Origin of the sequence: Flavobacterium sp. CS20, from assembly GCF_018080005.1 — a bacterium.
Taxonomy (GTDB): domain Bacteria; phylum Bacteroidota; class Bacteroidia; order Flavobacteriales; family Flavobacteriaceae; genus Psychroflexus.
Map to the genome: position 1 here is coordinate 1557131 of NZ_CP073015.1, position 230686 is coordinate 1787816.

Below are 230686 nucleotides of genomic sequence, written 5' to 3' on the forward strand. Positions count from 1 at the left end.
GAACTTGACCATCTTGATGATTCTTCGATGACAGAAATTTTAGAATCTCAAAAACAAGAAGCCAATTCTGCGTTTTTTAAATTCATCACTAAAAATTACGAATCTTGGTTTGACCGTAATACTGACGAAGCACCAACTCTGTCTCATCAATTGTTTAAAACAAAAGTGGTTCCTGAGCTTAAAGACGAACAACCAATATTGATGGTGGTTGTAGATAATTTGAGATACGACCAATTGAAAGCCATTGAACCTATTATCAACAACCACTTTAAAAAAGAAAAAGAAGACGCTTTTTTTAGCATTTTGCCCTCTGCAACTCAATATGCCAGAAATGCTATTTTTTCAGGTTTGATGCCGTTGGATATGCAAAAACTTTACCCGAATTTGTGGTTAAATGATACCGATGAAGGTGGAAAAAATATGCACGAAGCTGAATTTCTTGACAACCAATTGAAACGTCTCGGTTTGCATATCAGCCATTCTTATCACAAAATCACGTCTTTAGAAAAAGGACGAACATTGGCAGATAATTTTGGACAATACAAAAATCAAGACCTCACTGTGGTTGTTTATAATTTTGTAGATATGCTGTCTCACGCTAAGACAGAAATGCAAGTTGTTAAAGAATTGGCTTCAAATGACAAATCTTATCGCTCTCTAACCACGAGTTGGTTTAAAAATTCGCCTTTATTAGATATCATTATCAAAGCACAACGATTAGGTTTTAAACTGATTTTAACCACAGACCACGGCACGATTAATGTAAAAAATCCAACTAAAATAATCGGTGATAAAAATACCAGCACCAACTTGCGTTATAAAACAGGTAAGAGTTTGACTTATAATGAAAAAGATGTTTATGCGGTTAAAAATCCTTCAAACATTCGCTTGCCGAGTATCAATATGAGCAGTTCGTATGTGTTTGCTAAAGGCGATTATTTTTTGGCTTATCCCAACAACTATAATTACTACGTCAAATATTACAAAAACACCTTTCAACACGGTGGCATTTCTCTCGAAGAAATGATAATTCCTTTTGCTGTATTTTCGCCAAAAGGGTAAAAGCCTTCTTTTTTTTAGCTGGATATGAGTTTACATATGAAATCAAATTCAATAGTTTAGAAATTCTTTAATTATGACTTACGGTTTAGACAATCTTGAGGAGGTTGCTCGTTATATTTTAAACAACTCAACGCATAAAACGTTTTTGTTTTTTGGAGAAATGGGCGTTGGCAAAACCACATTGATCAAAGCTTTGGTCAAACATCTCGGCAGTGAGGATAATGTTTCTAGTCCAACCTATGCTTTGGTTAACGAATATCTCACTGATGACAAACCCATTTACCATTTTGATTTTTATCGGATCAATTCTATCGAAGAAGTTTACGATATAGGTTTTGAAGATTATCTCGCTCAAGATGCACATATCATCATCGAGTGGCTAGAACTGATTAAACCTTTATGGCTAGAGAAATTTGTAAAAGTTAAATTGAGCTTGGTTGATGTTGACAAGCGTAAGGTTGAAATGAGTGAGGTTTTTTAAATCATTAATTGTTTTGGATTGTTGAACTTTAAATGGTTATTTGAAAATTTAAGTTTCTTTATAAATTCATTTGCTCAATTGAATTTTATCTATAACTTAGCCAACTGATTATGAAAACAAATACTTTTTTCTTTGACGGTTTCTATTATGCTTTTTTTAAAAGCGTACGGGACTGTTATTGAAATATTAAAAAAATATTTAAAATAATAAAGTCCCGAACCAGTTTCGGGATTTTTTTTTGATTAAAACTAAAATATGACAGAACGCATAGCAATTCAAGGCATTACAGGTTCAAACCATCATAAAGTGGTATGCGATTTTATTTCAAAACAAGCTAAAACCAAAGCTTGTATGAGTTTTAATAGTTTAGTAAAAGCAGTTATTTCAAAAGAGGTTGATTATGGTATTATGGCGATAGAAAACTCTATTGCTGGTAGTATTTTATCAAATTATACTTTAATCAGTGAGCATAATTTGAGTATTTCAGCTGAATATTATTTAGATATCAAACACAATCTCGTCGCGTTAAAAGGTCAAAATTTAGAAGATATTAAATCGGTAAATTCTCATCAAATGGCGTTTTTGCAATGTGGAAAGTTTTTTAATCAACATTCTAATTTAAAATTGGTGGAAGATGTAGATACCGCTTTACCTGCACAAATTATTGCCGAAAAACAAATTCATCATACGGTCGCCATTGTGCCTGACGGGACGGCTGAGTTGTTTGGTTTAGACATTTTGAAATCTCATATCCAAGACAACGACTTCAATTCTACACGTTTTGTAAAAGTTGAAAGAAATCTAAAAATCATCCCAAACCAGTCAGCCGATAAAGCTTCAATCCGTTTTGAATTGGCTCACGAACCGGGAAGTTTGTTTAAAGTTTTGGCTTTGCTACAAGAATACAATATCAATATGACCAAAATCCAATCTATACCGACGCCACTTTCTAAATGGAATTATGCATTTTATGTGGATATGATTTTTTTACCAGAAATTGATATGGAAAATTTAATTGAAAAACTAAAATCAATCACACATCATTTTAAACTCCTCGGAATTTATAAACAAGCACAAAAATGATACAACCTGCCGAACGACTTGCTCAAATTAAAGAATATTACTTCTCTAAAAAACTTAAAGAAGTTAAACGCCTTATCGATGATGGTAATCCCATAATTAATTTAGGAATCGGTTCTCCCGATATCAATCCACCTGAATCTGTTGTTGAAAGTTTGATAAAAGCTACAGCAGATGAAAAAGCCCATCAATATCAAGCTTACGCTGGCATTCCTAGTTTACGTGAAGCGATCAAAACCTTTTACGATAAAACTTATCAAGTTAAACTTTCAAAAGATAATCAAATTTTACCGCTTATAGGCAGTAAAGAAGGGATTATGCATATTTCTATGGCGTTTCTTAATCCAGGTGATGACGTCTTAGTGCCAAACCCTGGCTATCCAACTTATCTTGCTGTGTCAGGCTTAGTTCAAGCCAAAACTTTGTATTATGATTTAAAAGAAAATCAAAATTGGCAACCTGATATTGAGCGACTTTCAAAACTCATAACACCAAAAACCAAACTGATGTGGATCAATTATCCGCATATGCCAACAGGAGCTAAAGCTGATGACGACACAATTAACAATCTTATAGAGTTCACAAAACAAAATCATATTCTATTGGTTAATGACAATCCGTATAGCTTGATTCTCAATGATAAACCTTTTAGTATTTTAAAACATCGTTGGCCCAATAATCACGTTTTAGAACTCAATTCGCTGAGCAAAACCTTTAATCTTTCAGGTTGGCGAGTCGGTATGCTTTGTGGTCATCAAGATTTGATACAACAAGTTGTCAAAGTCAAATCGAATATGGATAGCGGTATGTTTTACCCTATTCAAAAAGGTGGTGAAAAGGCACTTCAATTGTCATCAAAATGGTATCAATACCTCAATGCTATTTACACGAAACGACGAGATTTAGTATGGCAAATTTGTAATCAACTTGATTTGAAATACAACAAAAACAACTCAGGACTTTTTGTTTGGGCAAAAATTCAATCTCAACTTTCTGCTAAAACTTTATCGGATATTTTACTTCACGATTATCATATATTTGTAACACCTGGTGACGTGTTTGGTTCTAATGGTCAAGGTTATTTAAGGTTTTCACTTTGCGTCAATCAAGATGAATTAAAGACGTGCTTAGAGCGAACAAAACACTTCAAGGCATGAAAAAAGTAATTGGCATAGGATTAGGCTTAATAGGTGGCTCGATGTTATTGAGTTTAAAACGCTTTTGGTCAAAAGCTGAGTTTTTAGGACAAGACATAAATAAAGATCACTTAGATAAGGCAATTGATTTAGGTATTATTAATAAGGAAGCTCAAAAACAAGATTTCAAAAATGCAGACTTGGTCATTGTAAGCATTCCTGTTGATATAGCTCCAAATGTGATTCACGAGCTGTTAAATCAAATCGGTTCAAACACGTTAGTCATCGATACAGGTTCTACCAAAACTAAACTTTGTGAGCATCTGAAAAATCATCCCAAACGTGAACAATTTATGGCGACGCATCCCATTGCAGGAACAGAATTTTCTAGACCTCAAGCGACTTTCTCCGAGTTGTTTGATCATAAAACGATGATTGTTTGCGAAGTCGAAAAAACCAATTTAAAACTTCAACAATTGGCCATTCAATGTTTTGAAAAGATGCAGATGAAAATGAGATATATGAATCCTGTATCGCATAACAAGCATATGGCTTACGTCTCCCATTTATCACATATCAGTTCATTTATGTTAGGCAAAACGGTAATCGACAAAGAAGAAAACGAACGCAATATTTTTGACTTGGCAGGCAGTGGATTTGAATCTACCGTAAGGTTAGCCAAAAGTAATCCACAAACTTGGACACCTATTTTTAAACAAAATAAAACATTTGTTTTGGAAGCCTTATCAGAATATATTAATAATTTGAAAAATTTTGAAACCGCTTTAAAACAAGACGATTTTGAACAATTATACAAAGAGATGAACAATACAAATGTTGTAAAAGATATTTTAAAAGGCATACATTTATAAAAATACAGCTATGACAAATCAAAACACATTTAAAAACTGGTTAGAAGCTTTCAATCTTGAACATCCTCTGGTCATTGCTGGACCCTGTAGTGCAGAAACCGAAGATCAAGTACTTAAAATTGCTCATCAACTTAAAAACACAGACACCTCGGTAATGCGTGCTGGCATTTGGAAACCCCGAACCAAACCAGGTAACTTTGAAGGCGTAGGTAAAATAGGCTTAGATTGGCTCAAAAAAGCCAAAGCCGAAACCGGACTCAAAATCGCTACCGAAGTGGCTAACAAAACTCATGTTGATTTAGCACTTGAAGCCGATGTTGATGTGTTGTGGATTGGAGCACGAAGCACCGTTAGCCCATTTATCGTTCAAGATATTGCCGATGCCTTAAAAGGTACAGATAAAATTGTATTGGTCAAAAACCCTGTCAATCCAGATTTATCACTTTGGCTCGGAGCAGTGGAACGCCTACATAAAGCTGATATCCCAAATCTCGGTGTCATTCATCGCGGATTTTCGACTTACGAAAAAACCCGATACCGAAACAACCCTGAATGGCAACTGGCGGTAGATTTACAAAATGAATTTCCAGATTTGCCTTTAATTGTCGATCCATCGCATATCGCTGGACGACGCGATATTATTTTTGATATTTGCCAGACTGCACTTGACCTTAATTACGATGGTATCATGGTAGAAACGCATCATTTGCCAGATGAAGCTTGGAGTGATCTTGCTCAACAAATCACGCCTGAGGCTTTAGACCAAATGACTAAAGTTTTAAAAATAAGAAAAGAACACAGTGAAGCGAATGAATTTAAAAACAAATTGAATACCTTAAGAACCAAAATTGATGTAATTGACCATCAAATTATCAATCAATTGGGCAAACGTATGAAAATTGCTGATGAAATTGGAACACTGAAAAAGAAAAATAACGTTGCTATTTTACAAACCAAACGCTGGAATGAAATTTTAGATAAAATGATAAAGGAAGGTACTGAAAATGGATTAAGTGAAGATTTTGTGACTAAATTTCTCAAAGCTATTCACCAAGAGTCCATTGCACATCAACATAAAGTTTTGACAGGAGATAAAAAATAAAACGATTTAGGTTATAGCTTTTTCCTTAGTAACTAAAACACCTCGTATCCATTAGTGAATTAGTGGCTTTGAGTAAATCCCTTTCGATTTATGTTATATTTTATTTGCAGGTTTATGCTTACGATAAATGTCAGCATTTACAAACCCCGAGATAGAAAATGACCATTGATTTTCATTTTTTAAGATGTTAAAATCAGCCACAAAGATATATTTTAACATTATTTTGCATAATTTATTTTAAATTTACTCTAAAAAGTACCTTGTTATGATGTTAAATTTAAATGCCCTTAACTTACCTTTAGGCCAATTTATCATGGTCTTAGAAGAAGATGGCCAAATTATAGACCAAAAACACCTCATAAAAGACTAAACCTATGAAACTTTTAATTCGCTTTTTATTATATATAGTTTTATTGCCGAGTTTAACCGCCCAGACCTATACCTGGGAATGGGCAGAACGCGGGGGAGGAAAACGGAATATAGCTGGCGGTGGCTCTATTGCTTATTATAGTAGTTATGAACACATTAGAGACATTGTAATAGATAGTAACAACAACTATTATTATCTGGCTACAGTAGGCAATGACCAAAGCACTTATGGCGACTTACCTATTACCACCTATGATGATGGCAATTCTGAACGCGATGTATATGTGTTTTCTACCGATGCGCAGGGCAATTTTAGGTTTAGTAAGACCATTGGTGGTGGGTTTTGGAGTGATTTTCCGGGATCTTTAGCCATAGATGCTCAGGATAATATTTATGTATCTGGTAGTGCACCTGCATCAGTACAGGCTAACGATACACCAGTTCATTTTGATACGGATAGTATTATGCCTATTGGCTCTTTAAACACGCCTTCACCAGCCAACAAAAACCTCTATACGCTAAAGTATGACAGTGGGGGTAATTTTCAATGGTTACGTCAACCCCAATCGCCCAACCTATCTTGGGTTGACATATTTCCAGAAACTCAACATTTCGACATGGATGTGGCACCAGATGGCACAGTGCATTGGTTTTGTAGGATATGGCTAGGAAGTCATTTAAACGGGAATTTGGTTGTATCAGATAGCATGACAGCAGGTCAATCGGTTATTATCCGCTATGATACCCAAGGCAATTACCTCTCGCATATCTTGTTAGATTTTGACCTTGATGGCTTTGATGGTTTTAACGTCTCTATGGATTATGACCCCGTTAATAATCGGTATTATTTGGCTACTCATCGTCTCACAGGAAATTCATCGCTCTCTTTTAATGGAGTGCTTGCTCCTACTACTTTTTTATTGGCTTTAGATACTTCTGGTACTCTTCTATGGCGAGAAGATAACGTAAGTAATGATAATTCTCCTGGAATGTTAATAACAGATGTTAAAGTAGATAACCAAGGTGATATATTTATTACTGGAAAAGTTAACAGCGGTAATGTTTTAAATAATTCTAACGATGGAGAATCCTTTGCTGGTTATGTTTTTGATCAAGCACTAGACAGTGGTCTTGGAACTACAGGTTCTTACTTGCTTAAACTCAATGCCCAAGGTAACCTATTATGGGGAAGTAACACAGATACCTTTTCATTTTATCCCGGAAGAAGTATTTCTTTTTTTGACAATGAAGTTGTTTTGGGTTTAGGACTTGACAATAACACCACTTGGGATGGGTTTAGTGTAGGCGGTAGTGGATATGAAGCCTCGTTGGTGCGCTTTGATAAAGCTACGGGAGCGGTGATAGAAGTTATAAAAACCAATAGCGGTACAGCCAATGCCGAGATTACCGCCGTAGCCGCAGACCAGTTGGGCAATTATGTGGTTGGCGGGTTTACAGAAAGCGACCTGTTTGTTAACGACAACACTATGCCAACCCTGACCAAAACAGGTGGAGTCGCAGATTTCTTTACTGCTAAGTTGGCTTGCCAAAATTGTAATTTAAGCACAGATAACCCCAGTGCAAGTCCAGATATGGTTTTGTATCCCAATCCCGCAAGGGCACAATTTAGTATAAAAAGCCAGCGACCTTTATCGCGTTATCAAATTTTTGATGTGCAAGGTAGAAATATCCAACACGGTCAACTCAACGCCAATCCCATAGACATCTCAAGTTTAGAAAACGGCGTATATCTCATTAAAGTTATAAGCCAAAACCAACATACGCAGGTGCTGAAGTTGGTGGTGGAGTAAAGTCGTGTTTTAAAAAATATATATCTAAAACTAAACAATTCATATTCTATACAAGGCCTACCAACGAATTAATCCATTATATCTATATTTACAGCCTTTAATAATCAAGTCAATTCGTGAAAGGCATCGTTTATAAATCTACTGGCAGTTGGTATCAGGTTAAAACGTCTGACAATAGCTTTTATAATTGCAAACTGAAAGGCAAAATTAGACTTCAGGGGCTAAAAAGCACCAACCCCATTGCAGTAGGCGATAAAGTCGATTTTGAAGTCATAAAAGACGGCGATGAGACCATTGGTATCATCAAAGCTATTGAAGAACGTAAAAATTACATCATTCGCAAATCGGTTAACTTATCTAAGCAAACCCACATTATTGCGACCAATATAGATTTGGCATTTTTAGTCATCACGCTCAACAATCCTGAAACCACAACTACGTTTATCGACCGGTTTCTCGCTTCTGCAGAAGCTTTTGATGTGGAATGTGTTTTACTGTTCAATAAATTAGATACTTTAGACCAAAACGAATTTGGCGAACTTAAATATTTAGCTGAAATTTATCGTGAAATTGGTTATCACCGTATTGGTATTTCGGCGTCAACTGGCAAAAATTTAGATCAAGTCAAAGCCTTGATGATTGATAAAATCAGCGTGTTTGCAGGTCATAGTGGCGTTGGTAAATCGAGTATTATCAATGCTATGGATGCCAATATTAACATCAAAACCAAAGCAATTTCAGAGCAACACGCCCAAGGTCAGCATACCACAACCTTTGCCGAGATGCACGAAACCCATTTTGGAGCAAAAATTATTGACACGCCAGGCATTCGCGGTTTTGGAATGATTGATATGGAAAAAGAAGAACTCAGCGATTATTTCAGAGAATTTTTTGCTTTGAAATCAGAATGTAAATTTCATAATTGTCTGCACATCAACGAGCCTAAATGTGCAATCAAGCAAGCTTTAAATCACGATATTATAGCGTTTTCAAGATATAAAAGCTATTGCCAAATTTTAGAAGAACTCGACGACCAACAACAAACTTTTCGTAAAAACCCTTATGCCGATTAAATTATGAGAGTGATTTTACAACGTGTAAAACAAGCTGAAGTCAAGGTTAAACCCGATTATCATGCTGAGATACAAGAAGGTTTATTGATATTTTTAGGCATAGCAGATGAAGATACGCAAGACGATATTGATTGGTTGGTTCGGAAAATATCGAGAATGCGTTTGTTTAGTGATGAAGCTGGCAAAATGAATCTCAGCCTTTTAGATACAGGTTTTGAAGCCATGGTAATCAGTCAATTTACGCTTCATGCTTCTACAAAAAAAGGCAATCGCCCCAGTTTTATTAAAGCCGCAAAACCCGAATTAGCAGAACCACTTTACGAAGCCTTTGCTAATACCTTAGAACAAAACCTTAATAAAGAGGTGAAAACTGGCATTTTTGGAGGAGATATGCAAGTTACTTTAACCAATGATGGACCAGTGACGATAATTATGGATTCAAGAGATAAAGTCTGAAATTTGATGTTCTCGTTTTAATTTAATTTTCATGTGCTAAGTTTAATTCAGCACAACCCTTTGACAACAAGAGTTCAAACTGAAAGCGTAGATTGTTTCTCAAACCTGTATTAGCTCATCCACTATAAATTAAAAAAATTAATTCTATTCTATTTAGGGTCATAATGCCAAATGCATTCAAATGTGTTATAAAGAAAATTTTAACTTGAATAAAAGTAATTTAAATATTGAGTTCAAAATATTAAATAATTGATAATTAAAGCAATTAGGTTTGCAGACTTATAATAATCTGTAACTTTGTAAAAAAAATACATAATTTATGAGTCAAGTTAAAGACAAAGACACTGTAAAAGTGCATTACACAGGGAAATTAACATCAAATGATCAAGTATTTGACAGTTCTTTAGAACGTGAACCTTTAGAGTTCACTTTGGGTCAAGGTATGCTAATACCTGGATTTGAAAAAGGAATTATCGATATGAAAGTTAACGAAAAAAAGACATTAAAAATAAACAAAGACGAAGCTTATGGCGATGTACGCGACGACTTATTCCATAAAGTTAGCAAAGAACAACTTCCAGAAGAAATCAAACCAGAAGTTGGCATGGGATTAGTTTCAAAAAACCCAGATGGGAGTGAACAACAACTTCGCGTAGCCGCTGTAAATGACGACCATATTGTAGTTGATGCCAATCATCCACTTGCTGGCCATGACTTAACCTTTGAAGTTGAAGTTGTAGAAATCAAATAATTTATAATTTTGTTTTTATAATATTAAGCCGTCTTCACAGACGGTTTTTTTATTAAATGAAATAGGAGTTCTATAAATTTAAATTTAGATTTGCATTCCATTGGCTCTGTAGTTCAACGGATAGAACAAAAGTTTCCTAAACTTTAGATCTAGGTTCGATTCCTAGCAGAGCTACTGTTTTAATTCAATTATAAGATAAACTCTATAAATTACAGACTTAACGTGAGTTTGATTTATTGAAAGCTGTAAATCAGATGATTACATATTTTTGTTAGCAAATTTTGTTATTTCGAACGAAGAAAGAGGAGAAATCTCATGCTTCGCTCTATCGACATGGCAAATGATTAAATATCTGTATTTTATGTGAATATATTTTATTGGAATTTATATCGAACTCACGTTATAGTAAACTCAAATATAACAAAGAACGCCTTAGAAACTCTAAGACGTTTATATCAATTTATGAAGCTTATTTTGCTAATGATTCATTTCTTCTTCTCCTTCTTGTAAAGGCACATTTTGTGGAACAAAATCTTGACCAGCAATCACATAGTCACTTTCGTCTGAATTAAGTTTACTGTAATCGTAAGACCATCGATAAACCGTTGGCAAATCACCATACCAGTTGCCGTGAATGTGTTCTACTGGTGCAGTCCATTCTAAGGTATTTGCTTTCCACGGGTTCTGTGTTGCCCGTTTACCGTAGAAAATAGAACTGATGAAGTTGTAAATAAACACAATTTGAGCCGCAGACGGTGATAAAAGCAAACACAGAAATCAAAACATTGGTATCGGCCAAATCATCAAAGTATGGAAAAGCGGTGTTGGCATAGTAACGTCTTGGTAAACCTGCCATTCCAATAAAATGCATAGGAAAAAACACACCATAAGCACCTACAGCAGTCACCCAAAAATGGATGTATCCTAAGTTTTTGTTCATCATGCGCCCAAACATTTTTGGAAACCAATGATAAACACCAGCAAACAATCCATATAGTGCAGAAATACCCATCACTAAGTGGAAGTGTGCAATAACGAAATAAGTATCGTGAACGTTGATATCTAAGGTGCTATCACCCAAAATTATACCTGTCAATCCACCTGTAATAAAAGTAGAAACCAATCCTATGGAAAACAGCATAGCGGGATTAAATTGTAAATTTCCTTTCCACAATGTGGTAATATAATTAAAAGCTTTAACAGCTGAAGGAATTGCAATTAGTAAAGTTGTAAATGTAAACACAGATCCTAAGAAAGGATTCATCCCAGAAACAAACATATGGAGACCCCAAACTACGGTAGATAAAAAGGCAATTGCTAAGATAGAAACAATCATTGCACGGTAACCAAATATCGGCTTACGAGCATTAGTGGCAATAACTTCAGAAGTAATACCTAAAGCTGGCAAAATAACAATATAAACTTCTGGGTGACCAAGAAACCAAAATAAGTGTTCATACAAAACAGGTGAACCACCTTGGTGTGCCAAGACTTCACCTTGAATATAAATATCACTCAGAAAAAAAGATGTTCCAAAACTTCTATCCATCAACAACAACAAACCTGCTGATAACAAAACAGGGAAAGAAACAACACCTATGATAGCTGTGACAAATAATGCCCAAACGGTTAAAGGCAATCTTGTCATAGACATACCTTTGGTTCTCAAATTTATAACTGTAACAATATAATTAAGCGAACCGAGTAAAGATGATGCAATAAATATAGTCATAGACACCAACCATAAAGTCATTCCTAAACCAGAACCGCCAATAGCTTGCGGTAGAGCACTTAAAGGTGGATAAACCGTCCAACCCGCAGATGCTGGACCTGCTTCAACAAAAAGAGATGAAATCATTATGACAGCCGATAAAAAAAACAGCCAATACGACAACATATTCAGGAAGCCTGATGCCATATCGCGAGCTCCAATTTGAAGCGGAATGAGTAAATTACTAAACGTACCACTTAAACCTGCTGTCAAAACAAAAAATACCATAATAGTACCGTGAATGGTAACCAAGGCTAAGTAAATGCCTGGATCCATCACACCATCTGTTCCAAACTTGCCCAGAAGTGCTTCAAATATCCAAAAGTTTTCACCAGGCCACGCTAATTGGAGTCTCATAAGCAGAGACATTGAAATACCAATAAAACCCATAATCAGACCTGTAATAAGATATTGCTTAGAAATCATCTTATGGTCTATACTAAAAATGTATTTTTCTATAAATGACTGTTCATGATGGTGATGTGCATGATCTTCCGCATGCTCGCCTGAATGTGCTGTTGTTGCTATTGCTGACATCTTTAAATTGTTTCTTTAATTATTGTTTAGCTAATAATTCTCCAAAAGTTTGTTGCTCTTCAATCCATTTGTTGAATTCTTCTTCTTCTTCAACGACTATTTTCATTTGCATATTGTAATGTGTAACACCACATATTTTATTACAAAGCAAGTAGTATTCAAATTCATAATCATCTAACTCAGAACGACCTTCTGCAATTAATTTTTTACTTCTTTCGTCGCGTATTTTGTTTATGCGTTTCACTTTCTCCAACATATAATCGCTATTTCTAATTTCATTAGAAGTTATTGTAGGTGTAAACCCAAACTCTGTAATCATACCTGGGACAACATTCATTTGAGACCTAAAGAAAGGGAAATAGGCAGAGTGCAAAACATCTTGAGAACGGAATTTAAAAATCACAGGTTTGTTGACAGGTAAGTGCAATTCGTTAACAATTACATCGTCTTTGCCATATTCATCCGTCTCATCAACACCGAGTTGATTGACGCCTTCTATAAATCTTACATTTGCTTTGCCGAGAACATTGTCTTGACCAGCATAACGAGCTCTCCAATCAAATTGATAAGCGTATATTTCTACAACCATAGTATCTTCATCTTGCTTTGGATTCATAATTTGAGTCCAAGAAACAAGTCCGTAAATGATTAAACCTGCTAAAACAACAACAGGAATTACGGTCCAAATAAACTCTAAGGTATTATTGTCGGCATAAAACAAAGCACGTTTTCCTTTTTTACCACGATATTTGTAAGCAAAATAATGCAATAAAGCTTGAGTGATTACCTGAACAGTCATAATTATCCCTATTGATATAAACATTAATTGATCATAGGTAGAACCGTGATCTGATGTCGCTTCTGGTAAATAAAACTTACTTAGATTCCAAAATGAATAAATCATCAAACCATAAAGAAACACCATAAATACAAGCATAATTTTGGCTTGTTTTTGGTTGTCTTTATCATTGGCAATAGCACCATCATCATCTGACGGTTTTGATAATTTGTATATTTTAGATATTTGCCAAAATGTAATGGCTAAAAGTGCTAATACGATTATGATTAAAAATGCTGTCATATATTTTTATCTTTCAATATTATAATTTAATAATGATATTGTTGGCTTTCTTTTAAAAATGGTGAATTTTTAGGAACTAAAGGAAGTTTACTAATTCCTTTAAAGGCGAACCAAATAAATAATCCTAAGAAAAAGAGTAAACTACCGATTTCTGGAATACCAATAGCCCAAGCATCTCCTACAGTACCAGGCATTATGAGTAGGAAGAAATTAAAATAGTGACCTACTAAAATCAAAATCCCTGTCAAAACAACTAACCAATTAATTCGTTTAAAATCTGAATTCATTAAAATAAGAACTGGACCTACAAAGTTAATAGCTACAATCCCGAAAAACATCAACTTATAATTTTCAATCCTCGATACAAAATACACTGCTTCCTCTGGCATATTAGCATACCAAATCAGCATAAATTGAGAAAACCATAAATAAGTCCAAAATATGCTAAATGCAAACATAAATTTAGCTAAATCGTGGATATGGCTGTCGTTAACTTGTTCTAACAAACCTTTTGATTTGAGATAAATACTCACTAAAGCAATAGTTGTAATAGCAGAAACAAACATACTTGCAAAGACAAACCATCCAAACAACGTGCTAAACCAGTGTGTATCAATACTCATTATCCAATCCCAAGATACTATGGCTTCAGTAATAATGAATATAGCTAAAAAGGCTATTGATAATTTGACATTTTTTTTGTATAAATTCAAGTTTAATTCATCATCTTGTTTGACAGAATTTTTGACTAATAAATGTCTAAAAAACGACCACGTAAATAAAATAATAGCTGAACGAATAAAGAAGAATGGAATATTCAAATATGCTGATTTTTCCTGTATAACTTCATCATGAGCTACAGTTTCAGGATCCATCCATATATATAAATGGTTGAGTTGCAAACTTGAGAGTATAAGAAATAAGAAAATCAAAATTCCACCAGGCAACATATAATTTGAAATTCCCTGCATAACTCTAAACAATAGTGGAGACCAACCAGCTTGAGACACATTTTGTATAGCGTAAAACACAAGAGCTCCAACTGCAATTAAAAAGAAAAACAACATTGGCACAAAAACGGCTGACCAAGGTCTGTTTTGCATTTGATGATAAGCATGCTCAAGATGTTCATCGCTATGAGCTTCTTCTGCACGATTTGAGCTTTGCCCTTCAACTTGATGTGTATTTGCTGTTTCAGCATGAGAATCGCCATGTTCAGCTTTGTGTTCTAATAATTCTTTAGCTTCAGCTTTTGAGCTTGGGGCTTGCCAAAAGCCATAAGCTATCCCTAAAACACCCACAACCATAAAAATGATTGCTGATAAGCGAAGTTTGTTGGACATTTTATACATGATAATCTATCTTATTTTGTTCTTTATTCAGTTATTGCGACTTCTTCTTCTACAGTATTTTCAACATCTTGTTTTGTTTCTTTCTCAGTTTCAAAAGCTCTTTCTGGTTTGCCCTCAAGCTCAGCTTTGAGTTTCATGACATAATGGTTAACCTGCCAAAGTTCCTTTTCACTCATTTGAGAGGCATAAGATCCCATCGTGTTTATACCATAATACATAACATGATATGTACTACCTTCAGTAATTGCTCTTCCTTGGTCATCATAAGCTGGCACACCGAGTATTTTTTCTTGTTGCACTAACCAACCTTGTCCATCTCCTTTTTGACCGTGACAAGTTGCACAATATATATTAAATAATTCTTGACCTTTTTTTAAGTTTTCCTCAGAATACACTAAAGGATTTTTAAGTTCTGCTTTTGCCAAATTATAGCCTTCTGGGTTATTTTTATAATTATAAGGCAACCAACCTCTAGGAATAGTTCCTTCAACAGGCAACATGGCTTCTTGTTCGTTAGGAAATATTGTCGCTTCTTGATATGTCTCATAGGCTAAAGACTGATACATGTCTGGAAAATACTGATAATTAGGATTGTTTTTATCAGCACATGAACTCAAGCTAAGCACAAGACAGAGTAAGATTAAAATTGAATATTTCATAGGTTAAGATTGTTTTAATGTAACTTCCTTAGCGCCTGTGGCTTGTAAAAACTCAGCTAGGCTCTGAACATTATTTTTTTCTCTACTAACTTCCATCAAAAAATGGTCATCGGTTGTTCTTGGGTCTGGATTTTCTGCTTTTTTAAATGGCCAAATTTTAGAACGCATATAAAATGTAATAACCATCAAGTGAGTCGCAAAAAACACTGTTAACTCAAACATAATAGGAATGAAAGCTGGCATATTTTGAAAGAATGTAAAACTTGGTTTACCACCAATATTTCTAGGCCAATCATCTATCATTATAAAATTCATCATCCAAACAGCAACGCCAAGACCGAGAACACCATACATAAATGAAGTAATAGCTATTCGTGTTGGTTTTAAACCTGCGACTTTATCAAGACCGTGAACTGGAAATGGTGTAAATACTTCCTCAATATGATGATGAGCAGAACGGGTTTCTTTAACGGCTTTCATCAAGTGGTCATCATCTTCGTATAATGCTTGTAATGTGTAATTTGCCATAATTAATTCTTGTTAAGTAAGTTAGCCTCACCTATCCAATATTTAGTTTTTGATTTCGGAAACTTTTGGATAAGTTCGTCTAATATTCTAAATTCTTTTTCAGTCATCTTTGTAACTTGCTTATAAGTATAAACCCCAATTTGATTGAGTTTTTCTTCTAAAGCAGGACCAACACCAGATAAGCGTTTCAGGTCATCTGCCATATCCTTAGATGCTTTTCCTATATTTAAAATTAAAGTCTCAACTAAATTAGCATTTTCTTTATTAACCTTTTCTCTTTTATTTTCCTGTTCTGCTATTAGTTTTTCAAAATCGGGAAGCGGTTGTTGCTTAGGCAATTCATAAAGTTGAACATCATCACCTTGAGCTTCACGCATTGCTTTATATCGATCTCCAGATAGTTTTAAAATACTTTTAACCTCTGCTTGAGCAATTACTGGAAAAGTTCTAGAATATAACAAAAATAACACAAAGAAAAAGCCTATAGTTCCAATAAAGATACCAACATCAACAAAAGTAGGCGAAAACATTGACCAAGTTGATGGTGTACGCCCTTTGCTTAAACAAAGTACAATAATATCAAACCGCTCAAACCACATTCCGATATTGATTACAATAGACACTAAGAATGTCCACATAATATTTCTTCTCATCTTTTTCCACCAAAGTGAAAGTGGCACAATAAGATTACATAGTATCAATGCCCAAAACGCCCACCAATAAGGTCCAGTTCTGCACCAAATGAAAGATAAGTATAATCCTCATAAGCACTTCCAGAATACCAAGCAATAAAAAATTCAGTAATATAAGCTGTACCAACAATTCCACCGGTTACGATGATGACTTTGTTCATCATTTCAATGTGGTCAACGGTAATATAATTCTCTAAATTTGAAACTTTACGCATTATAATCAACAAGGTTTGCACCATAGCAAAACCTGAGAAAATTGCACCGGCAACAAAATATGGTGGGAAAATTGTACTGTGCCAACCTGGAACAACCGAGGTAGCAAAGTCAAATGATACAATGGTGTGAACTGATAACACAAGTGGTGTAGCCAAACCTGCAAGGACTAAAGACACTTCTTCAAACCGTTGCCAATCTTTCATTCGTCCACTCCAGCCAAATGATAATATAGAATATATTTTTTTCTGAAATGGTAATTTTGCACGGTCTCTTATCATGGCAAAATCTGGCAACAAACCAGTGTACCAAAACACAAGTGATACCGATAGATAAGTTGAAATTGCAAATACATCCCATAAAAGCGGTGAGTTAAAATTCACCCACAACGACCCAAATTGATTAGGAATAGGCAACACCCAATAGGCTAACCAAGGACGACCCATATGAATAATCGGAAACAAACCTGCTTGAACAACAGCAAAAATGGTCATCGCCTCAGCAGAACGGTTTACCGCCATACGCCAGCGTTGTCTAAATAAGAGTAATACTGCCGATATCAAGGTAGCGGCGTGACCGATACCAACCCACCAAACAAAGTTGGTGATATCCCAAGCCCACTCAATAGTATTGTTGAGACCCCAAACACCAATTCCAGTGGAAACAGTATAAATGATACAACCTAATCCCCATAAAAATGCAATCAGAGCAATGGAAAAAACAATCCACCATAATTTGTTGGCTCTGCCTTCAATAGGTCTCGCAATATCAACCGTAACATCGTGATAAGACTTATCTCCGGTTACAAGCGGTTTTCTAATGGGTGCTTCGTAATGAGACATAATATATTTTCTAATTAATTAGTTTAAACTTCTTTTCTATTTGTGATTTTTGTTTGATAGAATACATTAGGTTTTACTCCTAAATATCCTAACAGATAGAATTTTCTATCATCTTGTAATTTTTCATAAACTGTATTAGATTTATCATTTACATCTCCAAATACCAAGGCTCCACTATCACACGCATTGCTACAAGCGGTTTGAAATTCTTCATCTTTAACGGGTCTTCCATCACGCTTAGCATCTAATATAGATTTTTGAGTCATTTGAATACACATTGAGCATTTCTCCATCACACCTCTTGAGCGCACAGTTACATCTGGATTAAGCACCATTCTTCCCAAATCATTATTCATATGATAATCAAACTCATCATTTTTGTTATATCTAAACCAGTTGAAACGTCTTACTTTATAAGGACAGTTGTTTCCACAATAACGTGTTCCAATACAACGGTTGTAAGTCATTTGGTTTTGACCTTGACGTCCGTGACCAATAGCTCCAACAGGACAAACCGTTTCACAAGGGGCGTGATTACAATGTTGGCACATTACAGGCTGAAACGCTACCTGAGGATTGTCAAATGACTCGTCTTCTACTCTTCTATGGTGGTCTAAAGCTCCATCTTCTTTATAGCGTTTTTGTTCTTCATCAAATGTATCGCCAGCAGAATAGTAACGATCAATACGCAACCAGTGCATATTTCTGTTGTTTCGCACTTCTGCTTTACCAACTACTGGTACGTTATTTTCAGAATGACAAGCAATCACACAAGCTCCACATCCCGTACAAGCATTTAAATCTATTGACAAATTAAAATGATGACCAATTGAACGGTCAAATTCTTGCCATAGATTAACCTTATTTGAATCAAAAGGATATTCTTTGTGATCTTTAGAAAAAACTGGTGTTGGATTCCATTCTTCTTTGTCTTTATTAACATAGTCGGCAAGACTGGTTTCTACAATAATGTCTTTTCGACCTGCCATCGTGTTTTGCAATTGCAAACTGGCAAATTCGTGATTTCCTGAAGTCTTTTCTATGCTGATGCCTTGAATGTTGCTAAAGTCTTTATATAAAGGATAAGCATTCACGCCGACTTTCATTTCATCTTGTAAGCCTTCAACTTGTCCATAACCAAGGGCTAAACCAACAGAACCAGGAGCTTGACCTGGCTGAACCATAACTGGCACATTATTTAAGGTCGTTTGACCAAGTGTGATATTCACTAAATCGCCATCAATAGCACCTTTAGAGGTTACTCTATTTTCTATACCAAGTTTGTCTGCGTCAGTTTTAGAAATCGTTAAATAATTATCCCAAGTATTTCTTGTGATTGGATCTGGGAATTCTTGAAGCCAAGGATTGTTAGCACCTTTGCCATCACCCATTGCTACTTTGGTATAAAGCGTTAATTCAAAATCACCTTTTGGCGAATTAGAATTAAAAGCACTTATCATTTGACTTAAAGATTCAGTTGTAGTTGAATTGTTTTCTGATTTTTCAGTTGAAACTTCGTTTTTAGCTTCAAAAACACCATCGTGTAAAGCTGTATTCCATTTAACACCATTGGCGTATTCACTAAAGCTATTTTTAAGATAATCGTAATATTTTTCGTCGCTATCAGTCCATTTCAAAAGGCATTCTTGAAATTGTCTGGTATTGAATATTTTTTGAATTGTAGGTTGTGTTAAGGCAAAATGGTTTTTGGTCATTTGCACATCTCCCCATGATTCTAAATAATGTGGTGTAGTCGCAACATATTTTGATAACATTGCTGTTTTGTGTTTTGTGGTTGCAAAACTCACACTACATTTCACTTTCTTAAGCCCTGAAATAAATTGGTCGGCTTCAGGCAAAGCATAAGCTGGATCGACACCGCAAGAAATCAATGCACCAACTTTTCCAGCATTCATATCCTTGACTAGCGTTTTAACATCATCATCATTACCTTGTCTTATCAATCGGTAATTTTGAGTATCAATAACTTGAGATCCAAGTGCTTCGTTGATAGCCAAAGCCATTGCTTGAGCGGCTTTATCTTGAATACCTGTTACAAAAATGGCTTTGTTTCCAGCTTTTTTAAGATGTTTTACTGCTTTAGTCGTTGCTTTTTTATGTTTGTCATCAAGTTTTGGCGAGACAGAAACTTCACCAGAAATCTGTCTGTATATTTCTAAGAGTATATTTTTCTGAACACTTGGCTTAGCAGGTACGCGTTCATCGGCATTAGCACCAGTTGTTGTTAAATTGGCTTCAAATTGGATATGTTTAGACATTTTTCCGTTTTGTGGCACACGACTTTTTGAATAGTCAGCGTCAAAACCGCCACCTTGCCAATCTCCTAAAATATCAGCACCGACAGAAACGATAGTTTCAGCTTTAGAAAAATCATAATTAGGTAATGCTCTTACGCCGTATTTAGCTTTAAACGCTTCTAACATTGAATGTTCAGAAACTGCATCGTAAGTAATATGTTTTGCCGTTGGATATTTTGCTTTAAAATCTTCAATCAATTTTTGAGTGCTTGGACTCGCAAAAGTTTGAGTTAAAAACACAATAGGCTTGCCTCCAACAGTGTCTAATTCTTTTTTTACCGCATCATCAAAAGTTTTCCAAGTCACATCTGCACCATCAATGCTTGGATTTTGCAAACGTTTAGTATCATATAAAGATAAAACTGAAGCGTGAACTCTGGCACCACCAGCGACTTTAGCTTTAGACTTATCATTCCACTCAATTTTTATAGGTCTTCCTTCGCGGGTTTTAACCAAAACGCTTGAAAAGTCAAACCCATCAGCCATAGTCGTGGCATAATAGTTTGCTACGCCAGGCACGATACGTTCTGGCTGAAACACATAAGGAATCGACTTAATCACAGGACCTTCACAAGTCGCTAAAGTAGCAGCCGCTGTGCTAAAACCGACATACTTTAAAAAATCTCTTCGGCTTGTAGAAGATTCATCTTGAGATTCTTCTTCTCTGATCTGCGATTTGCTCGGTAAATCCTCAGTAAATTCTTTGGTTTGAAGAGCCTCAACTACAGAGCTATCAGCGTTGAGCTCTTCAGGGTTTTTCCAGTATTTTTTATTTGAAGACATATAAGAGTAAGTATTTCTATGGTTGATTAATAATGACATTTACCACATTCTATTCCACCCATATCGGCTACGGTAAATTCTTCTACATTATATTTTTTTGATAATTCTTCGTGAATTTTAGTATAGTATCCATTGTCTTTTACCTTAACATTGGTAGTTCGATGACAATTTATACACCATCCCATTGTTAAAGGTGCGTTTTGATACATCACCTCCATTTCTTGAACAGGACCGTGACATTGTTGACACGCAATTTGCCCTACCGTAACGTGCTGTGAATGGTTAAAATAAACCAAGTCAGGTAAATTATGAATTCTAACCCACTTAACAGGTTTAGATTCACCCGTAAAAGATTGCGTGGTTTTATCCCAACCTACAGCTTCATAAAGTTTGGCGATTTCAGCATTATAATCTACATTAAATTCTTCTTTACCTTTAGCTTGTGTTTCAGGTGCCACTTCTGCGATTTGTTTGTGACAATTCATACAAACATTGAGAGAAGGAATGCCCGAATGTTTTGAAACTCGAGCTGATGAGTGACAGTATTTACAATTTATTTTATTATCACCAGCGTGAATTCTATGTGAATAATGAATAGGCTGAATCGGTTCGTAACCTTGGTCAACACCAACTTGCATCAAATAGCCATAACCAAACCAAGCCGTGGCAAGCAAAAATATAACTGCTGTAACCAAAACTAAAAATCCATTTTCAGCATAAGCTTTCCACAATGGTTTTTTTGGTCGCTCATCTTCAGATTTAATTTTAACGCCGTTTACCTCAGCAAAGCGGTTAAGCGTTTTATTGACTAAATATAAAATAACGACAAGCAGTAATAAAACAAAGGATAAAATTGCTAAAATTAAATCTGTAGAAATTTGATTACCTTGAGCTTGCCCACCGGCAGATGCATTGTCTGCAACAGCGACTTTAGGTTCAGGTTTTGGCTGTTCCACATAAGCTAAAATATCATCGATATCTTGATTGCTCAACTGCGGAAAGGTGTTCATAGCCGTCTGGTTGTATTCTTCATAAATAGCCACTGCCCTTGAATCACCAGACTTAATAAGTTGTTGATTGTTTCTAATCCAAGCATAAAGCCATTCAAAATCACCATTATATTTATTGACGACACCGTTCAAAGCTGGTCCAACAAATCTTTCATAAGGTTTGTGGCAAGTCGCACATAAAGATTTGAATAGCTTTTCTCCCTTTGCAGGATCTCCTCCAGGAACAACTGAACTTGCGGTGTCAGTATTTTCTGCAGAAGCTGTTGCCGTGCTATCTACTTTTGCATCTTGAGAATAAGCACTAATGCTAAAAAGAATAAAGAATAAAGCAAAAAGAGAAGGGCGTAGAATCACCTTTTTCATAATAGTTTTCAATTAATATTAAATCAGACTATTCGCATGTCTATAAAAAAATTGAATACAAAAATAAGATAATAGGTTGATTTTGGTAATGCTGATATTTGTTAAAAGTTAATTTAAAGTGTTTCTAAATAATAAAATCAATCTTTGTATCAAAATAATTTATTTTTGTAAAACGTTTGAACTAATAACTTATGAAAAATCTGTATTGTATCTTATTCATTTGTTTGAGCTTAGCTATAAAAGCTCAAAATACAACTGTCAACACTCAAACTTTAGATAGCTTACTTTGGCTGAAGAAAAAGATGGTTAAAGATCACGAACTCAAGTCATTTTATACCATTCAGATTTTTTCAGGCACGAGAGAAAATGCTGAACAAACTAAAAGAGAATATGATTCTAAAGGCTATGGATATCAAGCTACAATAGAATACGAAACGCCAAATTATAAAGTATGGGTTGGTGAGTTTCGAACAAAATTGTATGCCGATAAAGCTTTTGCTGAGCTCAAAAAAGATTATCCCAATGCTTTAATTTTTAGACCAGGGCGATAAATCATTTTGTAAGGTTTTAAATTTTCAAACGATAAAACAATTCGTAACTAATCAGTGTCAAAAATAAGACTATAAATTTTGGATAATACAAACTGAGCATATATTTTCTTTGTGCTTATTTCAATTTTTTAAAAAAAATTTCAAATAAGCCACTCATTAGAGCTTGATTTTAAAAATCAGACCTTTATCAACATTTTTAACTTTTTGGATTGATAACTAATTGGTTAATAATTTGTTTGTTACAAACATACCACCCTACATTTGTAAGAAAAAAAGTTGGAAAAGGATAAGCTTATAGAATCACTCTTGCAGAAGGTAGAAGAACTTTCTAAAAAGCTAATTGCTTTAGAATTAGAAAATAGTCAACTTAAAGCACGACTTACCAAATATGAAACTCCAAAAAACAGTAATAATAGCTCCATACCACCCTCAAAGGATGAAAATAGACCAAAGAGGAAAAGCCTAAGAATAAAGACAGGGCGTAAGCCGGTGGGCAAACAGAAGAAAAGGCAATACTTTGAAGATGGTTGAGATACCTGATGTTACAGAAGAACACATACCAGATTATTGTAACTGTTGTGGAAACGACCTTTCATCACTTCCACATCAATATGCAGGAAGTCGACAGGTATTTGACATCCCTGAAATAAAAATAAAAGTCACAGAACACAAGGTTTATAAAAAAGTTTGTCCTTGCGGTTGTGAAACAAAAAGCGACTATCCATCACAAGCAAATGCACCCGTAAGCTATGGGAATAATATTGAAAGTTTAATAGGATATTTTCATACCAGACAATACTTGCCTTTTAAGAGAATGCAAGAAATGTTCAATACGGTTTTTAATATTCCTATAAGTGAAGGAGGAATACACTATTTATTAAACAAACTTGTCACTAAAGCTGAACCTGCATATAATCTGATAAAACAAGAAATAGCAAACTCAAAATCACCTATCGGTAGCGATGAAACAGAGTAAAAGTATCAGGAGACAAAAACTGGGCGTGGACATGGCAAAATGAAAAAGCAACCTTTATTACCATAACTGATAATAGAGGACAAAAAAGTATAGAACAAACCTTTGAAAATGGTTTTGAAAATGCTGTGTTAGTGCACGATTGTTGGAAGAGTCATTTCAATACCAACGCTCAATCACACCAAATTTGCATGGCACATTTACTTCGGGATTTAAACTATCTAACTGAAAAAGCACGATCATAAATGGAGTAGAGCTTGCAAAAACTTATTTTTAAAAGCCATCAACTTTAAGAAAAATATAAAAGATATAGCCTTTAACAAGGATTGTCCAATAAAGAAAAGTATAGAAAAAAGAATGGATATCATCTTAAATCATGATCCGCCAAAAGAACATAAAGAATTAATAACTTTTAAAAAAAGACTTATAAAATACAGGAACTATATCTTTACATTCCTCTATCATCTGGATGTACCTCCAGATAACAACGCCTCTGAAAGAGCAATAAGAAATATAAAAGTAAAACAGAAAATCTCTGGACAATTTAGATCAGAACAGGGCTGTGATAACTTTGCCATACTTAGATCTGTAACAGATTCTTGTTTAAAAAATCAGCAATCAGTTTTATCTACACTAAATATTATTGCTAATTTGCGGACTGATTAGTTACAACAATTCAAATGCTATAAAAATTGAATTCTAAAACCGCTATTCTCGTTTTTGCCAATTCGCCTGAAGTTGATGCTCAGCGTAAAGGAATTCAACACGGCGAAAAGTTGTTTGAACAACTGAACCAAAACTTGATTCAAAAGGTAAAACGAAGTCGGTTACCCTATTTTATAACTACCGAGAAAACTCAAAAAGGGAAAAACTTTGGCGAACGCTTTTATAATGCTATTAGTGATGTTTTTGAGTCTGGTTATCAACAAGTCATCACAATTGGAAATGATACACCTCAGCTTCTAACTCAACATATCCTCAAAGCTCACCAGGCTCTAAATCAAAACAATACAATCTTAGGACCTTCAGTTGATGGTGGGTTTTACATTCTTGGAATTCACAAAAACACCTTTGATGATTTAGATTTTAAAAATTTGGCTTGGCAAACTTCTAAGTTGTTCAATCAAATTAAATCAGCTTTAATTGGTCTTCAAAACAATGTGCTTTGCTTAGAAACTTTTAATGACATCGACAATATTGAAAGTTTAAAACACATTCAAAATTTTATCCATAAAATTTCAGCTCAAATACAACATTTGATTTCAATTTTAATCAAACGATTTGAGTTTATATTTTTCAACCTACAATTTTCAACTTTAGGTGTTAATACTCAAATACCATTTAATAAAGGTTCGCCACGATTAGTCTCAATCACGCGTTAAAAATTTTATTTTCAAATCCTTTATTAAATCTAAAAAATGACCAGATTTTTAAGCCTGTGTTGTATTCTACTGACTTGGTTAGGATTAGCACAACAAGACATCAACGTTACCGTTATTGACCTTGAAAACAACCAAAGTATTTCAAATATTGAAATTCGATTACAAAACGAAAATCAAGGAATCAATATCACAAAAACTACAAACGAAAAGGGACAAGTGGTGTTTAAAAATATTTTGCCTTTGAACGGTTACAAAATCATTTTTGAAGGCAATACAACATACGTCCAACAACAATCAGAGCCAATCGATATCCGTTCTAACGAAAATATCAATTTACCATTTTATCTTATCTCCAAAGATTTTGCTGAACAATCTTTAGACGAAGTTTTGATTACTCAACAAAAGACGAGTCGAATTAATCGTCAAGACGCTGAAGTTTCTTTTGAGTTAGAAGCCCAAGAAATAGAAGAAATACCTGTTGAAGGCCGAGATATCACTCGAGTTCTGTATAGGATTCCCAATGTTACTCAAGCCACAGGATTTTTTCCTGAAGCACCAAATGTGAGTATCAATGGAGCAAACCCGCTTTTTACATCCTATTTAATCGACGGGATGGATAATAATGAGCGTTTTCTCGGTGGACAGCGTTTTGCTATTCCAGCTGGTTTTGTGAAAGACATTACCGTTTTGACCAGTAATTTTTCAGCAGAATATGGATTGACCAGCAATGGTGTCATTGATATTACAACCAAATCTGGTGGTAACGAACATCACGGCGAAGTTTTTTTTGTGACGCGACCTGGCCTAGAAATTGACGGTCAAACCGATTTTGCCCAACGCGATTTGTCTGGCAACTTGGTTAAAGATGGCTTTGCGAGATACCAATCTGGTTTTGCTGTTGGTGGTCCAATTGTAAAAGACAAAACTTTTTATTTTATCAATTTTGAACACACAACTGACCAAAAAGACAACCTATTAAATTCTCCAGATTTAGGAGTTATAGAAACGGTTGAAGGCACTAATACATTCAATTATTTTTCAGCTAAAATCGACCACATTTGGAAAGAAAATTTTAGAAGTTCTTTGAGAGCCAATATCGGCGTCATCGATATAGAACAACAAGGTGGCGGACTTGAAGGTGGCGTAACCTTTCCATCGGTCGCAAGTGCACAAGAGCGTAATAGCATTAATTTGGCTTTAAAAAATGCATACAATATTGGCAATATGAGTTTTGAAACCAATGTTCTTTATGGGCGTTTTCGTTGGAATTACGCTGACCCCGATAATGGCGCTTCGCCTCAAGTTACCGTGAGAAACCCTGCCGACCAACCTGTTGCCATTGTTGGTCATCCTGGATTTGTGTTTGACGAAATTGAAAACACGGTTCAGATTCAACAAAAATTTAAGTGGTATTTAGAAAACCATACCATCAAAGCAGGTTTTAATTATATCAGTGGCGACCACGAATTGTTTGGCGGTGGTAATCCTAATGGAAACTACATAGTAAGATTAACCGACCAACAACTCAACACGCTAAATAGTCAAAATATTGGTGGCGCGTTAAATGTCGATGATATTCCTTTGGATGCTGAAGTGGTGAATTATGGTGTTGAATTAAGACCTTCATCTTTTGGCACGACTCAAAACATCACGTCGTTTTATGTTGAAGATTTATGGAAAATCAATGATAAACTCAATGCCACTATAGGTTTAAGATACGATTATGACAACTTATCTAAAGGCGGAAGCACCGATGGCGACACCGACAACATCGCCCCACGACTCAACTTTAACTTTAAACTTACTGAAAATTCTGTGATACGCGGTGGATATGCCATTGCCTACGATAAAATTAACTATGCGATTTATAGTGATGCTTTACAATTGAACAACAATTCTGAAGACTATAAACTGCAAATTCAAGAACTCGTAAATCAAAGTATTTTACCTGCTGATACTGATATTGACCGCGTAACTTTCAATGGAAATTTGACGGCTAATTTTAGTAACATCAACTTTTTAGAAGGACCATCGCCCGCAGATTTGGCTGGAAGTGAACAAAATGTGTTTTCTAATGAAAGAAGAATATTAAATCCAAATGGTTATGACAATCCTTATTCACATCAATTTACTTTAGGCTATCAAGTTCAGTTGGAGAATGACAAATTGTTTTTTGTAGATGTAATGCACAATCGGGGCAAAAATTTATTTCGTTTAAGAAATCTCAATCTGCCGAACCCTTTCCAATAGGAAGTGATTTTTCTCCTGATGATGTGAGAACCATAGAAGAAGCCGATGCAACTCGACCCATACCTATCGTGAATGGCGTTGGAATTATTGACGGACAAGAAGTTGAAGGTGTGGCGAGAAACGTGGTAGTTACTGAAACCAAAGGCGAATCTGAATATTGGGCGACGAGTTTTAATTTGCAAAAAGCCCGAGGTCAAAACAACTATTCATATCGTGTCAATTACACTTTATCATCTTTAAAAAATGATACAGAAGATATCAACTTTAGAGCTATGGATGCCAATAATTTTGATGCAGAATGGGGACCGTCTATCAATGACAGGCGACATAATATTAATGGTATTTTTAATTATTATCCTTTTGAAGGCACGACCATAACTTTGGTCGCACTTTTACAAAGCGGACAACCCATCAACAGAATTCCTGACGGTGAAGTTTTTGGCACAACCGACTTGAATGGCGATGGTTCAGGCTTTGGCGATGCTTATGTGGGCAACAGCGACCGCTCACCTGGCAGATCCAGAAACAACGACCGCTTGCCGTGGAATAACACTTTTGATGTTGGTGTTCAGCATCGGTTTAAATTGAGTAACAACCACCGCTTAGAGTTTCGAGCTGATATATTTAATGTCTTGAATGCAGAAAACTTGAGTGGATTTTTTAACAATGCCACGCAGAGTAACCAAATTCAGGCTGGACCAGCATCTTCTGGGCGTTTTGTGCGACGAAATGCTGGACCGCCAAGACAGTTTCAGTTTGGGGTGAGGTATTTGTTTTGAGTTTAATAAAAGTCTCTCGCAAAGTCGCGAAGGCGCGAAAGAATATTTTAATTAACAATAAATCTAAATAATTTTATGGCATTGATTATGGTATCTTTATTTTTTAACTAAGGAAATAAAACTTTGCGTTCATTGCGTCTCAGCGGTGAAAATAAATAACCGCAAAGTCGCTAAGAACGCTGAGATTCTCAATTAGTCATTTTATTAAGCACATCGCAAAAACATAATTAAAGTAAAAACTATGCATAAATCCATTATAACAATTATTCTAATCTGTTTTTTAGGCTGTAAAACTGATAAAACTTCAGATGAAAGCGTAGATTTATCTGATTGGGCGCTGATTGAAACGCAAGGTCAAAGACAAAATATCAATTTGATGATGTGGAAAGGCGACCCGAAAATCAACGCTTATATGAGCGATTATGTTTTGCCCAAGGTAAAGGCTCAATACGGGATTGATGTCAACATTGTCAGTGGTCAAGGCAATATGATTGTGCAAAGTTTGATGACCGAATTGCAAGCTAATAAAAGTGAAAGCGAGATTGATTTGGTTTGGATCAATGGCGAGACGTTTTATCAACTACGTCAGATTGATGCCCTTTATGGTCGTTGGACGTCTGTATTGCCTAATGCTGAATTTATAGATTTTGACAATCCGTTTATCAGGAAAGATTTTCAGCAACCTATTGACGGCTACGAATTGCCTTGGGGCAATGTGCAAATGACCTTGATTTATGATCAAGCTAAGGTTAAGAATCCACCACGAAACAAAACTGAACTGCTGAATTTTGTCAAAACCCATCCAGGTCAATTTACCTTTGACAATCATTTTACAGGTTTGACTTTTTTAAAAAGTTTGCTGATCAGTTTTGCAGAAAATCCCAAAGAACTTTATAGTGAATTTGATGAAGCTACTTATCAAAAATATAGCCAACAACTATGGGAATACATCAACAAACTAAAACCTTATCTTTGGCAAAAAGGTGAAGTATTTCCAGAAAATGTAGCTCAAATGCATCAATTGTTTGCCTCGGGTGAAATTTGGTTCAGTATGAGTAACAACGACAGCGAAGTGGATAACAAAATTAGCGAAGGACTTTTTCCTAAAACCGCACGTGCTTATGTGCCTGATTTTGGCAGTATTCAAAACAGCCATTATTTGGGGATTCCAAAACTGTCTAAGCACAAAGCGTGAGCAATGTTGGTCGCCAATTTTATGATTTCAGCAGAAGCCCAAGCTCACAAATCTAAGCCTGAAGTTTGGGGCGATGGCAGTGTTTTAGATCTTAAAAAATTACCTGAAAATGAGAAACAACATTTTGAAAATATTGTTAGACGTCAATATGCACCACCGAGAAGTGAGCTTAATCAAAAAGCATTAATGGAGCTTAACCCCAAATATATGATTCGATTGGCTGAAGATTTTAGAACAAAAATTATTAATCCGTGAAATTGAAGGTTTATTTTATACTTGATGAAGTATTAATTTTACTAACTTTACCATATTCTTTTAAACATTAGGTTGATGATTTAAGGATTATTAAAAAACAAATCACAATGGCTTCAAAAAATATTTCTACAATTCCCTTTTCGGTACTCGATTTGGCAATGGTAATTGAAAATAAATCTATTACACATACATTTAACAATAGTTCGGATCTTGCACAGCATGTTGAAAAATGGGGCTATAACAGATATTGGCTAGCCGAGCATCATAATATGGAAGGCATAGCGAGTTCGGCAACTGTTATACTTATCGGATATATAGCCTCTAAAACATCAACTTTACGCGTTGGTTCAGGTGGCATTATGTTACCAAATCATGCACCATTAATAGTAGCCGAACAATTTGGCACACTCGAAACACTTTATCCTCAACGTATTGATTTGGGTTTAGGTCGTGCACCTGGAACCGACCAACTAACAGCTTACGCATTGCGTCGTGATCAAAAAGCGGCTATGAAATTTTCTGAAAACATTAAAGAACTTCAACTCTATTTATCAGCAAGCAACAAAACAGGACAAGTAAGAGCTATTCCTGGCGAAGGATTAGATATTCCAATTTGGATTCTTGGCTCAAGTACCGATAGTGCTTATTTAGTCGCTTCACTGGGTTTGCCTTATGCCTTTGCCAGCCACTTTGCTCCCGCACAACTACATCAGGCATTAGCAATATACCATCAAAATTTTCGTCCTTCCATGCAACAAAAAAAACCTTATGCTATGGCATGTGTAAACGCTATTCTGCTAATACAGATGAAGAAGCAGAAGAACTTGCCACTTCTTTCAAGAAACTGTTTCTGGGTATTATTACAGGTAAGCGCGAAAAACTACAAGCTCCAACTGAATTATCAAAATTTTATATAGACCCTCTCAAAGAACAAGCTTTACAACAAATGATAAAATATTCATTTGTGGGAAATTCTGAAACAGTAAAAAATAAAATGCAACAATTTTTAAATGAAACACTTGTTGACGAACTCATGATTACGAGTGCTATTTACGACCATCTGCACGACTACATTCTTATGAAATAATCAGCAAATTTAAAAGCTGAATTCAAGTGAGTTTTCGCATTTGACCGATTTAGTAACCAAAACTGCAAATAAAAATCCATTAAACTTCGACATTAAAAACGAACATAAGTTTTACGAATACAAAATAAAACGCTTCCTGACTGATGTTGCACTTGGAATGATGCCATCACAAGTTTGGACAGGACAATATGATGCAACAGGTGGATATTTAATTGTCAAAGAAAATGGAGATGTTTTGTGTTATCATATTTATAACAGAAACGAATTTGAGAATTACTTGCTAAATAATACAAAACTCGACACTGCAAGTTCTTCTCGACACGGATTTGGAAAAATTTATAAAGAAAACAGAGAGCTATTTTTTAAACTGAATTTACTAATTAGGTTGTATCCCACCGACTAACTACATATTTGACACATAATAATTTGAGCATAGATTTGATGTCTTAAAAAACATCAACTATGTTAACATTACATGACACACTCAAATTTGAGTTATACTTAGAACCAACCGACATGCGAAAGAGTTTTGACAGCCTATCAGGTATTGTAAAAACAGAACTTAAAGCAAACCCAACTAGTGGAACAGCTTATTTGTTTGTCAACAAGCTACGCAATAAGATAAAGATTTTGCACTGGCGTACTGGTGGCTTTATATTGTATTACAAACGACTTGAAAAAGGAACTTTTACACTTCCTGATTATGAAAAATCTGTGCGAAGTATCATTTTAGATTATGCTCAATTAGTCTTACTTTTTGATGGCATAACCATAGGAAATTTAACACAAAAAGAACAACAAAAAGCTGTATAAAGCTTTGTCATTACTGATATTTTACGTATTTTTATATCGTGATGACGTATCAAGAATTACTCAAAAAAAACGAAGAAAACAGCATTTTTATAAAAAATCTAAAAGCAAAAAATGCATCACTACAAGCTCAATTAGATCAGCTTGTAAAACTCATTAACGGCTTCAAGTCTGAACGCTTTGTTTCTAATGAAGTATCTAATGAGCAATTCAATCTGTTTTCAGATACCAACCAAGAGATAGAAGCGTCAGAAGAAGAACCATCGCAGACTATAACTTACAATCGTAAGAAGAAAAAACACCATGGGCGTAATAAACTACCTGAACATCTACCAGTAAAAGAAGTTATCATTGAGCCAAAAGAAGATACAGAAGATTTGGTGAAATTGGAGAAGAAGTTTCAGAAACCTTAGAATATACCCCAGCAAGCTTAATAAAAAGACGCACGATACGACCAAAATGCGCCAATAAAAGTAAGGACAAAATAATCATAGGTGAGTTACCTACTCGTCCTATCCCAAAATCAATAGTTGAAGCTTCCTGTTAGCCTATATATTAACGGCTAAATTTGTTGACCATTTACCTTTATACAGACAAATTCGACGTTTCAAAAGAGAATTTGGTTGGGAAGTAGCTCAAAGCACAATGTGCGATTGGGTTGATAGCTGTTGTCAACTATTAGATCCGCTATACAATACCTTAAAACAAAAAATATTAGAATCCGATTACATACAAGCAGATGAATCCCCGATTAAAGTATTAGACAAAGACAAAAAAGGAAGCACCCACCAAGGTTACCAATGGGTATATCGCAACCCCTTGCAAGGTCTTGTATTATTCAATTATCACAAAGGACGTGGGCAACACGGTTATAAAGAGATATTACTCAATTACCAAGGCTATTTGCAATGCGATGGCTACCAAGTATATGATAAAATTGGGCAACAACAAGGTATTACATTAGTAGGATGTTTGGCACATGCTCGAAGAAAATTCTTTGATGCAAAAGACAATGACTCAACTATAGTAAATAAAATTCTTGAACAAATTCAAAAAATATATCTCGAAGAAAGAGAAATAAAAAAAATAGCAAAAGAAGACTTAGCACTCAAGCAAAAGTTACGAGAAGAAAAAATAGCTCCAAAACTTGAGCAAATAAAAACTTGGATAGAAGCACAAAGCATAAAGGTATTACCTAAAAGTGCAGTAGGTAAAGCTATGAGTTATTACCTCAATCAATATCCAAAAATAAAAGCCATTACATTAGATCCGAGATTAGAGTTAGACAATAATCTAATTGAAAACGCCATACGTCCGCTTGCACTAGGAAGAAAAAATTATCTTTTTGCTGGATCACATAAGGGAGCTCAGAACATTGCTATAATGTACTCTTTATTTGCCAGTTGTAAAATCAATAATGTAAACCCACAAGAATGGTTGAAAGACGTACTTGAAAAAATACCAGATTATAATATTCAAAAACTTGAAGAATTACTCCCTAATAATTGGATACAAAATCATAAATAACATGTAGTTGCTCGTGGGGATACATTAGGTTTATAAAATAGGTAAAAGTAAAAACTAATTAGAGTTGAGCTCAACCCCAAATATATGATTCGATTGGCTAAAGATTTTAGAACAAAAATTATTAATCCGTGAAGTTGAAGGTTTATCCTATTTTTATTAAGCTATTGTTTTGGCTACTGATTGTACTATTTGTGCTTGCAGGGTTGGGCTATGCGTTAAGTTATAGTTTGGGTTTAATAGGTTTATTGTCCAAAGGTTTCACATTTGAATATTGGCAAAAGGCTTTGACATCGCAAAGTTTATGGGCGAGTTTTTTATACAGTTTAAGCATTGGTTTTGTCAGTGTTTTTATCAGTTTGTGTTTTGCGGTGAGTATGGCCTTAAGTTGGAATAAAAGTATTCAAAAGGGTCGGTTAAGCTATTTTATCTTTTTGCCTTTGTGTTTTCCAGCAACGGTGATGGCGTTTGTGGTTTTACAATGGCTTTCGCCATCGGGTTGGTTTTCTCGAATGGCTTTTGAATTGGGATTTATCAATAGTCTAAATGCTTTTCCAAATCTGGTCAGAGATTTTTATGGCATCGGAATTATTGTATGTAGCGTGCTGTTGATTACGCCGTTTTTTACCATTTTGATGTCTAATATTTATAGAAATGAAAACCTTTTACATTTAGAAAATTTATCTAAAACATTCGGGGCATCAACGGCTAAAACCCTGAAACGAGTAACGCTTCCGATTTTATTTCAAAAATCAAAAATGACCTTATTATTGTTTGTCATATTTGTGATGGGCTCATATGAAGTGCCACTGATTTTGGGTCGGCAATATCCGCAAATGGTTTCGGTTGCGATTGTGCAAAAAATCCAAAAATTTAATTTGAATGATATTCCTTTAGGGTTTGCTATGAGCGTGTTGTATGTCATCTTGGTCGTTTTGATTTTAATGTTGCTTGGAAAACCATCGCGTAAATATTTAAAACCCAATTTTTAAATGATGAACAAAGTCTTGAAATACATTTATGTTTTGACCGTGGTATTTCCATTGGCATTTTTGTTGGGCTTATCTTTAGCACAGCACTGGCAATTTCCAGAGATTTTACCACAAAAATGGACACTTCAACATTGGGAAAATGGTCTCTTTCAACAAGGTGATATTTTGAAAAGTTTATTGTTGTCACTTGGTTTATCTTTGACATTGGCGAGTTTGGTCAGCATATTAGCTTTTTTTATATCTAAATACATCGCCTACAGTAAATATCGACAAATTTATATGCGATTAACGCTTGTGCCTTACATTTTATCGCCCGTAGTGTTGGCGGTGATATTTCAATATTATTTTACGGTAGCCAATTTGTCTGGCAATTTTATCGGGGTATTGATTGCTCAACTCTTTTTTGCTTTGCCTTTTGGGATTGTCATTTTCAATAATTTTTGGAACGACAAATTAAAATCTATTGAACAACTCTCATTAGCCCTTGGTGCAAGCTCACGACAAAGTTTAATGAAAGTTATTTTGCCTTTATCTAAACCCGTTATTGTGTTATGTTTTTTTCAATCCTTTTTAGTCTCTTGGTTTGAATACGGGCTTACGCAATTTATAGGTTTAGGCAAAGTCAAAACCCTAACGGTGATGGTGTTTAATTTTATCAATGAAGCCAATCTATTTTATGCCGCTTTGGCTTGTGTTTTGCTCGTCTTACCTCCTATTGTGCTGTTGTATATGAATAAAAAAGTTCTAATTTTAGCCCGATGAGTCAATCTTTTCTCCGCATACAACAACTCGATAAACGTTTTGGTCAAGACCAGATTTTGCAAAATATCAATCTTGAGTTAAACGAAGGACAAACCTTAAGCCTTATTGGAGCTTCAGGCAGTGGTAAAACCACTTTGTTGAAAATTATAGCTGGACTTGAAAAATTGAATCAAGGGGAAATTTACCTACGGCAAAAACGTATTGATGCACTTTCGCCACAACGACGAAAAATTATTTATTTATATCAAGATGCTTTGTTGTTTCCGCACTTATCGGCTTTTGAAAATATTGCTTTTGGATTAAAATTACAAAAAGCAAAAAACATTACAGCACAAGTCAATGCTATGCTTGAAAAACTCGGTATGCAAGACCAAAGTACAAAATGCCCAACCAACTCTCAGGCGGACAAAAACAACGCATAGCTTTTGGTAGAGCTTTGGTGATTCAACCGCAATTGCTTTTACTTGACGAACCATTTGGTGCTTTAGACCCTGAAATTCGGACACATATGCAAAAACTTTTCAAAAGCTTGGTGTCGTCTCAAAATCTATCTGCTATTTTTGTGACTCACGATTTAAAAGAAGCCATTATCATTGGTGACGAAATTGCTAAAATTGAGCAAGGAAACTTGATACAATACGACTCCAAAAAAGCTTTTTATCAAGATGAAAAAAGCGGCGTAAACGACGAAATTTTATTTTGGAAACACTTGAAAAACGAAACGAATGAAGACTGATTTTGACCATATTGAATCCCTGTATTGGGTGTTTACTCAACTCTGCAACGACGATTGTGACCATTGCTACAACGACTCGAGTCCGTTTGGTGCACGTATATCTCAAGACGATTGCTTTAAAATCATAGACCATATGCCGAGCAAGATTAATCGGTTAATTTTAAGCGGTGGTGAGCCAATGGCAGATATCAAATTGTTACACGCCATTCTAAACAAAATACAGGACAAATACCAGGGTAAAACCCAAATTATGTTGCAGACCAACGGCGATTTGCTGAACACCAAAAAACTTCAAGTGCTTATTGACAAAGGTGTTACACGCTTTGACATTGCCAGTATAGACCGCTATCATAAACATGCTGGCAATCGCTTGATGGAGTTGGCAGAGATTTTTGAAAGTTGTGGCGTGAATGGCGAAGACAAAGATCCATTAGTTGACAGCGAAAATTATTTAACTGAAAAAGATTTGAGTTGGGGCTATTGGGGTGCCAACGAAGAGATGTGGATTGGTGGCAATTGGGCACGTGGAAAAGCTTTAAAAAATGATATCCATTATAAAAATCCCGATCATAATTTCTGCACGATTTTATCAGGTGCAAGAAATTTTCTGGGCGGTTACGATGATATTCCCAATGAAATCAGCATCCAATTGTGGCAGATCAATCCGTGTTGTCCTGGCACACATTTCCCTATGGGCGACGCCCGAAAAGAAAAGGTTTCAGACGTGCTTAAGCGTGCATCACAAAATATTGTATTTAAAGCTTTAAATGATGGCGAACCTTTAAAAATGGGAAAATCACTTGGCGTAAGCGAAGACGAAGCCAAAGCCAAAAACGACGAATTAGGCAATATCTGTTTGTATTGCGACCATTTTATGAAATGCCATAAAGACGAAATTTTTGATAAAAATGGTGTAAAACCAAATATTGATACCGATGTGTTATCCTCTTAAATATCTAAGTTTATTTATAATTGGTCTAAGTGGGTTTGCTCAAAACAGCATTGATGACGCTATTCAAAAATACAATTCGGGTAGTGTAAGCTATATTGAAGTTGAAACCTTAAAAACAAAACTCGACGCTGGAGAAAATATAATCTTATTAGACACGAGAACCAAAGCCGAATACGAAGTGAGTCATTTAAAAAATGCCATTTGGGTAGGTTATGATAATTTTGAAAAAAAGAACGTAAAACACCTTGACAAAAACACAAAAATAATCGTCTATTGCTCAATTGGCGTGCGTTCAGAGCAAATCGGCGAACGTTTGAAAGCAATGGATTTCAATAACATTCGGAATTTACACGGTGGAATTTTCGAATGGGTAAATCGCGGTTATCCGATTTATAAAAACAACCAGCAAACTCAAAACGTGCATCCTTTTGATGAATTTTGGAGTAAATTTTTGGAACGCGGTAATAAAGTTTTAGAATAAAATCAAGCTCAATCATATCGTCTTTGCGCCTTAGCGACTTTGCGTGATATTTTTAAATATAGATATTGTTTAATGAAAAACTACTTAATCATCTTTATTTTAAACCATTAAACCATTAAGGCATTAAGAACATTAAGAACAAATAATCCTTAATGCAACTTAACTTCTTAATGGTTAAATTTAAAACGTCAAAAAAAATGAAAAACTGCTTAATCATCTTTACGAGAAAACCCGAAAAAGGAAAAGTCAAAACCCGATTAGCACAAGGTGTTGGCGATGATAAAGCTTTAAAGATCTATAAGTTTTTATTGCAACACACGGCAAAAGTAACGGCAAAAGTCAAAGCACATAAACAAGTTTATTACACCGAAGCTATTGCTAAAAATGACGTTTGGGATGATAATATTTTTGAAAAAAAAGTTCAAATAGATGGCGATTTGGGCGAGAAAATGCAACACGCCATTGAGCAAGCCTTTCAAGATGGATTTGAAAAAGTAATCATCATAGGTTCAGATTTGTATGATATCGACCACAATCTGATAGACAACGCATTTGCTGAACTCAGCCAGAATGATATTGTGATTGGTCCAGCTACTGACGGCGGATACTATCTTTTGGGAACTAAATCAATTTTTTCTGAAATTTTTAAAAACAAACCTTGGGGAACTGATGAAGTTTTAAACCTTACCCTAAAGAATTTAAAATCAAAACAAGTAGCTTTGTTAGAAGCAAAAAATGATATAGATTATAAAGAAGATTTAGATAACTTCCCAGAATTAAAAACATTATTAAAATGAAATACCTAAAAGAAACCACAAAATACCTCAAAGAAAAAGGCTTTAAAAATCCTGAAATTGGCATTATACTTGGCACGGGATTAGGTCAACTATTGGACCAAGTTAAGATTATTCACGAAGTGAGTTATAACCATATACCGCATTTCCCAACGGCAACAGTTGAATTTCATAAAGGCAAGCTCATATATGGTAAAATTGAGGGTAAAACCGCCGTGATAATGCAAGGACGATTTCACTTGTATGAAGGTTATGATTTGCTTGATGTGACTTTCCCTGTTAGAATAATGAAGCACCTTGGTGTTCAAAAGTTACTTGTGTCTAATGCCGCTGGTGCCATCAATCCCAACTTCCAAAAAGGCGACTTAATGCTGATTGACGACCATATCAATTTACTTGGTGGCTCGCCATTAGCCTACAAAGGCGTTTCTAAACTTGGTAATATTTTTGTAGATATGAGTCGTCCGTATGATAAAAGTATGAGTCAAAATTTGATTAAAATTGCACAAGATCAAAACATCAATTTACATCAAGGCGTTTACGCTTCAGTTTTAGAAGCACAACTTGAAACGCGAGCTGAATATCGTTATCTAAAAACCATTGGTGCCGATGCGGTTGGAATGAGCACCGTGCCAGAAGTGATTGTCGCTAATCATTTACAACTGCCTGTTGTTGCCGTTTCAGTATTAACAGACGAATGCGACCCCGACAACTTAGAACCCGTAAATGTTGAAGATATTTTAGAAACCGCAAAAATCGCCGAACCTAAAATGGTGAAACTGTTTTGTGAGTTGTTGAAGTTTATATAAAAATAATTCCGTATAGAACTAACAATAACAACTCAATTATATTTATAAGATTTTATCAAATCAAAATTTAAAAAAAATTAACCAAACAATTAGAAAAAATAAATTTTGTATTTTTAGAACATGGTTAGCCAATCAAAGCGTTTTACAATAAAGTCATGGTCAGAAAGCGACAGACCCCGAGAAAAACTGCTTCATAAAGGGAAGTCTGCTTTGAGCGATGCCGAACTGCTGGCGATTATTATTGGGTCTGGCAATAGGTCTGAAAGTGCGGTAGAACTGTGTAAACGTCTCTTAAAAGATAAAGACCATCAATTGAGGTTGTTGAGCAAAATGAGTGTAGAAGAGCTACAAGATTATAAAGGTATTGGCGAAGCTAAAGCCATAAGTATTGTTGCGACTTTAGAACTTGGTAAACGGCATGGTAATGCAGATTTGCCTATCTTCCCGAAAATTTCATCAAGTTATGATGGCTATAAGGTTATGAAATCAATTATTGCCGACTTAGAGCACGAAGAGTTTTGGGTCTTGTTGTTAGACAATTCTAATAAAGTCATTAACAAACAGCAAATAAGTAAAGGTGGTATTACTAGCACTACAGTCGATATAAGATTAATCTTTAAAAAAGCACTGTCTTGTGGAGCCGTAGCTTTAATTCTAGCTCATAACCATCCGTCAGGCACTTTAAAACCAAGTCGGTTGGATATCAAATTAACTGAAAAAATTAAAAAAGCGACAATGTTGATGGATTTCAAACTTTTGGATCATATCATTGTGACAGACAAATCTTATTATAGCTTTGCTGATCAACAGTTGCTCTAACTTATGGAAATATTAATATACGTACCAGAAATTACACCTCGCATAAATTACACATTTAGGCAGGTCTGTAAACGTATTTTGGGATTTAAAATCAACTTTACAACAAAAATAGAAACTTTTATAGCTTATAAAGGAGCAAAATTTTCTTATGCCAATCAAAGATTAGGTAACGAGGTTTTTATTCAAGCCTGTGGTCTGCTTCAAGAACAAGGTGTTAATGATTTAGAAATCAACGTATCTATTTGGCAAGGTGAACCTTATTTTTTTAAAACTTCTTTACAAAGTGATATTCCTTATGATATTTTTCTTTGCAGCTTCTTTCTATTAACACGTTATGAAGAGTATTTACCGCATGTCAAAAATCGCATAGGAGACTTTCCCGCACAAGAAAGTCTCGCTTATAAAAATGGCTTTCTACAAAAACCGATCGTTAATATTTGGATAGACGTGTTTTCAAAAATTTTACAAAACAAGTTTAAAGACATTAATTTAAATTCAAACTCATCTCAAGTCAATATAATTGTTGCCGTAGAAAAAGCTTTTAAATACAGAAAATATGGAATTTCAAGAAGCATTGCTGGCTTTGTTGGTGACACTATTCAATTAAAATTTAGTGATGTCTATTCAAGAATAAAAACTTGGTTTTATTCAAATAATGACCCTTTTGATGTTTATGATGAACTCATTAGATTTAAAAATGATTATAATGTTGATATGAAGTTTATGTTTTTACTAGGCGATTATAGCATAAACACAAAAAATATCAACCATAGAAAAAAAATATATCAAAAACTTATAAAGTCTATGGGAGATTATTGTGAAATTGGTTTAATGCCAAGTCATGAAGCAATACATGAGTTTGATATTTTAAATAAAGAAATTGACCGTTTTGAGAAAATATCTAATCGTGAGTTAGAAAGCATTATGATAAAAGATTATGAATTAAATTTCCCTGATTTCTATATAAGTTTAGACAAAACAAATATCAAAAAAGATTTCTCGATGGGATATTCTGACCATATTGGTTATAGAGCAGGCACATCTCATTCTTTTTTGTTTTACGACTTAAACTTAGAACAGGCTTCACCGATTGAAATACACCCATTTTTTGCAAGCAGTCAAGCACTTAAAAATACAGACATCGAAAAGTTTTATTCTATAAAAAATGAACTGAATTGTTCATATAATTTACTGATTAGCAATGAAGATTTTTCAAATACTGAATTTAAACAAAAAATTTACCAAATCACAAAACACCTCAAGACATGCTAGCACAGCAACCAAGTGATATTTTTTTTGATTTGGATCACACTTTATGGGATTTTGAAAAAAATTCAGAAATCACTTTCAATTTAATTTTTGAAAAGCATAATCTCAACATCAATTTAAATTCGTTTTTGCGTTTGTACAAACCTGTGAATATGAAATATTGGGATTTGTATCGCAAAAATCAAATTGACTCTGAAAGTTTGAGATACTACAGACTCAAAGAAGTCTTTGATGCTTTAAATATTGAAAGTGATAAAAAACTCATCGACTTAGTTGCCGAAGAATATATCAACAATTTATCCGATCAAACCAATCTCTTTCCCGATGCAGAACAGATCTTAAATTATTTAGCAACCAAATATAGATTACATATCATTACCAATGGCTTTGAAAAAGTTCAACACAAAAAAATAAAGTCTTCAAAAATTGATCATTTTTTTGAAACGGTAACCACAGCTGAAGGTTCAGGCTACAAAAAACCTGATAAACGCATATTTGAACACGCTTTAAGAAAAGCAAAAACACATCAAAGCAAAAGTCTTATGATTGGAGACAGTTTAGAAGCCGATATCCAAGGTGCTAAAGATTTCGGAATACCAGCGATTTATTTTGGCAAAAAACCTAATTTTGACATCGATTATGTTGAGCGGTTAATAGATTTAAAAAACGTATTATAAATTATTTAATTAGTATGAAAAAGATTTTAGTTTTAATTTTAGTCCTATTTTGTTTTAAAACATTTAGCCAAACCCCTGAAAAAAAATACCAATACATCATTGTGCCGGTTCAATATGGCTTTTTAGATGAAGTAAATGAATATCAACTCAATGTCTTGACTAGGTTAAGGTTGAAAGAAGTTGGTTTTGAAGTGTATATGAATGAAGGCGAAGAAAAACCACAAAAAATTAAACTTAATAGATGCCTTGCTTTAAATGCAAATGTCAAGGAAGACAAAGGTATATTTACAACAACATTAATTTTTGAACTTAAAGATTGCTTTGGAAAGCTGGTTTATCAAAGTGAAGGCACAAGCCGATTAAAACCCTTTAAAGAAGCCTACCAACAAGCCCTTAATAGAGCTTTAGAAAAATTTCAAGTAGATTCATCTTTATTTCTAAAAACTTCAAATGAAAAACAAGTGTCTAATATTTCTGAGATAAATTCTGATAACAAAGAAACTAAAGAAAAAATACCTTTTGAAGAACGTGCCAATGCCTATCAACTGTATGGTCAAACCTATTGGTCGCTCCAAAAAGATGATAACTACACCATTTTTACCGACAAAGGTAAAACTATTTTTGCCAATTTAGAATATGCTGGTCAAGGAAGCTATAGTTTTGACTCTGCTGATATTGATGGTCTCGCTTTTTTTGACGCTAATGGAAATTTAATTGTTGAATATCTTGCAAAGGAAGAAGATACAGTTCAAAAATTAGAGTTTAAAAAGCAATAAATACCCTAATATTTCAAAACTCATATTTATCTTTCCAGCGTCGTTTTAGAAAATCCTTAAAATGTTTTTCTTTCGGATTGTTTGACGTTTGGTATAAACTTTCAGAAGATATTTCATCTGGCATAAAATTATGATATGCAAAGTTTCCATCATAATCGTGTGCGTATGGATAAGCTTTGCCGTAATCTAAATCTTTCATCAATTTTGTCGGTGCATTTCTTAATGACAATGGTACATCTAAATCTCCTGTCTGTTTAACTAAATCTTGAGCTTTATTGATAGCCATATAAGCTGAATTACTTTTGGGTGAAGCGACGAGATAAATCACGCATTGACTTAAAATAATCCTAGCTTCTGGCATACCTATAATATTTATAGCCTGAAAAGTATTATTAGCTATCACCAATGCTGTGGGATTTGCCAGACCAATATCTTCAGATGCCAAAATAATGAGTCGTCGGGCAATGAACTTGATGTCTTCACCACCTTCAAGCATTCTGGCTAACCAATAAACCCCAGCATTAGGGTCGCTACCTCTAATAGATTTAATGAACGCTGAAATAATGTCATAATGTTGTTCGCCTGATTTGTCGTATTTTAAAGGTTTTTCTTGAACAATTTTATAAACACTTTTATCGTCAATAATAATTTTATGCTTTGGATTTTGTTGGCTAATCACCAATTCTAAAATATTGAGCAATTTTCTAGCATCACCACCGCTTAATCTAAACAAAGCTTGATTTTCTTTAATTTGGATATCTAAAGTCTTTAAAACCTCATCTTCAGAAAGTGCTTTATCAAGGAGTGTTTTGAGTTCATTTTTACCAAATGATTTTAAGGTATAAATTTGACATCTCGACAATAGAGCTGAAATCACTTCAAAACTGGGATTTTCTGTGGTTGCTCCTATTAACGTTATCCAAGCTTTTTCAACGGCTTCGAGCAATGAATCTTGTTGAGATTTGCTAAAGCGGTGAATTTCGTCAATAAATAAAATCGGTGAGTTTTGACTGAACATCCCTTGAGATTGTTTTGCTTTTTCAATCACAGCACGAATATCTTTTACACCACTATTAATGGCACTTAATTTATAAAATGGTCTGTTGATTTCATTAGCAATAATTTGTGCTAAAGTCGTTTTACCGATACCAGGTGATTCCCAAAAAATAAGCGATGGCAAGCTTTGTTGTGCTACAATTTTTGAAATTAAACCATTATCGCCTACCAAATGGTCTTGCCCAATGTAGTCTGAAAGTTTTTTAGGTCGAAGTCTTTCTGCCAAAGGTGTGTTCATAACTACAAATTTACAATTTTAGTGACATTATTACAGAAATTGTGGACTTGGAAATGAAATTGATATATTTATGTCATCAATCATTTTATGTCAAAATCTTTTAAATATACTCACGATGTTTTGATTTATCCATTAGGATTAGTCCTTTTGATATGGATAGTTTATTGGATTGAGATTAAGTATAATTTAAATTTTACTACCTACGGCATTTATCCTCAGAAAATTGAAGGCTTAAAAGGAATTATATTTTCTACATTTATCCATAGTAGTCTAAAACATTTGTTTAATAATTCTGTGCCTCTTTTGTTATTAAGTATGACTTTGTTTTACTTTTATAGAAAAATTAGTAAACCAGTTATTTTGTGGGGTATTTTTATCACAGGCTTATTAACTTGGCTCATTGGCAGACCGAGTTATCATATTGGTGCCAGTGGATTGGTTTATGTTTTGGCTTCTTTTTTGTTCTTCAAGGGTATTTTTTCAAAATACTATAGGTTGGTTGCCTTATCATTAAGTGTTGTCTTTATTTATGGTAGTTTGGTTTGGGGCTTATTTCCAGGAAAAGTAGGCATGTCTTGGGAAGGGCATTTATCAGGATTTGTCGTCGGGTTAGGTTTAGCTTTTGTATATAAAACCAATAATTTAGTGAAACCAAAATATGAATGGGAAAAGCAAGATTACAATGCTGAAGAAGACGAGTTTATGCAACTTTTTGATGATGAAGGAAACTTTAATCCTGATAAAAATAATGATGATCAGGATAAAAAAGATGATGAAATAAATGTGATATACCACATTAAAAAAAACAAGGATGGAATTGAATAATTTTTACCTTACCAATTCATACAAAAATAAACCAGTAGCCACGGCAACATTAAGCGATTGTGTTTTTACTTTCATTGGGATATATCAAGTATGTTCAAGCATATTTATAATGCTGTGGTGTATTCCAAAACCTTCGCTCCCCATATCCAAAGCTACTGACTTTATGATAAAGATTGATTTTGATTAATTTACACCAATTTGAATGAATAATATCATTAAAGATAAAAGGTATAACATCGACGAATATTTCAAGAATCCTTTACATACAGAAAACTTTTAAAATAACATTTGGCGTTTTAAAGGTGCTTTGTTCATAGGATTGTTAATAATTGTATTACGGATATCATTGTCCTTTTATAAACTTGTTTATATTTGTTGTAAAATTGAACCGATGTTTTCAAAAAGCTGTGAATACGCTATCAAAATAATGACTTTTATTGCCTTTAAACAAGCAAAATCTAAAGAACTTATCGGTTTAGATTCCATTAGCGAAGCCATTGATTCACCTAAAGCTTTTACTGCTAAAATATTACAACAGTTGACAAAAGCAGGTTTATTAAAAAGTGTACGGGGACGAACTGGTGGGTTTTATTTAGACAAAAATCGAGATGTTTTCATTGGTGATATAGTTAGAGCAATTGATGGTTCTAAAATTTTAGAAGGCTGTTTATTAGGTTTTGGCGAATGTCAAGATGAAAACCCTTGCGTGCTTCATCATCAAATCAAAAAAGAAAGAAAATCTCTGAAAAACAGATTAAATTCGACTGACATTTATACTGTAGCCAAACGTGTAAACACTAAAAAAGCATATTTTAAAGAATAATTTTTTTAACTCATATAAAGATATTGATATCCTTTTATCCTAAATTTAAAAACTATGAAACTCAACTTCAAACTCAACCAAGATTTTATTGAAAAATACAAAAGCAAAAAGCCTGATTTTGGTTTTAATGGTTTAGGGCAACTCACCTACCACCGCACCTATTCGCGTTTAAAAGAAAATGGAGAAAACGAAAAATGGTTTGAAACGATTAGACGGGTTGTAGAAGGTTGTTATAGCTTGCAAAAAGAACACATTTTAAAAAATGAATTGGGTTGGAACGACACCAAAGCTCAACGTTCGGCTCAAGAAATGTACGACCGTATGTTTAGGATGAAATTTTTGCCACCTTACTGAATGTTGTGGGCTCTCGGAACCCCTATTATTCACGAAAAAAAAGTCGGACAAGCTTTGTTTAACTGTGCATTTGTGTCAACTAAAGATATGGGAAATAGCATTGTAGATGCGGTTAAACCCTTTACATTTATGATGGATATGAGTATGGTTGGTGTTGGTGTGGGTTTTGATGTTTTGGGTAAAAATAAAGTAGTTATCCACCAACCCCAAAAACAAGCAGAAACTTATGTGATTCCCGATACGCGTGAAGGCTGGGTTAAAAGTTTAGAATTGTTATTGGCTTCTTATTTTGGACAACATTTCAATAAACAACCTACACATCACATTGAATTTGATTATTCTCAAATCAGAAAAGCTGGTGAGCCTATAAAAGGTTTTGGTGGTATTTCATCTGGACCTCAACCGCTTGAACGACTGCACAATCAAATCAGGGAAACTTTAAATCAACTGGATCACCACAAAATCAGCATTACAGCCATAACTGACATTATGAATATGATTGGTCAATGTGTTGTAGCAGGTAATGTGAGACGAACCGCACAAATCGCTTTAGGCGATGCCGACAATACCGAATATCGCAAACTCAAAGATTACCGATGGGACAACGACAAACAAACTTATGTTGGCGAAAATGCTCATCGTGCGGCATACGGATGGGCATCCAACAACAGCGTTTTTGTAAATAATCACACTGATTTTGAAGATGTGGCAAAACAAACGGCTATTAATGGCGAACCTGGTTATATCTTTATGGATAATATCCGCTCGCATTCACGAATGTGTGATCCCGCAGACCATAAAGATCATAAAGCTGTTGGCACCAATCCTTGTGGAGAACAATCTTTAGAAAGCTATGAGTTGTGCTGTTTGGTAGAAACTTTTCCGTCTCGAGCAGAGAGTAAAGAAGATTATTTAAGAACTCTCAAATTTGCCTATCTCGTTGGCAAAACCGCAACATTGGTCAATACCACTTGGCACGAAACCAATCGGGTTCAAAAACGCAACCGTCGTATTGGGACTTCAGTAACGGGAGTGACTAATTTTATAGAAAAACATTCCTTAGAAATTTTTAGAGATTGGTTAGAAACAGGTTATAACGAAATCCAAAGTTGGGATGAAATTTATTCCTCTTGGTTGTGTGTGCCTAAAAGCATTAAAACAACAAGTGTAAAACCCTCTGGAACGGTAAGCCTTTTGGCTGGTGTAAATCCAGGTTGTCATTATCCAGAATTTAAATATTACATCCGAAGAATTAGAATTGCTAAAAACTCAAAACTTATACCTCAGCTCAACGATGCAGGTTTGCATATTGAAGATGATGTTATGGATACGAGTTCTGCGGTAGTCTCTTTTCCTATTCACAATGAAGGAAAATGCCTAAACGAAATTAGCATATGGGAACAAGTGAGTTTAGCCTCATTTTTACAACGCTTTTGGTCTGACAATCAAGTGTCTTGCACCGTTACCTTTAAACCAGAAGAAGCCGATCAAATTCAACCGATTTTAGAATTTTTTAAATATTCACTTAAATCGATTAGCTTTTTGCCTAAATTAGAAATGGGTGCTTACGCTCAAATGCCTTATGAAGCCATTTCAAAAGAAAAATATACTGAAATGAAATCGAAGATGAAAACCGATTTTAGCATTCAATCTTTTGAAGATGGTATAGGAGAGAAATTTTGCAATAATGATAAATGTTTAATATAATGAATTATGAATATTCCAACTGAAATACAAAATTTAAAATCCAAGAAAAATGCAGTCATTTTGGCACATTATTATCAAAATGAATCTATACAAGATATTGCTGATTATATAGGTGATAGCCTTGAGCTTGCAAAAAAGGCTCAAGAAACTTCAGCAGAAATTATTGTTTTTGCTGGGGTTCATTTTATGGCTGAAACCGCTAAAATTTTAAATCCTCAAAAAAAAGTTTTATTGCCTGACCTAAATGCTGGTTGTTCATTAGCAGATTCTTGTTTAACCAAAGATTTTAAGAAATTTATAGAAGCACATCCTGACCATAAAGTTGTGACTTACATCAACTGTAGTGCTGAAATAAAAGCGATGAGTGACTATGTATGTACATCTTCTAATGCCATTGATGTCATCAAAAGTTTGCCAAAACAAGACAAAATTATATTTGCCCCAGACAAAAATTTAGGTGACTATTTAATAAAAGAAACGGGGAGGAAGATGTTACTATGGAATGGCACTTGTGTGGTTCACGAAGCTTTTTGTTATGATAAAATTTTAGATTTAACGATTGAATATCCTGATGCCCAAATAATAGCTCATCCTGAGAGCAAAACAGAAATTCTGAAAATTGCACATTTTATAGGCTCGACCTCTAAACTGTTGAAGTATGTCAAAGAAGATTCTCACAAAGTATTCATTGTAGGCACTGAAGCTGGTATTCTACACCAAATGCAAAAAGAAGTGCCTGATAAAAAATTGATTCCAGCCCCTATTCAAGAAGATAATACCTGTGCTTGTAGTGAATGTGCTTTTATGAAAGTCAATACTTTAGAAAAACTCTATCTGTGTTTAAAAAATGAAACTCCTGAAATTAATTTAGATGCTACTATCGCTCAAAAAGCTTTGACACCTCTAAAAAAAATGTTGAGTTATGCTTGAGAAAAACACTGACATAATAGTTATTGGAGCTGGTATTGGTGGTTTGAGCTTTGCATTATATCTGAACAATTTAAGCCCTGATCTCAATATAAAAATACTCGCTAAAAGTGAAATTAATACCTGCAATACTCGTCTGGCTCAAGGTGGTATTGCTTCGGTGAAATTTAATACTAAAGATAGTTTTGAATCTCATATCAACGATACTTATTTAGCTGGTCATAAAAAAGGAAACTATGAAGTGATAGAAAAGGTGATAAAAGACGCTCCAAATCGCATTCAAGATTTATTGAATTGGGGATTGAAATTTGATAAAAATGGAAATCGATTTGATTTACACAAAGAAGGTGGACATCAGTATCATAGAATTTTACATACCAAAGATCAAACAGGCAAAAGTCTGCATCAATGTCTTTTAGAAAAAATTCATTAGTGTCCGATAAAATATTTTAAAGTGGGATTTCCAATACAGGATTTCCCACTTTTTTATATCTTCATCTTTCGCAAAAAAAAAGAGATATGAACAAAAGTAAAAATTTCAGCGGTCAACCCATTATCAAACAGGTTTTAAATTTTATTTTACCCAACGATGTTTATCGGACAGCCGAAAAGCATAACAGCGACAGATACACTAAAAAGTTCACTACTTATGAGCATTTAGTTACTATGATTTTCACTGTCATTAGTGGTTGTAGCTCGCTTCGTGAAGTATCGAGTATTATGCTTGCTTGTGAAGGAAAAATCAACCATTTGGGGCTAAAAGATTTCCCAAAGCGAAGCACATTATCTGACGCCAACAGGAGAAGAAGCTCATCAGTATTTGCTGATATTTACCATTTACTCTATAAACGTTACCACCGATTTTTGTCGGACAGCAGAACTTATGAACCAGCTGTAAAAGACCTTAAAATTGTTGATTCATCAACTATAACACTCTTTAGTGACATTCTTAAAGGTGTAGGTAGAAACTCACTCAACGGCAAAAAGAAAGGTGGTATCAAGATGCACACTATGATAAATGCTATGGAAGATGTGCCCTGTCTGATAAAGTTCTCAAATGCCGCAACCCATGACCATACCTTTTTAAAGGATCTTGAACTCAAGAAAGGTTCTTATGTCGTCTTTGATAAAGGTTATGTGGATTATAAACAATACCAAAAATGGACCTTAGAGAATATTTACTTTGTGACCAGACAAAAAGACAATGCCCGTTATACAAGCCTTGAAGAGTTTGATATTCCCGACACGGTAGATGATGCTGTCCTAAAGGACGAAAAAATAGAACTCAAAGACAATGACGGTAAGCCATTTTACCTTAGAAGAATAGCTTTTTGGTACGATAAACACCAAAAAGTTTATGAGTTCATTACCAACAATTATGAACTTCAGGCAGATAAAATTGCCGAGATCTACAAGAACAGGTGGCAAATCGAGACTATGTTCAAACGCCTTAAACAAAACTTCCCGCTAAAGTATTTTCTTGGAGATAATCAAAATGCCATCGAGATACAGATATGGGTCAGCTTAATCATACAACTAATAATGCTTGTCATTCAGAGAAAAGCAGAAAGAAAATGGGCATATTCTAATATGATGTCCGTGATACGATATCATTTAATGACCTATATTGATTTGTTCAAATTCCTTAAAAATCCAGAAGCAAAATGGGAAGATATTACAACAAAAAATATAGGTCAATTAAGCCTTTTTGACCCATAAGGAGGTTCTATTTTTAAAATACTAAAGCTACACAGTGAAATTAGGCGATACAAAAGATTTTTTTAGTAATTTAGATTTTTATCGGACAACAATGGAAAAAATTAAAAAAATTCCATCAATACAAATATTAGAATACCACCAAGTTGAAAATATTGTAAAAACTGATAATGGCTTTAAACTCAAAGTGGCTAATTTAAATTCAAAACAATATTATCAATATTCTGCAAATCATGTTGTTATTGCAACAGGTGGCTGTGGTCAACTTTTTCCTCAAACAACAAATAGTTTAGGAAGTATTGGAGAAGGTATATATTTTGCTCATCAATTAGGATTAAAAATTAAAGATTTTGAGAAAATTCAATTTCATCCTACTTCTTTTAATGGCATCAACATCAATCCTAGTTTTTTAATTTCAGAAGTCGCCAGGGGTTTAGGTGCTCATTTGATAAACGAAAACCATCAACGTTTTGTTTTTAAATATGATACAAGAGGTGAATTAGCCCCAAGAGATATTGTTTCTAACGCCATTTGGAAAGAAATATCACATCAGAATAACGAAAATATATATTTAGATTTTACACATTTAAACTGTGAAACCATTCCCGAAGCACTTCCTTATATTTATAAAACCTGCAAATCTTATGGCTATGATTTATGCACGGATCATGTCCCTATAAAACCAGCTGCACATTACCAATGCGGAGGAATACAAGTCAACTTGAATGGAGAATCTTCAGAAAAAGGTGTTTTTGCGATTGGTGAATGTGCTTATACTGGATTACATGGCGATAACCGATTAGCCTCAAATTCCCTTTTAGAATCCTTGTATTTTGCTAATTCAGCGTCGAAAACTATTGCCAAAAGAAAAAGATTTAATAGAGGTAAATCATATGTTTCTTTAGTTTCAGACACTCCTTTTTCAGTTTTGTCTGTAACTCAAAAGGAATATTTAAGTCAATGTAAAGAAACGGCAAAACAATTACTAAGCTTAGCTTTTGAAAATAATAACTTCAAAAAATATGTTCACAAAACTGATGTCTTAATTAAAAAATTCAACGCAACAACAACATCATTAAAATCACACCCTGAAGTTTTTGAAACCAAAGTTATTTTAAAAAATGTTCAATATTTACTTCAAAAAAAGATGAAACAAAAATCATTAGGTAATAAAAAAATAATCACTTAAATCAAACCCTACCGCTCTTGCCTTGCCATATATATTTTCATAAAAATATGTGACGCCATATTACGGGCGTTATTTTTGGACCGATCGGATTTTTCGCCGGTAAAATTTTCATTCACTGTTTCAAATCATAAGTCAATCAACTTTTTTATGATACACTTTGGGTAAATTAAACAAATCCATTATATAATGATAACCAGGAGCTTGCAGAAAAGGCTCAAGAAACTTCAACAGAAATTACTGTTTTTGCTGGGGTTGGTTTTCCAAACACTATGAAAAAAATTAATTTATACTTCTAAACTCTTTTGGACTTACACCAACTTTTTGTTTAAACAGACGGGTAAAGTGTTGTGGATAACTAAAGCCTAATTCGTAAGCTATTTCACTAATAGATTTACTCTCATCATAAATACGTTCTTTAGCGACATTAATGACTTTAGATTGAATATAATCTTGTGCAGATTTGCCGATTTCTTTTTTGATTAAATCACCAAAATAATTAGAAGACAAATTCAAACACTCTGCAAAATATTGCACCATAGGAAACCCAATTTCTGTGGCTTTGTCAGATTTAAAATAATCATTGAGTAAAACTTCAAAATCCGATAATATATCAGAGTTTATATGCTCTCGAGTGATAAATTGACGGTCGTAAAAACGGTCGCAGTAATTTAAAAACAGCTCTATATTGGAAGTGATTAACTTTTTGCTGTGTTTATCTACATTTTGTTGGAGTTCATAACTAATTTTTGAAAAACACTCCATTATAATTTGCTTTTCTTTTTGCGATATATGTAAGGCTTCACTGGATTGGTAATGAAAAAAATTATAATCATTCATCATACCTGCCAAGGGCATTCCTAGTAACAAATCGGGATGAAACACCAATCCGTTACCCATAGGTTGGTATTCATCGGTTTTATTTAGGACGTCAATAACTTGTCCAGGAGACACAAATACCAAAGTTCCTTCTTGATAATCATAAGTTTGTTTTCCATATTTTAAATCACCGCATTTTACATCTTTCAAAAACACACAGTATAAATCAAAATACATTTTAGAACCAGAACGTTTGTCCGCTTTCGAAAAATCAATAACATTTACCAATGGATGAAAGGTTTCGTGTTGATTGAAATTATTATAGTCACTAACAGTTTTAAAATCGTATTCCATAACTTAAAATTATTACTCAAAATTAGTCAAAAAAATAATTCAATCATTAAAAATGAGCAAAATCAGTAATATTGGTATATCAACCTGTAATTGGTATAAAGATGCCTATTGTAAATTTACACATCTTTGCATAAATGAAAAATAGTGTCAAAGATGAAAACGTCTTTCTTAATTCTTGTATTGTCTTTTATGAATGTTTTTACTTGTAACCAAAATCAAAGTGAAACTTCAAAAAAACAAATTGAAATTAAAGATAGAACGCAAAGAAATATATTAATTGTTTTTCTGTCTAGAACCAAAAACACAGAAGCCGTTGCTAAAATCATTCAAAAAAAAGTTGGTGGAAATTTGGTTTCCTTAGGGTTAGTCAACCCCTATCCAGAAAACTATCAAAAAATTGTAGCACAAGTCGATCGTGAAAATGATGAAGGTTTTTTGCCTGAATTAAAAACCAAAATTAACGATTTGGATAATAATGACACGATTTTTATTGGCTTCCCTACTTGGGATATGCAAATGCCACCACCAAAGAAAAGTTTCTTGTCGGAAAATGATTTAAACGGGAAAACAATTATCCCGTTTAATACCAACGCAGGCTATGGTGTAGGCAGTGGTTTTGATACAGTTGAAGAACTCTGTTCTGATTCGACCATTTTAGAAGGTTTCTCAACAAAAGGTGGCGTTGAGCGCGATGGTATTTTATTTGTAATGGAAGGTGAAAAATTAATTCAAGTAAAAAAACAAGTAACTTTCTGGTTACAAAAAATAGGCTTTTAATAGTTAAATCATAAATAAAATGAAAGCATTGAAAATAAAATAATTCAACAAGAAAGATAGTAGTTCATCGGTTTTACTGAAAGCAAAATTATCTAAAATCGGTAATATTGGTAAGGACTTACGTAATCCGTGTAAAATTAATTGTATTATTCTTGCTAAATTTATATTTTCAATTAAAATCAACAAAATGAAAACATATATACTATCAATACTATTCCTTTTGTTTTTTATAACCTCAAGCAATGCTCAGGAAAATAATAAGAAACCGCTCATAATAGAAGCTCAAGGAGCTTTTGCCGTGGGAGGCAGTATAAAGAAAAGCACAGGAAATTTTGATCCTATCGCTGATGGAGCTTTTAATCCTTCAAATCAAAGTACAGAAGGGCAGACATTACACGGTGACCACGCCTCTGTTTTTTACCAAATTCCTGTAGAACATCGAAAATTACCACTTGTGTTCTGGCACGGATATGGTCAATCGATGCGAACTTGGCAAACTACCCCAGATGGGCGTGAAGGTTTTCAAAGTATTTTTCTAAGAAAAGGATTTCCTGTTTATTTATTAGACCAACCCAGAAGAGGTCTTGCAGGTCAGAGTTTAAAGCCTATAAAATTGGAAGCAAGAACAGAGGATCAACTTTGGTTTGGTATTTTCAGAATGGGGGAAGGAACCACATTTTACCCAAATATTCAGTTTTCTAAAGAACCAAAGGCACTTAATCAATTTTTTCGCCGATGCACTCCAGATACAGGTCCTTTAAATATCGACATAAATACCGATGCCGTTTCTGCTTTATTTGACAAAATTGGAGAGGGAATATTGGTTACCCACTCGCATAGTGGAGGTCAAGGTTGGTTAACAGCTCTTAAAAATGAAAATATAAAAGCAATAGTGTCTTACGAGCCAGGGAGCAATTTTGTATTCCCTAATGGTGCTGTACCTAAACCTATTCCTTATGTAGGAGGCATATTAAGTGCTCGAGGAGTAAGTATCAAGTGAGTTCAAAAAACTAACGAAAATTCCCATAATTATTTATTACGGAGATTACATCCCTGAAAAAGAAGTTGAGAATCCTGGTAAGGAGCAATGGCGTGCCTCACTTCAAATGGCTCGAAAGTGGACAAGAACTGTAAACAATGCTGGAGGAGATGTAACACTAGTGGTACTGCCCGAAATTGGTATACAAGGAAATACGCATTTCCCAATGTCGGACTTAAACAATCAGGAAATTGCCAATCTTATGTACGATTGGCTCAACAAAAAAAGATTAAATTAAAACTAAATAAAAATGAAAAATCTAATTACAGTATTATTATTTATTATTCCTATGCTTTTATCTGCTCAATCAAAGGAATACAGCGTTTCAACGTTTCACGAAGAAGGCTTTAAGGCACCAAACACACACTATATTGGCGAGGCTTGGTTAAATGGGGTGCTAGAAGTGAAAGGAGATTTAAACTTTCACATCACAAAGGCTAATTTTAAGGCAAACTCAACGCTAGACTGGCATAAACACACCTCTATTCAAGTTCTAATTTATGTTGAAGGCGAAGGCTATTACCAAGAAAGAGGAAAAGACCCTATAATTCTTAAAGCGGGTGATGTCATTAAATGTAAAAAAGATACGGAACACTGGCACGCTTCAACTAAAGAAAGTGATGTGACTTATTTGGCTATTTATGGTGGTGATAATCCTACAACTTGGACTGAGGTGCTTACCCAAGAATATTATGATGATGTAGCCAAACAACTCAAACAATAACTTACAAATTTCTTGATTGGGTTTAAAACTTTTTATAAAACTTTCTATATTACAGTTAAAAATTGCAAATATCAAATAGATATAAGATATCTGTAGTCGAATAATACTTTCATCTTTTTATAAACGAGCTATTTTAAATTTCAAAAGTTTAAAAAAGCAACAGAATGATTTAGGGATATACTCAACCATAAACATAGGGTTTATAAAGTTAAAACAGTTGAATACTTGTTAAATAAAAAAACCTGCCAGATTTTAGTAATCTGGCAGGTTTAATGTGCTTAAAGATTATAGTAGCCTATAACTATTTTTTAATAATCACTTTTTGGGTTTGATTGACGCGTGATCCGATGAATCTGAACAGATAAACTCCATCCATTAAATTATTTACATCTATAGTTTGAACCGTTTGGTTAATAGGACTTGTACTTATTAGTTTACCAGTTATATCATATATATATAATTTTACTTGGTTTGTGTCAACTCCATTGTAGCTTAGCGTTATTTCGCTACTTGCAGGGTTTGGATATAAACCAATGTTAACCTTGAAATCTTTAACACTTAAGGTGGTTAAGTCGAACTCAATTGAACTGTTTTCGCAGTTATTGTTGGTTACAACAACGGTGTAAATCCCATTTACGCTTGGTTGGTAGGTTTGCTCCGTTGCACCTTCAATTAAATTACCTTCAAAATACCATTGGTAAGTATCGAAAACTCCGGTTTCTAAACTTTCAGTAGTGCTGTTATAACTAATTGTTGGCTCTGGAACTGAGTTTACTGTAACCTGAACCGCAGTTCTTTCACTTTCACAACCATCAAGGTTAGTCTCTGAAACATAATACGTTCCTGAATTGATAGATTCTGAAAGATTTAGAGAAAAAGGAGTATTGACATCGGTATACCAGCTTAAGTCCGTACCAATTGCATCTAAATCAGCCACTGTGGAGGCTCCACAAAAAATTTGTGCCTCAGCGATTGGCGCGTCTGGAACTATAGATATAAAAATGGAAACCGCAGTTCTTTCACTTTCACAACCATTGATAGTTTGTGATACGTAATAAGTTCCAGTGGTAACATTTGCTGTATGACTAAGAGCATCGATATCATCTACTTCTAAATACCACGTAAGCATATTGCCTTCGCCTTCTAAATCTGCTATAATAGTGTTGCCACAGAATGTTTGATCTTCTACAATTGGTGCTTCCACTAGTGCAGGCTCTGTAATGGTAACAGTAGCCATAACTGATGTTGTACTTCCACAACCATTAGCATCTGTAACAAAGAGGTTATAAACCCCAGACGGAACTCCTGATAACATTGAAGAAGTAGAACCGTTACTCCAAAGATAAGTGTAAGGAGCTGTGCCTCCTGAAACTCCAACTGTAGCTGAGCCATCACTTAAACCGTTGCAAGAAATATTAATCTGTGAAATTAATGTAGCTGTTAGTTCTGAACTTACGTTCAACTGAATACTCATTCTTTGACTTTCACATAATGTAAGCTCATCGAAAGCAGAAACATAGTATGTTCCTGTTGATAAAGCAGTATCGTTAGATAGAGCTGTTCCTCCTGTTGCTGTATCATACCAATTGTACACAACATTGTTTGTTCCTGAAACAGGTAAATCAACAACGATAGCTTCAAAACACAATTCTTGCGTCGATAAAGTTGGTGCCGCTGGTAATTCATTTATAGTTACAGTTACCTCAGTAACTTCACTCTCACAAGTATTGACAGTTTGTGATACAAAGTAAGTGCCGCTCAAAACTTCAGTTGTACTAATTAACTCATCAAAGTTTGAATTGTACCAGATTAGATTTTCGCCTTCAGCCTGTAATTCACTAACTGTTGCACTACCGCAAAATACTTGATTTGCTTCTGCTACTGGAGCAGATGGATTTTCATTCACAGTTATTTCAACAGAAATTCTTTCACTTTCACAACCATTGACAGTTTGTGATACGTAATAAGTTCCAGTGGTAACATTTGCTGTATGACTAAGAGCATCGATATCATCTACTTCTAAATACCATGTAAGCATATTGCCTTCGCCTTCTAAATCTGCTATAATAGTGTTGCCACAGAATGTTTGATCTTCTACAATTGGTGCTTCCACTAGTGCAGGCTCTGTAATGGTAACAGTTACAACAGGTGTATTATCAATAAGAGAAGTACCACAACCATTGGCATCTACTACCGCTAAGGTGTAAACCCCAGAAACAACCCCTGATAAATTTGGTGAAGTAGTTCCGTTACTCCATTCATAAGTATAAGGTGGTGTACCGCCTAAAACTTCAACTGTAGCTGAACCATCATTAAAACCGTTGCAAGAAACATTAACCTGCGAAACAACTGTAGCCGTTATTTCAGTACTTACATTCACCTGAACACTGCTTCTTTCACTCTCACAAAATGTGAGTTCATTAAAAGTAGAAACATAATATGTGGCTGTTGATAAAGCGGTATCGTTAGATAGAGCTGTTCCTCCTGTTGCTGTATCATACCAATTGTACACAACATTGTTTGTTCCTGAAACAGGTAAGTCTGCAACGCTAGCATCAAAACACAATTCTTGCATCGATAAAGTTGGTGCCGCTGGTAATTCATTTATAGTTACAGTTACCTCAGTAACTCCACTCTCACAAGTATTGACAGTTTGTGATACAAAGTAAGTGCCGCTCAAAACTTCGGTTGTACTAATTAACTCATCAAAGTTTGAATTGTACCAGATTAGATTTTCGCCTTCAGCCTGTAATTCACTAACTGTTGCACTATCGCAAAATACTTGATTTGCTTCTGCTACTGGAGCAGATGGATTTTCATTCACAGTTATTTCAACAGAAATTCTTTCACTTTCACAACCATTGACAGTTTGTGATACGTAATAAGTTCCAGTGGTAACATTTGCTGTATGACTAAGAGCATCGATATCATCTACTTCTAAATACCATGTAAGCATATTGCCTTCGCCTTCTAAATCTGCTATAATAGTGTTGCCACAGAATGTTTGATCTTCTACAATTGGTGCTTCCACTAGTGCAGGCTCTGTAATGGTAACAGTTACAACAGGTGTATTATCAATAAGAGAAGTACCACAACCATTGGCATCTACTACCGCTAAGGTGTAAACCCCAGAAACAACCCCTGATAAATTTGGTGAAGTAGTTCCGTTACTCCATTCATAAGTATAAGGTGGTGTAACGCCTAAAACTTCAACTGTAGCTGAACCATCATTAAAACCGTTGCAAGAAACATTAACCTGCGAAACAACTGTAGCCGTTATTTCAGCATTTACATTCACCTGAACACTGCTTCTTTCACTCTCACAAAATGTGAGTTCATTAAAAGTAGAAACATAATATGTGGCTGTTGATAAAGCGGTATCGTTAGATAGAGCTGTTCCTCCTGTTGCTGTATCATACCAATTGTACACAACATTGTTTGTTCCTGAAACAGGTAAATCAACAACGATAGCTTCAAAACACAATTCTTGCGTCGATAAAGTTGGTGCCGCTGGTAATTCATTTATAGTTACAGTTACCTCAGTAACTTCACTCTCACAAGTATCGACAGTTTGTGATACAAAGTAAGTGCCGCTCAAAACTTCAGTTGTACTAATTAACTCATCAAAGTTTGAATTGTACCAGATTAGATTTTCGCCTTCAGCCTGTAATTCACTAACTGTTGCGCCACTGCAAAATACTTGATTTGCGTCTGCAACTGGAGCAGGAGATTCAGTTACACTAACATCAATTGATTTTGAAGTAGAACAACCACTGGGGTTGGTTACAGTAAGTGTATAAGTACCAGCCTCATCAACTGATAAATTTAATTCATCTGTCGCTCCAAAAATTACACCTCCATTGCTGGCTTCCCATAAATAGGTATTGCTAGGCGTAACTTGAAAGTTGGAAATAGTTACTGTTGAACTACCATTGGTATCGTTTGAATTTATGGTTAACATCAAATTATTTCCGGCTTGAATGCTAATGCTATGAACTCCACTTTGTGATGAAGATCCTTCTGTAGAATAACCGTTAAACAAGGATAAATCGCCAGAGTTTGTTCCAACTAAAGGCAAGTCACCACTTGCAATATCTCCAGATGAATAATTCCAATCAAAAGATACTGTAGCATTGTACGGCATTGTAATATTAGCAGAATTAGGCGTTGTATTGCCAGAGCCTGTGTTACTAGCTATCATCGTAACACTACTTTCACTAAAGGTAATACTACCATTTGAAATAGCTGGTGCAAATTGCGTCCAATTATCTTCTGCAAAATCTCCCACGAAACCAACAGCACTTTGTGCGTTTGGATTAGTTACCGTAGGTTCTAACATAAGACTACCAAATTCACATTTGCTTTCAGTGTCATTGACCGTAATAATAGGCAATTCATTGACTACAATTTCTAGAGTTGTTGGAGAAGCACATTGTCCATCATCTGGTGTAAAAGTATACTCGGTTGTAGCCAAATTATTTAATACAGGAGACCAAGTACCTGTAATACCGTTTTGCGAAGTGGTAGGCAAAGCATCAAGGGTTTCTCCAACGCAAATATCTGCAATGTCAAAAGTAGGGGTTGTTATTGGATTCACAACAGTATTCACTACTTGAGTTAAAAAATTTGAAGTCGTCCCTGTAAGAGCAAAATTGTATAAAACACCATCAAGACCACTAGCGGTTTCATCGGTCAAAGATGTAATACTTGAGTTATCTTGACTACCTAAACCTTGGTTAAACTTATAGTAAGCTACTAATCCAACTTCACTACCTTCTACTTCACAGTTTTTTGAACTCTCTATTTGCTCAGCAGTTCTAGCGACATCCCAAATCCGAACTTCATCAATATTTCCTTGATAGAATCTTCCTGTTGCCTGAAGGTTTTCGCCTATACTAACTGGATAAGTTGAATTGTTGATAGTACCACTACCTGTAACAGCTGAATTTTGAATACCATCTATGTAAATGATTGCCTCTACATTATTATAAGTAACTGCCACATGATGCCAACTGTTATCAATTACGCTACTTACTGATGAGACATCACCAAAGGCATTACTTCCTGCAAAATTTAAAGTGCCGTCTTGATTTAAAGCAATACGCCAACTATCGTCGCCTTTTGCTATTATTGCATCCCATTGCGTTGGGTTATAGTCAGATTTCATCCAAAATTCAATCGTCATTTGGTTCGTAAAATCAAAACTTGATTCACTTGTTAATTCTACATAATCATTAACACCATCAAAATTTAAATGGGTGGCAGGAAGTACAGGATTTACGTTGACCACAATTTCTGTTCTTACACTTTCGCAACCTCTTGAATTTATACTAGAAACCCAATAAGACGTTTCTCCTACCGCAGTAGTACTTGGCGTTGGAGCACCAGCAAGAGCGTTGCCTCCAGTCATCACATCATACCAGACCAAAGAAGAAGTATTTGTTGTAGCTGTAAGTGGTGTAGCTGTATCACCTAAAGTATAATTTACTGGTGTTGTAACTATTGGTTCTGAAGGCGAAGAGATGTCTGCATCAGTTAAAAAATTTGAAGATGTCCCTGTAAGAGCAAAATTTGTTAAAACGCCATCAAGACCACTAGCGGTTTCATCGGTCAAAGATGTTATACTTGAGTTATCTTGACTACCTAAACCTTGGTTAAAATTATAGTAAGCTACTAAATTAGATTCACCGCCTGTTAACTCACATTCAATATTAGTAGAGATTTCTGAGGCTGTACGTGCTGTATTCCAAAAACGCAAATCATCCATAGAGCCAGTAAAATTAAAGTCTAAACCATTATCACTACCACCTATAAAAACTGGACTTGAAGGATCATTCAAAACTAAGAGACCATTTAATATTGCAGATTGGTCAAGTGTACCATCTATATATAATTTTAATGATGTTTCATTTCCATATAAAAAAAATGTTCCTGCAACGTGATGCCATTCTCCATCTGTTACAGTAGATGTTGAATTTATAAATTGTCCTCCAGCACCAAGCATAATTCCACCATTAACATTTAATAACAACCCGAATCCAGCTTCTCCATCTACAACTAATGTTTCAAAATTACCTGGATTTGCAATCGATTTCATCCAAAATTCAACGGTCAAATTAACTGAAAACGAAAGCTCAGATACATCAGGTAATTGAACATAATCATTAACGCCATCAAAATTTAAATGTGTCGATGGGTCTACAGTTACAAAAGTTTTAAACCACAAATCATATGCACCAAAAGGAAAATTATTATTGTAAATAACACCGTTTGGGTAAGGACCTACACTTCCTCCAACGCCTTGAGTTCCAACATTACCAGAGAATTGTAAATCTAAGGTGTATGTGCTTCCAGCTATAACAGGAACATTTTCAGAAAGAGGTATAACCACTTCTTGATATGTGTATTGATCCACTACTGTTAAAATCTCTATAGTGGTTGTATTTAAAATTGTACCTGCATATCCATCACCAGACAATATCCTCAACTGTAAGTCACTGTGTATAAAGTTATCTGAAAAATCTCCTAACCTAATGTTAATCTGAGATAAATCCCCAGTAATACCAGCTGTAAATGATTGACCAACATTGTTGTTGGAACTTACAGTAAAAGTACCACCTCCTATGCTTTCTGGAGCATTGGATTGATCTAATATTTGTGAAAAAGAGGTAAGCGCCATAAATAGCATACCCATAAAAAAGTAAAGTTTTCGATTCATAATTTTATATTTAATTATTTATGAAGCAAAATTACTTTGTTAAACATCATTCTAATAACCCATTCAGACAAATCAATAGCCCATTCGGACATATTTCAACTTATGGTACAATAAGTTAGCTTGCAGGGCTATCAGGGCGATAAGCGGAAGGGAGCTTTCCGTATTTTTTCTTGAATGTGGCAGTAAATTTACTAGGACTATCATAACCTACTTGATTGCTAATATGCTTAATTTGAAGTTCTGTTGTTAAAAGAAGTCGCATTGCCAACTGCATTTTTTCCTGTTTTCGTCGCTGGGACACCCAAATCAAAAATCGAATAGATTTGCAATTTTTTTCTGCTCTTCACTTTTGATGTGAGTTAGATAAGTTATCTCTTTTGTTATTGGATGTTTTATTTTTACCGCATAAATTGTTTTTGCTATGTTGATAGCCTTCTCAGGACTTAATGAAGATTTCTTTTCATTGAGTTGCCTTTCTAGTTCCTTGTATATTTTATATCTTGCAAAAGCTATGCAAATGTGAGCTTCAATCCTACGCTGAACTCTATGATAGATTGGTCTTATTTTCAAGTCTGTCTTAGCTATTCTGAAAGCCTTTTCAATCTTCCATAAATGACTATAATTCTCTAAAATTTCATTTTTATTCAATTTAGCATTAGTTATATAGCCTTTTAGACCATCCCATTTTGCATCTGTTTCAAATTTTGTTTTGTCTATTGAAACTTTTAGCTCTCCATCAAGTTTTAGATATTTATTGTAACCTCTGTTATTGATACTTGACTTGGTTAGTTTTCCTGATCTAATTTTCTTTTCCAGTCTCTTTAATCCCTTTTCTCTATTGTGCTTATCTTTCTTGGCTCTTGAATCGGAATAGCTTATGATAAGTCTCAAATTACCTTTTTCTACAACTGCACTCTCTCCATTTTTAAGTTTTAAAGCTAATATTTTTTCTTTTATAAAGGACTTCTCATTTTTAATTCTAGCTCCAAGAATAAATTCATAACTTTTGCTTTGAAGTTCTTCTATGTTTTTAGAAGAAAGTAGCCCAGAGTCAGCGATGATGACTAATTGATCTAATCCGTATTTTTTCTTAAAACTATCAATTACTGGTAGCATGGTGTGTCTTTCAAATTTATTGCCTTCAAAAATATCGTAAGCCAATGGGTAACCATCTTTGCTAACTAATAACCCTAGTACAATTTGCGGATTTTGATGTTTGCCTTCTTTAGAGAAGCCTGTTTTGCGTAATTCATCTTCGTTATCAATTTCAAAATAAATAGTGGTAACATCATAGAATACTACATTTATTGTTCCATCTAGTATTTTCAAGGTATCCCCACGAGCAACTACATGTTATTTATGATTTTGTATCCAATTATTAGGGAGTAATTCTTCAAGTTTTTGAATATTATAATCTGGTATTTTTTCAAGTACGTCTCTCAACCATTCTTGTGGGTTTACATTATTGATTTTACAACTTGCAAATAAAGAGTACATTATAGCAATGTTCTGAGCTCCCTTATGTGATCCAGCAAAAAGATAATTTTTTCTTCCTAGTGCAAGCGGACGTATGGCGTTTTCAATTAGATTATTGTCTAACTCTAATCTCGGATCTAATGTAATGGCTTTTATTTTTGGATATTGATTGAGGTAATAACTCATAGCTTTACCTACTGCACTTTTAGGTAATACCTTTATGCTTTGTGCTTCTATCCAAGTTTTTATTTGCTCAAGTTTTGGAGCTATTTTTTCTTCTCGTAACTTTTGCTTGAGTGCTAAGTCTTCTTTTGCTATTTTTTTTATTTCTCTTTCTTCGAGATATATTTTTTGAATTTGTTCAAGAATTTTATTTACTATAGTTGAGTCATTGTCTTTTGCATCAAAGAATTTTCTTCGAGCATGTGCCAAACATCCTACTAATGTAATACCTTGTTGTTGCCCAATTTTATCATATACTTGGTAGCCATCGCATTGCAAATAGCCTTGGTAATTGAGTAATATCTCTTTAGAACCGTGTTGCCCACGTCCTTTGTGATAATTGAATAATACAAGACCTTGCAAGGGGTTGCGATATACCCATTGGTAACCTTGGTGGGTGCTTCCTTTTTTGTCTTTGTCTAATACTTTAATCGGGGATTCATCTGCTTGTATGTAATCGGATTCTAATATTTTTTGTTTTAAGGTATTGTATAGCGGATCTAATAGTTGACAACAGCTATCAACCCAATCGCACATTGTGCTTTGAGCTACTTCCCAACCAAATTCTCTTTTGAAACGTTGAATTTGTCTGTATAAAGGTAAATGGTCAACAAATTTAGCCGTTAATATATAGGCTAACAGGGAAGCTTCAACTATTGATTTTGGGATAGGACGAGTAGGTAACTCACCTATGATTATTTTGTCCTTACTTTTATTGGCGCATTTTGGTCGTATCGTGCGTCTTTTTATTAAGCTTGCTGGGGTATATTCTAAGGTTTCTGAAACTTCTTCTCCAATTTCACCAAATCTTCTGTATCTTCTTTTGGCTCAATGATAACTTCTTTTACTGGTAGATGTTCAGGTAGTTTATTACGCCCATGGTGTTTTTTCTTCTTACGATTGTAAGTTATAGTCTGCGATGGTTCTTCTTCTGACGCTTCTATCTCTTGGTTGGTATCTGAAAACAGATTGAATTGCTCATTAGATACTTCATTAGAAACAAAGCGTTCAGACTTGAAGCCGTTAATGAGTTTTACAAGCTGATCTAATTGAGCTTGTAGTGATGCATTTTTTGCTTTTAGATTTTTTATAAAAATGCTGTTTTCTTCGTTTTTTTTGAGTAATTCTTGATACGTCATCACGATATAAAAATACGTAAAATATCAGTAATGACAAAGCTTTATACAGCTTTTTGTTGTTCTTTTTGTGTTAAATTTCCTATGGTTATGCCATCAAAAAGTAAGACTAATTGAGCATAATCTAAAATGATACTTCGCACAGATTTTTCATAATCAGGAAGTGTAAAAGTTCCTTTTTCAAGTCGTTTGTAATACAATATAAAGCCACCAGTACGCCATTGCAAAATCTTTATCTTATTGCGTAGCTTGTTGACAAACAAATAAGCTGTTCCACTAGTTGGGTTTGCTTTAAGTTCTGTTTTTACAATACCTGATAGGCTGTCAAAACTCTTTCGCATGTCGGTTGGTTCTAAGTATAACTCAAATTTGAGTGTGTCATGTAATGTTAACATAGTTGATGTTTTTTAAGACATCAAATCTATGCTCAAATTATTATGTGTCAAATATGTAGTTAGTCGGTGGGATACTTTTCAAGGTATGATTATAACTAATTTCTTGTATTTGGGATTTGTGTTGTTTATGAAGCTTATCCATGTATCGGTAAATAACTTGAACATCAATAGCTTTATGTTGGTACTTAAAAAGATAATCTGATGTCTTAAGCTTACTAGAAGGGTAGCAAAGTCTAGCAAGAACCAATTGCTTAAATAAATCATGATTAATTTGATTGAACCCAATCTGATTAAAAAGCTTTCCTAAAAGCAGTTCCGGACCATAAACAGATATTTCTTCAAGTCCTTGAAGAACAAGTTCTGTGTGCTGTCTATAATCGTTAAAATCTAATTCTTGTGCTCCCGTATAATTTTTTATCCATTGTTTACCTTGTTCATATAGATGGTCAACTTCAATTTTAGTAGCACTGCTGCCAATGGTCTTTAATAAGCGATACTTGCCACTACTTTTGTCAATGACTTGGACGCTAATTACACCGCTTTTATTTTTCTTTTTGCGAACAAACACAGTGCAAATTTACTAAAAAGACACCCTGGGACACCCAAAATGAAGTCAAAAATATCGTAACTAATACGCTTTGAGTAAGTTATGAAATTTAAGATTTTAAATTGTCGAAAACAGAAAGTACAATAAGTTAGCTTGCAGGGCTATCAGGGCGATAAGCGGAAGGGAGCTTTCCGTATTTTTTCTTGAATGTGGCAGTAAATTTACTAGGACTATCATAACCTACTTGATTGCTAATATGCTTAATTTGAAGTTCTGTTGTTAAAAGAAGTCGCATTGCCAACTGCATTTTTTTATCGATAATGTATTGTAAAATAGTATTTCCATACACTGATTTAAAGTCCATTTTTAGTTTGGTAGATGATATATTCAGTTTTTTAGCGAGAGCTTCAATCCCTATAAAAGATGCTGACAAATTAGCGGCTATCATACTCTCGCATTTTGCTATTAATTTGTAATCTATTACGCCTTTCTCTTGATAGGTTTCATGTCGTAAATCGGCAAAAACATTTTTAAAAAAAGAGGAAATCAAGCTTAAGCTTTGTGTTTTTAATATAGTTTCACTAAACACATCCTCATTAAATGTTTTGAATGTGTGTAAAATTTCACGAGCCAAGTACGGCTGCATTTGGTACAATATCCTGGTAGGAAATAAAACCTTTATCAGAATCTAAAAACTTTTTAAATGGAATATCAGCATCCAGCTTATCAAGTGGTATGTGTTTTTCTAACCAGGTTGGACTGATGTAGAAAATATAAAATTCGCATTTAGAACCTTTATAAAAACTAGCTCCAACATCGGTACCTGGCTTTTTGAAACCCCAGAATTTATTAAAGAATGGCACCTTGTCTATAAATGTGTTTAGAAGTTTAACTTCACTTTCAAAAATTGTAAAGGTGATTGTATAGTGCTCACTTGGTATATCTTTGGCATAATCTGATTTTATTATAGTATTATGTTTAAAGTTTATATTTGTAATGGTAAGCCACAATCCTTCATCGATTTCTCGATAGTGCATTTCTCCTTTAATGAAAGGATTATTTCTATAAACGACTTGGTCTTCGATTATGTGTTTGCTACCTGGCGATTTTATAGTTGACTCTATAAATAATTCAGGCGAATTAGCTAAAAATGGAAATTCAAAAAAACCATTATTAAAAAAATTTAAGTTGGGCTTTATAAACTGGTACCATTGGGATAGCTTCATACTCTGACTTTGATAATATTTAACTTAACGGTATTTTCTTATAGATAATTTGAGTAGTTAAACAATAATACAAATTAAAGATGAATGTTTGTAGAAAGTATCCCACCGACTAACTACATATTTGATACATAATAATTTGAGCATAGATTTGATGTCTTAAAAAACATCAACTATGTTAACATTACATGACACACTCAAATTTGAGTTATACTTAGAACCAACCGACATGCGAAAGAGTTTTGACAGCCTATCAGGTATTGTAAAAACAGAACTTAAAGCAAACCCAACTAGTGGAACAGCTTATTTGTTTGTCAACAAGCTACGCAATAAGATAAAGATTTTGCAATCGGCATGCTGGTGGCTTTATATTGTATTACAAACGACTTGAAAAAGGAACTTTTACACTTCCTGATTATGAAAAATCTGTGCGAAGTATCATTTTAGATTATGCTCAATTAGTCTTACTTTTTGATGGCATAACCATAGGAAATTTAACACAAAAAGAACAACAAAAAGCTGTATAAAGCTTTGTCATTACTGATATTTTACGTATTTTTATATCGTGATGACGTATCAAGAATTACTCAAAAAAAACGAAGAAAACAGCATTTTTATAAAAAATCTAAAAGCAAAAAATGCATCACTACAAGCTCAATTAGATCAGCTTGTAAAACTCATTAACGGCTTCAAGTCTGAACGCTTTGTTTCTAATGAAGTATCTAATGAGCAATTCAATCTGTTTTCAGATACCAACCAAGAGATAGAAGCGTCAGAAGAAGAACCATCGCAGACTATAACTTACAATCGTAAGAAGAAAAAACACCATGGGCGTAATAAACTACCTGAACATCTACCAGTAAAAGAAGTTATCATTGAGCCAAAAGAAGATACAGAAGATTTGGTGAAAATTGGAGAAGAAGTTTCAGAAACCTTAGAATATACCCCAGCAAGCTTAATAAAAAGACGCACGATACGACCAAAGTACGCCAATAAAAGTAAGGACAAAATAATCATAGGTGAGTTACCTACTCGTCCTATCCCAAAATCAATAGTTGAAGCTTCCCTGTTAGCCTATATATTAACGGCTAAATTTGTTGACCATTTACCTTTATACAGACAAATTCGACGTTTCAAAAGAGAATTTGGTTGGGAAGTAGCTCAAAGCACAATGTGCGATTGGGTTGATAGCTGTTGTCAACTATTAGATCCGCTATACAATACCTTAAAACAAAAAATATTAGAATCCGATTACATACAAGCAAATGAATCCCCGATTAAAGTATTAGACAAAGACAAAAAAGGAAGCACCCACCAAGGTTACCAATGGGTATATCGCAACCCCTTGCAAGGTCTTGTATTATTCAATTATCACAAAGGACGTGGGCAACACGGTCCTAAAGAGATATTACTCAATTACCAAGGCTATTTGCAATGCGATGGCTACCAAGTATATGATAAAATTGGGCAACAACAAGGTATTACATTAGTAGGATGTTTGGCACATGCTCGAAGAAAATTCTTTGATGCAAAAGACAATGACTCAACTATAGTAAATAAAATTCTTGAACAAATTCAAAAAATATATCTCGAAGAAAGAGAAATAAAAAAAATAGCAAAAGAAGACTTAGCACTCAAGCAAAAGTTACGAGAAGAAAAAATAGCTCCAAAACTTGAGCAAATAAAAACTTGGATAGAAGCACAAAGCATAAAGGTATTACCTAAAAGTGCAGTAGGTAAAGCTATGAGTTATTACCTTAATCAATATCCAAAAATAAAAGCCATTACATTAGATCCGAGATTAGAGTTAGACAATAATCTAATTGAAAACGCCATACGTCCGCTTGCACTAGGAAGAAAAAATTATCTTTTTGCTGGATCACATAAGGGAGCTCAGAACATTGCTATAATGTACTCTTTATTTGCAAGTTGTAAAATCAATAATGTAAACCCACAAGAATGGTTGAAAGACGTACTTGAAAAAATACCAGATTATAATATTCAAAAACTTGAAGAATTACTCCCTAATAATTGGATACAAAATCATAAATAACATGTAGTTGCTCGTGGGGATACTGTAGAAAATTGCAAACTATTCATCAAGTGTCATAGTCTACAGAATAAATGTTTTATTTTTAATTATGAGGAAATAAGATAAAATGAAGTTGAATTATGATTGATTTAAATATGTTTCTTGCTTTCTAAAGATAGATTCAAATTTTAGCGCTTTTGTCTTTCCATATATATTTTCATAAAAATATGTGACGCCATATTACGGGCGTTATTTTTAGCACGATCGGCTTTTTCGCCAGTAAAATTTTCATTCACTGTTTCAAACCACAGATTAAGCCAAATGCCAAAATGCTTTTGTTCTATGCTTTCATTAAAATTTTGATCGACTTCAATATGAGCCTTTTTGGGATTACCTTTGTATTTATTTTTAAAAAATAAATTGGTTTCCCAAAAATCAGTGAGCTTTTTGAGATGTTCGTCCCAATCTTGAACGCTCTCATTAAAAAAATGACCAATCTCTTTATTTTGACGAACTTTATTATAGAAGTCATTGACTAATTTAGTCACGTCTTCTCTATTCTGTAAATCCTCATCAATCATGATGACCGTTTCAAGTTGAAGATATAAAAAACTTAGCTATTTGATATTCTAAAGACCCATAAATATTCTTTATTAAAAAAAGTTTTTAGAAAACATTCCTAAATTTAAATATCAGTAAACTTATTGCCATCCACCACCTAAACTTCTGTATAGCTCAACAATAGCACTGAATTTATTAAATTTTATTTGAGTAACTTCAAGCTCTGAAGCTAAGGTATTTTCTTGAGCATTCAAGACTTCAAGATAATTTGCTAAGCCGTTGTTTAACAATTCTTGCGAGTCTTCTAAGGCTTTTTCATAAGCTTGATACTCTTTAGTTTTTGACTCTATTCTTTGAATAGCGTTTTGGTAATTCAGCATGGCATCAGAAACTTCTTTGCTGGCTGTTAGCAAAGTTTTCTCAAAACTCAAAAGAGCTTGTTCCTTTTGGCTCAATGCTACTTCATAGTCCGTCCTAATTTGTCTTCTGTTAAAAATAGGTTGAGTAAATCCTCCTATTATAGTTGAAAACAAAGAATTAGATGAAATAAAGTTGTCAAAATCTAAACTTTGAAAACCACCCGTAGCAGAAATAGTTATAGAAGGATAAAATCTACTTTTGGCAACATTTGTCAGTTCAAAAGCATTTATCAAGTTGTATTCTGCAGCAATCACATCTGGTCTATTTTCTAATAAGTCTGAAGCTACACCAATAGTCAATTCTTGATTGATTTCTTGATCTGAAAAATCACTTCTTTTAAATTCACCTCGTGATTGTCCTTTCAAAATTGAAAGCGTATTTTCTAACAGTTTTATGTTATTTTTTAAATCAAGTAAAAGAGCTTCAGCATTAAAAACCAATGCTTCTGTTTGGTTTACAGCAACAGAAGTTACATTGCCAGCTTCTTTTAATGCCTTAGTTGTTTCAAGACTCTTTCGCCTATTTTCCAAAGTTTTTTCAGTTATTCTTACCTGTTCGTCTAAGGCCAAAATCTGATAATAACCTGTCACTATTCTAGAAATTAAATCAGTTTTCACCGCTTTATGAACAGCTTGAGACTGCATAAAACTAGCCTGAGTCGCTCTTTTATTGCTTCTTATTTTGCCCCAAATATCAGCTTCCCAAGACAAGGCACCACTGAGTTCATACTGATCTATTGATGAAAACCAGCCACCAAATTGTGAATTTTTAGATAATTCCTGATGAGTAAAATTACCATTGAGATTCACACTAGGATAATATCCAGCTTTACCTTGTTTATAATAAGAATTTGCAGCCATAATTTGTTGCAAAGCTATCCTTATATCTTGATTGTTTTCTAGAGCTTCTTCAATGTGATTTTGAAGTATTGGATCAGTAAACATTTCTTTCCAACTGACTTTAGAAACTGGAATAGAATCTTTTGGAAGTTGATCTGTTCTATAGCTTACAGATTCAATTTGTTCTTCAGGTCGTTTATAGTCTTTTGCTACAAAACATGATTGCAGTGAAGACAAACAAATAATTACGAGAATGGATTTTATACTATATTTCATGATCTATAAGATTCTTTTAGATTAGCTTGAGCTTTTCTGACTCTCTCTCTACTGGATGGACTAACTTTTTCTTGCAACCATTGAAAAACCACAAACAGAACTGGTATGACAAAAATTCCAATAACAGTTCCAACAAATAAACCACCTGTGGCTCCTGTTCCAATTGAATTATTTCCTTCAGCACCTACACCGCCAGCAAAAACTAATGGGAGCAATCCTATGATGAAAGCAAAAGATGTCATCAAGATAGGTCTCAACCTTACTTTGGCTGCGTTTAGTCTTGCATCGTAAAGGCTAAAACCAGCGTTACGTCTTTGTATGGCAAATTCTACTATCAAAATGGCATTTTTTGCTAGTAATCCAACAAGCATAATAAGGGCAATTTGGAAATAAATATTGTTTTCTAATCCAGCTAAATTTGTGCTCCAAAATGCTCCTGCAACTCCTATAGGTAAAGATAAGATAACGGCAAACGGGAGAAGATAACTTTCATATTGTGCAGAAAGAAAGAAAAAAACAAATAGAATACTTAAAGCAAATATTACAATAGATTGACCACTTGCATTTATTTCTTCACGCGTAATCCCTGAGAAAGCGATATCGTAGTCATTACCTAATTGTTTTTCTGCTAAATCCCTGATTGATTGAATAGCATCTCCAGAGCTATAGCCAGGTGCTGAACTTCCATTTATAGTCACAGCATTATAAAGATTAAATCTCTTGATACTCTGTGATTCATAAACTCTTTCTAAATTTACAAATTCTGAAACTGGCGAATTTTCTCCTGATGGGAGTCTCATAAAAATACTATTTAGGCTTTCTACATCTTCACGATCTTCTGGCAATGCTTGAACAAAAACCCTATACTGTTTTCCAAACCTAGAGAAATTAGAGACAAAGAATCCACCTAAATAAGATTGCATAGTAGATAAAACATCATTTACAGTTAAACCACTAGCTTTAATTTTAGGCACATTTAAATCCATTTTAAATTGTGGAAATTCTGAACTAAACGAACTATTGGCATAAGCTATTGATGGAGATTGAAATAATCCACCGACAAATCTTTTACTCGTTTCATCTAATTCTTTTAATGACCCCGAAGATTTATCTACAAGTTGCATTTCAAAACCATCTGTCGCACCATATCCAGGAACACTAGGTGGCATAAAATATATAATCTGTGCATCTGCTATGTCAGAAGTAGTTTGAGTTAACTTCCTTATTATAGCGTTGATTTGGGTGTCTTCGGTTGTTCTTTGTTCCCATTTATCTAAAACGATAAATCCAATAGCGTATGGACTACCTGCACCAGAGAAGAAGTTAATACCTGAAACAAAAGATCCTGTTTTTACACCTTTTATTTTTTTAATTCGATCGTAAACTTCTTCTGTCACCTGAAAAGTTCTATCTAATGAAGCTCCAGAAGGCAGTGCCATGTTAACAAAAATAACACCTCTATCTTCAGATGGAACAAATCCTGTTGGCGTAATTTTATTAGCAAAATATATAGCAAGACCTGCTATTAAAATAATAAGTAAAGTAACCCATTTTTGTCTTACCAAAAACTTTAATGAACTCACATATTTGTTTCTTACGGCATTAAAACCTGCATTAAAAGCATTGTAAAATCGCTGTAAAAGGTTTGTTTTCTTATTTTTTTTAGGAGGTTTTAAAAATAAAGCACATAATGCTGGACTTAAGGTCAAAGCATTTACAGCTGAAATAATTATGGCTACAATTAATGTAACACCAAATTGTTCATAAAACACCCCAGCAGTTCCTTGAATAAACGTAATTGGAATAAAAACGGCTGACATAACAAGTGTTATAGAAACAATTGCACCACTAATTTCGCTCATAGCAGATAATGATGCTTCTTTAGCACTTTCAACTCCACCTTCTAATTTTGCATATACTGCTTCAACAACCACAATGGCATCGTCCACCACAATTCCAATGGCTAAAAGAAGAGCAAAAAGCGTCAGTAAATTGATAGAATAGCCAAATATATTTAAGAAAAAGAAAGTTCCTACTATGGATACTGGAACAGCTATGGCAGGAATCAAAGTAGATTTAAGATCTTGTAGAAATATAAAAACCACAAAGAATACAAGTATAAAGGCTTCAAAGAGAGTTCTAAGTAATTTATCTAATGATGCGGTTAAAAAATCATTTGAATCAAAGTTGACAATAAATTCTAAACCCTTAGGAAAATCCTCTTTCAACTCATCCATTTTAGCATATATATTTTCGATAACCTCTTGTGCATTGGAGCCTGGAGTTTGAAAAATACCAAAGTTGACACTTGGATGACCATTACTTCTAGATAAAATGTTATAAGAAAAAGCGTCCAATTCTACTTTTGCTACATCTTTCAATCTAAGAAATTGATTGTTATCTAATGTTTTTAAGATGATATTTCCGTACTCTTCGGCCGTTTTAAGTCGTCCTTTGTAAGTGATTACATATTCAAAGGCTTTTCCTGCATTTTGTCCTATAGCACCTGCTGCTCGCTTCTTGACTTTGCTCTGTTATAGTCGCGATTACTTCAGAAGAATTTATACTGTAGCCCGCCATTTTGTCTGGGTCTAACCAAACTCGCATAGAGTAGTCTTTTCCACCAAATACATCAACATTAGCTACTCCATTGATTCGTTGTAATTCTGGGCGTATATTTATATTGAGATAATTTTGAATAAAAGTATCAGAATAATCCTCACTTGTTGAATATATACCCGCATAAAGTAGAGCTGAGTTTTGCTGTTTTTCTGTAATAACTCCATTTCTTATCACTTCACTTGGAAGCACAGCATTAGCTCTTGCTACTCTGTTTTGAACATTCACAGCAAGAATATCAGCATCGTATCCTTTTTCAAAAAATACAGTTATTGTTGCACTTCCATCATTACTCGCAGATGAGGTAATGTATGTCATACCTTCCACACCATTGATTTCTTCTTCTATAGGTGTTATAACACTCTCTAAAATAGTCTTGGCATTGGCTCCAGGAAAACTTGTAGTAACTCTGACTGTTGGTGGTGCTATATCAGGATATTGGGTTACTGGCAATTGTTCTATCCCAAGAATCCCTAGCATCACGATTATAATGGAAACTACCGTAGATAAAACTGGTCTTTCTATAAATGTTTTTAGCATGATATATATTATTTAAAAACTTTATCAAATGAATTTACAATCGAATCCATTGTTGAAGAAATAGGTTTTATCTTAACCCCGTCATTAATTTTATTAGCACCTCTTGCAACAATTTTATCTCCTTTACTTAGACCGGATTTAACAATATAATAAGGGTCAGCTCTGACTACATCAATCACTTTTTCAGTAACAGTAGAGTCTGATCTGTTAAATTTAAAAACAAATTCTTTACCTTGTCGGGAGTAAGTAGATACTCTAGGAACAACAAGAGCATTTTTGGTGTCGTTTGGAATTTTTATTCTACCAGTCAAACCATCTTTTAGAATAAATTCAGGATTATCAAAAGTAGCTCTAAACCTAACTGTTCCTGTCTCGCGATTCACTTGACTAGAAATACTTGTGATTTTTCCTTTTTTGTTGTATTCTTTTCCATTAGACATAATTAAAGTAACCTCTGGAAATGATGATTCTAAATTGGTTTTTGATTTTGTATCGGCATTAAACTGATTGACCATATTCAGAAAATCCTTTTCATTAACCGAAAAATAAGCAAAGACTTTATCGGTTTTTACCACTCTTGTTAGAGGAGTGATGTCATTAGGGTTTATCAGTGCACCTTCTCTGTAATTTATGGTGCCTACATATCCATCAACAGGACTTTTGATTGTAGCATAATTTACATTTGCAGTAATACTTTTTAAATCGCTTTTTGCGGTTTCTAATTGAGCCTTAGCAGTTTCCAATTGTTTTGGACTTACAATTTCTTTTTCTACCAAAGGTTTTAGCTTTTCTACTTCAATTTGAGCAAGATTTACCCTAGCTCTGTCGCTGATGCATTTCCACTCAAACTTTCAGTTTCAAGTTTGAACAAAATCTCTCCTTTTTTAACTGCAAGACCTTCTTCAACAACAACTTCTGTCATATATCCAGACACTTTTGACCTAATGTCACTACTCACAACCCCTTCAATCTGTGTAGGATATTCAGCAAAAGTTGTAATATCTTTAGTCTCTACCTCTATAATTGGTAGATTAGGTGGTGGTGGTGCTTGCCTTTTGGGTTTATTTTGGCAGGCACTTACAATGATTGCTAAGAAAGATAAAAGAACGATTAATTTATTTTTCATGATGTTCTAGATTATAACTTGTTTGTTTGAGTTTATTTATAGTTTTAATGATATTTTCTTTTTCGGTTTTCAAATGATTTTCTACTATTGAAACGCCACCTTGACTCATATCCTGTTCTTTTTTATATTCAATAACTTTGGTGAGCATTGCAATCTCCCTTTTTATTTTAATCAAGTGAAGTTCTAAAGTTTTCCTCAAATAATCGCATTTAGTTTTAAAGTAGCGTTTTCTGTTATCTTCTTTATAGATATAATCTACGCGTCCTTCATCTATCAAGTAATTTAATTGACAAGAGACAGAACTTTTACTAGCATTTGTGAAATTAATCAACTCCTCAAAAGTTATATATTTTTCTCTTGAAAGAATAAGTAATGAATATATTTTTGCCGCTAAGGGTGGCAAATTATATTCAACTTCAAAATGCGAAGTCAACTCTTCTATCAAGGTATTACCTTTGTTCAAAACAGTAAAATTAATTTTGAGTGGCAAATATAATTTTAGTTCGGTTTCAAACGAACAAGCCTATCATAAATTAATGTTAACACACTTTATTTTAATCTTTGCTTAAGAAATGTTGGGCATTTCTTTACTTCGTTTTAAAAATAATTTTAACTTAAACCATAAAATGTATTCTCAAATACAATTTTGTTTTTGATGAAAGTGTATAATTAAACTCTATACTTAAATACGTTTTCATAACTAAATATTATTTTTATTTATTCTAAATAAACTTTTAAAATCAAAAGTTTCGATTTATTTTTGTCGCTCTTAATTTGATTAAATCTAAATAAAAGCCAATGCACAAGTTTATTTTCACTCTCTTATCATTATTAATAGCAAGTTTTGTTTTTGCACAAGACAAAAAACAACAAAAAACAGTTAAATATGACTCTATAGAAAATCTAAATGAAGTTATAATCACCGCTAGTAAACTTCTCGGCGGTAAATTTGAAGCCAAAAACAGAACGGGCTCGGCTTACTATTTGTCTTCTAAAGACATTGAAAAGCACAATTATTTTGATATCACCAGAGTTATGGCTGAGTACCAGGCGTCAATATTTATGAAGAAGATGGCTTTGGACTAAGACCAAATATCAGTTTAAGAGGAACTTCACCCGAAAGATCTTCAAAAATCACATTAATGGAAGATGGCGTTTTGGTCGCACCTGCTCCCTATTCTGCTCCTGCAGCCTATTATTTTCCAAATGTAGCCCGAATGCAAGCTGTAGAAGTCTTAAAAGGAAGCAGCCAAATACAATATGGACCATTTACCACTGGTGGTGCCATTAATTTTGTGTCAACCGAAATTCCTAATTCATTTCAAGGTGAAATAAAATCTAACTATGGCTCTTTTGGAACTACTAATACCCTTGCCAGATTTGGCGACTCTTATCAAAACATTGGCTATTCCATTGAATATATGAAAAATAAATCTGATGGTTTTAAAGATTTAGACGGTCCTGGAGGAACTGGTTTTGACAGAAATGATATTGTTGGAAAAATTAGAATCAATACCAACCCTGATGCCAAAATTTATCAATCTTTAGAATTAAAACTTCAATACAGCGACGAAGATTCTGATGAAACCTACCTCGGTCTAACTCAAGAAGATTTTGATAAAACACCATTTAGAAGATATGCAGGAAGTCAAGTTGACAATATGCGAACTTTTCACAGACAAGTGATGCTAACCCATATGGCAGAGTTTACTAAAAATATAGTGTTAACCACAACTTTCTACAACAACGAATTTGATCGTAATTGGTTCAAACTTGATCGTGTGGTTAGTGGCGTTAATACAGTTGGAATTTCAGATTTATTAGAAAATCCCAATGATTTTCCACAAGCTTTTTCTTATATCACAGGAAGTGATTCTGCCTGATGATGCTTTAAGGGTAAAAAATAATAACCGCGAATATTATTCTCGTGGTATTCAAACTAAATTTGATTATCATTTTACAACAGGTCAAGTATTTCACGACATTGAAGTTGGATTTCGTTATCACAGTGATGAAGAAGACCGCTTTCAGTGGTTTGATGATTTTAGGATGGAAAATGGTGTAATGCAACTTACAAGCTCAGGTATGCCTGGCACAGAAAGCAATAGAATCTCTGGTGCAGATGCCGTTTCAGCTCACCTGCTTTACAAATTAAAAATTGATAAGTTAACGCTTACACCGGGTTTACGTTATGAAAATGTAGAATTGACCAGAGAGAATTTTGGCACATCTGATGTTACACGAGAAGGAACAAACTTGAATATAACTGAAAACAACTTCGATCAATTTATTCCTGGTATTGGTGCTAATTATAAATTTAACAATAACTTTTCTGCTTTTGTAGGCTTACACAAAGGTTTTGCTCCTGCTGGTTTTGTAGAAAATCAAAATCCAGAAGAAAGCTTAAATTTCGAAATAGGAACACGTTTTGATTACAAAGGATTGAGTGGTGAAATCATAGGATTTTATAACGATTACAGCAATATGCTTGGAAGCGATTTAGCGGCTCTCGGTGGCGTAGATGGCAACTTAGACTTATTTAATGCTGGTGAAGTTGATGTGAAAGGTATTGAATTTCAAGTGACCTACGACCTCTTAAAAAATACTCAGCACAGTTTACCTATCAACTTCAATTACACCTATACAGATACCGAGTTCAAAACAGCATTTAGCTCACTTGTAGGCATTTGGGGCGATGTAGAAGTTGGAGATGATTTGCCTTACATTCCAAAACATCAATTCAACTTAGGTGTTGGTTATGGCTTTGAACGTTTTGAGTTTAACCTCAACACAAGATATAGAGATGAATTCAGAACCCAAGCTGGTGTAGGCTCTATTCCTTTAGAAAACAAAGTAGAATCTTTATTTTTGGTTGACGCATCAGTCTCTTACCAATTAAACTCACAGTTAAAACTGAGCACTAATGTTATTAATTTATTTGACAATGAATACCTCGTCGCAAGAGTTCCAGCAGGTTTAAGACCAGGTCATCCCTTTGGAATTTATGCTGGTTTTCATTTAAAATTTTAAAATGTAGTCATACAACTGAACATTATTTTTGAAGAAAAATAAGCGACTTGATTGAATAATGAAGTCGCTTTTTGGTGTATTATCACCAAGGGATTTAAATCCCTTGAAATGTTCTAACAATGCCGAATATTTTTTGATAGTAGAGAAGCACAAATGCTTCTGCAGAATCATTTAATACTAAGATAAAGGCTTTTAGAAGTCAATTTAGAGATGTAAGATCAGTAGCTTTTTTTTTGTTCAAATTATCAAAAATTTATGCATGAAATTTTTAATCCCATAACTTTTTTGCTTGACTCATAATTTGTTTTAAATTATAAATAGTTACAAATATTTTAGTTAAACTTAATTTTTAAAATCATTTGAAATCTTATATTTTAAACTGTGTAAATTCAAAAGGTTTAAAGATATATAAAATTAATCTCGTAATCGAGTGTCAAGGCTTATTAACATTTGAAGTGTTTGAAATCAAATTTATAATAATAAACAGTTTATTTTTCATTAATCACATTAAATTTTAACATATTAAAGCTACTAAATCAAAATCAACCCACCGCAAAATCATCCTCGTTGATATGGATGCTTTTTATGCTTCCGTAGAGCAAATGGATAAGCCTGAATTACAAGGCAAAGCCATTGCCGTTGGTGGCAGTTCAAAACGTGGTGTTGTAGCTACAGCAAGCTATGAAGCTCGGAAGTTTGGTGTAAAAAGTGCGATGAGTAGTTATAAAGCGGCTCAGCTTTGTCCGGACTTGATTTTTGTCAAACCGCGATTTGATCGCTACAAAGAAATATCTCAACGCATCCGAAAAATATTTTTTGAATATACTGATTTGGTTGAGCCACTATCTTTAGACGAAGCTTACTTGGATGTAACCCAAAACAAAAAAGGTCAACCCAGTGCGACAAAAATAGCTGAAGAAATACGCCAAAAAATAAAAACTCAAGTGGGTTTAAATGCATCAGCGGGTATTTCTATCAATAAATTTTTGGCAAAAGTGGCAAGCGATATCAACAAGCCTAATGGTCAAAAAACCATTCCACCTGAAGAGGTTGAGAAATTTATAGAACAATTAGAAATCAGACTATTTTACGGCGTAGGAAAAGTTACTCAAGAAAAAATGTATCGACTTGGTATTTTTACGGGTTTGGATTTAAAACTGAAATCACTTGAATTTCTAAAGGAGCATTTTGGCAAAAGTGGAAAGTATTATTATTTGGTGTCTCGTGGCATTCATCACAGTCCTGTAAAAGCAGAACGCACCAGAAAATCACTCGGTGCAGAACGTACCTTTAAAGACAACATAAGTTCTGAAGTTTTTTTAGAAGATAAGCTTCATTACATTGCAAAAGAAGTTAGTAAACGATTACAAAAACAAGATGTTGCTGGCAAAACCATTACATTAAAAATTAAATATTCTAATTTTGAAGTCCAAACTAGAAGTAAAACTTTAAAGTTGTATATTTCATCTGAAGAATTAATATATGAAGAAGCAAAAGCTCTACTCTATCAAAACAAACTGAAAGATTCTGTTAGGTTAATCGGTATTAGTCTTTCAAACCTTAATACAGAAAAAGAGAACAAAAACATAACAAAACCCATTTCAGCACAATTAAAATTTGAATTTTAAACCTATGGAAAAAACAATAGAAACAATCATAAAACCACCTCATCCTCATTTTGTTGGTGATGGATTTCGTGTGCATAATTTCATACCAAGCACTTATCCCTTAGATATGAAGCGTATGGATCCATTTATTTTGATGGATTACAACTCAAAATACTACTTTTCGCCAACAGAAACTCCACGTGGTGTTGGCGTGCATCCGCATCGGGGTTTTGAAACGGTAACCATAGCTTATCAAGGAAAAATAGCCCATCACGATAGCAATGGTGGCGGAGGTGTAATTGAACAAGGTGACGTGCAGTGGATAACAGCTGGTTCTGGAGTTTTACATAAAGAATACCACGAAAAATCATTTAGTAAAAAAGGTGGCGATTTTCAAATGGCACAACTTTGGGTAAACTTGCCTGCTAAACACAAAATGACTTCACCAAAATATCAAGCCATTTCTAAAAATAACCTCTCAAAACATCAATTAGACGGTGATTCTGGATATATAGAAGTTATTGCTGGAAATTACAAAAACACCCAAGGAAAAGCCGATACTTTTTCAGAGATACATATGATGAATGCCAAGTTAAATGCAAACGGTTCAGCTGAATTTAGTTTTCCTGCTGAATTTAATACCTGTGTCCTGGTTGTAGAAGGTGAGATTGAAATTCAAAACCAAAAAATTTTAACCGATCACTTTGTGTTGTTTGAAAACAATGGTGAAGATTTTGAAATTAAGGCTGATAAAGATGCTGTGGCTTTAGTTTTAAGCGGTCAGCCCTTAAATGAACCTATTGCGGCTCAAGACTCGTTTGTGATGAACACCAAAGCAGAAATTCATCAAGCCATCAAAGATTTTACAAATGGGAAATTTGGGCATTTAGAATAGAATATTGTTTGCTTTGAAATCATTTTTGTTATGATGGTAATTTTTTTAAGAATGATATCAATATATTGAAACTTTGCGAACTTAATTAACGTGAGTTCGATTTATAGAAAAATGTAAATCAGATGATTACATCTTTTTGTAAGCAAATTTTGTCATTTCGAACGAAGAATGAGGAGAAATCTCATCCTACCGAGATGTCTCGTCGCTCATGCTTCGCTCTTTCGACATAACAAATGATTAAATATCTGTATTTTATGAATATATTTTATTGGAATTTATATCAAACTCACGTTAATTAGTATAAGGTATTACAATAAAAAAAAACCGCCTCAATTATGAGGCGGTTTATAGTTTAAAAAGATTATATAAAAGACTTATTTATTATCTTCGTTCATCTTATCTTTTAGAGCTTGTAATTGAGAGTTAGCATCACCTAAAGTAGCTTTTTTATCTTCATCTTTAGCTTTAGCTCATACTTCTTTTACAATTTTCTCTTCTTCTTTCTTGTGAATAGAAGTGTGAGAAGCCACAACACGTTTGAATTCTTTATTGAACTCTATGATGATAAACTCTGCTTCTTCACCTTTTTTCAACTTAGAACCATCTTCTTTTTCAAGGTGTCGATTAGGGACAAAAGCCGTTACATCTTCATTAAATTCGACGGTTGCTCCTTTGTCCACAATTTCTTTAATTTCGGCGGTGTGTTTAGTTCCTACTGCGAAATCTTTAGCGTATTTATCCCAAGGATTGGTTTTAGTTTGTTTGTGACCTAAACTTAATTTACGGGCTTCAACATCTAATTCTAGAACAACAACTTCAAGCTCATCTCCTACTTTACAGAATTCTGATGGGTGTTTAATTTTTTCTGTCCAAGATAGATCAGAAATATATATTAAACCATCAATACCTTCTTCAAGTTCTACAAAAACGCCAAAATTAGTAAAGTTTCTAACGGTTCCTTTATGCTTAGAACCAACTGGATATTTTGAAGTGATATCTGTCCAAGGATCTGGCGTCATTTGTTTAATACCAAGCGACATTTTACGCTCTTCTCTATCTAAAGATAAAATTTTTGCTTCAACTTCATCGCCAACTTTTACAAAATCTTGAGCTGATCGTAAATGTGTACTCCATGACATTTCAGAAACATGAATTAGACCTTCAACGCCTTCTTCAACTTCTACAAAAGCTCCATAATCTGCAAGAACAGTTACTTTACCTTTAACAGTATCGCCAGGTTTTAGATTTTCATCAAGAGCTTCCCATGGATGTTTGCTCAACTGTTTTAAACCAAGTTGAATACGTGTTTTATCTTCGTCAAAGTCTAAAATTACAACGTTAAGTTTTTCATCAAGGTCTAATACTTCATTAGGATGATTGATTCTAGACCAAGATAAATCAGTGATATGAATTAATCCATCTACACCTCCAAGGTCAACAAATACACCATAAGATGTGATGTTTTTAACTACACCTTCTAAGACTTGACCTTTTTCTAACTGACCGATAATTTCTTTTTTCTGTTCTTCAATGTCAGCTTCGATAAGTGCTTTGTGAGAAACCACAATATTTTTGAACTCATGGTTGATTTTAACCACTTTAAATTCCATTTCTTTTCCAACGTAAGCATCGTAGTCTCTAATTGGTTTTACATCGATTTGAGATCCTGGTAAGAAAGCTTCAATACCGAACACATCGACAATCATACCGCCTTTGGTTCTACACTTAACGTGACCAGTAACAATTGTACCTTCATCGTGTGCTTTGTTAACTCGTTCCCAAGCTCTTATAACACGGGCTTTTCGGTGTGATAAAATCAATTGTCCTTCGGCATCTTCTCTGACATCAATAAGGACATCTACTGTATCGCCAACTTTAAGATCAGGGTTGTATCTGAATTCGTTTAAAGAGATAACGCCTTCGCTTTTGGCGTTAATATCTATGATAGCGTCTTCATCTGTGATGTTTATCACTTTACCTTGAACAACTTCGTTGTCTAAAGTTTCAACAAAGTTATCTTCAACAAGTTGTTCAAATTTTTCTAACTTTTCGTCATCAACTTCTTCGATTCCTTCTTCGTAGCGATGCCAATCAAAGTTTTCTAAAAATTCTTCAGGTTGGTCTTGTTGTGGGTTTGGTTTCACTTCTGCAACTTGTGTTTCTTCAGAAGTTGAAGCTTGATTTGCTTCTTTTTGTGTTTCTTCGGCAACTTGTGGTTGCACTTCGTTTTTTGTGTCTTCAGCCATTGCTGATTAAAATTTGTATTCTGCTCGATGTGGATTTATGCATTCAAACAGAAGTGTTTATACATTGATTTAAAAATATTTCCCGTTTAGAATCCACTTGCTCTAAAAGGGTTGCAAAAATACAATTATTTTTTTGAAAATCAATATATAATAAAAAAAGTAAATTTTATTAAGGAATTTAACTCTCTAAGTCTTCTTCTTCTCTGTTTTGAATATCAACTATACTTTCGTTAAAGTCTTCATCTTCGTAGTCGTCGATATCAAAATCGGCCATACTGACTTCAAGTTTAGTGCTGATTTTGACCAGATAGATAGTGTCTTCTGTGCGTACTTCAACCGCTTCTACACTTTCGTTTTTAGAGTTTTTAAATTTAATAATGTGCTTATCGTCATAACCATCAGGATATTTTTCGACTAACAACGAGAGTATTTCTAAAGTGAGTTTTTTATAGTCAACGATGATGCGTTTCATTACTTAAACTTTTGAACAAACATAATCAAAGGATTTTATTTTTAAAATTATTTCTCATTAATTTTAAATGTATTTTGAATAGTCACCAAGGTATCGCAATTTTTTATATTTAAAGCCAATTTATCTTCTTGATATTTTGACTCTATATAATAAAAATTACAAGGTTTTTTTCGTTGTTGACTTTTATTAAAGTTGACATTGCCGTCAGTTAAAAAAGATTGAATAAGCGAAGTATCTATGTTTTGTTGATGAAAAAAAAGCAAGGCTTTATCGTCAAAAACTCTTTGTTTTGTCCTTATGGTTTTTAGGACTCTATCTTCAGGTAAATAGTCAAAACTTACATCTTTTTTATCAAATATAATTTTGACAAACACAAGACCTATAGATAAACCAACGGCAAAGTATAAAATACGTTTTTTGAGACTCATAAATATTAAAATATCAGAAGATTAGGATCGCGGTAAGACAAATCAAACCAGTTAGCCACGGATTTACTTGTCAAAACGCCGTGGTAAAAATACAATCCATTTCTGAGACCAGAATCAAATCTTAAGGTATTTTCTATACCACCTTTTTCGCCGATATCTAAAAGATAAGGTGTAAACATATTGCTTATAGACACCGAAGATGTTCTGGCATATCGTGAAGGAATATTTGGAACGCCATAATGAATAACATCGTGTTTAACAACGACTGGATTTTCGTGAGATGTAACTTCAGAAGTTTCAACACAGCCACCCATATCAATGCTCACATCTATAATTACCGCTCCTTTTTTCATTTGTTTAACCATATTTTCAGCGACTAAAATGGGTGATCTGTTGACTCCTCTAACTGCACCGATCAGAACATCGGTGCGTTTTAAAGCTTTAATCAAATTTTTAGGTTGCAAAGTTGATGTATAAATTTGTTGATTTAGCTGGGTTTGAATACACCTTAATTTGGTCAACGAGCTATCAAAAACCTTGACGTTAGCCCCTAAACCTAAACTAGCTCGAGCCGCAAATTCTCCAACTGTGCCAGCCCCTAAAATAACGACTTCCGTTGGCGGAACACCACTAGTGTTGCCAAACATCAATCCGTTGCCGTATTTTGCACTCGACAGTATTTCGGAAGCGATGAGTATAGATGAAGTTCCAGCAATTTCACTTAGAGCTCTAACTGCTGGTGACCCGCCGTGTTCATCTTTTATAAATTCAAAAGCTAAAGCTGTAACACGTTTTTCGGCTAATTTTTGAAAATAAGATTTTTTTCGCATTTTCAATTGAAGAGCTGAAATCAGAATAGATTGAGGGTTCAATTTTTTAATTTCATCTAAACTTGGTGGCGATACTTTTAGAACGATTGGGCAGGCAAATATTTTATCCTTATCAGCACTTATTATACCACCAGCTTCACTATAATCACGGTCAGAAAATCCTGCATGCACGCCAGCATTTTTTTCGACATAAACTTTGTGCCCATTTGCAGCAAGTGCATGTATGGAATCGGGTGTTAAGCAAATGCGTTTTTCGCCGTCTGAAGTTTCTTTTGGTAAACCAATTAGCATTTCACTTTTGTTTTGAGAAATTTCGAGCATTTCTTCTTGTGGTATGAGTTCTTGCTGAGAAAATGGTGTTTGTAGTGTTTGCATTTTTAACTTGAATAATAAAATCTAATTTAGCAATTAAAATTTGATTAAGCATTTTAAATTTAAATTAAAATATTGATTTAAAATATTACTTTTGGCAAAAACAGTAATGTCAAAAAATTCTCCATTTCATTTTGAGGTATCTGAACGTAAGTTTTTACTCAGACTTTTTGATATTATAGTAGTTTGTCTAAACATTACAGCTCTTAATTATATTTTTGATAAAACTTATATTTATTTTGGCAAGGAGTTTTGGTTATGGACTAGTGTTTACTGTGCATATTTTATGATATTTGCTACTGTATTTGAGCTATATGTTCTCAATAAAGCAGAGTCGAGATTTAAAGTCTTTAAAAATTTATTTTTAACATTAGGCATTACAACGCTATCGTTTTTATTTACGCCGTTTATTACGCCCGAACTTCCAGCTAATAGAATTTTAATTCTTCATCTTTTTGGAGGTAATCTTCTATTTTTAACGCTTTGGAGGTTTTCTTACATCACTTTTATCACTTCACCAAGATTTTACAAACGCATAATTTTTGTAGGAAATAATTATAATATTGACCAAATTGTTGACGAACTTAAAGTTTTTGATGCCAACCTTAAAATAATAGGCTACATAGATTCAAATGACAGTTCTATAAAATCTAAAACCATTTCAAGATATAGAATTGATGACATCAAAAATGTCATTAAAAAAGAAAATATAGGCGAAATTGTCGTTGCAAATTCTTACAAAGGTGTTGACCAAAATTTGTATCATAGTCTCACACCACTTTTAAAAGAAGGTATTCCTATAAGACCCTATTCAAGTGTTTATGAAACTATTACCAATAAAATACTGCTTAAAGATATAGAAAACGATTTTTATTGTTACTTCCCTTTTAGCAGAAGCAATCAAAATAAACTCTATCTATCTTTCAGTAGGTTAGTCGATATTTCTTTTAGCTCTATTGGATTATTATTTTTAGGAATATTGCTTCCATTTGTAGCACTAACCAATTTATTTTTTAACAAAGGTACCCTTATTTTATGCTCAAGTTAGAGTAGGAAAATCATCAAAACCATTTAAAATAGTTAAATTAAGAACTATGATTAGAAATGCTGAAAAAGGTGGTGCTCAATGGGCAAAAAAAAACGATTCAAGAATTACTCCATTTGGTAAAATTCTAAGAAAAACACGGATAGATGAATTGCCCCAATTCATAAATGTATTTAAAGGCGATATGGGGCTTATTGGTCCAAGACCCGAACGCCCTGAATTTGTTGAAGAATTAAAAGAAAAAATACCGTTTTATGAAACCAGATACATTATTAAACCAGGTTTAACTGGCTGGGCACAAGTCAATGCAAAGTATGCAAGTTCTGATGATGATACTTTAGAAAAATTGCAATATGACTTATTCTATATCAAAGAGAGAAGCGTTTTCTTAGATTTTAGAATTATTGTAAAAACCATCTCAACAATCATATTCTTTAGAGGTCAGTAGTTAAGATGATGTGAGAATTACAAATCATAAGTTCGATTAACCTTGATAACCATAACCTTTCAATTTTCTTTCGTCTGAACGCCAGTTTTTATCGATTTTGACATATAAATCTAAAAATATTTTCTTCCCAAAAAATCGCTCTAAATCTCTACGTGCTTCTCTACCGATTCGGTTTAAGGCTTTTCCTTGATGACCTATAATAATGCCTTTTTGAGTTTTACGCTCAACCATTATTGTCGTGTTGATATTGATGATATGATCTAATTCTTCAAAAGCTTCAGTTTGAACTTCTACACTATAGGGAATTTCTTTTTTGTAGTGCATCAGAATTTTTTCGCGTACAACTTCATTTACAAAAAAGCGTTCAGGTTTATCTGTCAAACTGTCTTTTGGGTAAAAAGCTGGTGATTCAGGTAATTTCTCTACAATTTTTTTAAAAACTTCTTCAATCCCAAAATTATTTAGAGCCGAAATGGCATAAATTTCTGCATGGGGCAACTTAGCTGACCAATCTTCAAGAGATTGTGCTACAAGTTCTTCAGTGCTTTTATCAATTTTGTTGAGCAAAAGCAAAAGAGGTTTGTCAGTGTTTTGAATTTGATGAAAAATCTCATCATTTTTTGGCGATTTCTCTCCTATTTCAATCATATAAATCAATATATCTGCGTCATCTATAGCAGATGTAACAAACTTCATCATTGCATCTTGCAGTTTGTATGCGGGTTTGATGATGCCTGGCGTGTCACTGAAAATGGCTTGAAAATTATCACCATTGACAATCCCCAATATACGATGTCGTGTTGTTTGTGCTTTTGAAGTTATGATTGACAATTGTTCACCTACAAAGGCATTCATCAATGTTGATTTGCCAACGTTTGGGTTACCAATAATATTTATAAAGCCAGCTTTATGTTTAGTCATGCTTAAGATTGAGAACCATAAATTTTTTCGAATAAGTCTTTGTATAACTCTTTAATTTCTTTTCGTTTTAGTTTTAAGGTTGGTGTAAGATGACCTGCTTCAATACTCCATTCGTCTTTTGTAAGTTCAAAACGCTTAATTTTTTCCCATTTACCAAAACCTTGGTTGTAAAAGTCAATTTCTTCTTGGTATCTATCAATCACTTTTTGATGTTTTATGAGTTCTGATCGGTCTTTATAGTCAATATGTTTGCGTTTTGCCCATTCTTCAAGAAATTCAAAATTAGGTTGGATAAAAGTCGCTGGCATTTTTTGACCTTCACCAACAACCATAATTTGCTCTATAAAGCGAGATTGTTTTACCTTATTTTCAATGATTTGTGGTGCTATGTATTTACCGCCAGAAGTTTTAAACATCTCTTTTTTACGATCGGTTATTTTTAAAAACCCTTCGGTGTCTATCTCGCCAATATCTCCTGTATGAAAATATCCGTTTTTTAATACCTCTTTTGTTTTTTCAGGGTCTTTGTAGTAGCCTAGCATAACTTGTGATTCTTTGACTAATATTTCGCCGTCGTCAGCAATTTTAACTTCGGTTTCTGGGATAGGTTTGCCAACCGTTCCAATCTTGAAGCCTCTATTGCGTTGGTCATTTACAGCTATAACTGGTGAGGTTTCTGTCAATCCATAACCTTCCATCACTTTGATACCAGCCGCATTAAAAATTCTAGCTAATCTTGGCTGAAGTGCAAGACTTCCTGATGCTACCACTTCAAGATTACCGCCAAGAGCCTCTTCCCATTTACTAAAAATAAGTTTTCTAGCCAGAGATAATTTTACTTCATACCACCAACCATTGGCTTTGTAAGGTTCGTATTTTAAACCAAGGTCAACTGCCCAAAAGAATAGGGCTTTTTTGATTCCGCTTAATTCTGTACCTGTGGCTATAATTTTATCGTAAACTTTTTCGAGCACTCGCGGAACAGCTGACATTACTTCGGGTTTAACTTCTTTGAGGTTTTCACTTATGGTATCTAAAGACTCTGCAAAATATATACTTACGCCACTGTATTGATACATATATAGCAACATTCTTTCATAAACGTGGCAAGCTGGCAAAAAACTTAATGCCTTAGCATTTCCGTAATCTAAAGGTAATCTAGTTGCACTGTTTATGGCATTACTGGAGATATTTTTATGAGATAACATCACGCCTTTGGGTCGTCCTGTAGTGCCAGAGGTGTAAATCAGCGTAGCTAAATCGTTTTCGTTTACGGCATCCATTCTTTTTTGAACCTCATCTTGAAGCGATTCGTCTTGCCCTAAGTCTAAAACTTCTTGCCAATTTTGTGCTGAACTTATTTCGTCAAAAGTATAAACGGTTTTTAAAGATTTGACCTCATCTTTTATTTTCAAAACTTTTTGTAGAACATCATTATCAGAAACAAAACAGTGTGTAGATTCGCTATGGTTTAGCACGTAAGCATATTCGTCTTCTGAAATATTTGGATATATTGGGACATTTTGTGCCCCGATTTGCATCACGCCAATATCAACTATATTCCATTCTGTTCTGTTATTGGTTGAAATAACAGCAATTTTATCATTAGGTTTGACACCAAGTTTTATCAAACCTCTACTCAGTGCATTGGCTTTATCGATATAGTCTTGCGTTGAAAGTGACTTCCATTCACCATTATATTTAGTGACTAAGGCTTTTTTTAAAGGGTAATTTTCAAGTTGATAATAAGGGAAATCAAAAAGGCGTTTAAGAGCTTTCATTTTTAATTCAATTTAATTAGGATATGCAAAATATAAATTTTATTAATAAAAAACTAATTTTTATTTAACATAAATAAGAAAGTGTCAAATTTTTTATAAATCTATAATTTGATCAGTAAAACTCAAATCGGTATTGATGATTTTCTATCTAAAATGGTATTGAAGTGCAGTCCAAATGTTAAATTCAGCGAGTAAAATGTAATTTTCTATTTCGTTTATCGATTTGTTTTCAAAAAGTTTTTGATCGTTTTATGTTTTCAAACATTGTTTTTTTGATAATGGTAAAGCGATAGTTTTTTAAACGGTCTTAATGATTTTTAGACTTAGATTATATCGTATCAACCGACAATTTTTTTTTAGCCGATACATTTGGTTTATCTCATCTAAACCAAGCGTGAAACCATGATCCAAATACGTATATTTGTACAGACGTTTGGGTGTTTTTTGATACCAAACAATAATTTGTTTTAATATTATGTCGAACTGGTTGAGCCTTTTCCGATGGTCAAATTTGATTATTATTCTTATAAGCCATTTTCTGTTGAGATATTCGTTTTTAAAACGTTTTGAAATAAACTCAATTTTAAATCTTTTTGATTTTTCTTTAGTGAGTTTTAGTATAATTTTGATTGTCATGACTGGCAATGTCATTAACGACATATTTGATATTAAAACCGACTTTGTCAATAAACGCCAAAGACCACTGGCACAAAAAAAGATTGGAGTTTCACAAGCCTATTCAATTTATGTGATATTAAATTTGATAGCCATTGTCATTTGTCTTTATATCAGCTATAATTTGCAACGATGGGCTCTTGTTGGAGTAGAAGTTTTAGTTATTATTTTGTTGTATTTGTATGCTAAATTTTTAAAAGCTGTTCCAATCTTAGGTAATGTTTTGGTAAGTTTATTAGTCAGTTTATCATTTGTTTTAGTGCTTTATTTTGATGTGAATATAAGTATTTTGCTTGATCAAAAGATTTTTAAATGGGTTTTATTTTATAGTGTATTTGCATTTTGGACTAACCTTAACCGCGAATGGATAAAAGATATCATCGATATCAAAGGAGATTATGCACAAAAGATTTCAACATTACCTATACTAATAGGAAAATCAAGAATGAATACATTGATTTTTATTTCCACACTGTTTCTCATCCTGACCTTACTTTTGGGTGTTAAAGTTTATTTGAAAGCAAATCTTTTCTTTGTATTATATTTTATATTTGGAGTGTGCATACCGTTGGCAATTGTAATGTATAAAATTTGGAACGATGAAAATCACATCAGTTATAAAAAGCTCAGCCTAATTTATAAATTCACTATGCTAATTGGGGTTTGCAGTTTAATATTATTTAAAATATGAAACATTTAAACCAACATAAATTCATTCTTGCTTCAGGCTCGCCACGACGACAACAATTTTTAAAAGATTTGAATATTCCTTTTGAAATACGCTTAAAAGCTATTGAAGAAAATTTTCCTGACACACTCTACAAAGAAGAAATTCCAGAATATTTAGCCAAATTGAAAGCGAATGCCTATGATGACTTAGCATCAAATGAGATTCTAATAACAGGCGATACCATTGTTTGGCATAATGAAAAAGCCCTAAACAAAGCAGAAGATAAGCAAGAAGCCTTTGAGATGATATCATCTTTGCAAAACTCATGGCATCACGTTATCAGTGCATTTTGTTTAAAAACTAACGACAGATTAGTCGTAAAAAGTGAAGTGACCAAAGTGTTTTTTGACACTTTAGATGATAAGGATATTTGGTATTATGTCAACAACTACAAACCCTTTGATAAAGCTGGGGCTTATGGCATTCAAGAGTGGATTGGACAAATAGGCATTTCAAAAATTAAAGGTTCTTATTTTAATGTCATGGGATTCCCAACGCATTTATTTTATCAAACCCTAAAAGAATTTATAAGATGAAGTTTCTATTAAAAATTACTGCTTTCATTTTTTTACTTTTGTCATGTCAGCAAAATCAAACTGAAAAACAACAGGAAGCACCGACAAATCCCAAAGCTTATTCATATCTCAATTTGAGTGACAAATTTAAATCTCACTGGTTTGATGGCAAAGCCGAAGTCGCTAGTTATGACTTGACCCAAATGCGCTATGGCGAACCTCGTCAAGGCTCAGCGGTGTTGATTTTTGTAAAGGAACCTTTTTTGCCCCAAGCTCAAGTCAAAGCCAACACAGCCACAGATAAAACTGTAGATGTGATGAAACTGAATTATACTAAAAAGTTTAATACTGGAATTTATCCTTACAGCATCATGCAATCCGTCTTTTTACCTTTAACGACTCAGCCACATGCTATAAAAGTTACTGCTTCAACCCAAGAATGGTGTGGACAAACCTATATGCAACTCAACAATAGAGAACAATTTGACATTAAAATGCATTCTTATTTTGAAGGTGAAGCTGACCAAGAACTAAAACTTGACAAACATCTTTTAGAAAACGAAATATGGGTTAAATTGAGAATAAACCCAACAGATATTCCAAAAGGCAAATTAAAAATCATTCCAGATTTTTCTTTCTTTAGATTAAAACACCAAAAAATAAAAGCTTATAAAGCTGAAATTTCACAACTTAAAAAAACAGATACACTATTGACAACACTGAATTATCAAAATATTGATAGAATGCTTAAAATTTATCAAGAACCAGAATTTCCTTTCACTATTCTGAAATGGCAGGAGATAGACAAAGACACCACAGAAGCCACACTTAGTAAAAAAATGCGTATTGACTACTGGACAAAAAATGCTAATCAATATGATTTTTTAAGAGATAGTTTAAATTTAAAATAACCCATGAAAAATTTTTTTAATCAACACCAAAGTGAAATCATTCTTACACTAATTATTATTGTGAGTTTGATTATCCTGCGTTTTATCTTAAAGAAAATTGCTGTTGGTATTGCAAAACGCAGAGATATCAACGTTCACCGAACAACACTTATAGTTAGATATATCAATACTTTAGCTACATTTATAGTTCTATTTTCAATTCTTTTAATTTGGGGTATTGAGCCGAGTCAAGTCGCCTTGGTGTTTTCATCTGTATTTACTGTGATAGGCATCGGTCTGTTTGCTACTTGGTCTATCTTGAGTAATATTACTGCTGGGGTAATATTATATTTTTATTACCCTTTTAAAATTGGTGATAAAATAAAAATTCTAGACAATGACTTTCCGATTGAAGCTGTAATTGAAGATATCAAAACTTTTCATATGCATTTGATTACAGACAATGGCGAAGTGATAACCTATCCTAATAACCTGATTTTACAAAAATCAATTTCAATAATAAATACACAATAACACAAAAAAATATTAAAACAAAAATTTATACCATCAAGATTTCAAAAACACTGAACTGATACAAATAATAATTTTTGAGACGCTGTGTTTAAACCGAAAGTATAATCTTTTGAAATAAACCGAAAAAGGCAGAAATAATAAGTTCAGAATTAATCTAATGTCGTTAGCAAAAACGCATATCATTGCAGAAAATCGAATGTTATTTTTAACGACTTAAAACACCTGCTTGCCACAAGCTGGCATCTCGGAATTACACTTTTCATCTTTTTATTGACAATAGTATTCGTTCACGTTGGCTAAAAGAATAATGCTTGCTAAGTCGCCGATCCAATAAAAATCCTCGCAACAAAAACCTGTGTTTTTAAAATCTTTATTGTGCCAAATTGGCATAACAATCAATCTTTAATCTCCTCACAAAGTTCCACCAAAACCCCGTGCGACGATTTGGGATGCAAAAACACAATACGCTTGTTATCTGCACCAGCTTTGGGTTGGTCGCTTATCAATTGAAAACCTTCAGATTTCAACCTTTCAATCTCAGCCTCAATATCAGCCACATCAAACGCGATATGATGAAGACCTTCGCCTCGTTTTTCAAGATATTTCGCTATCGGCGAGTCGTCTTGAGTCGCTCCTAAAAGTTCAATTTTGCTTTCCACCGTTTTAAAAAAAACCGTTTCAACACCTTCACTTTCAACACGTTCAGATTGATATGCTGATTTTCCTAACAAGGTTTCGTAGGTTTGTTTGGCCACTTCCAAATCTTTCACAGCAATGCCCAAATGCTCAATTTTTCTCATCATTTTTATTTCCAAAGATATAAATAATTTCTATGACGACAGCCGTGTTATCCGCTTTAGTCCGCCATAACCAGCTTACAAAGTCAACTTCCAAAAAGAGCTTCCTGCCGGTCGCTTTTTTGTTGTGACTTTGTATAAGCCGCTTATGTTACGGGCTATCGCTCCTACCACTGTCGCAAACCCTAACACCGATAAACCATTATTTTTTAAGAATAATACTACAAGAAACCTTAGCAAATTTGTATTTTTGAACAAAACAATATTTTATGAGATATCAACCCATAGACAAATCTTTATTTGTAGAAAATCGCAAAAACTTCACCGCTAAAATGAAACCTAATGCCTTAGCGGTTTTTAATTCCAACGACATTTATCCTATTGGTGCAGACAGTACAATTCCTTTTCAGCAAGATAGAAATATCTACTATCTCAGTGGCGTTGACCAAGAAGAAAGTATTTTAGTGCTGTTTCCAGATGCTCCAAAAAACAAGCACAAAGAAATTTTATTTCTTAAAGAAACCAACCCGCATATTGCCGTTTGGGAAGGCGAAAAATTAGATAAAGACCAAGCCTTTGAAACTTCAGGTGTCAAAACAGTATATTGGCTAAAAGATTTTCATAAAGTCTTTCACGAATTGATGTCGCAAGCCCATACAGTTTATATCAACACCAATGAGCATTATCGTGCCAATCCCGACACTCAAACCCGCGAAGACCGTTTTAATATTTGGCTAAAAGAAAATTATCCCGCACATCAAGTTGCAAAGAGCAATCCTATTCTACAACGCTTACGTTCTGTCAAGCACCAATTAGAGCTTGACACCATGCAGCAAGCTTGTAATATCACAGAAAAAGCTTTCAGAAGAGTTTTGAAATATACCAAACCAGGTGTTTGGGAATTTGAACTTGAAGCTGAAATTATGCACGAATTTTTAAGCAATCGCTCTAAGGGTTTTGCTTACACACCAATTATTGCCAGTGGCAAAAATGCTACTGTCCTGCATTACATCGAAAACAAAGCCCAATGTCAAGACGGACAAGCCATCTTGTTAGACGTCGGTGCAGAATATGCCAACTATTGCAGTGATATGACACGCGTTATCCCAGTTTCGGGAAGATTTACCAACCGACAAAAACAAATTTACAATGCGGTAAACAAAGTCAAAAAAGAAGCGACAAAACTACTCGTTCCTGGCACACTTTGGGAAGAATATCACGTTGAAGTCGGTAAAATGATAACCTCAGAATTACTTGACCTCAAACTGTTAGATAAAGCCGATGTGCAAAACGAAGATCCTGATTGGCCAGCTTACAAAAAATATTTTATGCACGGCACATCTCATCATATCGGTCTTGATACGCACGGTTATGGACTTTTGCACGAACCTATGAAAGCTAACCAAGTCTTTACCGTTGAACCTGGTATTTATCTTCCCGACGAAGGCATAGGCGTAAGATTAGAAGACGATGTTGTGATTCAAGAACAAGGCGAGCCTTTCAATTTAATGCGAAATATCCCAATTGAAATTGAAGAAATTGAAGATTTGATGAATGCTTAATTTTTTAGCTAAAACTATTTTTTCTTAACTGAAACAAAATTTGATTTTTGGTCATAAAAACGCCATGGCAGTTTAGCATCTTTGCCAGCATAATCAACGCCAACTCTAGTTGTAGCGACTATATCAGCTGTATTACCTTTAGCTTTCTCAAACCATATGGTTTTTGAACATACCGATTTTTGATTGTGATTAAGGTTTAAACCAAGGGCTTGGCTGACATTGCCAGTACCAGAAGTTAGCGTTTTGTCAAATTTTGTTTTTTGGCGTCTTTTCTTCATAGTTTTTAAACCTTTGTCGGGTTCAAAAGCACGGATTAAAATAGCATCAGCATGACCATTGGTATTAGTTACAACATTAAAAAGATGGTGTATGCCGTAGCACAAATAAATATAGGCAATTCCACCAGGTTTATACATAACAGAAGTCCGATTGGTAAACTTTCCAAGGTGGGCGTGACAAGCTTTATCTCCATAACCTGCATAAGCTTCTGTCTCAGTTATGACACCAGAAGTCAATTCATCATTGATAAGGGTAAATATTCTACAACCAATAAGTTGCTGGGCAATATTGACAACATCTGATGATTGAAAAAACTTGGGCTTTATTTTTTTTCGTTTCATTAAATGGGCATTAATTTCAATTTTACTAAATTTATAAACTAATTAAAGAATTCTTTTAATATGCAAAATTCAGAAGATCCTTTTGTAAAAAAATGGAAAAAAGTAAGAGAAAAAGGACTGAAAAAATATTTAATTTCTACAGGCTTGAGTTTCGGGATTTTACTTTTTGTCGTGTTAACCGCTTGGAATTATTTTGTATCTGAGCAAGCTTACGAAACCACTAGTATCTTTTTAGTTCAACTCGTCATTACAATTGTTTTCGGCGGTGGTTTATACGCTTTAATCACTTGGCATCTCAACGAATATATTTATAAAAAGAAAACTAAATCCTAAAATTATTAAATGAATTGCTTTATCATAAAACCTTTTATTTTTTGTTAGAAATCAATGTAGCTTAAAATTAAATCATAAACTTTAAAAATTATTTTCTTTTCGATAATTACAACAATTTATATAAGCCTCTCAAATACAAATATTTATATAAACACTTGATTAATTTTGATAATAAGGATAAAAATTACTGTATTAAATAAAAGTTAACAAATACAATTTTTTAGACTTTCATACGTCTAATATAATGCTAGGATGAAGTTTTTCATAATAGATTGGTTAGTTAATGCAAAACCCCGACTCTTTTGAGTCGGGGTTTTGTTGTTTTTACACTTGTCAATCTTCAAACTTCAACACATAAGTGTTCTTTTTTCCTTTATTGATTAAAACGTATTTATCATTAATCAAATCCTGAGAAGTCAATTGATAATCTTTTGCTACTTTAGTTTTATTAACGGCTATGGCATTTTGTTTTAAAGCTCTTATCGCTTCTCCATTTGATTTTAGAAATTCAGACTCGGCAACTAAAGCGTCAATAATATTCAAGCCGTTGTTTAACTTATCCCATGAAATGTTAGCAGTTGGTACGCCCTCAAAAATTTCATTAAAGGTTTGTTCATCTAAAGATTTTAAATCGTCTAAAGTGCTTTTACCAAACAAAATATCAGATGCTTTTTGAGCGAGCTCTAAATCTTCTTTAGAATGAACTCGTGCTGTGACTTCTTCTGCTAATGCTTTTTGTAGCAAACGTAGATGTGGAGCTTCTTGATGTTGAGCTATTAAATTTAAAATATCATCTTTGGGTTTTATGCTAAATATTTTAATGTATTTCACCACATCTTCATCAGAAGCATTGATCCAATACTGGTAAAATTTAAAAGGCGATGTTTTTTTGGCATCCAACCAGACATTTCCACCTTCAGATTTTCCAAATTTAGATCCGTCGGCTTTGGTGATCAGTGGTGTTGTCATTGCATAAGCTTCGCCTTGACCTTTTCGCCTGATGAGCTCTGTACCAGTAACAATATTGCCCCATTGGTCTGAACCGCCAAGTTGTAATTTTACATTTTTGTTTTTCCACAAATAATAAAAATCATAACCCTGCACCAATTGGTATGAAAATTCTGTAAATGAAAGTCCTGATTCCAGTCGAGATTTTACAGAATCTTTTGACATCATATAATTGACAGTGATATGTTTACCTACGTCTCTAATGAATTCTAAAAAACTAAATTCTTTAAACCAGTCATAGTTATTCACAACCTCAGCAAGATTGTTGCCTTCAAAGGCTAAAAATTTTTCAAGTTGTTTTTGAACGCATTTTAAATTGTGTTGTAAAGTATCTTCATCTAATAAATTGCGTTCAGCAGATTTCCCTGAAGGATCACCGACCATTCCTGTGGCTCCACCAACCAAAGCAATAGGCTTATGTCCGCATTTTTGAAAATGAACTAAAGTCATTATTTGAACCAAATTGCCTACGTGAAGTGAATCTGCTGTTGGATCAAAACCCACGTAAGTCGCGGTCATTTCTTGGTTGAGACAATCTTGTGTGCCAGGCATCACATCGTGAATCATTCCCCGCCATTTGGCTTCTTCTATAAAATCTTTAAGCATAAGATATTGTTTAGATTTTTTATTTATTAAAGTTTGGCAAAGATATTATTTTCAAAAACTAATCTTTTGTGCATTTGTTTATATTTACCGAATGATTTTAATTTCTGGTGCTACAGGATTTCTCGGAACGCATTTACTCAAAAATCTGTGTGTTAACAACACGGAAAACATCAGAGCTTTATACCGAAGTGAAGACAAAAAAAAATACACCATAAACTTTTTAAAAACTCTAATACCTGCTGAATTTCAAAATAAAATTAGTCAAATTGAATGGATTAAAGCCGATATTTTAAACATTTCCGAGTTAGAACAAGCTTTTAGAAATATTAGATTTGTTTACCATTGTGCGACTTGGGTTGGCAATTCGCCTCGTGATTATAACATGATGAGAAAAGTGAATATAGAAGGCACAGCCAATATGGTAAATCTATCTATTGCAAATCAAGTTGAAAAATTTTGTCACGTCAGTTCAGTAGCTACTTTAGGTCAATATACAGACTCAACTGTTACAGACGAACAAGCCCCAAGAGACACAGAGCGGTATTGCAGTCGCTATAGCATCACTAAATTTGGTGCAGAAATGGAAGTTTGGCGAGCTTCTCAAGAAGGTTTAGATGTTGTTATTGTCAATCCTGGTGTGATTTTAGGATCAGGTTTTTTTGACTCTGGTAGCGGTTTGATTTTTGATAAAGTTTTAAATAACTTTAAATTCTATCCACCTAAACAAACAGGTTTTGTTTTTATAGACGATGTCATTCAAGCGATGTTGAAACTTATGCAATCTGATGTAAAAAATCAACGTTATATCTTAGTGGCTGAAAACACGAGTTTTAAAAATGTGATGGAAAAAATAGCAAAAGTTTTTGATTGCAAACCTCCAAAATACAAAGTCAATAAACCAATTTTGTATTTACTCTGGGCATTTCAAAATATTTTAAGTTTGTTTAAATCTCAAAAAACACAAATCACTTTAAATACGATAAGACAAATCTATTCAAAGCAGGTTTTTAACAACAAAAAATCGATTCAAGATTTAGGTTTAAGCTATACTTCTTTAGACGAAGCTATAAATCTTATATTTGAAGATTATAAAAAATTAAAAACAACAACTTAAAATATGGATCAAAAAGGAAAGCTTTACCTAATCCCTACTCGACTTGGCGACCAACCACCGCTTGAAGTTTTGCCACTTTCTATTCGAAAAAAAATTACAGATATAAATCACTACATTGTTGAAAATGAAAAAGTAGCTCGTCGATTTATCAAAAAAATTGTGCCATCAAAAAGTCAAGATAAATTAGAGATCAACATTCTTAATAAATTTACCCAAGACATTGAAATTCCCGAATTTTTAAAACCCTGTGAAGAAGGACAAGACATTGGTTTGATGACAGATGCGGGCTGTCCTGGCGTAGCCGATCCAGGTTCAAAAGTGGTGAATCTTGCCCATCGCCAAAATATAAAAGTTGTTCCTTTAGTTGGACCGTCTTCCATTATTTTAGCTTTAATGGCAAGTGGTTTAAACGGGCAAAATTTTGCCTTTAATGGCTATTTACCTATTGAAAAAGCCGAATGCAAAAAGCACATCAAACAGCTCGAAAAGCACTCAGAAATCAACAATCAAACTCAAATTTTTATAGAAACTCCTTATCGCAACGAACAACTTTTTGAAACGTTTTTAAAAACGCTTAAACCCCAAACTCAACTTTGTGTCGCTGTAGATTTGACTTTGACTTCAGAATTTATTTTAACCAAAAGCATCAAAGAATGGCAAACTGAAAAACCCGATTTGCACAAACGCCCAGCTATTTTTATTTTTCAGTCTTGATTTTAAGATTTAATTATAAATAAATCAAAGCATTACAAGCACATAGACTTTTATATTTGTGGACTTATAAAGCAGGCAAAAACTCTCCAAAACATTAACCTTAGAATGAAATTCATCTGTTCTTTAATGCTAGTTGTTTTTAGCTTAACCTGTTTTTCTCAAGAAAAATTTAGCATTAGCGGTAGTATAAAAGACATTGAAAATAACGAAACGCTTCTTGGTGTCAACGTGATTGTCGAAGAACTCAATACTGGCACGGTTAGCAATGCTTATGGATTTTATTCTTTAACGCTTCCAAAGGGAAAATATACGCTGACTATCAGCTATATAGGATTTAAAACATTATATGAAACAATTACACTTGACCGCGATATTAAAAAAGATTTTTTTTTAGTTCCATCTTCAGAGCAACTTGATGAAATCACTATTACTGATAATTTTGAACAGCAAAATATCCGTCAACCAGAAATGAGCTTAAACCGTCTCAAACAATCCACTATAAAACAAATCCTCGTTGTGTTTGGCGAATCTGATGTTTTAAGGTCTATTATCCAACTTCCAGGCGTTACCAATGTAGGCGAAGGCTCGTCAGGCTTTAACGTCCGCGGTGGTAGTGCTGACCAAAATTTAATCCTTTTAGATGAAGCTGTTATATTTAACTCTTCGCATTTGTTTGGCTTATTTTCAGTGTTTAACCCCGAAGCTGTCAAGGATTTGAAACTCTATAAAGGTGGTATTCCTGCACAATACGGCGGTCGTGTCTCTTCGGTTTTAGACATCAAACAAAAAGATGGCAACAACAAAGAACTTCAAGGCGAAGCAAGTATTGGCATTATTTCAAGCAAACTTCTAATGGAAGGTCCTATTCAAAAAAATAAAAGTTCTTTTTTAATCAGTGGTCGTTCTACTTATGCACACTTGTTTCTAAAACTTTCAGACAACCCAAATTCTGCTTATTTCTATGATTTTACGGCTAAGGGAAACTACATTTTTGACAAAAATAACAAACTGATATTGTCGAGTTATTTCGGTCGGGATTTCTTCTCTTTAGACGGCAGTTTTACAAATATTTATGGTAACAGTTTTGTTAACTTGAGGTGGAATCACGTATTTAACGATCAGTTATTTAGTAATATAGCTATCATTGGCGGAGAATATATTTTTGATTTGGACACAGAAAATGTTGGATTTAATTTTAGAAGTGAGATACAAAATCTGAACTTTAAATACGACTTCAATCATTACATATCAGACGAGTTTCAATTAAATTATGGACTGAATAGCTTTTACTACATTTTCAATCCTGGAAAAATAAAGCCTACAAGTGAAGACTCAGGAATCAACGAAGACCAACTCACCAAAAAATATGCTGTTGAAACCGCTGTTTTTCTATCTGCAGAACATCAAATAACCGATAATCTATCCGCAGAATATGGATTGCGTTGGAGTAGTTTTTTTAGATTAGGACAAGACGAATTGAATGTATATGACAATGATTTACCTTTAATTTATAATCAACAATTTGGGATTTATCAACGAGCAGAACCCATTGGAACTCGAAGTGATAGCCGTTCTGACGTTATTAAAACCTATCATAATCTTGAACCACGTATTTCTATGGCTTATGCCTTCAATAATAATTCATCTGTCAAAGTTAGCTATAATAGGATGACTCAATATCTTCATCAGATTTCCAACACCAATTCACCAACACCAGTTGATGTTTGGGCACCAAGTGGACCATTTTTAAAACCGCTTCAACTCGATCAATTTGCAGTGGGATATTTCAAAAACCTAAAACAAAGTCAGTTTGATTTATCATTTGAAGCCTTTTATAAAACGACTAACAACAAACTCGACTTTATAGACGGTGCAGATTTAATCGCCACTGATGCCATTGAACAAGAAACCCTAAACGGTGAAGCCAGAAGTTATGGTCTAGAACTAATGTTAAAGAAAAACAGAGGACGATTCAATGGTTGGATTGCTTATACGCTATCTCAAGCTGAGCAACGCACTCCAGGAAGATTTACGAATGAGCCTGGCATCAACAATGGCGAATGGTATTTAGCAAATTATGACAAAACCCACGATTTAACCGTTTTAGCAAACTATCAATGGAATAAGCAATGGACGTTTAATCTCAATTTTACGCTACGCACAGGTCAGCCTGTCAATTTTCCAGTGGGTCAGTTTAGTTTTCAAGGTTTGACTGTTCCCGTTTTTGAAGGACGAAACAATGACCGTTTACCAACATTTCATCGTTTAGATTTGTCGGCAACCTATAAACCGAAACCCCAAAAAGAAAGACAATGGAAAGGCTATTGGAATTTTGGGATTTACAATGTTTACAGTCGTAAAAATGCAGCGTCTATAAGTTTTGAAGAAAATAGAAACACAGGGCAAAATGAAGCCGTAAGATTTTCTATCTTTGGCATAGTGCCATCTGTTAGTTATAATATTGAGTTTTAAGTTTATAATAGAAAAAAGTATTAAAATGCTAAGTAATAATTGATTTATGAAAAAATACATGATTTTGTTTTTTAGTTTTTTCCTGATTTTATCTTGTGAAGATGTGATTGATGTTGACTTAAATGAAGCTGAAGAAAGATTGGTTATAGAAGCTTCAATGTTTAGACAAAAAGGATTTACAGGCAATAATCAACAAGTAAGAATTACCAAAACCCGTGGTTTTTTTGAAGATAGTTTGACCACAGTAGATGATGCTGTTGTTACTGTTACTAAAGACGATGGACAAATTTTTGAATTTGTTCACGACACTGCTGGATTTTATAGAACTTTTCAATTTGATGCGGACTTAATGGAAAAATATTACTTAAAAGTAGAAGTTGACGATGAAATTTATACCGCTGAAGAAACTTTTATGCCTGTTGTAAGAATAGACTCCGTCACTCAACGCAATGATGCTGGCTTTAGTGGTGATGAAATTGAACTCAAAGCCTACTATACTGACCCAGCTGGAGAAGATAATTTTTATTTATTCACCTTTTTTGTCAACTTTGTTCAATTTCCAATCACAGAAATATTTGATGATGAATTTTTTGATGGAAACACAATTTTTGCACTATATAGAGAAGAAGAGCTTTCAACGGGTGATCAAGTAACTATCAGAAACTTTGGGTTGTCTAAACAATTTCACGATTATATGTTTGTGCTTCTCAATCAAATTGGTTCATCTGGAGGTCCTTTTCAAACTCAGCCTGCAACCGTTCGTGGTAATATTATAAATGAAACCAACCCAGATCACTTTCCTTTTGGGTATTTTAGCTTATCAGAAACAGATCAATTTATATATACCGTTCAATAATGGCAGAAGATTTTAAAAAAATAACAGAGCAAAATTCCTATTATAATGATTTAGAACAAAAATCAGTTTCTGAATTGACTAAGATAATTAATAAAGAAGATCAAACTGTTGCAAATGCCGTAGAAAAATCATTATCTCAAATTGAAACCTTAATAAAAGAAGTGGTCAAACAAGTTTCTTCAGGCGGTCGATTGTTTTACATTGGTGCAGGCACAAGCGGCCGACTCGGGATTTTAGATGCCAGCGAATGTCCACCAACTTTTGGCGTCAGTGATGATGTGGTGATTGGACTGATTGCTGGCGGAGATCAAGCCATTAGAAAAGCCGTAGAATTTGCTGAAGACAATACTGAATTAGGTTGGCAAGATTTACAAGCTTACAATATCCACAAAGGCGATATCGTGATTGGCATTGTCGCTTCAGGCACGACACCTTATGTGCTTGGTGCTATTGAACATTGTAAATCTCACAATATTCCAACAGGTTGTATCACTTGCAATCCAAAAAGCCCTTTAGCCAAAGCTGTAGATTTTCCAATAGAAGTGGTTGTTGGACCAGAAGTGGTTACTGGTAGCTCTCGTATGAAAGCTGGCACGGCACAAAAAATGATTTTGAATATGATTTCTACTGCATTAATGATAAAACTCGGTCGCGTTGAAGGTCACAAAATGGTAGATATGCAATTGAGTAATCACAAGCTCGTCAATCGAGGTGTGCAAATGATTCGTGAAGCTTTAAAAGTAAGCGAAGCTAAAGCAAAACAATTATTAAACCAACATAAAAGCGTAAGACAAGCCATAGCCAATGGACAGAAAACACACCAATAAAGAGTTACTTAAAAAAGGGATAAAATATTTAGCAGCCGCTTTGCCTCTGTCGCTTTTAGGTCCGTCTGTTTTATATTCTGCGTTTAATAATCAAGACCATACTTATTTTTTACCAGTCGTTATCATAGGATTTTTACTCTTTTTTGGTGCCATGTTTTGTATTTTTAAAGGAATTATGACAATTGTTAAGGCGATTTTTGATTAGATTTAATTATTGCTATATCTACTATTGCTCAAAAAACACATTATTTGGCAGATAAAATTCACCAGAACTTGATAATATTTCAAGTTTAAAGCTATCTGGGTTTAAACTTGAATAAGTTATTCTAATGTTACCATTTCCATTAAAAGATGGACTTTCAAAACTTCCTTCAAATATATTTTCTGAAACTTTAGATAATGAAATGCAAAATTCTGTTTCATCATCAGAGCAATCAATTTTACCACCAGTATAAAACACAGAACAATAGGTGCCTTGATAGGTGTCATTACCTATACTTTCTAAACTTATCTCTGTTTGATTCTTATCCTGATATTTCCAATTCCAATTCCCACTGATGTCTTGAGAGATCATATTATTGGAAAATACTAAAAAAATAAAAAATATAAATATATGTTTCATGATTAACAATTTACGTTTGTTTTATTATTTTCGGATTTATCTAAAAATTCATTGACCCTGTTTGTCCAACCATCGATAAATTTTTGAAATGTATTATTATTAATCTCTAAAATACCTGCATTAGGGTTTTCTTCTAAATATTTATTAACGCTATTTTGAGTAATAGTATTGTAATATTGTTGTCTATTATTCTTAAAGGTATTATATAATAATACTATATCGTCAAACTGATTCAGAGCGGTTATTGTTTGAGGACCCATAACGCCATCAGAGGAAACATTTTCTCCTAATTGGTTTAAAGTTTCTTGTAGAGTTTTAACAGCATTACTTCCAGCATTAACAAAAAAATCAAAAAGTAGCCATCTTATATCACCATCATTAATATCATCTGCTAAAATAGGATCCCAATATCTTGACCTGTAAATTAATTTAGCCTTTTCTTCTGTCAAAGCTTGTAAATTTTCTAATGTTGGTTCTATACCAAGCACATTCTGAGCATTTTCTAACCATACATAGTATGATATGCCCTTATTAGTAGGACCTCCTTTGTCAACAGGGTCATTTACAAAGCCACCTTCTGTATTAAATAAATCTTCCATTCTTAATTCAAAAGTATTACAATCCTCATCGTCCACACATTCACCCTCAACACAAAGCACAGGTGTAGTCACATCAGAACATTGTAAAAACCCATTAATCTCTTCTCCTACTGGAATACACTCATCTTCATCATCCTCATCATCTTGGTTACTTGAAGAATCATTATTTTCGTCATCAGAATTGGTTGAACCACCTCCGCCACCAGATGTGGATCCATCGTTTGGATCATTGCCATCAGGGCAATTTGGATCTACTTCACAAGGAATATCCCCTCCATCTGTTCCATTATCTCCACCATTATTAGGATCTGTTGTAGTACATCCATCACCAGACCCACCACCTTCGTTACCATCAGTAGGTGTAAATTCAGGGCAAGCAGTTGGAGTATATGTTATAAACCAGTTACCTCCTCCTAAATACTCTGAATTCATCGTCGCACATGTATTTGGTCCAAACATGTATACATTTGTACCATTATCGTTTACACAACAAGGGTAAGATAAACAAGGATTTACATCGTTACAAACTAATGATGATGATTCAGTTCGAGGAAACTCACCTGAATCATCAAAAGGTATAAGTATATGATTTTCATGTAAATTGGTTGGCTTTATACCATTTGCTATTTGTGTTTTCTGATCTTCTGTTAGCGGATATTTCATGATATAAGCTTCATAAGAACCATCATTACGTTTACTTAAAAACAAATTATGCAACTCGTCGTCTATATAAGTATTAACAATTTGGTAGGTAAAAGATTCATAGTCGCCTGCTTGTATATGTGCAACATAATCCTCTTGTATGGTCACGTCATATTCTGGTAAATAAGTCGTCTTTGCCAGAATATTATCATATCTATCTTGACCTATGCTACTCTTTAAATATTGGGCTTTAATTAAGCTAAATCGTTTTATCACTTTGTTGACTTCTGGTTTGTCTTGGTAGGCTTTTCTTGATACATACTCTAACTTTATAGAGTTTTCTTTATTATTTTCAAGTGCACTGACGACTTGATTATCTTTCTCACAAGCTAAAATTAAGCATAAAACTAATAGGTATAAAGCTTTTTTCATAACAAAAAAGTTAAACAGAAACTTCTGCTAAAATAGAGAGAGAGAGAGAGAGAGAGAGATAGATAAGTGCTTTTAACTTTATTTTAACGTTTAAAGTTAAAGTGGTATTTACATTTACCTTCTGTATTCAAGGAATATTTTTACTTTTTTTGGTGCGATGTTTTGCATTTTTAAAGGGATTATGACGATTGTTAAGTCTTTATTTGAGTGATGACTTCTTATTAATTAATCGACTTTTGTAAGTATAATATTTGTGGGTATATTAAAAGTTCTATCATCATCAGCCCTTTTTAAACCTCTAGTTCTTCTTACCTGCCATGTTGCTGTAGTCAATCCCGGCGTATTTGAAAGCTGTATTACCATCTTAAGCTCTCCAGAAAGCTGACCATATGGGTGAGTTACGGTGTTATCTGTAAAAGTCGCACCTAATTCTGTTCCATCACTTCCTCCAAATATTACAGGACCATATTTATAACCAAAGCCGTTATCTTTATTAGATTCATAGATTAATGATTCTAGGTTATTACCTAAAACTTCCACCATTTCAAAATCTCCTCTTATATCTTCATCTTCATCTAAATAAAGTATTACTCTAAAGATTTGATTGTTATTTTCCCATTCCCAAGTTCCAACAAAAGGGTCATTTATATTTTGAGAGAAAATATTTAAAGTAACAAATATAAAAAATATATTTAATATTATTTTTTTCATGATTTCTTAAAAATTTAATTACAATTATCTTCTTTGATATTATTAGGTGAATTAGGGTCATAAGTTACTTTCGAGAACGTATTAAAATCTTGATCGGCTTTAAACATATTAAGACCCAAATCTGCTTCGTTAAGTAATTCTAAAAATGCACCTAAAACTTCAGTATTATCTAAATTTGATGCTTTTATTTTCGAATTTTTATTGCTATAAAATTTATTTTTAAATTCTTGCCATTTAATTTTATTTTCATCCCAGATATTCATCACGTTAAGATCAGATGTTTGAGGCATTTCGGGATTTAATAAATAATCCATAGCATTCAAAAACTTTTGATCATCACCAATTGTAAAAGCATAGTAAGTTCCTTTTCCGGTTGATAAAAATGTAACAAAATTATCATCTAATTGGTCAAAACTTGCAAGTCTTGCAATTTCAATTAAGTCGTCTAAAGAAAATACTGATTCTGTATCGCCTTCTGGAGTTGATGTCGTTTCATAATGATAATGTGCAAAAGCTTGAAATTTATTAGTTAATCCTGTGGGGATTCTTACCTCAGGTTCATTTGGTGTGCCTTCTTCAAATATAATAGTGTTAACACTTTCAAATTTTGAACAAGACTTTTCAAAATTGATATTAGAATCATCATCCAGACTTTTTAAAACTGTTTTGAAATTTGGATTTTGTTCTAAAAAATTTGTTACTTCATCGCACTCATCCTGCACAAGTTGGTCTTGGCAAGCTACTAAACATACAACAGGAGTAGTCACATCAGAACATTGTAAAAACCCATTAATCTCTTCTCCTACTGGAATACACTCATCTTCATCATCCTCATCATCTTGGTTACTTGAAGAATCATTATTTTCGTCATCAGAATTGGTTGAACCACTTCCGCCACCAGATGTGGATCCATCGTTTGCACCATTGCCATCAGGGCAATTTGGATCTACTTCACAAGGAATATCCCCTCCATCTGTTCCATTATCTCCACCATTATTAGGATCTGTTGTAGCATCCCATCACCAGACCCACCACCTTCGTTACCATCACCAGACCCACCACCAGGGCAAGCAGTTGGAGTATATGTTATAAACCAGTTACCTCCTCCTAAATACTCTGAATTCATCGTCGCACATGTATTTGGTCCAAACATGTATACATTTGTACCATTATCGTTTACACAACAAGGGTAAGATAAACAAGGATTTACATCGTTACAAACTAATGATGATGATTCAGTTCGAGGAAACTCACCTGAATCATCAAAAGGTATAAGTATATGATTTTCATGTAAATTGGTTGGCTTTATACCATTTGCTATTTGTGTTTTCTGATCTTCTGTTAGCGGATATTTCATGATATAAGCTTCATAAGAACCATCATTACGTTTACTTAAAAACAAATTATGCAACTCGTCGTCTATATAAGTATTAACAATTTGGTAGGTAAAAGATTCATAGTCGCCTGCTTGTATATGTGCTACATAATCTTCTTCTATGGTCACGTCATATTCTGGTAAATAAGTCGTCTTTGCCAGAATATTATCATATCTATCTTGACCTATGCTACTCTTTAAATATTGGGCTTTATTTAAGCTAAATCGTTTTATCACTTTGTTGACTTCTGGTTTGTCTTGGTAGGCTTTTCTTGATACATACTCTAACTTTATAGAGTTTTCTTTATTATTTTCAAGTGCACTGACGACTTGATTATCTTTCTCACAAGCTAAAATTAAGCATAAAACTAATAGGTATAAAGCTTTTTTCATAACAAAAAAGTTAAACAGAAACTTCTGCTAAAATAGAGAGAGAGAGAGAGAGAGAGAGAGAGAGAGAGAATAGTTTTTAACTTTATTTTAACATTTAAGACTAAAGATTAGTTCTTGTTTGTCTTGTATATTCATGGAAATTTTTTGCTTTTTTTTGCGCCATGTTTTACATTTTTAAAGGAATTATGACAATTGTTAAGGCGATTTTTGAGTGAATAGTTAATTTTATTCTTGTTTAAAATATTTATTTAAACCCGAAATACCTCCTGATGGTCTTTGAAAAACAAGAATCAGTAAATTGTCTTTAAGAGTGTTTATTTCATATCTATTTGTCGTTTCTGAATTACCAACTTCATCGAGTATTAAGGTATTAAAAGGTACTCCATTTACTAATTCTTTATTTATGCTCCAAGTATAATTTATATATAATTGTCCATCACTAAATTTTTCAGCACTACCATCATTATTAAAAACGAGTCTATTATCAAAATTTGATCCTTCAGGAATCCATGATCCTAAAATTTTTTGATTTAAAGATGTTGCATCAGGTTGAATCTGTGCTTTGCAACTTATACTAAAAAGAAACATAAACACTATCAAGTTAAAAGTTATTGAATTCTTCATTTTATAATAATTTAATTACATTCTATTTCTTCTACACAATCATTAAAAATTGACTTTCTATCATTGAGCCCATTATCACCTCCGTTTACTTTTTGGGTGACATTTGTTACGGTCAATGGATCATCAATTTTATCTAATACATTATTTTTAAAATATGTATTATACTGATATAGGTTGACTCTTTTTTGGTTATTGATTAGATTATCGATCAAAAGTTATTTCCAATTTTTTTTCTGCCTTTTGAATGCATTTAAAAAAATTAGAATAACTTTTTACTTTGTGCTCATATTTTAATTTCCTGTAAATTTAAGTTATTTTTTCTATACGACTTGTATTTGATGTTCGGATTTAAATGAACCTCTGCTGGTTTTCTAAGGTCAAGACTAAAATGCGTTCTTAGGTTATTATAAATATATACAGCTTGATGAGTCATATCTCTAGCTATTTCAGTGTTTTTGATGGTTTGCTTTAAACCATATTCATATTTAAGAGTTCTGTTAATTCTTTCAGCTACAGCATTTTCATAAGGGTCGTATTTGTTCGGTCATGCTCATTGTAATACCATTGTTTTCAGCAAAACTTGTGTATTTAGGATTACAATACTGGAAGCCTCTATCGGAATGATGAATGAGTTCTTGGTTAGGGTACTTTCTGTTTTTAATAGCCATAGCGAGTGCATCTTTGCAAAGCGATGTTCTCATATGGTTGTCGAGTTTATAACCCATAATTTGTTTAGAATAGGCGTCTGTAACCAAGGCGAGATAGTTGTGTCCGTTTTGCGTTTTAATATAAGTGATGTCGCTTACCCAGAGTTGTTCAGGTCTTCTGGGAACTTGGTCTTTTACAAGGTTTTTATATTTTTTGTACATGTGGTTAGAGTTAGTTGTGGTGATGTAATTTTTACTTTTTGGAACAAGTAGATTATTGTGTTTTAAAAAACGATAGAACTTGTCTCTACCTATCTTAATATCGGTATCTATGAAGTCTTGTTTCAATTCAGCATATAGCTTGATACCACCTGTTTTAGAGCCAACTTTCTTACGATAATCTTTAACCATTTTAATTAGTTTTTGATGGTCTATTTGTTGTTTTTGTTGGGCTTTAAGTCGTTTGTAGAAGGCTTGTTTAGTGATCCCAAAACATCCATAGAGCCATTTTCTTTTATACGGTCTTTCTTCTTTCGCTCTATCTCTTTTGCTAATGTTTTGGGCAACGACTTTTTTGCCATATCCACTCCTGTAATGAGTTCCATATCAGCAATGATGTCTTGCTGAAAGTCTTTAACGAACTCCAGTTCTTCGATCTTTTCTTTTAATTTCTTGATTTCTTGATTTTTACTCATACCTATTTTTTGTTGGGCTAAGGTACTATAAATTCTTAGCCAGTAGGAAATAGTTGTCCGAGGAACGTCATATTTCTTTGAGGCGACTTTTCTTGAGAGCTGACCGTTTACGATTTGGTCAACAACTAATAATTTGGTTTCTAAAGTTACTTTTTGGTAGCTTTTTTTTCGCCGTTGTTCTTTTTTTGATTTCATAAGTGACTATAATTAATGGTTTAATTTTTAGTCAACCTATTTCAGGAAATTACATACCATAAAGCACTAATTACGGCTATGTCTATGTCAGTTGTTAACAAAGATGGATTATTAACTAAGTTCACTGTATTATCGTAATTATCTTGATAAAAAGCATTGAAATCAGTATAATTATTTCGTCCTATTAATTGAAAAATACCACGTCCTCTAAATTTATAGCCATCACCTGTATTGACATTGCCAAGCTTATATCCTGTGGCTCTATTAGCATCATCATAAACAAAGTTTGCAAAATCTTCATTGTCAACAAATGTACTATTTGTAGTACTTGCATAATCGTTTGGATTTTTCTTATTGGGATCAATTGATGTCAAAGGTGGATCAGTATATGAAGTATAGGGATTAAACTTAGACTCCCAATAATCAATACCTAGCTTATTAACTCTATAATTTAAGTTTTCTTCTAGTCCGTCAAATTCAACTCCATTAATAACATTTTTACTTTCATGCCCAGCTTGAGATAAAAAATGCTGTAATTTTTCTTCTTTATCTATTCCAAAATCTTGTCCATGTGTATTTATAGCATCTGCAATTTCCTGAAGTCTTGAATCAGAAACGTTGGGAAAAACCTTTTTTAAATCTTCTTTAGATGTATTACAATCTTCATCATCTATACATTCATCCTCAACACAAAGCACAGGTGTAGTCGCATCACAAGCGTAAAACCCATTAATTGCTTCCCCAAAAGGAATACACGACTCCTCTTCATCATCATCAGCGTTATTTGAAGTGTCATCATCCTGATTTGTAGCACTCCCATCATTGGAAGTCGTACCTCCGTTTACAGGGTCATTTTCATCTGGGCAACCTGGGCAATTATCCGTCTGATCCCCACCTGAGTCAGTTCCTCCAGTACTTGTATCCGGATCAGTTGTTGAAGTTCCATCACCTGAAGTACCACCTGTCCCGCCACCTCCACTATCCGTAGCGGTAAATTCCGGTGGGCATGCCGTCATAGGGTAAGAGATTATCCAAGACCCATTAACCATCTCGGTATCTACAGTATGACATTGATTAGGTCCAAACATGACATAAAATGTACCATTAAAAGCACCCGTACAGGGATAATCTACACAAGGATCAAACTGTGAGGTTGAGTTTTGGCTGTTCGTCGTGTTCTCAGTAGAAATAATTTCAAAATTATTACTGTCTAAATCATCAGGCATTATACCATTTGCTATTTGTGTTTTCTGATCTTCTGTTAGCGGATATTTCATGATATAAACTTCATAAGAACCATCATTACGTTTACTTAAAAACAAATTATGCAACTCGTCGTCTATATAAGTATTAACAATTTGGTAGGTAAAAGATTCATAGTCGCCTGCTTGTATATGTGCAACATAATCCTCTTGTATGGTCACGTCATATTCTGGTAAATAAGTCGTCTTTGCCAGAATATTATCATATCTATCTTGACCTATGCTACTCTTTAAATATTGGGCTTTATTTAAGCTAAATCGTTTTATCACTTTGTTGACTTCTGGTTTGTCTTGGTGGGCTTCTCTTGATACATACTCTAACTTTATAGAGTTTTCTTTATTATTTTCAAGTGCATTGACCACCTGATCATCTTTCTCACAAGCTAAAATTAAGCATAAAACTAATAGGTATAAAGCTTTTTTCATAACAAAAAAGTTAAACAGAAACTTTTGCTAAAGTAGAGAGAGAGAGAGAGAGAGAGAGAGAGAGAGAGAGAGGATAGTTTTTAACTTTATTTTAACATTTAAGACTAAAGATTAGTTCTTGTTTGTCTTGTATATTCATGGAAATTTTTTGCTTTTTTTTGGTGCCATGTTTTGTATTTTTAAAGGAATTATGACGATTGTTAAGGCGATTTTTGAGTGATTTTTTTTTTAAAATCTTACTCAAGCACTACTTCAAACTCACCTTCAGAAATCACGATGCCATTATTGTTGAACGTTGCTACATCAAATGCAAATTTTCCACTGAGTTCACCAGTTTGAGGGTTATAATTTAATATTTCAATTGTTCCAGAGTTGGCTATAGAATTAAAAGTGCTTTCAGAAACATTGCCTACCGAATTGATAAAAGCACCTGAATACACAAACTCAGAATTTTCTGTAGAAGTTACATCAAAAACACCAACAACAGGAGGTAATGGTATGATCATATAAATTTGTTGCTCTAAATCTGAAAAAAAAGATAAACGCATAGCATTGTCATTGATGTTTTCCACTTCAAAAGCATTTCCTATAAAAAGTTCACCGTCTAACTTTGCTGTGGCATAAATGGTCTCCTCAGGATCTTCATCATTTCCATCAACAGGATTTTCATCTCCTGAGCCAATATCAACCTCAGAATCTATTGAATTAAGCTCGCCTTCAAAAGGTTCATTTGAACAAGACAACAATGCGTTAAAAATAACACATAAAACAAATAAATATTTAAGGTTCAAACTCATATAAAGCATTTTAACTGTATAAATATAAGTTTTTTAGATTTTTAAGTATCCATTAAATTGTTAAAAATGAGAGATTTCTACCTTTTAGACAGTTTTAAAATTTGAAAGAGTTTATAAATTCCGAATACAAAACAAAGCAAAAGCACTAAAATAGCATAACGCACATTGCCTGTCAATTGAGCTACTAAAGCGTAAATACTCATCCCAATCACAATACCTATTTTTTCGGTAACATCGTAAAAACTAAAAAAAGATGTGGTATCGGTTTCCGTTTCTGGAATATATTTTGAAAAAGTAGATCGCGACAAACTTTGTATCGCACCCATTACTAAACCGACGAAAAAGGCAAGAACATAAAACTGAATTGGTGTTTTTATAAAAAAAGCATAGATACAAACCCCAACCCAAATGATGTTAATACCAATTAGCACGCGTTCATTGGCGTAATGTTTTGTGAGTCTTGCAGAAAAAAAAGCACCTGCAATTGCCACAAATTGAATCAGTAAAATACTTGTAATCAATCCAGTAGTAGCATCGCCTTTTGACCATTGAATTTCTTTAACCCCAAAATATGTTGCAATCAGCATAATGGTTTGAACCGCTATACTATACATAAAGAAAGCGGTTAAAAAGTGTTTGAATTTTGATGCCAACTTAATTTTTCTATAGACTTGTCTTAATTCTTTATAACCGCCTAAAATAATCTGCTTTAAAGGTTTGGAATTTTCATTTTTGATCTGAGGTAAATAATAAAAACTGTATTGACTAAAACCAATCCACCAAATTCCTGTTAAAACAAATGATAATCGCGTTGGCAAACTCTCGTTTTCAAAACCTAACATCTCATAATTAAGTATCATTCCTAAGCATAGCAACAGCAAAATCACACTCCCAATATAGCCTAAAGAAAAACCTTTTGCACTGACTTGATCTTGTTGATCTTTATGTGCAATATCAGGCAAATATGAGTTGTAAAACACCAAACTACCCCAAAAACCAATCAATCCTAAAAAGTAAAATAAAAGTCCAACACCTAAATATTCTAATTCAAAAAAATATAAACCGATACACGACACTCCACCGAGGTAGCAAAAAAACTGCATAAAGCGTTTTTTGTTACCCAAATTATCTGCAATTCCACTCAAAATTGGACTAATAATCACAACTACCAAAAAAGCTAAAGCTGTGGTATAACTGATAAGTGCATCATTGTTAAAAGAAAATCCAAAAAATTCAACACGGTCGTTAATAACTTCACCTTTAACATTTTTGGTTAAGGTTAACGCACCATAATAAACAGGAAAAATAGCCGAAGAAATGACGAGGCTATAAACTGAATTAGCCCAATCATAAAACGCCCAAGCATGAAGCAATTTAGGATGACCTTTAGATAGAATTGACTTCATGTAACTGTTTGTTTTAGACCCTATTTAAATGAAGTAACGCCAAACTTTTTAGCGGTTTCCTTAGCTTCAGACGCCCAATTTTTAAGGTTACTAATTCTAGTCTCGTGTGAAGGGTGTGTACTTAAAAATTCAGGTGGTTGCTCTCCGTTTCCAGCATTAGCCATGCGTTCCCAAAGTTTATAGGCATCGGTTGGGTCGTAGCCTGCAATAGCCATTAATGTTAAACCAATTCTGTCAGCTTCAGTTCTGTGCTTACGGCTAAAGGGCAACATCCCAAGTACTTGAGAACCCGCACCATAAGCCGACATAAAACCTTGTTGCACTTCTGGGTCTTGATCGCTTAAAGCAACTGAACCTGCCACAGCACCAACTTGTCGCAATATACTAGCACTCATGCGCTGTTGACCGTGATTGGCTAAGGCGTGAGCTACTTCGAGACCCATAATGGTTGCTATGCCACGTTCATTTTCAGCAATAGGTAAAATCCCTGTATAAAATGCAACTTTTCCACCAGGCATAGCCCAAGCATTGACAGTTTCATCATCATCTATAAGATTAAATTCCCACTCATAATCTTTAGTATAACCTTGATAGCCGTTTGCATCAAGCCATCGTTCTGTCGCAACTTTTATTTTATTTCCAACCCGTTTAAGTGTTTCTGCTTCTGTTGTGCCTTTAATAACTTTGTTTTCAGTTATCACCTTATTATATTCCTGAAAAGACATAGGAATCAGCTTTTCGTTGGATACAAAGGCCATCGTTTTTTTACCCGTAAAAGGATTTGTATTGCAATTGACCAACATCAAAACTATGAAAGTAAGAAATGAAATATGTTTGATTTTCATAATATTTTTATTTATTCAAAAATAATAAAATTATACCATCAATGGGTTGAAATAGAATGCTAAAGTTTTTCACTTTTACAAGTTGTATTGCCAACCTGACTTAAAATCTACATGCATTATACCAATTCAGCTGTTGAAGTTTTTCCAAAATTGACAATTACGGTTTCATTTAAAGATGTAGAAAGTGAAATGCCTTTATAATCAGCTTTAATCGGAAATTTTTTATGACTTCTATCAACTAAAACTGCGGTTTTCAGTTCTTTTAAATTTACATCTAAAAGGTGTTTAACGGTATAAATTAAGGTCGTTCCTGTGTTTAAAACGTCATCGACCAAAACCAAACTTTTATCTTGATAATCCGATTTGTTTAAGCTGATTTCGGGCTGGATTTGCGGGTGTTTTTTATCAATTTTTATTTCACAAAGCAAAGGTTTAATATCGCTTATGGTTTTGATTTGATCGACCAACTTTTGTGCAAAAATATAACCATTCTCAGCTATTCCAGCAATAACAAGATCTTCTTTGCCATCATAAAATTCTAAAACCTGAAACGCAATGCGTTTAATTTTATGTTGAATTTGTTTATCGTTCAAAATCAATGTTCCTTTATTCATAAATCTATAATATCGCAGTCAAATTATTTTTTAGTTATCAAAATATCAATAATACCATTTAATTTCAAAACATTCATAAAAATGAATTATAAATTAAAAAAGTTAATACTTATCAATTGTAAAAATAATTATTTAATCGATATTTAGCCCTTGATTTTAACCTATAAATAAATAAGTTTTGTGTGGAATAGTATGTGCATTCAATTTAAAAACTAAAGCTGAACAACTCAGACCTCAAGTTTTAGAAATGTCAAAAAAACTCCGTCATCGCGGACCAGACTGGAGTGGTATTTATGCTAATGAAAAAGCCATTTTAGCTCATGAACGTTTAGCAATTGTGGATCCAACTTCGGGTAAACAACCTATTTTTAGTTCAAATCAAAATATGGTTTTAGCGGCTAATGGCGAAATTTATAACCATGAAGAGCTAAAACTAACTGTAGAAGATTACCATTTTACAACCAAATCTGATTGTGAAGTTATCTTGGCACTATATCAAAAACAGGGTCATACTTTTTTAAATCAACTTAACGGTATGTTTGGTTTTGCACTTTATGATTGCGAAAAAGATGATTATCTCATTGCTAAAGACCATATGGGAATCATACCGCTTTATGTAGGTTGGGATGAAAACGGCGTTTTATATGTTGCTTCTGAATTAAAAGCCCTTGAAGGTGTTTGTCAAAAAATTGAAGTTTTTCCTCCTGGACATTTTATGACTAAAGAATCTGAAGGATTTCAAAAATGGTATCATCCCAAGTGGAGAAATTATGATGATGTCAAAAACAACAAAACTTCAATTGAAAAAATTAGAGAAGCACTTGATCAAGCTGTACACAGACATTTAATGAGCGATGTGCCTTATGGCGTTTTGCTCTCTGGTGGTTTAGATTCTTCAATCACTTCTGCATTGGCTAAAAAATATGCAGAAAAACGTGTAGAAGAACACGATAAAACTGGAGCTTGGTGACCAAAACTGCATTCTTTTGCTACAGTACTTGAAGGTTCGCCAGATTTAAAAGCGGCAAAACTTGTTGCTGAACATCTCGATACAGTGCATCATGAAATAGTTTTTACTATTCAAGAAGGACTTGATGCGATTAAAGATGTGATTTACCACCTTGAAACTTATGATGTAACCACTGTTAGAGCTTCAACACCTATGTTTTTGATGGCTAGAGCTATCAAAGCTATGGGGATTAAAATGGTTTTGTCTGGTGAAGGTTCTGACGAATTATTTGGTGGCTATTTATATTTCCATAAAGCACCAAATGCAAAAGCTTTTCATGAAGAAACCGTTAGAAAATTAGATAAATTATATTTATACGATTGCTTAAGAGCTAATAAATCTCTTGCTGCTTGGGGCATTGAAGGTCGTGTGCCGTTTTTAGACAAAGAATTTATTGATGTGGCTATGAGCATCAATCCAGAAGATAAAATGATAAAAGATGGTAGAATTGAAAAATGGGTTTTGCGTAAAGCTTTTGAAGATTTATTGCCCCAAGAAGTTGCATGGCGACAAAAAGAACAATTTTCTGACGGCGTGGGCTATTCTTGGATAGATACTTTGAAAGAAAAAGTAAATCAAAAAGTTAGTGATGACCAATTGAAAAATGCATATTTTAAATTCCCCTATCAGCCTCCAAAAAGCAAAGAAGAGTTTTATTACAGAAGTATTTTTGCTGAACATTTTCCCAGTCAAACTGTCGCCAAAACCGTTCCTTCTGTGCCATCTGTGGCTTGTAGCTCTGAAGTTGCTTTGGAATGGGATGTCTCATTTAAAACCATGAACGATCCATCAGGACGAGCGGTTTCTAACGTGCATGCTGAAAGCTATAATAAAGGCTAACTTTTTATAATTATTCTAAAGTTACATTATAATCTGTCAACACTTGAAGGGTGTTAAAACTGATGTCATCTAAAGGTAAATTTGGAATTGGCAAAGTGATGTCTTCAAACACAATAGCTGTATCAGTTTCACTCTCTATTAAACCTACACCATCAGCAAAAAAGTTGGTCACTACCACAGCGTCTTGGCTTTGAACAATAGTAACACTTACAGGCAAAGGATCTGTAATATTAGCAGTAATTTCCAAATTGACTATCAATTGAGAGCTTATCACATTATCATAAGTTACACCATTAGTTTCATAAGTATCAAAATTATCACCCTTAATAGTTGTCAAGGTATAATCAATGGTCAAAGGAATACCTTGAAATTCTTGCTCTATTGTTTCATCTTGTGAAAAGAGTTCTGTACCTGAACTTACAGAAGTGTCAAAAATTACAGTGTTTTCTAAAGTGAAATTGATTTCAGGAAAATTATTTAAACCTAATCCAAATTCACCTGTATATAATAATGAACTATTACTTTTATTAAGTTTACCTTGTGATAAAGCCAAGGTTACAGGTCCCGAACCCACAGGATTATCAGAGTTTAATTCATAAACTGTATCTCCGCTTACTTCTGATGTTGTTGACACAGATAAGGTTTCATTGCTAATTATATCTTGTTGACTAGGCGAAGACAAGGTGTTTTCATAATCCCAAGAATTACCAACCACTAATGGAAAAAAATTTTCTGCAACTTCTTCTATATTAGGGTCGTTAGTATTGTCGTCGCCTTCGTTGACATCATTCATAGCATCATCGTCTGAAGAACATGATATTAAAAAGATAATACCTAAAATTAATGAAAGCTTAGATTTGATTGATTTCATAGTATGTTTTTTCCAAAGATATAAATTTTAATAGAAGACATAAATAGATATTTACAATAGTTTACTTATCTTTGCATAAATAAAAACTATAATGACAATTACTCAATTACAATATGTTTTAGCCGTTGCTGAGCATAAAAATTTCACCAAAGCTCGACAGCACGTTTTTGTAACTCAACCTACATTGAGTATGCAAATTCACAAATTAGAAGATGAACTAGGTGTTGAAATTTTTAACAGAAATAAAAAGCCAATTGCTTTAACCCAAGTTGGTCAAAAAATAGTTGCACAAGCCCGTAACATTGTCAATGAAAGCTATAGAATTCAAGATATTGTAGAACAGCAAAAAGGCTATATCGGTGGGGAATTCAAACTGGCAATTATTCCTACAATTATGCCAACTTTATTACCTATGTTTCTTAAAAACTTTATCAATCGCTATTCAAAAGTCAATCTGAAAATTTTAGAACTCAATACAACTGACATTATAGCAAAACTCAAATCTGGACAAATCGATGTCGCCATTGCTGCAACGCCACTTGAAGTCGAAAACATTGTTGAAAAACCTTTGTATTACGAACCATTTGTAGGCTATATTCCAGAGTCTCACAAGCTACATTCTAAGGCTAATTTATCTCCTGATGATTTAGATTCTAACGATATTTTACTCCTTGAAGATGACCATTGTTTTAAGGATAACATTCTAAATATTTGTAAAAACAGAAATACAAATCATCACTTGCCATATCAAATAGAAAGTGGAAGTTTTGAAACACTCATCAAACTTTCTCACGAAGGTTTAGGTATGACTTTATTGCCATATCTTCAAACTTTAGACCTTTCAAATCAACTCAAAAAAAACCTTAAAAATTTCAAAGACCCTAAACCTGCTCGAGAAGTGAGTTTGATTTATCACAAAAGCGAACTCAAATTGCAAATTATAAAGGCTTTACAAGAAACGATAAAAGGTGTGATTAAAGGAGCAATTGCTTTTCAAGATGTAGAAATTATTAGTCCAAAGCCCAAATGAGAATTTGAGTTTATAAGTTTAGGTTGATGAGGCTATGCGATTAATCGGTTTAAAGTCTTTTAGAATTTTAATAATCATCAAATCATAAACATTGCTTACTTTTGCAAACTAAATTTTTAAAAGATGAAAGCAGGAATTGTTGGTTTACCTAACGTGGGCAAATCTACCTTATTTAACTCATTATCTAACGCCAAAGCACAAAGTGCTAATTTTCCCTTTTGCACCATAGAACCCAATATTGGTGTAGTTAACGTGCCTGATCCAAGATTAGAACGGCTCGCAGAAATTGTCAACCCTCAACGAGTTCTTCCAGCAACGGTTGAAATTGTTGATATTGCTGGTTTGGTCAAAGGTGCAAGCAAAGGCGAAGGTTTAGGCAATCAATTTCTGGGAAACATCAGAGAAACCGATGCTATTATTCATGTGTTGAGATGTTTTGAAGATGATAATGTTGTTCACGTTGACGGTAATGTCGATCCAGTTAGAGATAAAGAAACCATTGATATTGAATTACAACTAAAAGATTTAGAAACTGCTGAAAAAAAATTAGAAAAAGTTAAACGTGCCGCCAAAACAGGTCAAAAAGAAGCACAAAAAGAAGCTGAAATTCTTCAAAAAATCGTTTCTTGGTTAGAGCAAGGTCAATCCGTAAGAAGCTTAGACTTGGATGATGAAGATTGGGAAACTTTCGTAAAACCCCTTCAATTTATTACTGATAAACCTGTGATGTATGTTTGCAATGTCAACGAAAATGATGCTGTTAGTGGCAATGATATGGTAGAAAAAATAAAAGCCATAAGTCAAAATGAAAAGGCTTTAGTTTTAACCTTAGCTGTTGGTATTGAAGCTGATATTGCCGAATTAGAATCTTATGAGGAACGCAAAATGTTTCTTGAAGACATCGACTTTGAAGAACCTGGCGTCTCAAAATTAATCCGTTCCGCTTATGACTTGCTTAACCAACAAACCTATTTTACCGCTGGCGAAAAAGAAGTAAGAGCGTGGACAGTACGCAAAGGTGCAACAGCTCCAGAAGTCGCAGGCGTTATCCATACTGATTTTCAAAAAGGCTTTATCAGGGCTGAAGTCATAAGCTTTGCAGACTACGATAAATATGCCAGTGAAGCCAAAATCAAAGAAGCGGGCAAGCTCAGAATAGAAGGCAAAGACTATATCGTTAAAGATGGCGATGTGATGAATTTTAGATTCAACGTCTAAGGAATTTAGAAACTTAATAAAATTATAAAAAACTCTGCTTAAATTCTAAATTTGTTGGGTTATATTGCATCTTTTACTATATTTAATTTTTGAACCTAAACATTGAAAGATATGTCTGAAGATAAAGCAAAAAACACCAACCCTGAACGTCATCAAACCGAGAGTGAAAATCCTGAAAATAGTGATAATCAAAACACTATAAACAATAATAATCATCAGGAAAAAAAATTGCTGAAAGATGATAATACAAAATCATCTGAAAAAGATGAGCAAAACCCTTCAGACCAAAATTTAAAACCAGAACAAACAGATATACCTGACAACTCTTCAACATCTGATGTTTCTGACAAAAAAGAATCTGTTGATAACATAGAAACCTCTCATAAAAACGCTGATACTACAATAGATTCAAACACAGATAAAAATAAACCTGACGCTGAACAAGAAGTTTCGGAAGAAAAAAATAAATCTGAAAATACTGAACCACAAGACCAATCAAATGATGATACTATAAATACTTCTGACGACGACGAACATCACAAAGAAATCGATGAAGCCAATGCCGAAGATTCTGAAGATGAACACAACGCCTCAAGACACGAGATAGAGCTCAAAGACTACGATGCTATGTCCATGGATGAGTTGGTGATTGAACTTGAAAAACTCTTAAAAAAAGAAAAAGTTCAAGCCATTCGCGAACACGTTACACAAATAAAAATAGCTTTTGATAAAAAGTTTAATGAAATCATAGACGAAAAAAAAGAACAGTTTATTGAAGACGGTGGCAATGTTATAGATTTTCATTATTCATCTCCAGTCAAAACTAAGTTTAATCGCATCTATTTTGAATATCGTGAAAAACGAGATGCTTACTACAAAAAACTCAAGAAAAATCTCAACGAAAACCTCAAAAATCGCTTGGCTTTAATTGAAGAACTTAAAAATATGATTGGAAGTGGTGGCGATATGAAAGCTACATTTAACCAATTTAAAGACCTTCAAGAACGCTGGAAAAACGCTGGACCAGTACCAAGAAATGAATATTCTAAATTGTGGAAAACTTATCATCACCACGTTGAACGATTTTATGACTTCTTACACCTCGATAGAGAATTTAGAGATTTAGATTTTCAATACAATCTTGACCAAAAATTGAAAATTATTGATCGAGCTGAAGAATTGGTCGAAGAAAAAGACATCAACAGAGCATTTAGAGAATTGCAACTGTTGCACAAAATGTGGAAAGAAGAACCTTATCCTGTAGCCAAAGAATACCGAGACGAAATTTGGGATAGATTTTCTGAAGCCACCAAAAAAATACACGATAACCGAAAAGCTCATTTTGAGCAACTCGATAAAGAACGAGAAAAAAATCTTGATGTTAAACTCGATATCATCAAACAGATCGAAACTTTAGCCGATACCGAAATCAAGTCTCACAAACATGCCCAAAAACAAATTAAACTTGTTCAAGAGTTAAGAGATTTGTTTTTTAAAGCAGGTCGTGTACCTCAAAAAGATAACGAAAAAGTTTGGAAAGCCTTTAAAGAACAAACCAGACGCTTTAACCGCTCAAAAAATGCGTTTTACAAAAATTTAAAACATCAGCAAAACGAAAATCTTGAAAAGAAGTTAGAACTTATCAAAATCGCTGAAGACAACAAAGACAGCGACGACTTTGAAACCACAACACCACTGATGAAAAAAATACAAGCCGATTGGAAAAAAATTGGTTTTGTGCCTCGCAAACATTCAGATAAAATTTGGAAACAATTTAAAGCCGCTTGCAACCATTATTTTGATAGATTTCACGCCCATAAAAATGAAGAAAATCAAGAAGAATTTGAAGCATTTAGGGCTAAAAAAGATTTGTTAGATGAAGTTAAAAACCTAAAACTTAAAGGCAAAAAAGACGAAGATTTAAAAACCATCAAATCTTATATAGAACAATGGAAGTCTTTAGGTCTAGTGCCTCAACAAAAAAAATACATTGAAGGCAAATTCAACAAAGCTTTAGATCAGTTGTTCAATAAAATGAAAATTAACAAAACAGAAGCCGAATTATTAAAATATGAAAATCGACTTCAAGGTTTAGAAGAAGCTGATGACAACCAACAAATCTATAAAGAAGAACAATTTTTAAGAACCAAAATCAGCGATACAAAAAGCAAAATCAATCAATTTGAAAATAACTTGCAATTTTTCTCAGAATCTGACAAAGAAAGTCCGTTAGTCAAAGAAGTTTATGACAATATCGATAAACTTAAAGATGAACTCGAAATGTGGGAAATCAAATTGAGAAAAATTAAATCCTTGTAAGTTAAATGTCGCCAACTCAAGCGTCAACACCTTGTCCATTATGTCAGCATCAAGCCGATTGGTTTTGTAGTTGCTTTAATATTCCACAAGATTTTTACCGCTGTTCAAACTGTTTGTCAATTTTTAAACCATCAAAATATTTTGTGGATGCAGACTTTGAAGAAGAACGCTACCGTACGCATAATAACGACGTTCACGATAAGCGTTACCAAAGCTTTGTCAGTCCAATCACAAATGCAGTTAAAAGAGATTTCTCATCAGACACCAAGGGTTTAGATTATGGCTGTGGCACTGGTCCAGTTGCAACCTATGTTTTAGAGCATGAAGACTATAACATCACACTTTACGATCCGTATTTTTATCCCGATTCTTCCTATGAAAATGAAGAATATGATTTTATCATTTGTTGTGAAGTGATGGAACATTTTTATGAGCCAAATCAAGAATTTGAAAAACTCAAAAATCTTTTAAAACCCAATGCTAAATTATACTGCAAAACCAAAATGATAACGAATGATTTTTCAGTAGAAAATTTTAAAAACTGGCATTACAAAAACGATCCAACGCACGTATTCTTTTACAGTCCAAAAACTTTGCAAGTCATTTGTCAAAAATTTGGGTTTAAATCTGTATCTTTTGATGAAAAATTAATTACGTTCAACACATGAAAAACTCAAATTTACATGTCATTGCAATGATACCAGCCAGATTGCAAGCCACGAGATTTCCTAGAAAGCTTTTGCAAGATCTCGGTGGCAAAAGTGTCATTGTCAGAACCTATCTTAACACAAAAGCCACAGGATTGTTTGATGAAGTCATTGTAGTAACCGATAGCCAAGAGATTTTTGATGATATCAAAAGCCACGGCGGTCAAGTTATGATGAGCCAAAAAGAACACAGTTGCGGTAGCGACCGTATTGCTGAAGCCGTTGAAACAATAAATACTGATATTGTTGTCAATGTACAAGGCGATGAACCTTTTACCGATAAAGACAGTTTAGAAAACTTGCTCAATGTTTTCCATCAAAACGATGCCGAGCAAATTGATTTAGCTTCACTGATGACACCACTAAATGACCTTGATGACATCCAAAACCCCAACTATGTGAAAGTGATTGTGAATCAACAAAACTTCGCTTTGTATTTCTCAAGATCGCCGATTCCCTATCATAGAAATCAAACAATTTCTGTTCAATATTACAGACACAAAGGCATTTACGCTTTTAGAAAACAAGCCATTCTGGATTTTTCAAAATTACCGATGTTAGGTTTAGAAGCCGCTGAACAAATAGAATGTATCCGTTTTTTAGAACACGGCAAAACCATTAAAATGGTTCAAACCCAAGAAAACAGTTTTGGCATAGACACTCCACAAGATTTAGACCGTGCCAAAGCTTTTTTTAACCAACAAAACCCATAAGTTATGGAAGAGCAAAAGCTCATGTCACAAAAAAAGCCGTCTTTTCCTATTAATGAAAATTTGGCTAAGTATCTAAAAATTTATAACCGTGAAACCAAAATCCCAGTGTTTTATGATGATTTGATGCGTTTTTCTGGCTCCGTAGCGGTTTATGACAAAAACGATGAAGACACACTTTGGGTAAGTTGCTATTATCCAGATTTTGAACGAGAAGAAATAGACGAAAGCCTTAAAAAGGTTTACACCATTTTGCACTCCGATGGTAAAAGTGGCAACCTTGACTTCTTAAATGTTGATGCTATTGACTTTTGCACTTTTGGTAATTCAAAACCCTTTCGCATTAAGATAAGAAATGTTTTAAACGACAATTTCACCTATTTTTATGTCAAAAAAGCCGATGCGTCTCGAATTTATGGTTTAGATTTCGAACATATTTTATCGCCACATCGCATCAATTTTTTGGTTTATAAAGACACCTTGATAGAAGAGCACATTTCAGGTATTCCAGGCGATGTGTTTATCAAAGAATTTTTAGACGATTGTGACCATCTCGAAAAAAACCAAATCGCTAAGCAGTTTGTTAAATTTAATGAGCGATGCTTACTGAGATTACTTGGCGATATGCGGTCTTACAATTACGTAGTTATTCCTACACACGATTTTGACCATGTGGACTACAAAATCAGAGCCATAGATTTTGACCAACAGTGCTACGAGGGGAAGCTCAATGTGTATCGTCCACAATTTTTTAAAGAAAACTACACCATGGTCAAGTTGGTGGAACGACACTTAGAAGAATCTTCCATTTTGCAATACAAGAAAGAAGAACGCTCACAAGTTGCCAAACGATTAATCACCTCTGAAAAACGATTTAGAATGCTGATTAGAAGCATGATAAAAGACCATGTATCGACTAAAGAAAACGTATTGCAACTCAGAAAAGAACTTGTAGAATATACCAAAGACATCAAGTTTAAACGTGCCAGAACAATGGGACATATTTTAAAAACCGCTTTAGAATTTGTTAAGCGGAATTATTTAGAATATGAAGATGTGAATTAAACTTTATAAAATTTTAGAATAAAGAAACCCTAATATATTGATATATAGTGATTTTTGTTTGTTAACGTTTTCTGTTTATAAAAAAGTAGTGTATTTTTGAGATTATGTGATAATTAGCTCTCATTTAAAAACATCCAATATGTTGTAACTTTACACAAAATAATAATAAATGAATACAAAACACGACATAATAATTGGAGACAGCAGACAAATGGACTATCTCGAAGACCAATCTGTCCAACTTGCAATTACCTCACCACCCTATTGGCAATTGAAAGATTACGGTACAGACAACCAAATTGGTTATCATGAAGATTACGAAACTTACATTAATAACCTAAACCTCGTATGGAAAGAGTGCTATCGAGTACTTGAAAATGGGTGTAGGCTTTGTGTGAACATTGGCGACCAATTTGCCCGAGCCGTTTATTATGGACGTTATAAAGTAATTCCTATCCGGACTGAAATCATTAAATTCTGTGAAAGTATAGGATTCGATTATATGGGTGCTATCATTTGGCAAAAACAAACGACCACTAACACAACAGGCGGTGCTTCCTTGATGGGAAGTTATCCAAATCCCCGTAATGGAGTTTTATCCATCGACTATGAGTTTATTTTGCTTTTCAAAAAACTTGGCAAACCCAAAAGAGTAAACAAAGAAGTTAAGGATCAATCGAGTATGACCAAAGAAGAATGGAAAGAATACTTTAATGGACATTGGAATTTTGGTGGAGCAAGACAAGATGGGCATATTGCAACGTTTCCTGAAGAATTGCCACACCGTCTAATAAAAATGTTTTCATTTGTTGGAGATACGATTCTTGACCCGTTTTTAGGAAGTGGAACAACTTCGCTAGCGTCTAAAAAATTAAACCGTAATTCTGTTGGATATGAAATCAATCCTGAATTTAAACCTTTTATTGAAAAAAAACTTGGCGTAATAACACCTGAATTGGGACAGGACGAGATTAACTTCCACAGACAGAAGTCGCAAACAGATTTTGAAACCGAAATCCAGAAACAACCCTATATCTTTAAGGATTTTCATAATTTTGACAAGAAAGTTGACCCTAAAAAACTCCAATTTGGTTCAAAAATAGATAAATACAAAAAAAATAGAGAAGAATTTTTTCGAGTAAAAAAAGTGATTAGCCCTGAACTTATACAATTGAATAATGGTCTCGTTGTACGCCTTCTTGGTGTGAAAGAAAACCCACTAGCAAATGGGGAAGCAACTCAATTTTTAAAAGACAAAACCAGTAAGCAACAAGTTTTTTTAAAATATGATGAAGTTAAGCATGACAACTCAAACAATTTATTGGCTTATGTTTACTTAAAAAATAAAACTTTTCTGAATGCCCATTTAATCAAAAATGGTCTTGCCATTGCAGATACAGAAATAGAATACAAAAACAAGAAAAAATTCCAACAATTACAAGAGAGTTATGTCAACTAATCAACCTATAAAACACGCAAAACCATTCGGAAAAAAAGAAAAAGTATTAAACTATGCAAGTAATACTTACCAGCTGACAAGACCAAAAAAAGTTGGGGCAGTTATGGCATTAATTCGTGAGTGTCAACCCACTGCTTTAGACGAATGGGAACAATACTATTTTGAGAACGCTTATTCTAAGTCTAAGACTAATCCAGTAAAAATAACTCAAGAAGTCTTAGATGAACTTGGCGAAAGACTTTATGCAAAAATTACTGAAGTTGTTATTCCTGAATGGACTGCCGCTTTTAAAGATTTAAGCCTAGAAGATTGCAAGGAATACATTTACCAAGTAACTATTGTTAGAACTTATGATGGATTTCTTCTCGAAAAATCTGTTGTAAATGATGGTCTTGCAAAGACCTTTCCTGAAGTGGAGTTTGAGGAATCAGACGAAGAACTCGACCACGCAGGAGACATTGATTATATCGGTAAAGTGGGCGACAAAGCTTTTGGTATCCAAATAAAACCAATAACAGCAAACTCAAACTTCGCCAACTATAACATTTCTGAACGAATGAACAACAGTTTTAAAAATTTTGAAGACAAGTTTGGCGGTAAAGTGTTTATAATATTCTCAACACGAGTTGGAAATAAAAAAAATATTGTAAATAAGGATATATTGAAAGAAATTAAAATTGAAATTCAACGTTTAAAAAGGTAAAACAAAAGCTAAGAATGTATAAATGTAATGCAGGCTAAAGTGTTAGATATAAACGAATAGATGAGCTAGTAGAATTAACACCAAATTATGCTATCGAAAAAGGTTGAACCAAGCTGTCATTTTTATTTATAAATAAGCATCAGATTGAATAATTTTTGGAGCTTTACTAGGCTCAAACCAAACCGCATTTAATTTGCCTTTAAGTTGAATTTTATGATCTCTCACCTCAAGCCAACTGCCTTCTTTTAAACCAACAACATTAACGTTGTTAAACACTTGAAATTCTTTAATACGCGTTCGTCGAGTTTCTCCTTTGTGTTTTGAATTCGGCTCGGTTTCAATATAATGTGCATTGATGTTGAACGGCAAAACCCCTAAAGCTTCAAAAGAATTAGGCATCACAATAGGCATATCGTTTGTGGTTTGCATATTTGGTCCGCAAATATTGCTCCCAGCACTTGTGCCGAGATAAGGCGTTCCTGATAAAATTTTTTGTTTTAAAACAGACATCAAATCCAATTCTTGGAGTGTTTTAACCAGCAAAAACGTATTACCGCCACCAACAAATATAGCTTTGGATTTTTCGACTGCTTCTCTATAATTTTCAAATTCTTGTAAACCTTTTACAGAGGCGTTTAAAAATGTCAAACCGTCTTTAGCCTTTGCTGTATATTCATCGTAGGTCAATCCTGATGGTCTTGCAAAAGGAACAAACAAAATCTCTCTAACTTCTTTGAAATGTTCTGATAATGTGGGTTTTAAATATTCTAGATAGCTACTTCCATAAATGGTGGACGTGCTAGCGATAATACAATTCATCGTATATTATTTTAAAAACCGTAATTTAGTTAATTTTAAAGTGACTATTATGAGAAATATTGTCGAAATTTAAAAAATCAATCTACATCGTTTAACACCAATTAAAAATCTTATGTTCGAATCGTTTAGCATTGTCATAGCCTTAGTTTCACTTTTCAGTTTCATCAATTATAAATTTTTAAAACTCCCCAACACCATAGCGTTGATGATTTTAAGTCTTATCACGGTTGTGATTTTAATTTCTATTAAAAATGTCTTCCCTGAAGTTTATCAATTTTTTTGTGATTTAGTGATCAATTCCAATTTTGAAAAATTATTATTAGATACTTTATTGAGTTTCCTCTTATTTGCTGGTGCATTGCACGTCAACATCAAGGATTTGGCTCACGAACGCTGGTCGGTTTTGCTTTTTGCGAGTTTTGGGGTTTTAATTTCTACTATTTTAGTCGGTAGCTTGGTGTATTTTGTAGCCCAACTTTTAAGCGTGAATTTGGATTTCACTTATGCTTTGGTTTTTGGTGCACTCATCTCTCCTACTGACCCTGTTGCTGTTTTAGCCATTTTAAAAAAATACGATATTTCTAAAAGCCTCAAAATGAAAATTGAAGGCGAATCGCTATTTAATGATGGTATTGGTGTGGTGGTTTTTTCTGCGATGTTGCTCATTGCTCAACTCAAACATCCTGAATTAGATGTTGGGATTGGTAAAGAAGTTGGACTTTTATTTCTTAAAGAAACTGTTGGTGGTCTGGCGTTTGGTAGCTTAATTGGTTTTGTAGGCTACTATAGCATCAAAGCCACAAAAGACAATCCGCACTTGGCTGTAATGATGAGTATTGCTATTGTAGTAAGCGGTTATGCTGTGGCATCGCTATTACACATCTCAGGACCTTTGGCAATGGTCATGGCGGGCTTGATCATTGGCAACAAATTAGATGTTAATCATCATAAACATCAAATGTGTACTGAACAACTCAATAATTTCTGGGAAATTTTAGATGAAATTCTCAACGGCGTCTTGTTTGTCTTAATAGGTTTAACACTGCACCTCATCACTTTCGATAACACAGTTATCATCTTAGGACTCATCGCTATTGTATTGGTTTTAATTTCACGTTTTGTCTCAGTGTTTTTACCTTATAGCTTTTTAAATCATAAAGAATATTCAGCATTCAAAACTTCTGCTGTTTTAACTTGGGGTGGTTTGCGTGGTGGTATTTCCCTGGCTTTGGCTTTTAGTCTGTCTGGTACAGCTTATGGCAATGTTATTATTCAAATCACCTTTATCATTGTTATTTTTGCCATTTTAGTGCAGGGTTTGAGTATTGGCAAGTTGGTCGAAAAATTATTGCCAACATAATTATCTAAACATCCCATAATAAACACTAACTAAATAAAGTAAATAACGTGAGTTTGATTTATTGAAAGCTGTAAATCAGATGATCACATCTTTTTGTTAGCAAATTTTGTCATTTCGAACGAAGAATGAGGAGAAATCTCATCCTATTGAGATGTCTCGTCGCTCATGCTTCGCTCTGTCAACATTACAAATGATTAAATATCTGTATTTTATATGAATATATTTTATTGTAATTTATATTGAACTCACGTTAAATATGCATTCAATGTGAAGCCAAGTCTATTTGATTTAATAATCCTATATTTGAACTAAAAATAGAATATGACTATAGGTGTTATTGGGGCTGGAACCATGGGAAGCGGAATTGCACAAATCGCATCAACTCAAGGTTGTGAAGTGGTTTTGTTTGATAAAAATCCAAATGCTTTAAAGCAATCTGAACAAAAACTAATAAAGATTTTAAACCGCTTGATTGAAAAATCTCGAATCACAGTAGAGGAGAAAGATGGAATTTTAAATCGGATAACTTACTCTCAAGACCTAAACGATTTTAAACGCGTTGAATTTTGCATTGAAGCCATCGTTGAAAATCTTGAGGTTAAGCAAGGTTTGTTTAAAGATTTGGAACAAATTGTTCCTAAAGATGCTGTAATGGCAACCAACACCTCATCATTGTCTATTGCTTCGATTGCTTCGGCTTTAGAAAACCCTGAACGTTGTGTTGGGGTTCATTTTTTTAATCCTGCACCTTTGATGCCGTTGGTTGAGATTATTCCAGCAGTTCAAACCGATAAAGTGATTTTTGATCAGGTTTTTAAAATGATAGATTCTTGGGGCAAAACACCTGTTAAGGCTAAAGACACACCAGGCTTTATTGTCAATCGTGTGGCTCGTCCATTTTATGGCGAAGCTTTGCGAATTCTTGAAGAAGGCATTGCTGACGTAGCAACAATAGATTGGGCAATGACAGAATTAGGGCATTTTAAAATGGGACCATTTCAGCTGATGGATTTTATTGGTCTCGATGTCAATTATACCGTGACGGAAACCGTATTTAAAGCTTTTTATTACGATCCGAGATATAAACCTTCATTCACTCAAAAACGCTTAGCCGAAGCAGGTTATTTAGGAAGAAAAACGGGTAAAGGTTTTTATAAATATGATGATAAAACCGTGAATCCAAAACCTGTTAAAGATGAGAAATTAGGTTATCAAATTTTAAATAGAATTTTAGTTATGCTTATCAATGAAGTCGCCGATGCTTTGTATCTCAATATTGCTTCAGCTAAAGATATAGAATTGGCAATGACCAAAGGTGTTAACTATCCGAAAGGACTTTTGGCTTGAGCCAATGAACGTGGCATTCACTGGTGCGAGCAACGTATGGACGATTTATACCACCAATATCACGAAGACCGCTACCGATGTAGTCCGCTTTTGAGAAAACTGCATTCAGAAAACAAACAGTTTAAGGTTTAACCACTAATTTTTTTCATTTGATTTTAACCGATACCCATACGCATTTATACAGTAACGCTTTTGATGACGACCGAGATGAAGTGATTCAAAACGCTTTGCAACAAAATATCAAACGTTTTTTTATACCAGCCATAGATTCTGAAACCACTCAAGCGATGTATGACTTAGAAAAGGCTTATCCCGAAAATATATTTTTGATGATGGGCTTGCATCCGACATCGGTTCAACCTAAAACTTATCTTGAAGAATTGCAACATATTGAAAATCAATTTAAAAAAAGAGATTTTTATGCCGTTGGTGAAATTGGGATTGATCTGTATTGGGACAAAAGCACTTTAGGCATTCAACAAGAGGCTTTTCATCGGCAAATTGAATTGGCAAAGCAATACCAATTGCCTATTGTTATCCATTGCCGTGATGCTTTTGATGAAGTGTTTGAAGTTTTAGAACAGCACAAAGGCGATGATTTATATGGTATTTTTCATTGTTTTACAGGAACTTATGAGCAAGCCCTGCAAGCGATTTCTTATAATATGCATCTCGGCATTGGTGGTGTGGTCACATTTAAAAATGGTAAGATTGATCAATTTTTAAATCAAATAGACTTGAAGCATATTGTTTTAGAAACTGATTCGCCGTATCTAACTCCAAAACCCTTTCGTGGCAAGCGTAATGAAAGTGCTTATTTGACTTATATTGCAGAAAAATTATCAGAACTATACAATCTATCTTTACAGCAAATTGCTGAAATTACCACAGCAAATTCTAAACGTGTTTTTGGGATTTAATTTTAAAGAATTATGACAACATCGGGTTCAAAACTTTTATTGATTTACACGGGAGGAACCATCGGGATGATTCGCGAAGACGAACAAGGCAGTTTAAAGGCTTTTAACTTTGATGAGTTGTTGTCTAAAATCCCAGAAATTAAACTTTTAGATCACAAAATTGATACCTTGAGTTTTGACCAGCCGATTGATTCATCAGATTTTGGATTGATACAATATCGCGAGTTGGCACAAATCATATATGATCAATACAGCAATTACGATGGCTTTGTGGTTTTACACGGCGACGACACGATGTCTTATACAGCTTCGGTGATTTCGTTTATGTTAGAAAATTTATCAAAACCCATCATATTTACGGGGTCTCAACTGCCTATTGGTGATTTACGCACCGATGCTAAAGAAAATCTGATTTCAAGTATTCAAATTGCAGGTTTAAAACAAAATGATAGACCAGTAATAAAAGAAGTCGGCTTGTATTTTGAATATAAATTATACCGTGCCAACCGAACAACCAAAGTCAACGCCGAGCATTTTGAAGCTTTTGATTCGCCTAACTATCCAGATTTAATTCATTCTGGCGTTAATCTAAAAGTGAATTATTCAGCTTTGAAACGCGTAAGAAAAATTAAAGATTTGGTGTTGCACAAAGACTTAGAAGATCAAATTTTGTTGTTAAAATTATTTCCTGGTTTAAACCAAAAAGTTTTTGAATCACTAATGGATATTCCTTGTATAAAAGGCATTGTTTTAGAAAGTTTTGGAAGTGGTAATTTTAAAACTGATGAGTGGTTTTTAGAAGGCATTCGTTCAAAAATCAATCAATCTATACCAGTCGTCAACATCACTCAATGCATTGGTGGCCAAGTTACAATGGGCAAATATTACACCAGCGAACACTTGCAAAGAATCGGTGTAATATCAGGCAATGATATGACCACAGAAGTCGCAATGACCAAAATGATGTTTATGTTACCTAAGCGATTGAGTATGAAAGTGTTTAAAACCATTTTTGAAACTTCTTTGCGTGGTGAAGTTAGCGAAGCTTAAATCGCTATAAAACATCAAACTGTTGTATGAATCCTTATTTATGTTTTAATTTGCAAATCCAATAGAGAGGTGGATGAGTGGTCGAAGGCGCACGCCTGGAAAGTGTGTATACGCCACAAGCGTATCGAGGGTTCGAATCCCTTCCTCTCTGCAAAAGAAAACCCACAACGAAAGTTGTGGGTTTCTTATTTTTTGTGTGTTGAAAACCAACAGACTTATTTTGTTAGAAGTTGTCATTTATCTGAATAGATAATATTACAAAGTTTAACTCGATTAAAACTATTATATTTGTTTAAAAGTATTTTTTTTAATTGAACAATAATAAACATCTATCAAATTGTTGAACTTAGGCGAACACGATGAATTTATAATAGATCGAGACACTCCGCCAGGGCTATTTCTCAAACACCAATCAGGTGATGAAGTTTTATTACCTAATAAATATAAGCCAGAAAACTTCAAAATAGGCGACAAATTGCGAGTGTTTGTATATTTAGATCATGACGAGCGTCCTGTAGCTACCACACTTGAACCCAAAGTTAAGCTTGATGAATTTGCTATGCTAAAGTGCGTTGATGTCAATCAGTTTGGAGCATTCTTAGATTGGGGTTTAGAAAAACATCTTTTTGTGCCTTATGCAGAACAGGCATATAAAATGGAAGTAGGCCAAACCTATTTGATATTTTGCTATCTAGATGAAGAAAGTCAACGCTTAGTAGCTTCAAGTAAGGTCAATCATTTTGTAGATAATTCAGTGCTTACCGTAAAAGAATTTGAAGAAGTTCAGCTTCAGGTAACAAACAAAACAGATTTAGGTTACAACATGATTATCAACAACATACATCTCGGTTTGTTATATTTTGATGAAGTTTATGAAAGTTATAAAACTGGAGATAAGCTTGTAGGCTACATAAAAAAAATACGTAAAGATCATAAAATAGATTTAACACTTTCAAAGTTTGGTTACAAAAGCATAGAACCTAATGCAAACAAAGTAATGCGTATTTTAAAAGAAGCTGATGGTTTTCTACCTTACCATGATAAATCAAATCCACAGCAGATTTATCAAACTTTTAAAATGAGTAAAAAATCATTTAAAAAAGCTATCGGTATTCTTTACAAAAAAAAGCAAATAAAAATATTACCCAACAAAGGTATTGAAATACATAAATATTAAACTGTTATTTTGTTAAAATCAAACAGTTGAAAAGCTCATCAAAAACTTGTATCTTTGTGTAAAAACAATTTAAACCTACAATATGCAAGAAAACAAGAAAAAAGATTGGCCTTTGTGGGAAGTTTTTGTGAGAAGCAAAAACGGACTTGAGCATCGTCATTTTGGCAGTCTTCATGCACCCGATGCAGAAATAGCAATAAAAAATGCTCGAGACGTTTATACAAGAAGAAAAGAAGGTGTAAGTATTTGGGTTGTAGAATCTAAACATATCAAAGCTTCAAATCCAGACCATAATCCAGAAATGTTTGACCCAGCTGATGACAAAGTTTATAGGCATCCTACATTTTACAACTTACCCGATGATGTTAAACACATGTAATTTTTAATTCATGAGCCACCAAAATCTTATACAATATATATACAGTATTGCTGATAATACTTTAATACTCGGTCAACGCCTATCAGAACTTTGCGGACACGGACCAACTTTAGAAACCGATATTGCCTTGACAAATATGGCTTTAGACTTGCTTGGGCAAACCCGTTCATACTATCAATACATTGCAAATTTGTCAACTAAAAATGCCACAGAAGACGATTTTGCTTTTTTAAGAAAAGAACACGAATATAGAAATGTTTTATTAGTTGAGCAACCCAACACTGACTTTGCTTACGTCATCACAAGACAATATTTTTTTGATGCCTTTCACTTTTTATTCCTCAAAGAATTACAATCTTCTAAAGATTTAACCCTAAAAGCAATAGCACAAAAAAGCATAAAAGAAGTTAGTTATCATCAACAATTTTCTGCTGATTGGTTAAAGCGTCTCGGCGATGGCACTAAAGAAAGTCATCAGAAATCTCAAAAAGCAGTTGATGATTTGTGGGTATTCACAAAGGAGCTCTTTAACACTTCACAACAAGATAAAGCAATTATAGAAAACGGTCAAGGGGTAAACCCAAATACTTTTAAATCCCAATATTATGATACACTTTCTAATATATTAACTGAAGCCAAATTAAAAATTCCTGAGGTGAAATATTTTCAGGAAGGTGGAAAAGAAGGCATTCATTCTGAGTATATGGGCTATATTTTAGTAGAAATGCAATATATGCAAAGAACTTATCCTGATATGAAATGGTAATGCAATGACTAAAAATTCTGATATACAAAAACAATTATACCCAATTCTTAAGTCTATTCCAGACCCTGAAATCCCTGTGTTGTCCATTATCGATTTAGGTGTCGTGCGTTCGGCAAAAGTAAACAACCATATAGCCAAAGTTAAAATCACGCCAACCTACAGTGGCTGTCCTGCAATGGATGCTATTGGAGATGATATCAAAAAAGCCTTGAAAGAAAACGGATTTGAACCAGAAGTTGAACTTGTTTTGTCACCAGCATGGACTACCGATTGGATGACCGAAGAAGGCAAGAATGCTTTAAAAAAATATGGAATCGCCCCACCTTTAGATGCCACATCAGATAAAAAAGCTTTATTAGGTGAGCAACAAGTGGTACCGTGTCCACAATGCGAATCTACCAATACTAAATTGGTCAGTCAATTTGCATCAACTGCTTGTAAGGCTATGTTTAGATGTCAAGACTGTGATGAAACTTTTGATTACTTCAAATGTTTGATTTAAATTTTCAAGTTTTAGCTTCAAAAGCATTCTTTTACTTACAGAGAAGAAACTGAAATCATAGAAAATGGATAAATCCATTCACCATCGAATATTTGCAATCCATAGCCTACGGTTTAAACCGTGAGCTATGAAAAATGCACAATCCCATCCGTTTCAACGGTTTCAAATAGTTGGATTGAAGTTCTATTTATAACAAATCCGAAATTTATAACTTTAAATTCTGACTTTCTGAGGAAACCCTAATTATCTACTATAATTTGGTGATTCTTTGGTTATTGTAACATTATGAGGATGGCTTTCGTGTATGCCAGAAGAAGTGATTTTTACAAATCGTCCCTTTTGTTTTAATTCTTCAATAGAAGCGACACCACAATAACCCATTCCTGCTCTTAAACCACCAATAAATTGGTTCATACTTTCATACAATTCACCTTTATAAGGCACACGACCAACAATGCCTTCTGGAACTAATTTTTTGATATCATCTTCAACATCCTGAAAATATCTGTCTTTTGAACCTTTGCTCATGGCTTCAATAGATCCCATTCCTCTATAAGATTTATATTTTCTACCATCATAAATAATGGTTTCTCCAGGAGATTCTTTGGTACCTGCCAGAAGTGAGCCTAGCATAACACAATCTGCTCCAGCGACGATAGCCTTAGGAATATCGCCAGTGTATCTAATGCCGCCATCTGCAATAATAGGTACATCTGTATCTTTTAAAACTTCATAAACTTCCATGACCGCAGAGAGTTGAGGAAAACCAACCCCAGCAACAACACGAGTTGTGCATATTGAACCTGCACCAATTCCAACTTTTACAGCATCTGCTCCAGCATCGACTAGATATTTTGCGACTTCGCCAGTTGCAATATTGCCAACAACAATATCTATTTTTGGAAATTGAGATTTTATTTTTTTTAAAACCTTTACAACACCAAGAGTATGACCATGAGCGGTATCAATAATCAAAGCATCTACGCCAGCTTCAATTAGAGCTTTGGCTCGCATTGTTGCATCTTCAGTTACACCAATAGCTCACGCAACCCTTAACCGACCATATTCGTCTTTGTTGGCGAGAGGTTTTTGTGTCAATTTAGTGATATCTCTAAATGTTATGAGTCCTACTAATTCATTATCTCCCTTGACAACAGGTAATTTTTCAATTTTATATTTTTGAAGAATGACTTCAGCCTCTTTTAAAGATGTACCTTCATTTGTAGTAATGAGGTTGTCTTTAGTCATAACCTTATCAATGGCTTTTTCGTCATCATTTTCAAACCTTAAGTCTCTATTCGTTACAATACCAACAAGTTTGTGGTTTTTATCAACAACTGGAATGCCACCAATACTATTTTCTTTCATCGAAGATTTTGCATCTTTAACTTTTGCGTTTTGACCTAAAGTTACTGGATCTAAAATCATTCCGCTTTCAGCTCTTTTTACTTTTCTAACTTTGAGAGCTTGATCTTTGATGCTCATATTTTTGTGCAAAACACCTATACCACCTTCTCTAGCCATAGCAATAGCCATCTTAGATTCTGTTACAGAATCCATGGCAAGAGATACAATAGGTACATTTAAATTGATGTTTCTGGTAAGACGTGAACTTATGTTTACATCTCTCGGCAATACCTTTGAATAATTTGGAACTAACAGCACATCATCATAGGTATAACCTTCAAATTGGATTTTTTGGGAAGCTGTATTCATTTTGTAGCTTTCTTTGCAAAATTAAATTATTAAATACACTTTGAGGTAAATACCAGTCAATTTATTTTTAATTTTAAAAAAAATTATATCTATAACTTTAAGTTACAAAATATTAATATTAAAAAAAAACTCTAATTCTTTTTATAAAGAAAAATATATATATATTTGCACAAGTAAATATTTTTTCTTACAATACTTTCGTATGTGAAAGAGAAATAGCCAATCAGTATGAAATATAAGATTTTGATTATTTTTATATCACTAATTACCTTTGCAGAAGTTAGTGCTCAATGTATAACTTGTCCACCACCACCAGGTGGAATTGGATTTGATGATAATGTTAATGATGAAATTCCAATAAATGGCTTGGTTCTAGTAGGGCTTGTTGTTGGTGCATTTTTTGGCGTCAAAAAAATAAAAAAATAATTTTACTCCCAATTACATTTTTTGTCTAAAATATTTAATTTATTATTACCCCAAAGGTCTATTTTTATAGATAAAATGAACTCCTTAAACATTTTTGTTTTGTAAGACTTCTAAAAATCACTCATTTTGATGACTTTATAAAATTGAGCTATTTAACGTGAGTTCGATATAAATTCCAATAAAATATATTCATATAAAATACAGACATTTAATCATTTGTCAGGTCAACAGAGCGAAGCATGAGCGACGAGACATCTCAGTAGGATGAGATTTCTCCTCATTCTTCGTTCGAAATGACAAAATTTGCTGACAAAAATATGTAATCATCTGATTTACAGATTTCAATAAATCGAACTCACGTTATAATATCAATTGGAGTGAATAATAATATCGCTAATAAAAAGGTGAAGATATAATCCCGAATGTTATATCAAAAACCTAAAGCAACATCATAACGAAATACTTTCACAAAAGAATTCATGTCGTAAATTGTGAAACTATAAGGTTTAGATAATGGATAAGTTTTTAAACCACGAGATTTAAATCATGGTCTAAAAATTTAATAATCCATTTGACTTTAAGCCGTTTTAACGGATTTCAATATTTAATTGTTCCCCAAAATAATTGGCATACCACTATCACCAGAGCCGATAACAATAACCTTTGAATTATTAGATTTTGATAATTCTATCGTGGCTTGAATCCCTTTTTCTTGAAGGATTTTATCGGTTAGAGATGCACTTAAAATTTGGTTTGCAGTGGCTTTACCTTCAGCTTCAATACGTTGTCTTTCTTTTTCTTTTTCTGCTTTTTCTAATCTAAACTCGTATTCCAAAGATTCTTGCTCTTGTTTCAATTTTCTTTCAATAGCATCTTTAATGGTTTGAGGCAAAGACACATCTCTTACCAATATTTCATTGACTTGAACATATTGATTTTCAAGAAGAGCTTTTGTTTCTTCAAACATTTCATTTTGGATAGTTTCACGTTTTTGAGCATACAGTTCTTCTGGCTTATATCGACCAACAACAGCTCTTGTTGCCGAACGAACCGCTGGTTTAATCAGTAACTCGAGATAATCTTCGCCTCTTTTTTGGTGTAAAAGTCCAATTTGACCAGGTTGTGGTTGAAACCAAATGGTGGCATCTAATTTGATGTCCAATCCATTTGAAGATAAGACAGTCATTTTTTCATCTATAGATTGTTGTCTTACATTGTAAACATACACTGTATTCCAAGGTGCTATAATGTGAAAACCTTCTCCCAATGCTGGCTCATCAGTAACAACACCTTCACCTAAAGGTTCAAATAAAACTCCAGCTTCACCTGAGCCGATAGTTACAACAGTATTAGCTAAAATAATGATGCCAACAATCACCACAATAATAATTGCAACGACTGATTTTGATAATTTTTCCATAATTTCTAAATTTTTTATATTAATCCGTGGTATTTTCTACTCAACCACTCAATTCCCAAAAATACAATTAATATAATGAAAAGTATCCACCATTGGATTAAAGATTGCTTTTTTTCTATAGATTTTTGGATAGATTTAAACTTTTGTGCTGTAGTCAAATACGTTTTGAGCTTATCGAGTTGGTCGGCATAAAACAAAGTGTCAGAAATCTGCTGAAGTTTCTCAACATTAGCACGATAAAATTGTTTCTCTAACACAAAATCTATGAGAGTAAATTGACCGCTTTCTGAAATGTTTTCACCTTCAACAAGAATTTTATAACTGTAATCACCCGCTGGTAAATCATTGATTTTTGTGGAATAGTTTTGGTCTTTCAATACTAAAGTGTAGGAAAAAGTTTTGTTGCTCGTTTCTTCCGTTACCTTAAGACTTATCTTTTGGTTAGGATCAAAATTGTAGTTTTTATCAAAATATTGAAGGCTAATTCTGTTGTTTTCTCCTTTGTTATAAAAAGATTTTACATCGGTAACCAATCGTTTTTTGGTGGTTGTAGAACTCACAAATTGCACTAATTGATCCACAAAACGGTCAAAGGTTTCAAAATCGCCTTGATCGACAAATGAACGCATACGCCATCGCCAAAGGTTTTCGCCAAATAAATACGCTGATTTTTGGTTGTTTTCTGAAACTGTCATCAATAATGGCTGACGAGTAGAAAAACCATCGATATTTTGATAAAGTAAAATATCTCCTTCTGTAGTCATTTCAATATCACCAAATGTGTTTTTTAAGGGAGGAAAATTTGAAAAACCGATGTCTTCTATTTGGTAACTGCTAAAAGCTTTGTTTAATTCTGGATAATAATCTTCAGTAGCCCGAGATAAGGTTTTATTGAAATGAGATTGATTGCTGTTTAAAAAATTATAATCGGTTTGTGTTCCACCAATGACAATGTTATTAAGCTTTTGGGTTTGGATAGTATTAAAAACCTGTTTAAAATTAGTTTCAGGCTGATAAAGCATAATCAAATTATAGGTTGCTAAATCTTTATTGAAATCGCTAATATTTTGTAACTCAACTTGGCGTTGTTGATTAGATTCGATGCTTTTTTTCAGCATTCCTAAATCGGGATGAAGCCTATTGAATAAAATCAGAATCTTGGTGCGTTCGTCAATCACTTCAACGGCAAATTGTTGGGTGTTGTTTTGGGTGTTTTTTTCGTTTACGGGTTGAAGTTCAGCCGTGATGGTATTGACTCCGAATTGATTGGCTTTAAGGTATATTTTAAAATTTTGAGCTTTGTTGTCTTTGTTAAATGAAATTGGTTTTCTTGCAATGACTTTGTTTTGACGTTTTAAAACAAACTCAGTTTTGACATCTTTATCAGTATTTGAACTCAAAAAGACCTCAACAGGAAATTGATTATTGAGAAATGCGTAGCGGTTAGCATTGATGCGGTCTATTTTTAAATCGGCATAATCGGTCGTATCGCCTACAACAACAGGAATCAGATTTTGTTGAGATGACTTAGCGGTATAGAGATAATCCTGACCAAGTGTTTGTTGACCATCGGTAAACAGCAATATGTGTGATGATGTTGATCGATAGATATTAGACATTTCACGGATAAAATGACTGATATTGGATTGTGTATCCATAAAATTTAAACTATCTAATGACGAATAATTTTCGCCAAATTGGTAGAGCTGAAGATTAAAAGCATCACCTAATTCTTCGTCATTGATCCACTTCAGAAGATTTGATTTGTAAGCTGAAGTATCTGTCAGTTGAGCGATTGACATAGAATTATCCACACCAATTATCAGGTTTGGTTTTTCTATAAAATAAGTGGTTTGTTTAATTTTGGGATTGAGCAGTAACAAACCTATACACAGATAGACCAAAAATCTGGGTACAGCAAATAACAAAGCTCTTTTAAACTGTTTTTTAAATTGATTTTGGTATTGAAACCAAGTTAAGCCAAGGCTCAAAATAACAATCAAAATTATCCACAACACGTCAAATTCATTCATACACAAAAGTTCAAAACCAGCATTTTAAAATGTAATTTAGGTGAGCATACCACCATCAACATTTATAGTTTGTCCAGTAATATAAGCACTCATATCACTGGCGAGAAATACGCAAGCATTAGCCACGTCTTCTGGTGTTCCACCGCGTTTTAGTGGAATGGCTTGTCGCCAACCTTCAACGGTTTTTTCGTCTAATTTTTCAGTCATTTCGGTTTCGATAAATCCTGGAGCTATCACATTGGTTCTGATGTTTCTAGAACCGAGTTCGAGAGCCATAGATTTTGAAAACCCTATAACGCCAGCTTTTGAAGCCGCATAATTGCCTTGACCTGCATTGCCTTTAACACCAACCACAGAGCTAATGTTGATGATACTACCGTGACGTTGCTTAAGCATTGGTCTTAAAATGGCTTTGGTTAAATTAAAAACCGAATTCAAGTTAACTTTAATGACTTTATTAAAATCGTCTTCACTCATACGCATCAACAAGTTGTCTTTGGTAATCCCAGCATTATTGATTAAAACATCAATTTGACCAAAATCTTCCAAAACTGATTTGACTAAGTCTTGAGCTTGGTCAAAGTCAGCGGCATCAGATTGGTATGCTTTGGCTTTTACGCCTTCAGCTTCTAAAATTTTGACGAGTTCTTCAGCTGGACTAGCAGATGAGTTATAAGTAAAAGCCACATTTGAGCCTTGTTTAGCGAATTGTAAAGCAATACCACGACCTATTCCACGGCTTGCTCCTGTAATCAAGGTGTTTTTATTATCGAGTAAACCCATATTTAAAATTTTTGTGATTGAAAGCAAATATAATTAAAGTTGTGGGTTTGGTGATTAAGTTGTGGAATTGATACTATTTAAATTCATTAAACCATGCTCAAATAAATATAATAATTTAAATTTGCAAAACTATTTGACAAAACAAGATTTAAAATATGCTCAAGTGGCGGAACTGGTAGACGCGCTGGATTCAAAATCCAGTTCTGGCAACAGAGTGCGGGTTCGATTCCCGCCTTGAGTACAAAGAGGGAATCATCCTTACGGATGTTCCCTTTTTTTGTTAAAAAACTCTGGAAAGCCTTATTATATTTGCAAAGTAGCAACACGGCTTCGTTGAATGGCAGGGTTCGGAAACTGTTTTCAAAAAATTCAAGTTTTTTATCGAAAATCGAACCAAGCAACTGCACTTTCACTTTCAAATCTGCATTCTTATAGAACACACCAAGGTTCGTTAATAGTGTCATACCAAACGATAGAAATTTGTCTAAATCTTTCTGGTAATCTCCTAATTGTGCTTTAGTCGCCTTTAAATCCATAATTTCTGCATTATAGTTTTTCATTAACTTGGCGTACATATCGTCATTGATTTTGCTCAAACCATACTTTTCCGTCAATTGCAACTGTCTGGATTCTACTTCATAGATTTTCTTCTCTAAGTCATTTTCATCTTTCTGACGTTCTTGCTTGGTTTTCTGGTACTCGTCAATGAGAATTTGCTGAAATAACTCTAAAACTTCCTCACTCGGCTTTATGCTTTCAAATACACTATACAGCTCTTCGTGAACTTGTTCAACTCTGTACCGTTTGCATTTGCATTTAGAGTTACATTGGTAATAATGATAGTATCGAGTGTTTTTCTTGCTTCTACCATTATTGGAACGGCTACCGTAGATTGTTTCTCCACATTCGGCACATTTAAGAAAAGTGGTCAGCGGAAAATGCTCATCTTTTCCTCTTCGCTTTTTGCCTGAACGCCTACCGTGTTTTAGACTTTGGATAACATAAAACAAATCTTTGGTAATTAAGGCTTGATGTTTTCCCTCAACCAAATGTCGAGGTCTGTCTTTGTATGCAGGTACACTTACCATTCCCATATACAAAGGATTGTCTAACATTCTGCTCAATGCACTCTTTTTCAAATCTAAACCTTTTGTTCTGTATTTTTTGAGAAGGTCTTGCTGCTGATATAAGCCTGTTGCATAATCTTTCAAAAGTTGTGTAACCAAAGGTGCGGTCTTAGGGTCTGGTTGCATTAACGGCTTTCCGTCTGCCCCAACACCACTCATATAACCCTTTGGATGCGAAAGGCAATACCTACCATTCTCTAAGGCTTCAATTGTTCCTGCTTTTGTGCGTTCACTGATTTTACTATTCTCCGCTTCTGGCGTTGAAAGATAAATAGAAAGCATTACAATATGGTCTGGGTCGCTGTAATTTATCCAGTTTTCAATGGAATTGACTTCTACATTCATTTTCTTGAAATATTCAATCATCAGTAAAGCCTTTCCAACATTTCGTGAAAATCTATCCCATTTTTGAACTAAGATATAATCTACACGGTTTTTGTTCGCTTTTACATATTCTTTCAATTTCTTGAACTCTGGACGTTCAAAATTCTTGGCTGAATAATCTTCTTCAAATACAAAGTCAATTTCCATTCTGTATAATGCACAGAACTCTTTTACTCGTTTCAACTGCACAGCAAGACTATTGCCGAAATCCTTTTGGTCTTTACTACTTACTCGTATATAAATAACCACTACTTTTCCTTGTAATTTATCTCTCATCGCTTGCTATTTTTTGGGATTCAACAACTATTCTTGCCATTTTATAGAGGAGGTTCTTAATTTTTACAACTTCCTCTTTTGTGAATTTCTTTTTCTTTGGATTTTTGTTAAGTGTTTTATCACATTGTTCTATTGTTAACATTATTAATTACTTCTGCTAACTTCTGAGGTTTTCAGTAAGTTAGTGGGTATGTATTAAGGCGGAGGTTTTCCGTCCTGTATAAAATTTACTATTTAAGTTTTATTTTTTGAGTAGCACTAATGTATGCTACTTTCCCATTAACTGTTTTAATTTCTATATCCTGATAGGCTTTCTCATTGATAAGTCTCATTATATTTTCTGGATTTTTCACTTGTTTTTTGCCCTCCACTAAAAAGACATCATCTTCATTCAATCGTATTTTTACTTCTTGAAAATCGCCAGTTCTTATAAAGTAAAGTAACTTTAATTCTTCATTACTTAAATCTGCGATATTTCCCTCGTTCTGACCTAAGTGAAAATTATTATGAGGATACATTTTTTCTGCCAAATCAAGTAGGTTTATGACAATGTGAGGGGGTAATAGACTTTTTGATATTTCATTACTGTAAAGTGATGTAGTAAGTAATTGTACTGTTCCATCTTCAAATATCAATAATACATAAGGTTCTTTCAGCACGGAATACATTATGATATATTCAAATAAAGAGAACCCTTGTACTTCATCGGTAAAAAGCTGTTGCCTTATATACTTTATTTTATCTAAATCTAAACCAAATTGACGTAGATTAGTGATAATTTGTATCCAAAAGGTTTCAATATGGCTAAAGTGATACCAACCACCTTCTTTTGATTGTTCGCCCTCAATTAACCCTTTTTTAACCCAATGACTGATTACTCGTTTAGATTGAGTAGCCACATTTCTGCTCATTTCTTGATGAAATAAATTAAGAATGTCATCGTCTAATACGACTTCTAATATATTTTCTTTGATGTTTTCTTCTATCTCTTTTCGAGCAACTTTTGCAATGTCTTTTTGCTTACGTTTTAATTCTTTAATATTTAAACCCATATTCGTTTTATTTTTCATACTGCAAATATAGTATAAAAATACGTGTTACAAAAATATATATTTTTAAGAAGTTTGTTTTATTTTGTTTCAAAACAAAATTTTAAGCACTTAAACAATTGATTATGTGTTGTTTGTGAGAAATGAAAAAAAATAAAATTTTTTGAAAAAAATTTAGTTGAGTGCAAATTTTAGCATCTAAAGATGTATTTCGTCAACCTTTTATCGCCAGATTTTCCTAAAATCTCTTGCTCTACTGCCCATTTTAAATCTCGGCTTGCGGTTGCTTGACTAATTTCTTTGTAGTTTTGCAAGTAGTCTTTACGGCTAAATTCCTGCTGTCCGATTTTATCTTTGAAAATATCAATTCTATCTTCGGCTGAGAGGGCTCTATTTTGTGTTTTAAGGAGGTTTTCTAAGGCTTGAAGTATTATGTTTAGCATCCACTCAATAAATGGCGTAGATTGCCCTATATTATCTGATTGCTCTAACACTTTATAATACGCCTCTTGATTTTCTTTGATAAGGCTTTCTACTGGTAGAAATTCAAACACTGGGTATTTCTGCATTAAGATTAGAGTCTGCCACAATCTACCCATTCTACCATTACCATCAATGAATGGGTGGATAAATTCAAACTCGTAATGAAATACACAGCTTTTAATAAGTACTATATCCTTATCTGATTTCAGATAACTAAACAAGTCATTCATTAAACCCTTTACCATTCCGCCGTCTGGTGCTACGTGCTTCACTTTTGAGCCTTGTACAATACCAACATTCTTAGTGCGAAGTTTTCCTGCGTTTTTGATTAGTCCTTGCATTAAAACTCCGTGTGCTTTTTCCAAATCTTTTATACTATTCGGATTAAATTTTTGAAGTTGGTCATAAACTTGAATCGCATTCTGTACTTCCAGAATATCTTTCTGCGGAGCAATCACTCTCTTGTTTTCTAACAAAGCTGTGATTTGCTCTTCGGTTAATGTGTTACCCTCAATCTCTAATGAAGATTGAATTGTTTTAATGCGATTCTTTTTTCGTAGTTCTGTTGGTGGCTTATGTAAATGTACGGCATTGATTTCCCCCAATTTCTCTGAAATGGAGGCAACTAATTGCAGTATATTTTCTGTTATTTGATAAGGTGGTTTCATTTTGTGATAGTATCATTTGATAGTATCACAAAGATAGGGTTTTATTAGTTAAACCCATATTTTTTTACTTTTTTCAAGTTTAGTTCAGCTATCTTTTTATTTCTTGCGGAAAGCGGTTTCTTACCTTCGCTAAGAGCAAGCATAAACTTATACTCATAGTCTTTCAGACGTCTTCGTCTTTTATCCCATTGAATAATTTTGTTTATTAAATCAATGGTTATTTCATTTTCAACACTATCTTGTTTTTGAGGTTCGGTGTTCTCTGTTATATCAAACAAAATTTCAGGTGCTTTTTCAATCACTACTTCAATTATTTTAAGACCATTGGAGATTTCATTAGTTAGGATATTAGAATTATTCTTAATTCGACCTGAGATAGTATATGCTACATTTTGTAAATAAGAGGATAAACTGTCTGTTTCTCTTCCCCAGATTTCTATTTTCCTCCATATCTCTGACGGAATTGATTTTACTTTTTCTATACTTTCTTGAAACTGTTTTTTTGCAACTTCATCAGATGAAATCATAATCCTTTTAGATGAATTTTTTTCATCAATCATATCCTTTTCAATGGAATTGTAATTCAGATTAAACTCTTGTTGTTTTATCAATTCCCAACATACCTCTTTTCTTGCCCACATCTCAATTAAAGATTCTGGGCTATTTGTTTTCAGAAAATCATCTATTTGTACCATCAGGTTATAGAGTAAATTTTCTAATTCATCAGACAGAGATTGATTCTTCCAGATTTTGTATAAATCAAGTCTGTAATCCGTCTTGAAACCAAAATATGTAATAGAATAAGGTACTGTAATAAAGCGTAAACCACCTATTGCATTTGGCTTAATTCCGTATAATTTTTCACAGGTTTTGTAAATAATTGCTTTAGCAACCGCATCTTCAAAATATATGTTGTTGTTCTCTACACTAACACCAGTATTGTATAGAATAAACTGATTGTAATTCTTAACATTCTTAATTACAAAATGTGGAGCAACAACTAACTTTTTCCCTTTATATACTTCTTGATATGAATTGATATATTTAGCTAACTTCTCTTTAGTAAGCATTTGACTTCTCGGATGTTTTATGTCAAATGCTTTACGTCTGCTTTGAGTAAACCCATCCCTTGCTCTTGCATTCTTATATTGTCCTCTTGCTCTTTCATAAAACCATTTAGTTTGAGTAGGATTCTTTTCAGAATGTGGGGTTACAATTGCTCTGGATAGTTTCTCAAATTCTACATGATATGGTAAGTTACTACTTAAATCAGCTATGGATATTTTATTCTGCGTATTTGCATACTCTGCTATTTGGGATACTATTTCTCCAAAATTTTCTTTGTTGTTGATTACCGAAAGTTTTACTTGTACATAAATATTACTAACATCTGCTTTATCTTTTTTGTATGTATAATAGATTGATGCAGTAGTTTGCCCTCCGTTTACAATTTGTAAATCATTTACTTTAGAGATGATTAAACCTTTACCGCTTTTATCTTTTTCAAGTTCTATCTGATTGGCTGTAGCTGCTATACCATTGTTAAATGCAAGAAACATTTCTGGTTCGTTTAAAATAGTATTTCGTATTCCTTTGTTTATCTTACCTGTAAACTGTAAGAACGAACGAACATTTTGCTCTAATAATCTTGCTCCAAAACGCTCGTATATATTGGCAAGAGCAATGCCTGGTATAATTGCAAGATATGATTTGTAATTTTCATTGTCAGAGGGCGATTCAATACAAGGGATTTCAAATCCCTCTTCTTTGAAATTTAATTCTATGGGAATATGCGACTTTTCAGTAATATTGTATAAATAGTTTAAATCTACTACTCGTGTATAGATTGAAAAACCACTTATAGTGCTTGTTTTTGGAGGGTCTAATGGAAATATCCCGTCAGTTAGTACAATGGCATTTATTCGCACTAAATTATCTCTCAAATCTTTGCTTGATGCTAATTCATTAGCAAGTTGAAAAATTTCTGATGATTCTTCAATGTCATTTACATAGTCTTTGTATATGGCTTTACGAAAAAAGTTCAATATCCGCTTTAATGCAGTATCTATCTCAGCAGTAGAGGTTCTGGTATATTCATCTGTGTTTTTAAAAATCGTAACAAATAAGTCGAGTGTTTCGTAATTATCTGATATAGAATAGGCATTGATTTGATGTTGACTTTTTGTGCCAATTCCTCTTTTGTCATATGCTAATCTTACATTTTCTGTTTCTCCTGCCGATGCTAATAAATCAACAGCAGTCTGCGTGAATATTTGCTCGGTATTTCCACCCTCTTCCTCACTTAATTGAGTAGCCTTTATATCTTGGATAAGGTTATCGTAAAACCTTTTTAGTTCTGTATTTTCTGCCCCCTGACTCATCCAATCACTTTTTTATCAAAAACTTCTTGAACATCAACGATAAAAGGCTTGCATTGTGATAGGATGATAGAATATTTCACATCTCCAACACCATTCATAATATCGCTTTCTTGGATTCTTGGGAAATCATTTACGACTTTATAAAATGTATCTTGACGAATATTATATCCTATGTTTTCATAAAAATCTTTCTGAAAACTAAAATAGCCTGCTTGTACCAGTTTATTATTGAATTGATTAAATGCAATAATGTTCGCTTGCAGAAATAGCCTTATTTCATCTATAATGTCATTTAAACTTTCTCCAGACTTCTGCATTACTTCTAAAGAAATATGATATAAGAATAAGTCTTCTAAATTAGAACTGTCAAGTTGACGTTCATTACTTATATGAACTTTTTGATGGTTTTTACCGTGAGAGGTTTTTACCTCAACTGCCCATTTTTTGCTTTGAAAATCTTGAACTTTCTTTTCACTACCACCCCAACTGTCAATAACTTCTGAATAATCAAAATTATTAGTTGACAATAGCTTTCTCAAAAAATACAACTCTCCGTATAATCCTCTTTGCTCTTCGCCATTTAATCCATCTGGTCTTATTTTGTTAAATAAGGACTTCCATTTTTCAAAACGGTTTAGAATTTCTTTTACCAGTTTTTTTTGGTTAGTCTCTTCTTTTACATTTGCAATTAAGTCTTCACATAAAACTGTAAAAATATCTCTGTGGTGTAGATTGAGCAACTTGAATATTAAGACTTTCTTTTTCTATCCAATGGGGAGTTGACATAGCTTAGTTGTATTTCTTGCAAATTAGAAACCTCAGAAATGTTAACTTCTGTATGCTTATCCAAGGAAACACAAATGCCTAATAGTTTTTCTGGTTGTTGTAAAGCAATATAAATATCTGGTAACACTTTAGTTGAATACCTCCTTATAATTAGCCCTTGTGTGGAAATGTCCTTAGCTAACTCATCCCATATTTCATTAATTTTCATCATCATCGAAATCGTCTGTGTCATCAATATTAAAGTATGGTAATAACTCATTATTTACCGCATAAGGCACAGAATGGCTATGAATACTTTTTGGAAAACTAACTGCAAAGCCAACAATTGGCTTGCTTCCTACTGGCATTCCTGCCTTTTCTGCGTCTATAAAGTAAATTAGAAGTAAAGCTGTTTCTGGATTTCTAAATTCGTTTCTCACTATCTCGCCTTTAGGGAAACTATATTTGTAATTTTTACTCTGACTTTGGTAATATTCTCTGGTTCTTTCTAAAGCCTGTTCATATTCAGCATCGCTTAAATCAAAAAACTCATCTTTTGGTCTAATGATATGGTTCTTTATGATGTGTAAATTTTCTGTATCAGCCTTGGCTTCATCATTTGAACGTACAACACAACCTATTTGAGAAATTCCATTTAGTCCTAAATTATATGTTTCTCCTTTACCTTTTGTTATTAATGCTATATTCCAGTTAACTAATTCATTTTGTCGTGTTGACAAATTTATATAATCAAGTAATTTCATAGGGTCAACACGCTTTAAATTTTCAGACACCTTAAATCCTTGAAAAAATGGTCTTACCAAATCCACAGGAACATTACGCCATAAAAAATGATTGCTCTCTGATTGATATGTATTTGGGAGGGAATCTATTAAACTTCTTGTCAGGTTAAGGTTTGCAGAAATTGTAGCAGGATTTTTTTGTAACTGATATGATTCTACTAATCTTCCAGACCAAGAAATTTGAACATTAGTAGCTCTTCTAATCTTGTTAGAAGCAGAAATTTGAAGAACTCCGGGATGATTTCTAACTCGGAGTGCATATTGCTCTGGAGTGCTCCCGCTACATTCGACATATAATCAAATTCGTCTCTCAACTCTTCGGATGCTAAAGTGATATGACAGAACCATTCGTTTAACTCTCTGCTTGTAAACAATCGACATAAATCAACATAACCGGGTCTATATCCAAACCAACGCCCCATTTGCATTAATGTATCATACATTTTTGATGCACGTAAATAGTAACTCACAGATAACCCCTCTAATGTTAATCCTCTTGATAATTTATTACCTCCAATAGCTATAACTGACAAACCATTTTTATTGTCGTAATAATTTAGAGCATCTCCAGAGCCTCCATTGATTTCCCTAACTTGGATTTTGGACACGGCACTATTTAGATATGGCAACACTTCATCCCAATTATGTACAGTTACTTGTGAATCAATATTCGGTATGTTGTCAATTACATACTGCGAAACGTCTTTATAACTTTTATATGTTTCTGTAATTTCTTCGCCATTGTAATTGTATGAATATTGTTCGTTTTCTTCAAAGGTTCGTCTAATTTCTTCTATAATTTCAGGAACTCGCATTTCAACTCCTCTTCTATAAAAATCAAACGTTTCCTCTACACGCATAGTTATATGTCTTTGCCAGTTTGTAAATCGACTTACGTGTACAAGCATTGAGTTATGAACATTTGTCTGACCTCTGAGTTCTCTAATTGCACACGTTAAAATGAAACACTTTATAGCAGTCTTTAATGATTCAGGCAGTTCATCTGGTAACTGGTCATCTCGCTTATGCCCTTGAGGTATGGAATCTCTATAATCACTTATTCGATTGACTACTGGTAGAACATTTTCTCTTTCTTCATCAGATTCTAATACTTCAATGCCAAACACTTTATCCGGACCAATATAATTGGTTGGTGCAGGAATATTGATAATAAAATCTCTTGGAAATAAATCGTCTAATTCTTCTTTGCTTATAAATAGATTGGCAAAAGGTGTCGCTGTATAGCCTACATAAGCACTTTTATCAAACATCCTTAATAAATCTCTAATATAAGAATTGGTTCTTGTAGCAGGGTCATCCTCTCTATTATAATTGATAGAAGCGTTATCAGCCTCATCATCAATAAGCAATAAAGATTTGTTTCTTATAGTTCTTCTGCCATCAGGCAACTCTTCTGTTTGAGCAGACAGCCATTGATTTAATCGTTCTAATACTCGTGTATTTTTCTTTACTACGGCAATAATGGGTTCTGACGTATTAAAATTAATACCTAAAGAATTTGCAAGACCTGCTGTAAAATCGCCATTTTCAAGACTTGATGTGAGTGAATGTGCAACACTACCTTGTTGAAGTTTACCAACACCAATTGTAACTCCATTTTGGTCAAAGGCTCTTTGGTGCTGTGTATCAAAGCCTAAAAACCCCTCATCTAATCTTAATTGAGTTTGACTTCTCAAATTATTATGTATTCCTGCAAGTACAATTATAAGTTTATACCCTGCGTCTGTCGCTTTACAAATTAACCCCGTGTAGTTTGAGGTTTTACCAGATTGTACCTGCCCAACTACAAGACCACGTTTACTAACTATAATTTTTTCATTGGGATTAAATAAGCTATCTAAGGTTTTATCTGTCAATTTACTTATTTGATTTAAAACAGCATCTGGGAAATTTTTTTGACTTCTTAGATAATCTTCATATCTATTCCAGAAACTCCAAATAATATCTGATTTGACTTCTCCAAGCCAAGGTTTTCTTCTCTCATCCGCTTCTATAATCCTAAAATCATCCATACGGATATTATACAAAGATTCTACTTCTCTAATTAGAAAATCCTTATCTATACTCGAATATGGAGGTAACATTAAAGCATTTTCAACCGCTTCAATAATTTCTTGTTTTGTAACCGAACCACTAAAAGGCAAAAGGGTTCTAACTGTTTTTATAGCTTGTTGTATCATCATGTTTTATTCGGTTAGTAGTTCCAGAAAGTGCGGAAAGTTGTTAAATGGTTCTATGTTAGCAATCAAAGATTTAGCTTGTTCATCTGTTTTTCCTTGACTTAATAAATTGGTAAACATATCTCTCATAGTCTTTTGAATTAACTGATGATTACTTTTCTCAAAAGGTAAGCCTTGCATATCTGGAAGTTCACTTTCTTTAATGTAAATTGATTTAACTGGAATAGTTTCCTCAATAAACCTAACCAATTCTTCAATTGCTTTATCAGGGTTGCTTTTTGCTTCTGATTTTACTTGTTTGAGTAATGGGTGTTCACGGTTTATTTTATGAAACCATTTATCGCCTCTTTTATGGTCAACCCAAAGCGGAATAAATTTTTGTCCAACAATTCGTTTTACGCTCTTACCCTTATGCCTATAAACTTGAACTGCTTGCCCTCTCACTTTCATAGCATAGGCTCTTATCTGCTCCTTGAAAACCAAAGGTGGGCGTGCAATAGATTTTTTAATATCTATTTGCCATTCCGCATCTAAAGTATTGGGTAAATCAATTTGTATTCTTGCCAGTTTATAATGTTCTTCTTTTCTAAAAAGACCTAACCAATCTCCAGCTAATAAAAGCCTATCATTTCTATAAATATAAAACCCTTGTTGTTCGTTCCATCCTTTGTTCCCCTCTGCCTCTTTATATTGCTCATCAGATAGTTTTGACTTATGGGGCAATACATACCCCTCAATCTTAACATTTCCGTTATGGATTTTTTCTTCTGGAAAAATTTGAGTAGCAGATTCATTTAATAAAAAAGGATTCCAAGATTTTACGGGTGTATCCTGAAAAAAGATATTCAACCTATCTGCCTCTATAAATTTATGGAAAACCATAGCAAGATGATTTTTAACCTGTTCCATAATAAACAAGAACTTGTCTAATGCTTTAACATCTTGCTTGTCAAAATTTTTTACGATTCTGTCAATATCATTCCAAATTACAATTGTACCAGAACTTAAATCTTCAATTTTTTTTTCAAACTGTGTATCTGGCAAATAGTTTATTAATTCCCATTTCCCGATTTGATTAACATAATCTAAATCCCACGTCCAATAAACTGAATGATAATCTTTTTTTTTACTTAAAACGGTTAGTTTTCTTGCTTGTGAAAATGAAGCGGTTTTTAACCCTAAGCCAAATCTACCCAAATCATTTCCCGTCCTTTCACTTAACGGATTTTTACTTCCGGGCTTCATTGCTTGAATCAACTCTTCGTTATTCATTCCAAAACCATCATCTTTTATAGATAACCACGTTTTAGAACCAAGCCACTCAAAATTAACCCATACATTCTTAGCATTTGCAGAAATAGAATTATCAATAATGTCAGCAATGGCTGTCTGAATATTATAGCCTATTGCTCTAAAAGTCTCAATCATTGAAGAGGCTTCTGGAATTGCAGATACAGTTTTGTATTGTGAGTAATCAGATTTAGTCATAAGTCGCCCATCATATCTTTAATGTGTTCAGCAATTTTTTCTGACATCAAAGGTGGAACAGCATTTCCAATTTGCTTAAAAGCAGAAGTTCGACTTCCTTCAAAAAAATAATCATCAGGGAAAGACTGTATTCTTGCAGCTTCCCTTACAGTTATCGATCGATTTTGATTTATGTCTGGATGTATATAGTAATGACCGTCCATAGCGATATGAGCTACAACCGTATGTGAAATACCCACACCATCAACAACTTGAAACCGATTTGTAAATGATTTTGTATTGCTATGCTTAATTAAACGTTTAGGTAATTCGGCATAATTTAAACGTTTACGTTCATTATCCCATAAATCAACTGCACGTCTATAAATCTCCAAATCATTTTCATTGTTAGGTCTGGCAATGTGTTGTGTTACAACATCTAATCCATTTCTTATTTTAGCCCATTCTAAATAATTGGTTGTTTCTTTTGCATATTCAACTGCATTCAATGTACCTTCTCCTTGCTGTAATGGTTTTAAATCTGAAAATAAATCTTTCAGGACTTTGTAGTCAAAATTTGTCTCTTCAAATTCTGGATATTTTAAGTTGAGTTCTTTTTTCCAACCAACTATAATTACACGTTTACGATTTTGTAATACTCCAAAATCTTTTGAATTTAAAACTTTGTATTTGTTTTGCGGCATTTCTAACTCGTAACCTGCTTCACGAACTGCTTTAAATATATCTTTTAAATGCTTCCCATTTTTAGCAGACAAAATTCCTTGAACATTTTCAAAAACGAACATTTTAGGCTTATATCGTTCTAAAAACTTAACATAGTGTTTATATAGAAAATTTCGTTGGTCTTTTTTCATACCGTGAGGGTCTCTTGCCCTACCTACAACCGAATATGCTTGGCAAGGAGGTCCTCCAATTATCAAATCAACTGAATCATCCCCCAATTGCTTATCAATAGTAGAAAATAAATCGGGGAGGGTTTCTTTCGATATTTCTTTATTGATAACAGATTCAATCAAATTATTAGGAACCAACTCCCATAAATCCTCTTTTTTTCTGTTATCCGATTTTAGGTAATTATAATATAAATTTTGCTTACCATTTTCTTTTAGCCAATGATATGCAGTTCTTGTTTTGATTGTATCACAAGCATCTTTTTTCATTTCAACGTGAGCAACTGGCTCAAAACCTGCACGTATGAAACCTTCTGAAAGTCCGCCCGCACCTGCGAATAAATCTATGTATTTGAGTCGTTTCATAACATTATGACGTAACACGCCTATAATAAAAAATTATATTCTAACCTACAAATGTAATAAAAATTTGAATGCTATCATTGATTAATAACACCCTAATTTCTTCATAGCTTCGTCTAAAAAGTCCATATGCTCAAGGTTTCGGTTAGAAGTTTTCCCTCTTGCGTGAAATCTATCTAAATTATCGGCTGTGGTGTTAAATTGCTCTTGTAATCCTGCACAATCTTTTCTAATGATTAAATCCAATGCACGTTCTTTTACCATTGGGTCATACTCATTCCAGAAATCATCATTAAGTCCTTTAGGTAAGATTTTACTTTTTGAATTGATATAAAGTAGGCGTTTTCCATACTCTTTGGCATTGCTCATAAACGGATAAGCTAAATCTTCATCTTCGCTTCTCCAGTCTGTTATATTCTTATTTTTAGCTTCGTATATTGCTTCAATAAATTTTTCATTTTTAGGGTCGAGCATTGCGAAAATAGGCGTGAAGTCGTAATTATATGGATTTTCTTCTACTATCTTTCCATTAGCATCCATAAAGTTGGACGGTTCTCCGTATAACTTGAATTTGTGTCGATAGCGGTCGAACATACTTATCAATTCTGGCGTTAATCCCCCTTTCTTGGTTTGTGCTAATGCAAGACATTTTAAGGCAAAAGTAACTTTATCTTTCCCATTTTCTAACTTCTGTATTTCTTGTAAGAAATTATCTTCAATGGCAAATCCTTCATCTGATTTGAAATAGGTAATCCCATTAGCAATAGCATTGATTACTGGAACATATTCTACAGCTACTACTTTCTTATTGACAAGGCTATCAAATGTTGTAGTTTGAGTTAATCCGTCTAAAATTTCTTGTCGGTCAGCTTTTTCTTGTTCATTCATCATACCGACAGATTCTTTAGCCCATTCAGTATAGACTGAATATTTTTCTTCTGGTGTTGTTGATTTGCTTTGTGCTGAATTTCTGTCAAAGTTTGAACTAAACGAACTGTCTTTTGGCATTAACACCCCCGAAATGATAAACAGAACAACATAAGAACCGTATCTAACGGCTTTGTTTTGCCAGAATTTGAATTTTTTTTTGAGTTGGTCAGATACTGGCGGTAAAATGGCTACACCTAAAATTAACATTATTAAACCTGCTCCAAATCCGCCTTGTGCGATTGAGCCAATGCCTCCAAGTGCGAAAAACACTCCTAAAATGTACTTTACTACTTTCATATTAAAACTGAATTTTTGTTGCTCTCCAGCTCCAAGAAAGCGGTTGATTTTATTCAATAAAAGAGGCGTGGAAACTGAAACGTGCTTTTTAGAGGTTCGCCAGAACCTTATTACAATACAGAACAGCCCACGCCCGTACGGACGTAGCTTACATACTGTATTCTCTGTAATAATTCTGAAACTGGCGATTTCTAAAAAAAGAATACGATTACGCTACTTTACTTTTATGTCTATGTTACTTTTTCTCTTATAAATTTTCTGTTTGAAGTACAAATCTATTAAATAATGTCTGAACTTGGTTTTGTTGGAACTGTTTATTTCTCCGTGTCAAAAATCCAAGTTGGTTTAATTCTTTGGTTATGGCATAGAACGACTTACCTTGCTTTCTTAACGCTACAATCATTGCAGTAGCTTTTCTGTTGTTCTCATTGTCTAAGGCATTCTTTTTTCTTGCGGTTAATCCTTTCTGCCTTGCTTCTGCATCTAAATTCTGGGGCGAGCCTAATTTTTTGCCTTGTTTCTTTAACTCTGCTAAAGCAACTTTAGTACGGGCTGAAATTCGTTCTCTTTCATCCTGTGCCAATACCGCCATTATTCCAATCGTAACAGAATTAGCTTCTGGCATATCTACGCACTTGAACTTTACTTGACTATCTCGCAGAGTGAATATAAAAGCTGCGTTCCTGCTCAATCTATCCAACTTTGCGATTAAAAGAGTAGCATTCGTTTGTTTACACTCCTCAATAGCCTGCATAAGATTTGGGCGGTTGTTTTTCTTTCCGCTTTCAATGTCCGTGTATTCATTGAGTAAAATATTATCTGGCTGAATAAAATTCATCACGGCTGTTTTCTGGCTTTTTAAACCTAAGCCCGAAATACCTTGTTTGTGAGTACTGACCCTATAATATGCAATAAATTTATCCATTAGTTAAGTTTTTTAAAGGGATGTTTAGAAAACATAAGTATTAGAATAACTGGTTGTTTACAACAATACTTCCGTCTCTTTGGATGTGTTCAACCGTGTAGCCCATTTTTTCTAAATCTTTACCAACCAAATTCCATCTATGACACTTTCGGTAATCTCCACAGGCACAGAGTAGAACAATGCGACAATCAAACTCTAACGCCTTTTCCAGATAGTCTAAGCCTTGTTGGTAGGATATAGTTTTTCTAATCTTGTTGTAATCTGGCTCTTCATTGGTTTGCAATTCTGGACTTTTTGGACGACCACCAAGACAATCACCCATAAATCGGTAGCCTATACCACTTTCTTTGAGAATAGCTTCCAGAGGTTTTCTGTTGTATAACTTCTGAAATCTGGAATAAGGATAAGACCGAATGTCTATTACTGCTTGTATCTTATTCTTTTTGAGGTTTTGAATGAAATCTTGAATTGGTAAATTTCCGTATCCAATCGTTAAAATACTGTAAGTCATATATTTATTTTAAATCTATGCAGATTTTGACTTTTGACAAAACAGAAACTTTCTAAATTTTCTGTTGAAACAAGATTTTAACTTTTGAATATATGCAAAACATGACTTACTTCAAACCTGCTTTATTTCGTAGGTCTTTTTCAATCTCATCTAATTCATCTATACTCAAACCTGCATACTTGTTTGTAATTTCCATCTGACCTTTTACGTTCGCATTTATGTTATGCTCTTGTTTTTCTACATAACCTCTATGCTTCATTCTGGTTTTTGTGAAATAGATTAGCACAGACGTATCTTTTTCAATAAAAATCTTTTCGTAAATGATATTTTCAACATCATCATAAAATCCCTCTCTGGTATTTTCTACCTCTTGTGCAAACTCTGGATTACTTTCTTTCCACCTGTAAAATGTTTTGCGGTTAATGGACATAGCAAGACAGGTTTTAGATATGTTGCATAGCTTTTTTGGGAATATTCTTAAAAACTCCGCTTGTTTTAGTGTTAACCCTTTTGCTTCATAGTAGGCTTTCTTAAAACTGCAATTAGTTGATAGCAATTTTTCAAACTTTTCGCCTGTCCAATTGCAGACCTCTAAAGCATCACATAAGTCAGAATTTCTTACCACACTTATAAACTTCTGCTGTATTTTGGTTAGGGGCTTTCCTTTTTTGTTATTTTTTGTACCCATTTGTGTCATTTCTGTTTTTATATTTATCATTCAATCATTACTTCTTTCAGACTTGCGTATCTGCCTGCTTGCTGCTCATAATACAACTTGCCTTTCTCTCTTTTGGCTAACTTGAATACTCCTCTGTACTTCATACTCACGGAGTTATTCGTAAACACCGTAGTAGTTATTATCTGGGTGTCTGTTCGGTATCTGATGTCTAACTCGTCTTTGAACTCTTTCGACGTTGTTGCCATAATTTTAATTTTTACCCCTTTTTCCCCATATACTACAAGTCGTGAAATAGGTTAATTAGAAGTCAGATAATTTATTTTACCCAACATCAAATCCCTAAACTCTTGCTTTGGGTTATTATTTAATGCTTCATCCATTATGGCAATACATTTTTTCCACTCCCTACGTTTTTTCTTTCGAGTATGTGTGTTCATTTTTGTTTCTTTCCAAAAATCTCGCTCAAAACCTGCAAAGAATAATTCTTGCTGTCGAGGTGTAAGAGTAGTGTAATCGTACTGTTTCCGCATATTTGCATTGTCGAAATACCCCACCAATTTATTACCCAGATTTTCTAAATTGACACTACTTTTTAAATCGTTAAGCGTTGATACAATACTTGATATTGGTCGCATCTTTTTAAACTTAGCTTCGATTCTGTTTATTCCTTCGGGTAAATCAATAGACTTTCCAAATACGTCTATTAAAGTAGATTCGCTATTTAATTTAGTTTCTAAAGGTTTGTCGTAAACTTTAAAGTCATATTCAGATTTATATACCTTTTTGCCGTACACTTTATTTCCTTTTCTCATCTTATCAAACTCATCCATTATGTAAAGTTTACAAAACTCAAATAACTGAGAACTATACCCTATATTGATTCCTACCTCCAAAGATTTAATTTTAAAATCGGCACTCGGTATTTTAAACTGCTCTTCAATCATCTCAATAGCATTATTGATTTCCGAATGAGTGAAATTCGAGTAATTATTTCCGTGATAAAATTTGTGTAAGGAATTTTCAATAGAAACACTTCTTCCATTGATTTTAACCAATAAGTTGCCAAATGAGCCTACGTGGTAAGCATAATTTCCATTGCGGTTGTGTTGCCGTGAAAACAAAATCCCAAACTTCTCAAAGTCCTGAGACCTGTCAAATTCTTTTCCTCCAGAGAGTTCAGGATAAAAATATCCTAAACTCTCCACTTTTATATGGTCTATCATCTTAAAATCCATTTAAAATGATAGCCTTAAATTCTTGGGCTTAAACTCGGAGAAATACGGTCAAGAGGATATAGTCCAGCCTCTTCCAAGACAGGTTTTAAGTCGTATAATTTCTTAAATCCGAGATAAACTTTGTTCGTAATGAGTTTTTCTAAGAGAATAAAAGCTGAATGACAACATTCAGCTTTTTTTTATTAAAAATTTATTTCAGACAGGCAACTCTTTTTAAGTATCTTTCGTCTTTATAATAAAGACCCTATTTGTTTTGAAAGTTGTCAAACTACATGCCGAGCTCGATAAGTTGATTAAAAAAGCACAAAAACAAGATCGCGTTTCTCAATTTCGTCTATATGAAAAATATTCGCCTAAAATGCTTAGTGTGGTTCGATGCTATATCAAAGATTTACAACACGCAGAAGATGTTTTGCAGAAAGCCTTTTGCAAAGCTTTTTTAAATATGAAAAGCTACCAATTTAAAGGCAGTTTTGAAGGTTGGCTAAGACGAATTGTTGTGACATCAAGTATTGATTTTTTACGTCAAAAGAAAAATATGATGATTCAAACTGATGACTTTTCTTATTACGAAACCGCAGAAAACCCTTTAGACGAAGTTAAAGATATTTCTCATATTCAAGTTGCGATAGACAAACTTCCAGAGGGTTATAAAACTGTATTTTGCCTTTATGTTTTAGAAGAATATAAACACAAAGACATTGCTGAAATGCTCAATATAGATGTTGGGACTTCAAAATCTCAACTCTATAAAGCCCGAAAAATGTTGAAAGCACAATTGCAAAACCATCAATTAAAATCATCACAATGAAAATTTCTCAAACCGAACATAAAATAAAAAATAAATTGAGCCAAAGAGAAATTACTCCAAGTCAAAATCTTTGGGATGATATAGAACAAGAATTGGATAAAACTTCCAAGTCAAAATCTAATAAAATTTGGTTAAAATACGTTAGCATTGTTGCTGTCTTATGTGTTGGAGTGTTCGTTTATCAAGGCTTAAAACCCGAAACAGGCAAGTCAACTCAATTGGTCTTGAAGTCTAAACCTGTTATTGAAAAAGAAAAGCAATTAAAATTAAACACGACTTCATTGAGTTATGTTGCTTCACCTTCAACAATTCAAACAAAAAATACGTTAAAGTTTAATAATGAAACATCTAAAAACAAAACTCAAGTAAAAAACTCCATTGCTGAGGATAAAAAACCTTCAATTGAAGTTGAGGTTGATAACTTACTAAGTCAAGCTCAAAACGCTTTAACCAAATCTGAAAAAGAAAAACAGCTCATTGATGAAGTCAATATACTTTTGGCTGAAGCTATGCAACAAACGCAAGATAAAGATCAACAGCAGATTTTGCAAGACTTAAAAGCTACAGCTTTATTAGCAGAGATAGAAGCCGAAATCGAGTTGCAAAAACCTCCTAATCTCAAAGATAGAATATGGACAGCTTTAGTATCAAACCTCAATAACATCAAACGCACTGTTGTATCCAATTAAAATTTTAAATCACTGAAATACAGATTTATATATCAAATGAATAGCTATTCTTATATCTAATTCCTTTAAAAATAAACCTATGAAATTGAATAAAATACTATCACTTTTATTAATTATCTGCATCTTTTCTATAAATGCTATTGCACAAGATTCTACCGCCGTTAAACTTGATGATAAGGCTAAAAAGCAATTGGCTCAACTTGAGCAAAAATTAAAAAATATTGAAACCGAAGAAAAAAATAAGCTAAAAAAAATCATATCAGAATTGAATACTCAACAGGCTCAAGACTCTTTGTATAGTCCTGCGGACTTTGAAGCTATTAAAATAAAAAATGCTAAACGGGTCGCTCAAAATATCAAAAATCGTCAAGCTGTTGTCAAAAATCAAATTGAGTTTTTAAAACGCAACGGATATTTGGCTGATGAAATGAGTGTCGCAAGTGAAGCTAAAAACAATGATGATGGCAACAATGGCGAAAGCTTTACAATATTGAATAAAGAAATTAAAATTTATTCAGAAGATGAGTCCAAAAATAATGTAAGAACAAAAACTCAAAAAGATTTAATTATCGCTTTTGGATTAAATAATGCCATTCCTGAAAATGGTGGTTTAAACGATTCTCCATTTAAAGTTGGTGGCAGTCGTTTTTTTGAAATAGGATTTTTATGGTCAAGTTCTATTTCTAAAAATAATTCCTTGCGTTTAGATTATGGATTTTCATTTCAATTTAATGGTCTAAAGCCTGAAGACAATCAAATATTTGTTGAAAATGCTGACCAAACCAATTTAGAAACTTTTGAATTTGACTTGGATAAATCTAAATTTAGACAAGACAATTTGATTTTTCCTGTGCATTTACACGTCAATACTAAAAAAGGAAATGGTGATTACTTTATTAGAAGTGGATTCAATTTTGGACTTGGTGGGTTTTTAGGTCTTAACCTTAATAATGTCCAAAAGTTAAAATTTGATATAAATGGCGATAATGAAAAGCAAAAAACTAAAGATGATTTCAACACCAACAACTTTTTGTATGGTTTGAGTGCCTATGCTGGTTTTGGTGATACGACATTGTATTTAACCTACAGTATCAATCCAATTTTTACAGATAATCCTGTTGATATCAATAATGTTCAATTGGGATTGAGGTTTGCGTTTTAAGATATAATTCTATAGAATTTGTTAAAGAAGATCTCACAGGTTTCAAAAACCTGTAAGGTCTGTTTTACTTTAAAAAAAATCAACTTTTATTAGCCAATTGCCCACAAGCCGCATCGATATCTTTTCCTCGTGAATGACGCAAAGTGACTGTTATGCCGTGAGCTTCAAGTGTTGTCATATACTTGGCTACGGCTTTGTCGTTAGCTTGAGTAAACATATCATCATCAATAGGGTTGTATTCTATCAAATTGACTTTACAAGGAATGACTTTGCAAAAATCGACCAAAGCTTCAATATCTGCATCGGTGTCGTTGATGCCTTGCCAAACAATGTATTCGTAAGTAACCCGTTTTTGGGTTTTGGCATACCAATATTCTAAAGATTCTTTGAGGGCATCCAAACTAAATTTAGCATTAAAAGGCATAATTTGTGTACGCACTTCGTCACGAGCCGAATGCAAAGACACCGCTAAGTTAAATTTGACTTGGTCGTCTGCCAGCATTTTAATCATTTTTGGAACACCAGATGTTGATACTGTAATGCGTTTTGGCGACATATTTAAGCCATCTCCCGAAGTGATTTTTTCTATTGAAGCCAAGACATTTTTGTAGTTCATCAGCGGTTCGCCCATGCCCATATAAACAATGTTGCTCAACGGACGATTGTTGTAGTAGCGACTCTGTTTGTCTATAGCGACGACTTGATCGTAAATTTCGTCAGGATTGAGATTGCGTAGGCGTTTGAGTTTGGCTGTGGCACAAAATTTACAATCCAAACTGCATCCGACTTGAGATGAAACGCAAGCTGTTGTGCGATTTTCTGTTGGAATCATCACACTTTCAACCACAAAACCATCGTGCAATTTCACAGCGTTTTTGATGGTGCCATCTTTCTGCGTTGTTGTGTGTCAACTTTAATATGATTGATAACAAAGTTGGCTTCAAGCATTTCTCTTGTTGCTTTAGATAAATTGGTCATCTCATCAAAGTTATGGCAGGCTTTATTCCATAGCCATTCATAAACTTGGTTGCCTCTAAACGCTTTGTCATCATGTGATACAAAGAATTCTCGCAATTGCTCTTTGCTTAAAGCACGGATGTCTTTTTTTTCTGTAGTTTTCACAAATGCAAAAGTAGGGAATGTGGGTTGTATTGGAAAACATAAAGATGAAAGAGTAGTTTTAACCCGAATTATTCATTCAAATTGTTATAATGTAATTCTTTATAAAAATAATCAAAGGCTTTTAGCATTCGAGAACCATACCAACTGAAATATTCACCATTGACTAATTTTATTTTTGAATTGTCAATTGGTATTTCAGAAAAGTGCTTGGGTTTAAAAGGAAAAGGTTCTGATGATAAAAGCAACAAGTCTAAATCAGGTAAATTTTCGATATCAATTTCGGGATATCGGTCTTTGGTTGCAAACACATTTTCAAAGCGATTGAGTTCCAAAATGTGATTGATAAATGTATCACCACCAATGGTCATCCAAGGATTACGCCAAATCAAATAGGCTACTTTTTGAATGGGTTGATGTCTTATAGTTTGTTGAAATTGGTATTTTTTTTGTTGCAATCTTTCAATTAAATTTTCAGCTCTTGATTGTGCATTTAAAATTTCTCCGTAGTCTTTTATCAAACGATTATTGTCTTCTAATTTTTTAATATCTGACACGTGAACGGGTGTAATTTTTGAAAGTCGATTGACCATTGCTTTGGTGTTTTCTTCTTTATTACAAAAAATAATATCAGGTTTTAAAGCCTGAATTTTATCAAAATGCACTTGCTTGGTTCCGCCGACAATGGTTTTTGTAGATTTTAAATGTTTGGGATGCTCACAAAATTTGGTAACACCTACTATTTGTTTTTCGAAGCCTAAATCTACCAAAAGTTCGGTTTGACTTGGAACGAGTGAGATAATGCGTATTGGCGTTGAAGTTACCTCAACTGAGCGATTAAGAAAATCGTGGATGATCAATTTTTTGTTAGAAAAATAGTAAAAATGTAAGGAATAAAAAAGGTCAATCCAAAAAGAAAGACATAGAATTAAGAACGGGATACTGACGCTCACTGTGTTCGGTCAGCATCTCATTATATTTATAAAAAACCTCGCTATTCAAAAGAAATACCAGGTTTGTACTCGGAACGCGATACTGACGCTCACTATGTTCGGTCAGCATCTCATTATATTATAAACCCATTATACTTATAAAAAACCTCGCAATTCAAAAGAAATACCAGGTTTGTACTCGGAGCGGGATACTGACGCTCACTGTGTTCGGTCAGCATCTCAGCTCTTAAACATCTTATGTTAAACAAAAAAAGCCCTGAAAATCAAATGATTAACAAGACTTTTGGTACTCGGAGCGGGATACTGACGCTCACTGTGTTCGGTCAGCATCTCAGCTCTTAAACATCTTATGTTAAACAAAAAAAGCCCTGAAAATCAAATGATTAACAAGACTTTTGAGTACTCGGAGCGGGATACTGACGCTCACTGTGTTCGGTCAGCATCTCAGGACTTAAACATCTTATGTTAAACAAAAAAAAGCCCTGAAAATCAAATGATTAACAAGACTTTTGGTACTCGGAGCGGGATACTGACGCTCACTGTGTTCGGTCAGCATCTCATTATATTATAAACCCATTATATTTATAAAAAACCTCGCTATTCAAAAGAAATACCAGGTTTGTACTCGGAACGCGATACTGACGCTCACTGTGTTCGGTCAGCATCTCATTATATTATAAACCCATTATACTTATAAAAAACCTCGCTATTCAAAAGAAATACCAGGTTTGTACTCGGAGCGGGATACTGACGCTCACTGTGTTCGGTCAGCATCTCAGGACTTAAACATCTTATGTTAAACAAAAAAAAGCCCTGAAAATCAAATGATTAACAAGACTTTTGGTACTCGGAGCGGGATACTGACGCTCACTGTGTTCGGTCAGCATCTCATTATATTATAAACCCATTATATTTATAAAAAACCTCGCAATTCAAAAGAATTACGAGGTTTGTACTCAGAGCGCGATACTGACGCTCACTGTGTTCGGTCAGCATCTCAGGACTTAAACATCTTATGTTAAACAAAAAAAAAAGCCCTGAAAATCAAATGATTAACAAGACTTTTGGTACTCGGAGCGGGATACTGACGCTCACTGTGTTCGGTCAGCATCTCAGCTCTTAAACATCTTATGTTAAACAAAAAAAAGCCCTGAAAATCAAATGATTAACAAGACTTTTGGTACTCGGAGCGGGATACTGACGCTCACTGTGTTCGGTCAGCATCTCAGGACTTAAACATCTTATGTTAAACAAAAAAGCCCTGAAAATCAAATGATTAACAAGACTTTTAGTACTCGGAGCGGGATACTGACGCTCACTGTGTTCGGTCAGCATCTCAGGACTTAAACATCTTATGTTAAACAAAAAAAAGCCCTGAAAATCAAATGATTAACAAGACTTTTGGTACTCGGAGCGGGATACTGACGCTCACTGTGTTCGGTCAGCATCTCAGGACTTAAACATCTTATGTTAAACAAAAAAGCCCTGAAAATCAAATGATTAACAAGACTTTTGAGTACTCGGAGCGGGATACTGACGCTCACTGTGTTCGGTCAGCATCTCATTATATTATAAACCCATTATATTTATAAAAAACCTCGCAATTCAAAAGAAATACGAGGTTTGTACTCGGAGCGGGACTTGAACCCGCACGACCGTTAATGGTCATTGGATTTTAAGTCCAACGTGTCTACCAATTCCACCATCCGAGCAGAAAAAAATGAACTTAAAATAAAAAAAGAGCGAAAGACGGGATTTGAACCCGCGACCCTCACCTTGGCAAGGTGATGCTCTACCCCTGAGCTACTTTCGCATTAATCGAGACGCGACCCTCATCAGCCTCGGGCGGATGATGCTCTACCCCTGAGCTACTTTCGCATTAATCGAGACGCGACCCTCATCAGCCTCGGGCGGATGATGCTCTACCCCTGAGCTACTTTCGCATTAATCGAGACGCGACCCTCATCAGCCTCGGGCGGATGATGCTCTACCCCTGAGCTACTTTCGCATTAATCGAGACGCGACCCTCATCAGCCTCGGGCGGATGATGCTCTACCCCTGAGCTACTTTCGCATTAATCGAGACGCGACCCTCATCAGCCTCGGGCGGATGATGCTCTACCCCTGAGCTACTTTCGCATTAATCGAGACGCGACCCTCATCAGCCTCGGGCGGATGATGCTCTAATCCCGACACTTCGGGAAGCTACTTTCGCATTAATCGAGACGCGACCCTCATCAGCCTCGGGCGGATGATGCTCTAATCCCGACACTTCGGGAAGCTACTTTCGCATTAATCGAGACGCGACCCTCATCAGCCTCGGGCGGATGATGCTCTAATCCCGACACTTCGGGAAGCTACATTCGCATTCGTGCAATAAAATTGCGGATGCAAATTTAAGCTTTTTCTTATAATGTCAAAGTAAAATGAAAATTTATTTTTTATCACTCAACATTCGCTTAATCTCATTCAATTTCATCAAAGCTTCTACAGGCGTTAAGGTATCTATTTCTAAATTTAAAATTTCTTGTTTGATATCTTCTAACAAGGGATCGTCTAACTGAAAAAAACTGAGTTGTGAGTCTTGTGTAGCTGCCTTGAGCGTTTCGGCAGAGTCTTCAGTGGCGTGCGATTCTTCTAATTTTTTCAGAATCTTTTCAGCTTTATGAATGACATGTTGTGGCATCCCTGCCATTTTAGCGACGTGAATCCCAAAACTATGTGCACTACCGCCAGGTTTTAAGGTTCTCAAAAACAAAATTCTATCCTTGTATTCTTTAACCGCAACATTATAATTTTTAATACGCTTAAACTTATGGGTCATTTCGTTGAGTTCGTGATAATGGGTAGCAAACAATGTTTTAGCTCTTGATGGGTGTTCGTGCAAATATTCCGTAATCGCCCAAGCGATTGAAATACCATCATAAATGCTTGTGCCGCGACCGATTTCGTCGAGCAAAACCAAACTGCGTTCTGAAATATTGTTCAAAATGCTCGCCGTTTCGTTCATCTCCACCATAAATGTCGATCTGCCCATAGAGATATTGTCACTCGCACCGACACGGGTAAAAATTTTATCAACCAACCCGATTTCAGCGGATTCAGCAGGAACAAAACTTCCCATTTGAGCCAACAAAACAATGATAGCGGTTTGACGAAGCAAAGCCGATTTACCACTCATATTTGGGCCAGTAATCATAATGATTTGCTGCTCCTCACGGTCAAGAAATACATTATTGGCAATATAAGCTTCGCCTTCTGGCAGTTGTTTTTCAATCACAGGATGTCGTCCTGCTTTGATATCTAAATTAAAATCATCGCTGATTTGTGGTTTGTGGTATTGGTCTTCTAAAGCCAACTGTGCAAACCCACAAAGCACATCTAACTTTGCCACCAAAATAGCGTTTTGCTGAACGGGTTTGATGTAATCTCGACACCAAACCACAAGATTGTCGTAAAGTTCAGCTTCAAGCACACTGATTTTTTCTTCAGCACTTAATATCTTGGCTTCATAAGTTTTCAGTTCTTCTGTGATGTAGCGTTCGGCGTTCACAAGAGTTTGCTTTCTAATCCAATGTTCAGGCACTTTGTCTTTATGAGCGTGGCGAACTTCAAGATAATACCCAAACACATTGTTATTGCCTATTTTTAGTTTTGAAATTCCAGTGTTTTCCGATTCTCTTTTGAGCATGTCGTCGAGATAATCTTTTCCTGAATAAGCTAATTTTCTCAACTCGTCTAATTCATCGTGAAACCCTTTAGCAATAACATTGCCTTTATTAAGTAAAACAGGGGTTTCAGGATGAATAGCCGTTTTAATTTTTTCTCTTAACAATTCGCAAGTATGTAAATTGTCTGCAATAACTTTTAAGGCTTCGTTATCATTTTTAGCCAATTCTGTTTTAATCGGAATGATAGCTTCTAAGGAATCTTTAAGTTGTAATAATTCTCTTGGATTGACTTTTTGAGTGGCAACCTTAGAAATCAATCGTTCTAAATCACTGATTTGTTTAAGTTGGTTTTGTATGTTTTGAAGTAAATTTTGATTTTGATTTAAAAACTCAACAGCATTGAGACGCTCTTCGATTTTTTCACGTTGCTTGAGTGGTAAAGACAACCATCGTTTGAGCATTCGACTACCCATCGCCGATATGGTTTTGTCAATGACATCGAGAAGCGTAACGGCTTGTTGGGAGTTGCCGTGATACAACTCGAGATTGCGAATAGTAAAGCGGTCCATCCACACATAAGCCTCTTCGCTAATACGTGAAATATTATTGATGTCTTGCAATTTATCGTGACGGGTTTCCGATAAATAATGCATAATTGCTCCAGCGACAATGATGCCTGACTCTAAGTGTTCAATACCAAAACCTTTGAGCGAATTGGTTTGAAAATGCGCGTTTAAAGTTTCTTGTGCATAATCAATTTTAAACAACCAATTGTCTTGAAAAAAGCAATTAAAATCTTCGCCGAAATCCGATTTAAATTGATTTTTGTGCAATTTTGATATCAAAACTTCACTGGGTGAGAAGTTCTGTAAAAGCTTGTCTATATAATCTTTTGAACCTTCTGAAGTTAAAAATTCACCCGTAGAAATATCGAGGAAAGCAACACCAATATTGGTTTTTGAAAAGTGAATGGCACAAAGAAAATTATTAGACTTACTGGTTAACACCTCATCGTTTAAAGCCACGCCAGGCGTAACCAATTCTGTAACGCCACGTTTGACGATTTTCTTGGTCATTTTAGGATCTTCCAACTGGTCGCAAATTGCTACCCGTTGACCAGCTTTGACGAGTTTCGGTAAATACGTATTGATCGAATGGTGAGGAAATCCCGCCAATTCAGTCCGCTCACTGCCGTTATTTCTATTGGTTAAAACGATATTAAGAATTCGTGCGGTTTTAACCGCATCTTCACCAAAAGTTTCATAAAAGTCACCAACTCTAAACAACAACAATGCGTCAGGGTGTTTTTGCTTAATCGCATTGTATTGCTTCATCAAAGGCGTAATCGATGCTTTTTTCTTGGTCAAAATATATGATTTACACTAATTGGCGAATTTAACTATTAAGACTGATGTTTGAAAATCTATTTTAGCAATTTAATAATGCTTGCCCTTACAATACAAACTTGGGAGTATTCGTCTGAGTGGTAATTTGAAAATGTGATAGAAGGATAATTTAAAATACTTGAAGTAATAGAACGTGAGTTAGATTTATTGAAATCTGTAAATCAGATGGTTACATCTTTTTGTAAGCAAATTTTGTCATTTCGAATGAAGAATGAGGAGAAATCTCATCCTACTGAGATGTCTCGTCGCTCATGCTTCGCTCTGTCAACATGACAAATGATTAAATATCTGTATTTTATTGGAATTTATATCAAACTCACGTTAATATAAGATTTAGTTTATGTTGATGTTGTTGATACTCTGGCTTTTCACGCAAAGCACACAGAGTTTTCGCAGAGTGTGCTGAGAAAACTCAATCTCAAAAGTTCTAAACAAAATCCAAAACTAATAGTAAAAATCAAAGGCTTTAAAATTCTTACTTTTGTATTATAAGCCTTATTATGCGAAAATTAAAAAACGAAGAGCTCAACCGCCTGAGTGTGGAAGATTACAAATCTTCTAGGAAATCGAAGCTGATTTTAATTTTAGACAATATTAGAAGTCTTAATAATATCGGTTCTGTATTTAGGACAGCAGATGCATTTAGAATTCAAAAAATATATCTGTGCAGCATCACCGCTCAACCACCACATCGCGATATTCAAAAAACAGCTCTTGGTGCAACGGACAGTGTAGAATGGGCTTACGATAAAGAAACCCTTAATGTCGTTGAAAAATTAAAGCAAAACGGCATCAAAATTTTAAGCATCGAACAAGCTGACGAAAGCTGTATGCTTCAAGATTTTAAGTTTGAGTCTGATGAAACTTATGCTATGATTTTTGGCAATGAAGTCAAAGGCGTTCAACAAGCGGTTATTGACCAAAGTGATGAGGTTTTAGAAATTCCACAATTCGGCACTAAACATTCTGTTAACATTTCTGTGAGTGTTGGTATTTGCTGTTGGCAGTTTGTTCAATCCTCAAACTTTAGAGGCTAATTTTTGAATAACAAATTTCATATCCTTAATGTTATTTTAAAAGTCTCCCGAAAATACGAGATCTTTAAAATTTACTCAATATCATACTTTTATCTTTTTTTTATTCACAACTTTTATTTGTTCAAATTGGTATAAAGTCTATTTCTAAAACTCTGCAAACCTTTCATCCAATAAAAAATCATCATCCGTCAACGTATTGAGGTAAGCAATGATTTGATCTTTTTCAATTTCAGTAAGCGGAATTCCCAATTGACCATTATCTTGAATAAAAATACTATCCAAATTTTGAGTTTGCACCATTCCAGAATCGTAATGATCTAAAACATCTCTTAAGGTTTGAAACCTGCCGTCATGCATATAAGGAAAGGTAATCGCAATGTTTCTTAAGCTCGGCACTTTAAACTTGTATTTATCCATTTCTTCTCCTGTAACTCGTTTCCGACCTTCATCATTATATTGTGGATCAACAGGTAAACCATTATTGCGATAGCTTTGATCTGTAAACAATGTTCCTGCATGACAAGAGGCACATTTTTGTTCAAAAACGGCATTGCCTTGAGTTTCTATTTCTGTAAAACTACTGCCTTCATTACGCATCACTTTATCGTATTTTGAATCTGCAGACACCATCATCATCACAAATTGAGAAATGGCTTTAAACATATTTTGGGTATCAATAGTATCATTTTCAAAAGCTGAATTGAACATTTGCACATATTCTTCATCATTTTGAAGCTTGTTGAGCACATTTGTTACGCTTTCATTCATTTCAAATTCTGTTGTAATTGGCACCACAGGTTGTGCGTCAAGATGAGAAACACTGCCGTCCCAATTAAAATCTTCCATAAAAATCATATTCTGTAATGGCGGTGCGTTACGTGTTCCTAAAGCACCATTGACGCCATGACTCACAATATGTGTGTGATGTGTAAAAGCAAAATCTTGGATATGACAAAATCCACATGAAATCACACCAGTAGAAGACAATCGTCCATCGTAAAATAATTTTTTTCCTAGTTCAAAACCAGCTATTGTGGGTTTGTTATTGTCAATTTCGTAGGTTGGTTCGGGAAAATTTGAAGGAATATTCAAATCTAAAAACACATTTTCTTGAACTTCATTTTCATCTGAAATATTTTCATAAGATTCATCTAAAGCTTCATTTTGACATGCACTTAAAATTAAAATTCCTAAGAAAAATATTAAAAATCTCATTATTTTAGTTTAAAACAATTTCAAAAGCTTTTGTGATATTGTCAACAATTTTTGGAGCTCTATCTGGGTCAATTTGGATGTCGTCTTTATCTGACAATAACAAAGCGTAGTCAGCATTAAATATTTTTTGTACATCAAAATTGATATTGACTTGTGGGGTTTCTGAAGAATTTAGAGCTATAGGTTGTAAAAAGTTCAACGTGATTTCTCGGTAATTATCCATATTTTGACCGTGACTGCCAATATGATAAGAAAATGGTTTATCTATGGCATTATCTGAGCTATAAATACCTTCAAATTTTAGAAATCTATAACCCGCAGACCAAGACCATAACATATCTTGCTCTTCTACAGTTGGCACAAAATTATCAACGCCATTTAATGGATAATTGCTTTGATCAACACCAAAACCAATGCTAATTGAGGTGTAAGTATTGGCATTGATGTTTTGTAATTTGATGTTTTGAGATTGTGGAATAGCTTCATTAATCAAGAAATAGCTGTCTGCTTGTGGATAGACAAATTGATTGCCATCAGTATCGGTTAAAACAATATTACTGATGATGTATTTGAGTTCAGAAACTGAATAAGTTTCATTGCCGTTTTTAGCATAAGTTTCTGTGTTCAATTCTAAATTATTATCCCCAACAACATTAGCGAAATTGATTTCTAAATCTCCATATTCTTGACTTGTATTATCTGAACTGCAAGCATTTAAAACTATGCAAAACATCAAAATTAGACTTGTTTGTTTTATCGTTTTCATCATTTCAATTTTATTATTAAAACATCTTTTCCTCCTTTATTTTCTGTAATAAGTTCATCTAGACTTTCGCTACTACCAACTACTATCACTTCTCCATTTTGTAGCTGAATGGCTTCTTGAGCAAAATCTAAATTAGAGCCACCAATGTTTATTTCATTTTTTAAATTGCCATTGTCATCGGTTAAAGCTATCCAGACATCATTTTGTCCAAAGTTATTAGATACTTGATTATCAATACTTTTTGAACTTCCACTAATTAAAAGTTCATTCGATTGTAATTCCAACACATCTCTTGCAGATTCAAAATCGCTACCACCGTAGGTTTTTTGCCAGATCATTTGAGCGTTGTCATCAAATTTAATTGCCCAAAAATCGGAATTGCCTTTAAGATTGGTCACATCTGCATCACTACTTCTGGTATCGCCTGCCAAAACATAATTTCCATCAAAGGTTTTGGCAATGCTATATCCAATTTCTATACTACTTCCACCAAAGTTTTTTTGCCAAACCAAATCGCCTAGAAGGTTGACTTTTACTGCCCATATATCATAACTTCCTCGTGGATTAGTGATATCAAAATCGTCGCTTTCAGAGTTACCAATCATAATAATATTGCCGTCATATGCTTCTATAACATCATAAGAACGGTCGTTGTTTGTTCCACCAAAAAAGCGTCGCCATTGGGTTTGACCATTAGCATCGAGTTTGATGCCCCAAAACTCGCCAACACCGTGTTTGGCAAACAAAGATTTAGACCGTTGTGCATTGCCATCATCATTGCCTTCTCCACCGCTGGCACTGACATCTAAAAATCCACTTACAAAATAGCCACCATCTGAGGTTTGAATAGCACTATAAGATCTGTCATTGCCAGAAAAACCAAAACTTTTATCCCAAATGATATCGCCAGAAGCACTGAGTTTTAAAGTCCAAAAGTCATGGAATCCAAAATTTTCTGAAACATCACCATCTGTACTTCTTGAAAATCCTGTTATCAAAAATCCGCCATCTGCTGTAGTTATAATTTTTTGACCGCGATCATCGCTACTTCCGCCAAAGGTCTTTTGCCATATCAAATTAAGGTCTTTATCTAATTTTAATAACCAATAGTCGCTATCTGTGGTCGTTTTTCCCGTAACATCGCCGTCATTACTTTGTGTAAAACCTAAAACGGCAATATTTCCATCTTGAGTTTCAACTACAGATAAAGCGTCATCTTCTTGACTTCCACCAAAAGTTTTAAGGGTTTCTAAAGTATTTTGAAAAGCAAAATTGGGTTCTTCGTTGTTATCATCATCAACAGTGTTATCATTGTTAGAATTTTCACATGACGAAAGAGCAACTAAAGTGGCGATAAAAAAAATATGAATAATTTTTAATTTCATCTCACAATCAATCTTTGGTGTATGGCATCATTAATATTTAAAATATAAATGCCACTTGACAAGTTATTGATATTAAAACTAAAATCTAATCTATTTATTTTGTTTTTGTTATAAACTATCTTTCCTAATTGATCGTAAATTTTAATATTATTTATGGATTGAGATTTCATTTTAATATTGACAAAATCATCTACAGGATTGGGATAAATACTAATCTCATTTTCTTCAACAAATTCATCATTTGATAAAGTTGAACTTTTAACTAAATAAAAACCCGAGTCAATATCACTCAACACAATATTTCCACTTTCAAAAAACGGATAAACATTCCATAATCCACTGAACCCAACATTATCATTTTGGGGAAAAGTATCAAAAAAGCCAACTTCGTTAATATTTTGATTACTGATATCTGAAATATCAATCACACGTAATCCGGCATTATAATTGGCTTGATAAAACAATCCATTTTTCACATAGCCATTGTGGTCAATAGCACTTGTGTTTCCTGTGTATTCCATATAAACTGTCGGTGCATCTAAATCGGTTAAATCAAAAATGATGGTTCGTGTATCAAAACCAAAACTGAGTTCATCTGTTTCATCGCCAAGCAATAGATATTGTTGATTTTCCGTTAGCCAAGCTTGATGAGTATATCCGATATTGGCATAAGAAATTGTAGAAATATTACTGATATTTGCTTTATCTGTAACATTGAGAATCACAACTTCATCTTCGTTGCTTCCGATGTATATTTCGTCGCCTTGGTAATCTGAATCAGGACCTGTGTAAGTTACAACTTGAGCGTCATGGGTATAAAAATCGTCAGCATAACCGCCTGCAAAAGTAGGATTAAGCGGATCAGAAATATCAACCACATGGGGATCGCCACTAAAAGTTTGCGTGCCAACGGCATAAGCAAAAGCTTGAGTTGGATTGATTACAACATTATGAGCGTTACCAAAACCGTCGTAATGGGCATCTTCTGAAAAGGTGATAGGCGGATTAGCAACGTTTCTCAATTTAGTTAAGTCAAAGACTTGCATCCCATGACCGCTGGCTTCACTCACAATAAAAGCATAATTTTGATAAACTTTAATATCACGCCAGCTACTATTTGAAGTGTGCGTCGGCAATTTACCGAGATAAATAGGATTTGTAGGTTGGCTGATATCAATAAAAGCCGTACCGTTATTTAAACCAACTATGGCATATTCTTTATCATCTAATGGGTCAGTCCAGCCCCAAGAATCATTGCCAGAATTGGCATTTAAAGCACTTAAATCAATATGAGATTGTAAATCATAGCCGTTGCAAGAATATATCCCAACTTGACCGTTATTACAAGGTGTTTGTGCATTGACTAATACAGAAACAAAAAATATGTAAACCAGAGTTTTTTTCATGTAGATAATTTAAATCATGTAGTTTTGCAAAAAAAACTTAATGCTTGATAATCACAAAAATAGTAAAACGAAGCTCACAGAATTAGGAGAATTCAAATTAATTGACCACTTAACTACAAATTTTAACATAAGTCAAACTTCAACAAAACTTGGAATTGGCGATGATCTTGCTATTATAAATCACAAAAACCAAACCTTAATCAGTACAGATTTACTCGTTGAGGGCGTTCATTTTGATTTAGCCTACATGCCATTAAAACATTTGGGTTATAAAGCTGTAATTGTCAATCTGTCAGATATTTACGCTATGAATGCAAAAGCTACACAAATTACAGTATCCATAGCTTGTTCCAATCGGTTTACAGTTGAAGCACTTGAAGAGCTTTATGCAGGAATACAAAAAGCTTGTGAAATTTACAATGTAGATTTGATTGGTGGCGACACTACATCATCAGTCAAAGGACTTCAAATTTCGGTTACAGCTATCGGGACAGCAAAGGATGAAAAAATCACCAAAAGAAGTGGTGCAAAAGATAATGATTTATTAGTAGTTTCAGGCGATTTAGGTGCGGCTTATATGGGTTTGCAGGTTTTAAAGCGAGAAAACGAAGTCTTTAAAGTCAACCCACAAAACCAACCTGATTTAACGCCTTATTCTTATATCATAGAACGCCAACTTAAACCCGAAGCAAGAAAAGACATTCCTTTGTTATTAGAAAAATTAGAGGTTCAACCTACAAGTATGATTGATATTAGCGATGGTTTGTCTTCAGAAATACTTCATATCTGCAAAGCTTCGCAAGTTGGTGCTAATCTTTATGAAGAAAAAATGCCTTTAGACCCAACTGTCATTTCAACTTGTGAAGAATTTCAACTTGATAGCACAACGGTAGTTTTAAATGGTGGAGAAGATTACGAACTTTTGTTTACAATTAAACAAGACGATTTCCCAAAAATCAAAGCCAATCCACATTTAAGTGTGATTGGTCATATCACTACAGCTAAAGAAGGTGTACACATCATCACTCGAGCCAATCAAAAAATACCACTCAAAGCCCGTGGATGGTCTGCTATTTCTGAAGATGATGAATAAATTAACACAAGATTAGTTTAAGATAAGGTTAAATCATAATTTAAAATCAAAGTTTGCATTATTTTTAATAAATTTGTAAAAACTAAAAATCATACAATTATGAAAAAAATTACTCTTTTAATGTCTTTACTCTTTGTAAGCCTTACGTTTTCGCAAACTTCAGTATTTGTCAATGAAATTCATTATGATAATAGTGGTAGTGATGCTGACGAAGGTATAGAAATTGCAGGTCCTGCTGGAACAGATTTATCTGGATGGACTATAGAAAAATACAATGGTAATAACAGTTCGACTTACGGTACTGAAAGCTTAAGTGGCGTAATCCCAGACCAAGATAATGGTTATGGCACATTAAGTTTTTTAATTAGTGGTTTGCAAAATGGTGCACCAGACGGTTTAGCTTTGGTTGATGATTCTGGAACTGTAATTCAATTTTTAAGCTATGAAGGCACAATAACAGCTGTTGATGGACCAGCAAGCGGAATGACTTCTGAAGATATTGGTGTAGAAGAGAGTAGTAGTTCTCCAGTAGGAGAATCACTTCAACTAACAGGCTCTGGAACCGTTTACGAAAATTTTACATGGGCAGATTCATCACCATCAAGTTTTGGTTCGGTAAATGCTAACCAAACTTTTGGCGGAACACCAATACCATCTTTGAGCGTTGTCGATGCTGAACCCAGTGGCTCAAATGCAATTATTGCTCCTAACGAATTAGACCAAACTCAATTAGAATTTGAAATCATTAACTTTACTATAGGTGAACCTGGCACAGCAACTGAAGCCGATGGATATGTCTCTTGGGAGATTTTAAATCTTACTGATGGTGGCACTCACCAATCTGGGAATCTCTTTGATTTAGCTAATCAGCCTATCAGTATAACCCCTTTTGAAGCGGGTAAAACCTATCAACTCAACGCTGTCTTAAAAGATAATTCAGATGTAGATTTACCAAATACTGAAGCTTCTTATACCATAACTTTAGAGGCTTTAGGTTATATTCAAGTCGCTGATATTACAGCTCTAAGAGCTGATGTTGATGCCAATGGTTTAGGTCGTTTTTACGAGATTACTGGTCCAAATACTTTTACACATGGAGATGGTTTTCAAAACAGAAAATGGTTTCAAGATGCCACTCCATCTGGAATATTTGTTCAAGATTTCGATGGCGTGATACCAAATGGTGTTTATGCTGAAGGTGATCAAGTTTCAGGTCTTAAAGGTTTTACTCTAGAAGAAAATGGGGTCTTGACATTTGAACCGATAGAAGATGCTGGAACAGTTTCAGGTTCTACCTCTGTTTCTCCTTTAGTTTTAACTTTAGCTGACTACAACGCAAATTTTGAAACCTATGAATCATTACTCGTTGGTTTTGAAAATGTAACTTTTACTGATGGTGATGGCACTGCAGTTTTTAACACTGGCACCAATTATGAATTTAGTAATGGCACAGATGTATCTGATGTAAGAACTGAATTCTTCGGTGCAGATTATATTGGCACAGTTATTCCCGATACTCAAATCGATGGAATAGTTGGTTTGGTCGCAGAATTTAATGGTTCTACCCAAATTTACCCAAGAAGCCTTGCCGATATTGATGTTACTTTAGGTCTTAATGATGTTGCTGTTAACAATTTTAGCCTTTACCCTAACCCAGTTAACAAAGGTAGCTTTAATATTAAAAGTCAAAATAATCAAGCTTTTGATATTGAAGTTTATAATGTTTTAGGAAAACGCGTGTTAGAATTTAATCAAATACAAAATCAAAACATCAACGTTAGTCAATTACAAAGTGGCGTTTATTTGGTTAAAATCAATCAAAATGAAGCTTCAACAACTAAGAAGTTAATCATCAAATAAATTTTATTTAAATAATTTTTATAAAAGTGCTACTTATTTTTAAGTAGCACTTTTTTTATTATTGTAACTTGGCTTAATAAAGAAAAAGATGGACAGTAATCGGGTGTTAAATATCAAAACTGAAACAGACTTCAAAACTTTGTGCTTTAAAGTTTTTGAGTATCAGTATAACAATTGTGAAGTCTATCAAAAGTTTTGTAAGCATTTTAACAAACATCCAGATAATGTAAATTCACTCAAAAGCATTCCTTTTTTACCGATAGAATTTTTTAAAAAATTCAAAATTTTATCCTCTCAACAATTGGTTCAAAAAGTTTTTACAAGCAGTGGCACAACAGGTCAACAAACAAGCAAACACCACATCACAGACATCGAATTATATCAGAAAAACTTCTGTCAAATATTTCAAGCTCAATATGGCTCGATAGAAGATTATACCATTTTGGCACTTTTACCTTCCTATCTTGAACGAAACGGCTCTTCATTAATTTATATGGTCAATCACTTGATCGAAAAAACAAGACAACCAGATAGTGGCTTTTTTCTAGATGATTTAAATCGTTTAAAAGAAACTTTATTAAAACTTGAAACCAAGAAACAAAAAACTATACTTATTGGAGTTTCATTTGCGTTATTGGATTTTGTAGAAAGTTATAATTTAAAATTAAATCATACCATAGTGATGGAAACTGGTGGAATGAAAGGCAGGCGAAAAGAAATCACACGAGATGAACTTCATCAAAAACTAACTAAAGGATTTGGTGTTAAGCACATTCATAGCGAATACGGCATGACTGAATTGTTGTCTCAAGCTTACTCAAAAGCTGATGGTATTTTTGAATTACCGCCAACAATGAAGGTTTTTATCAGAGATCCTGAAGACCCACTACATATTTTTGAAGATTTCACAAAAACAGGTGGTATAAATGTGATTGATTTAGCAAATATCAATTCTTGTGCCTTTATTGCCACACAAGATTTAGGACAAAATGTTAAAAAAAATAAGCTAAAAATTATAGGACGCTTTGATTATAGCGATGTTAGAGGTTGCAACCTTTTAACATTGTAATTAATTTTAGTTAAATATGTGTTAACAGATGCAATTTTTTAGACTTTCATGCGTCTAATGTAATGCTAGGATGAAGTTTTTCATAATAGATTGGTTAGTTAATTCAAAACCCCGATTCATTTGAGTCGGGGTTTTGTTTTGTTGCAATATTGTCTAAATTTAAGAATCTTAAAATTATAATTTAGATTTTAAATAGGATATAAGTTAATTTTTATAAATTGCATCATTAAAAATTTCTCATTTTGACAAATTACTTAGAATACAACTCAGAACGCAACCAACTCGTTATTCCAGAATACGGCAGACATGTTCAAAAAATGGTAGAACACTGCCTCGAAGAAAAAGACAAAACTAAACGAACCCAAATGGCTCATGCTATTGTTGAAGTTATGGCTAACATCAATCCCAACCATCGAGATGCTAACGACTTTCAGCAAAAGTTATGGGATCAACTTTTTATTATAAGCGACTTTAAACTTGATGTTGATGCTCCTTTTGATATGCCAGATAAAGAAGAATTATACAGAAAACCCGAGCCACTTCCCTATCCACAAAATCATCCTAAATATCGCTTTTACGGCAACAACATCAGCCGAATGATAAACGAAGCTATAAAAGTTGAAGATGGCAAACTTAAAGAAGCTTTAGTTTACACTATTGCCAATCATATGAAAAAGTGTTTTCTAAACTGGAACAGAGATTCGGTTAAAGACAGTGTGATTTTTAAACATTTAGAAGAACTAAGCGATGGCAAATTAACTTTAAAACCTGACGATGAAACTTTAAGCGAAGCAACAGATTTAGTTAAGAACCACAATAAGCGAAAGCATAAAAAAAATTATAAAAACAAAGGACGTAAACGCTACAAAAAATGAGTTCATTTGTCATAGAAGGCGGTCATCAACTCAAAGGAAACATCACGCCACAAGGTGCAAAAAACGAAGCTCTACAAGTTCTTTGTGCAGTTTTGATGACACCAGAAAAAGTTGAAATTAAAAACATTCCAGACATTAGAGATGTCAATAAACTGATAGATATTTTAGAAAATCTTGGGGTTAAAATTCAAAAACTCGGCAAAGGTCATTTCAGTTTTATGAGTGATGAACTTAATCTGGACTATCTACAAAGCGAACAATTCAAAAAAGAAGGCAGTGGCTTGAGAGGTTCTATTATGATTATTGGTCCACTTCTCGGACGATTTGGCAAAGGTTATATTCCAAGACCTGGCGGTGATAAAATAGGTAGAAGACGATTGGATACTCACTTCTCTGGTTTTATAAAACTCGGTGCCAAATTTAGATACAACAAAGAAGAACGTTTTTACGGAGTTGAAACCGACAAAGGTCTCAAAGGAACTGATATGCTTCTTGAAGAAGCTTCTGTCACAGGAACAGCCAACATTATTATGGCGACTGTTTTTGCTAAAGGCAAAACTCAAATCTATAATGCGGCTTGCGAACCATACATCCAACAACTCTGCAAAATGTTGAATAAAATGGGGGCTGAAATTTCGGGTATTGGTTCAAACCTTCTTCATATTACAGGTGTAGAAAATCTCAAAGGTTGTACCCACAAAGTTTTACCTGATATGATTGAAATAGGCTCTTGGATTGGTCTTGCAGCAATGACCAAAAGCGAAATCACTATCAAAGATGTGAGTTGGGAAAATTTAGGCATCATCCCAGCAACCTTTAAAAAGTTAGGAATTAATATTCAAAAAAAAGGAGACGACATTTTTATTCCCAGACACAATAATGGTTATGAAGTGACCAGTTTTATTGACGGTTCTATTATGAATATTTCAGACGCTCCGTGGCCAGGTTTTACACCAGATTTACTCAGTGTGATGTTGGTTGTTGCTACACAGGCTCGCGGGAGTGTGCTTATCCATCAAAAAATGTTTGAAAGCCGTCTGTTTTTTGTCGATAAGTTGATTGATATGGGTGCAAAAATCATTTTATGCGATCCGCATAGAGCAACGGTTATTGGTCACGATTTTAAATCGCAACTCAAAGCCACCACGATGACTAGCCCAGATATTAGAGCTGGAATTTCATTATTGATTGCGGCTTTGTCTGCTAAAGGGACATCAACCATTCATAACATAGAACAAATAGATCGTGGCTACGAAAGGATTGACGAGAGACTAAATGCCATAGGTGCAAAAATTCACAGATATGAGTAGTTGGTAGCTAATAGTCCATAGCTATTAGCCGGTAGAGGATAGTAGAGAGCAAGTTATATGTTTAGTTAAGACGAAATAATATAAAAATTTGCCTGATAAAACTTTGCGAACCTTGTGCTATCCTTTGCGTCCTTTGCGGTTAAAAAACTTCTAAACTCATAAACTTTAAACTGTAAAATATGCCAGTAATCCTTCCCGTAAACAACAAATCTCCTGAAATACCATCAGATTGTTTTATCGCTGAAAATGCGACCATCGTTGGTGATGTTAAGATGGGAAAACAATGTAGCGTATGGTTTAACGCCGTTATACGAGGTGATGTACATTATATCAAAATGGGCGATAGAGTCAATGTTCAAGACGGAGCAGTCATTCATTGCACCTACCAAAAACACCCGACTAATATTGGTAACAATGTATCTATTGGTCATAATGCTATTGTTCACGGATGTAAGATTCACGACAACGTATTGGTAGGAATGGGCAGTATTGTGATGGATAATTGTGTGATTCATTCAAATAGTATCATTGCCGCTGGAGCTGTGGTAACACAAAATACAGTAGTAGAATCAGGTAGCATTTACGCTGGCGTGCCTGCCAAAAAAATAAAAGACATCAGCCCAGAATTAACCCAAGGCGAAATTGACAGAATCGCTGAAAATTATGTGAAATATTCGGGGTGGTTTAAGGATTAAAATGGGTTAGAATAAAATTAGAGTCTGGAATCACCTATTCACTAATTCTCTAAACTGATAGAAAAAGCGTTCTATCAATCGTAAATCTTCGGTGATGATTTCTGCGATGCCGGTCATTTCTTGTTTGAACTCTAAGGTTTTATCATATGTTGTTGTTAGTTTTACAGGTAATTCAACCTCTATATTATAAAAACCTTCTTCATCTGGAATAAGCGAAATATTATTGACTTTACCTTTTAAAACGCCGTATTCCTGGTCGGGATAGTTGTTGAGTTTTAAATTTACTGTCTGTCCCTTTTTTATTTTACCTGAATTTTGAATTGGCGTTTTTAATCGAGCCACATAGTTTTGATAGTTTTTAGGAATAACAGTAAACACCATATCGCCTTGGTTGATGTTTTGAGATTTATGCCAAATGTTTAAAAAACTGACATTCCCTTCAAGATTTGAACGAAAGACAAACCTAAATTCCCAATTTTTAATACTGGACTTCAATTGATTATAAGCTTGAACTACTTGTCTAAACAAGATTTTGTTGTCTTTAATCTGACCTATTTCGGTGCCTTTTAAATTGTTTTTAGCATCATTGATACTATGTTTGGTTTGTGACAATGTGGTTTGAAAATTTTTAAAATCCCGTTCGGCTTGGGCAAACATCAATTGTTTGTTTTCAAATTCTTGTGCCGAAATGACGCCTTTGTTAAAAAGTATTTCGTTTCGCTTTAAGTCATTTCCTGCAAGTTTTAATTCTTTTCGTTTTAAATCAAACTGTGCATAAAGGTTTGTAAGTCTGGTTTCAAGTTCCTGTATAGTGTAATTACCCGCTTGAACTTGATAAGAATAGGGTTTTAATTGCTGATTAACTTCATATTCAATATAAGCATTTTCAAATTGCACATAAGCATTCTCCACTTCTCCGAGATTGAAGATTGCCGGGATTCTATCTATTGGAAAATAAATGCTATCATTATCTAAATGTATCTCATCTAAAATCTTTTTCAAACCTAAAACATCCTTATAATTTGCTAGGTTCTCTAAAACTGCTAAAAGTTGATTATCTTTTACTTTTTGATTATCATTGACTAAAATAGTATCAAATTTAGCCGTTGTTCTCGCTATGAGTTTTTGTGGTGGAAGTTTAGTCGTCACTATGGCTTCAGAAGCAATAATGTCAGGATATTTTACAAACCATGATAGCATTAAAATCAGGAGGATAAGCGACAAAAACAAAACATTGCCCCATCGTATCATCCAATGTGGAACTTTTGTCAGGATATCCTGGACTTCCTCACTTCTTAAGTCGATATGTTCTATGCTGGTGTTATCGGGCATTAGTAATGTGGCAATTTGCAAATAGTATAAGCTGTGAATAAGATTTATGACTGACCAATGTTTAATTTTACTCAATTAGTTTTATAAAATTTTCTTTGATTTTGGCTTTGATGCTGGCATTTACAGGTTTCAATACTTTATCTACCATAGTTTTTTCTAAAGTTGCAATTTTATGGACACGAACTACAGATTTTAGTTTAAGTTGAGAGGCTTCCCAATCTTCTATGAGTATGTCATAATCTGAATGGTATATTTTAGATGTGATTCTACATACTATAATATCTTCACCAAAATCTTTCAAAACTAATGCAGGTCTTTTTTTAAAATTTTGTTGACCTGTAAATGGGAATTTAATTAAAACAATGTCGCCTAAATCAAATTTTTTCATGAGCTTATTGATTTTGGGTTAATCATCATCGTAAACAGAATCTGAATGAGAGTAGCCTTCAAAAAATGTCTCGCTAGCCATATTTTTAAACTCTTTTTCTTCAACATCATCACTATCTTCTAAAAGTACAATTACCCTTACGTTTTTGTTTTGATTAAATACGAGTTTAGATTTTACATGATTAGGGATTTGTATTTTATCATTTTTGATTTTTGATTTAAACTCTAAAGCTTCCATTTTATTTAATATTAAATGTTTCTGTAAATTTAAGTAATTCTTTCGGTTATATAAAAGCTGTAATTTTTCATTTATCGTTCTAATGAGCATTCTTCCATATTCAGTAGTTAAAATTACCACATTAACTTCCCAACTCCAATTGATTTTTTACCAAATTATAATAATTTCCTTTTTGCTTTACCAATCTTGCATGGTTTCCAATCTCAGCGATTTTTCCTTGATCTAAAACCACAATTTGATGGGCGTTTTTTACAGTGCTTAAACGATGGGCTATAACGACCACGGTTTTGTTTTCAAAAAATTCGTCTAACTTTTCCATGATTATTTTTTCATTATTGGCATCTAAAGCACTGGTGGCTTCATCAAAAAATAAAAAGTTAGGGTTTTTATAAACAGCTCTGGCAATTAACAAACGCTGTTTTTGTCCAGTGCTAATGCCCACACCTTCCATGCCAATTTTGGTGTTGTAAGACAGCGGTAAGCTCCCAATAAAATCTTTGATGTTGGCAACATCTACAGCATGGGCAAGTTTCTGCTTATCAATATAATCTTCGCCAACGGCAATATTGCTCGCTATGCTATCATTAAAAATATAGCCTTCTTGCATCACTACACCACATTCGTTACGCCAGGTGGTTTGAGAGACATTTTTCATATTGAGATTGCCAAGTTCAATGTTACCTTCAATCGGGTCATAGAATTTAAGTAAAAGTTTCATCAAGGTGGTTTTGCCACTACCACTTACCCCGACAATAGCCGTCACTTTATTGGCAGGTATCACTAAATCTAATTCTTTTAAAACCAATTGATCAGAGCCGATGTATCTAAAAGACACTTGATTTAAAGTAATAGCACTCGACGGCGGAATATCACTGATTTTTTGTTGTTCGGGTGTCTCTTCGTCTTCTTTATTATGAATTTCAGAAAGCCTGTCCAACGAAATTTTAGCATCTTGAACTTCTCGTATAAAATTGATAAGTTGTGCAATTGGCGAGTTGAGTTGACCGACGATATAACTTACAGCGAGCATCATTCCTAAGGTGATTTCGCCGTCTATCACCAACTTTGCAGACAAAACGGTGATTAAAATGTTCTTAACTTCGTTGATAAACCCAGAACCTACACTTTGGTATTGCTCAAGCGCTAAACCCTCAATAGACACTTTAAACAACCGTGCCTGCACAAATTCCCACGACCAGCGTTTTTGTTTTTCGGCGTTGTGGAGTTTGATTTCCTGCATGCCGTTAATGAGCTCAATCACTTTGCTCTGCTCTTGGCTGACTTCTGAAAAACGCTTATAGTCTAAATCTCGACGCTTTTTTAAAAAAATGACAATCCATAAAAAATACGTAACTAATCAGTCCGCAAATTAGCAATAATATTTAGTGTAGATAAAACTGATTGCTGATTTTTTAAACAAGAATCTGTTACAGATCTAAGTATGGCAAAGTTATCACAGCCCTGTTCTGATCTAAATTGTCCAGAGATTTTCTGTTTTACTTTTATATTTCTTATTGCTCTTTCAGAGGCGTTGTTATCTGGAGGTACATCCAGATGATAGAGGAATGTAAAGATATAGTTCCTGTATTTTATAAGTCTTTTTTTAAAAGTTATTAATTCTTTATGTTCTTTTGGCGGATCATGATTTAAGATGATATCCATTCTTTTTTCTATACTTTTCTTTATTGGACAATCCTTGTTAAAGGCTATATCTTTTATATTTTTCTTAAAGTTGATGGCTTTTAAAAATAAGTTTTTGCAAGCTCTACTCCATTTATGATCGTGCTTTCAGTTAGATAGTTTAAATCCCGAAGTAAATGTGCCATGCAAATTTGGTGTGATTGAGCGTTGGTATTGAAATGACTCTTCCAACAATCGTGCACTAACACAGCATTTTCAAAACCATTTTCAAAGGTTTGTTCTATACTTTTTTGTCCTCTATTATCAGTTATGGTAATAAAGGTTGCTTTTTCATTTTGCCATGTCCACGCCCAGTTTTTGTCTCCTGATACTTTTACTCCTGTTTCATCGCTACCGATAGGTGATTTTGAGTTTGCTATTTCTTGTTTTATCAGATTATATGCAGGTTCAGCTTTAGTGACAAGTTTGTTTAATAAATAGTGTATTCCTCCTTCACTTATAGGAATATTAAAAACCGTATTGAACATTTCTTGCATTCTCTTAAAAGGCAAGTATTGTCTGGTATGAAAATATCCTATTAAACTTTCAATATTATTCCCATAGCTTACGGGTGCATTTGCTTGTGATGGATAGTCGCTTTTTGTTTCACAACCGCAAGGACAAACTTTTTTATAAACCTTGTGTTCTGTGACTTTTATTTTTATTTCAGGGATGTCAAATACCTGTCGACTTCCTGCATATTGATGTGGAAGTGATGAAAGGTCGTTTCCACAACAGTTACAATAATCTGGTATGTGTTCTTCTGTAACATCAGGTATCTCAACCATCTTCAAAGTATTGCCTTTTCTTCTGTTTGCCCACCTGGCTTACGCCCTGTCTTTATTCTTAGGCTTTTCCTCTTTGGTCTATTTTCATCCTTTGAGGGTGGTATGGAGCTATTATTACTGTTTTTTGGAGTTTCATATTTGGTAAGTCGTGCTTTAAGTTGACTATTTTCTAATTCTAAAGCAATTAGCTTTTTAGAAAGTTCTTCTACCTTCTGCAAGAGTGATTCTATAAGCTTATCCTTTTCCAACTTTTTTTCTTACAAATGTAGGGTGGTATGTTTGTAACAAACAAATTATTAACCAATTAGTTATCAATCCAAAAAGTTAAAAATGTTGATAAAGGTCTGATTTTTAAAATCAAGCTCTAATGAGTGGCTTATTTGAAATTTTTTTTAAAAAATTGAAATAAGCACAAAGAAAATATATGCTCAGTTTGTATTATCCAAAATTTATAGTCTTATTTTTGACACTGATTAGTTACAAAAATACAACACACTGCCTAACATAAAAATGCCAAACAGCAACAAACTATAATACGCCAAAACAATGCTAAACACCACTAAATTGACCATTGAAAACAACACATTTAAAGACGAGGTAGTTAAAATACGCTCTATACGTCTGTGGTCGTTGATACGTTGTAAAATATCTCCTGTCATACGCGTATCAAAAAAGGCGATGGGCAACTTCATGAGTTTGATAAAAAAATCTGAGACTAAAGAAATATTGATACGTGTGCTCAAATGCAACAAAATCCAACTGCGGATGACTTTAATAGCTGTTCTGCCTATAAACAAGGCTAACTGCGCAAATAGGATTAAATAAATAAAATGGATATCCTGATTCTTAATCCCAACATCGACAACACTTTGGGTTAAAAATGGAAAAATAAGTTGGAGTAAGCTCGAGGCGATTAGGCCGATGACCAATTGCCATAAAAAGGATTTGTATTTAAAAAGATATCTGGTTAAGAATTTAAAACCAAATTCTTGGTTTTCCTTATCTATATCAAAATCTGAACTATAAAATTTAGCTGTGGGTTCTAGTAAAAGCGCAATACCTTCTTCGGTTTCTGCTGTGGCGTTGTTGCCTATCCAATGTTTTAAGAATTCGTCTTTTGTATATTTTAACAGGCCGTGTGCTGGGTCTGAAACATAGAAAAAATCCTTTTTGATTTTATATAAAACGACATAGTGGTTTTTGTTCCAGTGTAAAATGCAAGGAAGTGGTGCTTCATGAAGTTTTTGTAAGTCAATTTTTACACCAAGAGTCCTAAAACCAACAGCTTCAAATGCCTCACTTAGATTTAATAAACTACTACCAGATCTTGTGGTTTGTGAAAGTTCCCTTAATTGTTTCAGGGGTATATTTTTGCCAAAGTGCTTTGAAATGATTTTTAAGCAAGTTGGTCCACAGTCTTTAGAATCAGGTTGATTATAATGAGGGAATAAAAAAAAATTAGTATTTTTAATCCCAAATGTATTCATTAATAGTGTTTAATTTGTCCTTATCTATAATGACATCATCTTTCTCAATACTAATCCCTGCACTCTGCAAATCAACATAATTATCTTCTTCACTCCACTTACTAATATAAGGATTATACTCACATTCTCTTTCATGGTAATAGAATTTTTTACCCTTGATTGGAGGTCTATTATCATTACAAAACCTCCTAAATTCACAATCTTTACAAACAATAATCTTATCTTTTGTTACTCTCCAGTATTCAATAAATTTTTCATCCCTTAATAACTTAATTGAATTTAAACTATCTAGATCTGATAAATGATTATAAATATAGTCAGATTCTTTACTATTTTTGATTTCAGTATTTCTTCCTATAAATAATTTATCACTATAATAAGTGTTTTTTTCTATAGACTCAAAATAAACACTCAAATCATTTGTTATCTTCGATTCCTTTATTCCATTAGGTCTGAACATTCTATTATTGAAGCTATGGTAATCATCAACAATCTTTTTGTTAGTATTGTTATTAATAATATAAATCCGATTGTCTTTGCTTATAGACTTAAATAAATATTCATATTCAGTAAAACCAGTTTCAAAGGTTAAATCTATACAATCTATTTCTAATTCATCAATAAAAGCAATAAGACAGTCAATAGATTTTAGATTTGAGAATTCTGAAAATACAACATTTAGTTGTCCAAACAACATTCTATTTAATAGTAGTTTACCAAGTTGAAAAGATACAGCTTCTGAAAGTTCTATAACACATATCTTAAAGTCAAAGGGAAAATCAATAATCCCTCTTAGATCAGAAAAGTTTCTTAAATTATTATTATCTACATCGATAAGAAGTTCGTTTTCTAATAAAAAATTATATTCGTCAGTCGATAAATCTTCAACTTTAAAAGTAAAATTATTACTATTTAATTTTTCATAGAAAGAGTTAGGCACAAAAAAAATATCATTTTTTAAGGAGTCAAATACTAAAGTCCTATTATGACCTTTTGTAAAAAAAACGTTTTTAAATATACTTTTCATTTATAGTAAGTTTTATAGAAACAACACATAATTCTAATCTTATGTTCTGATGTTTTAGAAATACTAGATTTTCGATTTTGAGTCTTAACCTTAGTGATTTTCTTGCTCTCTAATTCATTTAATATTAAAGGGACTTTATTTTTCATATTGTTATAAGTATTCTGCTATTTGCTTAAAAATACCATAATTACATGGTAATTCTACTTGTTCAAATTGACCTACAGGATTAATCTCAAATAGTACATACTCACCATTCTTGGTGTATGCAATATCTAAACTGCCAGAGTTTAGATTTACCTCATCAAATAGTTTTAACAGTTTTTCTTCGAATTCAACTGGTAATTTATATGGAACTACTCTATTAGGGTTATCAAGATCATAATTTCTAAAGTCTAACTCCGTTTTCGGATTAGACTGAGAAAATATAACACTGCTAAAAAATTTTCTATTAAAAAAAAATGTACGTATTTCAAATTTTTTATCAATCTCATTTTGAATTAAAGAGTGCTGAAAAGCTTTTTTTTTCATATCAACTCTTTTTGTAGTTGAGAAATATCTATAACCATCCTTTTCAATAAGCAAATCTCCGATTGGTTTAGTTATATAGCTATTATTTTGATTCAAATCATTTATATCGTCCGTTACAAATGTATTTGGTATATTTATATTAAGATTTTTTGCTTTATCTAAAACGATTAACTTGTTAATATTGTTATCATAATGATTATTTAACTTACTTATTTTGGATAATTGGTTTTCAAAAAATTCACACACCTTTTTGAGCTCATCTTTTAAAAACAAATTTACCTTATCTGATATATCTTTTTTGTTATATTCAAATTCAACACCGTAATACATCTTGAAATTCAAATTAGATCTCCTATACCAATATGATGTAAACTCTGACAAATAATATTTTTTATCATCGATCGCAAAATGTATATCAATTTCTTTATTATTTAAAATAATTTTTAAGATTGTAATTGAATTCTTATTTGAAATCCTAATAAATTTCTTTTTTAAGTAGGCAAGCCAATAACAAACAACGTCAGTTGTTGGTTCATGTTCATCACTACATATTAGTATCATAGTTAATTGTCATTTATATAGTTGCTGGGCAAATCCCATCCGACTTGTTTATAAAAGGTTTTTAAATCAATAAGCCAATAGCGATTTCTTAAAGAATCAACTTTTTGTGGATATAATAAATCCATGCTTTTAATTTTTTTTGTTTCAATGTCATAAATGGTTTTTGTTCCAAGCACTGATTTATCCTTACTAACATACCACGAAATATAGTGGTCATATATGCTCCCATATGTTCTTGGGCTAATATTTCCCCTCTCTACCTCTTTCCATAGTAAATCAATAAACTCCTTAGCATCAGCTTTATTAAAGAATCCAGCTACAGCATGATTAAGGATTAAACCAATAGTTTGAGGATTAAATCTTCTACATTTCGTCCGATAAGGGAATTTTTCATCTCTTAATAGATCCAACAAAATATAACTGTTACCGGAATACAAATATTTACTCATAGCGCTTCTAACAGTATCGCTTAATTCTGCTTTGGGTAATAGCTTAAGCCTAGATGTTTGGCTGTAATATTCATGCTGTAAAATATCTTCAAAAAGTTGATTTTGAATTTCATCAATTTGACTAATAAAATAATTTCTCTCTTCTCTTAAAATGTTTATGTATTTTTCGTAGAAGTATTTTTGAAATTTATTGAAATCATTTAATGAATCATTTGAATCAATAAAGTCGAAATCATAAGAAATAGATAACATATCTTTTAATTCTATACTATCTTCTTCGAACTGGTATCCTGATCTAATAGCTTTTCTAAAATATTCCAAAGATGATTTTTTATCATTGTCCAAAAAATAATAAAATGATAATGACATCAGATCCTTAGGAAAGGGATTTTTATTTTCAAATGCTTGTCTATAATATTGAATTTTGCTTTCTAAGTCGGCATATTCAATTGATTTTGATTTATTAATTTGTTCATGGTATTTTTCAAAATTAATATCTTGTGCAGAACAAGAACAATAACAAATTAAATAAAATAAATAAGAAAAAAGTATTTTTTTCATAAAAAAAGAAAACAGCCAAAAATGGCTGTTCAAAATTTGATTAATTACAATATCATGCTGAGAAGCTAGCCTCGATGGTAGGGTCTGGCCAGTCCGCTGAACCTTCACCAACACTAGTATCTGGATTATCTAATCCAGTTTTACCGCCATTTTTGTCTAATGTCTGAAAACTAATATCATACGTATCATTTCCAGCGTTAGTATCTGAATTCACAGATGTGTTGAAACCACCTATTAATGAATTCTGCTCACTTTTGTTTATTTTAAATTTTTTAAATTTATTATACATAATTTTTTAATTATAATTTGTTAAATTTTAACTCATAGTAAAACTACTACTTATTCCAGGAAGTGGCTTATCCGTTGTGTTATCACCACTACTAGTATCATGACTGTCATTATAGATTCCATCAGGTTCATGAGTTTTTGTTATGACATCATACTGAGATCCAGCTCCTAATGTATCTTGCCCGTTTTCAGTGTAATTTCCGCCAATAAGCGAATTAAGTTGATTCTCTTTAAGTTCAAACTTTTCGAATAGATTAAATTTTTGGTTTTTCATGTTTACATTATTTAATTAATTATGATTTCTAATTTGCAGAGATTGTAAAATTCAACTTATCACTAGGATAATCTCTTGAACCTTCGCCTACGCTAGTAGAGCTATTATCTAATTCAGTAGGTTCACCTTGACTATCATAAGTCTGAAATTCTATATCGTATACATCACCACTTTGGCTTGTATCACTTGAGACACTTGTCAATCCTCCTCCAAAGAGTTCTTTAATCCTAGTTGGTTTTATTTTGAATTTTTCAAAGTTTTTGTAATTTTCCATGAGATAATAATTAAAAATTTATTTCAGTTAAGCCTATTTTATAAGTTTTAAATTAATACTTTGCTAAATTAAAAAAAATCAGAATAAAATTAATTTTTTATATTGCAATTTGTTTTGCAAATTAATGCAATATAGTGAATCATGCAAAAAACAAAACTCATTACCACCCGAAAACAAAAAGGTTTTTCTCAGCAACAGTTAGCAGATTACCTCTGTATGAATGTATCGAGTTATAACCGAAGAGAAAAAGGCATCTCTCATATCAGACCAGATGAATGGATGAAATTGGCGGATATACTGGAAGTCAATTTAGATGAGATTTATGAGCATGATGCCCGTTACCATATAGATTGTAAAGATCAGTCGGTTGGCATTGGAGTTAACAATGGAACAAATAATGTTTATACCGTTCCTAAAGCATTACTCGATTCACAGCAAAAGTATATAGAATTGCTGGAGGCGAGGATTAAGAAGCTTGAAGAAGATTAATGTGCTAATTTGGTAATGTGCTAATGTGGTAATTGGGTAATTTGGTAATTTGGTAATTTGAAAATGTAAAGATGTAGCAATAAATCATTATCATTATAGCATAATTATTTTTAAAGCTTTAAAAAAACTTAGAATCATTTAAAATTTATAATTCAAAATTTCCTACACCAAATCCAACCAAAACTCAACACTTGATTATCTTTGCCTAAAATTTTAAAATAAATGATCAATATAACTTTACCTGATGGTAGTGTCAAACCAATGGAAAGTGGCTCAACACCCTTTGATGTCGCACAAAGTATAAGCCACGGACTGGCAAGAAATGTCATTTCAGCCTCGTATAATGGTAAAACCGTTGAAACCTCAACACCTTTAAATGAAGACGGAAAATTAGTGCTTTATACCTTTGATAATAAAGAAGGTAAAAAAGCCCTTTGGCACTCGGCAAGACACTTGATGGCACAAGCCATTTTAAAGTTTTATCCTAAAGCCAAGCTTACTATTGGTCCAGCCATTGATCAAGGCTTTTATTACGATATTGATTTTGGAGAAGACAGTATTTCTGAAAAAGATTTTCCGAAAATTGAAAAACAAATTTTAGAAACTGCTCGACAAAAACATGAATTTCAGTTGCGCGAGGTCTCAAAAGAAGAAGCTTTAGAGTACTACAAAAATAATCCTTTCAAAACTGAATTGATTGAAAACTTAGAAGACGGCGAAATCACCTTTTGTGATCACGACGATTTCACCGATTTATGCCGTGGCGGTCATATTCCTCATACAGGATTTATTAAAGCGGTTAAACTTCTGACTGCTGCTGGTGCATATTGGCGAGGTGATGAAACCAACCCTCAACTTACAAGAGTCTATGGCATTGCTTTTCCTAAGCAAAAGATGTTGAAAGAGTATCTTGATATGTTGGAAGAGGCCTAAAAAAGAGACCACAGAAAACTGGGTAAAGCTCTTGAGTTATTCACATTTTCGCAAAAAGTAGGTCAAGGTTTACCACTTTGGCTACCAAAAGGAGCAGACTACGTGAACGTCTTGAAAATTTTCTGAAAGATGCCCAACAAATAGCAGGTTACGAGCAAGTGATCTCGCCACATATTGGTCACAAAGATTTATATGTCACTTCTGGACACTACGAAAAATATGGCGAAGACAGCTTCCGACCTATTACAACACCAAAAGAGGATGAAGAATTTCTTCTAAAACCTATGAATTGCCCGCACCACTGCGAAATTTATAATTCAGCGACGTGGAGTTATAAAGATTTACCCAAACGTTATGCCGAATTTGGCACCGTTTACCGCTATGAACAAAGTGGCGAACTTCATGGTCTAACAAGAGTTAGAGGTTTTACACAAGATGATGCCCATATTTTCTGCACACCAGACCAACTTGATGAAGAATTCAAAAAGGTAATCGATCTTGTACTCTATGTCTTTGGCTCACTTGGTTTTGAAAACTTCACGGCACAAGTCTCGCTGAGAGATCCTGATAACAAAGAAAAATACATCGGTTCTGAAGACAACTGGAAAAAAGCAGAAGATGCCATCCTGAAAGCCGCCAAAGAAAAACATCTAAATTACCACATAGAAACAGGAGAAGCGGCATTTTACGGTCCAAAATTAGACTTTATGGTTAAAGATGCCTTGCATCGCGAATGGCAACTCGGCACAATACAAGTTGATTACAATCTCCCTGAACGCTTTGATTTGACTTACAAAGGAGCAGATAATGAATTGCATAGACCTGTGATGATTCACCGAGCACCGTTCGGTAGTATGGAGCGCTTTATAGCTATTTTATTAGAGCACACTGCAGGCAACTTCCCGCTTTGGTTAACCAATGAGCAAGCTATCATATTATCAATCAGTGAGAAATATGAAAATTATTCTAAAAAAGTTTTAAATTTGCTCAAAAAACACGAAATTCGCGCCCGCATTGATAATAGAAGTGAAACAATGGGTAAAAAAATCCGAGATGCGGAAACCCAAAAAATCCCTTTTATGATCATTGTAGGAGAAAATGAAGTTGATAACCAGAGCGTTTCAATTAGAAAACACGGTGGAGAAGATTTAGGAGAAATGAGTGTCAATGATTTTTCTGAATTAATTAATAAAGAAGTTAATGCGCAAAAACGCACTTTTAACGGATAAAGTTTAACTTAAAAACATATAAACAATTAGAAGAAAAAAAACAAATTACCGTCGTAGAGAAAAACCAGAAGACAAACATCGCATCAACGACAAGATCAGAGCGAAAGAAGTTCGACTTGTAGGCGATAATGTTAAGATGGGTGTTTATCCTCTTAAAGAAGCTCTATCAATAGCTGATGAGCAAGGTTTAGATTTGGTTGAAATATCACCAAATGCAGAACCGCCTGTAACAAAAGTGATGGATTATAAAAAGTTTCTCTACGAGCAAAAAAGAGAGAGAAAAAACTTAAAGCCAAAGCGTCTAAAGTTGTAGTCAAAGAAATTCGTTTCGTACCAAACACCGACGATCATGACTACGAGTTTAAAAAGAAAAACGCCATTAAGTTTTTAAAAGACGGTGCTAAGCTCAAAGCCTTTGTATTTTTTAAAGGCAGGTCAATTGTGTTTAAAGAACAAGGTGAAATCTTATTATTAAGATTAGCTCAAGATTTAGAAGACTATGGTAAGGTTGAACAATTACCAAAACTTGAAGGTAAGCGAATGATTATGATGGTTTCGCCAACTTCACAAAAAAAATAAAAGCGATAATAATTTAATATATAAACATGTCAAAAAAAGTAAAATTTAAAACCAAATCAAGTGCTAAAAAGCGTTTCAAGCTGACTGGAACAGGAAAACTCAAACGCAAACATGCATTTAAAAGTCACATTTTGACTAAAAAATCTAAGAAAAGAAAACTTAAGTTAACTCACGATACAATCGTAGATAAATCAGACGAAAAAAACATTAAACAACAACTCGGTTTAAAGTAAATTTTCGCGGTTAACCCAATTATTAACCCTGGAGTATGGCTCATAAAAATGTTTAAAACTTAAACTGCCTACTACAAAAAACAAAAAAATTATGCCAAGATCAACAAATTCAGTCGCTTCAAGAGCGAGACGTAAAAAAATTATGAAGCTTGCCAAAGGCTATTACGGAAGACGTAAAAACGTTTGGACAGTTGCTAAAAATGCTGTAGAAAAAGGCTTAGTCTATGCCTACAGAGATAGAAGAGCAAAAAAGAGAAACTTTAGAAAACTATGGATTGTCAGAATCAACGCTGCCACAAGACAACACGGTATGTCATATTCTCAATTTATGGGAAAACTCAAGAAAAGCAACATCGAGCTTAACCGAAAAGTCTTAGCCGACCTTGCTGTTCACAACCCAGATGCTTTCAAAGCTGTAGTCGATAAAGTCAAATAAACTATCAACCTTATTATCGCTTAAAGCCCTTTTCATATCGGAAAGGGTTTTTTAATATCAAGTCAACAAAAATTAATTTTAAATTAAAAAGACCTCACAGGTTTTAAAAACCTGTGAGGTCTATATTATTAGATTCATCAAAAAAGCTTCCAAGTCAAACTTGAAAGCTTTTGGGTGGCTGGTGGGGTTCGAACCCACGACCCTCGGATCCACAAACCGATACTCTAACCAACTGAGCTACAGCCACCGTAAATGTTGTTTGTATTCATCAAAATGAGAGTGCAAATTTACGCAATTTTAGCATTCAACAAAACTTTTTAGAATAAATATCAAGTAGAAATAAGCGTGATTTTATATCAAATCAAAAACAGATTTTACACCAATATAGCGTTCAACGGTAAAACCTTCTGCATAATCAACACCAATAATTCGACCAAAGTTTCTCGCTCTATAACTGATACTTTCCATAAAATTAGAACTTGAAATTGGCGTTTCAGGTTCTTTGCTATCTGGATTATAAAATTGAGATTGATAAGCCTTTACGACCTCAATTTTGTCATTTATAGTTTCTGAAATATCAACGACAAAGTCAGGCTCAATATCAAACCATTGAATATAATGATAAACTTTTTTAGGTCGCCAAGGGTCTTGAACTTTATCATTCAGCGTCGTTTTATATTTCTTAAGTCCACTCAAAAAACAAGCTTCACTTACCAATTGGCTTGCACGTCCGTGATCAATATGTCGGTCTCTTATGGCATTGCAAAATATCACTTCTGGCTGATATTCTCTTAAAACCTTAACCACTTCGTGTTTATGTGCTTCATCATTTATAAAAAGAGCATCTTTAAATTTTAAGTTTTTTCTGATTTCAACCCCTAAAACCTTAGCCGCATTTTGAGCCTCTTCAGCTCTGATTTCTTTCTGCCTCGCGTACCCATTTCGCCTTGAGTCAAATCTATAATACCAACACGTTTGCCATTTTTGATTTCAACAGACAAAGTTCCCGAACAACTGAGTTCTACGTCATCGGGATGAGCTCCAAAAGCTAAAATATCAAGTTTCATTATAAGTTGTTTTTTAGTTGTCTGATTTTAATGTTAAAAGTCGCAAAGATAAGCGTCATAAATGGACTGAGATAGTTAAAAATAGCATAAACAAAATAATCGGCTACAGAAACACCAAGCACATTACTGTGATAAGCACCACAAGTGTTGTATGGGATTAAAACCGAAGTCACTGTGCCAGAGTCTTCTAACGTACGACTTAAGTTTTCTGGTGCGAGTCCTTTGTCTTTATAGTACTTTGCAAACATTTTACCAGGTATAACAATAGCCAAATATTGATCTGAAGCTGTTGCATTTAAGGCTAAACAACTTGCTACTGTTGAAGCAAACAACCCAAAGGTAGTGTGAAATAAATTTAGTAGAGCTTTACTTAAAGTTTGCAAAGCACCAATAGCTTCCATTACTCCTCCAAAAACCATAGCACAGATAATGAGCCAAATGGTATTAAGCATTCCTTTCATTCCAGAACTTTGAAACAAATCTTTAAGTAATGCATTATCTGTAGGTATTGCAATATCGGTAGTAATTGTGTCAATCAAACCTTTATAAAAAGCCTTGAACCCGCTTTGAGTTGAATCAGCCACCAAAAGCACCAAATCAGGTTGAAAAATCAATGCGACCACAGCACCAAGCAAAGTCCCAACAAATAAAGCGACTAAAGGTGGCGTTTTTTTTACAATCATTACTATGACCAAAATTGGGACAATAAACAACCATGGCGTGATATAAAATGAAGTTTTAAGGTCTTTTAAAATACCAGGATTTTCTGTTAGTGATGGCGTATCTAAATTAAATCCAATAATTAAAAACACCAAAATAGTAATAGCAATTGTCGGAATAGTGGTGAGTGTCATGTATCTAATATGGGTAAATAAATCTGTTCCTGCCATAGCTGGAGCTAAATTAGTAGTATCACTCATCGGTGAGAGTTTGTCGCCAAAATAAGCCCCAGATAGTATAGCTCCAGCAGTCATTCCTAAAGGGATATTTAAAACTTGTGCTATACCAATTAAAGCAATACCCACTGTGGCAGAAGTAGTCCAACTACTCCCTGTAGAAATTGAAATTAAAGAGCAAATAATCACACAAGCGACCAAAAAAATAGATGGATGTAAAATTTGCAAGCCATAATATACCATAACAGGAATGACCCCACTGAGTAACCAAGTTCCCGCTAAAGCACCAACCATTAAAAGAATAAGAATAGCACCAGCCGTAGATTTGATGTTTTTAGCCACCTCTTCCATCATTGATGTATAGGAAACACCTTTAAAAACACCTAAAATGACTGCAATGGCCGCTGACATTAAAAGTATAAATTGGTTTGAACCACCTAGAGCATCGTCCTTATAAACCCCTAAAACATTAAATGCTAACATTATAACCAAAGCAATAATAGGGATAAGTGCTTGCCAAATATTTAAATTTATAAATGAATCTGGAGTGTCTTCTTGATGTGGTTTTGACATATAAAAATTTTATCCCGTAATTTTACAACTTTATGCTGAATATCACAAGAAATAAGCTTTAATGATGAAGTATTCACTAAAAAAGTCGCCTCAAAACACCTTGTGAAGAATCTGATTCCGATGCTTTGGAACAGATTGATATGGTGTTTTGAAACAGCTTCTGTTTTAAAACTATTTCTTAATAAAATTACTTGGTAAACAACAACTCCCTATACTTGGTTAAGGTCCACATTTCATCATCTATTAATAGTTCCAGCTTGTCGCAATGATATCTTATTTCATCAAAAAAAGGTTTCACTTGATCGCAATAGGCGTGAGCTTTTTGGGTTTGATCTTCTATGGAATTTGCTTTTTTACGAGCATCGATCATTTCATCTATACCTCTATTGATGTGTTCAATATGATTAGAAATAATCTCAATGATTTTTAATTGTTCTTTTGCTTTATCTTCAAAATCGTTTCCGTAAATTTCTTTAAGACCTTTTACATTTTCAATGAGAACGTTTTGATATCTAATCGCCGTTGGAATAACGTGATTACGTGCAATGTCGCCTAAAACACGACCTTCTATTTGAATGTGTTTTGAATAATCTTCAATTTCAATTTCGTATCGTGCTTTAATTTCAATTTCATTCATCACGCCAAGTTCTTTGAATAAATCAATGGCTTTTTTAGAAATTTTAGCTTTTAGGGCTACGGGTGTAGTTTTGTTATTACTTAAGCCACGTTTTTCAGCTTCTTTTTCCCAAGCTTGGCCGTAACCATCACCTTCAAAACGTATTTTTTTAGACTGCTTGATGTATTCTCTTAAGACGTTAAAGATGGCATCATCTTTTTTCATCTTTTTATCTTTAATTAAGACGTCAACTTCTTTTTTAAATTCTTTTAACTGTTTAGCGACAATGGCATTTAAAGTTGTCATTGGGTCAGCACAATTGGCTAATGAACCAACAGCTCTCAACTCAAACTTATTACCAGTAAAGGCAAAAGGAGACGTCCTATTACGATCTGTATTATCAAGAAGTATTTCAGGGATTTTTCCGACAACATTCAGTTTGAGGTCGGTTTTTTCTTCAGGTGATAGTTTACCATTGGTTACTTTTTCAAGTTCGTCTAAAACTTTTGTCAATTGAGAACCAATAAACACAGAGATAATTGCTGGCGGTGCTTCATTTGCCCCAAGTCTGTGGTCATTTGAAGCCGAAGCAACTGTGGCTCTGATCAACTCTTCATATTCATAAACCGCTTTAATGGTATTGATAAAAAAGGTTAAGAATTGAAGATTTTTCATCGGTTTTTTAGTAGGGCTCAATAAGTTTACACCAGTATCTGTAATCATTGACCAATTGTTGTGTTTACCACTACCATTGACATCTTTAAAAGGTTTTTCGTGGAAAAGCACTTTAAAATTATGTCTATTAGCTACTTTATCCATCACATCCATAAGCAATGAATTATGGTCAACGGCAAGATTAGCTTCTTCAAAAATAGGTGCTAATTCAAATTGGTTTGGAGCAACTTCATTATGACGTGTTTTTACAGGAATTCCAAGAAGCATACATTCCTTTTCAAGGTCTTTCATATAGTTTAAAACACGATCAGGAATAGATCCGAAATAGTGATCGTCCATTTGTTGACCTTTTGCAGGTGCGTGACCTAAAAGTGTTCTTCCAGAAAGTATAATGTCTGGTCTTGAAGTAGCTAAGGCTTTGTCAACCAAAAAATATTCCTGTTCCCAACCCAAAGTGGCATTGACTTTTGATACTTTTTTATCAAAATATTGAGCAACGCTAGTTGCGACTTTATCTAAAACTTGTAACGATCTCAATAAAGGTGTTTTATAATCTAAAGCTTCACCTGTGTAGGCTACAAAGATAGTCGGAATACAAAGCGTAGTCCCTAAAACAAAAGCTGGTGAAGTGGGATCCCAAGCGGTATAACCCCTGGCTTCAAACGTATTTCTTATTCCACCGTTGGGTAAACTTGACGCATCGGGTTCTTGCTGTACTAATTGGCTACCATTAAATTTTTCAATAGCATAACCTTCATCGCCTAAGGTTTCAAAAAAAGCATCGTGTTTTTCAGCAGTTGAACCAGTTAAAGGTTGAAACCAATGTGTATAATGTGTTGCCCCTTTAGAAATAGCCCATTCTTTCAAAGCGGTAGAAATATTGTCAGCTAAATCTCTATTGATTTTTGTGCCTTTTTTTATTGCACTTTGAACTTGCTCAAACGCTTTTTTGGTTAAGTGTTGACGCATCGCATTGTGGTTAAACACATTTTTAGCAAAATACTCAGAACGGCGTTGTGTTTCCTCAACGCAAATTGGTGTTCTGTTGAATGTTTCTTTTAAAGCATTAAATCTTAAAGTAGCCATAGGTTTATTAAATTTATATTTATTTTGAAGTGGTAAAAATACAAAAATATTACGATTACCCTTTATTGTTTAGTAGATGTGATTAACAAAAAATAGGTTTACCAAATTACATCCCCAAAAATAAAGGGTCTCAATATTTATAAAACCTAAAGCCTAATGTTCATTAGTTCTAAAATCCGCATAAGCATCCATGCCATGTTCATAAATGTCTAATCCTTCAAGTTCTTCATCTCTACTTACACGAACACCAATAATTTTTTTAAGAATAGCTAAAACGATTGTTGCAGAGATTACACAGAAACCCCCAATAATTAAAACCCCAAAGAGTTGTGTTAAAAATTGTTCAGTTCCTGCTTTAGCTCCAAATATACCTACAGCCAAAGTTCCCCAAATTCCACAAATCAGGTGCACAGAAACAGCACCAACTGGATCATCTAATTTTAATTTATCAATCAAAGAAACCCCTAATACTATGATAAGACCAGCTATAAAACCAATAAGGACAGCTTCATTGGGCGACATTAAATCAGCACCAGCGGTTATTCCTACTAAACCACCTAATATACCATTAAGAAACATAGTTAAGTCAAGATTTTTATAGAATATACCTGACAGAACAATTGCTCCAAAGCCACCAGAGGCAGCTGCCAAACATGTTGTTGTTAATACTAGAGAGGTTAATTCAGGATCCGCAGACAATACTGAACCTCCATTAAAACCAAACCATCCTAACCAAAGAATAAGCACACCAGCTGTTGCAATAGGAATATTATGCCCTGGGATTGCTTTAGATTTTCCATTTTTATCAAACTTTCCAATTCTGCTTCCCAATATAGTTATAGCAACAAGTGCGACCCAACCTCCTACAGAATGGACTAAAGTAGAACCTGCAAAGTCATAAAACCCCCAAGAATCTAAGAAACCGCCACCCCACTTCCAGGAGCCAACTATTGGATACACTAATCCTACATATATGACAGTAAAAATCATAAAAGAACTGATTTTAATTCGTTCTGCTACTGCTCCTGATACTATGGTAGCTGAAGTCGCTGCAAACATGCCTTGAAATAAAAAATCTGTCCACCAAGTATAACCACCATTTGCATAACTTACTGTCATCCCATTTTCTGGAGGCTCGATACCAAAACCACCAAATTTGAATATCCCTAAATCTCCATCTAAAAAATTGGGATACATCAAATTAAATCCAAATGCATAATACAGCAGTAAACCACACGTAATGATAAATATATTTTTAAATAAAATATTAATGGTGTTTTTTTGTCTTGTTAAACCTATTTCTAAAAGTGCAAAGCCAGTATGCATAAAAAACACTAATACTGTTGCAACCATCATCCATACATTGTTTGCCGTAAATAAACCTGAATCCATTTTAAAAGTTTTAGAAATTAATTTTTTTAGCTAATGCCTGATTTACCGTTTTCTTTTGTCCTGATTCTGTAGGCATCTATTACTTCAGAAACAAATACTTTTCCATCACCAACCTTACCTGTGTATGCTGTTTCTAAAATCGCATTGATTGTTCGTTCAGCAAAATCATCTGAAACAACTATTGATAAATACCGCCTTTGGATATCTGCGGTACTATAAGAAATGCCACGATATACATGACCTTGTTTTTCATTGCCAAGACCCGTTACATCCCAGTAACTAAAAAAGTTAACCTCAACTTGATGTAATGCTTCTTTCACTTCGTCAAATTTTGATTTTCTAATAATAGCTTCAATTTTTTTCATACCATGTGTTTATTATAGGTTACAAACATAAAAAATATTTTTTTATATTATAACCTTATTTTTATATGGGGTGTTTTTTTAATTTTAATCAAATATAAAACATGACCCCTATTTTAATAAATATAATATCGATTGTAATAATAGCTGAACATTAACCAGTATGCACTATATGTTTTAACTTTGCAGTTGAAAAAATTGTAGGAATTGAAATTACTCACAAAATACTTTAAAGATCTTGAAGACAATCAAATCATAAAGTTTAAGGCTTTATCTGATTTATACAAAGACTGGAACCAAAAAATCAATGTCGTTTCAAGAAAAGATATTGACGAAATCTATTTGAGACATGTTTTACACAGTCTTTCTATAGCTAAATTTATTGAGTTTAAACCCAATTCAAAAATTATTGATGTTGGCACTGGTGGTGGTTTTCCAGGCATTCCGCTAGCTATTTTATTTCCTGAAACGCAATTTACCTTAGTCGATAGTATTGGCAAAAAAATAAAAGTTGTCAATGAAGTTGTTGAAGGTTTAGAACTTCAAAATGTCAAAACCATCAATGACCGTGTAGAAAATACCACAGGTCAATATGACTTTATCATCAGCCGTGCTGTGGACGCTATGCCAACTTTTGTGAATTGGACTAAAGGAAAAATTGCAAAACATTCTCAACACAAGATCAAAAACGGTATCATATATTTAAAAGGTGGTGATTTGTCTGAAGAATTAAAGCCTTATAAAAATGCACAGGTCATTCCGATTTCAAACTATTTTGAAGAAGACTTTTTTGAGACTAAAAAAATTGTGTATCTACCGCAGAAGTATAAAGGTTAGTCTTATGTCGCTTAAAATCTCATGCAAAGACACCAAAGAAATTCTATATAACATCTTAAAATCTCACTAAAAGTTTAACTTTGCTTAAAAATTTAGTATGGATTTAAATTTATCAAAACCATTATGCTTTTTTGATTTAGAAACCACTGGCACCAATATTGCCAAAGATCGTATTGTTGAAATTTCAATATTAAAGGTTTTTCCTAATCAAAACAAAGAAAGTATTACCCTGAGAATAAATCCAGAACGACCTATTCCAAAGGAAGTTAGTGAAATACACGGCATCTATGATAAAGATGTTGAAAACGAACCTACCTTTAAAGAATTAGCACCAAAAGTCTATAATTTTATCAAAGATTCTGATTTGGCTGGATATAACTCTAATCGTTTTGATATTCCACTACTTGCTGAAGAAATGCTACGGGCTGAAGTTGATTTTGATATGAAAAATGCGGTTAAAATTGATGTGCAAACCATTTTTCATAAAAAAGAAAAACGCACCTTAGAGGCGGCATATAAATTTTATTGTGATAAAGATTTAGCCGATGCTCACAGTGCAGAAGCTGACACCAATGCCACTTATGAAGTCTTAAAATCTCAGCTTGACCACTACGAAGATTTAGAAAACAACACCAAATGGCTTTCCGAATTTAGTGCACACAAAAGGTTTGCAGACTTTGCTGGAATGGTGCATTACGACAAAAATGGTCAAGAAATCTTTGGCTTTGGAAAACACAAAGGCAAAAAAGTAGAAGATGTATTAGACCAAGAGCCAGGCTATTACAACTGGATACAAAATGCTGATTTTCCGCTATATACCAAAAAAGTTTTGACGGCTATCAAACTGCGTAAACTCGCCACTAAATCTTAAACCGATGAACGTATTTGTGTTGTGCACAGGTCGGAGTGGCTCTAAAGGTTTTATAAAAGCTTGCCAACATATTTCAAATTATACCGTTGCGCACGAGTCTTTGAGTGATAAATGTGGTAAAGCACGTTTTGAATTTCCGAAAAACCATATTGAAGCAGACAATAGGCTGAGTTGGCAGTTGGGGCAATTGGACAAATTTTATGGTAAAAAAGCGTTTTACGTTCATCTAAAAAGAGAAAAAAAAGCTACAGCACAAAGTTTTATGCGTCGATTTTTGTTGCCTAAAAGTATGATTTATGCCTACGCTAATGGCATAAAACGGTTGCCACCAGAGCAATTAAATTCTAAAGAACGCTTTGATGTTTGTTTAGATTATGTTGAAACGGTCAACTCTAATATTGAGCATTTCCTAAAAGACAAGCCACATCAAATGGAAATTGAGTTAAGCGATATTAAAACTGATTTTGAAAGCTTTTGGAAAGCTGTTGATGCTGAAGGTGATTTGGATTTAGCTTTGGCTGAATTTGACATCAAATATAACAAGAGTTCATCAAAAGTAATTTACTGGCGGTATAGTTTTAAGCAATTGTGGTTGAAGTTTTTGATGATTTTTAAGTCTTAAATGTTCTTAACCGCAAGGGACGCTAAGTTTTACGCAAGGGACGCTAAGCTATTAATTCTTTAAAAAACCCCACAGGTCTTCGAAACCTGTGGGGTTTAGGAAACTTTTGAGAATTTAGAATTATAAAGAAACCCAACTCCCAGCCTATTCCGTTACTTCGTCTTCGCTCAATATAAGCTTTTGAAGAAGAACACTTTAAATTTTATAAATCAAAAATAGTTAGATTTAGATTGATTTTAGCAAAGACCTTTCGATTAAGCCCGCGTTAGGGATTGCAGTGGAAAGCCCGCATACTGACCGACAGCGTCAGTAGAGGACTTGAAACGGAAAGCCCGACCCCTGACGAAAGCTAGCTTTGTCAGGGTAACGCCCAAATTATATTTTTACTGATGTCTTGTTTGGTTTATCTTTGAAATGAATTTTTAAACTGGTTATTTTTTAGCCTGATAATTAATCTTGAATTATAAAAAATTGAATTCTAAAGCTTATTTAAAAACGCTCGCTAACACCAAAATGCCTTTTGGAAAATACAAAGGCTATTTTTTGATTGATATTCCTGAATATTATTTGGTGTGGTATAAAAACAAGGGATTTCCTAAAAATAAATTGGGCTTGCAAATGCAAGAAATTTTAGAACTGAAAGCCAATGGTTTAGAGGATTTGATAAGACCCTTAAAAAAATCTTAAAATATATAGACGTGTAGGCGAGTTATATTGGGATTAATCTCTATTTTTGCATTCCATAAAGACATCAATAAGATATCATTATGGACAACACAAAATATATTTTTGTTCTTGGCGGTGTTTCATCTTCTCTCGGAAAAGGCATTATTGCTGCATCGCTTGCTAAACTTCTGCAATCAAGAGGTTTTAGAACCACCATTCAAAAACTTGATCCTTACATCAACGTTGACCCTGGAACGCTGAATCCCTATGAACACGGCGAATGTTATGTAACGGAAGACGGTGCGGAAACGGATTTGGATTTGGGCTATTATGAACGCTTTTTGAATGTCAACACTTCTCAGGCTAATAATGTGACTACAGGTAGAATTTACCAAAGCGTTATTAACAAAGAAAGACGTGGAGAGTTTTTGGGCAAAACGGTTCAAGTGGTACCACATATTACCAATGAAATTAAAGAACGCATCCAAATTTTGGGTAACACGGGCGATTATGATATTGTGATTACAGAAATTGGCGGAACGGTTGGCGATATTGAATCTTTGCCTTACATAGAAGCCGTTAGACAATTGAAATGGGAATTGGGCGATTACAATTCGCTCGTGATTCACTTAACGCTTATCCCCTATTTGTCTCTTGCTGGTGAGCTTAAAACCAAACCAACGCAACACTCGGTAAAAACCTTGATGGAAAGCGGCGTTTCTGCTGATATTTTGGTGTGTAGAACGGAGCACGAAATTTCGCAAGACATCAAAAAGAAATTAGCCTTGTTTTGTAATGTTAAAGAAAATGCCGTCATACAATCTATCGATGCCGAAACAATTTACGATGTTCCGCTATTAATGCAGGAACAAGGTTTAGATACTATTACTTTAGAAAAACTCAAATTACCTAATGATACCAAACCCGATCTCAGTCAATGGAAAGCTTTTTTAAGAAAATACAAAAATGCTGAACAGGTTGTCAATATTGGATTGGTTGGCAAATACATAGAATTACAAGATTCTTATAAATCTATATTAGAAGCTTTTATTCACGCTGGTGCGATGAATGATGTGGTGGTTAATGTCGTCAATATTCATTCAGAGTTTATTGAAGAAGATTCTAAAGGTATTTCGCTTGATGGTATTTTGGTGGCGCCTGGTTTTGGCGAACGCGGAATTGAAGGTAAAATTGCTTCAGTGAAACACGCCCGTGAAAACAACATTCCGTTTTTTGGAATTTGCCTTGGTTTGCAAATGGCGGTAATTGAATACGCTAGAAATATTCTAAAACTCGACAATGCCAATTCAACAGAAATGGATGAAAATACGCCATATCCTGTGATTGATTTGATGCAAGACCAAATTGATGTTGTCAACAAAGGTGGTACAATGCGTCTTGGTGCTTGGGATTGTGAATTAAAGCCAGATAGTTTAAGCTATAAAATCTACAACAAAACACTTATTTCGGAACGTCACAGACATCGCTATGAGCTGAACAACAAATATTTAGAACAACTTGAGCAAAAAGGACTTGTGGCTACGGGCAAAAACCCAAAGACCAATCTGGTTGAAATTATGGAATTGCCTGAGCATCCTTGGTTTATAGGTGTGCAGTTTCACCCTGAATACAAAAGCACAGTGGCTAATCCGCATCCGCTGTTTGTGTCGTTTATTGAAGCGACAAAGAAGCACGCTTTAACTTCAAAGTAGTTTTAAAACTTTGAAATCCTTTTAGAATTAGAAATCTTAACTTAATACATTTTTTTTGTTTAAATTATTTCTCTTTATAAAAGAATTTATACACGTCATTATGATTCTGCAAAATTTTCAGAATTAAGAGCAAAATTAAAGTCTTATTTAGACAGTGTTGAGATGATAACAAAACGCTCATTATAAAAAGAGCCACAGAAAAAGGTGCGGTTATGATTTCATTACGATTAATCAAACTGATTTACATTTTTTCTATTCTATGCATTTTTTTATATACTGATATGATGTTTTTAAGTATATTTGTTATGAAACAAAATGTTGAAAGATGAAGAGTTTAACAATAGAGTTACCAGATAATGTTGATGAAAAAGCCATAAAAATGCAACTTGCAAGACAACTTTATGATAAAGGTATAATTATATCTGGACAAGTCGCAAATTTAGTTGGCATATCAAAAAAAGAGATTATTGAAACTGTAGGTCACTATGGTGTCTCCATATTTGGCGAGAGTGTTGATGATTTAGAAAAAATAATTAATGCATAATATTATTATTTCTGACACCAGTTGCCTAATTGCCTTATCAAAAATTAATAAGCTTGATTTATTAAATAATTTATATGATGATGTTCTTGTGACTATTGATGTTTACCAAGAATTTGGTGCTCCATTACCTAAATGGATAGTGATTACTGAGGTTAAAAATAAACAAAAGTAATTACAAATTGAGAATCAGCTCGATAAGGGTGAAGCCAGTTCAATTGCTTTAGCTCTTGAATATAAAAGGGCGACCTTAATAATTGACGAGAAAAAAGGTAGAAAAATAGCTCAATCTTTAAATATCAATATTATAGGCACAATTGGTCTTATTTTATTAGGCTTTACCAAGCTTTGAGATGGTCTGGATTTTTAAAGACCTCCATCACTTCATCTATAGGTTAATTTATAATGATTTCAGTGGTATATTTCACAATCAGAATTTATGAATTTAAAGGCTTTTGTGGCTATGAAATATGAAGCACCAAATATCTAATTATTATTCATAACTCTTAAATAGACTTTAAATTATGTAATCAAAAATTAGCAAAATTTAAAGCTTAAAAATGCAGAAGCTTTTTAGACTTCAACAGTTTTGAAAAATTTAAGTATTTAGAAATCTGAATTTACTAAATTTGTCGGTTGAAAATTTCAAACTATGAAACTTAAAATGGCTTTCAGTTTAAAATCGATGTTTCTAATCACAATATTGATTTGGGGAAGTTTTACAGGATCTAATGCTCAAAACAATCTAAGCGATAGCCTTGTATTTAGCATCAATGGCACCAAGGTTTATAAAACTGAATTTTTAAATCAATATCAAAAAAATTCACAGAACAATTTTGAAAATGACAGATTGAGTCTTGAAGAATATGCAGAAATGTATTTGCGTTTCAAATTAAAAGTTGTTCTGCCAAAGAAAAAGGTTTAGACACTTTGCCTAAATTTTTGAACGAGTTTGAACGTTATCGCAAACAACTTGCTGATAAATATATTTCTAATGGTAAAGTGACAGAGCAATTAGTTCAAGAAACCTATCATAGGATGACAAATGAAGTTAATGCCAGCCATATTCTAATTGCTATAAAACCAAATGCAACTCCCGAAGACACGCTAAAGGCTTACAACACTGCCATCGATATACTGAAAAAAATAGAAAATGGTCAATCTTTTGAAGACTTAGCTCTCAAATATTCTAACGACCCATCAGCGAGAGTCAATAAGGGCAACTTAGGTTGGTTCAAAGCTTTCAAAATGGTATATCCGTTTGAAAATGCAGTTTACAATTTAAAAATAAATGAAGTTTCATATCCCGTAAGAACACAGTTTGGATATCATCTTATCAAGAAAAATGACGAACGCCCATCAAGAGGAAAACTTGAAGTGGCACATATAATGAAGAATTTGCAATCACAAGATAGTTCTTACAATGCCAAAGCAGAAATTCAAAAACTCTATCAAAAACTTCAAAATGGAGAAAAGTTTGAAGATTTAGCCAAACAATTTTCAGATCATAAACCCACCGCTTCTAATGGCGGAAAACTATTGCCATTTAGCGTTGGTCAACTCAATTCGGCTAAATTTGAAGACGTAGCATTTTCTTTGAATCAAAACAATCCTATGTCTAAACCTTTTAAAACTCAGTTTGGCTGGCATATAGTTAAGTATATCGACGAAATTCCTGTTAAACCATTAGAAGAAATAAAAACAGATATTGTCAAAAAAATTAAAACTTCAGATCGTTCTAAAAAATTGATTGAAAACATCAAAAAAGACTTGATGAATCAATATGAGGTTAGCATTAATTATGAATTACTTTCAACCATAGAAGACAGAATAGATGAGAGCATTTTAAAATTCAAGTGGAAATATAAGGAAAAAGAAACCGACAAAAATGAATGGATTTTAAAAATTGATACTACGGAATATCGTTTAAATAAATTTTTAGAATATATTGAAAAACATCAACGAAGCTTAACTGAAAACACTATTAATCAGAAAATTAATACGGCAATAGATAAATTTTCATACGCTAAGTTAATCGAGTTTCACAATCAAAATTTAGAGGAAGTTTCTCCAGAGTTTCTTGCAGAAATTAAAACTTATTACGAAGGACTTTTGTTGTTTGAAGTTATGGAGCAAAACATTTGGAATCCTACAAAAGAAGACACTTTAGCCCAGAAAGAATATTTCAAAAAACATAGAAGTAATTTTGTAAGCCCCATAAAAATTAATGCCGTATTAGCTTCAAGTTCAAGTAAAAAAGAAGCCAAACAGATAAAGCGTAATATGAACAATGATCCTATAAATGTTTTAAGACAGCAATTTCCCAATGCTATTTTCAAAACCTTGAATGAAACTGAAATTAATGACTCAAGTTTGCCTAAAAATATTGATTTAAAAGTTAACAAACCAAAACTATATCAACACAACAATCAATATGTGGTGTTGTATATTTCAAAAATTCACTCCTCAAAACCTCTAAAATTTAAAGAAGTAAGAGGTCAAATTATCAGTGATCTTCAAAAAGAAAGAGAAGATGAATGGATTGCTGAATTAAGAGAAAAACACGATATTAAAATTAACCAGAAGTTAATTAAATCTATACAACTCTAAACCTTTGAAAATTAAAATTCTATTTACATCATTTGGTTTCATTCTACTAAGTAGTTGCGAACTGTTTAAAAAACAACAGCAAGAAGATGTCATTGCTCAAGTCAATTCTCATATTTTATATCAATCAGATCTTAAAAAAGTATTACCAAAAAATATTTCAACCGAAGATAGTATAGCATTTGTAAAAAATTATATCGACCAATGGGCTATGGATAAAATTCTATTAGACAAAGCCAAATTCAACTTGCCAGTCAAAGAACAAGAACGCTTTCAAGCAATGGTTGAGCAATACAAATCTGAACTTTACAAGAAAGCCTATATGGATGCATTGATACAAAAGCAAACAGATAGCGTTATAGACAGTGTTGCAATTCAAAAGTATTATGAATCCAACAAAGACGTCTTTAGAATCAATGAACATTTATTAAAATTGAGATATATTTTTATCAAAAACAATTTAAAAAACTACTCTAAAATAAAGGAAAGCTTTAAGCGTTTCAATCAAGATGATAAAAATTATCTCAACCAAGAGCAACTCAAATTTGATAAAGTCAAGTTAAATGACTCTGTTTGGATAAAATCAATTGATATTTTCAGAAACTTAGATGATTTAAGCACTCAACAACATCAAAATCTTTTGCACAAAAACAGATATATAGAAATTGTAGATAGCGAAAATACTTATTTTATCTATGTTAAAGATGTATTAAAACCCAATTCTATAGCACCAAAAAGCTATATAAAACCTACTATTGAACAAATTTTAAAGAACAAACAAAAGTTGGAATTGAAAAAAAATCTAAAACAACAGATTTTAAATGATGCTATTAAAAATAATGACTATGAAATATTTAAATAATTTAACCTTACTATTTGCACTTATTGTCTTTAATTGGTCTTGGTCTCAAATTACTGTTGATGAGAAAGACAATCTCATCAAAGACGACCAAAAAGAAGCAAAATTAACCTTGGATAATCTTGATGATAATCAGCGTGTAAAAGTAGATGGCATAGCGACTGTTGTAGGTGATTATTTAATCTTAGAAAGTGATATAATCAAAGCTCAAGAAGACCAAAAAGCACAAGGTTTCTCAGGCAAAGAAACCAGCAAGTGTTTTATTTTAAAGCAAATTATGGAAAACAAACTCTTTGCACATCACGCCATTCAAGACAGTATTGAAATTCAAGAAGAAATGGTCAATAGCCGTACTGAGCGACAACTCAAATATATGATCAATCAGGCAGGAAATCTTCAAAAAATATTAGACTTCTATGGAAAAGACACCGAAGAAGAGTTAAGAAAAGAATTATTTGACATCAATTTTGAAAACGTATTAGCCCAAGAAATGCAAGGGACTGTTGTAGAAAATGTTGAAGTTACACCAGCCGAAGTCAGAAAGTTTTTTGATGATATTCCTGAAGATGAAAAACCCTTTTTTGGCACTCAAGTTGAAGTATCGCAAATTGTTACTAAACCTGAAGTTACAGAAAAGCAAACCCAAAAAACTATAGATTTTTTAAATAAAATAAGACAAGAAGTGTTAGATGGTGCAAGATTTTCGTCTCGTGCCGTTTTATATTCAGATGACCGTGGCTCTAGAAGTAAAGGTGGAAAAATACCAAGCGTGAGTAGAGATTCTCCTTTGGTTAAAGAATTTAAAGACAAAGCCTTCAGCCTTGAAGAAGGCGAAATCAGTAAACCATTTAAAACAGATTTTGGTTGGCATATACTTATGGTAGAAAAAATTCGTGGCCAATTCATTGATGTCAGACACATACTTAAATTTCCAGAAATCACTGATGAAGATATTGAAAAAGCACGAAAAGAAATTGAAACTATTCGCAAAAGAATAGTTGATGGTGAAATCAGTTTTGAAGAAGTCGCCAAAGAATTTTCTGACGAAGAAGAAACCAAAGAAAGCGGTGGTAAGCTTATCAATGACTTAACCCTCAACACACGTTTTGAGCTCAGTAAAATGGATCCAGACTTATACAACAAAATTATAAACTTAGATGAAGGTGAGGTCTCGCCTATTTATACCGAAACCAACCAACAACAACAACCATTCTTTAAAATTCTTACAATCACAAAACGCATAGAAGAACACGAAGCAGATTTTAATAAAGATTATGCGCGCATTAGCGATTTAGCACTCAAACAAAAAAAGATTAAAGAAATTCAAAAATGGCAAAAAAGTAAAATGAAAGACACTTATATCAAAATAAGTGATGACTATAAAACTTGCGATTTTGCAAAAGATTGGTTAAAATAAAATATATGTCAGACGTTAAAGGAATTGAGCGATTTGTTGAAAAACACACGCAATTAAAAAAAGAAATATCTAAGGTAATTGTAGGTCAAGAAAACGTTGTCAATCAAATACTGATAGCTATTTTTTCAGGTGGTCATGCCTTGCTAATTGGCGTTCCTGGTCTTGCCAAAACCTTAATGATAAACACCATATCACAAGCCTTGGGTTTAAGTTTTAAACGCGTTCAATTTACTCCAGATTTAATGCCAAGTGATATTTTAGGCTCCGAAATTTTAGATGCTCAAAAGAATTTCAAATTTATAAAAGGACCTGTTTTTACCAATATTTTGTTGGCAGACGAAATCAATCATAGCCCACCAAAAACCCAATCTGCATTACTCGAAGCTATGCAAGAAAAGGCAGTTACCATTTCGGGACATCATTATAAACTCAGCGAGCCTTATTTTGTGTTAGCTACCCAAAACCCTATTGAGCAAGAAGGCACTTATCCTTTGCCTGAAGCACAATTAGACCGATTTATGTTTGCTATTAATTTAGAATACCCTAGTTTTGAAGAAGAAGTTGAAGTTGTTAAAAGCACAACACAAACTATTTCACATGATATTCAAGCTTTGTTTGAAGCCCAAGAAATTTTAGATATTCAACAGTTAATAAGGCGAATACCTGTAGCAGACAACGTTATAGAGTACGCTGTAGATTTAGTATCTAAAACTCGTCCCGACAACAGTAGGACAAATGATTTTGTAAAAGAATTTGTAGATTGGGGTGCTGGACTAAGAGCTTCACAAAATTTAATACTCATGCCAAAACACACGCGGCTACTCAAGGAAAATTTTCTCCTGATATTGAAAATGTAAAAGCCGTAGCTTACAGCGTCCTAAAACATAGGGTAATTAAAAACTATAAAGCAGAAGCTGAAGGTTATTCTATTGAATATATAATTAAGCAACTTTTATAAGATTTGGATTAATAATGTCGTCGTTAATAAAAAGATAAAGGTAAAAATACCGACGCACCAGCCTATGGCAGACAAGTATTTTAAGGAGTATTTATGCAAGATTTAAAATAACGTGAGTTCGATATAAATTCCAATAAAATATATTCATATAAAATACAGATATTTAATCATTTGTCATGTCAACAGAGCGAAGCATGAGCGACGAGACATCTCAATAGGATGAGATTTCTCCTCATTCTTCGTTCGAAATGACAAAATTTGCTAACAAAAAGATGTAATCATCTGATTTACAGATTTCAATAAATAGAACTCATGTTAAAATAACTTTCGGTATGAATGAATATATCAAAAAAATAAATTCAACTCAGCCGTTTTTAAGCATTCAAATCCAAAAGCCCATCAGGCAGTTCAAAAAAGATCTCCTTTTGACCTTCGTCAATTTCTACGATCCAATCTTCATTAACAGGAATAAGAATTTGTCTTTGATTAGATTCTATTTCAAAAAAAGCTTGAGGTGTTGACGTGTTCAGGTTTATGATTTTACCAATGCGTTCATCATTCTCATCATAAACAGTAAAACCAATTAAATGTTTTAATGAAAATTCATCATCAAGTTCAATTTCAGATTTTAAGATATAAACATCGTGTTTAACCAATTGGTCAGCGTCTTGTTCTGTTGAAATATCTTCAAACTTGAGTCGAATGCTGTTTTTTTTATGGGGTTTGGTAAACTCTATAAAATAAGGAATCCGTTTCTGCTGAAATTCAACAAAAACGGATTTGATATGTTCAGGAAAATTGTCTAATTCAGGATTAATCTGTAAAACAACTTCACCTTTAAAGCTAAATTTTCGAGAAATTGTCCCCAGATAAAAATGTTCATTTTTATCCATCAGACTTTAGCTTAAGCTTCTTTTTTTTCGTCTTCTTTATCAGACGACTTTGGATCTTCTTTAGTTTCCTCCTTAGCTTCTTCTGTTTTAGCTTCTTCTTTAGTTTCAGTTTCTGCTACTGCTTCATCAGCTTTTGGTTCTTCAGCAACTTCTTCTTCAGGTGCAACTTCAGCAACCCTTTTGTCGCTAACTTCTTTTTCTTTAGCTAAGGCTTCTGCTCTGGCATCTGCTTTAGCTTTTTCAATTTTAGAAGTTTTGTCCATGATTTTACCTTCTTTGTCTTTCATCCAAGCTTCAAATTTCTTTTCAGCTTCTTCTTCAGTTAAGGCACCTTTAGCAACTCCGCCTAATAAATGCTTTTTGTACAAAACGCCTTTATAAGAAAGGATACGCCTTGCCGTGTCAGTTGGCTGAGCACCGTTAAGCAAATGCTTCAATGAATTATCAAAATCCAATTCAATGGTTGCTGGATTGGTTGTTGGATTGTAAATTCCGAGTTTTTCAATAAATTTACCATCTCTTTTTGCACGAGAATCTGCGACTACTATCCAAAAATATGGTTTTGCTTTTCTACCGTGTCTTTGTAATCTGATTTTTAAAGGCATAATGTTTAAATTTTGGGTTCTCGACCCGATTATTAAATTTAGTTTGCAAAAATAATTTATTTTTTGATTAAAAAAAATCTTTCATAGCTTATTATTCAATAATTTATCTCTACTTTTATTATCTAAATTCTATGCTATGCTTGATAATCTCAAACTTAATCAAGTTTTATTTCTTGACATTGAGACCGTACCCGAATTTGAAAGTTTTAAAAGTTTAAGTGCTGTAAAGCAAAAACTTTGGGACGAAAAGTCAGCCTACAAAAGACGATATGATGCTAAAGAAAATGAAGAAATTTCCGCTGCTGAATACTATGAAAAGGCTGGAATTTGGGCAGAATTTGGGAAAATTATTTGCATTTCTGTTGGCATCTTCAATACGGAAAAAAAGGAACCTGAATTTAGGATTAAAAGTTACTATGGCGATGATGAAAAAGAAATTTTAAAAGACTTTTCAAAATTGCTTCACACCCATTACAATACTTCAAATCGTTTACTTAGCGGTCATAACATCAAAGAGTTTGATATTCCTTACATCGCGAGACGCATATTAATTCAGGATTTAGATCTGCCTAAAATATTAAATCTTATGGGTAAAAAACCTTGGGAAGTTCCACATTTAGATACCTTAGAATTGTGGAAATTTGGCGATTACAAACACTTTACTTCATTAAAGTTACTCACCGAAATCTTAGGAGTAGATTCTCCAAAAGATGACTTGAGGAGTCAAGTTAGAAATGTTTATTACAAAAAAAGATTTAAAACGACATTGATGGCAGCTGTGAAAAAGACGTAATTGCAGTTGCTCAAGTGGTGCTGAAATTAGCTAGAAAACCGCTTTTAAAACCCAAACAAATTATTCATATTTAAAAGTAACATGCTGTTAGATATTCAGAATTTAAAAATCAGCTTTAGCAACAATACAGTTGTCAGCAACTTTTCATTGCAACTCAAACCTTCAAAAATTTTGGGCATCGTAGGTGAGTCTGGATCGGGTAAGTCTTTGTCGGTTTTATCTATTCTTGGCATTTTGCCTAAAAACGCCATTTTAAATTTTAAAAAATTAAATTTTGATGGTAAAGATTTGAATTTTAAAGATAAAAAGCGTCTAAGAGCTATAAGAGGTCGAGAAATTTCTATGATTTTTCAAGAACCTATGAGTTCGTTAAATCCTTCTATGACATGTGGTAAACAAGTTGCTGAGGTTTTGATTAATCATAAAATTTGCAGACCAAAAGTCGCCAAAACAAAAGTAATTGGGTTATTTAAAAAAGTGAAACTTCCAGAGCCACAAACCACTTTTAATAAATACCCTCATCAGATTAGTGGCGGACAAAAACAAAGGGTGATGATTGCTATGGCTATTGCGTGCAATCCTAAATTGCTCATCGCCGATGAACCCACAACAGCTCTAGATGTTAGCGTTCAAAAAGATATCATCGATCTATTAAAACATCTGCAACGGGAAACCAAAATGAGCATTATTTTTATCTCTCATGACTTGGCGTTAGTTAAAAATATTGCTGATGACATTATGGTGATGTATCAAGGTAAAATTGTTGAGCAAGCAACTGCCGAACAGATATTTAATAATCCACAAAAGGATTATACTAAAGCACTAATAGCGACGAGACCACAAGTTGGAAAACGGCTTAAAAAATTACCTACCATAAAAGATTTCTCTGAACAACAATTTTCTGAGAATATTGAAACTAAAACCGAACGCCGAAGACGTCATGAAATTTTATATCGTTCAAAACCTATTATAAAAGTTAATGCCTTAAATAAAAGCTTTAAAATTCAATCCTCTTTTTTTGAAAAAGATGTTTACTTTAAAGCTATAAATAACGTGAGTTTTGATGTTTATCAAGGCGAAAAACTTGGTATAGTTGGCGAATCTGGATGTGGCAAAACCACCTTAGGTCATTTGATTACAGGGCTTTTAAAAGCTGATAGTGGTGAAATATGGTATGACAATTTAGATTTAACTCAACTTTCTGCAAAGAGTTTAAAGCCAATCAAAAAGGATATTCAAATTATTTTTCAAGATCCGTATTCTTCTTTAAATCCTAGAATGACAATTGGTGAAGCTATTGCTGAGCCTTTGAGAGTTCATCGAATTATAAAGACTCGTAAAAAGCAAAAAGAAGAAGTAAAATCTTTATTAAAAGCTGTAGGCCTATCAGAAAATCACTACACTCGATATCCACACGAGTTTAGTGGAGGTCAACGCCAACGAATAGGAATAGCTCGCTGTCTTGCTTTAAAACCAAAAATTATTATTTGTGATGAGTCTGTTTCTGCTTTAGATATATCGGTTCAAGCTCAAGTTTTAAATTTACTTGGAGATTTAAAAGAGCAATTTAATCTCACTTATTTATTTATTTCTCACGACTTATCAGTAGTTAAGCAGTTTTCGGATAGAATATTGGTTATGAAAAATGGCAAAGTGATTGAACGTGGTGAAGCCGATGAGGTTTACCTCAATCCTAAAAAAACTTATACTCGCAAACTTATAGAAGCAGTTCCTGTTTAAAATAATAAATAGGAATAGCCAATATTTATACCCCAAGACCAATCTTTATTTTTGTTTTGAGGACCAACAGGACTTAGACCATCAACAAAATCAGAATCAAAAAACATCCAACTGCTTTCTAATACAATTTCACTTTGAATATCTAATTTATATCTTAGACCAGCACGAAAATTAAAACTTAATACCGTATCACTATCTAAATTTATACCATTATCAGGTTCATTAGAAATAAACGTAAGTAAGATATTATCGATATTGCTCAAACCGCCACTTAAACTAGACTCTGCATCAGGCTTAACAAAATTAACCCCTAAACCGACACCTACATAAGGTGATATATCATAAAGAAAACTTTTGTTTCTATAACTCTTGATTGTCTTTATTTTTAAAGGGTAATATTCCAATCCGTTATTTATACCAAAATTAGTGTAGCTACCAGTCATAGAAGCTAAACGAGGATCGTCTGATTCTGGAATATAATGTTCTAAATCGGTTGACGAAAACTGGAGATTAAATCTATATTTAAAATGGTCTTGAAAATAAGATTTTCTATTTCTAAATGCAGGATTGTAATAATAACTTAATGACAAAGCTAAACCTTGATTTCCAAAGTTTGTTTCGCTATCATCACTAATGCCATAATCACTTCTCAATTGGTAAAAACCAAGATTAGCACTAAATTCATGCTCATAAAATTGAGCCTGAGATTCAAAGACAAATATCATTGGCAAAATAAACACTAATTTATTTAAAGTTTTCATTTGGGTTAGATTATTATCTTACAAATATATAAATTTACTTTAAAGCTAATATTTTTTTTTTGTAAAAAATTAATTAACAATCAGGTTTTTGCCTTAATGCCTTTTTTTTAGACAGCATAGCTTTGTTTTCAAGTCTTTTTTGCTGAGATTGTTTTGTTGGTTGGGTGGCTTTTCTTTTCTTGGGTTTTTGTAAAGCAGTGTGAAGCATCTTTTCAAATCGTTGAATCAGTATTTTTTTATTCTGATGTTGGCTTCTTGTGTCAGAGCAACTTAACTGCAAGTCTCCTTTTTTGTTGACTTTATGTTGCAAACGCCTTAAAATTCGATGTTTTTGAGCTTCATCAAGACCTTGACTTTTTCTACAGGCTAAGAAAGATTAACTTTAGTTTCAGTTTTATTGACATGTTGACCACCAGCTCCACTGCTCAAAGCTGTTGTAAATTCTACTTCAGTAAGAATTTGTTTAAAATCCATAATCAATCTTCTTGATGTGCTGGTTTTAGTAAATCAATTACCGTTTTTACTGGGTTAAAAGTGGACAATGGCACTTCTACAAAAATACTGTGCCAATATGCCATACCGCCATTCCAAAGTCCAGGTAGCTCAAGTGCTTTAATATCTTGACCTTCAACAGATTTTTGACAAATAAAACCGCGTTTGGCATTCACAAATTCCATTAAATCAAATTTTTGACCTTTATAATCTTTTACGCCACAAACAATATCAACAGGATTGAAATGTGTAGCTTCTTTTAAAATTTGTTGCTGTTCTTTATCGGTTGAATCAACTTGAGAAGTTTCTACAATTTGGAGAGATTGCCCGCCTTTATCATCTTTGACCCAAAATGGTCCACCGCCTGGATCACCGTCATTTTTTACCATGCCACAAACTCTTATAGGTTTGTGTAATTGTTTTAAAAGTTCGCTAATCTTATTAGAAGGTGTTTTTATATTTAGATTTTCTTTAGCAAATTTTTGAACTTCTTCAATTGATTCAGCGGTTGGGTTTTGCTCTAAAGTCTTTTGAAAACCAAATATTTTGTTTTGCAAATTCAATAAAACCCCTGCTAAAATTTTTTTGGTTTCTGCCGTAATCTTTTTATCTACTTGTCTTTTGGATATGTTATCGATGTTTTTTATAAAAATTAAATCCACATCTATTGCATTTAGGTTGTGAATTAATGCACCGTGTCCGCCAGGTCTGAAAAAAAGTTGATTGTTTCTGTCTCTATAAGGCGAATTATCTAAATTAACCGCTACAGTATCGGTTGAAGGTTTTTGGTATGAAAAACTGACTTTAAAATCAATATCTTCTTGATTATGAGATTTTAAATATTGTTTTAAGGTTGCTTTAAAATCATTTTCATGCTCTTGAGAAATGGTAAAGTGCAACTGAGCTATATCATTTTTAGTTGCATAAGATTTGGCTTCTTCGAGATGTTCTTCAAAAGGCGTGAAAATTTTATCCCCATAGTTGTGAAAAGGAATTAAGCCTTTAGGTAAGGTATTTAAGTTCAATCCTTTTTCTGATAAAGAAGTTTTCAGAATTAATACGGCTTGTTCAATTTGAGTGAAATCTTCAAAGTTTTGGTAAGTCTGTTTGGCTGAGCTTAGAGCTTCTTGGTAAAACGCGAGTTGTTCTATTTTTTCTACCAATGGTTTAAGCGAAATAAAATCTTCAGTTTTTAAAAGACTTTTTATTTCTTTGTCTTTAATTTCAACTTCATTAAGAAATTGATGCAAAAGGCGAAACATTCTTGATCTGCTCCACTGGCTGGTATAAATTTAACCACCTCAACTTGTGAAGTTTCATAGGTATTTTTGTAATGTTTCTTGTCTTCATCACTCAATTTTTTGATGCCTTTACCAAGTTGGGCATAATCTAGAATTTTTACAAATGGGATACCTATTTCAAAGGTTTTAAGCTGGTTAGACAACTCCGCTTCTGAAATTCCTTTGCTTTCAAGTTGCTTTTTGTCACTTGGAGATAGTTGCATAATTATTGGTTTGTAGTATTTTTTTCACTTCTGAAAGTCGTTTACTTAAATCGCCACTCAAAATATAAAAATTTTTATCATATTTGACAAGATAGTTTTTAAAAATCTCAAACATCTCTTGCCTTTCGTTAGGTTTATCCCTTAAATCATCGGCTTCCCAAGGTGTGTCAATATCTGTCAAAAAGTAATAATCGTAGTCGTGACTCAAAGCAATAGATTTTAATTTAGAAAAATCTTCATTTGGAAAATACACTCGTGCATAAACATAGGTTTCTAAAAGATTAGTATCGCAAAATAAATATTGATTTGATATTTCGGCTAATTGATTTTCTAAAGCAATTTGTCCTTCAGCAATTGGCATAATATCCGAAGCTTCACAGGCTTTACCGGTTTTGTCGTATTTATTTTGAAGATAATCTCTTGCAAATTCTGGTACCCATTGGGTGTTGTATTGCTCAGCTAAAGTTTTAGCTATGGTTGTTTTTCCGGTAGATTCTGGGTAGTAAAACACTACTTTAATAAGTTGGTTTTGGGTTTGTTGAGTTGTTTTTTCCATGCGTTGTAACCGTAAATTGCTATTATCGTAAAAATGACATATTGAAATGCTGAAAACACTAAGCCTTTATACAAATACAAAGGTATTGAAATGATATCACCTAAAATCCACAGTTGCCAGTTTTCAAGTTTTTTCTTTGCCATAAGCCACATTCCTAAGAAGAAAATAGCTGTTGTTATGGTATCAACATAAGCTGTCCAAGAATTCCATTTATCAAATATGCTATAAATTATGGCGACAAAAATTAGCGTTGCAACAAATATAATAGTCGAGATTTTATACTCTTGTTTAGTTTCTATTTTAGTGATGGGAATAAAATGGTTTTCATCAACTTTTTGAGTCCAAATATACCAACCATAAATACTCATTATAAAGTAATAGGCATTAATCATCATATCGCCAAGCAGACCATATACCAATAGAATATAAACAAAAATAGCTGTGCTGATAATACCAGTAGGAAAAACTAAGATGTTGTCTTGTTTAGAAAACCAAACACTCATCAAACCAAACAGACTACCAATAATTTCGAGAATAACTAAGTGTTGCGGTGTGTTTTCGTATTGTTGAAAAAACCATTCAAAAATCGGGCTCATAGTCTTTTCGATTGGATTTTACAATTTTGATGTATAAAACACCGTGTTTAACGGCTTCTAAAGCGGTTTCAATTTCTGTATTTAAAACTTTCATCACGGCATGGTAATTTCCATAAACTTGAGTGCTTAACGGATTTTCTTTAATGTGTAAACCGCTGTTTCTCAAGGCTGTGATTAAATTTATTATAGGTTGTTCAAAATCATCTTGAAGTGGCGAAAAGGTCAACTCGACTGAAATATCCATAGTTTTTTTATTCAAAAATATAATATTTTAAAGGTTTTGAGCACTATTATATTTCAAAATAAATTTTATATTCACGCAACTATAAAGGGATTTTGCACTCTATTTTATAGAATTAAGTAGATTTAAACCTGTAAACACTTTAATATGAAACATTTAATTATTTGTTTCCTGTTAAATGCCAAAGGAAAATATAAAGTCTTGAGCATTACAGGAAAAATCAAAATTGATGGTGGTTGACCATGAACTTAAAAATGTAAAAAGTTTAAAACAACAAAAAATGATGTTTAACCGAATTAGCCAAAAAAAAAGCTCGCCTTAATTGACGAGCTTTTTTCTATTGTAATCTATTAATTTTGACCTACCAATTCACCTCAAAACTTTCACCATTATCTAAAGTTATTGTTGCGGTTTGACTACCGTTAAACACTATAGTTGCTCCTCTGTTAACAATATTTCCGTTGGGTAATGTTGCAGAAAAATCAACTTCAAAAGTTCCAGATAAAATTTGTTGTGTTGATTTAGATACTACAATATCATCTGATCCATAAGTCAACAAAATGTCCATGCTATTTTGGTTACCAACATTAGATTGGAAATGTCCTTCTCTGGTATGATTGGCATTGTAAACCCATTCGGTTGAAGTTGGTTCAAGACCTGTGATAAGAAATTGGTATGTTCTCAAAATGGATTTAGACAAATTAGGACCCTCAAATTCTAAACTACCACTGCCTTCTAAGCTATAACTCACTGCATTGTTTTGGGAATCGCAATTTAAAGTCCAACCCCAATTGGTTTGGATAGACCAAGTCCTGTTGCCAGCTGTATCAGAACTTTGAAAGCTTTCAGATACGGATTGGTTACAATTCAATGTACTTAAATCCATTGTTTCTTCAGTTGCTGATTTACCTGCAGTATCACTGTTTAAGCTAGTGGATGATGTTTGTACATCAGCTATGATGCCACCTTCATCTACTAATGAAGATTTTAAAATTTCTTGAACTTCTTCATCGGATACAGAAGACTCAACAGCACTTGATGTGTCATCATCTGAGCAACTTGTCATAACAAGACTGCTCAAGGTAAAAATCAAAACGAATTTGATTAAAAATTTGTTTGTCGTTTTCATAGTTATAAATTTTTAAGTTTAAACAAAGATAAGTTGATATTTTTTTTTAAATTTTTAATTTCTTATGAAATGGAAGTTTTTAGCATTCAAACTGACATATTATTGACTCAGCCAATTTTTAAAGTCTGATGCTTTAGCTTTGCTCACAATAATATTATCTTGACTTTGCACTTTCATTTTAATTTTCAAACGACCATTAAAATAATGACGAATATCTTCAATATATTTCCTATTGATAATGAATTGACGGTTGGCTCTATAAAAATCATCGGAGTCAAGTTGTTTTTCTAGTTGCTCTAAACTTTCATGCCATCTATATGATTTTGCACTAGTAATAGTAAGATAAACACCATCTTCAGCGGTATAAAAAAAGGCAATATCACTACTGCTAATCGGTAATAAACGATCTTGAAAACTCACTAAAAAAGTCTTTTTATATGATTGAGATTTTTTTATTTCCTCAAACAGATGATATACTTTTTTATTTTGAGCTATGGTTTGTCCTTTTTTATAAGTTTTTAGTTTATTTAAAGCTTGCGTTATATCATCTCTAGAAAACGGTTTTAAAACATAATCTATGCCATGATGCTTAAACGCCTCAAGTGCATAATGGTTATAGGCTGTAACAAATACTATAGGGATTTTAGGGTCGATTTCTTTTAAAATTGAGAAACTTAAATCATCGGCCAATTGAATATCTGAAAATATAGCATCAACAGCAGAGTGTTTTTTTAAAACCCTTAGCGTTTCAGACTTATCTTCAAAAACCCCGATAATTTTTACGCTTGGGTCAACTGTTTTTATGGTTTGGCTCAAGAGTTTTGCACTGGCATTTTCGTCTTCTATGATCAGTATATTCATAATTTTGAACTTTAAAGACTTAAAGGAAGTCCAACAGAAAATATATTGTTTTCTTTTTGAATAATCACACTCATTTGTTGAGACCATTGAGCTCTTTTTTGAAGGCTACTCAAGCCAAAATTTTCACCTTGTACAGGGTTTTGCTTCATTTGAAGTTCATGTGCAACCCAAACATAATGGTCTTTATCAAAAATATTAATGATTAGTGGTTTGTCTTTTCTAATTATATTGTGTTTTAAAGCATTTTCAAGCGACGTTTGTAAACCCATGCTGAGTACCTTTTTATTATATACCTGTATATTTAATTTAAAATTGACGTCAAAAGCCTGTCCATATCTTAATTTTTGTAGTTTGATAAAAGCCTCTACAAATTCGATATCGTCTTTCAATTTTACCAAATCAGGTTGATCTGCCAAACTTTGCCTGAATATTTTAGACATATAGCTTATGTAATCTGTGGCTTTGTCAGGATTTTCTGCTACGATTGAAGACAAACTGTTGAGAGTATTGAAAAAGAAATGCGGATTGATTTGATTTTTTAACTGTTGATGTTGTGCGTTTTTGGTTTCCAACTCTAATTTGTGAATGTGCTTTTGATGGTTTTGAGTTTCTTCATTGAGCATTAAAATTTTGAAAACTAACAAGATTAAAGCCATAGACAATCCATATCTGGCAATATAACCAAACGCAATGATGATTTTTTTTGTGTTTTCAAACATTTCAATGTGAGCTTTATAATTGAATATAACAATGATAAAAAGTAAAATAAAATTGAAAAGTATCAAAGACCATGTTGAAGTTTTTAGTTTAAATATATTTCTATTGTAACCATAGAAATTGACTAAAAAAACAACTAAACAAAACAAAATATGAGTAACATATTGATACCAAAATTCGTATAAAGAATTAAACTGAAAGCGGTTTATCCGTTGAGGACTTAAGCTTATAATAAGTTTTGAAACATTAAAAAGGCTGGCTATAAGCCATGAAGATATGCTCACATAAAGCCATTGTTTTTTGGTCAACATTCCTCTTTTCCTTTTCCTTTTTATTCAAAAGTATGAATTTTTAAGATTTGAATAGATTTATCTTAACTTGAACTGGATATAATTCAAGTTTAAGTGTCATACTTTGTAACTAAAGCTTATTCAGCAACAACTCATAATACTGAAATATCAGCTTTAAATCTTAATGATCAATTGAAAACTATTTTAACGTGAGTTTGATATAAATTCCAATAAAATATATTTATATAAAATACAGATTTTTAATCATTTGTCATGTCGATAGAGCGAGCATGAGCGACGAGACATCTCAGTAGGATGAGATTTCTCTTCATTCTTCGTTCGGAATGACAAAATTTGCTAACAAAAATATGTAATCATCTGATTTACAGATTTCAATAAATCGAACTCGCGTTATTTTAAGATGTCGTGCCAATTATTGCGATAAATTTTCAGAGTTTAAATTTAAGCCACATCTCAATTCAACGTTTAAGACAAGTAGAAATAGAATTTCCGTCAAATATTTTCATTGAAATTAATTTTTAATCAATAGCAAATCTCCAACCGTACGGATCTTCAGTTCTGTTATACTGAATATCTTGTAATTTAGATTTAAAGAACAAACTGTAAGGCTCATCAATATTTGGGATATCATGGTATTTGTTTTGATACTCAAAGCCCGTAACTTGAGCAACAGTTGCCGCAGTTCCAGCACCAAATATCTCTTTTAACTCTCCATTTTCAGAAGCTTCCACAATTCGTTTAACTTCTACTGGTTCAACTTCAACTTCTATTCCATTATCTTTAGCCAACTGAATGATACTATTTCTAGTTACACCATTTAGAATTCTATCGCTAATTGGAGCTGTAAGAAGCTTGTCATTTATGCGGAAGAAAATATTCATCGTTCCAGCTTCTTCTAAGTATTGGTGAGTGTTAGCGTCAGTCCATATAATTTGCTGATAGCCTTTTTCTTTGGCTAAGTTAGTGGGATAAAATTGAGCTCCATAATTACCCGCGACTTTAGCAAAACCTACACCGCCATCAGCGACTCGGCTAAATTCTTCAGCAAACAAAACTTTTACAGGTTCATTGTAATAAGCTTGAGCTGGACAAGTAATAATCATAAATCTATAACTGTCTGACGGTCTGCGACTACACCATTTTCTGTGGCAATCACAAATGGACGAATATAAAGCGAATTACCTTGACCTTTTTTTATCCAATCAGAATCAAGTTTGAGAAGAGTTTTTAAACTTTCAAAAAAATATTCTTTTGGAAACTCAGGAATAGCCAACCGTTTAGACGATTTATTGATGCGTTCAAAATTTCGCTCTGGTCTAAACAACCACACTTGATCATTGTCATCTTTAAAAGCTTTCATCCCTTCAAACACTGCTTGACCATAGTGAAAAGCTTTAGATGATGGTTCAAATTCCATCGGACCGTAAGGCACAATTTGAGGACGTTGCCACTTACCGTCAACAAAGTCGCAATACATCATATGATCTGAATAAACTTTACCAAAAGGTAAATTGTTAAAATTGACTTCGTTAATTTTTGATTGTGAATTTTTTTTGATGTCTAAAAGTGCGACTTTTGTTTCCATTTGTTTATTTTTGTATTCGCAAATATAATTGTTTTCAATCAGTTTTTTATTTGCTCATATATTAAATTTATCTTATAATTAAGCCCTCAAAATACATTAAAATTATGAAATATTCAATAATAAGCCTATTTTTTTTAATATTTGTTTCTTGTAAAGATGCTCAAAAACAAACTGATCAGTTAGTTGAGAAGCAAAAAAAAGAGCTTACAAAAACTGCTGATCAAAAGTTTTTTGGAGAGAAATTTGACATTTCAAATCAGATTGAATCTCAAAAAATATTGAGTACCTATAACCAAATGAAAGTTGGTGATACTATAGAAATCACTTTTGCTTCTAAAGTCAATTCTGTTTGTAAAAAGAAAGGTTGCTGGATGAGATTAGAATTACCTGATGGGCAAGAAACCTTTGTCCGGTTTAAAGATTATGGTTTTTTTGTTCCAAAAGATATAGAAAATCAAACGGCTATTGTTCATGGCAAAGCCTTTGTGCAAGAGACTTCTGTAGAAGATTTAAAACACTACGCCAAAGATGCAGGCAAGTCTAAAGAAGACATTGTAGCCATCACTGAGCCTGAACTAAGCTACAGTTTTGAAGCTGATGGAGTTTATTTGCAATAGTTTCTGGTTTCTGGTTTTCTGGAATCGCTTAAGCTCTCGGGATCTTTGACTTGTTTGTTTCTGGTTCAAAGTCATTATGCGTTTGTCATTGAAGTTATATTTTAACTTGATATTTCTAAATTGAAAAAACAAATCATCACCACCGCTGATGGTTCTAAAACCATTTACTTTCCTGAATGGAATGAGAGTTATCATTCCAAACACGGTGCTATACAAGAAGCTCAACACGTTTACATCAAATCTGGTTTAGATTTTAGATGCAAAAGAGATAAAGCTACAAATTTAACCTTATTGGAATTTGGCTTTGGCACAGGACTCAATGCTTTTCTATGTTTGATTTATGCCAACGCAAATCAAGTAAATTTAACCTACCATAGCATTGAGAAATTTCCACTAAATCAATCCGAAATCAATAGTGTTAATTACGCTGAAATTTTAAAATTAAACCCATCAGAATTCAATTATTTACATTCTATTGAGTGGGAAAAATCAGTTAAAATTCATGATTATTTTCAACTTAAAAAAATTAAAACCGATTTTGAAAATTTTAAAACTGATGGTAAATATGATGTTATATTTTTTGATGCTTTTGGTCCGAGAATTCAACCAAAACTTTGGACAAAACCCATTTTACAAAATTGTTATAATATGATGTCTGAAAATGGAGTTTGGGTAACGTATTCTTGTAAAGGAAGTGTGAAACGAGATTTACAAAACATTGGTTTTCAAGTTGAAAAAATCGCTGGAATACCTGGTAAACGTGAGATGTTAAGAGCTACAAAATTTTAGGTTTAAGGTTTAGGATTGATATCTATAAATTTAAAGCCGTTAAATCTCTTGCAAAGATGCCAAGTCGCAAAGTTTAAGCTTCTATAACTTTCAATATATCATCAAGGCCTAAACCGTATTTTTCAAACAATTCATCGGTGTTGCCGTGTGAAATAAATTTGTCTGGCAAACCCATAGTTTTGACTTCAATATCAGGATGATGTATTGCTAAATATGCTTGAATAGATTCACCAAAACCGCCTATTACAACGCCATCTTCAAGTGTGATGATTTTTTTATAATCTTTTGCTATTTCGTCTAAAGTATCAGTATCTAAAGGTTTTACAAATCTCATATCGTATAAACCGATATTTTTATTTGATTTTTTTATAGCTTTTTCAGCCAACCAACGCATTTTCCCTAAACTTAAAATAGCGATATTTTCTCCTACTTTGATGCTTTTGGCTTTGCCTATTGAGACAGTTTGAAACTTCATATCTAATTGCTCTACATCACTTTTGCCTCTTGGATATCTTATAATTATGGGGTTTTTTAATCCTAAACTAGCAGTATATAGCAAATTTTTTATGTCTTCAGCACAAGAAGGCGAAGCAATAATTAAGTTGGGAATGCCTTTTAAAAAACCTATATCAAACACACCGTGGTGTGTAGCTCCATCATTTCCAACTATACCTGCTCTATCTACACAAAAAACAACTGGCAGGTTTTGTAGAGCCACATCGTGTATCAATTGGTCATAAGCTCTTTGAAGAAAAGTGGAATATATTGTGCAAAACACTTTAAAACCTCTTGTAGCCATACCAGCAGAAAAAGTAACCGCGTGTTGCTCGGCAATTCCAACATCAAAAGCACGTTTTGGAAAAGCTGCCATCATGTATTTTAATGAACTTCCAGTAGGCATGGCTGGTGTAACTCCAATAATTTTTTCATCTTGTTCAGCCAAATACAGAAGCGTTTTGCCAAAGACATCTTGATATTTTATTCGATTGTCTTCAGAAGCTATGTTGAACGTTTTTCCTGTGATTTTATCAAATCTACCAGGGGCATGATATTTAACTTGCTCAATTTCTGCTGATTTTAAACCTTTTCCTTTTTTGGTCATGACATGTAGAAATCGCGGACCTTTGATTTGTTTTAGGTCATTAAAAGCTTTGATCAAAGCAGATATATCATGACCATCAATCGATTCAACATAGGTAAAATTTAAAGCTTCAATAATATTAGATTGCTTAGGTTTATAGCCTATTTTAGCTTTGGTTAGATAATTTTTTAATGCCCCAACACTTGGATCAATTCCAATGGCATTATCGTTAAGAATAACGAGAAAATTGGCAGAAGTTACGCCTGCATGATTTAGACCTTCAAAAGCCATTCCAGAAGCAATAGATGCATCGCCAATCACAGCAATGTGCTCTCTTTTTAAGTTACCTTCGAGCTTAGATGCTATCGCCATTCCCAGAGTCGCAGAAATTGACGTTGAACTGTGACCAACCCCAAATGCATCATAAGGACTTTCTTCTCGAGAAGGAAAACCTGAAATTCCACCAAGCTGTCTATTGGTGTGAAATTTATCCCGACGACCCGTTAATATTTTATGACCGTAAGCTTGATGACCGACATCCCAAATCAATTGGTCGTCTGGTGTGTTAAACACATAATGAAGTGCAATGGTCAATTCAACGGTTCCTAAACTTGCTCCCAAATGACCACCATACTTAGAGACTATATCTATAATAAATTGTCTTAATTCTTTTGCAACATCACTCAAATTGTCTTGGGAAAGTTGACGAAGATCTTGTGGTGAATTGATATTTTTTAAATACTCTTCTTTCATTTAAACAAAGATATAGCTTGATTTTGTATTTTTAGACAATGAAAACAGAATTTGATGACACTTATTTTATGCAAAAGGCTTTAGATGAAGCCGAAATAGCTTATGAAAAAGGAGAAGTCCCAGTTGGGGCAGTAATTGCAATTGACAAAACCATCATAGCGAGAGCACATAACCTCACCGAAACTTTAAACGATGTTACGGCTCATGCCGAAATGCAAGCCATCACTTCAGCGACCAATTATCTCGGCGGTAAATATTTGAATCAATGCACTTTATATGTCAGCTTAGAACCCTGCCAAATGTGTGCTGGTGCGTTGTATTGGAGTCAGTTGAAGAAATTGGTTTACGCTGCTAGTGACCACAAGCGTGGTTTTGTGATTATGCAAACCCAGCTTCATCCTAAAACTGAAGTTAAAAAAGGAATTTTAGAGCAAAAAGCTTCACATTTGATGAAAAAATTCTTTTTTGAAAGGAGAGAGTAATAAGCCTTATAAAACATAATATTTTATGAAGTTTTACCTATTAACTTTTCATAACAACAAAGTCTCTAAAGTTATTTCTGTTTACAAAAAACGTATTAGTATTATAATTGTTTATAAAAGTTTTTGAAATTTTAGCTTTTTTAGCTGGGTTCCATTTGAATTCGAAAGCTTGAAGCTCTTGACTGATTTCCTCTATATAATCGATTTCCTGTTGTTGAGTAGTCCTCCAAAAATAAGAGTTTGCTAAACTATTTTTGTATTCAATTTGTTTTATTCTTTCAGCGACAAGAAAGTTTTCCCACAAAGCACCTACATCAGTTCTAAGTTGAACCTTGTTCATACTCCCAATTATAGCATTTCTAACACCATTATCATAAAAGTAAATTTTCTTTCCTTTTTTAATTTCATTTCTAAGGTTTCTGCTAAAGCTAGGTAATTTAAATATCACGTATCCTTTTTCTAAAATAGAGATGTATTTTTCAACCGTATTTCGGTCTATACCAACCAGCTGACTAAGTTCGTTGTAATTGACTTCACTACCA

At 33.6% G+C, this 230686-nt stretch carries 212 protein-coding genes, 6 tRNA genes and 21 pseudogenes (2 of these 239 cut by a window edge); 125 read left to right on the forward strand and 114 right to left on the reverse strand.

The features are described 5' to 3' along the window. From IGB25_RS07340 to IGB25_RS07390, 11 genes are all read left to right on the forward strand, one after another. Positions 1–1062 carry the 3' portion of a response regulator gene (locus tag IGB25_RS07340; RefSeq protein ID WP_211064457.1) on the forward strand. 495 nt of this gene lie to the left of the window's left edge, so only the last 1062 of its 1557 coding nucleotides appear in the window; its start codon lies beyond the left edge, outside the window; it ends in the stop codon at positions 1060–1062. 73 nt (positions 1063–1135) lie between these two features. Then, entirely contained in the window at positions 1136–1543 is a 408-nt protein-coding gene (gene tsaE, locus IGB25_RS07345) for a tRNA (adenosine(37)-N6)-threonylcarbamoyltransferase complex ATPase subunit type 1 TsaE (RefSeq protein ID WP_211064458.1), read from the forward strand. A 255-nt stretch (positions 1544–1798) separates the two neighbouring features. After that, on the forward strand, positions 1799–2626 hold the full coding sequence (locus IGB25_RS07350; RefSeq protein ID WP_211064459.1) for a prephenate dehydratase: 828 nt from the start codon (positions 1799–1801) through the stop codon (positions 2624–2626). Further along, positions 2623–3780, forward strand: coding sequence for a pyridoxal phosphate-dependent aminotransferase (locus IGB25_RS07355; RefSeq protein WP_211064460.1), 1158 nt, complete (start codon positions 2623–2625; stop codon positions 3778–3780). The genes IGB25_RS07350 and IGB25_RS07355 overlap by 4 nt, the downstream gene beginning before the upstream one ends. Further along, positions 3777–4631, forward strand: a complete 855-nt coding sequence (locus tag IGB25_RS07360; protein WP_211064461.1) for a prephenate dehydrogenase — start codon at positions 3777–3779, stop codon at positions 4629–4631. The genes IGB25_RS07355 and IGB25_RS07360 overlap by 4 nt, the downstream gene beginning before the upstream one ends. 10 nt (positions 4632–4641) lie before the next feature. After that, a complete protein-coding gene (locus IGB25_RS07365) occupies positions 4642–5733 on the forward strand; it encodes a bifunctional 3-deoxy-7-phosphoheptulonate synthase/chorismate mutase type II (protein WP_211064462.1) in 1092 nt (363 codons plus the stop codon). A gap of 374 nt (positions 5734–6107) precedes the next feature. Then, the gene (locus tag IGB25_RS07370; RefSeq protein ID WP_211064463.1) at positions 6108–7913 is read left to right on the forward strand and encodes a T9SS type A sorting domain-containing protein; all 1806 of its coding nucleotides are present in this window, start codon (positions 6108–6110) and stop codon (positions 7911–7913) included. 116 nt (positions 7914–8029) lie between these two features. Beyond that, positions 8030–8986, forward strand: coding sequence for a ribosome small subunit-dependent GTPase A (gene rsgA, locus IGB25_RS07375; protein WP_211064464.1), 957 nt, complete (start codon positions 8030–8032; stop codon positions 8984–8986). Positions 8987–8989: 3 nt separating this feature from the next. Next, on the forward strand, positions 8990–9442 hold the full coding sequence (gene dtd / locus IGB25_RS07380; RefSeq protein WP_211064465.1) for a D-aminoacyl-tRNA deacylase: 453 nt from the start codon (positions 8990–8992) through the stop codon (positions 9440–9442). A gap of 319 nt (positions 9443–9761) precedes the next feature. Next, a complete protein-coding gene (locus tag IGB25_RS07385; RefSeq protein ID WP_211064466.1) occupies positions 9762–10193 on the forward strand; it encodes a peptidylprolyl isomerase in 432 nt (143 codons plus the stop codon). A 102-nt stretch (positions 10194–10295) separates the two neighbouring features. Next, positions 10296–10367 (forward strand) — tRNA-Arg (locus IGB25_RS07390). A 303-nt stretch (positions 10368–10670) separates the two neighbouring features. On the opposite strand, the pseudogene IGB25_RS07395 reads toward IGB25_RS07390, so the two are convergent. The 8 genes and pseudogenes from IGB25_RS07395 to IGB25_RS07430 all read right to left on the reverse strand — a co-directional run bounded on the left by IGB25_RS07395 (position 10671) and on the right by IGB25_RS07430 (position 22342). Further along, positions 10671–12501 (reverse strand): annotated as a pseudogene (locus IGB25_RS07395) (cbb3-type cytochrome c oxidase subunit I). Positions 12502–12520: 19 nt separating this feature from the next. After that, the gene (locus IGB25_RS07400) at positions 12521–13582 is read right to left on the reverse strand and encodes a cytochrome c oxidase subunit II (protein ID WP_211064467.1); all 1062 of its coding nucleotides are present in this window, start codon (positions 13580–13582) and stop codon (positions 12521–12523) included. 26 nt (positions 13583–13608) lie between these two features. Continuing rightward, complete coding sequence (locus IGB25_RS07405; RefSeq protein WP_211064468.1) at positions 13609–14934, reverse strand: quinol:cytochrome C oxidoreductase; 1326 nt, start codon at positions 14932–14934, stop codon at positions 13609–13611. Positions 14935–14957: 23 nt separating this feature from the next. Beyond that, a complete protein-coding gene (locus IGB25_RS07410) occupies positions 14958–15593 on the reverse strand; it encodes a cytochrome c (protein WP_211064469.1) in 636 nt (211 codons plus the stop codon). A gap of 3 nt (positions 15594–15596) precedes the next feature. Then, positions 15597–16121 (reverse strand): DUF3341 domain-containing protein, encoded by a 525-nt coding sequence (locus IGB25_RS07415; RefSeq protein ID WP_211064470.1) that lies wholly within the window; start codon positions 16119–16121, stop codon positions 15597–15599. A 2-nt stretch (positions 16122–16123) separates the two neighbouring features. Next, positions 16124–17868: pseudogene (gene nrfD, locus IGB25_RS07420) on the reverse strand (NrfD/PsrC family molybdoenzyme membrane anchor subunit). A 23-nt stretch (positions 17869–17891) separates the two neighbouring features. Continuing rightward, complete coding sequence (locus IGB25_RS07425) at positions 17892–20969, reverse strand: TAT-variant-translocated molybdopterin oxidoreductase (RefSeq protein WP_211066876.1); 3078 nt, start codon at positions 20967–20969, stop codon at positions 17892–17894. A 26-nt stretch (positions 20970–20995) separates the two neighbouring features. Further along, positions 20996–22342, reverse strand: coding sequence for a c-type cytochrome (locus IGB25_RS07430; RefSeq protein WP_211064471.1), 1347 nt, complete (start codon positions 22340–22342; stop codon positions 20996–20998). 191 nt (positions 22343–22533) lie between these two features. Between IGB25_RS07430 and IGB25_RS07435 the strand changes: the two genes are divergently transcribed. From IGB25_RS07435 to IGB25_RS07545, 27 genes and pseudogenes are all read left to right on the forward strand, one after another. Continuing rightward, entirely contained in the window at positions 22534–22893 is a 360-nt protein-coding gene (locus tag IGB25_RS07435) for an SPOR domain-containing protein (protein WP_211064472.1), read from the forward strand. Between the two features lie 276 nt (positions 22894–23169). After that, positions 23170–23424 (forward strand): hypothetical protein, encoded by a 255-nt coding sequence (locus IGB25_RS07440; RefSeq protein ID WP_211064473.1) that lies wholly within the window; start codon positions 23170–23172, stop codon positions 23422–23424. Continuing rightward, positions 23417–23869, forward strand: coding sequence for an IS66 family transposase zinc-finger binding domain-containing protein (locus tag IGB25_RS15155; RefSeq protein ID WP_211064474.1), 453 nt, complete (start codon positions 23417–23419; stop codon positions 23867–23869). Before IGB25_RS07440 ends, IGB25_RS15155 begins: the two co-directional genes overlap by 8 nt. A gap of 14 nt (positions 23870–23883) precedes the next feature. After that, positions 23884–24111, forward strand: a pseudogene (locus IGB25_RS15540) (transposase); the annotation flags it as partial. Between the two features lie 64 nt (positions 24112–24175). Continuing rightward, a complete protein-coding gene (locus tag IGB25_RS15160) occupies positions 24176–24532 on the forward strand; it encodes a transposase (RefSeq protein ID WP_247653707.1) in 357 nt (118 codons plus the stop codon). A gap of 26 nt (positions 24533–24558) precedes the next feature. Further along, complete coding sequence (locus IGB25_RS07460) at positions 24559–25248, forward strand: DUF2064 domain-containing protein (protein WP_211064475.1); 690 nt, start codon at positions 24559–24561, stop codon at positions 25246–25248. A 36-nt stretch (positions 25249–25284) separates the two neighbouring features. After that, positions 25285–27498, forward strand: a complete 2214-nt coding sequence (locus IGB25_RS07465) for a TonB-dependent siderophore receptor (protein ID WP_247653440.1) — start codon at positions 25285–25287, stop codon at positions 27496–27498. Between the two features lie 23 nt (positions 27499–27521). Further along, positions 27522–28277: a hypothetical protein gene (locus IGB25_RS14870; RefSeq protein WP_247653441.1), complete on the forward strand. Its 756-nt coding sequence runs from the start codon at positions 27522–27524 to the stop codon at positions 28275–28277. 241 nt (positions 28278–28518) lie between these two features. Beyond that, complete coding sequence (locus tag IGB25_RS07470) at positions 28519–29472, forward strand: ABC transporter substrate-binding protein (RefSeq protein WP_247653442.1); 954 nt, start codon at positions 28519–28521, stop codon at positions 29470–29472. A gap of 3 nt (positions 29473–29475) precedes the next feature. Then, positions 29476–29727: a hypothetical protein gene (locus IGB25_RS14875; protein ID WP_247653443.1), complete on the forward strand. Its 252-nt coding sequence runs from the start codon at positions 29476–29478 to the stop codon at positions 29725–29727. Between the two features lie 107 nt (positions 29728–29834). Beyond that, positions 29835–30644, forward strand: a complete 810-nt coding sequence (locus IGB25_RS07475) for an LLM class flavin-dependent oxidoreductase (protein ID WP_371815874.1) — start codon at positions 29835–29837, stop codon at positions 30642–30644. A 29-nt stretch (positions 30645–30673) separates the two neighbouring features. Continuing rightward, positions 30674–30814: a hypothetical protein gene (locus tag IGB25_RS15545; RefSeq protein ID WP_371815875.1), complete on the forward strand. Its 141-nt coding sequence runs from the start codon at positions 30674–30676 to the stop codon at positions 30812–30814. A 16-nt stretch (positions 30815–30830) separates the two neighbouring features. After that, positions 30831–31217, forward strand: a complete 387-nt coding sequence (locus IGB25_RS07480) for an HpaII family restriction endonuclease (RefSeq protein ID WP_256437270.1) — start codon at positions 30831–30833, stop codon at positions 31215–31217. Between the two features lie 59 nt (positions 31218–31276). Then, positions 31277–31627 carry an IS66 family insertion sequence element accessory protein TnpB gene (tnpB, locus tag IGB25_RS07485; RefSeq protein WP_211064476.1) on the forward strand — a complete coding sequence of 117 codons (351 nt, stop codon included), beginning with the start codon at positions 31277–31279 and terminating at the stop codon, positions 31625–31627. Between the two features lie 41 nt (positions 31628–31668). Beyond that, positions 31669–32037, forward strand: a complete 369-nt coding sequence (locus tag IGB25_RS14880) for a transposase (protein ID WP_247653445.1) — start codon at positions 31669–31671, stop codon at positions 32035–32037. Positions 32038–32221: 184 nt separating this feature from the next. Continuing rightward, positions 32222–33151 carry an IS66 family transposase gene (locus tag IGB25_RS14885; protein WP_247653729.1) on the forward strand — a complete coding sequence of 310 codons (930 nt, stop codon included), beginning with the start codon at positions 32222–32224 and terminating at the stop codon, positions 33149–33151. Positions 33152–33279: 128 nt separating this feature from the next. Then, the gene (locus IGB25_RS07495) at positions 33280–34140 is read left to right on the forward strand and encodes an ABC transporter permease subunit (RefSeq protein ID WP_211064477.1); all 861 of its coding nucleotides are present in this window, start codon (positions 33280–33282) and stop codon (positions 34138–34140) included. Further along, the gene (locus IGB25_RS07500) at positions 34141–34902 is read left to right on the forward strand and encodes an ABC transporter permease (protein ID WP_211064478.1); all 762 of its coding nucleotides are present in this window, start codon (positions 34141–34143) and stop codon (positions 34900–34902) included. Beyond that, positions 34899–35638 (forward strand): annotated as a pseudogene (locus IGB25_RS07505) (ABC transporter ATP-binding protein). Before IGB25_RS07500 ends, IGB25_RS07505 begins: the two are co-directional and overlap by 4 nt. After that, complete coding sequence (locus IGB25_RS07510) at positions 35628–36590, forward strand: radical SAM protein (RefSeq protein WP_211064479.1); 963 nt, start codon at positions 35628–35630, stop codon at positions 36588–36590. The pseudogene IGB25_RS07505 and the gene IGB25_RS07510 overlap by 11 nt, the downstream one beginning before the upstream one ends. Then, positions 36574–37071: a rhodanese-like domain-containing protein gene (locus IGB25_RS07515; RefSeq protein ID WP_211064480.1), complete on the forward strand. Its 498-nt coding sequence runs from the start codon at positions 36574–36576 to the stop codon at positions 37069–37071. The genes IGB25_RS07510 and IGB25_RS07515 overlap by 17 nt, the downstream gene beginning before the upstream one ends. Positions 37072–37268: 197 nt before the next feature. Further along, positions 37269–37868: a TIGR04282 family arsenosugar biosynthesis glycosyltransferase gene (locus tag IGB25_RS07520; protein ID WP_247653446.1), complete on the forward strand. Its 600-nt coding sequence runs from the start codon at positions 37269–37271 to the stop codon at positions 37866–37868. Continuing rightward, on the forward strand, positions 37865–38674 hold the full coding sequence (locus IGB25_RS07525; protein WP_211064482.1) for a purine-nucleoside phosphorylase: 810 nt from the start codon (positions 37865–37867) through the stop codon (positions 38672–38674). The genes IGB25_RS07520 and IGB25_RS07525 overlap by 4 nt, the downstream gene beginning before the upstream one ends. A gap of 120 nt (positions 38675–38794) precedes the next feature. Then, positions 38795–39493, forward strand: coding sequence for a DNA repair protein RadC (gene radC, locus IGB25_RS07530; protein WP_211064483.1), 699 nt, complete (start codon positions 38795–38797; stop codon positions 39491–39493). Between the two features lie 3 nt (positions 39494–39496). After that, positions 39497–40765, forward strand: coding sequence for a carbohydrate esterase (locus IGB25_RS07535; RefSeq protein ID WP_211064484.1), 1269 nt, complete (start codon positions 39497–39499; stop codon positions 40763–40765). Beyond that, positions 40759–41439 (forward strand): YjjG family noncanonical pyrimidine nucleotidase, encoded by a 681-nt coding sequence (locus IGB25_RS07540; protein WP_211064485.1) that lies wholly within the window; start codon positions 40759–40761, stop codon positions 41437–41439. The genes IGB25_RS07535 and IGB25_RS07540 overlap by 7 nt, the downstream gene beginning before the upstream one ends. Positions 41440–41453: 14 nt before the next feature. Further along, positions 41454–42215, forward strand: coding sequence for a hypothetical protein (locus IGB25_RS07545; protein ID WP_211064486.1), 762 nt, complete (start codon positions 41454–41456; stop codon positions 42213–42215). A gap of 13 nt (positions 42216–42228) precedes the next feature. Here the strand turns inward: IGB25_RS07545 and IGB25_RS07550 are convergent, their stop codons facing one another. Continuing rightward, positions 42229–43509 (reverse strand): replication-associated recombination protein A, encoded by a 1281-nt coding sequence (locus IGB25_RS07550; RefSeq protein WP_211064487.1) that lies wholly within the window; start codon positions 43507–43509, stop codon positions 42229–42231. 87 nt (positions 43510–43596) lie between these two features. Here IGB25_RS07550 and IGB25_RS07555 point away from each other — a divergent pair, with 87 nt between their 5' ends. From IGB25_RS07555 to IGB25_RS07590, 8 genes are all read left to right on the forward strand, one after another. Then, on the forward strand, positions 43597–44334 hold the full coding sequence (locus tag IGB25_RS07555; RefSeq protein WP_211064488.1) for a rhomboid family intramembrane serine protease: 738 nt from the start codon (positions 43597–43599) through the stop codon (positions 44332–44334). Positions 44335–44725: 391 nt separating this feature from the next. Then, positions 44726–45157, forward strand: a complete 432-nt coding sequence (locus tag IGB25_RS07560; RefSeq protein ID WP_211064489.1) for an Rrf2 family transcriptional regulator — start codon at positions 44726–44728, stop codon at positions 45155–45157. Between the two features lie 54 nt (positions 45158–45211). Further along, positions 45212–45511: a hypothetical protein gene (locus tag IGB25_RS07565; protein ID WP_211064490.1), complete on the forward strand. Its 300-nt coding sequence runs from the start codon at positions 45212–45214 to the stop codon at positions 45509–45511. Positions 45512–45583: 72 nt separating this feature from the next. Next, complete coding sequence (locus IGB25_RS07570) at positions 45584–47218, forward strand: hypothetical protein (RefSeq protein WP_211064491.1); 1635 nt, start codon at positions 45584–45586, stop codon at positions 47216–47218. Positions 47219–47224: 6 nt separating this feature from the next. Beyond that, positions 47225–48148 (forward strand): quinolinate synthase NadA, encoded by a 924-nt coding sequence (nadA, locus tag IGB25_RS07575; protein ID WP_211064492.1) that lies wholly within the window; start codon positions 47225–47227, stop codon positions 48146–48148. Further along, positions 48141–48578: an FAD-binding protein gene (locus IGB25_RS07580; RefSeq protein WP_211064493.1), complete on the forward strand. Its 438-nt coding sequence runs from the start codon at positions 48141–48143 to the stop codon at positions 48576–48578. The genes nadA and IGB25_RS07580 overlap by 8 nt, the downstream gene beginning before the upstream one ends. A gap of 86 nt (positions 48579–48664) precedes the next feature. Then, the gene (locus tag IGB25_RS07585; protein WP_211064494.1) at positions 48665–49864 is read left to right on the forward strand and encodes an IS4 family transposase; all 1200 of its coding nucleotides are present in this window, start codon (positions 48665–48667) and stop codon (positions 49862–49864) included. A gap of 34 nt (positions 49865–49898) precedes the next feature. Further along, positions 49899–51050, forward strand: a complete 1152-nt coding sequence (locus IGB25_RS07590; RefSeq protein WP_211064495.1) for an FAD-binding protein — start codon at positions 49899–49901, stop codon at positions 51048–51050. Between the two features lie 279 nt (positions 51051–51329). Here the strand turns inward: IGB25_RS07590 and IGB25_RS07595 are convergent, their stop codons facing one another. Next, the gene (locus IGB25_RS07595; protein ID WP_211064496.1) at positions 51330–52220 is read right to left on the reverse strand and encodes an AraC family transcriptional regulator; all 891 of its coding nucleotides are present in this window, start codon (positions 52218–52220) and stop codon (positions 51330–51332) included. A gap of 153 nt (positions 52221–52373) precedes the next feature. Between IGB25_RS07595 and IGB25_RS07600 the strand changes: the two genes are divergently transcribed. The 3 genes from IGB25_RS07600 to IGB25_RS07610 all read left to right on the forward strand — a co-directional run bounded on the left by IGB25_RS07600 (position 52374) and on the right by IGB25_RS07610 (position 54760). Further along, positions 52374–52997, forward strand: a complete 624-nt coding sequence (locus IGB25_RS07600; protein WP_211064497.1) for a flavodoxin — start codon at positions 52374–52376, stop codon at positions 52995–52997. Between the two features lie 187 nt (positions 52998–53184). Next, complete coding sequence (locus IGB25_RS07605; protein ID WP_247653447.1) at positions 53185–53997, forward strand: alpha/beta fold hydrolase; 813 nt, start codon at positions 53185–53187, stop codon at positions 53995–53997. A gap of 289 nt (positions 53998–54286) precedes the next feature. Beyond that, entirely contained in the window at positions 54287–54760 is a 474-nt protein-coding gene (locus IGB25_RS07610) for a cupin domain-containing protein (protein ID WP_211064498.1), read from the forward strand. A 301-nt stretch (positions 54761–55061) separates the two neighbouring features. On the opposite strand, the gene IGB25_RS07615 is transcribed toward IGB25_RS07610, so the two are convergent. From IGB25_RS07615 to IGB25_RS07650, 9 genes are all read right to left on the reverse strand, one after another. Then, positions 55062–61478 carry a LamG-like jellyroll fold domain-containing protein gene (locus IGB25_RS07615; protein WP_211064499.1) on the reverse strand — a complete coding sequence of 2139 codons (6417 nt, stop codon included), beginning with the start codon at positions 61476–61478 and terminating at the stop codon, positions 55062–55064. A gap of 115 nt (positions 61479–61593) precedes the next feature. Further along, entirely contained in the window at positions 61594–61779 is a 186-nt protein-coding gene (locus tag IGB25_RS07620; RefSeq protein WP_256437271.1) for a helix-turn-helix domain-containing protein, read from the reverse strand. A gap of 5 nt (positions 61780–61784) precedes the next feature. After that, positions 61785–62807 (reverse strand): IS1634 family transposase, encoded by a 1023-nt coding sequence (locus IGB25_RS07625; protein ID WP_211064501.1) that lies wholly within the window; start codon positions 62805–62807, stop codon positions 61785–61787. 24 nt (positions 62808–62831) lie between these two features. After that, complete coding sequence (locus tag IGB25_RS07630) at positions 62832–63974, reverse strand: IS66 family transposase (RefSeq protein ID WP_371815980.1); 1143 nt, start codon at positions 63972–63974, stop codon at positions 62832–62834. Further along, positions 63947–64315 (reverse strand): transposase, encoded by a 369-nt coding sequence (locus IGB25_RS14890; protein ID WP_247653445.1) that lies wholly within the window; start codon positions 64313–64315, stop codon positions 63947–63949. The genes IGB25_RS07630 and IGB25_RS14890 overlap by 28 nt, the downstream gene beginning before the upstream one ends. Before the next feature lie 41 nt (positions 64316–64356). Continuing rightward, positions 64357–64707: an IS66 family insertion sequence element accessory protein TnpB gene (gene tnpB / locus IGB25_RS07635; protein ID WP_211064502.1), complete on the reverse strand. Its 351-nt coding sequence runs from the start codon at positions 64705–64707 to the stop codon at positions 64357–64359. A gap of 40 nt (positions 64708–64747) precedes the next feature. Further along, complete coding sequence (locus tag IGB25_RS07640; protein WP_211064503.1) at positions 64748–65275, reverse strand: hypothetical protein; 528 nt, start codon at positions 65273–65275, stop codon at positions 64748–64750. A gap of 127 nt (positions 65276–65402) precedes the next feature. Beyond that, positions 65403–65900 (reverse strand): helix-turn-helix transcriptional regulator, encoded by a 498-nt coding sequence (locus IGB25_RS07645; protein ID WP_211064504.1) that lies wholly within the window; start codon positions 65898–65900, stop codon positions 65403–65405. Beyond that, entirely contained in the window at positions 65878–66480 is a 603-nt protein-coding gene (locus tag IGB25_RS07650) for a hypothetical protein (RefSeq protein WP_211064505.1), read from the reverse strand. The genes IGB25_RS07645 and IGB25_RS07650 overlap by 23 nt, the downstream gene beginning before the upstream one ends. A 172-nt stretch (positions 66481–66652) precedes the next feature. On the opposite strand from IGB25_RS07650, the gene tnpB (IGB25_RS15165) reads away from it, so the two are divergent. The 3 genes from tnpB (IGB25_RS15165) to IGB25_RS07665 are packed head-to-tail and all read left to right on the forward strand — an operon-like array spanning position 66653 to position 68530. Beyond that, positions 66653–66868, forward strand: coding sequence for an IS66 family insertion sequence element accessory protein TnpB (tnpB, locus tag IGB25_RS15165; protein ID WP_211064506.1), 216 nt, complete (start codon positions 66653–66655; stop codon positions 66866–66868). Beyond that, complete coding sequence (gene tnpB / locus IGB25_RS15170; protein ID WP_211064507.1) at positions 66849–67004, forward strand: IS66 family insertion sequence element accessory protein TnpB; 156 nt, start codon at positions 66849–66851, stop codon at positions 67002–67004. The genes tnpB (IGB25_RS15165) and tnpB (IGB25_RS15170) overlap by 20 nt, the downstream gene beginning before the upstream one ends. A 41-nt stretch (positions 67005–67045) precedes the next feature. Further along, positions 67046–68530: an IS66 family transposase gene (locus tag IGB25_RS07665; RefSeq protein WP_211064508.1), complete on the forward strand. Its 1485-nt coding sequence runs from the start codon at positions 67046–67048 to the stop codon at positions 68528–68530. Between the two features lie 167 nt (positions 68531–68697). Here the strand turns inward: IGB25_RS07665 and IGB25_RS07670 are convergent, their stop codons facing one another. The 6 genes and pseudogenes from IGB25_RS07670 to IGB25_RS07690 form a co-directional block, all read right to left on the reverse strand. Further along, positions 68698–69090 carry a group III truncated hemoglobin gene (locus IGB25_RS07670; RefSeq protein ID WP_371815876.1) on the reverse strand — a complete coding sequence of 131 codons (393 nt, stop codon included), beginning with the start codon at positions 69088–69090 and terminating at the stop codon, positions 68698–68700. 120 nt (positions 69091–69210) lie between these two features. After that, the gene (locus tag IGB25_RS07675; RefSeq protein ID WP_211064509.1) at positions 69211–70605 is read right to left on the reverse strand and encodes an efflux transporter outer membrane subunit; all 1395 of its coding nucleotides are present in this window, start codon (positions 70603–70605) and stop codon (positions 69211–69213) included. Continuing rightward, positions 70602–73764: pseudogene (locus tag IGB25_RS07680) on the reverse strand (efflux RND transporter permease subunit). The gene IGB25_RS07675 and the pseudogene IGB25_RS07680 overlap by 4 nt, the downstream one beginning before the upstream one ends. An 8-nt stretch (positions 73765–73772) precedes the next feature. Further along, positions 73773–74540: an efflux RND transporter periplasmic adaptor subunit gene (locus IGB25_RS07685; protein ID WP_247653448.1), complete on the reverse strand. Its 768-nt coding sequence runs from the start codon at positions 74538–74540 to the stop codon at positions 73773–73775. A gap of 35 nt (positions 74541–74575) precedes the next feature. After that, on the reverse strand, positions 74576–74890 hold the full coding sequence (locus IGB25_RS14900) for a biotin/lipoyl-binding protein (RefSeq protein WP_247653449.1): 315 nt from the start codon (positions 74888–74890) through the stop codon (positions 74576–74578). Next, positions 74880–75353, reverse strand: coding sequence for a GbsR/MarR family transcriptional regulator (locus IGB25_RS07690; RefSeq protein ID WP_247653450.1), 474 nt, complete (start codon positions 75351–75353; stop codon positions 74880–74882). The genes IGB25_RS14900 and IGB25_RS07690 overlap by 11 nt, the downstream gene beginning before the upstream one ends. A gap of 335 nt (positions 75354–75688) precedes the next feature. Between IGB25_RS07690 and IGB25_RS15550 the strand changes: the two genes are divergently transcribed. From IGB25_RS15550 to IGB25_RS07705, 6 genes and pseudogenes are all read left to right on the forward strand, one after another. Beyond that, complete coding sequence (locus IGB25_RS15550; RefSeq protein WP_371815877.1) at positions 75689–75976, forward strand: hypothetical protein; 288 nt, start codon at positions 75689–75691, stop codon at positions 75974–75976. An 8-nt stretch (positions 75977–75984) separates the two neighbouring features. Then, the gene (locus IGB25_RS15555; protein ID WP_371815981.1) at positions 75985–76773 is read left to right on the forward strand and encodes a TonB-dependent receptor plug domain-containing protein; all 789 of its coding nucleotides are present in this window, start codon (positions 75985–75987) and stop codon (positions 76771–76773) included. Beyond that, positions 76724–77920, forward strand: a complete 1197-nt coding sequence (locus tag IGB25_RS15560) for a TonB-dependent receptor family protein (RefSeq protein WP_371815878.1) — start codon at positions 76724–76726, stop codon at positions 77918–77920. Before IGB25_RS15555 ends, IGB25_RS15560 begins: the two co-directional genes overlap by 50 nt. A 143-nt stretch (positions 77921–78063) precedes the next feature. Beyond that, a pseudogene (locus IGB25_RS15565) lies at positions 78064–78183 on the forward strand (DDE transposase); the annotation flags it as partial. A 258-nt stretch (positions 78184–78441) separates the two neighbouring features. Beyond that, on the forward strand, positions 78442–79548 hold the full coding sequence (gene dinB / locus IGB25_RS07700) for a DNA polymerase IV (RefSeq protein WP_256437272.1): 1107 nt from the start codon (positions 78442–78444) through the stop codon (positions 79546–79548). Positions 79549–79552: 4 nt separating this feature from the next. Beyond that, positions 79553–80422, forward strand: a complete 870-nt coding sequence (locus tag IGB25_RS07705; protein ID WP_211064511.1) for a pirin family protein — start codon at positions 79553–79555, stop codon at positions 80420–80422. A 374-nt stretch (positions 80423–80796) separates the two neighbouring features. Here IGB25_RS07705 and rpsA read toward each other — a convergent pair. The 4 genes and pseudogenes from rpsA to IGB25_RS07725 form a co-directional block, all read right to left on the reverse strand. Beyond that, positions 80797–82668: pseudogene (gene rpsA / locus IGB25_RS07710) on the reverse strand (30S ribosomal protein S1). Between the two features lie 178 nt (positions 82669–82846). After that, positions 82847–83140 (reverse strand): hypothetical protein, encoded by a 294-nt coding sequence (locus IGB25_RS07715; protein WP_211064512.1) that lies wholly within the window; start codon positions 83138–83140, stop codon positions 82847–82849. A gap of 47 nt (positions 83141–83187) precedes the next feature. Beyond that, positions 83188–83568: a hypothetical protein gene (locus tag IGB25_RS07720; protein ID WP_211064513.1), complete on the reverse strand. Its 381-nt coding sequence runs from the start codon at positions 83566–83568 to the stop codon at positions 83188–83190. 5 nt (positions 83569–83573) lie between these two features. Next, positions 83574–84773, reverse strand: a complete 1200-nt coding sequence (locus IGB25_RS07725) for an alanine dehydrogenase (RefSeq protein WP_211064514.1) — start codon at positions 84771–84773, stop codon at positions 83574–83576. Positions 84774–84864: 91 nt separating this feature from the next. Between IGB25_RS07725 and IGB25_RS07730 the strand changes: the two genes are divergently transcribed. Continuing rightward, positions 84865–85818 carry a nucleoside-diphosphate sugar epimerase/dehydratase gene (locus IGB25_RS07730; RefSeq protein WP_371815879.1) on the forward strand — a complete coding sequence of 318 codons (954 nt, stop codon included), beginning with the start codon at positions 84865–84867 and terminating at the stop codon, positions 85816–85818. A gap of 28 nt (positions 85819–85846) precedes the next feature. Next, positions 85847–86263, forward strand: coding sequence for a sugar transferase (locus IGB25_RS15570; protein ID WP_371815982.1), 417 nt, complete (start codon positions 85847–85849; stop codon positions 86261–86263). Positions 86264–86299: 36 nt separating this feature from the next. Here the strand turns inward: IGB25_RS15570 and era are convergent, their stop codons facing one another. Together era and IGB25_RS07740 are read right to left on the reverse strand one after the other, a co-directional pair. Continuing rightward, a complete protein-coding gene (era, locus tag IGB25_RS07735; protein WP_211064515.1) occupies positions 86300–87184 on the reverse strand; it encodes a GTPase Era in 885 nt (294 codons plus the stop codon). A gap of 2 nt (positions 87185–87186) precedes the next feature. Next, positions 87187–88965 (reverse strand): long-chain fatty acid--CoA ligase, encoded by a 1779-nt coding sequence (locus IGB25_RS07740; RefSeq protein ID WP_211064516.1) that lies wholly within the window; start codon positions 88963–88965, stop codon positions 87187–87189. Between the two features lie 541 nt (positions 88966–89506). On the opposite strand from IGB25_RS07740, the gene IGB25_RS07745 reads away from it, so the two are divergent. Genes IGB25_RS07745 through IGB25_RS07760 form a run of 4 tightly spaced genes read left to right on the forward strand, consistent with a single transcriptional unit; the run spans position 89507 to position 92309 of the window. Beyond that, on the forward strand, positions 89507–90331 hold the full coding sequence (locus IGB25_RS07745; RefSeq protein WP_211064517.1) for a UbiA family prenyltransferase: 825 nt from the start codon (positions 89507–89509) through the stop codon (positions 90329–90331). Next, positions 90328–90906, forward strand: a complete 579-nt coding sequence (locus IGB25_RS07750) for a Maf family nucleotide pyrophosphatase (RefSeq protein ID WP_211064518.1) — start codon at positions 90328–90330, stop codon at positions 90904–90906. The genes IGB25_RS07745 and IGB25_RS07750 overlap by 4 nt, the downstream gene beginning before the upstream one ends. Then, positions 90903–91796: a septum formation inhibitor Maf gene (locus tag IGB25_RS07755; protein WP_211064519.1), complete on the forward strand. Its 894-nt coding sequence runs from the start codon at positions 90903–90905 to the stop codon at positions 91794–91796. Before IGB25_RS07750 ends, IGB25_RS07755 begins: the two co-directional genes overlap by 4 nt. A 3-nt stretch (positions 91797–91799) precedes the next feature. Beyond that, the gene (locus IGB25_RS07760; protein WP_211064520.1) at positions 91800–92309 is read left to right on the forward strand and encodes a mechanosensitive ion channel domain-containing protein; all 510 of its coding nucleotides are present in this window, start codon (positions 91800–91802) and stop codon (positions 92307–92309) included. Between the two features lie 395 nt (positions 92310–92704). Here the strand turns inward: IGB25_RS07760 and mce are convergent, their stop codons facing one another. Then, on the reverse strand, positions 92705–93112 hold the full coding sequence (gene mce / locus IGB25_RS07765; protein ID WP_211064521.1) for a methylmalonyl-CoA epimerase: 408 nt from the start codon (positions 93110–93112) through the stop codon (positions 92705–92707). A 263-nt stretch (positions 93113–93375) separates the two neighbouring features. On the opposite strand from mce, the gene IGB25_RS07770 reads away from it, so the two are divergent. Then, on the forward strand, positions 93376–94668 hold the full coding sequence (locus tag IGB25_RS07770) for an aminopeptidase P family protein (protein WP_211064522.1): 1293 nt from the start codon (positions 93376–93378) through the stop codon (positions 94666–94668). Between the two features lie 14 nt (positions 94669–94682). Here the strand turns inward: IGB25_RS07770 and IGB25_RS07775 are convergent, their stop codons facing one another. Continuing rightward, positions 94683–95288, reverse strand: a complete 606-nt coding sequence (locus tag IGB25_RS07775) for a DNA-3-methyladenine glycosylase (RefSeq protein ID WP_211064523.1) — start codon at positions 95286–95288, stop codon at positions 94683–94685. A 60-nt stretch (positions 95289–95348) separates the two neighbouring features. Here IGB25_RS07775 and IGB25_RS07780 point away from each other — a divergent pair, with 60 nt between their 5' ends. Further along, a complete protein-coding gene (locus IGB25_RS07780) occupies positions 95349–95621 on the forward strand; it encodes a hypothetical protein (RefSeq protein WP_211064524.1) in 273 nt (90 codons plus the stop codon). 333 nt (positions 95622–95954) lie between these two features. On the opposite strand, the gene tyrS is transcribed toward IGB25_RS07780, so the two are convergent. Next, complete coding sequence (gene tyrS, locus IGB25_RS07785; RefSeq protein ID WP_211064525.1) at positions 95955–97235, reverse strand: tyrosine--tRNA ligase; 1281 nt, start codon at positions 97233–97235, stop codon at positions 95955–95957. 91 nt (positions 97236–97326) lie between these two features. Between tyrS and IGB25_RS07790 the strand changes: the two genes are divergently transcribed. The 6 genes from IGB25_RS07790 to IGB25_RS07815 all read left to right on the forward strand — a co-directional run bounded on the left by IGB25_RS07790 (position 97327) and on the right by IGB25_RS07815 (position 103423). Further along, complete coding sequence (locus tag IGB25_RS07790) at positions 97327–98349, forward strand: SDR family oxidoreductase (protein ID WP_211064526.1); 1023 nt, start codon at positions 97327–97329, stop codon at positions 98347–98349. Between the two features lie 3 nt (positions 98350–98352). Further along, entirely contained in the window at positions 98353–99063 is a 711-nt protein-coding gene (locus IGB25_RS07795) for an SAM-dependent methyltransferase (RefSeq protein ID WP_211064527.1), read from the forward strand. 105 nt (positions 99064–99168) lie between these two features. Continuing rightward, positions 99169–101535: a TonB-dependent receptor gene (locus IGB25_RS07800; RefSeq protein WP_211064528.1), complete on the forward strand. Its 2367-nt coding sequence runs from the start codon at positions 99169–99171 to the stop codon at positions 101533–101535. Between the two features lie 46 nt (positions 101536–101581). Then, positions 101582–102391 (forward strand): DUF4249 domain-containing protein, encoded by an 810-nt coding sequence (locus tag IGB25_RS07805; RefSeq protein WP_211064529.1) that lies wholly within the window; start codon positions 101582–101584, stop codon positions 102389–102391. Then, positions 102391–103218, forward strand: a complete 828-nt coding sequence (gene murQ / locus IGB25_RS07810; RefSeq protein ID WP_211064530.1) for an N-acetylmuramic acid 6-phosphate etherase — start codon at positions 102391–102393, stop codon at positions 103216–103218. The genes IGB25_RS07805 and murQ overlap by 1 nt, the downstream gene beginning before the upstream one ends. Next, positions 103196–103423 (forward strand): DUF6095 family protein, encoded by a 228-nt coding sequence (locus IGB25_RS07815; RefSeq protein WP_211064531.1) that lies wholly within the window; start codon positions 103196–103198, stop codon positions 103421–103423. Before murQ ends, IGB25_RS07815 begins: the two co-directional genes overlap by 23 nt. Positions 103424–103444: 21 nt before the next feature. Here IGB25_RS07815 and IGB25_RS07820 read toward each other — a convergent pair whose 3' ends face one another. Both IGB25_RS07820 and IGB25_RS07825 read right to left on the reverse strand, forming a co-directional pair. Next, positions 103445–103840: a hypothetical protein gene (locus IGB25_RS07820; RefSeq protein WP_211064532.1), complete on the reverse strand. Its 396-nt coding sequence runs from the start codon at positions 103838–103840 to the stop codon at positions 103445–103447. A 2-nt stretch (positions 103841–103842) separates the two neighbouring features. After that, positions 103843–105513, reverse strand: a complete 1671-nt coding sequence (locus IGB25_RS07825) for a glycoside hydrolase family 108 protein (RefSeq protein WP_211064533.1) — start codon at positions 105511–105513, stop codon at positions 103843–103845. Positions 105514–105625: 112 nt separating this feature from the next. Between IGB25_RS07825 and IGB25_RS15575 the strand changes: the two genes are divergently transcribed. Further along, a complete protein-coding gene (locus IGB25_RS15575; RefSeq protein ID WP_371815983.1) occupies positions 105626–105724 on the forward strand; it encodes a hypothetical protein in 99 nt (32 codons plus the stop codon). Positions 105725–105738: 14 nt separating this feature from the next. Here the strand turns inward: IGB25_RS15575 and IGB25_RS07830 are convergent, their stop codons facing one another. The 12 genes from IGB25_RS07830 to IGB25_RS07885 form a co-directional block, all read right to left on the reverse strand. Further along, positions 105739–106224, reverse strand: coding sequence for a DUF6705 family protein (locus tag IGB25_RS07830; RefSeq protein ID WP_211064534.1), 486 nt, complete (start codon positions 106222–106224; stop codon positions 105739–105741). A 14-nt stretch (positions 106225–106238) separates the two neighbouring features. After that, a complete protein-coding gene (locus tag IGB25_RS07835; RefSeq protein WP_211064535.1) occupies positions 106239–106991 on the reverse strand; it encodes a hypothetical protein in 753 nt (250 codons plus the stop codon). 179 nt (positions 106992–107170) lie between these two features. Beyond that, positions 107171–107992, reverse strand: coding sequence for a hypothetical protein (locus IGB25_RS07840; protein ID WP_211064536.1), 822 nt, complete (start codon positions 107990–107992; stop codon positions 107171–107173). A gap of 225 nt (positions 107993–108217) precedes the next feature. After that, complete coding sequence (locus IGB25_RS07845; protein WP_211064537.1) at positions 108218–108616, reverse strand: hypothetical protein; 399 nt, start codon at positions 108614–108616, stop codon at positions 108218–108220. A 283-nt stretch (positions 108617–108899) separates the two neighbouring features. Continuing rightward, positions 108900–109118, reverse strand: a complete 219-nt coding sequence (locus IGB25_RS15580; RefSeq protein WP_211066881.1) for a hypothetical protein — start codon at positions 109116–109118, stop codon at positions 108900–108902. A gap of 19 nt (positions 109119–109137) precedes the next feature. Next, positions 109138–109749, reverse strand: coding sequence for an IS3 family transposase (locus IGB25_RS07855; RefSeq protein ID WP_247653733.1), 612 nt, complete (start codon positions 109747–109749; stop codon positions 109138–109140). Further along, positions 109695–110153 carry a helix-turn-helix domain-containing protein gene (locus tag IGB25_RS07860; protein WP_247653451.1) on the reverse strand — a complete coding sequence of 153 codons (459 nt, stop codon included), beginning with the start codon at positions 110151–110153 and terminating at the stop codon, positions 109695–109697. Before IGB25_RS07860 ends, IGB25_RS07855 begins: the two co-directional genes overlap by 55 nt. Positions 110154–110194: 41 nt before the next feature. Continuing rightward, positions 110195–111841 (reverse strand): hypothetical protein, encoded by a 1647-nt coding sequence (locus IGB25_RS07865; protein ID WP_211064538.1) that lies wholly within the window; start codon positions 111839–111841, stop codon positions 110195–110197. A gap of 236 nt (positions 111842–112077) precedes the next feature. Next, complete coding sequence (locus IGB25_RS07870; RefSeq protein ID WP_211064539.1) at positions 112078–112638, reverse strand: hypothetical protein; 561 nt, start codon at positions 112636–112638, stop codon at positions 112078–112080. Positions 112639–112715: 77 nt separating this feature from the next. After that, on the reverse strand, positions 112716–114044 hold the full coding sequence (locus tag IGB25_RS07875; RefSeq protein WP_211064540.1) for an MFS transporter: 1329 nt from the start codon (positions 114042–114044) through the stop codon (positions 112716–112718). Between the two features lie 20 nt (positions 114045–114064). Continuing rightward, a complete protein-coding gene (locus IGB25_RS07880) occupies positions 114065–114889 on the reverse strand; it encodes a M48 family metallopeptidase (RefSeq protein WP_211064541.1) in 825 nt (274 codons plus the stop codon). Positions 114890–115005: 116 nt separating this feature from the next. Then, positions 115006–115503 carry a phosphoribosyltransferase family protein gene (locus IGB25_RS07885; RefSeq protein ID WP_211064542.1) on the reverse strand — a complete coding sequence of 166 codons (498 nt, stop codon included), beginning with the start codon at positions 115501–115503 and terminating at the stop codon, positions 115006–115008. Between the two features lie 178 nt (positions 115504–115681). On the opposite strand from IGB25_RS07885, the pseudogene asnB reads away from it, so the two are divergent. Then, positions 115682–117352: pseudogene (asnB, locus tag IGB25_RS07890) on the forward strand (asparagine synthase B). Positions 117353–117362: 10 nt separating this feature from the next. Here the strand turns inward: asnB and IGB25_RS07895 are convergent. Continuing rightward, positions 117363–118223 carry a hypothetical protein gene (locus IGB25_RS07895; RefSeq protein ID WP_211064543.1) on the reverse strand — a complete coding sequence of 287 codons (861 nt, stop codon included), beginning with the start codon at positions 118221–118223 and terminating at the stop codon, positions 117363–117365. Between the two features lie 91 nt (positions 118224–118314). On the opposite strand from IGB25_RS07895, the gene IGB25_RS07900 reads away from it, so the two are divergent. From IGB25_RS07900 to IGB25_RS07935, 8 genes are all read left to right on the forward strand, one after another. Beyond that, positions 118315–119253, forward strand: a complete 939-nt coding sequence (locus tag IGB25_RS07900) for a hydrogen peroxide-inducible genes activator (protein ID WP_211064544.1) — start codon at positions 118315–118317, stop codon at positions 119251–119253. 123 nt (positions 119254–119376) lie between these two features. Continuing rightward, positions 119377–120471, forward strand: a complete 1095-nt coding sequence (gene ychF / locus IGB25_RS07905) for a redox-regulated ATPase YchF (RefSeq protein WP_211064545.1) — start codon at positions 119377–119379, stop codon at positions 120469–120471. Positions 120472–120582: 111 nt separating this feature from the next. Further along, positions 120583–122790: a DUF349 domain-containing protein gene (locus IGB25_RS07910; RefSeq protein WP_211064546.1), complete on the forward strand. Its 2208-nt coding sequence runs from the start codon at positions 120583–120585 to the stop codon at positions 122788–122790. A 5-nt stretch (positions 122791–122795) separates the two neighbouring features. Next, the gene (locus tag IGB25_RS07915; protein WP_211064547.1) at positions 122796–123458 is read left to right on the forward strand and encodes a class I SAM-dependent methyltransferase; all 663 of its coding nucleotides are present in this window, start codon (positions 122796–122798) and stop codon (positions 123456–123458) included. Continuing rightward, positions 123455–124210: a 3-deoxy-manno-octulosonate cytidylyltransferase gene (kdsB, locus tag IGB25_RS07920; protein ID WP_247653452.1), complete on the forward strand. Its 756-nt coding sequence runs from the start codon at positions 123455–123457 to the stop codon at positions 124208–124210. The genes IGB25_RS07915 and kdsB overlap by 4 nt, the downstream gene beginning before the upstream one ends. 3 nt (positions 124211–124213) lie before the next feature. Then, the gene (locus IGB25_RS07925; RefSeq protein ID WP_211064548.1) at positions 124214–125272 is read left to right on the forward strand and encodes a hypothetical protein; all 1059 of its coding nucleotides are present in this window, start codon (positions 124214–124216) and stop codon (positions 125270–125272) included. Positions 125273–125441: 169 nt separating this feature from the next. After that, positions 125442–126731 (forward strand): DNA methyltransferase, encoded by a 1290-nt coding sequence (locus tag IGB25_RS07930; protein WP_211064549.1) that lies wholly within the window; start codon positions 125442–125444, stop codon positions 126729–126731. Continuing rightward, on the forward strand, positions 126721–127434 hold the full coding sequence (locus IGB25_RS07935; protein ID WP_211064550.1) for an MjaI family restriction endonuclease: 714 nt from the start codon (positions 126721–126723) through the stop codon (positions 127432–127434). Before IGB25_RS07930 ends, IGB25_RS07935 begins: the two co-directional genes overlap by 11 nt. A 126-nt stretch (positions 127435–127560) precedes the next feature. Here the strand turns inward: IGB25_RS07935 and pepE are convergent, their stop codons facing one another. Continuing rightward, positions 127561–128253: a dipeptidase PepE gene (gene pepE / locus IGB25_RS07940; protein ID WP_211064551.1), complete on the reverse strand. Its 693-nt coding sequence runs from the start codon at positions 128251–128253 to the stop codon at positions 127561–127563. Positions 128254–128365: 112 nt separating this feature from the next. On the opposite strand from pepE, the gene IGB25_RS07945 reads away from it, so the two are divergent. The 9 genes and pseudogenes from IGB25_RS07945 (at position 128366) to paaD (ending at position 135754) form a co-directional block, all read left to right on the forward strand. Then, a complete protein-coding gene (locus IGB25_RS07945; RefSeq protein WP_211064552.1) occupies positions 128366–129613 on the forward strand; it encodes a sodium:proton antiporter in 1248 nt (415 codons plus the stop codon). Between the two features lie 321 nt (positions 129614–129934). Beyond that, positions 129935–131092: pseudogene (locus IGB25_RS07950) on the forward strand (3-hydroxyacyl-CoA dehydrogenase NAD-binding domain-containing protein). Positions 131093–131109: 17 nt separating this feature from the next. Further along, positions 131110–131880 carry a TatD family hydrolase gene (locus IGB25_RS07955; protein ID WP_211064553.1) on the forward strand — a complete coding sequence of 257 codons (771 nt, stop codon included), beginning with the start codon at positions 131110–131112 and terminating at the stop codon, positions 131878–131880. 12 nt (positions 131881–131892) lie between these two features. Continuing rightward, positions 131893–132930 (forward strand): asparaginase, encoded by a 1038-nt coding sequence (locus IGB25_RS07960; protein ID WP_211064554.1) that lies wholly within the window; start codon positions 131893–131895, stop codon positions 132928–132930. 63 nt (positions 132931–132993) lie between these two features. Then, positions 132994–133081, forward strand: a tRNA-Ser gene (locus IGB25_RS07965). 186 nt (positions 133082–133267) lie between these two features. After that, entirely contained in the window at positions 133268–134107 is an 840-nt protein-coding gene (locus IGB25_RS07970) for a S1 RNA-binding domain-containing protein (RefSeq protein WP_211064555.1), read from the forward strand. 82 nt (positions 134108–134189) lie between these two features. Beyond that, positions 134190–134486: a 1,2-phenylacetyl-CoA epoxidase subunit PaaB gene (gene paaB, locus IGB25_RS07975; protein WP_211064556.1), complete on the forward strand. Its 297-nt coding sequence runs from the start codon at positions 134190–134192 to the stop codon at positions 134484–134486. A gap of 10 nt (positions 134487–134496) precedes the next feature. After that, positions 134497–135252 (forward strand): 1,2-phenylacetyl-CoA epoxidase subunit PaaC, encoded by a 756-nt coding sequence (paaC, locus tag IGB25_RS07980; protein ID WP_211064557.1) that lies wholly within the window; start codon positions 134497–134499, stop codon positions 135250–135252. A gap of 4 nt (positions 135253–135256) precedes the next feature. After that, the gene (gene paaD, locus IGB25_RS07985; RefSeq protein WP_211064558.1) at positions 135257–135754 is read left to right on the forward strand and encodes a 1,2-phenylacetyl-CoA epoxidase subunit PaaD; all 498 of its coding nucleotides are present in this window, start codon (positions 135257–135259) and stop codon (positions 135752–135754) included. 243 nt (positions 135755–135997) lie between these two features. On the opposite strand, the pseudogene guaB reads toward paaD, so the two are convergent. Then, positions 135998–137470: pseudogene (gene guaB, locus IGB25_RS07990) on the reverse strand (IMP dehydrogenase). A gap of 228 nt (positions 137471–137698) precedes the next feature. Here guaB and IGB25_RS07995 point away from each other — a divergent pair. Beyond that, the gene (locus IGB25_RS07995; protein WP_211064559.1) at positions 137699–137896 is read left to right on the forward strand and encodes a hypothetical protein; all 198 of its coding nucleotides are present in this window, start codon (positions 137699–137701) and stop codon (positions 137894–137896) included. A 604-nt stretch (positions 137897–138500) separates the two neighbouring features. Here the strand turns inward: IGB25_RS07995 and IGB25_RS08000 are convergent. The 3 genes from IGB25_RS08000 to fabG are packed head-to-tail and all read right to left on the reverse strand — an operon-like array spanning position 138501 to position 142132. Beyond that, a complete protein-coding gene (locus IGB25_RS08000) occupies positions 138501–139316 on the reverse strand; it encodes a prohibitin family protein (protein ID WP_211064560.1) in 816 nt (271 codons plus the stop codon). Between the two features lie 14 nt (positions 139317–139330). Further along, positions 139331–141349: a vWA domain-containing protein gene (locus IGB25_RS08005; protein WP_211064561.1), complete on the reverse strand. Its 2019-nt coding sequence runs from the start codon at positions 141347–141349 to the stop codon at positions 139331–139333. A gap of 36 nt (positions 141350–141385) precedes the next feature. Next, on the reverse strand, positions 141386–142132 hold the full coding sequence (fabG, locus tag IGB25_RS08010) for a 3-oxoacyl-[acyl-carrier-protein] reductase (protein WP_211064562.1): 747 nt from the start codon (positions 142130–142132) through the stop codon (positions 141386–141388). Between the two features lie 157 nt (positions 142133–142289). On the opposite strand from fabG, the gene IGB25_RS08015 reads away from it, so the two are divergent. After that, a tRNA-Leu gene (locus IGB25_RS08015) sits at positions 142290–142373 on the forward strand. Positions 142374–142917: 544 nt separating this feature from the next. Here the strand turns inward: IGB25_RS08015 and IGB25_RS15585 are convergent. From IGB25_RS15585 to IGB25_RS08095, 17 genes and pseudogenes are all read right to left on the reverse strand, one after another. After that, a pseudogene (locus IGB25_RS15585) lies at positions 142918–143919 on the reverse strand (recombinase family protein); the annotation flags it as partial. Continuing rightward, complete coding sequence (locus tag IGB25_RS08025) at positions 143909–144061, reverse strand: hypothetical protein (protein ID WP_211064563.1); 153 nt, start codon at positions 144059–144061, stop codon at positions 143909–143911. The gene IGB25_RS08025 and the pseudogene IGB25_RS15585, both read right to left, overlap by 11 nt. 88 nt (positions 144062–144149) lie before the next feature. Next, positions 144150–144971 carry a MerR family transcriptional regulator gene (locus tag IGB25_RS08030; RefSeq protein ID WP_211064564.1) on the reverse strand — a complete coding sequence of 274 codons (822 nt, stop codon included), beginning with the start codon at positions 144969–144971 and terminating at the stop codon, positions 144150–144152. Positions 144972–145159: 188 nt separating this feature from the next. Further along, positions 145160–146119 carry a Fic family protein gene (locus IGB25_RS08035; protein ID WP_211064565.1) on the reverse strand — a complete coding sequence of 320 codons (960 nt, stop codon included), beginning with the start codon at positions 146117–146119 and terminating at the stop codon, positions 145160–145162. Between the two features lie 44 nt (positions 146120–146163). Next, complete coding sequence (locus tag IGB25_RS08040; RefSeq protein WP_211064566.1) at positions 146164–148500, reverse strand: AIPR family protein; 2337 nt, start codon at positions 148498–148500, stop codon at positions 146164–146166. Further along, entirely contained in the window at positions 148497–149240 is a 744-nt protein-coding gene (locus IGB25_RS08045) for a PD-(D/E)XK motif protein (protein WP_211064567.1), read from the reverse strand. Before IGB25_RS08045 ends, IGB25_RS08040 begins: the two co-directional genes overlap by 4 nt. A gap of 8 nt (positions 149241–149248) precedes the next feature. Next, complete coding sequence (locus IGB25_RS08050) at positions 149249–149494, reverse strand: hypothetical protein (protein ID WP_211064568.1); 246 nt, start codon at positions 149492–149494, stop codon at positions 149249–149251. Next, positions 149484–150029, reverse strand: coding sequence for a hypothetical protein (locus IGB25_RS08055; protein WP_211064569.1), 546 nt, complete (start codon positions 150027–150029; stop codon positions 149484–149486). Before IGB25_RS08055 ends, IGB25_RS08050 begins: the two co-directional genes overlap by 11 nt. A 197-nt stretch (positions 150030–150226) precedes the next feature. Then, positions 150227–152272, reverse strand: coding sequence for a Z1 domain-containing protein (locus tag IGB25_RS08060; protein ID WP_211064570.1), 2046 nt, complete (start codon positions 152270–152272; stop codon positions 150227–150229). A gap of 3 nt (positions 152273–152275) precedes the next feature. Then, entirely contained in the window at positions 152276–153757 is a 1482-nt protein-coding gene (locus tag IGB25_RS08065) for an ATP-binding protein (protein WP_211064571.1), read from the reverse strand. Then, positions 153754–155013 (reverse strand): DNA cytosine methyltransferase, encoded by a 1260-nt coding sequence (locus tag IGB25_RS08070; RefSeq protein ID WP_211064572.1) that lies wholly within the window; start codon positions 155011–155013, stop codon positions 153754–153756. Before IGB25_RS08070 ends, IGB25_RS08065 begins: the two co-directional genes overlap by 4 nt. Before the next feature lie 81 nt (positions 155014–155094). Next, the gene (locus IGB25_RS08075) at positions 155095–156237 is read right to left on the reverse strand and encodes a hypothetical protein (RefSeq protein WP_211064573.1); all 1143 of its coding nucleotides are present in this window, start codon (positions 156235–156237) and stop codon (positions 155095–155097) included. 247 nt (positions 156238–156484) lie between these two features. Next, the gene (locus IGB25_RS08080; protein ID WP_211064574.1) at positions 156485–157162 is read right to left on the reverse strand and encodes a recombinase family protein; all 678 of its coding nucleotides are present in this window, start codon (positions 157160–157162) and stop codon (positions 156485–156487) included. A 40-nt stretch (positions 157163–157202) separates the two neighbouring features. Then, the gene (locus IGB25_RS08085; RefSeq protein WP_211064575.1) at positions 157203–157673 is read right to left on the reverse strand and encodes a DUF488 family protein; all 471 of its coding nucleotides are present in this window, start codon (positions 157671–157673) and stop codon (positions 157203–157205) included. Positions 157674–157779: 106 nt separating this feature from the next. After that, a complete protein-coding gene (locus tag IGB25_RS08090) occupies positions 157780–158361 on the reverse strand; it encodes a hypothetical protein (RefSeq protein ID WP_211064576.1) in 582 nt (193 codons plus the stop codon). 26 nt (positions 158362–158387) lie between these two features. Further along, a complete protein-coding gene (locus tag IGB25_RS15590) occupies positions 158388–158597 on the reverse strand; it encodes a hypothetical protein (protein ID WP_371815880.1) in 210 nt (69 codons plus the stop codon). A gap of 51 nt (positions 158598–158648) precedes the next feature. Then, a complete protein-coding gene (locus IGB25_RS08095; protein WP_211064577.1) occupies positions 158649–159575 on the reverse strand; it encodes a hypothetical protein in 927 nt (308 codons plus the stop codon). A 265-nt stretch (positions 159576–159840) separates the two neighbouring features. Between IGB25_RS08095 and IGB25_RS08100 the strand changes: the two genes are divergently transcribed. From IGB25_RS08100 to IGB25_RS08110, 3 genes are all read left to right on the forward strand, one after another. Further along, on the forward strand, positions 159841–160398 hold the full coding sequence (locus IGB25_RS08100; RefSeq protein WP_211064578.1) for an RNA polymerase sigma factor: 558 nt from the start codon (positions 159841–159843) through the stop codon (positions 160396–160398). Then, positions 160395–161087 carry a hypothetical protein gene (locus tag IGB25_RS08105; RefSeq protein ID WP_211064579.1) on the forward strand — a complete coding sequence of 231 codons (693 nt, stop codon included), beginning with the start codon at positions 160395–160397 and terminating at the stop codon, positions 161085–161087. The genes IGB25_RS08100 and IGB25_RS08105 overlap by 4 nt, the downstream gene beginning before the upstream one ends. 79 nt (positions 161088–161166) lie before the next feature. Next, a complete protein-coding gene (locus IGB25_RS08110; RefSeq protein ID WP_211064580.1) occupies positions 161167–162249 on the forward strand; it encodes a hypothetical protein in 1083 nt (360 codons plus the stop codon). Between the two features lie 79 nt (positions 162250–162328). On the opposite strand, the pseudogene rlmN reads toward IGB25_RS08110, so the two are convergent. The 5 genes and pseudogenes from rlmN to mutS all read right to left on the reverse strand — a co-directional run bounded on the left by rlmN (position 162329) and on the right by mutS (position 169325). Continuing rightward, positions 162329–163371: pseudogene (gene rlmN / locus IGB25_RS08115) on the reverse strand (23S rRNA (adenine(2503)-C(2))-methyltransferase RlmN). A 68-nt stretch (positions 163372–163439) separates the two neighbouring features. Next, positions 163440–164228, reverse strand: a complete 789-nt coding sequence (locus IGB25_RS08120; protein ID WP_211064581.1) for an ABC transporter substrate-binding protein — start codon at positions 164226–164228, stop codon at positions 163440–163442. Positions 164229–165947: 1719 nt separating this feature from the next. Beyond that, positions 165948–166033 (reverse strand) — tRNA-Leu (locus IGB25_RS08125). A gap of 29 nt (positions 166034–166062) precedes the next feature. Further along, positions 166063–166134: transfer RNA gene (locus tag IGB25_RS08130), tRNA-Gly, on the reverse strand. Positions 166135–166754: 620 nt separating this feature from the next. Further along, positions 166755–169325 carry a DNA mismatch repair protein MutS gene (gene mutS / locus IGB25_RS08135; protein WP_211066883.1) on the reverse strand — a complete coding sequence of 857 codons (2571 nt, stop codon included), beginning with the start codon at positions 169323–169325 and terminating at the stop codon, positions 166755–166757. A gap of 572 nt (positions 169326–169897) precedes the next feature. Here mutS and IGB25_RS08140 point away from each other — a divergent pair. Further along, on the forward strand, positions 169898–170434 hold the full coding sequence (locus IGB25_RS08140; protein ID WP_211064582.1) for a TrmH family RNA methyltransferase: 537 nt from the start codon (positions 169898–169900) through the stop codon (positions 170432–170434). Positions 170435–170578: 144 nt separating this feature from the next. On the opposite strand, the gene IGB25_RS08145 is transcribed toward IGB25_RS08140, so the two are convergent. From IGB25_RS08145 to IGB25_RS08160, 4 genes are read right to left on the reverse strand one after another with little or no spacing between them, the layout of a single operon-like run. Further along, positions 170579–171649: a cytochrome c peroxidase gene (locus IGB25_RS08145; protein ID WP_211064583.1), complete on the reverse strand. Its 1071-nt coding sequence runs from the start codon at positions 171647–171649 to the stop codon at positions 170579–170581. Between the two features lie 4 nt (positions 171650–171653). Beyond that, positions 171654–172415 (reverse strand): MbnP family protein, encoded by a 762-nt coding sequence (locus IGB25_RS08150; RefSeq protein ID WP_211064584.1) that lies wholly within the window; start codon positions 172413–172415, stop codon positions 171654–171656. Further along, positions 172415–173800 (reverse strand): hypothetical protein, encoded by a 1386-nt coding sequence (locus IGB25_RS08155; RefSeq protein WP_211064585.1) that lies wholly within the window; start codon positions 173798–173800, stop codon positions 172415–172417. The genes IGB25_RS08150 and IGB25_RS08155 overlap by 1 nt, the downstream gene beginning before the upstream one ends. Next, positions 173797–175206 carry a choice-of-anchor B family protein gene (locus tag IGB25_RS08160; RefSeq protein ID WP_211064586.1) on the reverse strand — a complete coding sequence of 470 codons (1410 nt, stop codon included), beginning with the start codon at positions 175204–175206 and terminating at the stop codon, positions 173797–173799. The genes IGB25_RS08155 and IGB25_RS08160 overlap by 4 nt, the downstream gene beginning before the upstream one ends. 40 nt (positions 175207–175246) lie before the next feature. On the opposite strand from IGB25_RS08160, the gene thiL reads away from it, so the two are divergent. The 6 genes from thiL (at position 175247) to IGB25_RS08190 (ending at position 182108) form a co-directional block, all read left to right on the forward strand. Next, positions 175247–176299, forward strand: a complete 1053-nt coding sequence (gene thiL / locus IGB25_RS08165; RefSeq protein ID WP_211064587.1) for a thiamine-phosphate kinase — start codon at positions 175247–175249, stop codon at positions 176297–176299. A gap of 99 nt (positions 176300–176398) precedes the next feature. Next, positions 176399–178159, forward strand: a complete 1761-nt coding sequence (locus tag IGB25_RS08170) for a T9SS type A sorting domain-containing protein (protein ID WP_211064588.1) — start codon at positions 176399–176401, stop codon at positions 178157–178159. An 88-nt stretch (positions 178160–178247) separates the two neighbouring features. Continuing rightward, a complete protein-coding gene (locus IGB25_RS08175) occupies positions 178248–179228 on the forward strand; it encodes an acyl transferase (protein ID WP_211064589.1) in 981 nt (326 codons plus the stop codon). A gap of 242 nt (positions 179229–179470) precedes the next feature. Next, complete coding sequence (locus IGB25_RS08180) at positions 179471–180103, forward strand: DUF4290 domain-containing protein (protein ID WP_211064590.1); 633 nt, start codon at positions 179471–179473, stop codon at positions 180101–180103. Then, positions 180100–181413 (forward strand): UDP-N-acetylglucosamine 1-carboxyvinyltransferase, encoded by a 1314-nt coding sequence (gene murA / locus IGB25_RS08185; protein ID WP_211064591.1) that lies wholly within the window; start codon positions 180100–180102, stop codon positions 181411–181413. Before IGB25_RS08180 ends, murA begins: the two co-directional genes overlap by 4 nt. A gap of 179 nt (positions 181414–181592) precedes the next feature. Beyond that, positions 181593–182108: a gamma carbonic anhydrase family protein gene (locus IGB25_RS08190; RefSeq protein WP_211064592.1), complete on the forward strand. Its 516-nt coding sequence runs from the start codon at positions 181593–181595 to the stop codon at positions 182106–182108. A 30-nt stretch (positions 182109–182138) separates the two neighbouring features. On the opposite strand, the gene IGB25_RS08195 is transcribed toward IGB25_RS08190, so the two are convergent. The 14 genes and pseudogenes from IGB25_RS08195 to IGB25_RS08260 all read right to left on the reverse strand — a co-directional run bounded on the left by IGB25_RS08195 (position 182139) and on the right by IGB25_RS08260 (position 191982). Further along, on the reverse strand, positions 182139–183515 hold the full coding sequence (locus tag IGB25_RS08195) for an HlyD family secretion protein (RefSeq protein ID WP_247653453.1): 1377 nt from the start codon (positions 183513–183515) through the stop codon (positions 182139–182141). Then, positions 183508–183828: a type II toxin-antitoxin system PemK/MazF family toxin gene (locus IGB25_RS08200; protein ID WP_211064593.1), complete on the reverse strand. Its 321-nt coding sequence runs from the start codon at positions 183826–183828 to the stop codon at positions 183508–183510. Before IGB25_RS08200 ends, IGB25_RS08195 begins: the two co-directional genes overlap by 8 nt. An 18-nt stretch (positions 183829–183846) precedes the next feature. After that, complete coding sequence (locus IGB25_RS08205) at positions 183847–184065, reverse strand: hypothetical protein (protein WP_211064594.1); 219 nt, start codon at positions 184063–184065, stop codon at positions 183847–183849. Positions 184066–184186: 121 nt separating this feature from the next. Further along, positions 184187–185419: pseudogene (locus IGB25_RS08210) on the reverse strand (peptidase domain-containing ABC transporter); the annotation flags it as partial. After that, on the reverse strand, positions 185419–185802 hold the full coding sequence (locus tag IGB25_RS08215) for a transposase (RefSeq protein ID WP_211066853.1): 384 nt from the start codon (positions 185800–185802) through the stop codon (positions 185419–185421). The gene IGB25_RS08215 and the pseudogene IGB25_RS08210, both read right to left, overlap by 1 nt. Positions 185803–185807: 5 nt before the next feature. Next, positions 185808–186533 carry a transposase gene (locus IGB25_RS08220; RefSeq protein ID WP_211064595.1) on the reverse strand — a complete coding sequence of 242 codons (726 nt, stop codon included), beginning with the start codon at positions 186531–186533 and terminating at the stop codon, positions 185808–185810. 2 nt (positions 186534–186535) lie between these two features. Further along, complete coding sequence (locus IGB25_RS08225; protein ID WP_211064596.1) at positions 186536–186781, reverse strand: DUF6444 domain-containing protein; 246 nt, start codon at positions 186779–186781, stop codon at positions 186536–186538. Positions 186782–187015: 234 nt separating this feature from the next. After that, positions 187016–188020, reverse strand: a pseudogene (locus IGB25_RS08230) (cysteine peptidase family C39 domain-containing protein); the annotation flags it as partial. Then, positions 188001–189047 (reverse strand): hypothetical protein, encoded by a 1047-nt coding sequence (locus tag IGB25_RS08235; protein WP_211064598.1) that lies wholly within the window; start codon positions 189045–189047, stop codon positions 188001–188003. The gene IGB25_RS08235 and the pseudogene IGB25_RS08230, both read right to left, overlap by 20 nt. A gap of 150 nt (positions 189048–189197) precedes the next feature. Next, positions 189198–190136 (reverse strand): grasp-with-spasm system ATP-grasp peptide maturase, encoded by a 939-nt coding sequence (gene gwsG / locus IGB25_RS08240; RefSeq protein WP_211064599.1) that lies wholly within the window; start codon positions 190134–190136, stop codon positions 189198–189200. A 2-nt stretch (positions 190137–190138) separates the two neighbouring features. Continuing rightward, positions 190139–191179, reverse strand: coding sequence for a hypothetical protein (locus tag IGB25_RS08245; protein WP_211064600.1), 1041 nt, complete (start codon positions 191177–191179; stop codon positions 190139–190141). A gap of 19 nt (positions 191180–191198) precedes the next feature. Then, entirely contained in the window at positions 191199–191435 is a 237-nt protein-coding gene (locus IGB25_RS08250; protein WP_211064601.1) for a hypothetical protein, read from the reverse strand. Positions 191436–191462: 27 nt separating this feature from the next. Beyond that, complete coding sequence (locus IGB25_RS08255; protein ID WP_211064602.1) at positions 191463–191708, reverse strand: hypothetical protein; 246 nt, start codon at positions 191706–191708, stop codon at positions 191463–191465. Positions 191709–191736: 28 nt separating this feature from the next. Next, positions 191737–191982, reverse strand: coding sequence for a hypothetical protein (locus IGB25_RS08260; RefSeq protein WP_211064603.1), 246 nt, complete (start codon positions 191980–191982; stop codon positions 191737–191739). Positions 191983–192123: 141 nt separating this feature from the next. On the opposite strand from IGB25_RS08260, the gene IGB25_RS08265 reads away from it, so the two are divergent. The 5 genes and pseudogenes from IGB25_RS08265 (at position 192124) to rplT (ending at position 195881) form a co-directional block, all read left to right on the forward strand. Then, positions 192124–192471, forward strand: a complete 348-nt coding sequence (locus tag IGB25_RS08265) for a helix-turn-helix transcriptional regulator (RefSeq protein WP_211064604.1) — start codon at positions 192124–192126, stop codon at positions 192469–192471. Positions 192472–192693: 222 nt separating this feature from the next. Then, a pseudogene (gene thrS, locus IGB25_RS08270) lies at positions 192694–194633 on the forward strand (threonine--tRNA ligase). Between the two features lie 82 nt (positions 194634–194715). Then, positions 194716–195212: pseudogene (gene infC, locus IGB25_RS08275) on the forward strand (translation initiation factor IF-3). A gap of 26 nt (positions 195213–195238) precedes the next feature. Then, entirely contained in the window at positions 195239–195445 is a 207-nt protein-coding gene (gene rpmI, locus IGB25_RS08280; RefSeq protein ID WP_211064605.1) for a 50S ribosomal protein L35, read from the forward strand. 91 nt (positions 195446–195536) lie between these two features. Then, the gene (gene rplT / locus IGB25_RS08285) at positions 195537–195881 is read left to right on the forward strand and encodes a 50S ribosomal protein L20 (RefSeq protein WP_211064606.1); all 345 of its coding nucleotides are present in this window, start codon (positions 195537–195539) and stop codon (positions 195879–195881) included. Between the two features lie 173 nt (positions 195882–196054). On the opposite strand, the gene IGB25_RS08290 is transcribed toward rplT, so the two are convergent. From IGB25_RS08290 to IGB25_RS08315, 6 genes and pseudogenes are all read right to left on the reverse strand, one after another. Beyond that, positions 196055–196128 (reverse strand) — tRNA-His (locus IGB25_RS08290). 104 nt (positions 196129–196232) lie between these two features. Next, positions 196233–196948: pseudogene (bshB1, locus tag IGB25_RS08295) on the reverse strand (bacillithiol biosynthesis deacetylase BshB1). Further along, the gene (nhaC, locus tag IGB25_RS08300) at positions 196948–198417 is read right to left on the reverse strand and encodes a Na+/H+ antiporter NhaC (protein ID WP_211064607.1); all 1470 of its coding nucleotides are present in this window, start codon (positions 198415–198417) and stop codon (positions 196948–196950) included. The pseudogene bshB1 and the gene nhaC overlap by 1 nt, the downstream one beginning before the upstream one ends. 187 nt (positions 198418–198604) lie before the next feature. Then, on the reverse strand, positions 198605–200794 hold the full coding sequence (locus IGB25_RS08305; RefSeq protein ID WP_211064608.1) for a glutamine synthetase III: 2190 nt from the start codon (positions 200792–200794) through the stop codon (positions 198605–198607). Positions 200795–200947: 153 nt separating this feature from the next. Beyond that, positions 200948–202186: an ammonium transporter gene (locus IGB25_RS08310; RefSeq protein WP_211064609.1), complete on the reverse strand. Its 1239-nt coding sequence runs from the start codon at positions 202184–202186 to the stop codon at positions 200948–200950. A 26-nt stretch (positions 202187–202212) separates the two neighbouring features. Further along, the gene (locus tag IGB25_RS08315) at positions 202213–202551 is read right to left on the reverse strand and encodes a P-II family nitrogen regulator (protein WP_211064610.1); all 339 of its coding nucleotides are present in this window, start codon (positions 202549–202551) and stop codon (positions 202213–202215) included. 204 nt (positions 202552–202755) lie between these two features. On the opposite strand from IGB25_RS08315, the gene rsmG reads away from it, so the two are divergent. From rsmG to IGB25_RS08375, 12 genes and pseudogenes are all read left to right on the forward strand, one after another. Then, entirely contained in the window at positions 202756–203385 is a 630-nt protein-coding gene (gene rsmG / locus IGB25_RS08320; RefSeq protein ID WP_211064611.1) for a 16S rRNA (guanine(527)-N(7))-methyltransferase RsmG, read from the forward strand. Positions 203386–203482: 97 nt separating this feature from the next. After that, positions 203483–204256 (forward strand): 3'-5' exonuclease, encoded by a 774-nt coding sequence (locus IGB25_RS08325; protein ID WP_211064612.1) that lies wholly within the window; start codon positions 203483–203485, stop codon positions 204254–204256. Positions 204257–204260: 4 nt separating this feature from the next. Beyond that, positions 204261–204878: a hypothetical protein gene (locus IGB25_RS08330; RefSeq protein WP_211064613.1), complete on the forward strand. Its 618-nt coding sequence runs from the start codon at positions 204261–204263 to the stop codon at positions 204876–204878. A 471-nt stretch (positions 204879–205349) separates the two neighbouring features. Further along, positions 205350–205565 (forward strand): DUF3820 family protein, encoded by a 216-nt coding sequence (locus IGB25_RS08335; RefSeq protein WP_256437211.1) that lies wholly within the window; start codon positions 205350–205352, stop codon positions 205563–205565. Positions 205566–205645: 80 nt separating this feature from the next. Beyond that, positions 205646–207256 (forward strand): CTP synthase, encoded by a 1611-nt coding sequence (locus tag IGB25_RS08340; RefSeq protein WP_211064614.1) that lies wholly within the window; start codon positions 205646–205648, stop codon positions 207254–207256. A gap of 325 nt (positions 207257–207581) precedes the next feature. Further along, positions 207582–207800, forward strand: coding sequence for a UPF0175 family protein (locus IGB25_RS08345; RefSeq protein WP_211064615.1), 219 nt, complete (start codon positions 207582–207584; stop codon positions 207798–207800). Then, the gene (locus IGB25_RS08350) at positions 207793–207972 is read left to right on the forward strand and encodes a hypothetical protein (RefSeq protein ID WP_211064616.1); all 180 of its coding nucleotides are present in this window, start codon (positions 207793–207795) and stop codon (positions 207970–207972) included. Before IGB25_RS08345 ends, IGB25_RS08350 begins: the two co-directional genes overlap by 8 nt. A gap of 477 nt (positions 207973–208449) precedes the next feature. Next, positions 208450–208722, forward strand: coding sequence for a hypothetical protein (locus IGB25_RS08355; RefSeq protein ID WP_211064617.1), 273 nt, complete (start codon positions 208450–208452; stop codon positions 208720–208722). Between the two features lie 17 nt (positions 208723–208739). Continuing rightward, positions 208740–210407: a peptidylprolyl isomerase gene (locus tag IGB25_RS08360; RefSeq protein WP_211064618.1), complete on the forward strand. Its 1668-nt coding sequence runs from the start codon at positions 208740–208742 to the stop codon at positions 210405–210407. A gap of 4 nt (positions 210408–210411) precedes the next feature. Then, positions 210412–211266: a peptidyl-prolyl cis-trans isomerase gene (locus IGB25_RS08365; protein WP_211064619.1), complete on the forward strand. Its 855-nt coding sequence runs from the start codon at positions 210412–210414 to the stop codon at positions 211264–211266. Then, positions 211250–212680 carry a peptidylprolyl isomerase gene (locus IGB25_RS08370; protein ID WP_247653454.1) on the forward strand — a complete coding sequence of 477 codons (1431 nt, stop codon included), beginning with the start codon at positions 211250–211252 and terminating at the stop codon, positions 212678–212680. Before IGB25_RS08365 ends, IGB25_RS08370 begins: the two co-directional genes overlap by 17 nt. A 5-nt stretch (positions 212681–212685) precedes the next feature. Then, positions 212686–213638: pseudogene (locus IGB25_RS08375) on the forward strand (AAA family ATPase). Positions 213639–214012: 374 nt separating this feature from the next. Here the strand turns inward: IGB25_RS08375 and rimM are convergent. Together rimM and IGB25_RS08385 are read right to left on the reverse strand one after the other, a co-directional pair. Beyond that, the gene (gene rimM / locus IGB25_RS08380) at positions 214013–214531 is read right to left on the reverse strand and encodes a ribosome maturation factor RimM (protein ID WP_211064621.1); all 519 of its coding nucleotides are present in this window, start codon (positions 214529–214531) and stop codon (positions 214013–214015) included. Between the two features lie 11 nt (positions 214532–214542). After that, entirely contained in the window at positions 214543–215136 is a 594-nt protein-coding gene (locus IGB25_RS08385) for a 30S ribosomal protein S16 (protein ID WP_211064622.1), read from the reverse strand. 136 nt (positions 215137–215272) lie between these two features. Here IGB25_RS08385 and IGB25_RS08390 point away from each other — a divergent pair. Continuing rightward, positions 215273–216003, forward strand: a pseudogene (locus IGB25_RS08390) (ribonuclease H-like domain-containing protein). Between the two features lie 7 nt (positions 216004–216010). Further along, complete coding sequence (locus IGB25_RS08395; RefSeq protein ID WP_211064623.1) at positions 216011–217669, forward strand: ABC transporter ATP-binding protein; 1659 nt, start codon at positions 216011–216013, stop codon at positions 217667–217669. Here the strand turns inward: IGB25_RS08395 and IGB25_RS08400 are convergent. From IGB25_RS08400 to IGB25_RS08450, 10 genes and pseudogenes are all read right to left on the reverse strand, one after another. After that, positions 217666–218430: a hypothetical protein gene (locus IGB25_RS08400; RefSeq protein WP_211064624.1), complete on the reverse strand. Its 765-nt coding sequence runs from the start codon at positions 218428–218430 to the stop codon at positions 217666–217668. The genes IGB25_RS08395 and IGB25_RS08400 overlap by 4 nt on opposite strands. A 366-nt stretch (positions 218431–218796) precedes the next feature. Then, positions 218797–218904, reverse strand: a complete 108-nt coding sequence (locus IGB25_RS14905) for a peptide chain release factor-like protein (RefSeq protein WP_247653456.1) — start codon at positions 218902–218904, stop codon at positions 218797–218799. A 2-nt stretch (positions 218905–218906) separates the two neighbouring features. Continuing rightward, a pseudogene (locus tag IGB25_RS08410) lies at positions 218907–220426 on the reverse strand (DUF4301 family protein). Further along, the gene (locus tag IGB25_RS08420) at positions 220407–220982 is read right to left on the reverse strand and encodes an AAA family ATPase (RefSeq protein WP_211064627.1); all 576 of its coding nucleotides are present in this window, start codon (positions 220980–220982) and stop codon (positions 220407–220409) included. Before IGB25_RS08420 ends, IGB25_RS08410 begins: the two are co-directional and overlap by 20 nt. Next, entirely contained in the window at positions 220937–221578 is a 642-nt protein-coding gene (pnuC, locus tag IGB25_RS08425) for a nicotinamide riboside transporter PnuC (RefSeq protein WP_211064628.1), read from the reverse strand. The genes IGB25_RS08420 and pnuC overlap by 46 nt, the downstream gene beginning before the upstream one ends. Then, the gene (locus tag IGB25_RS08430) at positions 221562–221822 is read right to left on the reverse strand and encodes a hypothetical protein (RefSeq protein WP_211064629.1); all 261 of its coding nucleotides are present in this window, start codon (positions 221820–221822) and stop codon (positions 221562–221564) included. The genes pnuC and IGB25_RS08430 overlap by 17 nt, the downstream gene beginning before the upstream one ends. Before the next feature lie 358 nt (positions 221823–222180). Continuing rightward, positions 222181–222948: a hypothetical protein gene (locus tag IGB25_RS08435; protein WP_211064630.1), complete on the reverse strand. Its 768-nt coding sequence runs from the start codon at positions 222946–222948 to the stop codon at positions 222181–222183. A 99-nt stretch (positions 222949–223047) separates the two neighbouring features. Beyond that, positions 223048–223809, reverse strand: a complete 762-nt coding sequence (locus IGB25_RS08440) for a LytTR family DNA-binding domain-containing protein (RefSeq protein ID WP_211064631.1) — start codon at positions 223807–223809, stop codon at positions 223048–223050. 11 nt (positions 223810–223820) lie between these two features. Continuing rightward, a complete protein-coding gene (locus tag IGB25_RS08445) occupies positions 223821–224528 on the reverse strand; it encodes a sensor histidine kinase (RefSeq protein WP_211064632.1) in 708 nt (235 codons plus the stop codon). Positions 224529–225355: 827 nt separating this feature from the next. Continuing rightward, a pseudogene (locus IGB25_RS08450) lies at positions 225356–226422 on the reverse strand (branched-chain amino acid aminotransferase). A gap of 104 nt (positions 226423–226526) precedes the next feature. Between IGB25_RS08450 and IGB25_RS08455 the strand changes: the two are divergent. Beyond that, positions 226527–227039, forward strand: a complete 513-nt coding sequence (locus IGB25_RS08455) for a DUF4920 domain-containing protein (protein ID WP_211064633.1) — start codon at positions 226527–226529, stop codon at positions 227037–227039. Between the two features lie 120 nt (positions 227040–227159). Continuing rightward, entirely contained in the window at positions 227160–227828 is a 669-nt protein-coding gene (gene mnmD / locus IGB25_RS08460) for a tRNA (5-methylaminomethyl-2-thiouridine)(34)-methyltransferase MnmD (protein ID WP_211064634.1), read from the forward strand. A gap of 73 nt (positions 227829–227901) precedes the next feature. Here the strand turns inward: mnmD and IGB25_RS08465 are convergent, their stop codons facing one another. Continuing rightward, complete coding sequence (locus IGB25_RS08465; RefSeq protein WP_211064635.1) at positions 227902–229662, reverse strand: 1-deoxy-D-xylulose-5-phosphate synthase; 1761 nt, start codon at positions 229660–229662, stop codon at positions 227902–227904. 38 nt (positions 229663–229700) lie between these two features. Here IGB25_RS08465 and IGB25_RS08470 point away from each other — a divergent pair, with 38 nt between their 5' ends. Further along, positions 229701–230144 (forward strand): nucleoside deaminase, encoded by a 444-nt coding sequence (locus IGB25_RS08470; RefSeq protein ID WP_211064636.1) that lies wholly within the window; start codon positions 229701–229703, stop codon positions 230142–230144. A 40-nt stretch (positions 230145–230184) separates the two neighbouring features. Here IGB25_RS08470 and IGB25_RS08475 read toward each other — a convergent pair whose 3' ends face one another. Beyond that, on the reverse strand, positions 230185–230686 hold the final stretch of the coding sequence (locus IGB25_RS08475) for an ATP-binding protein (RefSeq protein WP_211064637.1). 623 nt of this gene lie beyond the right edge of the window; the window shows 502 of its 1125 coding nt (coding positions 624–1125); the start codon falls outside the window, past its right edge; its stop codon occupies positions 230185–230187.

Bases quoted from the DNA above. Each gene is read 5' to 3' on its own strand.
- tsaE (WP_211064458.1), top strand. From the start codon at position 1,136: ATGACTTACGGTTTAGACAATCTTGAGGAGGTTGCTCGTTATATTTTA.
- IGB25_RS07350 (WP_211064459.1), top strand. From the start codon at position 1,799: ATGACAGAACGCATAGCAATTCAAGGCATTACAGGTTCAAACCATCAT.
- IGB25_RS07355 (WP_211064460.1), top strand. From the start codon at position 2,623: ATGATACAACCTGCCGAACGACTTGCTCAAATTAAAGAATATTACTTC.
- IGB25_RS07360 (WP_211064461.1), top strand. From the start codon at position 3,777: ATGAAAAAAGTAATTGGCATAGGATTAGGCTTAATAGGTGGCTCGATG.
- IGB25_RS07365 (WP_211064462.1), top strand. From the start codon at position 4,642: ATGACAAATCAAAACACATTTAAAAACTGGTTAGAAGCTTTCAATCTT.
- IGB25_RS07370 (WP_211064463.1), top strand. From the start codon at position 6,108: ATGAAACTTTTAATTCGCTTTTTATTATATATAGTTTTATTGCCGAGT.
- dtd (WP_211064465.1), top strand. From the start codon at position 8,990: ATGAGAGTGATTTTACAACGTGTAAAACAAGCTGAAGTCAAGGTTAAA.
- IGB25_RS07385 (WP_211064466.1), top strand. From the start codon at position 9,762: ATGAGTCAAGTTAAAGACAAAGACACTGTAAAAGTGCATTACACAGGG.
- IGB25_RS07400 (WP_211064467.1), bottom strand. From the start codon at position 13,582: ATGACAGCATTTTTAATCATAATCGTATTAGCACTTTTAGCCATTACA.
- IGB25_RS07405 (WP_211064468.1), bottom strand. From the start codon at position 14,934: ATGTATAAAATGTCCAACAAACTTCGCTTATCAGCAATCATTTTTATG.
- IGB25_RS07410 (WP_211064469.1), bottom strand. From the start codon at position 15,593: ATGAAATATTCAATTTTAATCTTACTCTGTCTTGTGCTTAGCTTGAGT.
- IGB25_RS07415 (WP_211064470.1), bottom strand. From the start codon at position 16,121: ATGGCAAATTACACATTACAAGCATTATACGAAGATGATGACCACTTG.
- IGB25_RS07425 (WP_211066876.1), bottom strand. From the start codon at position 20,969: ATGTCTTCAAATAAAAAATACTGGAAAAACCCTGAAGAGCTCAACGCT.
- IGB25_RS07430 (WP_211064471.1), bottom strand. From the start codon at position 22,342: ATGAAAAAGGTGATTCTACGCCCTTCTCTTTTTGCTTTATTCTTTATT.
- IGB25_RS07435 (WP_211064472.1), top strand. From the start codon at position 22,534: ATGAAAAATCTGTATTGTATCTTATTCATTTGTTTGAGCTTAGCTATA.
- IGB25_RS15155 (WP_211064474.1), top strand. From the start codon at position 23,417: ATGGTTGAGATACCTGATGTTACAGAAGAACACATACCAGATTATTGT.
- IGB25_RS07465 (WP_247653440.1), top strand. From the start codon at position 25,285: ATGACCAGATTTTTAAGCCTGTGTTGTATTCTACTGACTTGGTTAGGA.
- IGB25_RS07470 (WP_247653442.1), top strand. From the start codon at position 28,519: ATGCATAAATCCATTATAACAATTATTCTAATCTGTTTTTTAGGCTGT.
- IGB25_RS14875 (WP_247653443.1), top strand. From the start codon at position 29,476: ATGTTGGTCGCCAATTTTATGATTTCAGCAGAAGCCCAAGCTCACAAA.
- IGB25_RS07475 (WP_371815874.1), top strand. From the start codon at position 29,835: ATGGCTTCAAAAAATATTTCTACAATTCCCTTTTCGGTACTCGATTTG.
- IGB25_RS15545 (WP_371815875.1), top strand. From the start codon at position 30,674: ATGATAAAATATTCATTTGTGGGAAATTCTGAAACAGTAAAAAATAAA.
- tnpB (WP_211064476.1), top strand. From the start codon at position 31,277: ATGTTAACATTACATGACACACTCAAATTTGAGTTATACTTAGAACCA.
- IGB25_RS14880 (WP_247653445.1), top strand. From the start codon at position 31,669: ATGACGTATCAAGAATTACTCAAAAAAAACGAAGAAAACAGCATTTTT.
- IGB25_RS07500 (WP_211064478.1), top strand. From the start codon at position 34,141: ATGATGAACAAAGTCTTGAAATACATTTATGTTTTGACCGTGGTATTT.
- IGB25_RS07510 (WP_211064479.1), top strand. From the start codon at position 35,628: ATGAAGACTGATTTTGACCATATTGAATCCCTGTATTGGGTGTTTACT.
- IGB25_RS07515 (WP_211064480.1), top strand. From the start codon at position 36,574: ATGTGTTATCCTCTTAAATATCTAAGTTTATTTATAATTGGTCTAAGT.
- IGB25_RS07520 (WP_247653446.1), top strand. From the start codon at position 37,269: ATGAAAAACTGCTTAATCATCTTTACGAGAAAACCCGAAAAAGGAAAA.
- IGB25_RS07525 (WP_211064482.1), top strand. From the start codon at position 37,865: ATGAAATACCTAAAAGAAACCACAAAATACCTCAAAGAAAAAGGCTTT.
- radC (WP_211064483.1), top strand. From the start codon at position 38,795: ATGGTTAGCCAATCAAAGCGTTTTACAATAAAGTCATGGTCAGAAAGC.
- IGB25_RS07535 (WP_211064484.1), top strand. From the start codon at position 39,497: ATGGAAATATTAATATACGTACCAGAAATTACACCTCGCATAAATTAC.
- IGB25_RS07540 (WP_211064485.1), top strand. From the start codon at position 40,759: ATGCTAGCACAGCAACCAAGTGATATTTTTTTTGATTTGGATCACACT.
- IGB25_RS07545 (WP_211064486.1), top strand. From the start codon at position 41,454: ATGAAAAAGATTTTAGTTTTAATTTTAGTCCTATTTTGTTTTAAAACA.
- IGB25_RS07550 (WP_211064487.1), bottom strand. From the start codon at position 43,509: ATGAACACACCTTTGGCAGAAAGACTTCGACCTAAAAAACTTTCAGAC.
- IGB25_RS07555 (WP_211064488.1), top strand. From the start codon at position 43,597: ATGTCAAAATCTTTTAAATATACTCACGATGTTTTGATTTATCCATTA.
- IGB25_RS07560 (WP_211064489.1), top strand. From the start codon at position 44,726: ATGTTTTCAAAAAGCTGTGAATACGCTATCAAAATAATGACTTTTATT.
- IGB25_RS07565 (WP_211064490.1), top strand. From the start codon at position 45,212: ATGAAACTCAACTTCAAACTCAACCAAGATTTTATTGAAAAATACAAA.
- nadA (WP_211064492.1), top strand. From the start codon at position 47,225: ATGAATATTCCAACTGAAATACAAAATTTAAAATCCAAGAAAAATGCA.
- IGB25_RS07580 (WP_211064493.1), top strand. From the start codon at position 48,141: ATGCTTGAGAAAAACACTGACATAATAGTTATTGGAGCTGGTATTGGT.
- IGB25_RS07585 (WP_211064494.1), top strand. From the start codon at position 48,665: ATGAACAAAAGTAAAAATTTCAGCGGTCAACCCATTATCAAACAGGTT.
- IGB25_RS07595 (WP_211064496.1), bottom strand. From the start codon at position 52,220: ATGGAATACGATTTTAAAACTGTTAGTGACTATAATAATTTCAATCAA.
- IGB25_RS07600 (WP_211064497.1), top strand. From the start codon at position 52,374: ATGAAAACGTCTTTCTTAATTCTTGTATTGTCTTTTATGAATGTTTTT.
- IGB25_RS07605 (WP_247653447.1), top strand. From the start codon at position 53,185: ATGAAAACATATATACTATCAATACTATTCCTTTTGTTTTTTATAACC.
- IGB25_RS07610 (WP_211064498.1), top strand. From the start codon at position 54,287: ATGAAAAATCTAATTACAGTATTATTATTTATTATTCCTATGCTTTTA.
- IGB25_RS07615 (WP_211064499.1), bottom strand. From the start codon at position 61,478: ATGAATCGAAAACTTTACTTTTTTATGGGTATGCTATTTATGGCGCTT.
- IGB25_RS14890 (WP_247653445.1), bottom strand. From the start codon at position 64,315: ATGACGTATCAAGAATTACTCAAAAAAAACGAAGAAAACAGCATTTTT.
- tnpB (WP_211064502.1), bottom strand. From the start codon at position 64,707: ATGTTAACATTACATGACACACTCAAATTTGAGTTATACTTAGAACCA.
- IGB25_RS07645 (WP_211064504.1), bottom strand. From the start codon at position 65,900: ATGCAGCCGTACTTGGCTCGTGAAATTTTACACACATTCAAAACATTT.
- IGB25_RS07650 (WP_211064505.1), bottom strand. From the start codon at position 66,480: ATGAAGCTATCCCAATGGTACCAGTTTATAAAGCCCAACTTAAATTTT.
- tnpB (WP_211064506.1), top strand. From the start codon at position 66,653: ATGTTAACATTACATGACACACTCAAATTTGAGTTATACTTAGAACCA.
- IGB25_RS07665 (WP_211064508.1), top strand. From the start codon at position 67,046: ATGACGTATCAAGAATTACTCAAAAAAAACGAAGAAAACAGCATTTTT.
- IGB25_RS07670 (WP_371815876.1), bottom strand. From the start codon at position 69,090: ATGATTGATGAGGATTTACAGAATAGAGAAGACGTGACTAAATTAGTC.
- IGB25_RS07675 (WP_211064509.1), bottom strand. From the start codon at position 70,605: ATGAAATATAGTATAAAATCCATTCTCGTAATTATTTGTTTGTCTTCA.
- IGB25_RS14900 (WP_247653449.1), bottom strand. From the start codon at position 74,890: ATGAAAAATAAATTAATCGTTCTTTTATCTTTCTTAGCAATCATTGTA.
- IGB25_RS15550 (WP_371815877.1), top strand. From the start codon at position 75,689: ATGCACAAGTTTATTTTCACTCTCTTATCATTATTAATAGCAAGTTTT.
- IGB25_RS15560 (WP_371815878.1), top strand. From the start codon at position 76,724: ATGATTTTCCACAAGCTTTTTCTTATATCACAGGAAGTGATTCTGCCT.
- IGB25_RS07705 (WP_211064511.1), top strand. From the start codon at position 79,553: ATGGAAAAAACAATAGAAACAATCATAAAACCACCTCATCCTCATTTT.
- IGB25_RS07715 (WP_211064512.1), bottom strand. From the start codon at position 83,140: ATGAAACGCATCATCGTTGACTATAAAAAACTCACTTTAGAAATACTC.
- IGB25_RS07720 (WP_211064513.1), bottom strand. From the start codon at position 83,568: ATGAGTCTCAAAAAACGTATTTTATACTTTGCCGTTGGTTTATCTATA.
- IGB25_RS07725 (WP_211064514.1), bottom strand. From the start codon at position 84,773: ATGCAAACACTACAAACACCATTTTCTCAGCAAGAACTCATACCACAA.
- era (WP_211064515.1), bottom strand. From the start codon at position 87,184: ATGACTAAACATAAAGCTGGCTTTATAAATATTATTGGTAACCCAAAC.
- IGB25_RS07740 (WP_211064516.1), bottom strand. From the start codon at position 88,965: ATGAAAGCTCTTAAACGCCTTTTTGATTTCCCTTATTATCAACTTGAA.
- IGB25_RS07750 (WP_211064518.1), top strand. From the start codon at position 90,328: ATGAAACATTTAAACCAACATAAATTCATTCTTGCTTCAGGCTCGCCA.
- IGB25_RS07755 (WP_211064519.1), top strand. From the start codon at position 90,903: ATGAAGTTTCTATTAAAAATTACTGCTTTCATTTTTTTACTTTTGTCA.
- IGB25_RS07760 (WP_211064520.1), top strand. From the start codon at position 91,800: ATGAAAAATTTTTTTAATCAACACCAAAGTGAAATCATTCTTACACTA.
- mce (WP_211064521.1), bottom strand. From the start codon at position 93,112: ATGATGAGAAAAATTGAGCATTTGGGCATTGCTGTGAAAGATTTGGAA.
- IGB25_RS07770 (WP_211064522.1), top strand. From the start codon at position 93,376: ATGAGATATCAACCCATAGACAAATCTTTATTTGTAGAAAATCGCAAA.
- IGB25_RS07775 (WP_211064523.1), bottom strand. From the start codon at position 95,288: ATGAAACGAAAAAAAATAAAGCCCAAGTTTTTTCAATCATCAGATGTT.
- IGB25_RS07780 (WP_211064524.1), top strand. From the start codon at position 95,349: ATGCAAAATTCAGAAGATCCTTTTGTAAAAAAATGGAAAAAAGTAAGA.
- tyrS (WP_211064525.1), bottom strand. From the start codon at position 97,235: ATGCTTAAAGATTTTATAGAAGAAGCCAAATGGCGGGGAATGATTCAC.
- IGB25_RS07790 (WP_211064526.1), top strand. From the start codon at position 97,327: ATGATTTTAATTTCTGGTGCTACAGGATTTCTCGGAACGCATTTACTC.
- IGB25_RS07795 (WP_211064527.1), top strand. From the start codon at position 98,353: ATGGATCAAAAAGGAAAGCTTTACCTAATCCCTACTCGACTTGGCGAC.
- IGB25_RS07800 (WP_211064528.1), top strand. From the start codon at position 99,169: ATGAAATTCATCTGTTCTTTAATGCTAGTTGTTTTTAGCTTAACCTGT.
- IGB25_RS07805 (WP_211064529.1), top strand. From the start codon at position 101,582: ATGAAAAAATACATGATTTTGTTTTTTAGTTTTTTCCTGATTTTATCT.
- murQ (WP_211064530.1), top strand. From the start codon at position 102,391: ATGGCAGAAGATTTTAAAAAAATAACAGAGCAAAATTCCTATTATAAT.
- IGB25_RS07815 (WP_211064531.1), top strand. From the start codon at position 103,196: ATGGACAGAAAACACACCAATAAAGAGTTACTTAAAAAAGGGATAAAA.
- IGB25_RS07820 (WP_211064532.1), bottom strand. From the start codon at position 103,840: ATGAAACATATATTTATATTTTTTATTTTTTTAGTATTTTCCAATAAT.
- IGB25_RS07825 (WP_211064533.1), bottom strand. From the start codon at position 105,513: ATGAAAAAAGCTTTATACCTATTAGTTTTATGCTTAATTTTAGCTTGT.
- IGB25_RS07830 (WP_211064534.1), bottom strand. From the start codon at position 106,224: ATGAAAAAAATAATATTAAATATATTTTTTATATTTGTTACTTTAAAT.
- IGB25_RS07840 (WP_211064536.1), bottom strand. From the start codon at position 107,992: ATGAAAAAAGCTTTATACCTATTAGTTTTATGCTTAATTTTAGCTTGT.
- IGB25_RS07845 (WP_211064537.1), bottom strand. From the start codon at position 108,616: ATGAAGAATTCAATAACTTTTAACTTGATAGTGTTTATGTTTCTTTTT.
- IGB25_RS07860 (WP_247653451.1), bottom strand. From the start codon at position 110,153: ATGAAATCAAAAAAAGAACAACGGCGAAAAAAAAGCTACCAAAAAGTA.
- IGB25_RS07865 (WP_211064538.1), bottom strand. From the start codon at position 111,841: ATGAAAAAAGCTTTATACCTATTAGTTTTATGCTTAATTTTAGCTTGT.
- IGB25_RS07870 (WP_211064539.1), bottom strand. From the start codon at position 112,638: ATGAGTTTGAACCTTAAATATTTATTTGTTTTATGTGTTATTTTTAAC.
- IGB25_RS07875 (WP_211064540.1), bottom strand. From the start codon at position 114,044: ATGAAGTCAATTCTATCTAAAGGTCATCCTAAATTGCTTCATGCTTGG.
- IGB25_RS07880 (WP_211064541.1), bottom strand. From the start codon at position 114,889: ATGAAAATCAAACATATTTCATTTCTTACTTTCATAGTTTTGATGTTG.
- IGB25_RS07885 (WP_211064542.1), bottom strand. From the start codon at position 115,503: ATGAATAAAGGAACATTGATTTTGAACGATAAACAAATTCAACATAAA.
- IGB25_RS07895 (WP_211064543.1), bottom strand. From the start codon at position 118,223: ATGAAATCAATCAAATCTAAGCTTTCATTAATTTTAGGTATTATCTTT.
- IGB25_RS07900 (WP_211064544.1), top strand. From the start codon at position 118,315: ATGACAATTACTCAATTACAATATGTTTTAGCCGTTGCTGAGCATAAA.
- ychF (WP_211064545.1), top strand. From the start codon at position 119,377: ATGAAAGCAGGAATTGTTGGTTTACCTAACGTGGGCAAATCTACCTTA.
- IGB25_RS07910 (WP_211064546.1), top strand. From the start codon at position 120,583: ATGTCTGAAGATAAAGCAAAAAACACCAACCCTGAACGTCATCAAACC.
- IGB25_RS07915 (WP_211064547.1), top strand. From the start codon at position 122,796: ATGTCGCCAACTCAAGCGTCAACACCTTGTCCATTATGTCAGCATCAA.
- kdsB (WP_247653452.1), top strand. From the start codon at position 123,455: ATGAAAAACTCAAATTTACATGTCATTGCAATGATACCAGCCAGATTG.
- IGB25_RS07925 (WP_211064548.1), top strand. From the start codon at position 124,214: ATGGAAGAGCAAAAGCTCATGTCACAAAAAAAGCCGTCTTTTCCTATT.
- IGB25_RS07930 (WP_211064549.1), top strand. From the start codon at position 125,442: ATGAATACAAAACACGACATAATAATTGGAGACAGCAGACAAATGGAC.
- IGB25_RS07935 (WP_211064550.1), top strand. From the start codon at position 126,721: ATGTCAACTAATCAACCTATAAAACACGCAAAACCATTCGGAAAAAAA.
- pepE (WP_211064551.1), bottom strand. From the start codon at position 128,253: ATGAATTGTATTATCGCTAGCACGTCCACCATTTATGGAAGTAGCTAT.
- IGB25_RS07945 (WP_211064552.1), top strand. From the start codon at position 128,366: ATGTTCGAATCGTTTAGCATTGTCATAGCCTTAGTTTCACTTTTCAGT.
- IGB25_RS07960 (WP_211064554.1), top strand. From the start codon at position 131,893: ATGACAACATCGGGTTCAAAACTTTTATTGATTTACACGGGAGGAACC.
- paaB (WP_211064556.1), top strand. From the start codon at position 134,190: ATGCAAGAAAACAAGAAAAAAGATTGGCCTTTGTGGGAAGTTTTTGTG.
- paaC (WP_211064557.1), top strand. From the start codon at position 134,497: ATGAGCCACCAAAATCTTATACAATATATATACAGTATTGCTGATAAT.
- paaD (WP_211064558.1), top strand. From the start codon at position 135,257: ATGACTAAAAATTCTGATATACAAAAACAATTATACCCAATTCTTAAG.
- IGB25_RS07995 (WP_211064559.1), top strand. From the start codon at position 137,699: ATGAAATATAAGATTTTGATTATTTTTATATCACTAATTACCTTTGCA.
- IGB25_RS08000 (WP_211064560.1), bottom strand. From the start codon at position 139,316: ATGGAAAAATTATCAAAATCAGTCGTTGCAATTATTATTGTGGTGATT.
- IGB25_RS08005 (WP_211064561.1), bottom strand. From the start codon at position 141,349: ATGAATGAATTTGACGTGTTGTGGATAATTTTGATTGTTATTTTGAGC.
- fabG (WP_211064562.1), bottom strand. From the start codon at position 142,132: ATGGGTTTACTCGATAATAAAAACACCTTGATTACAGGAGCAAGCCGT.
- IGB25_RS08025 (WP_211064563.1), bottom strand. From the start codon at position 144,061: ATGTTAACAATAGAACAATGTGATAAAACACTTAACAAAAATCCAAAG.
- IGB25_RS08030 (WP_211064564.1), bottom strand. From the start codon at position 144,971: ATGGGTTTAAATATTAAAGAATTAAAACGTAAGCAAAAAGACATTGCA.
- IGB25_RS08035 (WP_211064565.1), bottom strand. From the start codon at position 146,119: ATGAAACCACCTTATCAAATAACAGAAAATATACTGCAATTAGTTGCC.
- IGB25_RS08040 (WP_211064566.1), bottom strand. From the start codon at position 148,500: ATGAGTCAGGGGGCAGAAAATACAGAACTAAAAAGGTTTTACGATAAC.
- IGB25_RS08050 (WP_211064568.1), bottom strand. From the start codon at position 149,494: ATGAAAATTAATGAAATATGGGATGAGTTAGCTAAGGACATTTCCACA.
- IGB25_RS08055 (WP_211064569.1), bottom strand. From the start codon at position 150,029: ATGAAATTACTTGATTATATAAATTTGTCAACACGACAAAATGAATTA.
- IGB25_RS08060 (WP_211064570.1), bottom strand. From the start codon at position 152,272: ATGATGATACAACAAGCTATAAAAACAGTTAGAACCCTTTTGCCTTTT.
- IGB25_RS08065 (WP_211064571.1), bottom strand. From the start codon at position 153,757: ATGACTAAATCTGATTACTCACAATACAAAACTGTATCTGCAATTCCA.
- IGB25_RS08070 (WP_211064572.1), bottom strand. From the start codon at position 155,013: ATGAAACGACTCAAATACATAGATTTATTCGCAGGTGCGGGCGGACTT.
- IGB25_RS08075 (WP_211064573.1), bottom strand. From the start codon at position 156,237: ATGAAAGTAGTAAAGTACATTTTAGGAGTGTTTTTCGCACTTGGAGGC.
- IGB25_RS08080 (WP_211064574.1), bottom strand. From the start codon at position 157,162: ATGGATAAATTTATTGCATATTATAGGGTCAGTACTCACAAACAAGGT.
- IGB25_RS08085 (WP_211064575.1), bottom strand. From the start codon at position 157,673: ATGACTTACAGTATTTTAACGATTGGATACGGAAATTTACCAATTCAA.
- IGB25_RS08090 (WP_211064576.1), bottom strand. From the start codon at position 158,361: ATGGGTACAAAAAATAACAAAAAAGGAAAGCCCCTAACCAAAATACAG.
- IGB25_RS15590 (WP_371815880.1), bottom strand. From the start codon at position 158,597: ATGGCAACAACGTCGAAAGAGTTCAAAGACGAGTTAGACATCAGATAC.
- IGB25_RS08095 (WP_211064577.1), bottom strand. From the start codon at position 159,575: ATGATAGACCATATAAAAGTGGAGAGTTTAGGATATTTTTATCCTGAA.
- IGB25_RS08105 (WP_211064579.1), top strand. From the start codon at position 160,395: ATGAAAATTTCTCAAACCGAACATAAAATAAAAAATAAATTGAGCCAA.
- IGB25_RS08110 (WP_211064580.1), top strand. From the start codon at position 161,167: ATGAAATTGAATAAAATACTATCACTTTTATTAATTATCTGCATCTTT.
- mutS (WP_211066883.1), bottom strand. From the start codon at position 169,325: ATGAAGCAATACAATGCGATTAAGCAAAAACACCCTGACGCATTGTTG.
- IGB25_RS08140 (WP_211064582.1), top strand. From the start codon at position 169,898: ATGCGAAAATTAAAAAACGAAGAGCTCAACCGCCTGAGTGTGGAAGAT.
- IGB25_RS08145 (WP_211064583.1), bottom strand. From the start codon at position 171,649: ATGAGATTTTTAATATTTTTCTTAGGAATTTTAATTTTAAGTGCATGT.
- IGB25_RS08150 (WP_211064584.1), bottom strand. From the start codon at position 172,415: ATGAAAACGATAAAACAAACAAGTCTAATTTTGATGTTTTGCATAGTT.
- IGB25_RS08155 (WP_211064585.1), bottom strand. From the start codon at position 173,800: ATGAAATTAAAAATTATTCATATTTTTTTTATCGCCACTTTAGTTGCT.
- IGB25_RS08160 (WP_211064586.1), bottom strand. From the start codon at position 175,206: ATGAAAAAAACTCTGGTTTACATATTTTTTGTTTCTGTATTAGTCAAT.
- thiL (WP_211064587.1), top strand. From the start codon at position 175,247: ATGCTTGATAATCACAAAAATAGTAAAACGAAGCTCACAGAATTAGGA.
- IGB25_RS08170 (WP_211064588.1), top strand. From the start codon at position 176,399: ATGAAAAAAATTACTCTTTTAATGTCTTTACTCTTTGTAAGCCTTACG.
- IGB25_RS08175 (WP_211064589.1), top strand. From the start codon at position 178,248: ATGGACAGTAATCGGGTGTTAAATATCAAAACTGAAACAGACTTCAAA.
- murA (WP_211064591.1), top strand. From the start codon at position 180,100: ATGAGTTCATTTGTCATAGAAGGCGGTCATCAACTCAAAGGAAACATC.
- IGB25_RS08190 (WP_211064592.1), top strand. From the start codon at position 181,593: ATGCCAGTAATCCTTCCCGTAAACAACAAATCTCCTGAAATACCATCA.
- IGB25_RS08200 (WP_211064593.1), bottom strand. From the start codon at position 183,828: ATGAAAAAATTTGATTTAGGCGACATTGTTTTAATTAAATTCCCATTT.
- IGB25_RS08205 (WP_211064594.1), bottom strand. From the start codon at position 184,065: ATGGAAGCTTTAGAGTTTAAATCAAAAATCAAAAATGATAAAATACAA.
- IGB25_RS08220 (WP_211064595.1), bottom strand. From the start codon at position 186,533: ATGGTTGAGATACCTGATGTTACAGAAGAACACATACCAGATTATTGT.
- IGB25_RS08235 (WP_211064598.1), bottom strand. From the start codon at position 189,047: ATGAAAAGTATATTTAAAAACGTTTTTTTTACAAAAGGTCATAATAGG.
- gwsG (WP_211064599.1), bottom strand. From the start codon at position 190,136: ATGATACTAATATGTAGTGATGAACATGAACCAACAACTGACGTTGTT.
- IGB25_RS08250 (WP_211064601.1), bottom strand. From the start codon at position 191,435: ATGTATAATAAATTTAAAAAATTTAAAATAAACAAAAGTGAGCAGAAT.
- IGB25_RS08255 (WP_211064602.1), bottom strand. From the start codon at position 191,708: ATGAAAAACCAAAAATTTAATCTATTCGAAAAGTTTGAACTTAAAGAG.
- IGB25_RS08260 (WP_211064603.1), bottom strand. From the start codon at position 191,982: ATGGAAAATTACAAAAACTTTGAAAAATTCAAAATAAAACCAACTAGG.
- IGB25_RS08265 (WP_211064604.1), top strand. From the start codon at position 192,124: ATGCAAAAAACAAAACTCATTACCACCCGAAAACAAAAAGGTTTTTCT.
- rpmI (WP_211064605.1), top strand. From the start codon at position 195,239: ATGTCAAAAAAAGTAAAATTTAAAACCAAATCAAGTGCTAAAAAGCGT.
- rplT (WP_211064606.1), top strand. From the start codon at position 195,537: ATGCCAAGATCAACAAATTCAGTCGCTTCAAGAGCGAGACGTAAAAAA.
- nhaC (WP_211064607.1), bottom strand. From the start codon at position 198,417: ATGTCAAAACCACATCAAGAAGACACTCCAGATTCATTTATAAATTTA.
- IGB25_RS08305 (WP_211064608.1), bottom strand. From the start codon at position 200,794: ATGGCTACTTTAAGATTTAATGCTTTAAAAGAAACATTCAACAGAACA.
- IGB25_RS08310 (WP_211064609.1), bottom strand. From the start codon at position 202,186: ATGGATTCAGGTTTATTTACGGCAAACAATGTATGGATGATGGTTGCA.
- IGB25_RS08315 (WP_211064610.1), bottom strand. From the start codon at position 202,551: ATGAAAAAAATTGAAGCTATTATTAGAAAATCAAAATTTGACGAAGTG.
- IGB25_RS08325 (WP_211064612.1), top strand. From the start codon at position 203,483: ATGGATTTAAATTTATCAAAACCATTATGCTTTTTTGATTTAGAAACC.
- IGB25_RS08330 (WP_211064613.1), top strand. From the start codon at position 204,261: ATGAACGTATTTGTGTTGTGCACAGGTCGGAGTGGCTCTAAAGGTTTT.
- IGB25_RS08340 (WP_211064614.1), top strand. From the start codon at position 205,646: ATGGACAACACAAAATATATTTTTGTTCTTGGCGGTGTTTCATCTTCT.
- IGB25_RS08345 (WP_211064615.1), top strand. From the start codon at position 207,582: ATGAAGAGTTTAACAATAGAGTTACCAGATAATGTTGATGAAAAAGCC.
- IGB25_RS08350 (WP_211064616.1), top strand. From the start codon at position 207,793: ATGCATAATATTATTATTTCTGACACCAGTTGCCTAATTGCCTTATCA.
- IGB25_RS08355 (WP_211064617.1), top strand. From the start codon at position 208,450: ATGAAACTTAAAATGGCTTTCAGTTTAAAATCGATGTTTCTAATCACA.
- IGB25_RS08370 (WP_247653454.1), top strand. From the start codon at position 211,250: ATGAAATATTTAAATAATTTAACCTTACTATTTGCACTTATTGTCTTT.
- rimM (WP_211064621.1), bottom strand. From the start codon at position 214,531: ATGGATAAAAATGAACATTTTTATCTGGGGACAATTTCTCGAAAATTT.
- IGB25_RS08385 (WP_211064622.1), bottom strand. From the start codon at position 215,136: ATGCCTTTAAAAATCAGATTACAAAGACACGGTAGAAAAGCAAAACCA.
- IGB25_RS08395 (WP_211064623.1), top strand. From the start codon at position 216,011: ATGCTGTTAGATATTCAGAATTTAAAAATCAGCTTTAGCAACAATACA.
- IGB25_RS08400 (WP_211064624.1), bottom strand. From the start codon at position 218,430: ATGAAAACTTTAAATAAATTAGTGTTTATTTTGCCAATGATATTTGTC.
- IGB25_RS14905 (WP_247653456.1), bottom strand. From the start codon at position 218,904: ATGGATTTTAAACAAATTCTTACTGAAGTAGAATTTACAACAGCTTTG.
- IGB25_RS08420 (WP_211064627.1), bottom strand. From the start codon at position 220,982: ATGGAAAAAACAACTCAACAAACCCAAAACCAACTTATTAAAGTAGTG.
- pnuC (WP_211064628.1), bottom strand. From the start codon at position 221,578: ATGAGCCCGATTTTTGAATGGTTTTTTCAACAATACGAAAACACACCG.
- IGB25_RS08430 (WP_211064629.1), bottom strand. From the start codon at position 221,822: ATGGATATTTCAGTCGAGTTGACCTTTTCGCCACTTCAAGATGATTTT.
- IGB25_RS08435 (WP_211064630.1), bottom strand. From the start codon at position 222,948: ATGAAAACGACAAACAAATTTTTAATCAAATTCGTTTTGATTTTTACC.
- IGB25_RS08440 (WP_211064631.1), bottom strand. From the start codon at position 223,809: ATGAATATACTGATCATAGAAGACGAAAATGCCAGTGCAAAACTCTTG.
- IGB25_RS08445 (WP_211064632.1), bottom strand. From the start codon at position 224,528: ATGTTTGAAAACACAAAAAAAATCATCATTGCGTTTGGTTATATTGCC.
- IGB25_RS08455 (WP_211064633.1), top strand. From the start codon at position 226,527: ATGAAATATTCAATAATAAGCCTATTTTTTTTAATATTTGTTTCTTGT.
- IGB25_RS08465 (WP_211064635.1), bottom strand. From the start codon at position 229,662: ATGAAAGAAGAGTATTTAAAAAATATCAATTCACCACAAGATCTTCGT.
- IGB25_RS08470 (WP_211064636.1), top strand. From the start codon at position 229,701: ATGAAAACAGAATTTGATGACACTTATTTTATGCAAAAGGCTTTAGAT.